The organism is Stutzerimonas chloritidismutans (genome assembly GCF_038562055.1).
In the GTDB taxonomy this organism is placed as follows: Bacteria; Pseudomonadota; Gammaproteobacteria; order Pseudomonadales; family Pseudomonadaceae; genus Stutzerimonas; species Stutzerimonas chloritidismutans_A.
This window is the reverse complement of record NZ_JBCFXD010000002.1, coordinates 56131-282391: the sequence shown is the minus strand read 5'-3', so window position 1 is coordinate 282391 and position 226261 is coordinate 56131. Positions and strand designations below refer to the sequence as shown.

General features: G+C 59.3%; 217 protein-coding genes, 5 tRNA genes and 2 pseudogenes (2 of these 224 running past the window's edge). 155 read left to right on the top strand and 69 right to left on the bottom strand.

The annotated features are described in order from the left end of the window. The 6 genes in view from AAGW23_RS04755 to AAGW23_RS04730 are tightly spaced (at most 9 nt apart) and all read left to right on the top strand, a layout consistent with a single transcriptional unit that may run on beyond the window. Window positions 1-569, top strand: the 3' portion of a protein-coding gene (locus AAGW23_RS04755) for a monovalent cation/H+ antiporter subunit A (RefSeq protein ID WP_342405216.1). Its footprint begins 2224 nt before the window's first position; only the last 569 of its 2793 coding nucleotides appear in the window; the start codon falls outside the window, past its left edge; the stop codon is at window positions 567-569. Next, a complete protein-coding gene (locus AAGW23_RS04750) occupies window positions 569-898 on the top strand; it encodes a Na+/H+ antiporter subunit C (protein ID WP_342405215.1) in 330 nt (109 codons plus the stop codon). Before AAGW23_RS04755 ends, AAGW23_RS04750 begins: the two co-directional genes overlap by 1 nt. Then, window positions 895-2397 carry a monovalent cation/H+ antiporter subunit D gene (locus tag AAGW23_RS04745; RefSeq protein ID WP_342405214.1) on the top strand — a complete coding sequence of 501 codons (1503 nt, stop codon included), beginning with the start codon at window positions 895-897 and terminating at the stop codon, window positions 2395-2397. Before AAGW23_RS04750 ends, AAGW23_RS04745 begins: the two co-directional genes overlap by 4 nt. Beyond that, window positions 2394-2894, top strand: coding sequence for a Na+/H+ antiporter subunit E (locus AAGW23_RS04740; protein ID WP_342405212.1), 501 nt, complete (start codon window positions 2394-2396; stop codon window positions 2892-2894). Before AAGW23_RS04745 ends, AAGW23_RS04740 begins: the two co-directional genes overlap by 4 nt. Further along, window positions 2879-3148: a K+/H+ antiporter subunit F gene (locus AAGW23_RS04735; protein WP_342405211.1), complete on the top strand. Its 270-nt coding sequence runs from the start codon at window positions 2879-2881 to the stop codon at window positions 3146-3148. The genes AAGW23_RS04740 and AAGW23_RS04735 overlap by 16 nt, the downstream gene beginning before the upstream one ends. Before the next feature lie 9 nt (window positions 3149-3157). Further along, window positions 3158-3487, top strand: coding sequence for a Na+/H+ antiporter subunit G (locus AAGW23_RS04730; RefSeq protein ID WP_073300845.1), 330 nt, complete (start codon window positions 3158-3160; stop codon window positions 3485-3487). A gap of 53 nt (window positions 3488-3540) precedes the next feature. Here the strand turns inward: AAGW23_RS04730 and AAGW23_RS04725 are convergent, their stop codons facing one another. Both AAGW23_RS04725 and map read right to left on the bottom strand, forming a co-directional pair. Continuing rightward, window positions 3541-6243, bottom strand: coding sequence for a [protein-PII] uridylyltransferase (locus tag AAGW23_RS04725; protein WP_342405210.1), 2703 nt, complete (start codon window positions 6241-6243; stop codon window positions 3541-3543). A gap of 31 nt (window positions 6244-6274) precedes the next feature. Next, window positions 6275-7057, bottom strand: coding sequence for a type I methionyl aminopeptidase (gene map / locus AAGW23_RS04720; protein WP_342405209.1), 783 nt, complete (start codon window positions 7055-7057; stop codon window positions 6275-6277). A 301-nt stretch (window positions 7058-7358) separates the two neighbouring features. Between map and rpsB the strand changes: the two genes are divergently transcribed. The 23 genes from rpsB to ispD all read left to right on the top strand — a co-directional run bounded on the left by rpsB (window position 7359) and on the right by ispD (window position 33465). Further along, a complete protein-coding gene (rpsB, locus tag AAGW23_RS04715) occupies window positions 7359-8099 on the top strand; it encodes a 30S ribosomal protein S2 (RefSeq protein ID WP_342405208.1) in 741 nt (246 codons plus the stop codon). Window positions 8100-8223: 124 nt separating this feature from the next. Further along, a complete protein-coding gene (gene tsf / locus AAGW23_RS04710) occupies window positions 8224-9093 on the top strand; it encodes a translation elongation factor Ts (RefSeq protein WP_102834893.1) in 870 nt (289 codons plus the stop codon). Window positions 9094-9289: 196 nt separating this feature from the next. Further along, complete coding sequence (pyrH, locus tag AAGW23_RS04705) at window positions 9290-10033, top strand: UMP kinase (protein WP_045429014.1); 744 nt, start codon at window positions 9290-9292, stop codon at window positions 10031-10033. Continuing rightward, complete coding sequence (gene frr / locus AAGW23_RS04700) at window positions 10030-10587, top strand: ribosome recycling factor (RefSeq protein ID WP_025240920.1); 558 nt, start codon at window positions 10030-10032, stop codon at window positions 10585-10587. The genes pyrH and frr overlap by 4 nt, the downstream gene beginning before the upstream one ends. A gap of 158 nt (window positions 10588-10745) precedes the next feature. After that, window positions 10746-11507, top strand: coding sequence for a polyprenyl diphosphate synthase (gene uppS, locus AAGW23_RS04695; protein ID WP_342405206.1), 762 nt, complete (start codon window positions 10746-10748; stop codon window positions 11505-11507). Beyond that, window positions 11501-12316 carry a phosphatidate cytidylyltransferase gene (locus AAGW23_RS04690; RefSeq protein WP_342405204.1) on the top strand — a complete coding sequence of 272 codons (816 nt, stop codon included), beginning with the start codon at window positions 11501-11503 and terminating at the stop codon, window positions 12314-12316. Before uppS ends, AAGW23_RS04690 begins: the two co-directional genes overlap by 7 nt. After that, window positions 12313-13503, top strand: a complete 1191-nt coding sequence (ispC, locus tag AAGW23_RS04685; protein WP_342405203.1) for a 1-deoxy-D-xylulose-5-phosphate reductoisomerase — start codon at window positions 12313-12315, stop codon at window positions 13501-13503. Before AAGW23_RS04690 ends, ispC begins: the two co-directional genes overlap by 4 nt. An 85-nt stretch (window positions 13504-13588) precedes the next feature. Next, window positions 13589-14941 carry an RIP metalloprotease RseP gene (gene rseP / locus AAGW23_RS04680; protein ID WP_342405202.1) on the top strand — a complete coding sequence of 451 codons (1353 nt, stop codon included), beginning with the start codon at window positions 13589-13591 and terminating at the stop codon, window positions 14939-14941. A gap of 69 nt (window positions 14942-15010) precedes the next feature. Continuing rightward, window positions 15011-17374, top strand: a complete 2364-nt coding sequence (bamA, locus tag AAGW23_RS04675; protein ID WP_342405201.1) for an outer membrane protein assembly factor BamA — start codon at window positions 15011-15013, stop codon at window positions 17372-17374. 47 nt (window positions 17375-17421) lie between these two features. Then, entirely contained in the window at window positions 17422-17925 is a 504-nt protein-coding gene (locus AAGW23_RS04670; RefSeq protein ID WP_102835037.1) for an OmpH family outer membrane protein, read from the top strand. Continuing rightward, the gene (gene lpxD, locus AAGW23_RS04665) at window positions 17925-18983 is read left to right on the top strand and encodes a UDP-3-O-(3-hydroxymyristoyl)glucosamine N-acyltransferase (protein WP_342405200.1); all 1059 of its coding nucleotides are present in this window, start codon (window positions 17925-17927) and stop codon (window positions 18981-18983) included. The genes AAGW23_RS04670 and lpxD overlap by 1 nt, the downstream gene beginning before the upstream one ends. A 100-nt stretch (window positions 18984-19083) precedes the next feature. Next, on the top strand, window positions 19084-19524 hold the full coding sequence (gene fabZ / locus AAGW23_RS04660) for a 3-hydroxyacyl-ACP dehydratase FabZ (protein WP_019342391.1): 441 nt from the start codon (window positions 19084-19086) through the stop codon (window positions 19522-19524). Continuing rightward, window positions 19521-20297, top strand: coding sequence for an acyl-ACP--UDP-N-acetylglucosamine O-acyltransferase (gene lpxA, locus AAGW23_RS04655; protein ID WP_342405199.1), 777 nt, complete (start codon window positions 19521-19523; stop codon window positions 20295-20297). Before fabZ ends, lpxA begins: the two co-directional genes overlap by 4 nt. A 1-nt stretch (window position 20298) precedes the next feature. Further along, the gene (gene lpxB, locus AAGW23_RS04650; protein WP_342405198.1) at window positions 20299-21432 is read left to right on the top strand and encodes a lipid-A-disaccharide synthase; all 1134 of its coding nucleotides are present in this window, start codon (window positions 20299-20301) and stop codon (window positions 21430-21432) included. Further along, window positions 21432-22079, top strand: a complete 648-nt coding sequence (gene rnhB / locus AAGW23_RS04645; RefSeq protein ID WP_342405197.1) for a ribonuclease HII — start codon at window positions 21432-21434, stop codon at window positions 22077-22079. The genes lpxB and rnhB overlap by 1 nt, the downstream gene beginning before the upstream one ends. A gap of 132 nt (window positions 22080-22211) precedes the next feature. Further along, entirely contained in the window at window positions 22212-25733 is a 3522-nt protein-coding gene (gene dnaE / locus AAGW23_RS04640) for a DNA polymerase III subunit alpha (RefSeq protein WP_342405196.1), read from the top strand. Window positions 25734-25918: 185 nt separating this feature from the next. After that, complete coding sequence (locus AAGW23_RS04635) at window positions 25919-26869, top strand: acetyl-CoA carboxylase carboxyltransferase subunit alpha (protein WP_342405195.1); 951 nt, start codon at window positions 25919-25921, stop codon at window positions 26867-26869. A 165-nt stretch (window positions 26870-27034) separates the two neighbouring features. Further along, window positions 27035-28354, top strand: a complete 1320-nt coding sequence (gene tilS / locus AAGW23_RS04630; RefSeq protein ID WP_342405193.1) for a tRNA lysidine(34) synthetase TilS — start codon at window positions 27035-27037, stop codon at window positions 28352-28354. Window positions 28355-28494: 140 nt separating this feature from the next. Continuing rightward, complete coding sequence (locus tag AAGW23_RS04625; RefSeq protein WP_127838762.1) at window positions 28495-30126, top strand: CTP synthase; 1632 nt, start codon at window positions 28495-28497, stop codon at window positions 30124-30126. Continuing rightward, complete coding sequence (gene kdsA, locus AAGW23_RS04620) at window positions 30123-30968, top strand: 3-deoxy-8-phosphooctulonate synthase (protein WP_102834878.1); 846 nt, start codon at window positions 30123-30125, stop codon at window positions 30966-30968. Before AAGW23_RS04625 ends, kdsA begins: the two co-directional genes overlap by 4 nt. Window positions 30969-31001: 33 nt before the next feature. Continuing rightward, a complete protein-coding gene (gene eno, locus AAGW23_RS04615) occupies window positions 31002-32291 on the top strand; it encodes a phosphopyruvate hydratase (protein WP_342405192.1) in 1290 nt (429 codons plus the stop codon). Window positions 32292-32485: 194 nt separating this feature from the next. Next, complete coding sequence (gene ftsB, locus AAGW23_RS04610; RefSeq protein ID WP_342405504.1) at window positions 32486-32764, top strand: cell division protein FtsB; 279 nt, start codon at window positions 32486-32488, stop codon at window positions 32762-32764. Beyond that, window positions 32761-33465, top strand: coding sequence for a 2-C-methyl-D-erythritol 4-phosphate cytidylyltransferase (gene ispD / locus AAGW23_RS04605; RefSeq protein WP_342405191.1), 705 nt, complete (start codon window positions 32761-32763; stop codon window positions 33463-33465). Before ftsB ends, ispD begins: the two co-directional genes overlap by 4 nt. 70 nt (window positions 33466-33535) lie before the next feature. Here ispD and AAGW23_RS04600 read toward each other — a convergent pair whose 3' ends face one another. The 3 genes and pseudogenes from AAGW23_RS04600 to AAGW23_RS04590 form a co-directional block, all read right to left on the bottom strand. Continuing rightward, the gene (locus AAGW23_RS04600) at window positions 33536-34702 is read right to left on the bottom strand and encodes a hypothetical protein (protein WP_342405190.1); all 1167 of its coding nucleotides are present in this window, start codon (window positions 34700-34702) and stop codon (window positions 33536-33538) included. Window positions 34703-34801: 99 nt separating this feature from the next. Then, window positions 34802-35101, bottom strand: a pseudogene (gene hpf, locus AAGW23_RS04595) (ribosome hibernation-promoting factor, HPF/YfiA family); the annotation flags it as partial. 131 nt (window positions 35102-35232) lie between these two features. After that, on the bottom strand, window positions 35233-36132 hold the full coding sequence (locus AAGW23_RS04590) for a LysR family transcriptional regulator (RefSeq protein WP_342405189.1): 900 nt from the start codon (window positions 36130-36132) through the stop codon (window positions 35233-35235). A 129-nt stretch (window positions 36133-36261) separates the two neighbouring features. On the opposite strand from AAGW23_RS04590, the gene AAGW23_RS04585 reads away from it, so the two are divergent. After that, complete coding sequence (locus AAGW23_RS04585) at window positions 36262-37377, top strand: S-(hydroxymethyl)glutathione dehydrogenase/class III alcohol dehydrogenase (RefSeq protein WP_342405188.1); 1116 nt, start codon at window positions 36262-36264, stop codon at window positions 37375-37377. A 68-nt stretch (window positions 37378-37445) separates the two neighbouring features. After that, window positions 37446-38291, top strand: coding sequence for an S-formylglutathione hydrolase (gene fghA, locus AAGW23_RS04580; RefSeq protein ID WP_342405187.1), 846 nt, complete (start codon window positions 37446-37448; stop codon window positions 38289-38291). A 223-nt stretch (window positions 38292-38514) separates the two neighbouring features. Here the strand turns inward: fghA and AAGW23_RS04575 are convergent, their stop codons facing one another. Both AAGW23_RS04575 and AAGW23_RS04570 read right to left on the bottom strand, forming a co-directional pair. Continuing rightward, window positions 38515-39564, bottom strand: a complete 1050-nt coding sequence (locus AAGW23_RS04575) for an alkene reductase (RefSeq protein ID WP_342405186.1) — start codon at window positions 39562-39564, stop codon at window positions 38515-38517. 37 nt (window positions 39565-39601) lie between these two features. After that, on the bottom strand, window positions 39602-39904 hold the full coding sequence (locus tag AAGW23_RS04570; RefSeq protein ID WP_102834869.1) for an ArsR/SmtB family transcription factor: 303 nt from the start codon (window positions 39902-39904) through the stop codon (window positions 39602-39604). A 183-nt stretch (window positions 39905-40087) separates the two neighbouring features. Here AAGW23_RS04570 and ispF point away from each other — a divergent pair, with 183 nt between their 5' ends. From ispF to AAGW23_RS04530, 8 genes are all read left to right on the top strand, one after another. Beyond that, the gene (gene ispF, locus AAGW23_RS04565; RefSeq protein WP_342405503.1) at window positions 40088-40561 is read left to right on the top strand and encodes a 2-C-methyl-D-erythritol 2,4-cyclodiphosphate synthase; all 474 of its coding nucleotides are present in this window, start codon (window positions 40088-40090) and stop codon (window positions 40559-40561) included. Further along, window positions 40558-41598, top strand: a complete 1041-nt coding sequence (gene truD, locus AAGW23_RS04560; RefSeq protein ID WP_342405185.1) for a tRNA pseudouridine(13) synthase TruD — start codon at window positions 40558-40560, stop codon at window positions 41596-41598. Before ispF ends, truD begins: the two co-directional genes overlap by 4 nt. Beyond that, window positions 41598-42347, top strand: coding sequence for a 5'/3'-nucleotidase SurE (gene surE / locus AAGW23_RS04555; RefSeq protein ID WP_342405184.1), 750 nt, complete (start codon window positions 41598-41600; stop codon window positions 42345-42347). The genes truD and surE overlap by 1 nt, the downstream gene beginning before the upstream one ends. 38 nt (window positions 42348-42385) lie before the next feature. Then, window positions 42386-43021, top strand: coding sequence for a protein-L-isoaspartate(D-aspartate) O-methyltransferase (locus tag AAGW23_RS04550; protein ID WP_342405502.1), 636 nt, complete (start codon window positions 42386-42388; stop codon window positions 43019-43021). A gap of 17 nt (window positions 43022-43038) precedes the next feature. After that, window positions 43039-43974 (top strand): DUF368 domain-containing protein, encoded by a 936-nt coding sequence (locus tag AAGW23_RS04545; RefSeq protein WP_342405183.1) that lies wholly within the window; start codon window positions 43039-43041, stop codon window positions 43972-43974. A 30-nt stretch (window positions 43975-44004) separates the two neighbouring features. After that, window positions 44005-44847: a peptidoglycan DD-metalloendopeptidase family protein gene (locus tag AAGW23_RS04540; protein ID WP_425540811.1), complete on the top strand. Its 843-nt coding sequence runs from the start codon at window positions 44005-44007 to the stop codon at window positions 44845-44847. 98 nt (window positions 44848-44945) lie between these two features. Then, a complete protein-coding gene (gene rpoS, locus AAGW23_RS04535) occupies window positions 44946-45944 on the top strand; it encodes an RNA polymerase sigma factor RpoS (protein WP_342405181.1) in 999 nt (332 codons plus the stop codon). Window positions 45945-46501: 557 nt separating this feature from the next. Then, window positions 46502-46648, top strand: coding sequence for a hypothetical protein (locus AAGW23_RS04530; RefSeq protein ID WP_342405179.1), 147 nt, complete (start codon window positions 46502-46504; stop codon window positions 46646-46648). 21 nt (window positions 46649-46669) lie between these two features. Here the strand turns inward: AAGW23_RS04530 and AAGW23_RS04525 are convergent, their stop codons facing one another. Next, window positions 46670-47083, bottom strand: a complete 414-nt coding sequence (locus AAGW23_RS04525; protein ID WP_342405178.1) for an NUDIX domain-containing protein — start codon at window positions 47081-47083, stop codon at window positions 46670-46672. Then, window positions 47080-47502, bottom strand: a complete 423-nt coding sequence (locus AAGW23_RS04520) for a GNAT family N-acetyltransferase (RefSeq protein ID WP_342405177.1) — start codon at window positions 47500-47502, stop codon at window positions 47080-47082. The genes AAGW23_RS04525 and AAGW23_RS04520 overlap by 4 nt, the downstream gene beginning before the upstream one ends. Window positions 47503-48215: 713 nt before the next feature. On the opposite strand from AAGW23_RS04520, the gene AAGW23_RS04515 reads away from it, so the two are divergent. After that, window positions 48216-48731, top strand: a complete 516-nt coding sequence (locus tag AAGW23_RS04515; RefSeq protein WP_342405176.1) for a hypothetical protein — start codon at window positions 48216-48218, stop codon at window positions 48729-48731. Window positions 48732-48978: 247 nt separating this feature from the next. Here AAGW23_RS04515 and AAGW23_RS04510 read toward each other — a convergent pair whose 3' ends face one another. Beyond that, window positions 48979-49422, bottom strand: coding sequence for a group II truncated hemoglobin (locus AAGW23_RS04510; RefSeq protein WP_342405175.1), 444 nt, complete (start codon window positions 49420-49422; stop codon window positions 48979-48981). 122 nt (window positions 49423-49544) lie between these two features. On the opposite strand from AAGW23_RS04510, the gene AAGW23_RS04505 reads away from it, so the two are divergent. Next, the gene (locus tag AAGW23_RS04505; RefSeq protein ID WP_342405174.1) at window positions 49545-49976 is read left to right on the top strand and encodes a universal stress protein; all 432 of its coding nucleotides are present in this window, start codon (window positions 49545-49547) and stop codon (window positions 49974-49976) included. A 25-nt stretch (window positions 49977-50001) separates the two neighbouring features. Here AAGW23_RS04505 and AAGW23_RS04500 read toward each other — a convergent pair whose 3' ends face one another. After that, window positions 50002-50346: a YajD family HNH nuclease gene (locus AAGW23_RS04500; protein WP_342405173.1), complete on the bottom strand. Its 345-nt coding sequence runs from the start codon at window positions 50344-50346 to the stop codon at window positions 50002-50004. A 34-nt stretch (window positions 50347-50380) separates the two neighbouring features. Next, window positions 50381-51085, bottom strand: coding sequence for a YebC/PmpR family DNA-binding transcriptional regulator (locus AAGW23_RS04495; RefSeq protein WP_148924650.1), 705 nt, complete (start codon window positions 51083-51085; stop codon window positions 50381-50383). A 213-nt stretch (window positions 51086-51298) separates the two neighbouring features. Here AAGW23_RS04495 and AAGW23_RS04490 point away from each other — a divergent pair, with 213 nt between their 5' ends. After that, window positions 51299-52195 (top strand): EamA family transporter, encoded by an 897-nt coding sequence (locus tag AAGW23_RS04490; protein ID WP_342405172.1) that lies wholly within the window; start codon window positions 51299-51301, stop codon window positions 52193-52195. A 353-nt stretch (window positions 52196-52548) separates the two neighbouring features. Here the strand turns inward: AAGW23_RS04490 and AAGW23_RS04485 are convergent, their stop codons facing one another. From AAGW23_RS04485 to AAGW23_RS04470, 4 genes are all read right to left on the bottom strand, one after another. Then, entirely contained in the window at window positions 52549-54471 is a 1923-nt protein-coding gene (locus AAGW23_RS04485) for a HAMP domain-containing methyl-accepting chemotaxis protein (protein ID WP_342405171.1), read from the bottom strand. A 117-nt stretch (window positions 54472-54588) separates the two neighbouring features. Beyond that, window positions 54589-54909, bottom strand: a complete 321-nt coding sequence (locus AAGW23_RS04480; RefSeq protein ID WP_342405170.1) for a DUF2025 family protein — start codon at window positions 54907-54909, stop codon at window positions 54589-54591. A 146-nt stretch (window positions 54910-55055) separates the two neighbouring features. Then, on the bottom strand, window positions 55056-55733 hold the full coding sequence (locus AAGW23_RS04475) for an MOSC domain-containing protein (protein WP_342405169.1): 678 nt from the start codon (window positions 55731-55733) through the stop codon (window positions 55056-55058). A 41-nt stretch (window positions 55734-55774) separates the two neighbouring features. Further along, window positions 55775-55963, bottom strand: coding sequence for a hypothetical protein (locus AAGW23_RS04470; protein ID WP_342405168.1), 189 nt, complete (start codon window positions 55961-55963; stop codon window positions 55775-55777). Between the two features lie 119 nt (window positions 55964-56082). Here AAGW23_RS04470 and dgt point away from each other — a divergent pair, with 119 nt between their 5' ends. Further along, complete coding sequence (dgt, locus tag AAGW23_RS04465) at window positions 56083-57579, top strand: dGTPase (RefSeq protein WP_342405167.1); 1497 nt, start codon at window positions 56083-56085, stop codon at window positions 57577-57579. Window positions 57580-57919: 340 nt separating this feature from the next. Continuing rightward, window positions 57920-59128 (top strand): ammonium transporter, encoded by a 1209-nt coding sequence (locus tag AAGW23_RS04460; protein WP_342405166.1) that lies wholly within the window; start codon window positions 57920-57922, stop codon window positions 59126-59128. An 83-nt stretch (window positions 59129-59211) separates the two neighbouring features. On the opposite strand, the gene AAGW23_RS04455 is transcribed toward AAGW23_RS04460, so the two are convergent. After that, window positions 59212-59865, bottom strand: a complete 654-nt coding sequence (locus AAGW23_RS04455; protein ID WP_342405165.1) for a TetR/AcrR family transcriptional regulator — start codon at window positions 59863-59865, stop codon at window positions 59212-59214. Window positions 59866-59960: 95 nt separating this feature from the next. Here AAGW23_RS04455 and AAGW23_RS04450 point away from each other — a divergent pair, with 95 nt between their 5' ends. Next, window positions 59961-61058 carry an efflux RND transporter periplasmic adaptor subunit gene (locus tag AAGW23_RS04450; RefSeq protein ID WP_342405164.1) on the top strand — a complete coding sequence of 366 codons (1098 nt, stop codon included), beginning with the start codon at window positions 59961-59963 and terminating at the stop codon, window positions 61056-61058. 5 nt (window positions 61059-61063) lie between these two features. Further along, window positions 61064-64138, top strand: a complete 3075-nt coding sequence (locus tag AAGW23_RS04445) for an efflux RND transporter permease subunit (RefSeq protein WP_342405163.1) — start codon at window positions 61064-61066, stop codon at window positions 64136-64138. Window positions 64139-64164: 26 nt separating this feature from the next. Here AAGW23_RS04445 and AAGW23_RS04440 read toward each other — a convergent pair whose 3' ends face one another. After that, window positions 64165-64725: a TetR/AcrR family transcriptional regulator gene (locus tag AAGW23_RS04440; RefSeq protein ID WP_342405162.1), complete on the bottom strand. Its 561-nt coding sequence runs from the start codon at window positions 64723-64725 to the stop codon at window positions 64165-64167. 191 nt (window positions 64726-64916) lie between these two features. Between AAGW23_RS04440 and AAGW23_RS04435 the strand changes: the two genes are divergently transcribed. From AAGW23_RS04435 to AAGW23_RS04425, 3 genes are all read left to right on the top strand, one after another. Beyond that, complete coding sequence (locus tag AAGW23_RS04435; RefSeq protein WP_342405161.1) at window positions 64917-65666, top strand: Zn-dependent hydrolase; 750 nt, start codon at window positions 64917-64919, stop codon at window positions 65664-65666. A gap of 140 nt (window positions 65667-65806) precedes the next feature. After that, window positions 65807-68932: a transglycosylase domain-containing protein gene (locus AAGW23_RS04430; RefSeq protein WP_425540810.1), complete on the top strand. Its 3126-nt coding sequence runs from the start codon at window positions 65807-65809 to the stop codon at window positions 68930-68932. Window positions 68933-69085: 153 nt separating this feature from the next. Continuing rightward, window positions 69086-69865, top strand: coding sequence for a PhzF family phenazine biosynthesis protein (locus AAGW23_RS04425; RefSeq protein WP_342405500.1), 780 nt, complete (start codon window positions 69086-69088; stop codon window positions 69863-69865). Between the two features lie 56 nt (window positions 69866-69921). On the opposite strand, the gene mapR is transcribed toward AAGW23_RS04425, so the two are convergent. Both mapR and ccoG read right to left on the bottom strand, forming a co-directional pair. After that, complete coding sequence (mapR, locus tag AAGW23_RS04420) at window positions 69922-71331, bottom strand: GntR family transcriptional regulator MpaR (RefSeq protein ID WP_342405159.1); 1410 nt, start codon at window positions 71329-71331, stop codon at window positions 69922-69924. 68 nt (window positions 71332-71399) lie between these two features. Beyond that, complete coding sequence (gene ccoG / locus AAGW23_RS04415; protein ID WP_342405157.1) at window positions 71400-72809, bottom strand: cytochrome c oxidase accessory protein CcoG; 1410 nt, start codon at window positions 72807-72809, stop codon at window positions 71400-71402. 403 nt (window positions 72810-73212) lie between these two features. On the opposite strand from ccoG, the gene AAGW23_RS04410 reads away from it, so the two are divergent. From AAGW23_RS04410 to wrbA (AAGW23_RS04390), 5 genes are all read left to right on the top strand, one after another. Next, window positions 73213-73578, top strand: coding sequence for a CidA/LrgA family protein (locus tag AAGW23_RS04410; RefSeq protein WP_342405156.1), 366 nt, complete (start codon window positions 73213-73215; stop codon window positions 73576-73578). After that, a complete protein-coding gene (locus AAGW23_RS04405) occupies window positions 73575-74285 on the top strand; it encodes an LrgB family protein (RefSeq protein ID WP_342405155.1) in 711 nt (236 codons plus the stop codon). Before AAGW23_RS04410 ends, AAGW23_RS04405 begins: the two co-directional genes overlap by 4 nt. 78 nt (window positions 74286-74363) lie before the next feature. Next, a complete protein-coding gene (locus tag AAGW23_RS04400) occupies window positions 74364-75239 on the top strand; it encodes an alpha/beta hydrolase (protein WP_342405154.1) in 876 nt (291 codons plus the stop codon). A 135-nt stretch (window positions 75240-75374) separates the two neighbouring features. After that, window positions 75375-76073, top strand: coding sequence for a pirin family protein (locus AAGW23_RS04395; RefSeq protein WP_342405153.1), 699 nt, complete (start codon window positions 75375-75377; stop codon window positions 76071-76073). A gap of 48 nt (window positions 76074-76121) precedes the next feature. After that, complete coding sequence (gene wrbA / locus AAGW23_RS04390) at window positions 76122-76721, top strand: NAD(P)H:quinone oxidoreductase (RefSeq protein WP_342405152.1); 600 nt, start codon at window positions 76122-76124, stop codon at window positions 76719-76721. A gap of 57 nt (window positions 76722-76778) precedes the next feature. Here wrbA (AAGW23_RS04390) and AAGW23_RS04385 read toward each other — a convergent pair whose 3' ends face one another. From AAGW23_RS04385 to mfd, 3 genes are read right to left on the bottom strand one after another with little or no spacing between them, the layout of a single operon-like run. Further along, entirely contained in the window at window positions 76779-77264 is a 486-nt protein-coding gene (locus tag AAGW23_RS04385) for a GNAT family N-acetyltransferase (RefSeq protein ID WP_342405151.1), read from the bottom strand. A 10-nt stretch (window positions 77265-77274) separates the two neighbouring features. Continuing rightward, window positions 77275-80559, bottom strand: coding sequence for a DEAD/DEAH box helicase (locus tag AAGW23_RS04380; RefSeq protein ID WP_342405150.1), 3285 nt, complete (start codon window positions 80557-80559; stop codon window positions 77275-77277). Window positions 80560-80598: 39 nt separating this feature from the next. Further along, on the bottom strand, window positions 80599-84045 hold the full coding sequence (gene mfd, locus AAGW23_RS04375) for a transcription-repair coupling factor (protein WP_342405149.1): 3447 nt from the start codon (window positions 84043-84045) through the stop codon (window positions 80599-80601). 160 nt (window positions 84046-84205) lie between these two features. Here mfd and AAGW23_RS04370 point away from each other — a divergent pair, with 160 nt between their 5' ends. From AAGW23_RS04370 to sthA, 10 genes are all read left to right on the top strand, one after another. Next, the gene (locus AAGW23_RS04370; protein ID WP_200637713.1) at window positions 84206-85657 is read left to right on the top strand and encodes a glyceraldehyde-3-phosphate dehydrogenase; all 1452 of its coding nucleotides are present in this window, start codon (window positions 84206-84208) and stop codon (window positions 85655-85657) included. 322 nt (window positions 85658-85979) lie between these two features. Further along, complete coding sequence (locus tag AAGW23_RS04365; RefSeq protein ID WP_342405148.1) at window positions 85980-87317, top strand: Na(+)-translocating NADH-quinone reductase subunit A; 1338 nt, start codon at window positions 85980-85982, stop codon at window positions 87315-87317. A 3-nt stretch (window positions 87318-87320) separates the two neighbouring features. Beyond that, entirely contained in the window at window positions 87321-88532 is a 1212-nt protein-coding gene (locus tag AAGW23_RS04360; protein ID WP_342405146.1) for an NADH:ubiquinone reductase (Na(+)-transporting) subunit B, read from the top strand. Continuing rightward, a complete protein-coding gene (locus tag AAGW23_RS04355; protein ID WP_102834835.1) occupies window positions 88525-89313 on the top strand; it encodes a Na(+)-translocating NADH-quinone reductase subunit C in 789 nt (262 codons plus the stop codon). The genes AAGW23_RS04360 and AAGW23_RS04355 overlap by 8 nt, the downstream gene beginning before the upstream one ends. Further along, window positions 89310-89984, top strand: a complete 675-nt coding sequence (locus AAGW23_RS04350; protein WP_178114591.1) for an NADH:ubiquinone reductase (Na(+)-transporting) subunit D — start codon at window positions 89310-89312, stop codon at window positions 89982-89984. Before AAGW23_RS04355 ends, AAGW23_RS04350 begins: the two co-directional genes overlap by 4 nt. Continuing rightward, window positions 89984-90592, top strand: coding sequence for an NADH:ubiquinone reductase (Na(+)-transporting) subunit E (gene nqrE, locus AAGW23_RS04345; RefSeq protein ID WP_102834833.1), 609 nt, complete (start codon window positions 89984-89986; stop codon window positions 90590-90592). The genes AAGW23_RS04350 and nqrE overlap by 1 nt, the downstream gene beginning before the upstream one ends. 12 nt (window positions 90593-90604) lie before the next feature. Next, window positions 90605-91831, top strand: coding sequence for an NADH:ubiquinone reductase (Na(+)-transporting) subunit F (gene nqrF, locus AAGW23_RS04340; RefSeq protein ID WP_342405499.1), 1227 nt, complete (start codon window positions 90605-90607; stop codon window positions 91829-91831). Window position 91832: 1 nt separating this feature from the next. Further along, a complete protein-coding gene (locus AAGW23_RS04335; RefSeq protein WP_342405142.1) occupies window positions 91833-92858 on the top strand; it encodes an FAD:protein FMN transferase in 1026 nt (341 codons plus the stop codon). Then, window positions 92855-93085 carry a (Na+)-NQR maturation NqrM gene (gene nqrM, locus AAGW23_RS04330; RefSeq protein WP_342405141.1) on the top strand — a complete coding sequence of 77 codons (231 nt, stop codon included), beginning with the start codon at window positions 92855-92857 and terminating at the stop codon, window positions 93083-93085. Before AAGW23_RS04335 ends, nqrM begins: the two co-directional genes overlap by 4 nt. A gap of 191 nt (window positions 93086-93276) precedes the next feature. After that, the gene (gene sthA / locus AAGW23_RS04325) at window positions 93277-94671 is read left to right on the top strand and encodes a Si-specific NAD(P)(+) transhydrogenase (RefSeq protein ID WP_342405140.1); all 1395 of its coding nucleotides are present in this window, start codon (window positions 93277-93279) and stop codon (window positions 94669-94671) included. A gap of 114 nt (window positions 94672-94785) precedes the next feature. Here sthA and AAGW23_RS04320 read toward each other — a convergent pair whose 3' ends face one another. Genes AAGW23_RS04320 through AAGW23_RS04310 form a run of 3 tightly spaced genes read right to left on the bottom strand, consistent with a single transcriptional unit; the run spans window position 94786 to window position 96386 of the window. Then, window positions 94786-95508 (bottom strand): glycerophosphodiester phosphodiesterase, encoded by a 723-nt coding sequence (locus AAGW23_RS04320; protein ID WP_342405139.1) that lies wholly within the window; start codon window positions 95506-95508, stop codon window positions 94786-94788. Next, the gene (locus AAGW23_RS04315) at window positions 95505-95810 is read right to left on the bottom strand and encodes a phosphodiesterase (protein ID WP_342405138.1); all 306 of its coding nucleotides are present in this window, start codon (window positions 95808-95810) and stop codon (window positions 95505-95507) included. The genes AAGW23_RS04320 and AAGW23_RS04315 overlap by 4 nt, the downstream gene beginning before the upstream one ends. A 3-nt stretch (window positions 95811-95813) precedes the next feature. Next, on the bottom strand, window positions 95814-96386 hold the full coding sequence (locus AAGW23_RS04310) for a PilZ domain-containing protein (RefSeq protein WP_342405137.1): 573 nt from the start codon (window positions 96384-96386) through the stop codon (window positions 95814-95816). A 100-nt stretch (window positions 96387-96486) separates the two neighbouring features. On the opposite strand from AAGW23_RS04310, the gene AAGW23_RS04305 reads away from it, so the two are divergent. Genes AAGW23_RS04305 through AAGW23_RS04295 form a run of 3 tightly spaced genes read left to right on the top strand, consistent with a single transcriptional unit; the run spans window position 96487 to window position 99687 of the window. After that, entirely contained in the window at window positions 96487-97734 is a 1248-nt protein-coding gene (locus AAGW23_RS04305) for a lipoprotein-releasing ABC transporter permease subunit (RefSeq protein ID WP_342405136.1), read from the top strand. After that, complete coding sequence (gene lolD, locus AAGW23_RS04300) at window positions 97727-98440, top strand: lipoprotein-releasing ABC transporter ATP-binding protein LolD (RefSeq protein WP_425540809.1); 714 nt, start codon at window positions 97727-97729, stop codon at window positions 98438-98440. Before AAGW23_RS04305 ends, lolD begins: the two co-directional genes overlap by 8 nt. Next, entirely contained in the window at window positions 98440-99687 is a 1248-nt protein-coding gene (locus tag AAGW23_RS04295; protein WP_342405135.1) for a lipoprotein-releasing ABC transporter permease subunit, read from the top strand. The genes lolD and AAGW23_RS04295 overlap by 1 nt, the downstream gene beginning before the upstream one ends. A gap of 9 nt (window positions 99688-99696) precedes the next feature. Here AAGW23_RS04295 and AAGW23_RS04290 read toward each other — a convergent pair whose 3' ends face one another. Continuing rightward, a complete protein-coding gene (locus tag AAGW23_RS04290; RefSeq protein ID WP_102834822.1) occupies window positions 99697-100212 on the bottom strand; it encodes a DUF2062 domain-containing protein in 516 nt (171 codons plus the stop codon). 179 nt (window positions 100213-100391) lie between these two features. Between AAGW23_RS04290 and AAGW23_RS04285 the strand changes: the two genes are divergently transcribed. The 8 genes from AAGW23_RS04285 to murB all read left to right on the top strand — a co-directional run bounded on the left by AAGW23_RS04285 (window position 100392) and on the right by murB (window position 107229). Continuing rightward, a complete protein-coding gene (locus tag AAGW23_RS04285; RefSeq protein ID WP_342405134.1) occupies window positions 100392-102617 on the top strand; it encodes a DNA internalization-related competence protein ComEC/Rec2 in 2226 nt (741 codons plus the stop codon). Window positions 102618-102688: 71 nt separating this feature from the next. Continuing rightward, window positions 102689-103321, top strand: a complete 633-nt coding sequence (locus AAGW23_RS04280; RefSeq protein ID WP_102834821.1) for a MotA/TolQ/ExbB proton channel family protein — start codon at window positions 102689-102691, stop codon at window positions 103319-103321. Next, window positions 103318-103746: a biopolymer transporter ExbD gene (locus AAGW23_RS04275; RefSeq protein ID WP_342405133.1), complete on the top strand. Its 429-nt coding sequence runs from the start codon at window positions 103318-103320 to the stop codon at window positions 103744-103746. The genes AAGW23_RS04280 and AAGW23_RS04275 overlap by 4 nt, the downstream gene beginning before the upstream one ends. Continuing rightward, window positions 103746-104753: a tetraacyldisaccharide 4'-kinase gene (lpxK, locus tag AAGW23_RS04270; RefSeq protein ID WP_342405132.1), complete on the top strand. Its 1008-nt coding sequence runs from the start codon at window positions 103746-103748 to the stop codon at window positions 104751-104753. Before AAGW23_RS04275 ends, lpxK begins: the two co-directional genes overlap by 1 nt. Window positions 104754-104800: 47 nt before the next feature. Further along, the gene (locus tag AAGW23_RS04265) at window positions 104801-104986 is read left to right on the top strand and encodes a Trm112 family protein (protein WP_342405131.1); all 186 of its coding nucleotides are present in this window, start codon (window positions 104801-104803) and stop codon (window positions 104984-104986) included. Next, on the top strand, window positions 104983-105747 hold the full coding sequence (kdsB, locus tag AAGW23_RS04260; RefSeq protein ID WP_342405129.1) for a 3-deoxy-manno-octulosonate cytidylyltransferase: 765 nt from the start codon (window positions 104983-104985) through the stop codon (window positions 105745-105747). Before AAGW23_RS04265 ends, kdsB begins: the two co-directional genes overlap by 4 nt. A 1-nt stretch (window position 105748) precedes the next feature. Further along, window positions 105749-106213 carry a low molecular weight protein-tyrosine-phosphatase gene (locus tag AAGW23_RS04255; RefSeq protein WP_342405127.1) on the top strand — a complete coding sequence of 155 codons (465 nt, stop codon included), beginning with the start codon at window positions 105749-105751 and terminating at the stop codon, window positions 106211-106213. Continuing rightward, the gene (gene murB, locus AAGW23_RS04250) at window positions 106210-107229 is read left to right on the top strand and encodes a UDP-N-acetylmuramate dehydrogenase (RefSeq protein ID WP_342405126.1); all 1020 of its coding nucleotides are present in this window, start codon (window positions 106210-106212) and stop codon (window positions 107227-107229) included. Before AAGW23_RS04255 ends, murB begins: the two co-directional genes overlap by 4 nt. A 175-nt stretch (window positions 107230-107404) precedes the next feature. Here the strand turns inward: murB and rne are convergent, their stop codons facing one another. Beyond that, window positions 107405-110536, bottom strand: a complete 3132-nt coding sequence (gene rne, locus AAGW23_RS04245) for a ribonuclease E (RefSeq protein WP_342405125.1) — start codon at window positions 110534-110536, stop codon at window positions 107405-107407. Between the two features lie 551 nt (window positions 110537-111087). On the opposite strand from rne, the gene rluC reads away from it, so the two are divergent. From rluC to sppA, 3 genes are read left to right on the top strand one after another with little or no spacing between them, the layout of a single operon-like run. Further along, window positions 111088-112041 (top strand): 23S rRNA pseudouridine(955/2504/2580) synthase RluC, encoded by a 954-nt coding sequence (rluC, locus tag AAGW23_RS04240; RefSeq protein ID WP_342405124.1) that lies wholly within the window; start codon window positions 111088-111090, stop codon window positions 112039-112041. Next, window positions 112034-112723, top strand: coding sequence for an HAD-IA family hydrolase (locus tag AAGW23_RS04235; RefSeq protein WP_342405123.1), 690 nt, complete (start codon window positions 112034-112036; stop codon window positions 112721-112723). The genes rluC and AAGW23_RS04235 overlap by 8 nt, the downstream gene beginning before the upstream one ends. Further along, entirely contained in the window at window positions 112713-113696 is a 984-nt protein-coding gene (gene sppA / locus AAGW23_RS04230; protein WP_342405122.1) for a signal peptide peptidase SppA, read from the top strand. The genes AAGW23_RS04235 and sppA overlap by 11 nt, the downstream gene beginning before the upstream one ends. Window positions 113697-113703: 7 nt before the next feature. Here sppA and AAGW23_RS04225 read toward each other — a convergent pair whose 3' ends face one another. Continuing rightward, window positions 113704-114282: a nucleoside triphosphate pyrophosphatase gene (locus tag AAGW23_RS04225; protein ID WP_342405121.1), complete on the bottom strand. Its 579-nt coding sequence runs from the start codon at window positions 114280-114282 to the stop codon at window positions 113704-113706. Between the two features lie 103 nt (window positions 114283-114385). Here AAGW23_RS04225 and AAGW23_RS04220 point away from each other — a divergent pair, with 103 nt between their 5' ends. From AAGW23_RS04220 to AAGW23_RS04155, 14 genes are all read left to right on the top strand, one after another. Next, window positions 114386-114913 carry a YceD family protein gene (locus AAGW23_RS04220; protein WP_200637737.1) on the top strand — a complete coding sequence of 176 codons (528 nt, stop codon included), beginning with the start codon at window positions 114386-114388 and terminating at the stop codon, window positions 114911-114913. Between the two features lie 12 nt (window positions 114914-114925). After that, complete coding sequence (gene rpmF, locus AAGW23_RS04215) at window positions 114926-115108, top strand: 50S ribosomal protein L32 (RefSeq protein ID WP_019342480.1); 183 nt, start codon at window positions 114926-114928, stop codon at window positions 115106-115108. Between the two features lie 2 nt (window positions 115109-115110). Continuing rightward, window positions 115111-116181 carry a phosphate acyltransferase PlsX gene (gene plsX / locus AAGW23_RS04210; RefSeq protein WP_200637742.1) on the top strand — a complete coding sequence of 357 codons (1071 nt, stop codon included), beginning with the start codon at window positions 115111-115113 and terminating at the stop codon, window positions 116179-116181. Window positions 116182-116240: 59 nt separating this feature from the next. Then, a complete protein-coding gene (fabD, locus tag AAGW23_RS04205) occupies window positions 116241-117179 on the top strand; it encodes an ACP S-malonyltransferase (RefSeq protein ID WP_200637744.1) in 939 nt (312 codons plus the stop codon). 14 nt (window positions 117180-117193) lie between these two features. After that, complete coding sequence (gene fabG, locus AAGW23_RS04200; protein ID WP_102834806.1) at window positions 117194-117937, top strand: 3-oxoacyl-ACP reductase FabG; 744 nt, start codon at window positions 117194-117196, stop codon at window positions 117935-117937. A gap of 191 nt (window positions 117938-118128) precedes the next feature. Beyond that, a complete protein-coding gene (acpP, locus tag AAGW23_RS04195) occupies window positions 118129-118365 on the top strand; it encodes an acyl carrier protein (protein ID WP_003283670.1) in 237 nt (78 codons plus the stop codon). A 177-nt stretch (window positions 118366-118542) separates the two neighbouring features. Beyond that, on the top strand, window positions 118543-119787 hold the full coding sequence (gene fabF, locus AAGW23_RS04190) for a beta-ketoacyl-ACP synthase II (RefSeq protein WP_342405107.1): 1245 nt from the start codon (window positions 118543-118545) through the stop codon (window positions 119785-119787). 2 nt (window positions 119788-119789) lie between these two features. After that, on the top strand, window positions 119790-120605 hold the full coding sequence (pabC, locus tag AAGW23_RS04185) for an aminodeoxychorismate lyase (protein WP_200637748.1): 816 nt from the start codon (window positions 119790-119792) through the stop codon (window positions 120603-120605). After that, the gene (gene mltG / locus AAGW23_RS04180; protein WP_200637750.1) at window positions 120602-121669 is read left to right on the top strand and encodes an endolytic transglycosylase MltG; all 1068 of its coding nucleotides are present in this window, start codon (window positions 120602-120604) and stop codon (window positions 121667-121669) included. Before pabC ends, mltG begins: the two co-directional genes overlap by 4 nt. Further along, window positions 121666-122298, top strand: a complete 633-nt coding sequence (tmk, locus tag AAGW23_RS04175; protein ID WP_200637752.1) for a dTMP kinase — start codon at window positions 121666-121668, stop codon at window positions 122296-122298. The genes mltG and tmk overlap by 4 nt, the downstream gene beginning before the upstream one ends. Beyond that, window positions 122291-123280, top strand: a complete 990-nt coding sequence (locus tag AAGW23_RS04170; RefSeq protein ID WP_200638178.1) for a DNA polymerase III subunit delta' — start codon at window positions 122291-122293, stop codon at window positions 123278-123280. The genes tmk and AAGW23_RS04170 overlap by 8 nt, the downstream gene beginning before the upstream one ends. Window positions 123281-123311: 31 nt before the next feature. After that, window positions 123312-123668 carry a PilZ domain-containing protein gene (locus AAGW23_RS04165; RefSeq protein ID WP_019342489.1) on the top strand — a complete coding sequence of 119 codons (357 nt, stop codon included), beginning with the start codon at window positions 123312-123314 and terminating at the stop codon, window positions 123666-123668. A gap of 143 nt (window positions 123669-123811) precedes the next feature. Then, window positions 123812-124597 carry a TatD family hydrolase gene (locus AAGW23_RS04160; protein WP_342405101.1) on the top strand — a complete coding sequence of 262 codons (786 nt, stop codon included), beginning with the start codon at window positions 123812-123814 and terminating at the stop codon, window positions 124595-124597. A gap of 187 nt (window positions 124598-124784) precedes the next feature. Further along, window positions 124785-126188 (top strand): amino acid permease, encoded by a 1404-nt coding sequence (locus AAGW23_RS04155; RefSeq protein WP_342405100.1) that lies wholly within the window; start codon window positions 124785-124787, stop codon window positions 126186-126188. 206 nt (window positions 126189-126394) lie between these two features. Here AAGW23_RS04155 and AAGW23_RS04150 read toward each other — a convergent pair whose 3' ends face one another. After that, window positions 126395-127528, bottom strand: a complete 1134-nt coding sequence (locus AAGW23_RS04150; RefSeq protein ID WP_342405099.1) for an aminotransferase class V-fold PLP-dependent enzyme — start codon at window positions 127526-127528, stop codon at window positions 126395-126397. A 73-nt stretch (window positions 127529-127601) separates the two neighbouring features. On the opposite strand from AAGW23_RS04150, the gene AAGW23_RS04145 reads away from it, so the two are divergent. The 4 genes from AAGW23_RS04145 (at window position 127602) to AAGW23_RS04130 (ending at window position 130416) form a co-directional block, all read left to right on the top strand. Further along, on the top strand, window positions 127602-128222 hold the full coding sequence (locus AAGW23_RS04145) for a TetR/AcrR family transcriptional regulator (RefSeq protein WP_342405098.1): 621 nt from the start codon (window positions 127602-127604) through the stop codon (window positions 128220-128222). Between the two features lie 47 nt (window positions 128223-128269). Then, window positions 128270-129160, top strand: coding sequence for a radical SAM protein (locus tag AAGW23_RS04140; RefSeq protein WP_342405097.1), 891 nt, complete (start codon window positions 128270-128272; stop codon window positions 129158-129160). Between the two features lie 74 nt (window positions 129161-129234). Continuing rightward, window positions 129235-129840 (top strand): DUF4823 domain-containing protein, encoded by a 606-nt coding sequence (locus AAGW23_RS04135; RefSeq protein WP_073300746.1) that lies wholly within the window; start codon window positions 129235-129237, stop codon window positions 129838-129840. A 9-nt stretch (window positions 129841-129849) separates the two neighbouring features. Beyond that, window positions 129850-130416, top strand: coding sequence for a DUF1285 domain-containing protein (locus AAGW23_RS04130; protein WP_342405095.1), 567 nt, complete (start codon window positions 129850-129852; stop codon window positions 130414-130416). Window positions 130417-130518: 102 nt separating this feature from the next. Here AAGW23_RS04130 and AAGW23_RS04125 read toward each other — a convergent pair whose 3' ends face one another. From AAGW23_RS04125 to dapE, 3 genes are all read right to left on the bottom strand, one after another. Further along, on the bottom strand, window positions 130519-130890 hold the full coding sequence (locus tag AAGW23_RS04125) for a hypothetical protein (RefSeq protein ID WP_342405094.1): 372 nt from the start codon (window positions 130888-130890) through the stop codon (window positions 130519-130521). Window positions 130891-131011: 121 nt separating this feature from the next. Then, window positions 131012-131815, bottom strand: coding sequence for a putative RNA methyltransferase (locus AAGW23_RS04120; protein WP_342405093.1), 804 nt, complete (start codon window positions 131813-131815; stop codon window positions 131012-131014). Then, the gene (dapE, locus tag AAGW23_RS04115) at window positions 131809-132957 is read right to left on the bottom strand and encodes a succinyl-diaminopimelate desuccinylase (protein ID WP_342405092.1); all 1149 of its coding nucleotides are present in this window, start codon (window positions 132955-132957) and stop codon (window positions 131809-131811) included. The genes AAGW23_RS04120 and dapE overlap by 7 nt, the downstream gene beginning before the upstream one ends. 159 nt (window positions 132958-133116) lie before the next feature. Here dapE and tcdA point away from each other — a divergent pair, with 159 nt between their 5' ends. Continuing rightward, window positions 133117-133923, top strand: coding sequence for a tRNA cyclic N6-threonylcarbamoyladenosine(37) synthase TcdA (tcdA, locus tag AAGW23_RS04110; protein WP_342405090.1), 807 nt, complete (start codon window positions 133117-133119; stop codon window positions 133921-133923). A gap of 19 nt (window positions 133924-133942) precedes the next feature. On the opposite strand, the gene AAGW23_RS04105 is transcribed toward tcdA, so the two are convergent. The 4 genes from AAGW23_RS04105 to AAGW23_RS04090 all read right to left on the bottom strand — a co-directional run bounded on the left by AAGW23_RS04105 (window position 133943) and on the right by AAGW23_RS04090 (window position 137118). Continuing rightward, on the bottom strand, window positions 133943-134374 hold the full coding sequence (locus tag AAGW23_RS04105; protein WP_342405088.1) for a SufE family protein: 432 nt from the start codon (window positions 134372-134374) through the stop codon (window positions 133943-133945). Next, entirely contained in the window at window positions 134371-135576 is a 1206-nt protein-coding gene (locus AAGW23_RS04100) for an aminotransferase class V-fold PLP-dependent enzyme (protein ID WP_342405087.1), read from the bottom strand. Before AAGW23_RS04100 ends, AAGW23_RS04105 begins: the two co-directional genes overlap by 4 nt. 93 nt (window positions 135577-135669) lie before the next feature. Further along, window positions 135670-136704 (bottom strand): 2,3,4,5-tetrahydropyridine-2,6-dicarboxylate N-succinyltransferase, encoded by a 1035-nt coding sequence (dapD, locus tag AAGW23_RS04095; protein WP_342405086.1) that lies wholly within the window; start codon window positions 136702-136704, stop codon window positions 135670-135672. Between the two features lie 42 nt (window positions 136705-136746). Further along, the gene (locus tag AAGW23_RS04090; protein ID WP_102834787.1) at window positions 136747-137118 is read right to left on the bottom strand and encodes an ArsC family reductase; all 372 of its coding nucleotides are present in this window, start codon (window positions 137116-137118) and stop codon (window positions 136747-136749) included. A 187-nt stretch (window positions 137119-137305) separates the two neighbouring features. Between AAGW23_RS04090 and AAGW23_RS04085 the strand changes: the two genes are divergently transcribed. Then, window positions 137306-137551, top strand: a complete 246-nt coding sequence (locus AAGW23_RS04085) for a hypothetical protein (protein ID WP_342405084.1) — start codon at window positions 137306-137308, stop codon at window positions 137549-137551. A gap of 11 nt (window positions 137552-137562) precedes the next feature. Next, window positions 137563-137709: a hypothetical protein gene (locus tag AAGW23_RS04080; protein WP_159968678.1), complete on the top strand. Its 147-nt coding sequence runs from the start codon at window positions 137563-137565 to the stop codon at window positions 137707-137709. A 38-nt stretch (window positions 137710-137747) separates the two neighbouring features. On the opposite strand, the gene dapC is transcribed toward AAGW23_RS04080, so the two are convergent. The 5 genes from dapC to purM are packed head-to-tail and all read right to left on the bottom strand — an operon-like array spanning window position 137748 to window position 142142. After that, window positions 137748-138944 carry a succinyldiaminopimelate transaminase gene (gene dapC, locus AAGW23_RS04075; protein WP_342405083.1) on the bottom strand — a complete coding sequence of 399 codons (1197 nt, stop codon included), beginning with the start codon at window positions 138942-138944 and terminating at the stop codon, window positions 137748-137750. A gap of 50 nt (window positions 138945-138994) precedes the next feature. Next, window positions 138995-139660 (bottom strand): hypothetical protein, encoded by a 666-nt coding sequence (locus tag AAGW23_RS04070; RefSeq protein ID WP_342405082.1) that lies wholly within the window; start codon window positions 139658-139660, stop codon window positions 138995-138997. A gap of 57 nt (window positions 139661-139717) precedes the next feature. Continuing rightward, a complete protein-coding gene (locus AAGW23_RS04065; RefSeq protein ID WP_102834784.1) occupies window positions 139718-140428 on the bottom strand; it encodes a DUF3108 domain-containing protein in 711 nt (236 codons plus the stop codon). Window positions 140429-140436: 8 nt separating this feature from the next. Next, complete coding sequence (gene purN / locus AAGW23_RS04060) at window positions 140437-141084, bottom strand: phosphoribosylglycinamide formyltransferase (RefSeq protein ID WP_342405081.1); 648 nt, start codon at window positions 141082-141084, stop codon at window positions 140437-140439. Beyond that, a complete protein-coding gene (gene purM / locus AAGW23_RS04055; protein ID WP_342405080.1) occupies window positions 141084-142142 on the bottom strand; it encodes a phosphoribosylformylglycinamidine cyclo-ligase in 1059 nt (352 codons plus the stop codon). Before purM ends, purN begins: the two co-directional genes overlap by 1 nt. 330 nt (window positions 142143-142472) lie before the next feature. Here purM and AAGW23_RS04050 point away from each other — a divergent pair, with 330 nt between their 5' ends. From AAGW23_RS04050 to hda, 3 genes are all read left to right on the top strand, one after another. Continuing rightward, a complete protein-coding gene (locus tag AAGW23_RS04050) occupies window positions 142473-143600 on the top strand; it encodes a DUF2066 domain-containing protein (protein WP_342405079.1) in 1128 nt (375 codons plus the stop codon). 134 nt (window positions 143601-143734) lie between these two features. Next, window positions 143735-144823 carry an AI-2E family transporter gene (locus AAGW23_RS04045; RefSeq protein WP_342405078.1) on the top strand — a complete coding sequence of 363 codons (1089 nt, stop codon included), beginning with the start codon at window positions 143735-143737 and terminating at the stop codon, window positions 144821-144823. Further along, window positions 144820-145524 carry a DnaA regulatory inactivator Hda gene (gene hda / locus AAGW23_RS04040; protein ID WP_342405077.1) on the top strand — a complete coding sequence of 235 codons (705 nt, stop codon included), beginning with the start codon at window positions 144820-144822 and terminating at the stop codon, window positions 145522-145524. The genes AAGW23_RS04045 and hda overlap by 4 nt, the downstream gene beginning before the upstream one ends. Before the next feature lie 181 nt (window positions 145525-145705). On the opposite strand, the gene AAGW23_RS04035 is transcribed toward hda, so the two are convergent. Genes AAGW23_RS04035 through arsC form a run of 3 tightly spaced genes read right to left on the bottom strand, consistent with a single transcriptional unit; the run spans window position 145706 to window position 147064 of the window. Beyond that, window positions 145706-146116: a DUF2069 domain-containing protein gene (locus tag AAGW23_RS04035; protein WP_102835029.1), complete on the bottom strand. Its 411-nt coding sequence runs from the start codon at window positions 146114-146116 to the stop codon at window positions 145706-145708. Further along, window positions 146109-146714 carry an NAD(P)H:quinone oxidoreductase gene (gene wrbA, locus AAGW23_RS04030; RefSeq protein ID WP_342405075.1) on the bottom strand — a complete coding sequence of 202 codons (606 nt, stop codon included), beginning with the start codon at window positions 146712-146714 and terminating at the stop codon, window positions 146109-146111. Before wrbA (AAGW23_RS04030) ends, AAGW23_RS04035 begins: the two co-directional genes overlap by 8 nt. Then, window positions 146711-147064 carry an arsenate reductase (glutaredoxin) gene (gene arsC, locus AAGW23_RS04025; RefSeq protein WP_102834777.1) on the bottom strand — a complete coding sequence of 118 codons (354 nt, stop codon included), beginning with the start codon at window positions 147062-147064 and terminating at the stop codon, window positions 146711-146713. The genes wrbA (AAGW23_RS04030) and arsC overlap by 4 nt, the downstream gene beginning before the upstream one ends. 161 nt (window positions 147065-147225) lie before the next feature. On the opposite strand from arsC, the gene AAGW23_RS04020 reads away from it, so the two are divergent. Both AAGW23_RS04020 and AAGW23_RS04015 read left to right on the top strand, forming a co-directional pair. Next, window positions 147226-148446 carry a virulence factor BrkB family protein gene (locus AAGW23_RS04020; RefSeq protein WP_342405074.1) on the top strand — a complete coding sequence of 407 codons (1221 nt, stop codon included), beginning with the start codon at window positions 147226-147228 and terminating at the stop codon, window positions 148444-148446. Between the two features lie 34 nt (window positions 148447-148480). Further along, window positions 148481-148942 (top strand): TlpA disulfide reductase family protein, encoded by a 462-nt coding sequence (locus AAGW23_RS04015; protein ID WP_342405073.1) that lies wholly within the window; start codon window positions 148481-148483, stop codon window positions 148940-148942. Between the two features lie 30 nt (window positions 148943-148972). On the opposite strand, the gene AAGW23_RS04010 is transcribed toward AAGW23_RS04015, so the two are convergent. The 4 genes from AAGW23_RS04010 to AAGW23_RS03995 form a co-directional block, all read right to left on the bottom strand. Beyond that, window positions 148973-149545: a lytic transglycosylase domain-containing protein gene (locus tag AAGW23_RS04010; RefSeq protein WP_342405072.1), complete on the bottom strand. Its 573-nt coding sequence runs from the start codon at window positions 149543-149545 to the stop codon at window positions 148973-148975. 7 nt (window positions 149546-149552) lie between these two features. After that, on the bottom strand, window positions 149553-150500 hold the full coding sequence (locus AAGW23_RS04005) for a hypothetical protein (RefSeq protein WP_342405071.1): 948 nt from the start codon (window positions 150498-150500) through the stop codon (window positions 149553-149555). An 8-nt stretch (window positions 150501-150508) separates the two neighbouring features. After that, complete coding sequence (locus AAGW23_RS04000; protein WP_342405070.1) at window positions 150509-152224, bottom strand: proline--tRNA ligase; 1716 nt, start codon at window positions 152222-152224, stop codon at window positions 150509-150511. A gap of 165 nt (window positions 152225-152389) precedes the next feature. Then, window positions 152390-153646, bottom strand: a complete 1257-nt coding sequence (locus AAGW23_RS03995) for an OprD family porin (protein ID WP_342405069.1) — start codon at window positions 153644-153646, stop codon at window positions 152390-152392. Between the two features lie 457 nt (window positions 153647-154103). Between AAGW23_RS03995 and AAGW23_RS03990 the strand changes: the two genes are divergently transcribed. Together AAGW23_RS03990 and AAGW23_RS03985 are read left to right on the top strand one after the other, a co-directional pair. Continuing rightward, the gene (locus tag AAGW23_RS03990) at window positions 154104-154532 is read left to right on the top strand and encodes an HIT domain-containing protein (RefSeq protein WP_342405068.1); all 429 of its coding nucleotides are present in this window, start codon (window positions 154104-154106) and stop codon (window positions 154530-154532) included. Beyond that, the gene (locus AAGW23_RS03985) at window positions 154532-154738 is read left to right on the top strand and encodes a SlyX family protein (RefSeq protein ID WP_342405067.1); all 207 of its coding nucleotides are present in this window, start codon (window positions 154532-154534) and stop codon (window positions 154736-154738) included. The genes AAGW23_RS03990 and AAGW23_RS03985 overlap by 1 nt, the downstream gene beginning before the upstream one ends. 51 nt (window positions 154739-154789) lie before the next feature. Here AAGW23_RS03985 and AAGW23_RS03980 read toward each other — a convergent pair whose 3' ends face one another. Beyond that, window positions 154790-155431 carry a cold shock domain-containing protein gene (locus AAGW23_RS03980; RefSeq protein ID WP_342405066.1) on the bottom strand — a complete coding sequence of 214 codons (642 nt, stop codon included), beginning with the start codon at window positions 155429-155431 and terminating at the stop codon, window positions 154790-154792. A gap of 293 nt (window positions 155432-155724) precedes the next feature. Next, window positions 155725-156195: a Dps family protein gene (locus AAGW23_RS03975; protein WP_045428739.1), complete on the bottom strand. Its 471-nt coding sequence runs from the start codon at window positions 156193-156195 to the stop codon at window positions 155725-155727. 371 nt (window positions 156196-156566) lie between these two features. On the opposite strand from AAGW23_RS03975, the gene aspS reads away from it, so the two are divergent. The 17 genes from aspS (at window position 156567) to nadA (ending at window position 171676) form a co-directional block, all read left to right on the top strand. Next, complete coding sequence (gene aspS / locus AAGW23_RS03970) at window positions 156567-158342, top strand: aspartate--tRNA ligase (protein ID WP_342405497.1); 1776 nt, start codon at window positions 156567-156569, stop codon at window positions 158340-158342. A gap of 75 nt (window positions 158343-158417) precedes the next feature. Next, window positions 158418-159164, top strand: coding sequence for a YebC/PmpR family DNA-binding transcriptional regulator (locus AAGW23_RS03965; protein WP_342405065.1), 747 nt, complete (start codon window positions 158418-158420; stop codon window positions 159162-159164). A 147-nt stretch (window positions 159165-159311) separates the two neighbouring features. Further along, window positions 159312-159836 (top strand): crossover junction endodeoxyribonuclease RuvC, encoded by a 525-nt coding sequence (ruvC, locus tag AAGW23_RS03960; RefSeq protein WP_342405496.1) that lies wholly within the window; start codon window positions 159312-159314, stop codon window positions 159834-159836. Between the two features lie 84 nt (window positions 159837-159920). Next, window positions 159921-160526, top strand: a complete 606-nt coding sequence (gene ruvA / locus AAGW23_RS03955) for a Holliday junction branch migration protein RuvA (RefSeq protein ID WP_342405495.1) — start codon at window positions 159921-159923, stop codon at window positions 160524-160526. Between the two features lie 147 nt (window positions 160527-160673). Next, on the top strand, window positions 160674-161726 hold the full coding sequence (gene ruvB, locus AAGW23_RS03950) for a Holliday junction branch migration DNA helicase RuvB (RefSeq protein ID WP_342405064.1): 1053 nt from the start codon (window positions 160674-160676) through the stop codon (window positions 161724-161726). 51 nt (window positions 161727-161777) lie between these two features. Beyond that, complete coding sequence (gene ybgC, locus AAGW23_RS03945) at window positions 161778-162221, top strand: tol-pal system-associated acyl-CoA thioesterase (RefSeq protein WP_342405063.1); 444 nt, start codon at window positions 161778-161780, stop codon at window positions 162219-162221. A gap of 2 nt (window positions 162222-162223) precedes the next feature. Continuing rightward, window positions 162224-162916 carry a protein TolQ gene (tolQ, locus tag AAGW23_RS03940; protein ID WP_073300710.1) on the top strand — a complete coding sequence of 231 codons (693 nt, stop codon included), beginning with the start codon at window positions 162224-162226 and terminating at the stop codon, window positions 162914-162916. Between the two features lie 12 nt (window positions 162917-162928). Beyond that, window positions 162929-163381, top strand: a complete 453-nt coding sequence (gene tolR / locus AAGW23_RS03935; protein WP_342405061.1) for a protein TolR — start codon at window positions 162929-162931, stop codon at window positions 163379-163381. Beyond that, a complete protein-coding gene (gene tolA, locus AAGW23_RS03930; protein ID WP_342405060.1) occupies window positions 163381-164385 on the top strand; it encodes a cell envelope integrity protein TolA in 1005 nt (334 codons plus the stop codon). The genes tolR (AAGW23_RS03935) and tolA overlap by 1 nt, the downstream gene beginning before the upstream one ends. After that, window positions 164382-165683 carry a Tol-Pal system beta propeller repeat protein TolB gene (gene tolB / locus AAGW23_RS03925; protein WP_342405059.1) on the top strand — a complete coding sequence of 434 codons (1302 nt, stop codon included), beginning with the start codon at window positions 164382-164384 and terminating at the stop codon, window positions 165681-165683. The genes tolA and tolB overlap by 4 nt, the downstream gene beginning before the upstream one ends. Before the next feature lie 50 nt (window positions 165684-165733). Then, complete coding sequence (gene pal, locus AAGW23_RS03920) at window positions 165734-166237, top strand: peptidoglycan-associated lipoprotein Pal (RefSeq protein ID WP_342405058.1); 504 nt, start codon at window positions 165734-165736, stop codon at window positions 166235-166237. A gap of 6 nt (window positions 166238-166243) precedes the next feature. Next, window positions 166244-167071, top strand: a complete 828-nt coding sequence (ybgF, locus tag AAGW23_RS03915; protein WP_342405057.1) for a tol-pal system protein YbgF — start codon at window positions 166244-166246, stop codon at window positions 167069-167071. Window positions 167072-167187: 116 nt separating this feature from the next. Next, window positions 167188-167835, top strand: a complete 648-nt coding sequence (queE, locus tag AAGW23_RS03910) for a 7-carboxy-7-deazaguanine synthase QueE (RefSeq protein WP_342405494.1) — start codon at window positions 167188-167190, stop codon at window positions 167833-167835. 48 nt (window positions 167836-167883) lie between these two features. Further along, window positions 167884-168558, top strand: coding sequence for a 7-cyano-7-deazaguanine synthase QueC (gene queC, locus AAGW23_RS03905; RefSeq protein WP_342405055.1), 675 nt, complete (start codon window positions 167884-167886; stop codon window positions 168556-168558). 52 nt (window positions 168559-168610) lie between these two features. Next, window positions 168611-168686, top strand: a tRNA-Lys gene (locus AAGW23_RS03900). Between the two features lie 195 nt (window positions 168687-168881). Next, complete coding sequence (locus tag AAGW23_RS03895) at window positions 168882-170378, top strand: acetyl-CoA hydrolase/transferase family protein (protein WP_102834757.1); 1497 nt, start codon at window positions 168882-168884, stop codon at window positions 170376-170378. A 239-nt stretch (window positions 170379-170617) separates the two neighbouring features. Beyond that, window positions 170618-171676, top strand: coding sequence for a quinolinate synthase NadA (gene nadA / locus AAGW23_RS03890; protein WP_342405054.1), 1059 nt, complete (start codon window positions 170618-170620; stop codon window positions 171674-171676). A gap of 51 nt (window positions 171677-171727) precedes the next feature. On the opposite strand, the gene AAGW23_RS03885 is transcribed toward nadA, so the two are convergent. Continuing rightward, on the bottom strand, window positions 171728-173158 hold the full coding sequence (locus AAGW23_RS03885; RefSeq protein WP_342405053.1) for a M48 family metalloprotease: 1431 nt from the start codon (window positions 173156-173158) through the stop codon (window positions 171728-171730). A gap of 106 nt (window positions 173159-173264) precedes the next feature. Between AAGW23_RS03885 and AAGW23_RS03880 the strand changes: the two genes are divergently transcribed. Both AAGW23_RS03880 and AAGW23_RS03875 read left to right on the top strand, forming a co-directional pair. Then, window positions 173265-173516, top strand: a complete 252-nt coding sequence (locus tag AAGW23_RS03880) for a sulfurtransferase TusA family protein (protein WP_342405052.1) — start codon at window positions 173265-173267, stop codon at window positions 173514-173516. A gap of 19 nt (window positions 173517-173535) precedes the next feature. After that, window positions 173536-174615: an AI-2E family transporter gene (locus tag AAGW23_RS03875; RefSeq protein WP_102834753.1), complete on the top strand. Its 1080-nt coding sequence runs from the start codon at window positions 173536-173538 to the stop codon at window positions 174613-174615. A gap of 88 nt (window positions 174616-174703) precedes the next feature. On the opposite strand, the gene AAGW23_RS03870 is transcribed toward AAGW23_RS03875, so the two are convergent. Together AAGW23_RS03870 and AAGW23_RS03865 are read right to left on the bottom strand one after the other, a co-directional pair. Then, on the bottom strand, window positions 174704-175177 hold the full coding sequence (locus AAGW23_RS03870) for a peroxiredoxin (protein ID WP_342405051.1): 474 nt from the start codon (window positions 175175-175177) through the stop codon (window positions 174704-174706). Between the two features lie 14 nt (window positions 175178-175191). Beyond that, on the bottom strand, window positions 175192-175752 hold the full coding sequence (locus tag AAGW23_RS03865) for a glycine cleavage system protein R (RefSeq protein WP_342405050.1): 561 nt from the start codon (window positions 175750-175752) through the stop codon (window positions 175192-175194). Window positions 175753-175969: 217 nt separating this feature from the next. Here AAGW23_RS03865 and dapA point away from each other — a divergent pair, with 217 nt between their 5' ends. The 4 genes from dapA to AAGW23_RS03845 all read left to right on the top strand — a co-directional run bounded on the left by dapA (window position 175970) and on the right by AAGW23_RS03845 (window position 179205). Next, window positions 175970-176848 carry a 4-hydroxy-tetrahydrodipicolinate synthase gene (gene dapA / locus AAGW23_RS03860; RefSeq protein WP_342405049.1) on the top strand — a complete coding sequence of 293 codons (879 nt, stop codon included), beginning with the start codon at window positions 175970-175972 and terminating at the stop codon, window positions 176846-176848. 38 nt (window positions 176849-176886) lie between these two features. Further along, the gene (gene bamC / locus AAGW23_RS03855; protein ID WP_342405048.1) at window positions 176887-177987 is read left to right on the top strand and encodes an outer membrane protein assembly factor BamC; all 1101 of its coding nucleotides are present in this window, start codon (window positions 176887-176889) and stop codon (window positions 177985-177987) included. Window positions 177988-178122: 135 nt separating this feature from the next. Continuing rightward, window positions 178123-178992 (top strand): phosphoribosylaminoimidazolesuccinocarboxamide synthase, encoded by an 870-nt coding sequence (locus AAGW23_RS03850; protein ID WP_342405047.1) that lies wholly within the window; start codon window positions 178123-178125, stop codon window positions 178990-178992. A 123-nt stretch (window positions 178993-179115) separates the two neighbouring features. After that, window positions 179116-179205 (top strand) — tRNA-Ser (locus AAGW23_RS03845). A 254-nt stretch (window positions 179206-179459) separates the two neighbouring features. Here the strand turns inward: AAGW23_RS03845 and AAGW23_RS03840 are convergent. Further along, window positions 179460-180155: an AraC family transcriptional regulator gene (locus tag AAGW23_RS03840; RefSeq protein WP_342405046.1), complete on the bottom strand. Its 696-nt coding sequence runs from the start codon at window positions 180153-180155 to the stop codon at window positions 179460-179462. A 728-nt stretch (window positions 180156-180883) separates the two neighbouring features. Between AAGW23_RS03840 and AAGW23_RS03835 the strand changes: the two genes are divergently transcribed. The 3 genes from AAGW23_RS03835 (at window position 180884) to AAGW23_RS03825 (ending at window position 183735) form a co-directional block, all read left to right on the top strand. Then, the gene (locus AAGW23_RS03835; RefSeq protein WP_342405044.1) at window positions 180884-181780 is read left to right on the top strand and encodes a hypothetical protein; all 897 of its coding nucleotides are present in this window, start codon (window positions 180884-180886) and stop codon (window positions 181778-181780) included. A gap of 845 nt (window positions 181781-182625) precedes the next feature. Further along, complete coding sequence (locus AAGW23_RS03830) at window positions 182626-183057, top strand: OsmC family protein (RefSeq protein ID WP_342405043.1); 432 nt, start codon at window positions 182626-182628, stop codon at window positions 183055-183057. 132 nt (window positions 183058-183189) lie between these two features. Beyond that, window positions 183190-183735 (top strand): Tll0287-like domain-containing protein, encoded by a 546-nt coding sequence (locus AAGW23_RS03825; protein ID WP_425540808.1) that lies wholly within the window; start codon window positions 183190-183192, stop codon window positions 183733-183735. A gap of 207 nt (window positions 183736-183942) precedes the next feature. Here the strand turns inward: AAGW23_RS03825 and AAGW23_RS03820 are convergent, their stop codons facing one another. Then, window positions 183943-184203, bottom strand: a complete 261-nt coding sequence (locus AAGW23_RS03820) for a hypothetical protein (RefSeq protein ID WP_342405041.1) — start codon at window positions 184201-184203, stop codon at window positions 183943-183945. 170 nt (window positions 184204-184373) lie between these two features. Here AAGW23_RS03820 and AAGW23_RS03815 point away from each other — a divergent pair, with 170 nt between their 5' ends. From AAGW23_RS03815 to AAGW23_RS03795, 5 genes are all read left to right on the top strand, one after another. Next, window positions 184374-185021, top strand: coding sequence for a hypothetical protein (locus AAGW23_RS03815; RefSeq protein WP_342405040.1), 648 nt, complete (start codon window positions 184374-184376; stop codon window positions 185019-185021). 146 nt (window positions 185022-185167) lie between these two features. Continuing rightward, window positions 185168-186670 carry a GMC family oxidoreductase gene (locus AAGW23_RS03810; protein ID WP_342405038.1) on the top strand — a complete coding sequence of 501 codons (1503 nt, stop codon included), beginning with the start codon at window positions 185168-185170 and terminating at the stop codon, window positions 186668-186670. A gap of 9 nt (window positions 186671-186679) precedes the next feature. After that, complete coding sequence (locus AAGW23_RS03805) at window positions 186680-187099, top strand: hypothetical protein (RefSeq protein WP_342405037.1); 420 nt, start codon at window positions 186680-186682, stop codon at window positions 187097-187099. 119 nt (window positions 187100-187218) lie between these two features. Next, the gene (locus AAGW23_RS03800; protein ID WP_342405036.1) at window positions 187219-188220 is read left to right on the top strand and encodes a 2-hydroxyacid dehydrogenase; all 1002 of its coding nucleotides are present in this window, start codon (window positions 187219-187221) and stop codon (window positions 188218-188220) included. A 433-nt stretch (window positions 188221-188653) separates the two neighbouring features. After that, entirely contained in the window at window positions 188654-188821 is a 168-nt protein-coding gene (locus AAGW23_RS03795; protein ID WP_342405035.1) for a DUF2973 domain-containing protein, read from the top strand. 39 nt (window positions 188822-188860) lie between these two features. Here AAGW23_RS03795 and AAGW23_RS03790 read toward each other — a convergent pair whose 3' ends face one another. Both AAGW23_RS03790 and AAGW23_RS03785 read right to left on the bottom strand, forming a co-directional pair. After that, entirely contained in the window at window positions 188861-189886 is a 1026-nt protein-coding gene (locus AAGW23_RS03790; RefSeq protein ID WP_342405034.1) for an AraC family transcriptional regulator, read from the bottom strand. 9 nt (window positions 189887-189895) lie between these two features. After that, the gene (locus AAGW23_RS03785; protein WP_342405033.1) at window positions 189896-190810 is read right to left on the bottom strand and encodes a GGDEF domain-containing protein; all 915 of its coding nucleotides are present in this window, start codon (window positions 190808-190810) and stop codon (window positions 189896-189898) included. Between the two features lie 977 nt (window positions 190811-191787). Between AAGW23_RS03785 and AAGW23_RS03780 the strand changes: the two genes are divergently transcribed. The 7 genes from AAGW23_RS03780 (at window position 191788) to AAGW23_RS03750 (ending at window position 201508) form a co-directional block, all read left to right on the top strand. After that, window positions 191788-194268 carry a TonB-dependent receptor gene (locus AAGW23_RS03780; RefSeq protein WP_342405032.1) on the top strand — a complete coding sequence of 827 codons (2481 nt, stop codon included), beginning with the start codon at window positions 191788-191790 and terminating at the stop codon, window positions 194266-194268. A gap of 94 nt (window positions 194269-194362) precedes the next feature. After that, a complete protein-coding gene (locus tag AAGW23_RS03775) occupies window positions 194363-196294 on the top strand; it encodes a phytase (protein ID WP_342405031.1) in 1932 nt (643 codons plus the stop codon). A gap of 93 nt (window positions 196295-196387) precedes the next feature. After that, window positions 196388-197095, top strand: coding sequence for a protein TolQ (tolQ, locus tag AAGW23_RS03770; RefSeq protein WP_342405030.1), 708 nt, complete (start codon window positions 196388-196390; stop codon window positions 197093-197095). Window positions 197096-197105: 10 nt separating this feature from the next. Further along, entirely contained in the window at window positions 197106-197567 is a 462-nt protein-coding gene (gene tolR, locus AAGW23_RS03765) for a protein TolR (protein ID WP_342405029.1), read from the top strand. After that, the gene (locus AAGW23_RS03760) at window positions 197564-198394 is read left to right on the top strand and encodes a TonB family protein (RefSeq protein WP_425540807.1); all 831 of its coding nucleotides are present in this window, start codon (window positions 197564-197566) and stop codon (window positions 198392-198394) included. The genes tolR (AAGW23_RS03765) and AAGW23_RS03760 overlap by 4 nt, the downstream gene beginning before the upstream one ends. Before the next feature lie 35 nt (window positions 198395-198429). Beyond that, window positions 198430-200391: a PhoX family phosphatase gene (locus tag AAGW23_RS03755; RefSeq protein ID WP_342405028.1), complete on the top strand. Its 1962-nt coding sequence runs from the start codon at window positions 198430-198432 to the stop codon at window positions 200389-200391. 133 nt (window positions 200392-200524) lie between these two features. Continuing rightward, window positions 200525-201508, top strand: coding sequence for a lipid A deacylase LpxR family protein (locus AAGW23_RS03750; protein WP_342405027.1), 984 nt, complete (start codon window positions 200525-200527; stop codon window positions 201506-201508). 45 nt (window positions 201509-201553) lie between these two features. On the opposite strand, the gene AAGW23_RS03745 is transcribed toward AAGW23_RS03750, so the two are convergent. From AAGW23_RS03745 to AAGW23_RS03735, 3 genes are read right to left on the bottom strand one after another with little or no spacing between them, the layout of a single operon-like run. Continuing rightward, window positions 201554-201898 (bottom strand): YdbL family protein, encoded by a 345-nt coding sequence (locus AAGW23_RS03745; RefSeq protein WP_342405025.1) that lies wholly within the window; start codon window positions 201896-201898, stop codon window positions 201554-201556. Window positions 201899-201906: 8 nt separating this feature from the next. After that, on the bottom strand, window positions 201907-202098 hold the full coding sequence (locus AAGW23_RS03740; RefSeq protein ID WP_073300661.1) for a YnbE family lipoprotein: 192 nt from the start codon (window positions 202096-202098) through the stop codon (window positions 201907-201909). 37 nt (window positions 202099-202135) lie between these two features. Next, the gene (locus tag AAGW23_RS03735; RefSeq protein ID WP_342405024.1) at window positions 202136-204697 is read right to left on the bottom strand and encodes a YdbH domain-containing protein; all 2562 of its coding nucleotides are present in this window, start codon (window positions 204695-204697) and stop codon (window positions 202136-202138) included. A gap of 559 nt (window positions 204698-205256) precedes the next feature. Between AAGW23_RS03735 and AAGW23_RS03730 the strand changes: the two genes are divergently transcribed. Together AAGW23_RS03730 and rmuC are read left to right on the top strand one after the other, a co-directional pair. Beyond that, window positions 205257-205610, top strand: coding sequence for a tetratricopeptide repeat protein (locus AAGW23_RS03730; protein ID WP_234484500.1), 354 nt, complete (start codon window positions 205257-205259; stop codon window positions 205608-205610). A 79-nt stretch (window positions 205611-205689) separates the two neighbouring features. Next, window positions 205690-207162, top strand: a complete 1473-nt coding sequence (gene rmuC / locus AAGW23_RS03725; RefSeq protein WP_342405023.1) for a DNA recombination protein RmuC — start codon at window positions 205690-205692, stop codon at window positions 207160-207162. Between the two features lie 12 nt (window positions 207163-207174). Here the strand turns inward: rmuC and AAGW23_RS03720 are convergent, their stop codons facing one another. Both AAGW23_RS03720 and AAGW23_RS03715 read right to left on the bottom strand, forming a co-directional pair. After that, window positions 207175-208419, bottom strand: coding sequence for an MgtC/SapB family protein (locus AAGW23_RS03720; protein WP_342405022.1), 1245 nt, complete (start codon window positions 208417-208419; stop codon window positions 207175-207177). 82 nt (window positions 208420-208501) lie between these two features. Further along, window positions 208502-211972, bottom strand: a complete 3471-nt coding sequence (locus AAGW23_RS03715; protein ID WP_342405021.1) for a PAS domain-containing hybrid sensor histidine kinase/response regulator — start codon at window positions 211970-211972, stop codon at window positions 208502-208504. Window positions 211973-212406: 434 nt separating this feature from the next. Here AAGW23_RS03715 and AAGW23_RS03710 point away from each other — a divergent pair. The 5 genes and pseudogenes from AAGW23_RS03710 to AAGW23_RS03690 form a co-directional block, all read left to right on the top strand. Then, a pseudogene (locus AAGW23_RS03710) lies at window positions 212407-212687 on the top strand (GNAT family N-acetyltransferase); the annotation flags it as partial. Window positions 212688-212858: 171 nt separating this feature from the next. Continuing rightward, window positions 212859-213572 carry an AzlC family ABC transporter permease gene (locus AAGW23_RS03705; protein ID WP_342405019.1) on the top strand — a complete coding sequence of 238 codons (714 nt, stop codon included), beginning with the start codon at window positions 212859-212861 and terminating at the stop codon, window positions 213570-213572. After that, complete coding sequence (locus AAGW23_RS03700) at window positions 213572-213898, top strand: AzlD domain-containing protein (protein WP_342405018.1); 327 nt, start codon at window positions 213572-213574, stop codon at window positions 213896-213898. Before AAGW23_RS03705 ends, AAGW23_RS03700 begins: the two co-directional genes overlap by 1 nt. 97 nt (window positions 213899-213995) lie before the next feature. After that, a complete protein-coding gene (locus AAGW23_RS03695) occupies window positions 213996-215873 on the top strand; it encodes an MFS transporter (RefSeq protein ID WP_342405017.1) in 1878 nt (625 codons plus the stop codon). 149 nt (window positions 215874-216022) lie between these two features. Further along, window positions 216023-216349 carry a thioredoxin family protein gene (locus tag AAGW23_RS03690; protein ID WP_342405016.1) on the top strand — a complete coding sequence of 109 codons (327 nt, stop codon included), beginning with the start codon at window positions 216023-216025 and terminating at the stop codon, window positions 216347-216349. A gap of 85 nt (window positions 216350-216434) precedes the next feature. On the opposite strand, the gene AAGW23_RS03685 is transcribed toward AAGW23_RS03690, so the two are convergent. From AAGW23_RS03685 to rdgC, 3 genes are all read right to left on the bottom strand, one after another. Then, window positions 216435-217712 (bottom strand): hypothetical protein, encoded by a 1278-nt coding sequence (locus AAGW23_RS03685; protein WP_342405015.1) that lies wholly within the window; start codon window positions 217710-217712, stop codon window positions 216435-216437. Between the two features lie 233 nt (window positions 217713-217945). Further along, the gene (gene sugE / locus AAGW23_RS03680; protein ID WP_342405014.1) at window positions 217946-218260 is read right to left on the bottom strand and encodes a quaternary ammonium compound efflux SMR transporter SugE; all 315 of its coding nucleotides are present in this window, start codon (window positions 218258-218260) and stop codon (window positions 217946-217948) included. 173 nt (window positions 218261-218433) lie between these two features. After that, complete coding sequence (gene rdgC, locus AAGW23_RS03675; RefSeq protein WP_342405013.1) at window positions 218434-219354, bottom strand: recombination-associated protein RdgC; 921 nt, start codon at window positions 219352-219354, stop codon at window positions 218434-218436. 213 nt (window positions 219355-219567) lie between these two features. Between rdgC and AAGW23_RS03670 the strand changes: the two genes are divergently transcribed. From AAGW23_RS03670 to AAGW23_RS03660, 3 genes are all read left to right on the top strand, one after another. Then, window positions 219568-219643: transfer RNA gene (locus AAGW23_RS03670), tRNA-Val, on the top strand. A 13-nt stretch (window positions 219644-219656) separates the two neighbouring features. Continuing rightward, window positions 219657-219733 (top strand) — tRNA-Asp (locus tag AAGW23_RS03665). 232 nt (window positions 219734-219965) lie between these two features. After that, the gene (locus tag AAGW23_RS03660; protein ID WP_342405012.1) at window positions 219966-220718 is read left to right on the top strand and encodes an FKBP-type peptidyl-prolyl cis-trans isomerase; all 753 of its coding nucleotides are present in this window, start codon (window positions 219966-219968) and stop codon (window positions 220716-220718) included. Window positions 220719-221263: 545 nt separating this feature from the next. Here AAGW23_RS03660 and AAGW23_RS03655 read toward each other — a convergent pair. Both AAGW23_RS03655 and AAGW23_RS03650 read right to left on the bottom strand, forming a co-directional pair. Continuing rightward, window positions 221264-221339 (bottom strand) — tRNA-Asn (locus AAGW23_RS03655). 50 nt (window positions 221340-221389) lie between these two features. After that, complete coding sequence (locus tag AAGW23_RS03650; protein WP_342405011.1) at window positions 221390-222586, bottom strand: amino acid aminotransferase; 1197 nt, start codon at window positions 222584-222586, stop codon at window positions 221390-221392. 336 nt (window positions 222587-222922) lie between these two features. On the opposite strand from AAGW23_RS03650, the gene uvrB reads away from it, so the two are divergent. Beyond that, on the top strand, window positions 222923-224938 hold the full coding sequence (gene uvrB, locus AAGW23_RS03645; protein ID WP_342405009.1) for an excinuclease ABC subunit UvrB: 2016 nt from the start codon (window positions 222923-222925) through the stop codon (window positions 224936-224938). Between the two features lie 107 nt (window positions 224939-225045). Here the strand turns inward: uvrB and AAGW23_RS03640 are convergent, their stop codons facing one another. Continuing rightward, on the bottom strand, window positions 225046-226261 hold the 3' portion of the coding sequence (locus tag AAGW23_RS03640) for an MDR family MFS transporter (protein WP_342405008.1). It continues 335 nt past the right edge of the window; only the last 1216 of its 1551 coding nucleotides appear in the window; its start codon lies beyond the right edge, outside the window — the gene reads right to left on this strand; the stop codon is at window positions 225046-225048.

The following is a 226261-nucleotide window of genomic DNA, read 5'->3' as shown; positions in this document are numbered from 1 at the left end:
GTTTCGATACTCTGGGAGAGATTGCCGTGTTGGCAATCGCTGCGGTTGGTATCTATGGACTGCTTCAAGGGCTGCGCCTACCACACCCGATCCGCGACTACGGCGGTAGGCTGTGGTCAACCGATAGGCATCCAATGGTGCTGGACACGCTGTCACGTGTGCTGTTGCCGATGGCGCTGTTGGTGTCGGTTTTCATCTTCTTGCGCGGCCACAATTTACCAGGGGGCGGCTTCATCGCTGGCCTGATCACTGCGGTCGCCCTGATCCTCCAATACATCTCGCATGGTGTGGTCTGGGCGCAGCAGCGACAGCCGTTCAGCTATCACGGTGTGGCGGGGCTCGGTGTGCTCATTGCGGGTCTGACCGGCCTCGGTAGTTGGCTGTTCGGTCGGCCTTTCCTGACCTCAGCTTTCGGCCACTTCCACCTGCCATTGATTGGCGACTTCGAGTTGGCAACGGCGATGCTGTTCGATCTTGGTGTCTATCTGGCCGTGGTAGGAGCAACCCTGCTGATTCTTTCCAATATGGGTCATGTGAGTCAGGACGAGTCGTGCAAGGAGGTGCTTTGATGGAAATCATGTTCGCGGTCACGTTGGGCGTGATGATGACCAGTGGCGTGTATCTGTTGCTCCGCGCGCGGATATTTCCTGTGGTCATGGGGCTGACGTTGATTTCCTATGCAGTGAATCTGTTCATTTTCGCAATGGGGCGTCTCTCCACCGGTGTTCCGGCAATCATCGGAGCCAGCGCCGAGTATGGTGATCCGTTGCCGCAAGCCCTTGTGCTGACTGCGATCGTTATTGGTTTCGCCATGACCGCGTTCGTTGTGGTACTGGCGCTTCGTGGACTGGGCGAGTTGCGTACCGATCATGTTGATGGTCGGGAGCCGCGCAAATGAATCATGCGTTGATCATGCCGATCCTGCTGCCCTTGTTGGTCGGATGCAGTCTGCTGTTGCTTCATCGCCAAAGTGCATCGCTTAAACGCCTGCTATCGGTGACGGCTACCTGGTTGTTGGTGCCGCTGGCCTTGGGGCTGTTATGGCAGGCCGATGCAGGCCAACTGTCCGTCTACCGTCTTGGCGGCTGGCAGCCACCGTTCGGCATCATGTTGCTGCTTGACCGGTTGAGTGCCCTGATGCTGCTGGTGACCTCCATACTGGCTGGATTCTCAGTGCTGTACGCCGTGCGTGGCGATGACGAGCGCGGGCCGAATTTCCATGCGCTGTTTCAGTTTCAGTTGGCCGGCATCAACGGTGCCTTTCTGACTGGTGATTTATTCAACCTTTTCGTGTTCTTCGAGATCCTGCTGATTTCGTCTTACGCGCTGCTGCTTCATGGCCAAGGCGTGAAGCGCGTGCAGGCGGGCATTCACTATGTCGTGCTGAACCTGTTGGGCTCATCGCTGTTTCTGATCGGTGTCAGCATGCTCTATGGTCTGACCGGAACCTTGAACATGGCTGATCTGGCAGGACGAGTTGGTGCAGCTGATCCAGCCGACGCTCCGCTTCTCGCTGCCGCGGGTTACCTGTTGCTGGTGGTATTTGCGTTGAAGGGAGCGATCCTGCCGCTGTATTTCTGGCTGCCGCGTGCTTATGCCGCGGCGACCGCGCCGGTGGCTGCGCTGTTCGCGATCATGACCAAGCTCGGGCTCTACGCGATTGTTCGAGTGTTCACGCTGATCTTCGGTAGCGAAGCGGGTGTGTTGAGCAACATGGTGCTGGATTGGTTGTGGCCGCTTTCGATGCTTACGCTCGTTGGTGGCGTGCTGGGAGCACTGGCCGCCCGCAACCTCCAGATACTGCTGTCCTATCTGGTGGTGGTTTCGGTGGGCACCTTGCTCGCCGGTATCGCGCTGGGATCAGAGGAGGGCCTCAGCGCTGCGCTGTACTACCTGGTGCACAGCACGCTAGTGTCCGGAGGGTTGTTTCTGCTAGCTGACCTCATCGCGCGCCAGCGCGGCGATATGGCCGCTGAGTTGCTATCGGCTCCCGCACTCAAGCAGCCGTTGTTGCTGGGCGCATTGTTTTTCGCCGGCGCGATTTCGATTGCTGGGCTCCCCCCTTTCTCTGGTTTCATTGGCAAGGTGATGCTGCTGCAGGCCGTTCCTCCTGGAGTCGACGCCCTGCTGCTTTGGCCAGTGATTCTGGTGGGCGGATTGGGGATGGTGCTCGCCCTGAGTCGGGCTGGCAGCATGGTGTTCTGGCGGCCTAGTGAAGCGGTCAGTGTTGGAAGGCCCGCGGATCGCGTGCGTGTGGTGGCAACCTTTGGTCTGCTGTTTGGCAGCGTGTTGTTGGTTGCAGTGGCGCAGCCGATCCAGACCTACATGCAGGCGACTGCAGCCCAGTTGTTCGAGCTACAGCCGTATCTGCAGATTATCCGGGGAGGTGAGGCATGAAATCACTTCTGCTGCCCAACCCTGCGCTCACCCTGCTTCTTACGCTGCTCTGGCTATTGCTCAATAACGCACTGAGCGTGGGGCAACTGGTGCTTGGACTGTTTTTAGGTTGGGCGATCCCATTGCTGGTGCAGGGATTTCTGATTGATCTACCGAAAGTGCGTAGGCCCTTGAAGCTCTGTCTGTTTCTGCTGAAGGTCTTTTACGACATCGTCGTGGCCAACGTCAGTGTGGCCAAGCTGGTGCTCAGTTCTCGGGATCGACTGCGGCCTGCCTTCGTCGAGATACCGATGGCCATTGAGCATCCGTTCGTCCTCGCCGTATTGACCAGCATCATTTCGCTGACCCCGGGGACGGTGTCGGCTGCCTTGCGGCCCGGCCACAAGATGCTGTTGATTCACGCGCTGGATGCGCCGGACACGGAAGCGCTGGTTGCTGAGGTGAAGAGCCGGTACGAAACGCCGCTGCTGGAGATTTTCGAATGCTCACGTACGTAATTCCGCTGTGCATGGCGGTCATTGGAATCGCAGCGATCCTAAATGTGGTGCGGCTGGTTCAGGGGCCCGACATGCCTGATAGAGTGTTGGCGCTCGATACCCTGTACATCAATGCGCTGGCCTTGATCGTCCTGTTTGGCATTTGGCTCGCGTCCGACCTGTTCTTCGAGGCTGCTCTGCTTATCGCGGTGATGGGCTTCGTCAGTACCGTGGCGGTGGGCAAACACCTGTTGCACGGCGAGATCATCGACTGAGGAGGCTGCATGCCATTCTGGATAGAGCTGCTGGTAAGCGCATTTCTGATCGTGGGAAGCGTGTTCGCTCTGGTAGGAGCGATCGGTTTGTATCGTCTGCCTGATTTCTTTACGCGCCTGCATGGACCAACCAAGGCGACCACGCTTGGAGTCGGTGGGATCGTCATCGCGTCGATGATCTTCTTCAGTAATCAGGGCAACGGCCTCAGCGTCCATGAGGTGCTGATCACCCTGTTTCTGTTTTTGACCGCGCCGGTCAGCGCGCATGTGCTGGCGAAGGCAGCCATGCAGCAGAGGCTGCCCTACACAGCGAAAACCCGAGGCAAGCCCTGGGATTGACTCAGGCCTCGGCGACGTTCGCTACCGCCTCGTTACCGAGGCGGCGATGCCGATCAGATAACGATGCTGCTCGGTGAGGGCTGATGCTCGTTGTCCTGGGTCAACTGCTTGATCATCGCCTGCTGCAAGCGAGTGCATAGCTGCGGGTCTGACAAAGGCTGATTGTCTGCATTGGTAACGAAGAAAACGTCCTCTACACGCTCGCCCAGCGTGGCAATCTTGGCGTTCTGTACCGAGAGATCGAAGTCCAGAAACAGCTGGCCAATGCGCGCCAGTAGCCCTGGGCGGTCTGGTGCAACCACTTCGATGATCGTTTGTGGGCGCTGCATGTCGTTGTGAATGGTCACCTGTGGTGGGAACGCGAAATGCTTGAGCTGCCGGGGCACGCGTTTCTGAATGATAGTCAGATAATCATCCGGGTTACGCAGCGCGGTGATCAGCCCTTGTCGAATTTCTTCTGTGCGCTCGGGGTCGTTGCCGATGGGTGAACCGTCGGCGTCCAGTACGATGTAGGTGTCCAGCGTGAACTGGCTGCTCGAAGTAATGATCCGGGCGTCGTGAATGTTCAGGTTCAGCTGGTCCATGGCCGCGACGGTCACGGCGAAAAAGTCATGCTGATCCGGCGCATAGATAAAGATCTGAGTGCCGCCTTCGAACTCACGCTGGGTGGTTTCCTTGATCAGGACCAGCGGACCGCCGTCGCTCGGGTGCTCGATGATGGCTTCGGTGTGCCAGGCCACATCGACCGAGCTGTGGCGCATGAAATAATCATCCCCCAGCTGCGACCATAACTGTTCAGCATCGTCTGGATCGGTTCCGTTGCGCACCAGGCTGTCGAGTGCGGCTCGCTGAGTCTGGCGAATCTGCTCCTCGCGTCCCAGTGGGTTTTCCAAGCCACGCTTGAGCGCGCGTTTGGTTTCGGTGTACAGCTGGCGCAGCAGACTTGCCCGCCAGGAATTCCAGAGCGTCGGGTTGGTTGCATTGATATCTGCAACAGTCAGCACATACAGGTAATCGAGGTGGGTTTCGTCACCGACCTGCTGAGCAAAGTCGTTGATCACCTGCGGGTCCGACAAGTCCTTGCGCTGGGCGGTCGTCGACATCACCAAGTGGTTCTCGACCAGCCAAACCACCAGGCGCGTGTCCCATGCAGGCAGCTTGTGGCGTGCGCAGAATTCCTGTGCATCCACCGCGCCCAGCTCCGAATGGTCGCCGCCGCGGCCCTTGGCGATATCGTGGTAGAGCCCGGCGATGTAGATCAGCTCCGGCTTGGGTAGCCGTTCCACCAATTTGCTGGCCAGTGGATACTTTTCAGCGACTCCGGGTTTGCTCAGTTTGCGCAGGTACTTGATGACATTGAGGGTATGGGCGTCGACCGTGTAGATATGAAAAAGGTCATGCTGCATCTGCCCGACGATATGGCCGAACTCGGGCAGATACCGCCCGAGAATGCCGTAGCGATTCATGCGCCGCAGATTGCGGTGGATGCCTTCCTTGCATTTGAACAGCTCGATGAAAAGGCTGGTGTTGCGGATGTCGCTGCGAAACTCGTCGTCGATCAGATGCCGGTGGTCCCTGAGCAAGCGAATGGTCTCCGCTCGTACACCCTGAATGTCTGGGTGTTGTGCCAGGAGTACGAAGATTTCCAGTATCGCGAAGGGCCTGCGCTTGAATACCGAATCATCAGCCACTTCCAGGTAGCCGTCGCGAACCAGGAAACGGCTGTTGAGCGGCACCGCGTCGCCGCTGTCGCCTTCCCAGAGGATGACCTCGGCAAAGTGCTGTCCGACCAGATCGCTTAGCTCTGAAATACTCATCACGACGCGGTAGTACTTTTGCATGAAGCGCTCGATCGCCAGCTTGGCGTCGCTGTCTTCATAGCCGAGGAGGGCGGCGAGACTGCGCTGGTGGTCGAACAGCAGGCGATCTTCCGCGCGCCCGGCCAGCATGTGCAGCCCGTAACGGACACGCCAAATGAACGCTTGCCCGGCGACCAGCAGCGAGTATTCGCCTTCGGTCAGGAATCCCTGATCGAGGATAGCGCTCAGATTCAAACTGCCGAACTGGCGCCGTGCGATCCACAGAATCGTTTGTATGTCACGCAACCCGCCAGGCGAGCCTTTGACGTTCGGCTCAAGGTTGTACTCGGTATTGTTGTACTTGGAGTGGCGCGTGGCCTGCTCGTTACGCTTGGCAAGAAAGAACTCTTTGCTCGGCCACATTTCTGACGGGCTGGTGACCTTGAGCATGTTCTGACGCAGGCGTTCGGGGCCCGCGATCGTGCGGCTTTCCATGAGGTTGGTAATCACGGTCAGGTCCGCACGGGCCTCCTCGGCACACTCCTGCACCGACCGCACGCTCTGGCCAACTTCCAGGCCGATATCCCAGAGCAGCGTTAGAAATCGCTCGATGGCGTCTCGAAATATTTCCTGATCGTTATTATCGAGGAGGATCAGCAGATCAATATCGGAATAGGGGTGCAGTTCGCCGCGCCCATAGCCGCCCACCGCGACCAGCGCGATCTGTGCTTCATTGCTCCAGTCGAAGCGGCCCCAGGCGGCGCGCAGGATCTGGTCAACGAACCAGGCGCGGCCTTCGATCAGGCTACGGATATCCTGGCCGGCGAGGAAGCGCGCATCGAGCACCTCTCTGGCCTTGCGAATGACTTTCTTGAAGGCGGCGATGGGGCTGGCCTTGAGTGCCAGTTCAGCCTGGAACTGGCTGCGGTCGAACAATTCGGAATCAACCTGAGGCATACCGTCGCCCTCCGTCAAAGCATCAAAAAAATCAGGGCGATGTGCGGGCTATGGTGTCATCGCTGCGCAGGGTGAAGATCTCATAGCCATCTGCAGTGACCACAAGGGTGTGTTCCCATTGGGCGGATAGCTTGCGGTCCTTGGTAATCGCTGTCCAGCCGTCGCCAAGCAGACGGGTTTCTGACCGGCCCTGGTTGATCATTGGCTCAATGGTGAAGGTCATCCCTTCCTTTAGCTCAAGCCCAGTCCCGGCGCGGCCGTAGTGCAGCACCTGCGGCTCCTCGTGGAAAACCTTGCCGATGCCATGTCCGCAGTACTCGCGGACGACGGAGAAACCGTTCTTCTCGGCGTGCTTCTGAATCACTTCACCAATGTCCCCAAGGCGTGCACCGGGGCGGACCACTTCGATCCCTTTATAAAGGCACTCCTGCGTAATCTTGCAGAGTCGCTCGGCCCACTCTGGCGCTTTGCCGACAATGAACATTCGGCTGGTATCGCCGTGGTAGCCGTCCTTGATCACCGTAATGTCGATGTTAAGGATGTCACCGTCTTTGAGCGGCTTGTCGTTGGGAATGCCATGGCACACGACATGATTGATCGATGTGCAAATCGATTTGGGATAACCCTTGTAATTGAGCGGGGCGGGCACCGCCTGTTGCACATTGACGATGTGCTCGTGGCAGATGCGGTCCAGCTCTTCGGTGGTGACGCCCGGCTTGACATGATCACCGATCATTTCCAGCACATCGGCAGCTAGGCGGCCGGCAATGCGCATTTTCTCGATGTCTTCAGGCGTCTTGATGGAAACAGTCATGCAACCCTCTTGGCGCCAAGAGGCGCAGGCTAATAGATACAAGAGGCAAATGATAAACCAAAGAGGGCGTGGCCTGCAGGCGGCCCTGGCGGCCCCGGCAAACAGCGGCAGCCTTGATAGGCTAATTCAATTTCAGTGCGCGCTAGCCTCCGATGCTTGCTTGTGCTATAAAACGCGCCGCTCTGCGGGACTACCTGCCGAGCCTGACCCCACACACGTGTCGACACGGTATCCTGGGTGCTCGCAAGAGTTGGATATCGGGACGCGTGGAGGCCTAACCCGACTTATCTGAGGAACTCTCATGTCTCAAGTCACTATGCGCGATATGCTGAAGGCCGGTGTGCACTTCGGCCACCAGACCCGTTACTGGAACCCGAAGATGAATAAGTACATCTTTGGCGCGCGTAACAAGATTCATATCATCAACCTTGAGAAAACCCTGCCGATGTTCAACGACGCTCTGCGTTTTGTTGAGAAGCTGGCTGCAGGTAAAAACAAGATTCTGTTCGTTGGCACCAAGCGTTCCGCTGGCAAGATCGTTCGCGAAGAAGCTGCTCGTTGTGGCTCGCCGTACGTCGATCATCGCTGGTTGGGTGGCATGCTGACCAACTACAAGACCATTCGCGCCTCGATCAAGCGTCTGCGTGAGCTGGAAACTCAGGCTCAGGACGGCACTTTCGAGAAGCTGACCAAGAAAGAAGCGCTGATGCGTACTCGCGATCTGGAAAAGCTGGATCGTAGCCTGGGCGGCATCAAGGACATGGGCGGCCTGCCAGACGCCATGTTCGTTGTTGACGTTGATCACGAGCGCATTGCTATCTCCGAAGCCAACAAGCTGGGTATTCCGGTTATCGGCATCGTTGATACCAATAGCAGCCCGGAAGGCGTCGACTACATCATCCCTGGTAACGATGACGCAATCCGTGCCGTGCAACTCTATCTGGGCTCCATGGCGGACGCCGTAATGCGTGGTCGTCAGAACAATGCTGGCGGTGCTGACGAGTTCGTCGAAGAGCCAGCTGCCGAGGCCGCTCAAGGCTGAGCGCATCGTCGCCTAGCTGATACCCGTTGAACAGAAAGGGGGCTATGCCCCCTTTTTGCCAATTCCGAATTGATCGCCCGAGTTGAGGGCATGATCGACAATCGAATCAAGAGGATTTGCGAACATGGCAGAGATCACTGCAGCCCTGGTTAAAGAACTGCGCGAGCGCACTGGCCAAGGCATGATGGATTGCAAAAAGGCGCTCACCGCTGCTGGTGGCGACATCGAGAAAGCCATTGATGACATGCGTGCTGCGGGTGCCATCAAGGCAGCGAAGAAAGCCGGCAACATTGCTGCAGAAGGCGCTATTGCGGTTAAAGTTGCTGATGACAACAAGCGTGCCGTGATTATCGAAGTCAACTCGCAGACCGACTTTCTGGCCCTGCAGGACGACTTCAAGAATTTCGTCAGCAACAGCGTCGAGAAGGCTTTTGCCGAGAAGATGACCGATGCTGCTCCGCTGGTTGCAGCTCAGGAAGCTGATCGTGAAGCGCTGGTTGCCAAGTGCGGCGAGAACGTCAATATCCGCCGCCTGACCACCGTCGAAGCTGATCTGGTAGGTGCTTATCTGCACGGTCACCGTATCGGTGTGCTCGTTGCGCTGAAGGGTGGTAGCGTTGAGTTGGCGAAGGAAATCGCCATGCACGTCGCTGCTAGCAACCCGCAGTTCCTGGATCCGTCGCAGGTCTCCGAAGAGGCTGTTGCAAAGGAAAAGGAAATCTTCCTGGCATTGAACGAAGACAAGATCAAAGGCAAGCCGGCCGAAATCGTCGAGAAGATGGTTGCAGGCCGTATCAGCAAGTTTCTTGCTGAAGCCAGCCTGGTCGAACAGGCCTTCGTCAAGGATCCGGACGTCAAGGTCGGTGAGCTGGCTAAGAAGGCTGGTGCCGAAATCGTTTCCTTCGTGCGTTACGAAGTAGGTGAAGGCATCGAGCGCGCCGAGGTCGACTTTGCTGCTGAAGTCGCCGCTCAGGTAGCTGCTACCAAGCAATAAGACGCTTCTGCTGTCCTCGAAGAGGCTGCCCGCTTACGCGCGCGGCCTCTTTGTCGGATTGGAGGGTTGAAATGTTTTTCGCCAATGCGACGGTCACCGCTTGGCACCAACGCGATACTGCGCTGTCATAGCGCAGACATTTTTTCCGGCTGCAGGCCAGCCTAGTCATACAAATGCCGCAGGAGAGACAACGCCAATGGCTCAGCAGATGAGTGCACGCAATCCTCGCTATAAACGCATTCTGCTCAAATTAAGCGGCGAGGCCCTTATGGGGTCCGAGGACTTTGGCATTGATCCCAAAGTGCTCGATCGCATGGCCTTGGAAGTTGGGCAGTTAGTGGGCATCGGCGTGGAGGTTGGCCTGGTCATTGGCGGCGGCAACCTCTTCCGGGGTGCTGCCTTGTCTGCTGCGGGCATGGACCGAGTAACTGGCGACCACATGGGCATGCTCGCTACGGTCATGAATTCTTTGGCCATGCGTGACGCCTTGGAGCGCTCAAACATCCCTGCATTGGTCATGTCTGCGATTTCGATGGTCGGTGTTACTGACCATTACGACCGCCGCAAGGCGATGCGTCACCTGAAGAGCGGCGAAGTGGTGATCTTCTCCGCGGGCACCGGCAATCCGTTCTTTACCACCGATTCGGCCGCCTGCCTGCGTGCGATCGAGATTCATGCCGACGTGGTGCTCAAAGCCACCAAGGTTGACGGTGTTTATACGGCGGACCCTTTCAAGGATCCGAATGCCGAAAAGTTCGAACAGCTGACTTATGATGATGTGCTTGACCGCAAGCTGGGCGTCATGGACCTGACCGCCATCTGCCTGTGCCGCGACCACAACATGCCGCTGCGGGTGTTCAATATGAACAAGCCCGGTGCCCTGCTCAATATTGTGCTTGGCGGCGCTGAAGGAACCCTGATCGAGGAGCAGTATCAATGATCAACGAGATCAAGCAAGACGCACAGGAACGCATGAAGAAAACCCTGGAATCGCTGGGGCACGCGTTCGCCAAAATTCGTACCGGTCGTGCTCATCCGAGTATTCTCGACGGCGTTATGGTGTCCTATTACGGCAGTGACACCCCTCTGCGCCAGATAGCCAACGTAACGGCGGAAGACTCGCGCACGCTGGCCCTTACGGTCTTTGATCGAGGCATGATTCAAGCTGTCGAAAAGGCGATCATGACGTCTGATCTCGGACTGAATCCTGCCACTGCCGGCACTACCATCCGCGTACCGATGCCTGCGCTTACCGAAGAGACCCGCAAGGGGTACACCAAGCAGGCACGCTCGGAAGCCGAGAATGCTCGTGTCGCCGTGCGCAACATCCGTCGCGATGCCATTGCCCAGCTAAAGGATCTGGTGAAGGAAAAGGAAATCAGCGAAGACGAGGAACGACGCGGGCAGGACGACGTTCAAAAGCTGACCGACAAGTACGTTGCGGAGATCGACAAGGCGCTTGAAGGTAAGGAAAACGACCTGATGGCTGTTTGATGTCGCTGTACCGGACTTCGTCCGTACTGCACACGTCGGAGTGCGCCGAGCCAGACAGGTTCGCGGCGCGAGGGGCTAACCAGTCGTATCCCCGGAAGCTGCCGTTGGCGGTTTCTCCCATTGTTCGCAGCGTGATTGAGCGCAGGTAGAGTCGTTTCATGGATAAGGTCAGGCAGATTGCCGGGCGGAATGTACCCCGTCATGTCGCAGTCATCATGGATGGTAACAATCGCTGGGCAAAGCGGCGTCTCTTGCCGGGTGTGGCTGGACACAAGGCCGGTGTCGATGCGGTGCGAGCCGTTATCGAGGTCTGCGCCGAAGCAGGTGTCGAGGTGCTGACGCTGTTTGCCTTCTCCAGTGAGAACTGGCAAAGGCCTGCTGAGGAGGTTGGGGCTCTCATGGAGCTCTTTCTGACTGCTCTACGCCGCGAAGCGCGCAAGCTCAATGAAAATGGCATCAGCTTGCGAATCATTGGCGATCGTTCTCGCTTTCATCCGGAGTTGCAGGCGGCGATGCTTGAGGCCGAGAAGATGACCGCGGGAGCTGGCCGTTTCGTGCTTCAAGTGGCCGCCAACTATGGTGGCCAATGGGACATACTTCAGGCCGCACAGCGACTGGCTCGCGAAGCGCAAGAGGGGCGCCTGAATCCAGATGAGGTAACCCCTGCAGTTTTTCAGCGCTATCTGGCAACTGGTGACATGCCACCGCCGGACCTCTGCATTCGTACCGGCGGTGAGCGGCGCATCAGCAATTTCCTTTTATGGCAGCTGGCTTACGCTGAGTTATATTTCTCGGACCTGTTTTGGCCCGATTTCAAGCACGACGCAATGCGTACTGCATTGGCCGATTTCGCCAAGCGTCAACGACGATTTGGTAAGACCGGAGATCAGGTGGAAATAGAGGTTCGAGCTGAATGCTGAAGCATCGCATCATCACGGCAGCCATCCTTCTTCCGATCGCGCTGATCGGGTTTTTTCTTCTTGAAGGTCTCGCTTTTGCGCTATTCATAGGTCTTGTCGTAGTGCTTGGAGGCTGGGAGTGGGCGCGTCTAGCAGGTTTCGAGGCTCAGGCGGTCCGGGTTCTTTATGCAGCAGCGGTCGCTCTACTGCTTGCTGGGCTGTATTCGGCTCCCGCTCTGGCGCCATGGTTGCTCGCGATCAGCGTGGTCTGGTGGCTGGCGGCTGCAGCGTTGGTCGTCAGCTATCCCAGAAGTCAGCGGCATTGGGGTGGGCGTACCGGCAGTCTGTTTATCGGATTGCTGATTCTGTTGCCCGCCTGGCAGGGTCTGGTTTTGCTGAAACAGTGGCCGCAGGGCAATTGGCTGATCGTTGCGGTGATGGTTCTGGTTTGGGGCGCTGATATCGGTGCCTATGCGGCTGGCAAGACCTTTGGTCGTCGCAAGCTCGCTCCGCAGGTCAGTCCGGGTAAGAGTTGGGAGGGAATGATTGGTGGCTTGGTTACCAGCCTACTGATCACGTTTTCTGTTGGGCTTTATCAGTCCTGGTCCGCACGTGAGCTAGCGCTCGCTCTGTTGGGTGCGGCTCTGGTGGTGATCATTTCCGTTGTTGGCGATCTGACCGAAAGCATGTTCAAGCGCAGCTCCGGTATCAAGGACAGTAGTCAGCTGCTTCCAGGGCACGGTGGCGTGATGGATCGTATCGACAGCTTGACAGCTGCGGTACCCGTATTCACGGTTCTGCTATGGCTCGCCGGTTGGGGTGCATGGTGAGTGGCCCGCTGCAGGTAACAATTCTTGGCGCGACCGGTTCCATCGGGCTGAGCACGCTTGATGTCATCGCCCGTCATCCCGAGCGTTACCGGGCTTTTGCGCTTACTGCATTCAGTCGCATTGCCGAGTTGCGTGAGCTGTGCCGACTGCACCATCCCCGGTATGCCGTAGTGGCTGATAGCAGCAGGGCTCGTGTGCTGCAAGAGCAACTCGACAGCGATTGCGTCAAAACGCGGGTGCTGGTAGGTGAGGGTGGTCTGAGTGAGGTTGCAGCGCATCCCGAGGTCGATGTGGTCATGGCCGCGATTGTTGGTGCGGCCGGTTTGCGTCCGACGCTCTCGGCGGTTCAAGCCAGCAAGCGGGTTCTGTTAGCGAACAAAGAAGCGCTGGTCATGTCCGGCGCGCTGTTCATGCAGGCGCTACATGACAGCGAGGCGGTGTTGCTGCCCATCGACAGCGAGCACAACGCCATCTTCCAATGTCTGCCTGGCAATTATGCAGCCGGCCTGAGCCGTGTCGGCGTCAGAAGAATTTTGCTTACTGCCTCAGGTGGACCGTTCCGTCAACTGCCTCTGGAGCAGCTCGCTGCTGTGTCTGCTGATCAGGCCTGTGCTCACCCGAACTGGTCCATGGGTCGCAAAATTTCGGTTGATTCGGCGAGCATGATGAACAAGGGGCTTGAGCTCATCGAGGCCTGCTGGCTGTTCGATGCACGGCCGGAGCAGGTCGAGGTCGTGATTCACCCGCAAAGCGTCATCCACTCGATGGTCGACTACGTCGACGGCTCAGTCTTGGCGCAGCTGGGTAACCCCGATATGCGCACACCGATTGCACACGCGTTGGCCTGGCCAGAGCGAATCGACTCAGGCGTATCCGCCCTCGATCTGCTTCAGGTGGGCCGTCTTGACTTCGAAGCGCCCGACCAGCACAGATTTCCATGTCTTCGTATCGCCCGCCAGGCCGCTCAGGACGGCGGGACGGCGCCCGCGATGCTCAATGCTGCAAACGAGGTGGCTGTGGATGCTTTCCTTAGCGGTCGCATTCGCTTCACTGAAATCGCGAGTATTATCGAGGACGTTCTCGATCAGGAAGCTTCGGTTCCGGCTCGTTGCATTGCAGATGTGCTTGCCGCCGATACGCAGGCCCGCAGGCTTGCTTCGAGCTGGTTGCAAACCCGCGATCGATAGTGATCAAAAGTCCCAACTTGGCTGTGGCGCTCCGGCATCGACCGGATTGGCAGGCTTCTAAAAGACCTTTCGAGGCAGAGGAAATATGGGCGCGCTGTACATGATCATCGGCACCCTCGTGGCGCTGGGTGTACTGGTAACCTTTCACGAGTTCGGCCACTTCTGGGTAGCTCGTCGTTGCGGCGTCAAAGTTCTGCGCTTCTCGGTAGGCTTTGGGCGGCCGTTGTTGCGCTGGCATGACCGCCAGGGTACCGAGTTCGTTCTCGCCGCGATCCCTCTCGGCGGCTACGTCAAGATGCTCGATGAGCGCGAGGGCGACGTACCGCCCGCTCTGCTGGAGCAGGCCTTCAACCGCAAAACCGTAAAGCAGCGCTTCGCCATTGTATCGGCTGGGCCGTTAGCCAACTTTCTGCTCGCCCTGGTGTTCTTCTGGGCGTTGGCCATGCTGGGCACCGAGCAGGTTCGTCCGGTTGTGGGCGCGGTAGAGGTCGGTAGCCTTGCTGAGCGAGCAGGGCTGATGCCCGGGCAGGAAATCGTCGAAATCAACGGCAAGCCAACGGCTGGTTGGGCAGAGGTCAACTTGCAGCTCATCCGGCGACTAGGTGAAAGCGGGTCGCTGGAGATGTTGGTGCGCGAGGTTGATGGCGATCAGTCGCAGCGGCTGCAGTTGGAGCTGACGAATTGGCTGAAGGGCGCCGAAGAACCCGACCCGATCGGTTCGCTGGGCATTCGGCCTTGGCGTCCGGAAATCGCACCGGTGGTTGCCCAGCTGGATCCCGAGGGGCCGGCTCAGGCTGCTGGTGTTCAGCTAGGGGATCGTTTGGTCAGTCTTGATGGCGAGCCGCTGACCGAGTGGCAAGCAGTAATAGATCGGGTCAAGCCGCTGGCTGGACGGGCTGTGTTGCTAGGGGTCGAGCGTGGCGGCGAGCAGATTGAGCTGCCCCTGACGCTGGCTGAGCGTGGTGATGGGGATAAGCGTCGGGGTTATCTTGGTGCTGGCGTTGCGGGGGGGGAATGGCCACCTGAAATGTTGCGTCAGGTCAGTCATGGTCCTGTCGAAGCTGTTGGTGAAGGGCTTCGTCGCACATGGACAATGAGCGTTCTGACACTGGATTCGCTTAAGAAAATGCTCTTCGGCGAGCTGTCGGTAAAAAACTTGAGCGGTCCGATAACCATTGCTAAAGTGGCGGGCGCTTCTGCACAGTCCGGCGTGGGCGACTTCCTGAACTTCCTCGCCTACCTGAGCATAAGTCTTGGGGTACTCAATCTTTTGCCTATCCCCGTCCTGGATGGAGGGCACCTGCTCTTCTATCTGGTCGAGTGGGTCCGTGGACGTCCCTTGTCGGACAGGGTTCAGGGCTGGGGAGTACAGATCGGTATCAGCCTGGTTGTTGGGGTGATGCTGCTTGCGCTGGTCAACGACCTTGGCCGCCTTTAATCGCCATATACCTTGATGTCGCCGCGCCACGCGCAGGTTCAATTATCAGGTTTGAAAAGAAAGGACTTCATGAAACGTCTGCTGCTACCTGCGGTAATTTCCGCACTGATGATTGCCGAAGTTCACGCCGAGTCCTTCACCATCTCCGATATACGTGTCAACGGCCTGCAGCGTGTCTCTGCTGGCAGCGTCTTTGGTGCGTTACCGCTGAACGTCGGTCAGGCAGCTGACGACAGTCGACTGGTCGATGCAACCCGTGCGCTGTTTCGCACCGGTTTTTTTGAGGACATCCAGCTCGGCCGTGAGGGTGATGTGCTGGTAATCAACGTGGTCGAGCGCCCGTCGATTTCCGGCATCGAGATTGATGGCAACAAGGCGATCAAGACCGAAGACCTGCTTTCCGGTCTCCAGCAGTCAGGCCTGGCCGAAGGTGAAATCTTCCAGCGCGCCACGCTCGAAGGTGTGCGCAACGAACTGCAGCGGCAGTATGTTGCTCAGGGGCGTTACTCGGCCACGATCGAAACCGAGGTCGTTCCGCAGCCACGCAACCGCGTCGCGTTGAAGATCAACATCAACGAAGGCTCCGTCGCGGCAATCAAGCATATCAACGTCGTCGGCAACTCCGTGTTTCCCGACGAAGATCTCTCCGACCTGTTCGAGTTGAAGACCAGTAACTGGTTGTCGTTCTTCCGTAATGACGACAAGTACGCGCGGGAGAAGCTGTCCGGTGATCTTGAGCGTCTGCGCTCCTATTACCTGGATCGCGGCTATATCAACATGGACATCACCTCTACCCAGGTGTCCATCACGCCAGACAAGAAAGACGTCTATATCACGGTAAACATCGCTGAAGGCGACCGCTATACCGTCAGTGACGTCAAGCTGAGCGGCGATTTGAAAGTGCCCCAAGAAGAGCTGCAATCCTTGCTGTTGGCAAAGGAAGGACAGGTCTTCTCGCGAAAGGTGATGACTACCACCTCGGAGCTGATCACGCGCCGCTTGGGCAATGAGGGTTATACCTTCGCCAACGTCAACGGCGTGCCGGAAACCAACGACGAGGACAACACTGTATCGATCACCTTTGTGGTCGATCCGGGTAAGCGTGCCTATGTCAATCGCATCAACTTCCGCGGTAACACCAAGACCGAAGACGAAGTGCTGCGACGCGAGATGCGCCAGATGGAGGGTGGCTGGGCATCGACCTATCTGATTGATCAGTCCAAAACCCGCCTCGAGCGTCTCGGTTTCTTCAAGGAAGTCAACGTCGAAACACCGCAGGTCCCAGGCACCGACGACCAGATCGATGTGAACTACAGCGTCGAAGAACAACCGTCTGGCTCGATTATGGCGAGCATCGGATTTGCCCAGAATGCGGGTCTGATTCTCGGCGGGTCGATCAGTCAGAACAACTTCCTGGGAACCGGTAACCGTGTCAGCGTTGGGCTTACCCGCAGCGAATATCAGTCGCGTTACAACTTTGGATTTGTTGATCCCTACTGGACCGAAGACGGCGTCAGTCTTGGCTATAACGCCTTCTATCGAACCACTGACTACGACGAGCTGGACTACGACGTTTCAAGCTACTCGGTCGATAGTCTGGGTGGCGGTGTGAATATCGGCTATCCGATCAGCGAGACTTCGCGGTTGTCGTTTGGTCTGTCCGCGCAACAGGACACGATCGATAGTGGACGCTACACGGTCGATGAGATTTTTGATTTTATCGAGGAAGAGGGCGACAGCTATCTCAACTTCAAGGCATCGGCTGGGTGGTCTGAGTCGACTTTGAACCGTGGGGTCCTGGCAACGAGGGGGCATTCACAGAGCCTTTCCTTCGAAACGACGATTCCAGGCAGCGACTTGTCGTTTTATAAACTCGATTACAACGCCCAGTTGTTCTTGCCGGTTACCAAGACCTATACCATGCGTCTGCATACGCAGTTGGGTTATGGGGATGCCTATGGATCAACCTCCCGGCTCCCGTTCTACGAGCACTACTACGCAGGTGGTTTCAACTCAGTTCGTGGTTTTGAAGACAGCAGTCTAGGTCCGCGCAGCACGCCGAGCCGTGGCGAGCCGGTAACCGGGAATGAGGGCACCATTGCTGATCCTGATCAGGACGCGCTGCCCTACGGTGGTAACGTGCTGATCCAGGGCGGGATGGAGCTCTTGTTTCCGATGCCGTTCGTCAAGGATCAACGCTCGTTGCGCACCTCGGTGTTCTGGGACGTGGGTAACGTCTACGATACGAACTGCCCGTCGGGCTCGGCTAAATGCAGCGACATCGATATCGGCGACATGGCCAGTTCGGTCGGTGTCGGTCTGACCTGGATCACGGCTATGGGGCCGCTGAGTTTCAGTCTGGCAATGCCAGTAATGAAGCCGGACGAAGCGGATACTCAAGTCTTCCAGTTCTCGCTGGGCCAAACCTTTTAATCATCTGGAGCCTAGCTCCAGCGCATTCCTGAAGAGTGGTATATACCGTGCGTAAGTTGACCCAATTGCTTGTCATTGCCGCTGCTCTAGTGGCTACCCCCGCATTTGCTGAAATGAAAATAGCGGTGATGAACTATCAGATGGCTTTGCTCGAATCGGACGCAGCCAAGCGCTATTCGGTCGACGCCGAGAAGAAGTTCGGCCCACAGTTGGAAAAGCTTAAAGGACTTGAGAGCGACGCCAAACGTATCCAGGACCGTCTCGGGAAAGATGGCGATAAGATGCAGCAGGCTGAGCGTGAGCGTCTTGAGCTTGAATTCAAGCAAAAGGCCCGCGACTTCCAGTTTCTGTCGAAGGAGCTGAACGAGTCTAAAGCATCCGCTGATCGTGACATGCTCAAGCAGCTCAAGCCAAAGCTGGACAAGGCGGTCGAAGAGGTCATCAAAAAGGGTGACTATGATCTGGTGCTCGAGCGTGGCGCGGTCGTCGATGTCAAGCCGCAGTACGACATCACCCGCCAGGTTATTGAGCGCATGAATCAGCTGCGCTAATGAGCAGAGTGGCTTATTCGCTTGGCGATCTCGCCGAACGGCTTGGGGCGGACCTGCGCGGCGACGGCTCGCTGCAGGTGTCAGGCCTGGCGACGCTGCAGGATGCTGGTCCTGAGCATTTGAGTTTTCTGGCAAATGCGCAGTACCGGAAATTTCTAGCCGCGACGAGGGCGGGCGGCGTGTTGCTGACCGCCAAGGATGCCGATGGCTACACCGGTGCCGCATTGGTCGTAGCCAACCCGTATCTTGCCTATGCGCGCATCTCGCATCTGTTTGAGAGGCGGCCGCTGGCGCCCACCGGTATTCACCCCACTGCCGTCGTCGACCCCAGTGCCTCGGTTGATCCCTCAGCGCGCATTGGCGCGCAGGTGGTGATTGAGGCCGATGCCTGGGTGGGTCCCGGAGTTGAGATCGGAGCGCAATCCCTAGTCGGTGCACGAAGCCGTATCGGCGCAGGGGGGCGGCTTGCTGCTCGCGTTACCCTATGTCACGACGTAATCATCGGCGAACGCGTAGTCATTCAGCCCGGTGCGGTGATTGGTGGTGAAGGTTTCGGTTTCGCGAATGAGCAGGGCAGTTGGGAAAAAATTGCTCAGCTAGGTGGTGTGCGTATCGGTGACGATGTCGAGATTGGCGCCAATACCACCATCGACCGTGGTGCCATATCGGATACGGTTATAGGCAATGGCGTCAAGCTGGATAACCAGATCATGATTGCGCATAACGTACAGATCGGTGACAACACTGCCATGGCTGGCTGTTCCGGTATTTCCGGTAGCACGAAGATTGGTCGTAACTGCATGATTGCCGGCGGCGCTGGGCTTGTTGGGCATATCGAGGTCTGCGACAACGTGTTCATCACAGGCATGACCATGGTCACACGGTCGATCACTGAGCCGGGAAGCTATTCATCTGGAACGGCCATGCAGCCTGCCGCAGAATGGCGCAAGAGTGCGGCTCGGATTAGGCACCTCGACGACATGGCGCGCCGGCTGCAACAGGTAGAAAAGCGCTTGGCGTCCGTGACCCCGCGCGGGGATACGGCTTCTGATGGCTGACCATACCGTCTGATCGCTCCTTTCAGAAGGCATTTGCCAGCGGGTCGCTCGGCCATATGGCCGAGCAGACTCCCATTTTCCTTACGGGCTTTTTTTCCAAATGATGGATATCAACGAAATACGTGAATACCTTCCCCACCGGTACCCCTTTCTGCTGGTTGACCGGGTGGTGGAATTAGACACGGATGCGAAGCGTATTCGCGGCTATAAGAATGTCACCATCAACGAACCCTTCTTCAACGGTCATTTCCCGCAGCATCCGATCATGCCGGGCGTATTGATCATTGAAGCCATGGCGCAAGCGGCGGGGCTGCTTGGTTTCAAGATGATGGGAGCAAAGCCAGCTGACGGCACGCTGTACTTTTTCGTCGGCTCGGACAAGCTGCGTTTCCGTCAACCCGTGGTGCCGGGTGATCAGTTGACGCTCGAGGCATCTTTCATTAGCGCCAAGCGCGGAATCTGGAAGTTCGATTGCCGCGCCAGTGTTGACGGTAAGCCGGTATGCTCGGCTGAAATCATTTGTGCGGAACAGAAGATATGAGTTTGGTCGACCCTCGTGCCATCGTCGATCCTGCGGCCCGGCTGGCGGATGACGTTCAGGTCGGCCCGTGGTCGATCATCGGCCCGGATGTCGAAATAGGCGAGGGTACGGTGATCGCGTCTCACGTGGTCATCAAGGGGCCGACCCGTATTGGTCGACACAATCGAATCTTCCAGTTTTCCTCTGTGGGTGAAGATACCCCCGACCTCAAATATAAGGGCGAGCCAACGCGCCTTGTGATTGGGGATCACAACGTGATCCGCGAAGGGGTGACCATTCACCGCGGTACCGTGCAGGATCGAGGTGAGACCACCCTCGGTAACCACAACCTGATCATGGCCTATGCGCACATCGGCCATGACAGTGTGATCGCCAATCATTGCATTCTGGTCAATAACACAGCGCTGGCTGGCCATGTGCATGTGGGCGACTGGGCGATCCTGTCCGGTTACACCCTTGTTCATCAGTACTGCCACATTGGTGCTTACAGCTTTTCCGGCATGGGCACGGCCATAGGCAAAGACGTTCCCGCCTTCGTGACGGTATTTGGCAACCCGGCCGAAGCACGCAGCATGAACTTCGAAGGCATGCGTCGTCGGGGCTTCAGCACCGAAGCCATCATGGCACTGCGCAATGCTTACAAAGTTGTCTATCGTAAGGGGTTGACGGTCGAAGCTGCGCTGTCTGCGCTCGAGGTGGATGCACAGACATTTCCTGAGGTGGCGCTTTTTAGAGACTCGGTGCAGGCCTCGAGCCGCGGTATCACGCGCTGATATGCCAAGGCCGCTAACAGTTGCGCTGGTGGCTGGCGAAGCTTCTGGCGACATCCTTGGCGCCGGATTGATGCAGGCGCTGAAGACGCAGCATCCAACGGTCGAATTCGTCGGCGTAGGTGGCCCTCGAATGGAGGCGCAAGGGCTCAAATCCTATTTTCCTCAAGAGCGCCTGGCTGTCATGGGGTTGGTCGAGGTGCTCGGGCGCCTACCGGAATTGCTCGGACGCCGCAAACGTCTGCTCAAGACTTTGCTTGAAGTGCGTCCCGATGTCTTCATCGGAATTGACGCGCCGGATTTCAATCTGGACTTGGCGCTTAAGTTGCGGCGTGCTGGTATCAAGACGGTGCATTACGTCAGCCCTTCGGTCTGGGCATGGCGTCAAAAGCGCGTGCTGAAAATCCGTGAAGCCTGCGATCTGATGCTGACTCTGTTTCCCTTCGAGGCGAAGTTCTACGACGACCACCAAGTGGCGGTGCGTTTTGTAGGCCATCCGCTGGCCGACACCATCCCATTCATATCTGATCGAGCCGAGGCAAGAGCTTCGTTGAACCTACCTCAGGACGGGCTGGTTGTGGCATTGATGCCCGGTAGTCGGGGTGGAGAGGTGGGGCGTCTTGGCGAACTGTTTCTGGCCGCAGCCGACCGGTTGCGCTCAATGCGGCCGGGGATTCGTTTTGTGGTGCCCTGTGCCAGTCCCGAACGGCGAGCTCAGTTGGAGCAAATGCTGATAGGACGGGACCTTCCGCTGACGTTGCTCGACGGTCGTTCCCATGAGGCTTTGGCTGCCTGCAATGCGGTGCTGATTGCCTCTGGCACTGCAACGCTCGAGGCCTTGCTGTACAAGCGGCCCATGGTGGTGGCTTACAGCGTTGCGCCGCTGACGTTTCGGATCCTCAAACGCCTGGTTAAAAGCCCGTATGTGGCCTTGCCTAATTTGTTGGCCCAGCGGCTTCTTGTTCCGGAGTTGCTTCAGGATGCTGCGACTCCGGATGCTATGGCTCAGCTGTTGTCGCCATTGCTGGATAACGGTGACAGGCAGACCGAAGGGTTTGATGCGATTCACCGTACGCTGCGTTGCGATGCCTCGAGCCAGGCGGCCGATGCAGTGCTCGAACTGATAGGCGCGCGCTGATGCAAATCGGGCTGGATTTCAATCTGGTTGAAGAGCTGGTCGCTGGCGTCGATGAAGTGGGGCGTGGCCCGCTTTGTGGGCCTGTGGTCACTGCAGCGGTGATTCTTGATCCCTTGCGTCCGATCGAAGGCTTGAACGATTCGAAGAAACTCACCGAGGCACGCCGAGAGGTGTTATTCGAGGAGATTTGCGAGAAAGCGCTGGCCTGGTGCATCGCCCGCGCCGAGGTGCATGAAATCGATCAGCTGAATATCCTTCACGCCACCATGCTGGCCATGCAGCGGGCGGTCGAAGGGCTTAGCGTCAGACCTCGATTGGCCTTGATCGACGGCAATCGGTGCCCCCAGCTCGCGGTGCCGAGCGCATCGGTCATACAGGGCGATGCTCAAGTGCCCGCAATTGCCGCTGCATCGATTCTGGCCAAGGTTAGCCGGGATCGGGAAATGTGTGCGCTGGACCTGTGCTATCCAGGCTATGGGCTTTCCGCCCATAAAGGCTACCCAACGCCGCATCACCTCGACGCCTTGCGGCGTCTCGGTCCGACCATCATCCATCGCCGATCCTTCGCGCCTGTGCGTAACCTCCTGGAGCAAGGCTGCGTCGTGGTTGAGCGCGTGACCGTCGAAACGGTTAGCCTGCTAGGCTGATCTTCGCCGGCATTCCTCAGTCTATCGAGGCGTGCTTTCCGCTGATCCACAAGCGGTTAAACGCCGTCTTAATCGGCTGCGGCTTTCCGGTACAATTCGCGGCTTGTCGTTTTGCCAGTCCAAGGTTCGTTCATGCCCGTCTCCTTCGTCCACCTCCGTCTGCACACTGAATATTCTCTGGTTGACGGACTGGTGCGTGTCAAACCGTTGGTGAAGTCGGTAGCAAGCGCAGGCATGCCAGCGGTGGCGGTCACGGACCAGAGCAACATGTGCTCACTGGTCAAGTTCTACAAGGCGGCACAAGGCGCCGGGATCAAGCCGATCTGTGGTGCCGATATTTGGCTGGCCAGCCGCGAAGAAGATGGGCCGCTCAGTCGCTTAACGTTGCTGGCGATGAACACCCAGGGATATCGCAATCTGACTGAACTGGTTTCGCGCGGTTGGACGGAAGGTCAGCGCAACGATCAGATCATCATCGATCGCAACTGGGTCAAAGGCGCGGCAGATGGTTTGATTGCATTGTCGGGCGCCAAGGAGGGGGAGATCGGCCATGCGCTGCTCGATGGCGAAGAAGCCTTGGCCGAAGCGTTACTGAACGAGTGGAAGCAGACCTTTCCTCAGCGTTTCTATCTTGAAGTACAGCGTACGAGCCGCGTCAACGACGAAGAGCATCTGCATGCGGCGGTGGTATTGGCGCAGCGCTGCAGCGTTCCTCTTGTGGCTACCAACGACGTGCGCTTTCTCAAGCAGGAAGATTTTGAAGCCCACGAAACGCGCGTGTGTATCGGTGAAAGTCGCACCCTCGACGACTCGCGGCGGCCGCGGAATTATTCGGACCAGCAGTATCTGAAGACGCCCGAGGAGATGTGGGAGCTGTTCAGCGATCTGCCAGAGGCGTTGGAGAACACCGTAGAGATCGCCCGGCGCTGCAACATTGAAGTGCAGCTCGGTACCTACTTCCTGCCCGATTTTCCGGTGCCGGATGGCATGACCATGGACGAGTATTTCCGCAAGGTATCGTTCGATGGGCTCGATGAGCGACTTGAGGTGCTGCTGCCCAGGGACACGCCGGACTATGAGGCGAAAAAGCAGGTTTACATCGACCGGCTGAATTTCGAGCTCGACATCATTATTCAGATGGGTTTCCCCGGCTACTTTCTCATCGTCATGGACTTCATCCAGTGGGCGAAGAGCAATGGCGTGCCGGTTGGGCCTGGGCGGGGATCGGGAGCGGGTTCGCTGGTGGCCTACGTGCAGAAGATCACCGATCTCGATCCGCTGGCCTACGACCTGCTGTTCGAACGTTTCCTTAACCCGGAGCGGGTCTCCATGCCCGACTTCGACGTCGACTTCTGCATGGATGGCCGTGACCGGGTCATCGACTATGTGGCGGAGAAGTACGGCCGCAACGCGGTCAGCCAGATCATTACCTTCGGCACTATGGCGGCCAAGGCGGTGGTGCGTGACGTGGCGCGGGTGCAGGGTAAGTCCTACGGCCTGGCTGATCGATTGTCGAAGATGATTCCGTTCGAAGTCGGCATGACTCTGGCGAAAGCCTACGAAATGGAAGAGCCGCTCCGGGACTTCCTGGCTGTCGATGAAGACGCCCGGGAAATCTGGGACATGGCGCTCAAGCTCGAAGGCATCACGCGCGGTACCGGCAAGCACGCCGGCGGCGTGGTCATCGCGCCGACCAAGCTCACCGATTTCGCACCTATCGCCTGCGATGACGAAGGCGGCAGCCTAGTGACTCAGTTCGACAAGGATGACGTCGAGCAGGCGGGCTTGGTCAAGTTCGACTTCCTTGGCCTGCGTACCCTGACCATCATCAAATGGGCGCTGGAAACCATCAACCGCGAGCAGGCACGAAAGGGGCTCGAGCCGGTCAACATCGACTTCATCCCGCTGGACGACAAGCCGACCTATTCGTTGCTGCAAAAAGCCGAAACAACCGCGGTGTTCCAGCTTGAATCGCGCGGGATGAAGGAGCTGATCAAGAAGCTCAAGCCGGACTGCCTTGAGGATCTTATCGCCCTGGTAGCGCTGTTCCGGCCCGGCCCGCTGCAATCGGGCATGGTCGACGACTTCATTAACCGTAAGCACGGGCGGGCAGAAATTTCCTACCCGCATACGGATTACCAGTATGAAGGTCTCAAGCCGGTACTGGCGCCCACCTACGGCATCATCCTATACCAGGAGCAGGTGATGCAGATTGCGCAGGTCATGGGCGGCTATACCCTGGGCCAGGCGGATATGCTGCGCCGCGCAATGGGCAAGAAAAAGCCCGAGGAAATGGCCAAACAGCGCGGCGGCTTCATCGAAGGTTGTGCCAATAACGGCATCGACGCTGATCTGGCGGGCAACATCTTCGACCTCGTGGAAAAGTTTGCCGGCTACGGCTTCAACAAATCTCATTCGGCGGCCTATGGTCTGGTCTCGTACCAGACGGCCTGGCTCAAGGCGCATCACCCGTCGCCTTTCATGGCCGCGGTTCTCTCGGCGGACATGCACAACACCGACAAGGTGGTCACGCTGATCGAAGAATGCCGCAGCATGAAGCTGCGCATCGACGCGCCTGATGTGAACAACTCAGAGTTCAAGTTTACGGTGAGTGACGATGGCCGGATCGTTTACGGGCTTGGCGCGATCAAAGGCGTCGGTGAGGGCCCGGTCGAAGCCATCTGTGAATGCCGCAAGGAAGGCGGGCCGTTCAAGGATCTGTTCGATTTCTGCAGCCGTGTCGATCTCAAACGAATCAACAAACGCACCCTCGAAGCGCTGATCCGTGGGGGCGCTCTGGATCGCCTTGGGCCTTATTTCTCTGATGAGCCGAAAGCCTACCAGGCCAATATTGATCGCAATCGGGCGGTGCTGCTCTCGGCAATGGAAGAGGCGATTCAGGCAGCGGAGCAGACAGCACGCAGTCTCGACAGCGGCCATGCTGACCTGTTTGGTGGCTTGTTCGCTGAGCCCGAAGCCGATGTCTATGCGAACCATCGCAAAGCACGCGAGTTGTCCTTGAAGGAGCGTCTGAAAGGCGAGAAGGACACCCTGGGGCTCTACCTTACCGGTCATCCGATCGATGAATACGAAGGTGAGGTCCGCCGCTTTGCTCGTCAGCGCATCATTGATTTGCGTCCTGCTCGGGGCGAGCAGACTGTAGCCGGCCTGATCGTCAATCTGCGGGTGATGAAGAATAAGAAAGGCGACAAAATGGGCTTTATCACGCTTGATGATCGCTCGGGCCGAATCGAAGCCTCGCTGTTCGCCGAAGCCTTCAATAGCGCTCAGGCGTTGCTGCAGACCGATGCCCTGGTGGTGGTCGAGGGCGAGGTCAGCAATGATGATTTCTCGGGTGGATTGCGCCTGCGAGCCAAGCGGGTCATGAGCCTGGAGGAGGCCCGAACTGGGTTGGCTGAGAGTCTGCGAGTCAAGGTTGCCAGCGATGCGCTTAAAGGCGATCGAGTCCGTTGGTTGGCCGATGTGTGCGGCCGTCATCGCGGCGCCTGTCCGATTACCCTTGAATACACCGGCGCTGATGCCCGGGCTCTGTTGCAATTCGGTGAAGGTTGGCGAATCGACCCGGCCGACAACTTGATTCAGGCATTGCGTGACCAGTTCGGGCGCGACAACGTCTTTCTGCAATACCGATAGTGGGACCCGCCGGCGGATGCACCTTTGCAGGAGCGAGAACCATCGGCGTCCTGAACCGGCCTGATCTCTGATCGGGTCATGATTGTGAACATTTTGTTCGACCTGAATGCGTCCGTCCCGTAAGGTAGGGCGCAAAAAACGGAACAGCTCCCGGCCGCCTGGCCGTCGACGCATGACGGATGCCTATGAACCCGAATTTTCTCGATTTCGAACAGCCGATCGCCGACCTGCAAGCCAAGATCGAAGAATTGCGCCTGGTTGGTAATGACAACTCGCTGAACATTGGCGATGAGATCGCCCGCTTGCAGGACAAGAGCGAGTCGCTCACCGAGAGCATTTTCGGCAATCTCACCAGTTGGCAGATCGCTCGTCTGGCCCGACACCCGCAGCGCCCCTACACGCTGGATTACATCAACCACCTGTTCACCGAGTTCGAAGAACTGCATGGTGATCGTCATTTTTCGGATGACGCTGCGATCGTCGGTGGTACGGCTCGCCTGAACGGCGAGCCGGTGATGATCATCGGTCATCAGAAAGGTCGAGAGGTCCGCGAAAAGGTGCGTCGTAATTTCGGTATGCCTCGCCCGGAAGGTTACCGCAAGGCGTGCCGCCTGATGGAAATGGCCGAACGCTTCAAGATGCCGATCCTGACCTTCATCGATACACCTGGCGCCTATCCGGGTATCGACGCTGAAGAGCGCAATCAGAGCGAGGCGATTGCCTGGAACCTGCGGGTCATGGCGCGGCTGAAAACCCCCATTATCGCCACCGTGATCGGCGAGGGCGGGTCCGGGGGGGCGCTGGCTATTGGTGTTTGCGACCAGCTGAATATGCTGCAGTACTCGACCTATGCGGTCATTTCGCCTGAAGGTTGCGCCTCGATTCTATGGCGTACTGCTGACAAGGCGCCGGAAGCTGCCGAGGCGATGGGTGTCACCGCCGAGCGTTTGAAAAATCTCGGTATCGTCGACAAGGTTATTGCTGAGCCGCTTGGCGGCGCTCACCGCAATCCGGCGGTGGCTGCTGCGTCGCTGCGAGACGAATTGACCGCCCAGCTGGATATGCTCAAGGGGCTCGACTCGGAAGCGTTGCTGGCGCGGCGCTACGAGCGTCTGATGAGCTACGGCATCGCCTGATAACTTTACGGTCGATGAACGAAAACGGCGGGATTTCCCGCCGTTTTTGCGTCTGTCCATTTGGCTAGTCCGAGGTTCTCTTGGCATCGCTGCGATCCAAGGGGCTGGTTGTGTCGGTCCATTTTCAGCTTATGCTGGTGTTTGGTTAATCTGAGCTGAAATCAGATGTCTCTCGAGTCTCGGCTGCTTGATGCATTGCAACCATGGCGTAGCGCGCCGCGTTGGTATGTGGCGTTTTCCGGTGGGCTGGACTCCACCGCACTGCTGCATCTATTGGTGCGCTTATCGACTCGTGAAAAGCTTCCGCCAATCAGCGCGATCCATGTCCATCATGGTTTACAGCCTGCAGCCGAGAGTTGGCCGGAGCACTGCCGGTCCATCTGCCAAGACCTCCGCATCGAGATGCGGGTCGTGCGGGTACGGGTCGAGCCTGGTCCGAGCCTCGAAAGCGCCGCACGAGCTGCGCGCTATGCGGCCTTCAGCGAGTGTCTGAATACAGCCGACGTGCTTTTTACTGGCCAGCACCGAGGCGATCAGGCAGAGACTCTGGTCTTTCGCCTGCTGCGTGGCGCGGGGGTGCGTGGCCTTGCCAGCATGCCAGCAGTACGCGCGCTGGGCGACGGCTGGCTGGTGCGGCCTTTGCTGAATGTCGGGCGTGACGAACTGGAGGCCTACGCACGAGCGCAGGGCCTTAGCTGGGTCGAGGACCCAAGCAACCAATGCACCGAACATGCACGAAACTTTCTTCGTCATCGTGTCATGCCTGTACTGCGGCAGCGCTGGCCGCGAGCCGTGGAAAATATGGCGCGTACCGCCGGGCATCTGGGCGAGGCACAGCAGCTACTGGATGAACTGGCCGAGCTTGATCTGCGCGAAGCCCGTGCGCAGTTTAGATATCAGTGGTTACCGATGCCAAGGCTCTCCTTGCCGTCGTTGGAGTCGCTGAGCCCCGCCCGTCAGCGCAATGCGTTGCGCTACTGGTTGGCAGATCTGACGGCGCTTCCCGATAGCGATCATTGGGCTGGCTGGGATGCACTGCGCGATGCTACTCCGGATGCCGCTCCGGTCTGGCGCTTGGCCGCTGGCGAGCTGCACAGAGGCGATGGGTGCGTCTGGTGGCTATCGGGGCCCTGGTTAGCCACGCCGCCGGGGCCGGTCGACTGGCTGCAGTCGAGCGCTGACCTGCAGCTGCCCGGCAACGGCTTCCTGCGCTTGAGCGGCTACGCTGGGCAGGGCTTGCTGCAGGTGCGTTATCGTCAGGGCGGCGAGTCACTGAGAATTCCTGGCCGTGGCCGGCGTGACCTCAAGCGGTTGCTCAATGAGGCTGGAGTGCCAGGTTTTGTGCGCTCGCGTCTACCGTTGCTGTTTCTAGACGGTGAGCTCGTTGCTGTAGCCAATCTGCCGCAGTTCGATGCACAAACCCTGTCGCTTCAGTGGTCGCCGCCAGCCGTCGACACGTTTGAGCTGGTAGGGTCTTTCGAGTAGACTACGCTCCCGTCCCAACACAGCTTCTGCGGCTTTCTTCGAAAACCGTGGCAGTTGAGCTATTGCCGCCTCAGGCGCAGTGGCACCTTCGCTTTCCCCCGGCGGCGCTGACCGCTTAACGCAGACTTCTAGGGTTTTTCATGACGCGCTACATCTTCGTCACGGGTGGTGTTGTTTCTTCATTGGGGAAAGGCATCGCCTCGGCTTCATTGGCGGCCATCCTGGAGGCGCGGGGCCTGAAGGTCACGATGCTCAAGCTGGATCCTTACATCAACGTGGACCCGGGCACTATGAGCCCGTTCCAGCACGGTGAGGTGTTCGTCACGCACGACGGCGCCGAGACCGACCTCGACTTGGGTCACTACGAGCGGTTCATCCGCACCACGATGACCAAGAGCAACAACTTCACCACCGGCCGCGTCTACGAAGACGTACTGCGTCGCGAGCGCCGTGGTGACTACCTGGGTGCGACCATTCAGGTCATTCCGCACATCACTGACGAGATCAAGCGCCGCATCATCAAAGGCGCAGGCGATGCCGACGTCGCGCTGGTAGAGGTTGGCGGCACGGTCGGCGACATCGAGTCGCAACCCTTCCTTGAAGCGATCCGCCAGCTGCGCGTTGAAGTCGGCGCCAAGCGCGCGATGCTGATGCACCTGACCCTGGTCCCTTATATCGCCACGGCTGGTGAGACCAAGACCAAACCGACCCAGCATTCGGTCAAGGAGCTGCGCTCCATCGGTCTGCAGCCTGACGTACTGGTGTGCCGCTCCGATCACCCGATCGATGTTTCCTCACGGCGCAAGATTGCCTTGTTCACCAACGTGGAAGAGCGTGCGGTGATCAGCCTGGAGGACGTCGATACCATCTACAAGATTCCTGGCGTGCTGCATGCTCAGGGTCTGGACGACTTTGTGGTCGAGCGCTTCGGTCTGGAGTGTGGCGGCGCGGACCTGTCCGAATGGGATCGTGTGGTCGACGCCAAGCTAAACCCTGAAAAGGAAGTCACCATCGCCATGGTCGGTAAGTACATGGAACTTCTGGATGCGTACAAATCTCTGATCGAAGCAATGAGCCATGCTGGCATCCAGAGCCGTACCAAAGTGAACCTTCGCTACATCGATTCCGAAGACATCGAGAACCAGGGCACCAGCCTGCTGGAAGGCATGGATGCGATCCTGGTTCCGGGTGGTTTCGGGCTGCGCGGCGTGGAAGGCAAGATTGCCACCGTCAAATATGCTCGCGAAAACAAGATCCCCTACCTCGGCATCTGCCTTGGCATGCAGGTCGCAGTAATCGAGTTCGCCCGGGATGTATTGGGATGGACCGACGCCAACTCCACCGAATTCGACAAGGACAGCACACATCCGGTCGTCGGTCTGATCACTGAGTGGGAAGATGCCACCGGAGCAGTGGAAACCCGCAGCGATGCTTCCGACCTGGGTGGCACCATGCGCCTGGGGGCGCAGGAATGCGGCCTGGAGGCCGGCTCCAACGTGTTCGCCTGCTATGGCAAGGAACGCATCATTGAGCGTCATCGTCATCGCTACGAAGTGAACAACAACCTGCTGCCGCAACTGCAGGCCGCTGGCCTGAAGATCACCGGTCGCTCCGGTGACGGCGCGCTGGTTGAGGTGGTCGAGGCGCCGGATCATCCCTGGTTCGTGGCCTGCCAGTTCCACCCTGAATTCACTTCCACACCGCGCGACGGTCATCCGCTGTTTAGCGGCTTCGTCAAGGCGGCGCTGGATTACAAGGCGGGCAAGGCATGAGCCAAAAGACTATTCGCGTCGGTAGTATCGAGATCGCCAACGACAAGCCGTTCGTGCTGTTTGGCGGGATGAATGTGCTGGAGTCCCGCGATCTTGCACTGCAGATCTGCGAAACCTATGTGAAGGTGACCGAGAAACTCGGTATTCCCTATATCTTCAAGGCCAGCTTCGACAAGGCCAATCGCTCCTCCATCAATTCCTTCCGTGGCCCTGGCCTGGAAGAGGGGATGCGCATCTTTGAAGAAGTGAAGAAGACCTTCGGCGTGCCTGTGATCACCGATGTGCATGAGCCGCATCAGGCCCAGCCGGTCGCCGAAGTGTGCGACATCATTCAGCTGCCGGCCTTCCTCTCGCGCCAGACCGATCTGGTGGTTGCAATGGCGAAGACCGGTGCGGTGATCAATATCAAGAAAGCGCAGTTCCTCGCGCCGCAGGAGATGAAGCACATCCTCACCAAGTGTGAAGAAGCCGGTAATGATCAGCTGATTCTTTGCGAACGCGGCTCGTCGTTCGGCTACAACAACCTGGTCGTCGACATGCTCGGCTTCGACATCATGAAGCGGATGCAATATCCGGTGATCTTCGATGTCACACATGCGCTGCAGATGCCGGGTGGCCGCGCCGACTCGGCTGGCGGTCGTCGTGCACAAGTTACCGATCTGGCAAAGGCCGGGCTCAGCCAGGGGTTGGCCGGATTGTTCCTGGAAGCGCATCCGGATCCGGAAAATGCCAAGTGTGATGGTCCTTGTGCGTTGCGTCTGGACAAGCTCGAACCCTTTCTCACCCAGCTCAAGCAGCTGGATGACCTGATCAAGAATTTTGCGCCAATCGAAACTGCTTGAAGCCTTAAAGCTATCTACGGAGTGTTAATAAAAATGGCAAAGATCGTCGACATCAAAGGGCGTGAGGTTCTCGACTCCCGTGGCAATCCCACTGTTGAAGCGGACGTTATCCTGGATAACGGCATTATCGGCAGCGCTTGTGCGCCGTCCGGTGCTTCCACGGGTTCCCGCGAGGCGCTGGAACTGCGCGATGGCGACAAGAGCCGTTACATGGGCAAGGGTGTGCTGAAGGCTGTCAGCAACATCAATGGCCCTATCCGTGATCTGCTGGTGGGTAAGGATCCGCTGGATCAGAAGGCGCTGGACCGCGCCATGATCGAGCTGGACGGTACCGAAAACAAAGCCTCGCTGGGTGCCAACGCCATTCTTGCTGTGTCGTTGGCTGCTGCCAAAGCCGCTGCGCAGGACCAGGATCTGCCGCTCTACGCGCACATTGCCAATCTCAATGGCACACCGGGTGAGTACTCCATGCCGGTGCCGATGATGAACATCATCAACGGTGGTGAACATGCCGACAACAATGTCGACATTCAGGAGTTCATGGTTCAGCCCGTCGGCGCCAAAACGTTCGCTGATGCGCTGCGCATGGGCGCCGAAATCTTCCATCATCTGAAGGCCGTGTTGAAGGCCCGTGGCCTGAGCACTTCGGTTGGTGACGAAGGTGGCTTCGCACCGAACCTGGCATCCAACGAAGACGCCCTGGCAGCCATCGCAGAAGCGGTGGCTAACGCCGGTTATACGCTGGGCGATGACGTCACCCTAGCGCTTGATTGCGCTTCTAGCGAGTTCTTCGAGAACGGTAAGTACGACCTCGCCGGTGAAGGCAAAGTCTTCGACGCCGCCGGTTTCGCTGACTACCTGGCGGGCCTGGCCGAGCGCTACCCAATCATCTCGATCGAAGACGGCATGGACGAGTCCGACTGGGCTGGCTGGAAGGTTCTGACCGACAAGATCGGTAGCAAAGTTCAGCTGGTGGGCGACGACCTGTTCGTGACCAACACCAAGATCCTCAAGGAAGGTATCGAGAAGGGCATCGGTAACTCGATCTTGATCAAGTTCAACCAGATCGGTTCGCTGACCGAAACCCTGGAAGCCATCCAGATGGCCAAGGCTGCTGGATATACGGCGGTGATTTCTCACCGTTCCGGTGAAACGGAAGACAGCACCATTGCCGATCTGGCGGTTGGAACGGCTGCAGGTCAGATAAAAACAGGCTCACTGTGCCGCTCGGACCGCGTATCCAAGTACAACCAGCTGCTTCGTATCGAAGAGCAGCTCGGCGGAAAAGCTGCTTATAAGGGACGTGCCGAGTTTCGCGGCTAATCTGGCTATCGCTAGAAAAGCTGAGGCATGCTAGAAAAGGGCGGCGTTAGTCGCCCTTTTTTGTGGATAACGGTCAGCGCTGTTAAGGTCGCCGCACGGCGATGCGCTAGCCAGCAAAGGAAAGCCGGGCCATGTCGCTGACCGCCGCTTATACAACGTCACTGGAAATCAATCGAACTCGATCCATGTCCTCCATGCGCAGTCGCTACTGGTTGTTTGTTGTTCTGATTCTGCTCCTGGGTGGCTTGCAGTATCGCCTGTGGGTCGGCGAGGGCAGCCTCGCCCAGGTCAGCGGGCTGAACAAACAGATCGCCGAGCAGCAGGGCGAGAACCAGAGGTTGCTTGAGCGCAACCGAATTCTCGAAGCCGAGGTTAAAGAGCTCAAGCAGGGTATGGAAACTGTGGAAGAGCGTGCTCGGCATGAGTTGGGCATGGTCAAAGAGGGCGAAACTCTCTTTCAGCTCACCGAATGAGCATAGAAAATCTCCCGTCTTACTGGGTCGTGATTCCGGCTGCCGGCATTGGCAGTCGCATGCGAGCCGACCGTCCCAAGCAGTATCTGCAGCTGGCTGGAAGGACGATCCTGGAACACACCCTGGATTGTTTTCTGGGTCATCCCCAGCTCATGGGGCTGGTGGTCTGCCTGGCGAGCGATGATGCGTATTGGCCCGATCTCGCTTGCGCGATAGATCCGCGGGTCCACCGTGCCGATGGCGGTAGCGAGCGAGCTGACTCCGTGCTGGGCGGCTTGCGCAAACTGTCCGGCCTCGGTGCCTCAGACAACGACTGGGTGCTGGTGCACGATGCTGCCAGACCCAATCTGACAATCGCAGATCTTAACCAGCTGCTTGAGACCCTTGCTGACGATCCCGTTGGTGGGCTGCTCGCCGTGCCGGCGCGCGATACGCTCAAGCGTGCAGATACAGACGGCCGAGTACAGGAGACGGTTGATCGCAGCGTCATCTGGCAAGCGTTTACCCCACAGATGTTCCGGCTTGGGTCGTTGCGCGAGGCTTTGGCGGATGCGCTTGCCAGCGGGGTGGCGGTGACTGATGAAGCGTCCGCGCTTGAATGGGCGGGATACCACCCGCGTTTGGTTGAAGGTCGGGCCGACAATCTGAAGATCACTCGTCCAGAGGATCTCCAATGGCTGAAGCAGCGCTGGAAATCGTGAGTCCAGCGCTGTTCAGAATGCTCGGCACAAAGTCGATGCGCTCTGCATAGCGGCCCTTCAGTTGCTGCGATCAGTACCGATAGATTGCAGCGGCACCACTTTCAGTCGGCATGCGTTCGGTAGGTACAGCAATCACCTCGCCGCCTTGTTCCAGCGTCCATATGGTCAACTCGTCGAGCAGGTCCGGCGTCGTCGCGGAGCCATCTTGCACTGCGACTGCCTTACCCTGCTGCTTGTCTACAAACCCTGGAATCTGACGCTCGGCCTCTACCAGCAGCGTGGCGACACGGCCTTCGAGCGTCGCCTGGCCGATCTGCTCAAGCTGATCGGTCGCCAGCCCCTGACCGTGCGACACGCCGTATTGGTTGATGAAGCCTTCCAGACGTTTCATATAGCGCGGCTGCATGACCATCCAGCTCTTTTGCTGCAGTTCGTCATGGCTCAGCAACGATGCATCGCTTTCGATGCCATCGGGAAGCATGAAGTCATTGTGGCTGAGCTTGCGAAAATGAAACTGATGCTCCGGCAATGCGGCGAGGATCAGCGGCAGTCGCGACTTGCGGCTGTGGTGCTCGAGAATTGCGCGGTCCACTTCACGGAAGAAACGCTCCCGGTCTCGATCGATTTCTTCTTGGCGGCCAGCGCCACCGCTTTCCACCTGCATAGGATCGCCACGCTCGCTGGCGCGGCTGTAGCCTTGCGGGAAGCCGGTCTGCCCCTTCTCGGTTAGATCGCGCCCCAATGCTTCTTCAAGGGTTTTCGGTACGCCGTCGCCTAAGCGAACTTCGTCGATGCCGTCGCGGTTGCCTTCGAATAGACGAACCGAGTTGAGGGTGATCGCCAGTATTTGATAGCGGTCAGCGGATTGCGCGATTCGCAGAAGCGGCTTGAGGTGCATTCGATCATTGGCGACGGCGAGCTCTGGAACGCTGCGCTGCAAGCGGAATACCTCGAAATAATCCGTTGCGCCGAACACCGCAAGTCCATCGCGGTTGGAATTCCAGAAGTCGGGATCATTCATCAGGTCTTGGAACGGCTTGAGCAGTGCTTTGGCCTGGTCGCCATGGCCTTGCTGCTTGAGAGAGTCTTCCAGCTCGCGGACAAGGTGCTTGAAGCGGATTGGATCCTGCTGACGTTCGGGGAAACTGCGGTGGGTGGGCTGATAAAGTGAAAGGCAGGGCGCTTCGCGTTTTGCCAGCAGTTGGGACAGGGTTTCTCGATCGAGCAATCTGTTCATATACGGCCTCACTCGTTGTCAGATGGTTCGGTTCCTCACGGGTGTCCGTTGGTCCGCTTTGTCGGGGCGCATAGGCGGCATTCAGTGGTGATTGAGCTTCTTGTCCAGCACATGGGCGAGTGCGTGGCTTAGCTTTTCGGCACAGCCGTCGATAGCCAGATTCAGCGAGTCTGCCTTGTGGCTGGTCGAGATGGGCTCGTGTCCTTTGACGCGTGCTTCCATCTGGCAGCGCTTATCCTGCGGGCCGCTTTTGCCGCTGTTCTCGTCGTTGAGATGAACTTCGACTCGGGTCAGCTGATCGTCGAAACGCTCCAGTTCGCTCTCGACCGTCGCTTTCACGTGTTCCTCAAGATTGCTGGTCACGTCGACGCTATGATTGCTGTTCACCAGAATCTGCATGATGTCCTCCTGATTGAATGGCCGGCTCGCTCAAGCAGAGGGCCGGAGGCACCGGCTTCAGCATTTCGACGTGGTGGGTTAAGTCGGGTTCCGCCTGGCGTTGGCAGTCGGACGCGCGGCGCAGTCGCAACTCAATTGCGTTCGTTTCGGTATTCAGGGCGGCTTGCCAGGCCCTGCTTCAATGCCTGGATCAATAGCCGGACCTTCGGCAGAGGGTAACGCCGCTGCGGATACACGGCCCATACGGCTGTATTCGGCGGTTGATAGGTTTCGAGCAGGGACACCAGTTCACCGCGGCGCAGCGGTTCCTGGACGTAATAGTCCGGCAGCTGACATAGCCCGAAACCCCTTAGTGCGGCGTCCAGCACCGCCTGGCCGCTGTTGCAACGCCAGTTCCCCGAGGGCTTGAAGGGTTGTTCGCGGCCGTCGATCTGCAACATCCAGGTGTCGACGGTGCCAATCAGACAATTATGGCGCGCCAGCTCGGACAGCGTGTGAGGCCGGCCGTAGCGTTCGAGATAGCTCGGCGCTGCGCACAGATACATCGCCCGCGGGGCAATGCGCGCAGCGACCAGCCGCGATTCGCTGAGTCGGCCCAGGCGTATGGCCAGGTCATAACCTTCCTGCACCAGATCGAGCGTGCGGTTGGACAGTTCGATGTCAACCCGCAATTGCGGATGCTGCGCCATGAATTCGTTTACCAGCGGCACAATGAAGCGTTCGCCGTACGCGACTGCAGCGGTCATGCGCAGTAGTCCTGTGGGGGCGGCATGCAGGTCGCTGATGGCGTGAAAGGCTTCGTCGCGCTCTTCGATCAGACGTTGGCAGCGAGCGAGAAAGGTATGGCCGGCTTCGGTCAGCGATACACGGCGCGTGGTGCGATAGAGCAAGCGGGCCTGCAGACGTTCCTCCAGCCGCGCCACTTGCCGACTTACATGGGATGACGAGACGCGCAGATGTTCGGCTGCGCGCATGAAGCTGCCCGCTTCAGCGACTGCCACGAATTCGTCCAGGCCTTCCCACCGGTTCATAAGCGATCCTTTTGGTAGAGGGCTGGATTATCCCTGGCTGGCAATAATGTTTCCACGATCAGCTTATTAACCCTGTTCGCCGATAAAACTACACTGCGCCTCACTATCCATCCACGAGTAAAGTCAGCCATGACCATCAAGTCCCGTGCCGCCGTAGCGTTTGCCCCCAATCAGCCTCTGCAAATTGTCGAGGTGGACGTCGAACCGCCCAAGGCTGGCGAGGTGCTGGTGCGCATCGTTGCGACTGGCGTCTGCCACACCGACGCGTACACGCTCTCCGGCGAAGATTCGGAAGGTGTCTTCCCATGCATCCTTGGTCACGAAGGTGGTGGCATCGTCGAAGCTATCGGCGAAGGCGTTACCTCGGTGGCATTGGGCGATCACGTGATCCCGCTGTATACCGCCGAATGTCGCCAGTGCAAATTCTGCAAATCCGGCAAGACCAACCTCTGCAGCTCGGTACGCGCCACTCAGGGCAAAGGCCTGATGCCGGACGGCACCACGCGGTTCTCCTACAACGGCCAGCCGATTTACCACTACATGGGTACTTCGACGTTTTCTGAGTACACCGTGTTGCCGGAGGTTTCGGTGGCGAAGATTCCCAAGGAAGCGCCGCTGGACAAGGTCTGCCTGTTGGGTTGTGGCGTTACCACGGGGATTGGTGCGGTACTTAACACTGCCAAGGTTGAAGAGGGCGCGACTGTAGCGGTATTCGGCCTGGGCGGCATCGGCCTGGCGGCGATCATCGGCGCAAAGATGGCCAAGGCCAGCCGAATCATCGCGATCGACATCAATCCGTCAAAATTCGCCATCGCCGAAGAGCTGGGTGCGACCGACTTCGTCAATCCGAAGGATTACGACAAGCCGATTCAAGAAGTCATCGTCGAGATGACTGATGGTGGCGTTGACTATTCATTCGAGTGTGTCGGCAACGTCCAGCTGATGCGCGCCGCGCTGGAATGTGCCCACAAGGGTTGGGGCGAGTCGGTGATCATCGGCGTGGCCGGCGCCGGTCAGGAGATCAGCACGCGTCCGTTCCAGCTGGTGACGGGCCGCGTTTGGCGTGGCAGCGCCTTCGGTGGCGTCAAGGGGCGTACCGAGCTGCCGAGCTATGTGGAGAAGGCTCAGACCGGCGAGATCCCGCTGGATACCTTCATCACCCACAACATGGGGCTGGACGAGATCAATCAGGCATTTGACCTGATGCATGAAGGCAAGAGCATTCGGACTGTCATCCACTACTGATTCAGCGTATCGGGCCGTCGCGCTTCGCCTTTAATAGCGAACGTGACCGGCCCGCTTCAGGAGGGCCCATGAGCCTAGAGAATCTATCCTGCCAGAAGAGCTTCGGTGGCTGGCATAAGCGCTATCGACACCGTTCCGCCAGCTTGAACTGCGACATGGTGTTTGCCGTATACCTACCGCCGCAGGCGGAGCAGGGCGAAAAGCTGCCTGTGTTGTACTGGCTGTCCGGCCTGACCTGTACCGATGAAAACTTCATGCAGAAAGCGGGTGCGCATCGACTTGCTGCAGAACTTGGGCTGATCATCGTCGCCCCAGATACCAGCCCGCGCGGGCCTGATGTTCCAGACGATCCGGACGCGGCTTATGACTTCGGATTAGGCGCGGGTTTCTATTTGAATGCGACCCAGCAGCCCTGGGCTCAGCATTACCGTATGCACGACTACGTGGTCGATGAGCTGCCTGCGCTGATCGAGGCGAACTTCCCGGTTTCTGACAAGCGCAGCATCAGCGGGCACTCCATGGGCGGTCACGGTGCGTTGGTGTGCGCTTTGAAGAACCCTGGTCGCTACCAGTCGCTGTCGGCCTTCGCGCCGATCACCAATCCGGCTGACTGCCCGTGGGGTGAAAAGGCCTTTTCCAATTACCTCGGTGAAGATCGCTCTCGCTGGCGTGAATGGGATGCCTGCGCCTTGATTACCAAGGCGCAGGAGAAGTTGCCGATACTGGTCGACCAGGGTGATCGTGACGACTTCATGGTCAACCAGTTGAAGCCTGAGGCATTGGTATCCGCCGCAAGAGCGGCGGATCATCCGCTGACGATGCGTATCCAGCCTGGCTACGATCACAGTTACAACTTCATCAGCAGCTTTATCGACGATCATCTGCGTCATCATGCGCAGGCGCTGAAGGCTTGAGGTGTGCTGCGTTTGCCGAAGAGCTGGCTGTTTTGCGATAGCAGAATCTTTTCTCTCGGGGCAGTGCGCTTACCACTGATGGCTTATCTGGCGGGTAGATCGCTGTAGCGTTGCCGACAGCGCAAATGCCCCAAGTCTATCGATGCAATGCGTTGCGCGTCATCAGCGGCAAGCACAAAAAAGGCCCGACCGGTTACCCGGTCGGGCCTTCCATCGCAAGGAGCTAGAGCGATGGATAATCGGTGTAGCCTTCGGCACCTTTCGCATAGAACAACTCAGGCCGAGGCTCGTTGAGCGGAGCGTCCTTACGTAGGCGCTCGACCAGGTCGGGGTTGGCGATGTACGGGATGCCGAATGCAACCGCGTCGGCCTTGCCTTCTTCAAGCCAGGCGTTGGCCTGTTCCTTGGTGAAGCGCTCGTTGGCGATGTAGACGCCGCCGAAGATCTCTTTCAGTTGCGGGCCGAGGCTGTCCTCGCCGGCTTTCTCACGGGTGCAGATAAAGGCGATGCCACGCTTGCCCAGCTCACGTGCGACATAACTGAAGGTTTCTGCACGATTGGAGTCGCCCATGTCGTGAGCGTCGGCTCGTGGGGCCAGGTGCACACCTACGCGACCAGCGCCCCACACCCCAACCGCAGCATCCGTGACTTCCAGCAGGAGACGTGCACGGTTTTCCAGTGATCCGCCGTACTGATCGGTGCGCTGGTTGGTGCTGTCCTGAAGGAACTGGTCGAGTAGGTAACCGTTGGCACCGTGAATTTCCACGCCGTCGAAACCTGCTTCCCGGGCGTTTTCAGCCCCCTTGCGGTAAGCCTCGACGATGCCGGCGATTTCTTGATTCTCCAGGGCGCGAGGGGTTTCGAATTCCTTCATCGGCCGCACCAGGCTGACATGACCGGCGGGCTTGATGGCGCTAGGGGCGACCGGAAGCTGGCCGTCGAGGTATAACGGGTCGGAAATCCGACCGACATGCCAGAGCTGCAGCACGATCTTGCCGCCCTTGGCGTGGACCGCATCGGTTACCTTTCTCCAGCCCTGCACCTGCTCAGCCGACCAGATACCGGGGGTGTCCGGGTAACCGACGCCCATCGGTGTGACCGAGGTGGCTTCGCTGATGATCAGGCCTGCGTCGGCCCGCTGAGTGTAGTACTCGGCAATCAGGTCTCCCGGAACGCGGCCAGGCTCAGCGCGGCAACGGGTCAGCGGGGCCATGATGATGCGGTTGGCCAGTTCCAGTTCGCCAATATTGATCGGATCGAAAAGTGTGGGCATAGCGATGCTGCTCCTTACAAGGTGAGGGCTGCGAAGCTCAGAGTTCACGGCCAAGACGGGTTACGAGGGCTTCGATAGCCGGTTCATTGCGTTTGAAAAAATGCCACTGACCGACCTTGCGGTTGGTGATCAGTCCCGCTCGTTGCAGTGTTGCCAGATGGGCCGAAACCGTGGACTGCGACAGTCCGGCGCGCTGGTCGATCTGCCCGGCGCACACGCCGTTCTCCAGTGAGTGGTGCTGCTCGGAAAAATAGCGTTGCGGTTCTTTCAGCCAGGCCAGAATCTCCCGCCGCAAAGGGTGGGCAATTGCCTTGAGCATGTCGTCCAGTTCTTCGGGCATGGTGTCGTCCGGTTGGGTATATCGCGATGGGGCGAACTATATATCGCTAAATGACGATATGAGATCGATTCGGTTGATGGTGGTTATCGTTGGTATCGATCGGCAGGGTTCTCACTGTTGCGGCTTCAATGGTTGCTGCTGTCCTGTAGAATCGCGGGCTGATCTTTTCGAGGGCATATGACTATGCGAATCGGCCACGGCTACGACGTGCATCGTTTTGGTGAGGGCGACTTCGTTACCCTCGGCGGGGTACAGATTTCTCACAGGTTCGGCCTGCTCGCGCATTCGGACGGTGACGTGTTGCTGCACGCCCTGAGCGATGCATTGCTTGGCGCGGCGGCGCTCGGTGATATCGGTAAGCACTTCCCGGACACCGATCCGGCCTTCAAGGGGGCCGATAGCCGCGTCCTGCTGCGTCATGTGCTCAAACAGGTGCAAAGCAAGGGCTGGAAGGTTGGCAACATTGACGCCACCATCGTTGCCCAGGCGCCCAAGATGGCTCCACATATCGAATCCATGCGAACCCTGATCGCCGAAGACCTGCAAGTTGACCTGGATCAGGTCAACGTCAAGGCCACCACTACCGAGAAGCTTGGTTTTACCGGGCGTGAAGAAGGCATTGCCGTGCATGCCGTCGCGCTGCTGGTCGGCGTATGACCGAGGATCAGTTGCTCGGCCCAACGGCACATGGAGGGGCCTGTGGCTCCGCCGTGCTCAAGGCTGTGGCGGAGGACTTCCAGGTCGACGAGGTGCTCGACATCCCCTTGTCTGGTGCCGGTGAGCATCTGTGGCTCTGGGTGGAAAAGCGCAACCTCAACACCGAGGAGGCTGCGCGACGCCTGGCGCGGGCTGCTGGCGTTTCGGTGCGCAATATCAGCTATGCCGGCTTGAAAGATCGTCAGGCGCTGACCCGCCAGTGGTTCAGTCTGCATCTGCCGGGCAAAGCTGATCCTGCGCTGGCCGGGGCCGAAGACGAAACCCTGACGATTCTCCAGAGCGGCCGTCATCAGCGAAAACTGCAGCGCGGTGCCCACTCGGCCAATGGTTTTACCCTTCGCTTGACGGAGCTGAAGGCTGATCACGCCGAACTCGATGCGCGTATCGAGCGAATCAAGAGGGAAGGTGTACCCAACTATTTTGGCCTGCAGCGCTTCGGTCATGAGGGAGGAAATGTCCACGGCGCCCGCGAGTATGCGGATAGGCAAGAGCTTCCGGTACAGCGTAATCTCCGCTCGCGTCTGCTATCGGCGGGGCGTAGTTATCTGTTCAATCGAGTGTTAGCTGAACGAGTTGCGGCGGGTAGTTGGAATCAGGCGCGGGTCGGTGATCTGCTGGCCTTCACTGACAGCCGCAGCTTCTTTCCTGCCGGCGAGGCTGACTGCAGCGATCCAAGGCTGGCCGTGCTGGATCTGCATCCGACCGGCCCGCTCTGGGGCGCCGGTGAGTCGCCCGCCTCGGGCGATGTTCAAGCACTGGAGATGCAGGTTGCCGCAACGGAGCCGTCAATCGCCAAGTGGCTCGCAGAAGCCGGAATGAAGCATGAACGGCGCATTCTTCGCCTCCCAATGGGCGGCTTGTCGTGGCATTATCTCGAGCCTGACATTCTGCAACTTGAATTCGTCCTGCCGACCGGATGCTTTGCCACTGCTGTGGTGCGCGAACTGGTCAGCCTGGCAGGGCAGACGGACATCTGATGCGTATTCTGATCGCCAACGACGACGGGGTGTATGCACCTGGGCTCGCCGCGCTTTATGACGCGCTGGCGGATTATGCCGAGTGCAGGGTGGTGGCCCCAATCCAGGACATGAGTGGCGCCAGCAGTGCGCTGACCCTGGATCGCCCGCTTCATACCACAATCATGCCGAATGGTTTTATCGGCGTGAACGGCACGCCGACGGATTGTGTTCACCTGGGCATCAACGGCCTGCTGGAAGACGTGCCCGACATGGTGGTTTCCGGTATTAATCTGGGCGCCAATCTAGGCGACGACGTGCTGTATTCCGGCACTGTCGCCGCAGCCATCGAAGGGCGATTCACCGGTAAGCCCGCGTTCGCTTTTTCCCTGGTGTCGCGGCTGACCGATAACCTGCCTACAGCCGCCTACGTCGCGCGCAAGCTGGTCGAGCATCAGGCGTCGCTGGAGCTTCCGCCGCGTACGGTGTTGAGTGTCAATGTTCCAAACCTGCCGCTGGATCACCTGCGCGGCATCCAGCTGACGCGCCTGGGCCATCGAAGCAGGGCCAAGCCGCCTGTAAAGCAGGCGAATCCGCGTGGCAAGGATGGTTACTGGATTTCGGTGGCCGGGGACGTTGAGGACGGCGGGCCAGGCACTGATTTTCATGCGGTAATGCAGGGCTACGTTTCGATCACGCCACTGCAGTTGGACCGAACCTTTCATGAGGCCTTCGACGGCCTCGACAGTTGGCTGGAGGGCGTGTTGTGAACCGCGGATCCGATGACCTGCTGCGCCACGGCACTGGGATGACCTCGCAACGCACCCGTGACCGACTGATTCAGCGGCTCTACGAGGAAGGGTTGTCAGACCCTCGCGTGCTTGAGGTGATTCGGCGTACGCCGCGCCATCTGTTCGTAGATGAAGCACTGTCTCACCGCGCCTACGAAGACACCGCGCTGCCTATCGGCCACAACCAGACCATCTCGCAGCCCTTCATGGTGGCGCGTATGAGTGAACTGCTGTTGGCTGATGGCCCATTGGACAAGGTGCTGGAGATCGGCACGGGTTCTGGCTACCAGACAGCGGTATTGGCGCAGCTGGTGGAACGGGTGTTCTCTGTAGAGCGTATTCAGGCGCTGCAGGACCGTGCCAAAGAGCGTCTGGTCGAACTCAAGTTGCGCAACGTGGTCTTTCGCTGGGGTGATGGTTGGGAGGGCTGGCCTGCGCTGGCTCCTTACAACGGCATCATCGTTACCGCGGCGGCAGCCGATGTGCCCCAGGCTCTGCTCGATCAGCTGGCTTCCGGCGGGCGGCTGGTGATTCCGGTCGGGGTTGGCGAAGTCCAGCAATTGATGCTGATCATTCGAGAGGAAGACGGTTTTTCCCGCCATCTGCTGGATACCGTGCGCTTCGTGCCGCTGCTCAATGGACCTGTAGTTTGATCACAGCGGATGGAAGCATGAAAAACGCGTTGCTGTTGTACGCCAAAGGCATGGCGATGGGTGCGGCTGATGTGGTGCCCGGCGTCTCGGGCGGAACCGTGGCATTCATAACCGGAATCTACGATGAATTGCTGCGCTCCATCGGCGCGGTGCCGAACGCCATTCCGTCGCTGCTGAAGGGGCGCATCGCCGAAGCATGGCGCATCGCCAACGCTAGCTTTCTACTGGTACTGTTCGCCGGCATTCTGACCAGTGTGCTCAGCCTGGCGAAATTGATTACCTATCTGCTCGAGCAGCATCCGATTCCGGTGTGGTCTTTCTTCTTTGGTCTGATTCTGGTTTCCGTGCATTTAGTCAGCAAGGAAATCCAGCGTCGCAACCTGTCGCGGTTGGTCAGTTTGTGTCTTGGCGTCGGTTTTGCCTACTGGATTACTGTTGCCGCGCCCATGCAGTGGAGTACCAGCAGCGTCAGCCTGTTTTTTGCTGGCGCCATCGCCATCTGCGCCATGATCCTGCCGGGTATATCCGGCAGCTTCATTCTGGTGCTGCTCGGCCTTTACCCCGTGGTTCTAGGCGCAGTCAAAGCCTTGGATCTGGGTGTCATGTTGACCTTTGCCGCCGGTTGCCTGGTCGGCTTGTTGAGCTTTGCGCGTGTCCTGAGCTGGGTCCTGCGCCGCTGGCGCGACCTCACTCTGGCGTTTCTTACCGGACTGATGCTTGGTTCGCTGAACAAGGTTTGGCCATGGAAAGAAACGCTCACCTGGCGCACCAACTCGCACGGTGAACAAGTGCCGCTGCTGGAGCAGAACCTCCTGCCGGGCGCTTATGGCGATCTGACCGGGCAGGATCCGCAGCTTTTGCTGGCGATCTTGCTCGCTGTAGCCGGTATCGCCCTGGTGCTTGGGTTGGAGTGGTTTGCCGGACGTCACCAGCCAGTCGCGCAAAGCGTCTGAACCGACTTTGTCGATCTTAGGGAGCGGGTATTGAAGCTCACAGCCAGCACGCGGTGGATACGCAGTTCACCATTCCGTTGCGCGCTTGTCGCCTTGTTGGCGGGTTCGTTATTGGCCGGGTGCGCCAGCTCGCCTTCAGGCGGGGTGAGCGTTGTTGATCGTAATAGCCGGGACCGTGTCACGAGCGGTCACTACACGGTTCAGCGCGGCGACTCACTGTGGTCGATTGCTTTCCGCTTTGGCTGGGATTGGCGCGACCTGGCGCGGGTGAACAATATCCATCCGCCGCATGTCATCTATCCGGGTCAGACAATTCGCTTCAGTGGCCAGGTTCCCCGTGCCGTTGCCGCTCGTCCGGAAACCAGGACCCCGCCTCCTGTCTCCCGCACGCCAACCATTGTCACCAACCCAGTGCCAACGCCGCCACCTTTGACGCGTCCGAGCGCACCGGCGGCCAGACCTGCTGCGCCGAGTGCTCCGATCAGGGCAGTGACCCGGTCTGCAAGCGGTTGGGCCTGGCCTGCAGGGGGGGCTGTGATCGGTCGATTTTCCTCAAACGGAAGTTTGAATAAAGGCATTGATATCGCCGGGGAATTAGGACAGCCTGTTTTAGCTGCTTCTGATGGGGCTGTTGTGTACGCCGGCAGTGGTTTACGGGGTTACGGCGAACTTGTGATCATCAAGCACAGCGATACCTATGTAAGTGCCTACGGCCACAACCGCAGGCTGCTGGTTCAGGAGGGGCAACAAGTCAAAGCTGGGCAGACCATTGCCGAGATGGGATCGACTGGAACCGACCGGGTGAAACTGCACTTTGAGATTCGCCGCCAAGGCAAGCCTGTAGATCCGCTGCAATACCTGCCAAAGCGATGATTTGATTCAACCTGTTCCGGCCCTAGGAGGGGCTTGAGCGATGCCAGGGAATGCGCGCCGCCCAAGCCTGTTGTCGAACTCAGAACAGGAAAACAATAATGGCTCTCAAAAAAGAAGTGCCGGAGTTTGACGTAGACGATGCTGTTCTACTCATGGAACCGTCTCTGAATGTAGATCCGGATACCGAGATCTCCCGAGTCGGTTCAGGTGGCACCAAGTCCAAGGCCGCAACGGTCAAGCAACACAAATTCATCGATTACACCCGCGCGCTTGACGCCACGCAGCTTTACCTCAACGAAATCGGTTTTTCCCCACTGCTGACGCCCGAACAGGAAGTGCACTTCGCGCGTCTTGCTCAGAAGGGCGATCCGGCGGGTCGCAAGCGCATGATCGAGAGTAATCTGCGGCTGGTCGTGAAGATCGCGCGGCGCTACGTCAATCGCGGTCTGTCCTTGCTTGATCTGGTGGAGGAAGGCAATCTCGGTCTGATTCGCGCGGTCGAGAAGTTCGATCCAGAGCGTGGTTTCCGCTTCTCGACCTACGCCACCTGGTGGATCAGGCAGACGATCGAGCGGGCGATCATGAATCAGACTCGGACCATTCGTCTGCCGATTCATGTGGTCAAGGAGCTGAACGTGTACCTGCGTGCCGCACGCGAGCTCACTCAGAAACTCGATCACGAGCCCAGCCCAGAGGAGATCGCCAACCTGCTTGAAAAGCCGGTGGCGGAGGTCAAGCGTATGTTAGGGCTGAACGAGCGGGTGACCTCTGTCGACGTCTCGCTAGGCCCTGATACTGACAAGACTTTGCTGGATACTCTGACGGATGACCGACCGAGTGATCCGTGCGAGCTGTTGCTTGACGACGATCTATCCGAGAGCATCGATCAGTGGCTATCCGACTTGACCGAGAAACAGCGGGAAGTGGTGATTCGACGCTTTGGGCTGCGGGGCCATGAAAGCTGCACGCTGGAGGAGGTTGGCCAGGAAATTGGCTTAACGCGTGAGCGGGTTCGACAGATCCAGGTTGAAGCACTCAAGCGCCTGCGTGAGATTCTGGAGCGCAACGGCCTCTCCAGTGAGTCGCTATTCCGCTAGGCCCCTTTTTACTAATCTGCTCCTTACTGATGGTAAGGAGCACACCGCTGTGCCCGTCATAGTCTGGAGCGGTACCTTGTTTAGCCGTTATGAAACAAGGCCAGCATTAACTCCGTTGCTATGATTTGCCCATAGGCGATCCGTTGTGTAGGTATTTGCTGACAAGCGTTGTAAGCCAAGCCTGGCAAGCCAGCCGAGTGGATCGCCATAGAGAGAAAAGTATTCTGCTAACCCTCTGTTTTTATTGGAAAAGCTAATTTTGGTGCGTGATGGCATCGTTGCCACCATGCATTTTTCACAGTTGCTGTTGTCGCTCAAAGCTCTAATATTGCAACTGTGTTCAGGGACAAGCACAGCCGGCATGGATGTCGAGCAGGATCAACCGCTGGAGGCGGTTTCATCAGGACGATGAGTAGGAAAGAAAAGGAAGTAGGGAAGGAGGCGGGCGGGGGTTAACCCCCGCCCCTTTTTTTGCCTGGCGTTTTTGTTGAGGCGGCGCGCGAACCACTGCATGGGTAGACAGCCTAATAGGCATAACCTATTCAGAGGAGCAAACCATGAACGGCGACGAGCGTAACCAACCGGCCCAGCCTGGGCGAAATGAAGAAGATCCGGTTAAACGTAATCCCGATGAGGCTGACGACGATCAGCTTGATGAGGCTCTCGAAGAGACTTTCCCGGCGAGTGATCCCATATCCCCGTAATGGCTGATTAATGTCCTTCCGTTAGTCTTTAAGCAGCCTTTGGCGCAAGGCGGGAAGTACCTGCTCCTGCAGTAGGGGCGCCAGGTGTCTCTGTCGCCCTGCATGTACCTCCAGCCATTTCAGCGCCTCGATTTCCGCCTGTGCCTTTACCGGGCTCTCCAGGCGGATGAAGAACACGTCAGCTTCCACCCAGTGATCGGGCTCGTTGGCCGCCCTTGACTGGAAATGGCCAAGCGAGTCTAGGTGCGACCGGTCTATCTGCAGACCCAGTTCTTCAAGCAACTCCCTCTCAACTGCTTGCTGAGCTGTTTCTCCTAGTTCAATTTTGCCACCAGGCAACATGAACGCTTGGGTGCCGCGCTTGCGGACAACCAGCACGCGCCCCGCTTCATCAAGTAGGCAGGCCGTGGCGATTCTGAGCGTGGTAAAAGTCATCGCGTGCTCTCGTTATCGTGACATAGCGCCACAAGGGTCTTGTGTCGGTTGTACCGTTGCAAGCGGGAGGCGAGCGCCTCCGGCAATACAGTGGCCTCAGCGAAGCCCAGTGGTTCATAGAAAGACACCGTTCTCGGTTCGCAAAACAGCCATACAGGCCCATCGCAACCAGCCAGTGCCTGCGCAACCAGACGCCTTCCCAGCCCCTGGCTGCGGTGATCCGGAGTGACCAGCAAACCGGTGAGCCATTGGCCGACTTCAACGTCTGAGAGACATAGGCCGGCAAGAATGTCCGAGTGTTCGGCGACCCAATAGCAAGCGCCAGCCGGCGCTCGCATATGGCTGCGATGGGCTCGATAAAACTTGTTGAGTAAAGCTCTGCATTCACCGGGCAGCTGGCGCAGCTGAGCGGTTTCCATTAGATGTTCTCCATTTGTGCTGCCGGATATCAACTGATGTTCGTCTCGCAAACGGTCCGGGGGCTGGCCATCAGTAGCGTTCGCGCTTGGCGAGCGGGCCCGGTGCCACCGGCGGGTAGGCTCTAAAGCAGCGATCGGGTGGACAGTTTACTGTCCTCTGCCTATCAAGTAAGCATGCTGGTGTTATTGACTGCAGTGATAGGGAGGCAGGCTATGCACGGCCGACAAATACCTCTCTAGTTGGCCATGTTGCATGCCATATCTCTGCAGAAATCCACGCGTAGCGCGCCCGTGATCTGGGCTGCCTCGGGTATTGAGGTGTCCTCATTCTGATGATTGGTACAGGTAATCATCGTCAGCGAAGTCTTTCAATCCAGACCTGCCTGGCTCGTCTCAGTGCTACCTGGGACCACTGACGGAGCGCTTCACCAAAACCTCGTTGTAGTGGTCGACGATAAACATGTAATTAGAATTCTCGGCAAAGGCGGTCGAATTGAGTATGGCGTCGTTTCGCTAGTTTACCGTTTCGTTTGTTTAAAGCTTAAAAAGTAACGGTTGATGGGTTTATTTTCATTTAAAAAGTAAATCAAAACAATAGCTTGCAATGTATACCTAAAATAAAATGAACAGTCTTGGCGTGTTCCTGTCATTAACAGTGCGCATCAAATAATTTGCGTATTCCGCCATAGTTAGCAAGAACAAGAGGTGTTGTCATGAACAGACTTTTCAAAACTACCCTCCTGGTCGCCGCCATGCTTCCCGCTATTGCAGTTGCCGCTCCAGTGGCAGGTGATCGCGAAGTAACCCTGGGTGGTGCGGGCAGCAGCGATAAGGACTTCGACGATACAGTGTTCTCCCTACAGGGCAGTTGGGGTACATATCTGAGCGAGTCCTCCATGTGGGGCGTTCGGCAAACCGTGAATGCTCGGGATTCAGAAGGGGAAAGCGTGCAATTCGACGGTTCCACCCGTGTGTTCTACGACTATCACTTCGGTAGCGGCAATACCCGTCCCTTTGTCGGGGTGAGTGTTGGCGGGATTTATGGTGAGGAGGTTGACGAAACCTTCATGGGCGGTCCAGAAGTCGGTATCAAATACTGGGTACAGGACAAGACGTTCATCACTGCTATGGCCGAATATCAATTCCTCTTCAAAAGTGGAAGCGATGCGCGGGATCGTTACGACGACGGTGCGTTCTTTTACAGCGTCGGTATCGGCTACAACTACTGAGGCCAACGAGTGCGATGTTTAACCGCATCGCACTTGCTCTTTATGTCGAGCTAAACAGATGGACAATCTCGATACCGCTGTCCCTGGAAATCCTTCCGCGTCACCAACTTCTTTGTTCGTTCACAGAGGCAATTGATCTTCCCTGATCAGCTTGGCTGGGTCGCTTAGTGCTACTTAGTCATTACCGGCCGCACAGGGTTGATGCAGCGAGGTGCCAGTGTTCGGCGTCGTGCCTGACCGGGCTAAATTACAGGGTGATTAATTGTCCGGGGCACGCTTGTTTGCCGGCCTGAAGAATCCGTTCTGCAGGGACTCGCAGCTGAATCAATAAGTACTCAGCAAATGCATCGGTATATCCCTGTCGAGCTATCGCGAGCGCCATGCATTTGAGCCATGCATCGCGCTCGGCTTCGCCCACTGTCCAGCGGGTGTGGAATTGCGGAATGCTGATGCTGCCATAGTGTTCCGCGTAGCGACGGGGGCCGCCCAGCCAACCACAAAGAAACGCCGCCAGCCGCTTGCGTGACTCGCCCAGATCGCATGGGTACAGATAGCGGACGCAGCGAGCGTCTTCGAGTTCGTCCATGATCAGATAGAAGTCGTCGACCAAGCGGGCCAGGCCGGACTCGCCACCGGCTGCCTGGAATGAAGCATCGCCCGTACCAAACGGAACGTCAGATGTTGTACTCATGTTAAGCCCTCGAAATGGCTGCGGGCCGTGGAGATTGATCCAGAGCAACGGATGCGATTTTGGCACTCAAGCGCGCCTGGATGATGGTCTATGCTGTCGTCAAATCCGGTTGGAGACTCGCTATGCGCAATATTCTTCTCGCTTATGACGGTTCGGACAATGCCAAGCGGGCATTGCAATACATCATCGATTTTGCCGGCGATGCGCTTAAGCCGCCGCAGGTACATGTGCTGAACGTACAGCAGGAGCCGGTGCTCTACGGCGAATTCGTTACCGCGGGTACGGTTGATGAGCTGAACCAGAGCTTTATCGAAAAATCGAACCGTACTCTTGCAGATGCCGCTACAGCGCTGCAGACGGCTGGGATTCCACACCAGACTCACGCAATTTTGGGTAACGTGGCTGAGCAGGTGAATGATGCGGTGCAGCGCTTCGGCTGTGACACGGTGGTAATGGGCACCCGCGGTATGGGGAGCTTTACCGGCATGCTGATGGGCTCGGTCGCCAATCGGGTCGTGCATGAAGTGTCGGTGCCGGTCCTGCTGGTGAAGTAACCGGCGCCGCAATACCGGGCTGGACTCAGTCCGGTTTTTTCTTGAGGAGATCGCCCAGGTTGGCGAAGGCCTTGAAGGTTTCCTTCGGACCTAGGTCACCGCCTGGTTTCGCCTCGGCGTAGTACTGATTGTCGGTGTAACGCGAGTGCTCGTTGTCGTGGCAGTACAGGCAGAGCAACTCCCAGTTCGAGCCGTCTTCCGGGTTGTTGTCGTGGTTGTGGTCCTTGTGATGAACCGTCAGCTCGCTCAGGCGCTTGCCTGAGAACTCTCTTGCGCAACGTCCGCAGACCCAGGGGTACATCTTCAGGGCCTTCTCACGATAACCCTGTTCGCGCTGCGCGTAGGGCGTATTGGGTTTGTTTGTACTCATCGCTGTGCCTCTAGCTCAACGGTTGCAGTGTTTGTTAGCCGGCCAGGCCGACATAGACATTCTGTACATCATCGTGGGCGTCGATGGCGCTGAGAAAGGCTTCGACTTCTTCCAGTTCCGCCTCGGACAGCGTCGTGACGGGATTTTTCGGACGGTAGCCGAGCTGTGCCGACTGGACAGTGAATCCATGCTCAGGCAGGGCCCGGCAGACCACGTCCATGTCGGTGGCGTCGCTGATAAACAGTGTGGCGCCGTCTTCAGCGGCTTCGAAATCCTGGGCGCCCGCTTCGATGGCGGCCAGTTCAGCATCGGCATCGGCGCTAGCCGGCGCGGCTTCGATCATGCCGCAGTGATCGAAATCCCAGGCGACCGAGCCGGAGGCGCCGAGCTGGCCCTTGCGAAACAGCACGCGGATCTCGGCCACAGTGCGGTTAACGTTGTCGGTCAGGCACTCGACGATCACCGGGACCTGATGAGGGGCGAAGCCTTCATAGGTGGTGCGCTCGTAGTTGACGCTCTCCCCAAGCAAGCCCGCGCCTTTCTTGATTGCGCGCTCTAGAGTCTCACGGGGCATCGAGGCCTTCTTCGCCTGTTCGACTACCAGGCGCAAGCGAGGATTCATGTCCGGGTCGGCGCCGCTACGGGCCGCGATCATGATTTCCTTGGACAGTTTGCCGAAGGTACGTCCCTTGGCGTTCGCTGCCGCTTCCTTATGTTTCGCTTTCCACTGTGCGCCCATGAATGTTCTCGTGATTGGTGAAGTTGATGGAGATCGACTAACAGCGATTCTAGCCTTTGCGGCGGCAGCAGGCACAGGCCGCGCGCAACTCCAGAGATACGGCAGGACGTATGGCGCCTCTGGCTCGACTGTAACGCCCAATTGCCTGCCCGCTGTATGAGTACGCGACCGTCACACGAGGCTTTAATGCTTTTTTGTCTGGGGAACTGCGCCATGTCGCCAAAGGACCTGATGCTGGCACTGGTCGTGATCGTTGTCTGGGGCATGAACTTCGTCGTGATCAAGGTCGGCCTGGATGACATCCCGCCGATGCTGCTGGGGTCACTGCGCTTTCTCCTCGCGGCATTTCCGGCGGTGCTGTTTATAAAACGGCCACAGATGCCGCTGCGTTGGCTACTGGCATATGGCGGGACCATATCGCTAGGTCAGTTCGCTTTCCTCTTCTCTGCGATGAAGGTCGGCATGCCTGCGGGCCTGGCCTCCCTGGTTTTGCAGTCGCAGGCATTTTTCACGCTGTTCTTTGCCGTTCTGTTTCTTGGCGAACGGCTCCGTGCAAGCAATCTGGTCGGGTTGGTGATTGCCGCTGGTGGTCTACTGCTGATCGGTATGCAAGGCGATCGCAGCATGACGCTGGCCGGTTTCCTGCTGACCATCTGCGCAGCCTCGATGTGGGCAATGGGCAATATCGTTACCCGCAAGGTGGGCAAGGTGAATCTGGTTGGGCTGGTGGTATGGGGCAGTCTGATCCCACCCATCCCGTTCTTCGCGCTGTCGTGGGTGTTGGAGGGGCCAGAAGCGATCAAGGGCGCGCTGGTTGGATTCGGGATGGATTCAGCGCTGGTGCTGATCTATCTGGCCTTCGGTGCGACGATTCTTGGTTACGGGCTCTGGAGTCGCCTGCTTTCCCGCTATCCGGCGAATACCGTTGCGCCTTTCTCATTGTTGGTGCCCGTCGTCGGCCTGACTTCTGCTGCCGTACTGCTGGATGAGCACTTGGGCCTGTTGCAGGCCGCCGGCGCATTGCTGGTCATGCTGGGGCTGGGGATCAATGTAGGCGGCGGCTGGGTGGTCGGCCGCGTGCGCACCGCCTTTGGTAGCTCGACAGCTTGACAGCAAAGCGCCCCGCGACGGTCTACCGTGCGGGGCGCGCTTCTACCTCTATGGCGTTACCGAGCGGCGTGACTGCCCAGTAGTGGTGTAATGCCGTTAGCTTTTTCCCTCTTGGCCGTGCGCTTCTCCTGCGCTGTCTTCTGGGGTTTCTTCTTTGCGTTTTTCTTTGTATCCATACCCTTGCTCATGGTGTCGCCTCGCGATTGATCGGCTTGGTTGTGCATCCCTGCGTAGGTCTGCTCTGTGCCAGTGCACCTTGGCATGCATGAGGATCAACGGTGAATGGAGCCGAGACTACGCCTGCCGGACAGGATTGGATAGCGACGGATTTTGCCGTGGCGATGGGCCGAATCTCATACCTTGAACCGCCCGATCATGGTCTGCAGTTCGCTGCCCAACTGCGCAAGGCGCGCGGTGGACGCAGCCGTTTCCCGAGCCGCCTCAGCGGATTGGTCAGCCACGTCGCGAACGCTGAGCACGCTGCGATTGATTTCTTCAGCAACCGAGCTCTGTTGCTCAGCCGCCGTGGCGATCTGCAGGTTCATCGCCTGAATGACCGAAACGGTTTCGGTAATGGCTTGCAGCTCCGTACCCACCTCTCGTGCGAGGGTGACAGTATCGCGGGCCAGGGTGCTGCTGCTGTCCATCATTCCAGATGCGGTGCGGGCGCCTTTCTGCAGGGTAGCGATCAGGGCTTCAATTTGCGCAGTGGACTGCTGTGTGCGCTGGGCCAGGCCGCGCACCTCGTCGGCTACCACCGCGAACCCGCGCCCGGCTTCACCCGCCCGTGCGGCCTCAATGGCAGCGTTAAGGGCAAGCAGGTTGGTTTGCTCGGCAATGCCATTGATGACGGTCAGCACCGTGCTGATGCCGTCGGTTTCCTGGTTCAGCTGGGTCATGGCTTCGGCCGATAGCGTCACTTCGCTAGAGAGTCGGTCAATCTGCGACAGGGCGCGCTGGACCACGGTATTGCCTTTGACGGCCTGCTGATCGGCGCGCTGGGCGGCGCTCGACGCTTCTTCGGCATTGCGTGCGACTTCTTGCACTGTCGCGGTCATCTCATGCATGGCCGTCGCGACCTGATCGGTTTCCTGACGCTGGCTGCTGACACCAGCGCTAGTCTGCTCGGTCACTGCGGAAAGCTCATCGGAGGCGCTGGCCAGCTGTGCAGTGATACCACCGATATTTCCGATCAGCGCCTGCAGGTTGCCGCGCGTCTTGCCCAGCGCCTGGAGCAGTTGGCCGAACTCGTCATGGCGGGGCTCCGGGGCCTGACCGGTCATGTCGCCTGCGCCGATGCGCTCGGCGATCCGAACGGCCTGATTGAGGGGCTGCGTGATCTGACGGACGATTAGCCAGCCGATCACAGCGCCCAGGAGGATAGCTGCCAAGGTAATGCCGATGACCTGAATTTTCTTGGTTTGAGCATCATCGGCACGTTTTTGGGTCTGGGTGGAGATGATGGCCCGGGCCTGCTCGTAGAGTTTCGCGAAGATGGCCTCCATCTCCTGGCGCGCCTGTTGTTGACTGGCAACGATGGGAGGCAGCTTTTTCACCAGGTCGACGTATTCGGTCGCGCTGGCCTTAAGGATTTTCAGGCTTTCGGCTTGAGGACCGATCAGCTCGTTCTCCAGCGGCGTGATGGCTGCGTTCAACGCGTCGAATTGCTGGCTCAAGGTGTTCAGGGCGGCTTCGGATTCTTCCATCAGATATCCGCGCACGGTAAAGCGCAGCAGTCGATTCTGCTTGGAAAGCTCAGTTGTCATCAGCGCGATATTGGCAATGTCTCCGGTCGGGTGCAGGACCGGATTGCCCTGAACACCGTTCCAGCGCTGCTCCAGATTGGCTATCAGTTTATCGGTGGTATTGCCTGCTTCAACCCAATTGGCGCGTGTCTGCTTTTTCAGTGCATGCATTGCGACGAGCTTTTCGAATGCGACCTGGTACTCTCGCGCCTGATTGGCGATGGTTTGCAGCAACTCCCGGTCCTGCGGTTCCGAGAAGCTGGCTTTTTTCTGTTCGACCAGTCGAGCAATGTTCGTTACCGCGTCGGTTACCTGGGCAACGTATTTCTCATCGCCGTGCTCTTCGAAGCGCACCTGTGCATAGCGGATCTGGTTGGCTTCGTTGAGCAAATTTTCGGCTGTCTGTGCTTTATCGCTCCGTGAGATCAATGCATCCATGCTGAGCACGCCGATAGCGGCCACGCAAACGGTGAGCAGGAGTACTGCAGCGAAGCCAAGCGTCAGCTTGTAGCTGACTTTGAGATTTTTCATTGTTGTTCCTCAAGCTGGCAGAGCCGATAGTAGTAGTCGTACAACGACATCGGCCTAAATCGCCATAACTTGAGGGTGTTGTCTGATGACTTGCGGGTAGTGGTCAGAGGGAGGTTGTCATTGTCTGACACGCTGCGCCTGGATCTCCGGCAAATCCTTTCGGCGCATATAGGCGAGTAACGGCTCGGTGATGGCTAGTCGATCATTGATGTTCTGATCGAGGAGCAGCTGAATCAGCTCACGTTTGAGCGTCATCAGTTGGTCATCGATGATTTGCCAGACGAATTCGCTCGCCGGTGTGATGCTGCTGTCGACAACGTCCATACCGAACGAGTCTTCGCTGAACCGAACGATGTGCTGGCCGATTTTGCCGTTGAAACCCACAAAACCTTGCAGGCCGTCGGCGGCCCGGCAGATGTCAGCGGATGTAATGCTCATGTAAACCTCGCTATCGATTCGGGTGGTTTACACGCAGGGCAGGCGTTCGATGCTACTGGCGACCTTCTTCTGAGGTCGCTTTGATAGGGGTGTATTGTCGTGGTCAGCGTTGCGTCTGAACAGCGGCACGACGACGCTTGCCGGGGTCAGAACAACGCCCCCTGATCCTGTTGCCGTCGCCTACTGTCCAGGCGTTGACGAAAGCGCGTGCGGTATTCGTTTGCCAGCGGTAACAGCCCGGCCAGCCAGGCGAGTTCGATGTCGTTGACGTCCTCATTAACGAAGCCGCGCCAAACGCGCAGCACGCTGGCGGTCGGACACGGCCGTTCGATCAAGTGCAGATCCGCGCCGAGTTCGATGACGCCCGGTTCAAGGGTTCGGTACAGCCATCCGGTTCGGCCACTTGTGGCCATATGGCGGGCGAGGCCGCGGGTGCTGTGTCGCCGGTCGAGGTTGCTACAAGGCGAGCGGGGCTGGCTGACTTCGATCACGGCATCGCCCCAGCGAAAGCGATCCCCGATACATACCTGTCGTTCATCCAGGCCCAGCGTCGAGAGATTTTCGCCAAACGCGGCGGGACCAATGGCCGACAGCTGCGGATAAAGCTTGCGCCAGTGAGCGTAGTGCTCGACCGGATAGTGGCAAAGGCTGCGATCCGGCCCGCCATGGAAACGGTGATCGGCGACGCGGTCGCCCTGTAGCCCGTTGAGATCGAGCCAGACCTCGCCCATCGCCAGCTGCTTGTCGATGGCTGAAGGCTTCTCTGTACCCGGTAGCCGCAGCAGTTGGTCGCGTAGGAAGGGACCTTCAACCGGCCATTGCATGAGGGCGCCCTGATCTGGATAGGTGAGCTATGGGGCTGGCTTCAGCCTTCATTGAGACGGGCCAGCTCGCGGCGCACCATGGCGGCGAATTCTGGCGGCTTGAGCTGATAAAGCTCGGTGGCGACCCAGCTAAGCCAGCGGGCGCCAAAGGCTTGCCGTTGTTCAAGTAGCCGTCGCGCTTCGGTGGCCGCACGTTCGGCGTATTGCTGATGAAACTCCGAGCGGCTCATGTCTGCTCCTCAAGCTGAGCGGGCGATTCTAAACGACAAGCGCAGTTGGCGCCTGATCGCTTGGTAAAGCCGCTGTGCCGCGCTAGGCTCGCGATTCCGTCGTTTAACGAGCTCGAATCATGCCGCGGTCTGTGAACTTCAAGGACAAGATTTCCCGTCAGCGGCCTTATGGGCGCGTGGAGCCGGGTCTCAAAGCCTCCGAAGGTGAGCTGTCATTGGTCATCGACCAGCTTGAGAGCGACCGCGGTCGCATCATCAACTCCGCCGCTGTGCGGCGTTTGCAACAAAAGACCCAGGTGTTCCCGCTGGAGCGCAACGCAGCGGTGCGCAGCCGTTTGACCCACTCACTCGAAGTTCAGCAGACAGGGCGCTTCATTGTGCGCACCCTGTACAAACAGCTCGGTGAGCGGGCGGCGCAATATGGCCTGGATGGGTTGGAAGGTGCGTTGGAAAGCCTCGTTGAAATGACGTGCCTGATGCACGACATCGGCAACCCACCGTTTGGGCACTTTGGCGAGTTTGCCATTGGCGAGTGGTTCAAGCGAAACCTGAATACGCTGTTCGACGCCGCTATCTCCAACGGTGCAGGCAATAGCGAATTGCGCAGTCGTATGCTGATCGACCTTGAACAGTTCGAAGGCAACGCGCAGGCGATTCGCTTAGTTGTCAGCCTGCTACGGCTTAATCTGACCTATACACAGACGGCGGGCCTGTTGAAATACGTGCGCGCCGCTTATGCGCCCAAGCCGGCCAAGGGAACAGCCGGCGCCTATCTGTTGAAGAAGCCAGGCTTCTACCTTTCAGAGGAATTTTTTGTCGACGATCTGCAGGCCGCGTTGGGGTTGCAACCAGGCACGCGTCACCCGGTCGCCTACATCATGGAGGCGGCCGATGATATCGCCTATTGCCTTGCCGATATCGAAGACTCGGTGGAGAAGGGCATCTTCACCATTGAGCAGTTGTCACAGCTGCTGATCGCCAAGTTCACCGAGCACGGCTCGCCCGACGAGCCGATCGCGAATACCGGCCGCAGCTTTCGCAGCATGGTCGAGTACGCCCAGTCGCGTGCTGCCAAAGAGACGATCAACAAGGTTGGCGAATTCTTCATCTGGCTGCGGGTGAATATGGTCCACCCGCTGGTGCAGCACGCCGCGCAGCAATTTATCGAGCATATCGAGGCGGTCTACGACGGGACGCTGGACCGCGCTCTGCTGGAAGACGCCAGTCTGCCTAACGCCATTGTGCAGACCTTCAAGGATGTCGCGATGGATCACGTGTTCTGTCATCGCGAAGTCGAGACCTTACAGCTGCAGGGCTACCGAATCCTGCAGGGGCTGCTGGACGCCTACGCGCCGTTGTTGGCCGTCGCTCCGCAGACCTTTCGGGCATTGACGGGAGGCGATTGCCGCAGCGAGCCGCACCTGCAAATGCTTGCCAGACGCCTCCCCAGCCAACTGATCAAGGCTTATCACGAGTCGCTGAAAGGTCATTCTGAGGGAAGTGAAGATCATGGGTTGTGGGAGTTCTACTACCGCTGCCGCATGCTTCAGGACTTCGTCAGCGGCCTAACGGATCAGCTGGCGCAGGACGAATACCGCACGCTCTCTGCTTTGTAACCTCGATACCGTCTGCCTGGCGTCTTCATCTGGTTTGCCGGCTCCAGCTGGCATCCGCTGCGCCAAAATCGATCGCGCGGCCGTTTCGTTGGTACACCACTTGCATTCGTCTGGTGCGTGCGGTTGGGACGTGGCCCCTAAATGGCGCAGCGACCTGCCGCTGAGCCAGGCGGGATTAACCCTAAGTGTTTGAAAATAAACGCTTTGGTTTGTCGGGGATGAAAATCTTGCAAGTCCGCCGCAACAGTTCATAGCAAACCTCCGCTTACCTGTGATGCATGTTGGTGCGTGCAATGGGGGCGGTTTGCTGTTTTGGTGCGCTTACCATAGGACGTAGTAGATGGATAACCCAAGCAGTGCGGTTGAAGTGCTGATTCACGGTGCCAACACCCTGTTCATTTTGATGGGCGCGGTGATGGTGCTGGCAATGCATGCCGGCTTTGCCTTTCTGGAGGTCGGCACCGTACGCCTGAAAAATCAGGTCAATGCGCTGTCGAAGATCATCGCCGACTTTGCCGTTTCAACATTGGCGTATTTCTTCATCGGCTACTGGGTTGCGTATGGCGTGACCTTTCTTCAGCCGGCGGGCCAGCTGATTGCCGAGAACGGCTATTCATTGGTCAAGTTCTTCTTCCTGCTGACATTCGCCGCTGCAATACCCGCGATCATCTCCGGCGGCATCGCCGAGCGCGCCAAATTCGGGCCACAGCTCTGCGCCACCTTGTTGATCGTTGCGTTCATCTATCCGTTTTTTGAAGGGATGATGTGGAACGGCAACTTTGGCGTTCAGGCTTGGCTGGAAGCGCAGTTTGGTGCGCCGTTCCACGATTTCGCCGGTTCGGTAGTGGTGCACGGTATGGGTGGCTGGCTAGCGTTCGGCGCAGTGATTCTGCTTGGCCGCCGTAATGGTCGATACCGTGACGGCCGTTTGGTGGCCTTCGCGCCCTCAAACATTCCATTTCTTGCGCTGGGATCGTGGATTCTGATCGTCGGCTGGTTCGGGTTCAACGTGATGAGCGCCCAGACGCTTGAGGGCGTCAGCGGGCTGGTGGCGATCAACTCGCTGATGGCCATGGTTGGAGGAACGGCGGCAGCATGGGCGGTCGGCCGCAACGACCCGGGCTTTCTGCATAACGGGCCCTTGGCTGGGCTGGTAGCAGTCTGTGCAGGATCAGATCTGATGCACCCAATCGGTGCGCTGGCTACGGGCATAGTAGCTGGCGCCCTGTTTGTCTGGGCATTCACTGCGGCGCAGGCCAAATGGAAGATCGACGATGTGCTCGGTGTCTGGCCATTGCACGGCCTCTGCGGCGTCTGGGGCGGGCTGGCTTGTGGAATCTTTGGTCAGCAGGCGCTGGGTGGGCTGGGCGGCATCAGCATCATCAGCCAGGTGATCGGCACAGGCCTCGGCGTGCTGGTTGCGCTGGTCGGCGGCTTTCTCGTCTATGGCGCGCTCAAGGCAGCGGTCGGCATTCGCCTAAGTCAGGAAGATGAGTTCAATGGTGCGGACCTGTCCATTCACCGGATCGGTGCCCTGAGCCACGATTGAGGGCACTCATGCTGGCCGCCGACGCGGCTGGCTGTTCCTGAGAAACAGGGCTTGTTTTCCGCTACGGGACACAGGCTGCTGCTTCAGTCGACCGTACGGGGGTGGTCCGCATAAGCGCGCATGAACAGGCCAACGCAATCCTCTACATGCCGCTTGCCGTCTTCGGCGTCCAGTCGCTCGGCATAGCCGATCAGCAGACGAAAATGAGCGGCGCCTTTGATTAACGAACAAAAATGTTCCGCGGCTCGCATCGGCTCGGGCACATCCAGCAACTGGCGCCGGTGCGCCTGGTCGAGCAACTGCTCCAGATCGAACAGCAGCTTCTGTGGGCCTGCATCGAAGAACATCCGCGACAGCGTCGGGTTCTGCGCCGCCATAGATACCATCAGCCGGTGCAGACCGATGGATTCGGGGCTGATGACCAGCTCGTGAAAAGCCTGCGCAATGTCTAGCAGGACCGCATGAAACTCACGCCCGTCTTCCAGCACGAACAGCCGGCGGGGCAGTCGCGTCTCGCAGGTTGCCTTAACCGCAGCACCAAACAGCGCCTCCTTGTCCTTGAAGTGGCTATACAGCGTGAGCTTCGACACACCGGCTTCGGCGGCGATGGCGTCCATGCTGCTGCCTTCATAGCCATTGCCGAGGAACAGGGTTTGGGCAGCCGCCAGGATTGCCTCGCGCTTCGCGGGGTCCTTTGGACGGCCTGGGCCGGACGGTGCGGGTGTGCTGTCGGTCATGGGTGTTTTTAATACTAGACTGGTGAGTTCGGTATTTTTACTATACCGCGCAGTATAAGTATTAGAACCCACCTTGCGACAGAGAGAGATCCGACGTGTTCCGACATGCCTTGCCCTTCCTCGGTGCTTTTGGTTTCGCCTTGCTGGCCGCTTGCGGCAATGGTGAACCCGAGCAGCTCTCTACGCGGCCCGTGATGGTGGTTCAGCCGCAGCCCGCCAGTGAAGCCTTCGAAAGCTATCCGGGTGAGGTGCATGCACGCTACGAACCTGAGCTGGCGTTTCGTATCGGCGGCAAGGTCACCGAACGGATGGTCGAGGCCGGCGAGCGGGTGCGCAAGGACCAGCCCTTGGCCAAGCTCGACCCGCAGGACGTGCGACTCCAGCTCGAGGGCATCCGTGCTCAGGTGGCGGCGGCCGAGGCCAACCTGCGGGTCGCTCGCGCCGAGCATGAGCGCTACAAGACCTTGATGGATCGCCAACTGGTCAGCCGCTCGCAATTCGACTCTTCTGAAAATGCCTATCGCTCCGCCCAGGCGCGCCTGCAGCAAGCGCGAGCGGAATTCGACGTCGCCAACAACCAGGTTGGCTACGCCATCTTGCGCGCAACGCACGACGGTGTGGTTGCCCAGCGCCAGGTTGAGGTGGGGCAGGTTGTTGGCGCCGGCCAGACGGCCTTCGTCCTGGCTGCCGATGGCGAGCGCGAGGTGGCGATCAACCTGCCGGAACAGGCACTGGATCGCTACTCGGTCGGCCAGCCTGTATCGGTGGAAATCTGGTCGCAGCCGGGTAAAACCTATGCCGGTCACATTCGCGAACTGTCGCCGGCTGCGGACCCGCAGTCGCGCACCTACTCTGCGCGTGTCGCCTTCGATGACGCCGAGGTGCCTGCCGAGCTTGGCCAGAGCGCACTGGTCTCAATCCGCAACAATGGCGAGGTGCCCTTGGCTGTACCACTTTCAGCGGTCACAGCCGAGCAGGGCAAGGCTTACGTCTGGCGAGTCAAAGAGGACGCCACGCTGGAGCGCGTTGCCGTGCAGACGGGGGCCTTTGGTGACTCTGCTGTGCCCATCCTCAAGGGGCTGCAGGCTGATGACTGGGTTGTCCTCGCCGGTGTTCAGATGCTCCACGAGAACCAGTCGGTGAGGGCGGTCGATCGTGATAATCGTCCGGTCGAGCTGGCGGCGCAGGAGTAATCAGGATGCGCTTCAATCTCTCCGCATGGGCGCTGGGCAACCGGCAGATCGTTGTCTATCTGATGCTGCTGATGGCCGTGGTAGGGGCGCTTTCCTACACCAAACTTGGTCAGAGTGAAGACCCACCCTTTACCTTTAAGGCGATGGTGATTCGGACCCAGTGGCCTGGCGCCACCGCAGAAGAGGTTTCGCAGCAGGTCACCGAACGTATCGAAAAAAAGCTGATGGAGACGGGGGAGTACGAGCGCATCGTGTCCTTCTCACGGCCCGGCGAATCCAACGTGACGTTCATGGCCCGCGATTCGATGCGCTCCGAGCAGATTCCGGATCTCTGGTACCAGATCCGTAAAAAGATTGGTGACATTCGCCACACCTTGCCTGCCGGTGTGCAAGGCCCCTTTTTCAATGACGAGTTTGGCACGACCTTCGGCAACATTTACGCGCTGACCGGCTCAGGCTTCGATTACGCGGTGCTGAAGGATTATGCCGACCGCATTCAGTTGCAGCTGCAGCGTGTGAAGAATGTCGGCAAGGTCGAGCTGATCGGGCTGCAGGACGAAAAGATCTGGATCGAGCTTTCCAACGTCAAGCTGGCCAATCTGGGCGTGCCACTTGAGGCCGTCAAGCAGGCCCTTGAGGCACAGAACACGGTGATGTCGGCAGGCTTTGTCGAAACCCCCAGTGACCGCGTGCAACTTCGCGTAACCGGCAGCTTCGACACGGTAAAACAGATTCGGGACTTCCCCATCCGGGTGGCCGGTAGCACCTTCCGCATCGGCGATGTGGCCGAGGTCTACCGCGGCTTCAGCGACCCGCCGGCGCCCCGCATGCGGTTTATGGGCGAACCGGCGATCGGGCTGGCCGTGTCGATGAAGTCTGGTGGCGACATCCTCGTACTCGGCGAGTCGCTGCAGACCGAGTTCGCTCGCTTGCAGCAGGAACTGCCGGCAGGCATGCAGTTGCGCAAGGTGTCCGACCAGCCGGCGGCGGTGAAGACCGGTGTCGGCGAGTTTGTGCAGGTGCTGATCGAGGCTTTGATCATTGTGCTGCTGGTGAGCTTCTTCTCGCTGGGCGTGCGTACGGGGCTGGTGGTCGCGCTGTCGATTCCGCTGGTGCTGGCGATGACCTTTGCGACCATGCATTACCTGGACATCGGTCTACACAAGATTTCCCTCGGCGCCCTGGTGCTGGCGCTGGGTCTGATGGTGGACGACGCGATCATTGCCGTGGAAATGATGGCGATCAAAATGGAGCAGGGCTTCGACCGGCTCAAGGCCGCGAGCTATGCCTGGACCAGTACGGCCTTTCCGATGCTCACTGGTACGCTGATCACTGCAGCGGGCTTCCTACCGATCGCTACCGCGCAGTCCAGCACTGGCGAATACACCCGTTCGATCTTTCAGGTGGTAACCATCGCGCTGATCGCATCATGGATTGCGGCTGTGGTGTTTGTTCCATTGTTAGGCGCCAAGCTGTTGCCCGACCTGGCCAAGCGCCATGCTCTAAAGCATGGCGGCAGCGATCAGGGTCACGACCCGTATTCGACGCCGTTTTATCAGCGTGTACGGCGGGTAATCCACTGGTGTGTGCAGCGGCGCAAGACGGTCATCGTCCTGACCCTGCTGGCATTCATCGGCGCGATCGGCTTGTTCCGAATCGTGCCGCAGCAGTTCTTTCCCGCCTCCGGCCGGTTGGAACTGATGGTCGATCTGAAGCTGGCCGAAGGCGCGTCGCTCAAGGCCACCGAAGCCGAGGTTCACCGCCTCGAGGAAATGCTTAAAGACCGCGCCGGCATCGACAACTACGTGGCCTATGTCGGCAGCGGGTCGCCGCGCTTCTACTTGCCGCTGGATCAGCAGTTGCCGGCCACCAGCTTCGCCCAGATCGTAGTACTGGCTGAAAGCATCGAGGAGCGCGAAGCCTTGCGTAGCTGGCTGATCGAGCGACTGCGCGATGATTTCCCGACCTTGCGCGGCCGCGTCAGCCGCCTTGAGAACGGTCCGCCCGTGGGCTATCCGGTGCAATTTCGGGTCACCGGTGAGCATATCGATGTGGTGCGCAAACTCGCACGCCAGGTTGCGGCAAAGGTGCGCGAAAACCCCTATGTGGCGAACGTCCATCTCGACTGGCAGGAGCCGAGCAAGGTCGTCTGGCTCAACGTGGATCAGGACCGAGCCCGTGCGCTGGGCGTCAGTACGGTGGAGCTGTCGAACTTCCTAAAACGCACCTTTACCGGTACTACGGCGAGCCAGTTCCGAGAAGACAATGAGCTGATCGAAATTCTGATCCGCGGAACGGCCCGCGAACGCGAAACGTTGTCGATGTTGCCGAGCTTGGCAATTCCGACGGCCAGCGGCCGCAGCGTGCCCTTGTCGCAGGTCGCCACCCTGGAGTACGGCTTCGAAGAGGGGGTCATCTGGCATCGCAACCGCATGCCGACGGTGACGGTGCGTGCCGACATCTACGGCGATCAGCAGCCAGCCTCGCTGGTGAAACAGATCGAGCCGACCCTGAGCGATGTGCGCGATGCGCTGCCCAGCGGCTACCTGCTGGAAGTCGGCGGAACGGTCGAGGACTCCAGTCGTGGTCAGGCCTCGGTGAACGCCGGCATGCCGCTGTTCGTGATTGTCGTGGTGAGCCTGCTGATGCTGCAGCTCAAAAGCTTCTCGCGCTCTGCAATGGTGTTCCTCACTGCGCCGCTGGGGTTGATTGGTGTAGCGCTGTTCCTGCTGCTGTTCGGCAAGCCCTTCGGCTTCGTGGCGATGCTCGGCACTATCGCGCTGTCGGGCATGATCATGCGCAACTCGGTGATTCTGGTGGATCAGATCGAGCAGGACATCGGCGCCGGACAGGATCGCTTCAATGCCATCATCGATGCCACCGTGCGGCGCTTCCGGCCCATCGTGCTCACCGCACTGGCGTCCGTGCTGGCGATGATTCCGCTGTCACGCAGCGTGTTCTTCGGGCCGATGGCGGTGGCAATCATGGGCGGGCTGATCGTTGCGACCGCGCTGACGTTGCTGTTCCTACCAGCGCTCTACGCGGCGTGGTTCAGGGTCAAGGAAACGCCTCAGCGCTGATCAAATGTCCGAATAAGCTGGCGTCTTTAGACGCCAGCGGCCTGCAGCAACTGTTCCGCTGAGGCCTTGGCCAGCAGCGCCTGGTCCCCAGGGCCCTGGATGTGCGCCATGCTCAGTGCGCCTTCGATAAGAAACTGCAGCTGGCGAGCGAGTTGCTCCGGCTGGGGTGCGTCGAGCGCTTCTAGCAGCTCGCACAGATGGCGCTGAAATTGCGCCTTGTATCCCGCGGCACGTTGATGGATCGGGTGCTCTCGATCCTGATATTCGGCGGCCGCGTTGATGAACAGACAGCCACAGAACGCGGTCGGGCTGTGGATCATGTTGTTCAACCCATCAAACACGCTTAACAGCGCCTTGCGCGGCGGTAACGCCTGCCGCGCTTCCCGCAAACGCTCGAGCATCGGCAGCTGGCGCGCCTCCAGTACCGCCAGGATCAGTTCGTCCTTCGATTTGAAGTGCTTATACAGGGTCATCTTGGCCACGCCCGATTCGCTGAGAATCCGGTCGATGCCGGTGGCGTGGTAGCCCTCTGTGTAGAACAGCCGCTCGGCGGTGGCGAGCAGAAGGTCGCGTTTGTTGGTTGCCATGTGGATCTCCTCGGCCGGCCATTATGCGGGAGCGGTTCTGTTCCCTCCAATGGTCCTCAAGGCAGTACAAATGCTTGCAGTATACAGACAGGTCTGTCTACTATCCAGTCGTGCTTCTGCGCTTACGCCTGCCGCTGGCATTTGCCGGGCGTGATCGTTCTCCGTTTTTGCCTGATGAAGGAGTCTGAGCCATGCGTGTTCTCAAGAGCCTGGCGGTTTCATTGATGCTTCTCTCCGGCGCGCTGTCGGCTGCGGAGTTGCGTTTCAGCCTGATCCGAACAGGGCAGACCACATCCAGCGGCGAATACGCCTGGCGTGACGGCCACTGGGTAGCACCCGAAACGATCGATCATATAGCCGTACTGGTCGAGCACGGCGGCAAGCGTCTGCTGTTCGGTAGCGGCCTTGGCCGGCTGATCGACGCCCAGCTAGACGGCGCAATTCCCTGGCGCGCGAAACGCTACAGCGAGGTGCAGCCGGTGCGTGACCAGCTCGAGAAAGATGGCCTGGCGGTAGATCAAGTGGTGTTGGGCTGCGCGCGCTGGAGTCACGCCTCCGGCCTGGCCGATTTCCCTGAACTGTCGGTGCTCGCAAGCCCAGAGAGCATCCACTACGCACAAAATGCAACGCCGCCAGCGGTCATTCAGGCACAGTTTTCCCACGGGGTCAGGTGGCAGCAGCTTCGCTTCGAGCGCCGCGCTGTTTATGGCTTCGATGAAAGTCTCGATCTGTTTGGCGACGAACGGTTGGTCCTGGTGAAACTGGCAGGTCATGGCGCCCTGGGCCTGTTTCTCACGCTCGATGACGGTCGGCGCTTCTTCTTTCGAGGCGATGCCACCAGCACCGAAAGTCTCGCGGAGGCGCTGCCCGTCGAGGTCTCGCAGGGCAGGGATGCCCGGTTGCAGGCGCGACTCGGTTTCTACCCTCGTTGGGTGGAGTGAATCGCGTCGTTGCGCGGCCGGTTCAGTTCGCTGTCAGGGCGCCGTTTTGAGCCTTTCCGTTCGTCTGCTCGCACACATCGAGCGCAGCGTCGCCAGCTAAGCTTAAGCCTGTAAATTTCCTTGAAGCCAGGCCGGAAACGATGGGCGCAGTATGGCGAAACGATAAATCCCGGGCAGGGGGCAGCAAGCGCTCGCCTTCCGCCGATAAGCCCGGTCGAACACGCTCGCACGGTAGCCGTCTGGCGCGCCGCATGGGTGTGTTTCTGGGCGTTTCATTACTGGCCGGGGGTGGTTATGCCGCCTGGCATGAGATGCATACCTCGAAGTTGCAGGCGCTCTGGCTTAACCGTTACGCCGAGAATCTTGATTACCAGATCGAACCGGGGGCGAGCAGTAGCATCCAGTTTCCCGATGCGGGTCCGTTCGACCGCCGCCTGGGCTATGCGGCCTTGCCGACGTTCCTGGAACGGCTGACCCAACGCGGCTTCACAGTGCAGCAACAGGTGAGCTTTTCGCCAGCGCTGCTGCGCTACGTCCAGCGTGGCTTCTTTGTCCCGTACCCGGAGAAATCCAAGGCGGGGCTGACCATCGACGATTGTCGCGGCGAGCCGCTGTATGCCAACAGTTATCCCCACCAATACTACGAGACCTTCGACGACGCACCGCCGGTCATCGCGATGAGCCTGTTGTTTATCGAGGACCGTGGGCTGCTCGACGCCGGCCGTCCGCGTGCCAACCCTGCAGTGGATTGGCCGCGGTTTACCATGGCAGCGGTCAGCCAGGTTGAGAAGAAACTGGGCCTGCCGGTGCAGGCAGCCGGCGGCAGTACGCTGGCTACGCAGGTCGAAAAATACCGTCACTCGCCCGAAGGACGCACCGGTGACGCCGAGGAAAAGATCCGGCAGATGATTTCCGCCAGCGTGCGGACCTACCGCGAAGGCCAGCAAACCATGGTCACCCGGCAGCGCATCGTTCGCGATTACCTCAACAGCGTGCCGCTCTCTGCCGCCTATGGCCACGGCGAGGTGCACGGCATCGCCGATGGTCTGCGCCTCTGGTACGGCGCCGATTTCGCCGAGGTTAACCGGGTCCTCGATACTCGGCGCAATGAAGGCGTCAGTTATGAAACGCAGGGGCTCGCGCTGCGACAGGTGCTCTCGCTTTTGATCGCTCAACGGCGCCCGTCGTACTACCTGGGAGCAGGGCGTGCCGACATGGCGGAACTCACCGACAGCCATATCCGCTTGCTGGCCAATGGCGGTGTGATCGGTACGCGGTTGCGCAACGCCGCCTTGCAGCAGCAGGTTGAGTTCCGCAATTTGCGTCTCGAGCCGGGCATTCGTGAGGTGCCTTCCAGCAAGGGCATCACGGCCGCGCGAATGCGCCTGAGCAACCTGCTGGGCGTGTCGTTGTATGAGCTCGACCGCCTGGATCTGGCCGCGACCACGCCGCTGCATGGCGAGTTGCAGGGACAGATCAGCAACTATCTGCATCGACTGGCCGATCCAGCATTCGCAGGTGGGGTTGGCTTGTTCGGCGAGCGCATGTTGTCGCCTGAGCGTACCGGCGATGTGCGTTACAGCTTCACGCTGTTCGAGCGCGGCGAGCAGGGCTTCCGTGTGCGGGTGCAGACCGACAACACCAACCAGCCGTTCGACATCAACGAGGGCAGCAAACTGGAGCTGGGCTCGACTGCCAAACTGCGGGTGCTGACCACTTATCTGGAGGTAATCGCCGAGCTGCACGAGCGTTACGCGAAGAGCGATGTCGCCACCTTGCGCAAGGCTGAGGCGGTGGATCCGCTGACCCGCTGGGCGCTGGCTTATCTCATTCAGCATGAGGATCGCAACCTGCCAGCCATGCTTGATGCCGCGCTGGAGCGTCGCTACTCGGCCAGTCCGACCGAGCGCTTCTTTACCGGCGCTGGCATGCACCGCTTCGGCAACTTCCGCCGTGAGGACGACGGCCGCCTGCCGACCATGCGCGAAGCGCTGCAGGAATCGATCAACCTCCCGTTCGTTCGGCTGATGCGCGATCTGGTGAGCTACAGCACCTACCAGACATCCAACGGCGCCGAGCTGCTCAGGAGTGATGACAACCCTGAGCGGCGAGAGTACCTGCAGCGTTTTGCTGATCGCGAAGGCTCGGTGTTTCTGCAGCGTTTCTGGCGCAAGTATCGCGACAAGAGCGCGGACGAACGCATCGAGGCACTGTTGGATGGCATGCGCCCGACGCCATCGAGGTTGGCTGCCGTCCACCGGTATCTGATGCCCGAAGCGGACCGCGCGACGTTCGAGCGCTTTCTCAAGGCGCGTTTGCCAACGGCCACCCTCACCGACAAGGCGGTCGACTCGCTGTACGAACGCTACGCGCCGGGTTCCTACAGTCTGCCGGACCAGGGCTACATCGCCCGCGTCCACCCGCTGGACCTGTGGTTGCTAGGCTACCTGATCAAGCATCCGGAGGCTGGCATTACCGAGGTGATCGCGGCCAGCACCGCTGAGCGTCAGGAGGTGTACGGCTGGCTGTTCCGCAGCCGTCACAAGAGCGCACGTGATAGTCGCATTCGCATCATGCTCGAGGTGGAGGCGTTCACCGATATACACCGCCGCTGGCAGCGTCTGGGCTATCCGTTCGATCATCTGGTGCCTTCGCTGGCGACAGCGCTGGGCAGCTCGGGCGACCGTCCGGCAGCGTTGGCCGAGTTGATGGGCATCATCGTCAATGACGGCGTGCGGCTGCCCAGTGTGCGCGTTGACAGCCTTCATTTCGCCAGCGATACGCCGTATGAAACCCGCCTCGGTATCAAGCCGGACGTCGGGGTACGGGTGTTGCACAGTGAGGTGGCGACGGCCTTGCGCGAGGCGCTTGCCAGTGTGGTGGAAGGTGGCACCGCGCGGCGCTTGCGCGGCAGCTTCATGCAGACTGATGGTGAAGCACTGCGGGTTGGCGGCAAAACAGGGACGGGTGACAACCGGATCCAGACCGTCGGCGCGGGCGGCCGACTGATCAGCTCGCTGGCGCTGAATCGCACCGCCACCTTCGTGTTCTACCTCGGGCCGAATCACTTCGGCACGCTGACAGCCTACGTGCCGGGCCGGGGGGCGGACAGCTTCCGCTTTACCTCTGCGCTACCGGTACAGGTGCTCAAGGGCATGGCGCCGATACTGCAGCCGTATCTGCAGCCTGGCGCGCAGACGCAATGCCAGCCCGTCGGCGAGCCCTTGAAGCCGACGCTGACCGCGAGCACTGAAAACAAGGCCTGATGATGGCGGGTCGAGCGGCTGGGCACACCTGACCGCATCGGCCCCTCATCGCAGATGGCTTTGCCGATCGGCCTGCGCTCGGCGACACTCTTCCACTTCGCGAACCTAATGAAAGGCTAGCGCAAGGGTGAGGGAGAGATGATGAAACTGCCGATCTATCAGGTCGATGCGTTTACCAAGGCGCTGTTCAAAGGCAACTCGGCCGCTGTGGTTCCATTGGAACAGTGGCTGAGCGACGCACAGATGCAGGCCATCGCCTTGGAGAACAACCTGTCGGAAACGGCCTTCCTGGTGCGCGAGCCTGACGGTGCGTTTCTCATTCGCTGGTTTTCGCCGCTGACTGAAATCGACTTCTGCGGGCACGCCACTCTGGCTAGCGCCTTCGTTTTGTTGACACAGAAGCTGGCGAAGGCTCCGCTGACGTTTCGTGCCGCTGCGGTAGGCGATATCAGCGTCGCTGAGTTGGACGATGGTTTGCTGGAGATGAGCTTCCCCAACCGTGCCCCGGAGCCCGTCGAGAATCCGCCGGTTGAGCTGTTCAACGGGCTTCGGACCTTGCCGCAAGCGGTGCTGCGAAACCGTCAGGCCTGGTTTGCGGTGTATGAAGATGAGGATCAGGTGCGCCAGCTGGCGCCCGATCTGTCGCTACTGAAAACCTTGGTACCATTGGATGTCGTGGCAACGGCACCGGGTCGCCAGCAGGATTTCGTCTCGCGCTATTTCTGGCCGGCCAACGGCGGCGATGAAGACCCGGTCACCGGTTCCATCCATGCAGGCCTTGCGCCTTTCTGGAGCGAACGGCTGGGCAAGACACAGTTGCTGGCGTTGCAGGCCTCACGCCGAAGCGGTTTGCTGCACTGCCGGGTTGAAGGTGAGCGCGTTTTTGTAGCCGGGCATGCGGTCCTGTATTTACAGGGCACGATTGAGGTGTAGTTCCGATTGTGAGACAGGGGCGCTGGCGTCAAACAGCGCCGCTATCAAGCCGGGCGCTAGAACGATTTCACGATCCGCCCGAGCAGCTCCATCGCCTTTTCGCTGCGCTCGTCCCAGGGATGGCCGTAGTTCAGGCGTGCGCAATTGCGAAACCGCCGGGTGGCTGAAAAGATCGGGCCCGGAGCGAGGCTGATGCCCTGCGCAAGCGCCAGCTGCAACAATTGCAGCGAGTCGACCCGCTCGGGAAATTCGAACCAGAGAAAGTAACCACCGCTGGGTCGCGTGACCCGGGTGCTGGCGGGGAAGTGACGCGCGGCGGAGGCCAGCATTTCACCCTGTTGGCGTTCCAGTGCATGACGCAACTTACGTAAATGGCGGTCGTAGCCGCCGTGCTGCAGATAATCAGCGATAGCTGCCTGGGCCGGCACCGAGGGCGAAATCGTCGTCATCAGCTTGAGGCGGCTGATCTGTTCGGCATAACGGCCGCCCGCCACCCAGCCGATCCGGTAACCCGGCGCCAGGCTTTTGGAAAACGAGCCGCAATGCATGATCCATCCGTCACGGTCGTGGCTCTTGACCGGTTTCGGCGGCTCCTGGTTGAAGTACAGCTCAGCGTAGACGTCGTCTTCGATCAGGGGGACCTGATGGTGCTGCAGTAGCGCATAGAGTTTTTCTTTGTTGCCCTCGCACATGCTCGCACCGAGGGGGTTCTGCAGGCTGCTCATGAACCAGCAGGCCTTGATCGGCAGGCTGCTCAGGCGGCTTTCCAGGGTGCCCAGGTCGATGCCATCACGTGGATGCACCGGAATTTCCACAGCTTTGAGCTTGAGCCGCTCCAGCACCTGCAAGGTGGCGTAGAACGCGGGCGCTTCGATGGCCACCAGATCCCCCGGCTGGGTGACGACCTGTAAACAGAGGTTCAGCGCTTCCATGGCGCCGGTGGTGATCACCAGTTCGTTCAACGACAGCATGACGCCACTGACCATATAGCGCAGCGCGATCTGTCTGCGCAGGTCAGGGTGGCCGGTCGTCATCTCGGCGACCACTTCACGCCCCGGCATCTCGCGCACGGTGTGCGCCATCGAGCGCGCCAGGCGCTGCAGCGGAAACAGATCGGGACTGGGGAAGGCGGAACCGAACGGAACGGTGTGCGGATCACGCAGTGAGGCGAGCACCGAGAACACCAGTTCGCTAACGTCGACATCGGTGGTTTCGCTCAGGCGTGGGCTGATCTCGGGCTCGGGAAGCCGGCGTCTGGCGTGCTCGCGAACGAAATAGCCCGAGCGCGGCCGGGCCTGGATCAATCCGCGATCCTCCAGCAGGTAGTAGGCCTGAAAAACTGTCGAAGGACTGACGCCGTAGGTGCGGCTGGCATGGCGCACGGACGGCACCTTTTCGCCCGGCGCCAGCACGCCGGAGCGGATCAGATCGGCAATTTCGTCAGCGAATTTCTCGTAGCGCTTCATCTGGTTCCGCTTCGGCAAGGGGGGATATTGGTCAGCCGCGTGAGTGGCTCGTGCGCGCAGCCACCATCCTACCGAACCCTTGGCGCAATGAAGGTACTCGGAGCGGTTACCTGGCGTGTCGGGTCGCTCGCGTCGGTGACCGAGAAGTTCACCTGTCGGGGGGCGTCACCGTTGTCGTTAACGAGCGCCACGCTGACCGGCACGTTGACGATCTCCCCTGCGGCCAGGTTTATCTGGTGCGGGCCGTGCAACTCGTAGGGGCCGTCGTCCAGACTGATCAGATAGTCGCGCGGCTGCTGGGTTTTGTTGATGATCTTCAGGCTGTACATATTTTCGATCTGGGCCTGGGTATTTTCGCGGTAAAGGGTGCGGTCCTTGGTTACATCCAGGGATAACGTTGGTCTCGCTTCCAACGCCCAGACGAAGGCACCGATCATAATAGCCAGCGCTCCGGCATAACCGACCAGACGCGGTCGCAGTAGCCTGGTCTGGCCGCCTTCAAGCGCACGTTCGGAGGTATATCGAACCAGACCCCGGGCATAACCCATCTTGTCCATGACGCTGTCGCAGGCGTCAATACAGGCGCCGCAACTCAGGCAATCGAGTTGCAGGCCGTCGCGGATATCGATGCCCGTCGGGCAGACCTGCACGCACAGGGTACAGTCGATGCAGTCGCCAAGGCCCTCGGCCTTTGGGTTGGCGTCTTTGCGCCGCGCGCCTCGTTGTTCGCCGCGAGCGGCATCGTAGGACACCACCAGGGTGTCGGCATCGAACATCACACTCTGGAAGCGCGAATAGGGGCACATGTGTACGCACACCTTTTCCCGCAGCCAGCCGGCATTGATGTATGTCGCGGCGGTGAAGAAGAACAGCCAGAACGCGGCGGTTGCGCTCAGCTGCAGGGTGAACAGATCGATGACCAGATCACGGACAGGCGTGAAGTAGCCGACGAAGGCAATCGCTGTGGCCAGGCTTACGGCCAGCCAGACGGCGTGCTTGGCAGCGCGTCGCAACAACTTGCTGAGTGACAGCGGGGCGGCATCCAGTTTGATTCGCTGGCTGCGATCACCTTCGGTAACTTTCTCGGCCCACATGAACACCCAGGTCCACGTGCTTTGCGGGCAGGCGTAACCGCACCAGACTCGACCCGCGAGCACTGTGATGAAGAACAAGCCAAAGGCGGCGATGATCAGTAACGCCGATAGCAGGATGAAATCCTGCGGCCAGAAGGTCGCTCCAAAGATGTGAAATTGCTGTTTGCCGACATCCCATAGCACCGCCTGGCGTCCGCCCCAGGTCAACCACTGGGTGCCGAAATAAAGCAGGAACAAGAGTCCACCGCCAATCAGGCGCAGATTGCGGAACAGCCCGGTAAAACTGCGGGTATGAATCGGCCCGCCGGCCTGTGCCGGGGTCAGGCGGATCGGCTTGCGTGGATTGACGGTGTCGATGATTGTTACTGGGATGCGTTCGGTCATTGTGTCGCCCCTATCAGGCTAATCAGGCGGCGCTGATGATCCGGTTGGGGTACCCCGCATAACAGTCTCAGGTTGACCGAATAAATACGGATCAGATGACAGAATCTTCCGTGGGCGCGGTCATGCGATCAATGATAATCGCGCTGTGAGGTGCGTTGCTGCTGGTCCTGGGAGGTTGGATGGTGGGCCTGACGACTACTCCAGTGCCAGCGGGTGTCTGCCGCTGCGACACCAGGTCACAGCGGTAGCCAACCATCTGATCCGCTTTTTTTAAGTTCAGCTGCACCTGTTTCGCTGCGGTAGTGGCGAGTGATAGTCAGCCTGCTGACGCGCAGGGACGTGCTGTCGACGACCGTTCCCTGCATGATTACCTATTCCGTTCCGCTGCATTAAAGGACCCCTGATGATTCTTAAAGGCCTGACTTGGCTGGTCGTGCTGCAATTGATCGGCAGCGTCATCCATCTTTCGCTGCTGCCTGTCTTGCCGGGCCCCATCATTGGCATGGTGTTGCTGTTTGCGCTGTTGCTGCTGCGACGAGGCATTCCTGAACCCCTCGAGAAGACCGCTGCGCTGCTGTTGCAGTACCTGCCGTTACTGCTCATCGTGCCGGCGGCGGGAATCATGACCAGCAGCGATGCGTTGCTCGATGACCTGCCGGCTATTGCCGCCGGCTTGGTCCTGTCGCTGGTGGTAACCGTGCCGTTCTGCGGTTGGTTGATGCAGACGCTGATCAGGCGGACGGATCGGCAGCGTGAGGATCAGGCATGAGCGGCATTGACTGGCGCAGCGTCTGGGCCATGATGCTGGATCACCCGCTGTTTTCAGTGGGGCTTACGCTGATTGCGTTTCAGCTGGCGCTGGCGCTCTACCGGCGCAGCGGCTGGCTGGTGTTGCAGCCGGTAATGGTCGGCATGCTGCTGGTGGTCGGTATGCTGTACCTGTGCGGCATCGACTACGCAAGCTACCGCGCCGATGCGTCGATGATCGCCGTATTGGTCGGCCCTGCGACGGTCGCGTTGGCAGTGCCGTTGTACCGCCATATCCGCCGCATTCAGCAGCTGTTCTGGCCAATCCTCATCACGTTGGTGAGCGGTGGGGTGCTGGGCGTTGTCCTGACGCTGTCCATCGCCGGTGCGTTGGGCGCGGACCTGGCCGTATTGATGAGCCTGTCGCCCAAGGCGGCGACCATGCCGATTGCCATGCTGGTGGCTGAGCAATTGGGAGGCCTCGCGTCGCTGGCGGCGGTCTTCGTCATGCTGACGGGCGTGATCGGCACGGCGTTGGGCCCGCTGTTGCTTGGCTGGGCTGGGGTCGATCATCCGGCGGCACGCGGTTTGAGCTACGGCATCAATGCGCACGCCATCGGTACGGCGCGGGCGCTGGAGGAAGGGGACGAGTGTGGCGCGTTTTCGGCGCTTGGGATGAGTCTGCTGGGCATCCTGATCGCGCTGTTCCTGCCGCTGGCGCTGGGCTGACGCTGGTTTGCGGTCTCGAACCTTTGCGATTGCTTCGGGTACGCCTAGGCTTAGGGCACCCATCTCAGGAGCGGTCCCATGTTCGAGCAGTTCCAGCGTAGCGAGTGCGAAGTCAATGGCGTTCGGATCAACTATCGGAAGGGCGGCGCCGGTCCGCCCCTGCTCCTGCTGCACGGCTACCCGCAAACCCATGTGATCTGGCACGAAATCGCCGATCAGCTGGCTGAACGCTTCACCGTCGTGGCGGCTGACCTGCGCGGTTACGGCGATAGCAGCAAGCCCGACGGCGGCGAAGACCACGTCGGCTATAGCAAGCGCGAAATGGCGCGGGATCAGGTCGAGCTGATGCGCTCGCTGGGCTTCGAGCACTTCGACATTCTCGCCCACGACCGCGGTGCGCGAGTCAGCCATAGGCTGGCGATGGATCACCCAGAGGCGGTACGCAGGATGATCCTGCTGGATATCGCGCCGACCCTGGCCATGTACAGCCAGACCGACGAAACCTTCGCCCGTGCCTATTGGCACTGGTTCTTTCTGATTCGCCCGGCGCCGCTGCCGGAAATCCTGCTCGAAGCGAACCCCGAACTCGTCCTGCAGAGCGCCGTGGCAACCCGCGCCGATCACGTACACCCATTCACGGAGGCGGCTTACGCCGAGTACCTGCGTTGCATGAAGCAGCCCGGCACTATCCACGCGTTCTGCGAAGACTATCGAGCCAGCGCGGGCATCGACCTCGAGCATGATCGGGCTGATCGCTCCGCTGGTCGAACGATCCTGGCGCCCTTGCTGGTGCTCTGGGGGGCGCAGGGAATCATCGAGCGATGCTTCGATCCGCTGAAGGAGTGGCGTGCGGTGGCGCAGGACGTACGAGGCAAGGCGTTACCGGCTGGGCACTATTTGCCTGAAGAGGTGCCCGAGCTGCTTCTGGAAGAGGTTTTGGCTTTTCTTGGGTGACGAGTCGACGTATCAGTATTTACGATTGATTTGTGCGGAAAAATCCAACCATATAATCGCCCATTCAATAGATGATGACCTCATTCCGCCGCTCGACGCTGACAGTCGAGTCGGCCAGTTAGTGAGGCTTGTGCAATGATCGATATTCGTCCGCGCGCGGACCTTGGCGCTGCTGATCATGGATGGCTGGATACGCGTCATCACTTTTCGTTTGCTGAATATCATGATCCGGCGCGCATGCACTGGGGTCATCTGCGGGTCTGGAATGACGACAGCATCGCTCCGCACTCCGGATTCCCCACTCATCCGCACCGCGACATGGAAATCATCACCTACGTGCGCAAAGGGGCCATCACCCATGAAGACAGCCTCGGCAACCGCGGGCGGACCGTGGCGGGCGACGTTCAGGTGATGAGCGCAGGCACCGGTATAGCCCACAGCGAATACAACCGCGAAGACGAGACCACCGAGATCTTCCAGATCTGGATCTATCCGGACCAGTCCGGCTTGGCGCCCGCCTGGGGCACACGGCCTTTTCCGGCAGGGGAGCGGGCTGGCAGCTTCGTCACCCTGGCCAGCGGCATGGCCGCGGACGGCGAGGCGTTGCCCATACGTGCCGATGCCCGCGTGGTTGCCGCGACACTTTCGGCCGGTCAGGTTGCCGAATACGACATTGGCCCGGACCGTAAGATCTACATGGTGTCTGCCAGCGGACGTATCGCAGTCGGTGAGCACATTGCAGCGGCGGGTGACGGTGTTGCTGTGCGAGACGAGACGCGGCTGAGCGTCAAGGCGTTGGAAGACAGTGAAATTGTGCTGGTCGATGTGCGCTGAGCGTATCGACACAAACCGGAACACAACCCAGGAAGAGGAAACTGAGAAATGGCAAAGATTCTTGTGCTGTACCACTCAATGTATGGCCACGTCGAAACAATGGCCAATGCAGTGGCCGAAGGTGCGCGTCGCGTTGAAGGGGCAGAAGTGACCGTCAAGCGCGTGCCGGAAACCATGCCGGAAGAGGCTTTCAAAAATGCAGGCGGCAAGGTTGACCAGGAGGCGTCGGTCGCCAGTCCCTCGGAGCTAGCCGATTATGACGCGATCATTTTTGGTACGCCGACGCGCTTCGGCAACATGTCCAGCCAGATGCGCACCTTCCTCGACCAGACCGGCGGGCTCTGGGCCAAGGGCGCGCTGCACGGCAAGGTCGCCAGCGTGTTTACCTCCACCGGCACCGGCGGTGGCCAGGAGATGACCATTACCTCGACCTGGACCACGCTGGCCCACCACGGAATGATCATCGTGCCGACCGGCTATGGCATCGGCGAGTTCTTCGACATCTCCGAAATGAACGGCGGAACGCCTTACGGCGCTTCGACTATCGCTGGCGGCGATGGCTCGCGCCAGCCCTCGAACAAAGAACTGACCATCGCCCGCTATCAGGGCGAGCTGGTGGCCCAGACCACGGTGAAGCTGAAAAGCTGACCCGCTGCCAATGGTGCCGTGGCGGCTTGGCTCGCCCGGCACCTCGGCGACCCGCAATCAATCGTTCCGCAGCAACCCGTACATCAGCTCGTTGACGTAGCCGCTATCGCTGGCACGTTTGTAGGCCGCGCGCTGAGTTCCCTCGTGGACAAAGCCTAGGCGCTCATAAAACGCAATGGCACGGGGATTGTCCGCCTCAACTGTCAGCTCGATACGAGTGATGCCCGCTTTCCACAGCCGCGAGATCGCGTCCTGCATCATTGCTACGGCCACGCCTCGGCCTTGCGCTTCCGGCGCCACGGCCAAGGTTCCCAGGTAGGCCACATGGGCGGTGCGACCAACATGCCGCTGCGCCTTGTAGAAGCCCATCACTTTGCCATCGACCTCGTACAGGTAAAAACAGCCGCTCTCGAACAACGGGTCGAACACCTTGCTGAAAGCCTCGCGTGGCATCGGGTCGAAGCCGAGGAAAGGCACCACCGTTTCGTGCATGTAGATGTCGTAGACGCGATCGTAATCGGCGGGGGCAACCAGTCGGCGCATGTCCATTTTCCTAGGGCAGTGGCGCGAACAGCGCCTCGATATCACTTGGCTCCAGTTGCCAGCCGCCTTGCTCACCGGCGTCCAGCACGCCGGAAGCCAGTTCGGCTTTGCGTTGCTGCAGTTGCTGGATCTTTTCTTCGACGGTAGCCCTGGCGATCAGCTTGTAAACGAATACCGGCTTGTCCTGACCGATGCGGTGGGCGCGGTCGGTGGCCTGGTTTTCCGCGGCCGGGTTCCACCAGGGGTCGTAATGGATCACGGTGTCGGCCGCGGTCAGGTTCAAGCCGGTACCGCCAGCTTTCAGGCTGATTAGGAACAGCGGGACGTCCCCGTTCTGGAACCGCTTCACCGGGGTGCGCCGGTCCTTGGTTTCGCCGGTGATCTGAACGTAGTCGATGGCGCGGCTCTGCAGCTCGTCTTCGATCAATGCGAGCATCGAGGTGAACTGTGAAAACAACAGGATTCGCCTGCCTTCAGCGAGCAGTTCGGTCAACATCTCCATTAGGCTATCGAGCTTGCCTGAGGTGCCGCCTCGAACTGGTCGCACGGCTTCGCCCTTGACCAGGCGCAGATCACAGCACACCTGGCGCAGCCTGAGCAGTGCATCGAGGATAACGATCTGACTGCGCGCCAGGCCTTTGCGGTCGATCTCCTCGCGGACCTTGCTGTCCATGGCCAGTCGTACGGTTTCGTACAGGTCGCGCTGAGCCGGGCTGAGTTCGACCCAGTGCAGTATCTCGGTCTTCGGCGGCAGCTCCTGGGCAACCTGCTCTTTGCGCCGCCTGAGCAGGAAGGGTTTTATCCGTTTGCTGAGGTGCTCCAGCCGCTCGGCGTCGCCGTGTTTCTCGATGGGGGTACGGTAGTCGCGGTTGAATTGCTTTGCGTCGCCCAGCCAGCCGGGCATGAGGAAATGAAACAGTGACCAGAGCTCACCCAGATGATTTTCCAGCGGCGTGCCGGTTAGGCAGAGACGCTGGCGGGCATTCAACCGTCCGGCAGCTTGTGCCGCCTTGCTGCTGGCATTCTTGATGTTCTGGGCTTCGTCGAGCACCAGCACATGCAGCGGTACGTCTGCGAGCAGGTCGATGTCTTTGGGCAGCAGTGCGTAGGTGGTAAGCAGCAGATCGTAATCGCCCAGATGCTGGTAGAGCTTTCGACGTGTAGTCCCATGCAGCGTCGCGACTTTCAGTGACGGCGCGAAGCGGGCTGCTTCGTCCTGCCAATTGGGGATAAGCGTGGTGGGCATCACGACGAGCGAGGGTCGGTCCAGCGTGCCGACTTGCTTCTCCAGCAACAGGTGAGCAAGGGTCTGCAATGTTTTGCCCAGGCCCATGTCGTCGCCCAGAACCCCGCCGACCGCGAGTGTGCGCAGGGTTTGCATCCAGCGCAGGCCGTCCAGCTGATAGGGGCGCAGCGTTGCGTTCAGACCCTGCGGTGGGCGGATGTCCTGTTCGCGGTAATCGCGCAGTCGCTGGGCGAACGACCTTAGGTGCTCACCGCCCTTCCATTGCAAGGGAAGCGCATCCAGTTCGGCCAGCCTCGCGGCATCCGATCGCTCCAGCCGCAAGTGTTCGCCGTTTGGCTGTTCCTGCAGATAAAGCTCGGACAGGGTCGCGAGGATGGGCTTCAAACGACCGAAAGGCAGCAACACCTGTAACGGCTGATCATCCTCATCCCGGCGCCGGGCAAGTGGCACCCGAAGGGTCTCGTCGTCGCTGCGTTGAGCCAGCGCTTGCGCTGAAAGCAGCGCAGGGTTGCGCCTGATCAGGCTGAGCAGAACCGGTAACAGACTGATTCGCTCGCCTTCGACGACGATACCCAGCTCCAGGTCGAACCAGCTGTGCTCGGGTGGTTCGTCGACCTCGACATACCAGGCATCAATCGGTGTCACGTCATACGCAAAGCCGGGGTGCATGACCACCTGCCAGCCTTGCTCGCGCAGCGGCGAGAGCTGGGTCTGCGTGAAATTCAGCCACGCCGCCTCGTTCGGCAGCTCGAACATCTCTGCCGAGTCGTTGGGGAGCGCGAGGCTCTGACGCAGCGCCGGACGGAAACCCAGTTGCTGCAATTGCTGGCGCAGTGCCTGCTCGACGTCTGGCTGGCGGGCAATGCTAAGCACGCGAGTGCCATCGGCCTGCCGTAGCCGCTGGCCAGGCTTGGCTTTGCCGTGAACCTGAGTACGGCCGTAGAGGAAACTCAACCCGGCACGATGCTGGTGTTCGCTGACCATGCGCCCGCTGCTGGGCTGATAGTTGACCGCCTGATGACTGCCTAGGCTCAGGTGGGGCAGGGGAAGCAGGTCATCAACCTGATGTTGTTCAGCCTTGGCGGGTGCTGGCAGCTGTGGGGCAATTTCATGGAGTGTCAGACTGAACAGGGCCGCCTGCGCGGATGGCACCGCTGGTGCGTCGAGCAGGTGCCGGGCCAGGGGCATCGGCAGGCCGTGGTCGATCAGGCCCAGTTCGTTCTGCGTTCTGTCAATGTAATGCAGCGGGTCCACAGCGGTGACCAGCTCGCTGTCGGTATCGCCCATGTCCAGGCCAGGCCTGTAGCTGCCGTCGGCTTGCTCGTTCCAGCTGAAGCGTGCCTGGCGGGACCGACCGGGCTGCAGCGCCGGTTTATCCCAACTGAGAAAGCCGCGACCGGTCTGTAGAATCAGCCGCAGGATTTCGCCGCCGTTTTCGCCGTTCAGGTTGAATCCATTACCCGACGTGCGGCCCAGCGTAGCCAGTGCGGCAATACGTAGATCGAGCGGTTGCATGAAGTTTGGCTGGCGAAAGCCGGCTTCGCGCAGACCGTAGTAGGGCTGTCGCTCGCCCCAGGTGCCGTCTTGGTATTGGCGCACCTTGTAGACCTCTATGGAGAGGTCAGGGCATAACAGATAGTGCAGGCACCAGCCTTGGCCGGCTTGCAGGTTGTCGCCCAACGCCTGTGGGAGCTGCGATAGCCATTGTTCCAGCCGGTCAGGGAATCGCTCGCCAGACTGCGCGCTCTGCTTGACGGGCAAGCGCTCGGCTTGCATTTCGAGGGTGGCTATCAGGGCTACGCAATGCTTGCAGTTGAGACCCACCGGACAGCTGCAGAGGCAGCTGAGCCTGCCGTCGCGGGACAGTTCAAGCGACTGACGATAGGCGCTGCCACCTGAACCGCGACAGGTCGCTTCGACATAACGCGAATCCTCCCGCACAACCCTGATGCGGTCCTCCGCTGCGTACTGCTGGCCCCTGGCGATAGCGTTTTCAGAAAACGGCAGTCGCCATGCGGCTGGCAGGTTGGGGACAAAGTCACCCTGCATCGGTGGGTCGATTGGCGAGAGCGGGCATCGTCGGCATCGTTACGGCTTTTCCACGGACAAACGTTCGAGCAAGGCTTCGAGCGTGTTGAAGCGCTCCTCGGCACGCTCCATCGGCACCTGAAACTTGAACATCGTGGCGCCTTCGAATTTGTAACGGTTGGGCTGGCTCTGGATCAGTTTGATCAGCACCATCGGGTCGACGCTGGTGTCCGCGGCGAACTCGATACGCCCGCCCTGAGGCCCCGCGTCGATCTTGGTGATGCCGAGGCTAGCGGCCTGCAGCTTAAGCAGGGTCAGCCTGACCAGGTGCTTGGCCGGCTCGGGCAGCAGTCCAAACCGGTCGATCATCTCGACCTGCAGTTCACGCAGACCGTTCTCGTCGGCAGCATTAGCGATGCGCTTGTAGAGAATCAGCCGCGCATGCACATCGGGCAGGTAGTCTTCCGGAATCAGCGCCGGGACGCGCAGATTGATCTCCGGTCCGCCACCCAGCGGTTGATCCAGGTTCGGCTGTTCACCTTTCTGAATGGATTTGACCGCGCGCTCGAGCATTTCCATATAAAGCGTGAAACCGACCGCTTGAATCTGCCCACTCTGGCCATCTCCGAGCAGCTCACCCGCGCCGCGAATTTCCAGATCGTGGGTGGCCAGGACGAAGCCCGCCCCGAGATCCTGTGCGTTGGCGATGGCTTCCAGGCGCTTTTCCGCGTCGGGGGTCATGGCCTTGCGTGGTGGTGTCAGCAGGTAGGCGTAGGCCTGGTGGTGGCTGCGTCCGACCCGACCGCGCAACTGGTGCAGCTGGGCCAGCCCGAACTTGTCGGCACGCTCGATGATGATGGTGTTGGCGCTCGGTACGTCGATGCCCGTTTCAATAATGGTCGAGGCGATCAGTACGTTGAAGCGCTTGTGGTAGAAGTCGCCCATCACCTGTTCGAGCTCGCGCTCGCGCATCTGCCCATGACCTACGCCGATGCGCGCTTCCGGCACGAGTTCGGCGAGATCGGCGGCGCACTTCTCGATCGTCTTCACATCGTTGTGCAGGTAATAGACCTGGCCGCCTCGCAACAGCTCGCGCAGTAGCGCCTCTTTGATCACGGAGTTTTGCTGCTCCATGACAAAGGTGCGTACTGACAGTCGACGCGCCGGCGGCGTGGCGATGATGGACAGATCACGCATCCCCGCGACGGCCATGTTCAGCGTGCGCGGAATCGGCGTGGCGGTCAGGGTCAGAATGTCCACTTCACTGCGCAGCGCCTTGAGCTGTTCCTTCTGGCGCACCCCAAAGCGGTGCTCTTCGTCGATGATCACCAAGCCCAGATTGGTGAACTTCACATCGTCCTGCAGCAGCTTGTGCGTGCCGATCAGGATGTCGACTTTGCCTTCGGCCAACTGGTCGACCGCGGCCTGAATCTCCTTGGCGGACTTGAAGCGGCTCATCACTTCGACGCGCACCGGCCAGTCGGCGAAACGGTCACGGAAGCTGTTGTAGTGCTGCTGGGCGAGCAGGGTGGTGGGCACCAGCACTGCTACCTGACGGCCGCTGTGCACCGCGATGAAGGCCGCTCGCATGGCGACTTCGGTTTTACCGAAGCCCACATCGCCGCAAATCAGGCGGTCCATGGGCTTGGGCGCCAGCATGTCGCTGCGTACGGCTTCGATAGCGGCCTGCTGGTCCGGCGTTTCTTCGAACGGGAAGCCAGCGCTGAAGGCTTCGTAGTCCAGCTGCGGGTCTTCGAAGGCGTAGCCCTCGCGTGCGGCGCGACGGGCATAGATGTCTAGCAGCTCTGCAGCGACGTCGCGAACCTGTTCAGCGGCTTTGCGCTTGGCTTTTTGCCAGGTTTCCGAACCCAGCCGGTGCAGCGGGGCGAGGGCATCGTCACTGCCGGTGTAACGGGCGATCAGGTGCAGGCTGGAGACCGGTACGTAGAGCTTGGCGTCCTCGGCATACTGCAGCATGAGGAACTCGGCGGCCTGACCCTCTATTTCCAGTGTGACCAGGCCGTGGTAACGACCGACGCCGTGGTCGATATGCACCACCGGTGCACCTTCGCGCAATTCGGTGAGGTTCTTGATGACGTTTTCGCCAGCATCACGCCCTTTTTCACGCCGACGGCGCTGCATGATGCGTTGGCCGAACAGCGGACTTTCCGCGATGAGCGCAATAGCCGGATCCTGCAACAGCAGGCCGTCGTCCAGTGGCGCAATTGAAATGGCCAAGCGCTCGCCGCTTTCAACGAACTGCGGCCAACCTGAAACTTCCTGTGGACGCAGTTTCAGCCGCGCCAGGAGCTCCAGCAGAACTTCACGGCGCCCAGCCGATTCGGCGGTGAAAAGCACGCGACCGGGAAACTCATCGAGGAAACGGCGAAGCGCACCGAGCGGCTCGCTGGCCTTGGCATCTATTGCTAACTCAGGAAAGCGGCTGGCCGCAAAGCGCTCGCGGCCGATTCCTGTTTCCACGTCATCCTGGCTGGCCACGACGCGTGGCCACAGCTTCAGATGAGCGAAGCAATCCTCGACCGCCATGAACAATTCGGCGGGCGGCAACAAGGGCCGCTCAGGGTCGACGCGACGCTCTTCGTAGCGCGTACGCACGTCTTTCCAGAAGTGCTCCGCGGCCTGCTCTATACCCGGCAGAGAAAACACCTGGGTGTCCTCCGGCAGGTAATCGAACAGGGTCGAGGTCTCGTCGAAGAACAGCGGCAGGTAGTACTCGATCCCGGCCGGAGTGATGCCGGTGGACAGATCCTGGTAGACCGGGCAACGGCGGAAATCCACATCGAAGCGTTCACGGAAGCGCGCGCGGAAGCCGGTAACCGACTCCTTCTTCAGCGGGAATTCGCGGGCTGGCAGCAAACGGATCGAGTCGACCTTGTCGATGGAGCGCTGGTTTTCAGGATCGAAAGTGCGCAGCGTTTCGATTTCATCGTCGAACAGGTCGATGCGGTAGGGCAGGGGGCTGCCCATCGGAAACAGGTCGATCAGTGCACCACGAACGGCGAATTCGCCATGTTCGTACACTGTGTCTACACAGCGGTAGCCGGCCGCTTCGAGGCGGGCACGCATTTGCTCGACATCGAGCTTCTGACCGACATCCAGTACCAGACTGGAACCGAGCAAAAAACGCTTCGGGGCGAGTTTGTGTAGCGCTGTGGTAATGGGAACTACCAGAACGCCGTGAGTCAGCTCTGGCAGCTGATAGAGCGCTGCGATCCGTTGAGAAATGATGTCCTGATGCGGTGAAAAAACGTCATAGGGCAGCGTCTCCCAGTCGGGAAAGTGCAGAACCGGCAAGTCGGGCGCAAAGAAGGCAAGCTCTTCCTGCAGGCGTTCAGCGCTCTGGCTGTCGGCGGTCAGAAGGAGGGTGAATCGGTCTGCGTTGCTGGCGGCTTCGGCAATGGCCAGGCTCAGCGCAGCTCCAGGAAGGTTGCCCCAGGTTTGCTTGCCGCTGGCGGCAGGCATGGGCGGAAGGCGCAATACGGACACGAGTGGGCGTGGCTCCGGTCGATAAAAAATGGACCGCCGGGATTGTAACTATCCGCGCGGAACGCTGTCAGTGTTTCGGCTGCACAGATTGCCGACGCTAGGGTGCGGCGGCATAATGTAGCCCTTTTTCTCAGCCCCTACATGTTGGAAGGAACTGCCCGTGACTCAGAAGCCCGACCAGTGTCTTGGTGAATGGATTGATCGAGAAGCCCTCGCCGAAGCGATGATTCCGCTGATTGGTCAGCTGTATCGTAACAACAACGTGGTGACTTCCATCTATGGCCGTGGGTTGATCAACCGTTCGGTCATCGCACTGCTCAAAGCTCATCGTTTTGCGCGTCACCGTCAGGCTGACGAAGCTGAGCTGTGCGTCAATGAAACTCACCAGATTCTTACCACCATGAGCCAGATGGACCTGGGTGCCGCTTCGGTGGACCTAGGTAAAGTCGTGGGGAAGTTCAAGGCCGAGGGGAACGGTCGCAGCCTTGACCAGTTCGTGCGTGACGAGCTGGCTGAAGTCGCTGGCAAGCGCAACACCACCGGCGTCCACAAGGGCACCGACGTCGTGCTCTATGGTTTCGGTCGGATCGGTCGCTTGCTCGCCCGCATCCTGATTGAAAAGACGGGCGGCGGCGATGGCCTGCGTCTGCGTGCCATCGTCGTGCGCAAGGGGGCTGACAACGATCTGGTCAAGCGCGCCAGCCTGCTGCGCCGTGATTCGGTCCATGGTCCGTTCGAAGGCACCATCCACATCGACGCCGAAAACAATACCATCACCGCCAATGGCAACCTGATTCAGGTGATCTATTCGAACGATCCTGCTTCGGTGGATTACACCGAGTACGGCATCGAAAACGCTCTGCTGGTCGACAACACCGGTAAATGGCGCGACGCCGAGGGTCTCAGCCAGCACCTCAAGTGCCCGGGTGTTGCCCGTGTTGTGCTGACGGCGCCTGGCAAGGGCGAGTTGAAGAACATCGTTCATGGCATCAACCATGGCGAGATCACGGCTGACGACAAAATTGTATCTGCGGCGTCCTGCACCACCAACGCAATCGTGCCGGTGTTGAAGGCGGTCAATGACCAGTACGGCATCGTCAATGGTCATGTCGAGACGGTGCATTCCTACACCAACGACCAGAACTTGATCGACAACTTCCATAAAGGCAGTCGTCGTGGTCGTAGCGCTGCGCTGAACATGGTCATCACCGAAACGGGTGCTGCGACAGCTGCTGCCAAAGCGCTTCCGGTGCTCAAGGGCAAGTTGACCGGCAACGCCATTCGCGTTCCGACGCCGAACGTTTCCATGGCGATTCTCAATCTGAACCTGGAAAAGGCAACGAGCCGCGAAGAAATCAACGAGTACCTGCGCCAGATGGCCATGCATTCGGACCTACAGAAGCAGATCGACTTCGTTAATTCGCAGGAGGTTGTTTCAAGCGATTTCGTAGGTTCCCGCCACGCAGGCGTAGTGGATGCCGAGGCTACGATCTGCAGCGACAACCGGGTCGTCCTGTATGTCTGGTACGACAACGAGTTCGGCTACAGCTGTCAGGTGGTGCGCGTAATGGAAGACATGGCGGGCGTAAACCCACCTGCGTTTCCACGCTAACAGGCAGCCAGCACTGCAGGCGAAACGGGAGCTTCGGCTCCCGTTTTTCATTTTTCAACTCGCCGCGTATGCCGCAGTCATCGTGCTTGCAGACGAGGCGTCAATAGTCGGTTGCGGATGACCGCTTGTCTTCAGTCAAAAAATTGGAAGGCCTTGGGTGGTCAGTCACGTGTCGCGGCCTCTATAATCGGACGGATTTCTACCTGGGCCCGTGGCATAGCGTCGCGCCAATATATTTTTGGTGCGCGTCGTGCAATTCGACCTTCAGCTAAATCGCTGGGCCTGTAAAAAAGTCTTTCAAAATCAGTGGTTAGGCGAGCCGATGATCAATATTAAACGTGGGCTAGATTTGCCCATTGCAGGTGCGCCGGCGCAGCGTATCGAGGCCGGAAGGCCCGTGCGAAGCGTCGCCGTAGTAGGGTTTGACTACCCTGGCATGAAACCGACCATGGAAGTTCAGGTCGGTGATCGCGTGAAGCTGGGTCAGGTACTGTTTTCCGACAAGAAGATACCTGGCGTCCATTTCACCGCCCCCGGTGCGGGTGTTGTAAGCGCGATACATCGTGGCGAGAAGCGCGTCCTGCAATCGGTGGTCGTCGATTTGGAGGGCACCGAAGAGCTGACTTTCAACCAGTACGGGTCGACCGAGCTGGAAGGCCTGGGTGACGAGAAGGTCCGTGAGAATTTGCAGCAAGCCGGTCTCTGGGCTGCGTTGCGCACTCGTCCGTACAGCAAGGTTCCGGCTATCGATGCCGTGCCGAGTTCAATCTTTGTCACTGCCATTGATACTCATCCGTTGGCTGCCGACCCAGCAGTGATCATTGCGGAGCGGGCTGCTGATTTCGAAGCAGGGCTCAAGGTTCTTGGCAATCTGGGTAAGTTATTTCTGTGCAAGGCCGATGGCACTTCGCTGCCCGGCGAACAGGTAGCCAAGGTTCAGACTGAGCGCTTCGCTGGTCCGCATCCTGCAGGTCTGGCGGGTACACACATCCATTTCCTGGACCCGGTCAGCGCTACTAAAAGCGTGTGGACGATCGGTTATCAGGATGTGATCGCGATCGGTGCGCTGTTTCTGACCGGTAAGCTTTCGGTGGAGCGTGTGGTCTCGTTGGCCGGCCCGGTCGTAGAAACCCCGCGTCTGGTACGCACTCGGCTAGGCGCCAATCTTGATGAACTGACCGCTGGTGAGCTGCAGCCTGGCGCAAACCGTGTCGTGTCCGGGTCTGTCTTGGGCGGCCGTACAGCGCATGGCGCTTTTGCCTTTCTAGGTCGCTATCACCAGCAGGTGTCCTGCCTGCGCGAAGGCAAGGAGCGGGAAATGCTGCACTACCTGCGTGCCGGTAGCGACAAGCACTCGATCCTCAATATCTACATCTCCAAGTTGATGGGCGGCAAGAAATTCGCTTTCTCAACCTCCACCAACGGCAGCCCGCGCGCCATGGTGCCGGTGGGCAACTACGAGGAGATCATGCCGCTCGACATTCTTCCAACCCAGCTGCTGCGCTCGCTGATCGTTGGAGATACCGAGGTTGCGCAAAAACTGGGTTGCCTTGAGCTTGATGAAGAAGACTTGGCGTTGTGCACTTACGTCTGTGCCGGCAAGTACGAGTACGGCCCGATCCTGCGAGACAATCTGACCCGTATCGAGAAGGAGGGTTAAGGCATGGGCATTCGCGAATTCCTCGACAAGATCGAGCACAACTTCGAAAAGGGCGGCAAGTACGAGAAGTGGTACGCGCTCTACGAAGCGGCGGACACCTTCCTCTATCGTCCGGGCAGCGTCACCAAGACTACCGCTCATGTGCGTGATGGCATTGACCTGAAGCGGATGATGATTACCGTCTGGCTCTGCACCTTTCCGGCTATGTTCTTCGGTATGTGGAACACCGGTTATCAGGCCAACCTCATATACGCCCAAAGCCCTGATCTGCTTGCGGTTCAGGAAGGCTGGCAGTTTGCACTGATCAGTGCGTTGGCGGGTTTTGATCCATCCAGCGCGTGGGATAACTTTATTCAGGGGGCAGCATATTTCCTGCCGGTTTATGCAGTCACCTTCATCGTCGGTGGCTTCTGGGAGGTGCTTTTCGCCTCGATCCGAAAGCATGAGGTCAACGAAGGCTTCTTCGTCACCTCGGTTCTGTTCGCGCTCACGCTGCCGCCTAGCATTCCGCTGTGGCAGGTCGCACTGGGCATCAGCTTCGGTATCGTTATCGGTAAGGAAATCTTTGGTGGCACCGGTAAGAATTTCCTCAACCCCGCTCTGACTGGCCGTGCGTTCCTGTTCTTCGCCTACCCGGCACAAATGTCCGGCGACGCCGTTTGGACTGCGGTCGATGGCTATGCCAGCGCGACCGCACTGAGCCTCGGTTTTGCCGGTGGCATAGAAAACGTTGTGGAAAGCGGCATCACCTGGATGGACGCCTTTGTCGGCACCATTCATGGCTCGCTGGGTGAAACCAGTACGCTGGCTATCTTCATCGGCGGCGCGGTACTGCTGATGACCAAGATCGCGTCGATGCGCATCGTTGCCGGCACCATGATCGGCATGATCGCACTGAGCTCGTTGTTCAACTTGATCGGTTCGGACAGCAATCCATTGTTCGCCATGCCTTGGTACTGGCACATGGTGGTGGGTGGTTTCGCATTTGGTCTGATCTACATGACCACCGACCCCGTGTCGGCAGCGATGACCAATACCGGTAAGTGGGTCTATGGCATTTTCATCGGTGTGATGGTGGTGCTGATCCGTGTAGTCAACCCGGCCTTCCCTGAGGGCATGATGCTGGCAATTCTATTTGCCAACCTCTGTGCACCCTTGATTGACCACTTTGTCATCCAGGCCAATATCAAGCGGAGGCTGGCGCGTAATGTCTAGTCAAAAAGAATCCACTGTCCGTACGCTGATAGTGGCCCTGCTGGTTTGTCTGGTGTGCTCGGTATTTGTTGCTGGTGCGGCTGTCGCACTGCGTCCGACACAGCTGGAGAACCGTCAGCTCGACAAGCAGCGCAGCATTCTGGCGATTGCCGGACTCGGTGAGGCCGGTATGTCTGGCGCCGAAGTGAAGGCGCTGTATAAAGAGCGCATCGTCGCCAAGCTGGTCAATCTCGAGACTGGCAAGTTTAGCGACGAGTTTGATCCAAATACCTTCGATCCACTGGTTGCTGCGAAAGACCCACAGCTGTCCGATGCACTGCCGCCAGAGCAGGACATCGCTTCGATCAAGCGTCGCGAGAAGTACAGCGTCGTGTATATCGTCGAAACCGAGGGAGAACTGGATACCCTGGTGCTGCCTGTACGTGGCTATGGTCTGTGGTCGACGCTCTACGGTTTCCTTGCCCTTCAGGAAGATCTGAATACCGTGGCGGGCCTCGGCTTCTACCAGCACGGTGAAACACCAGGTCTGGGTGGCGAAGTCGACAATCCCAAGTGGCGCAGCCTTTGGGAAGGCAAGGAGCTGTACAACGAGGATGGTGAGCTGGCGATTCAGATCGTCAAAGGTGGAGTTGATCCGCAGAGCCCGAAAGCCGACCATCAGGTCGATGCGCTGGCCGGCGCAACGCTGACCAGTAACGGGGTCAACAATCTGCTGCACTTCTGGCTCGGTGAGAACGGCTTCGGTCCTTTTATCGCTAACCTGCGCGCTGGGGAGGCTTGAGTATGTCGCAACCTACTATTAAGGAAGTCCTGTTAAATCCGGTCTTCAACAACAACCCCATCGGCCTGCAGATCCTCGGCATCTGCTCGGCGCTGGCGGTTACCTCCAACCTGAAGACGGCGTTGGTAATGTCCATCGCGCTGACACTGGTTGTAGCGTTTTCCAACCTGTTCATCTCGATGATCCGCAGCCAGATTCCTGGTTCCATCCGCATGATCGTACAGATGGTGATCATTGCGTCACTGGTTATTCTGGTCGATCAGGTGCTCAAGGCCTACGCCTTTTCCTTGTCCAAGCAGCTCTCGGTCTTCGTCGGCCTGATCATCACCAACTGTATCGTGATGGGGCGGGCCGAGGCGTTTGCCATGCAGAACCCGCCGGTGCTTTCGTTCTTTGACGGGCTCGGCAACGGCTTGGGTTACAGCGCCATGCTGATCGCGCTCGGGATCATTCGCGAGCTGTTCGGTGCCGGTAAATTGATGGGCTACACCATTCTTCCGGTCGTCAATGACGGTGGCTGGTATCTGCCGAATGGCCTGCTGCTGTTGCCGCCTTCTGCGTTCTTCCTGATCGGTCTGTTCATCTGGGGCATCCGTAGCTGGAAGCGGGAACAGGTCGAGAAGCCGTCCTTCAAGATGGCGCCTCAGGTCTCGAACAAGGAGGCTTATTAATGGAACACTACATCAGCCTGTTCGTCCGTGCCGTGTTCATCGAGAACATGGCTCTGGCGTTCTTTCTTGGCATGTGTACCTTCATCGCAATCTCGAAGAAGGTCGAAACGGCTATCGGCCTGGGTATCGCGGTCATCGTAGTACAGGCCATCACCGTTCCAGCCAACAACCTGATCTACACCTACCTGCTGAAGGCCGGTGCGTTGTCCTGGGCTGGCCTGCCGGAAGTCGATCTTAGCTTCCTCGGCCTGCTGAGCTACATCGGCGTAATCGCGGCAATCGTTCAGATCCTGGAGATGACCCTAGACAAGTACGTGCCCAGCCTCTACAACGCGCTCGGCGTGTTCCTGCCGTTGATCACCGTGAACTGCGCCATCATGGGTGGCACGCTGTTCATGGTTGAGCGCGATTACAACCTGGCTGAAAGTGTGGTCTATGGCATGGGTTCGGGATTGTCCTGGGCGCTCGCTATCGCCTTGCTTGCCGGGATTCGCGAGAAGCTGAAGTACAGCGATGTGCCGGAAGGTCTTCAGGGCCTCGGGATTACCTTCATCACCATCGGACTGATGTCGCTGGGCTTCATGTCTTTCTCTGGCGTACAGCTGTAAGGACGGGATGAACTGATGAGTTACGAAATTTTCCTCGCCATCGGCATGTTCACCGCCATCGTGCTTGCGCTGGTTGTGATCATTCTCGCGGCGCGCGCCAAACTGGTCTCCAGTGGCGACGTGAGCATCGAGATCAACGGCGAACGCACGATTACGGTTCCGGCTGGCGGCAAATTGCTGCAAACCTTGGCCGCCAACAATATTTTCCTGTCTTCTGCCTGCGGCGGCGGTGGCACCTGCGCACAGTGCAAGTGCATCGTCGAAAGCGGTGGCGGAGAGATGCTGCCGACTGAGGAGTCTCACTTCACCCGTCGAGAAGCTGGGGAAGGCTGGCGCTTGTCCTGCCAGACGCCGGTCAAGGCAAACATGCAGATCGAAGTCCCAGAAGAAGTGTTTGGCGTCAAGAAATGGGAATGCACGGTTCTGTCCAACCCCAATGTGGCGACCTTCATCAAGGAACTCACCTTGAAGCTGCCGGAAGGCGAGAACGTCGACTTCCGTGCGGGTGGTTATGTGCAGTTGGAATGCCCGCCTCATGAAGTCCGTTACCAGGACTTCGATATCCAGGAGGAGTATCGCGGCGACTGGGACAAGTTCAACCAATGGAAGTATGTGTCGAAGGTCGAGGAGACCGTGATTCGTGCGTACTCTATGGCGAACTACCCCGAAGAAGTGGGGCTGGTGAAGTTCAACATCCGTATCGCTTCGCCACCTCCAGGCAAAGATGATCTGCCGCCTGGTCAGATGTCCTCCTGGGTATTCAGCCTGAAGCCTGGTGACAAAGTGACCGTGTACGGGCCGTTCGGCGAGTTCTTCGCCAAAGACACCGATGCGGAAATGGTCTTCATCGGCGGCGGTGCGGGTATGGCGCCCATGCGTTCTCACATCTTCGACCAGCTCAAGCGTTTGAAATCCAAGCGCAAGATGAGTTTTTGGTACGGCGCTCGCTCGATGCGGGAGGCCTTCTACGTCGAAGAATACGATCAGCTGCAGGCCGAGAACGACAACTTCCAGTGGCATCTGGCATTGTCCGATCCGCAACCGGAAGACAACTGGGACGGTCCGACCGGCTTCATTCACAACGTGCTGTATGAAAACTATCTGAAGGACCATCCCGCGCCCGAGGATTGTGAGTTCTACATGTGCGGACCGCCAATGATGAACGCCTCGGTGATCAAGATGCTCACCGATCTGGGAGTCGAACCGGAGAACATCCTTCTCGACGACTTCGGCGGTTAGTATGACCCATGCGTTACTTCAGCCCGTCATCGTTGCCGCCCTGGCGGCAGCCCTGACGGGCTGTCTGTTTCAGGACAAGGTAGAAAGTTTCGGCGGGCCCACCATGGGCAGTACCTATTCGGTGAAGTATGTGGCCGATGACGCCGCCGTTTCCAAAGAGCGGCTGCGAAAGGAGACGGATGCAATCCTGGCCGAGATCGACTGCCAGATGTCTACCTACCGTGCCGATTCGGATATCGAGACATTCAATTCGCTTCCTGCCGGCGCGTGCATGGCCATGCCCGGCGAGGTTCTTGAGCTTTTTCGCGCCGGCCAGCAGCTCTCGGAGGAAAGCGCGGGCGCTTTTGATCTGACGGTAGAACCCTTGCTCGATCTTTGGGGCTTCGGTCCTCATGGAGCCGGCGAGCGGGTCCCTTCTGCCGACGAGATCGCGGCGGCTCGAGACAACATGGGGCATGAGCATCTTCGGATTGATGGCGAACAGCTTTGCAAGGATGTAGCCGTACAGGTTGATTTCAATAGCATCGCTGCCGGCTATGCAGTGGACCGGGTGAGCGCCAATCTCGAGGCTTCCGGCGTCCGCCGTTATCTTGTCGAGATCACTGGAGAGCTCAAAGCGCTTGGCCGTAAACCCGATGGGGCGCCTTGGAGAATTGCAATCGAAGCGCCGCATGACAATGAGCGAGTAGCACAGCGGGTTGTCGAACTCGATGGCTATGGAGTGTCCACGTCAGGAGACTATCGCAACTATTTCGAGCGTGACGGCAAGCGCTATTCGCATACGCTCGACCCGGTGACCGGTGCTCCGATTGATCATCATCTGGCCGCCGTGACGGTTGTCGATCGCTCGACATTGAGGGCAGATGGGTTGTCTACTGTATTAATGGTGCTTGGGCCGGAGCGTGGTCTGGCATACGCGACGGAGAGGAACATTGCAGCGTTCTTCGTGATTCGTGAAGGACAGGAATTCATTAGTAAAAGCACCGAGGCCTTTGATGAGCTGTTCGGTGCGGGAGTAGGCGAATGACTTGGTTAATCGTTTTTCTGGTCATGTTGCTGGTGGTGTTCGGCATGTCCATCGGTGTGATCATGGGCCGAAAGCCCATTGCCGGCTCTTGCGGGGGCATTGCCAATCTTGGCATCGAGAAAGAGTGTTCGATTTGCGGCGGGAGCCGTGAGAAGTGTGAAGAAGTCAATGAACAGGCAAGCCACGGCAATAAAGCAGATCTCGCGTACGACGCGACCAGACGCTGACAGCGGACTTGATCGAAAGCTCGGGATATTCAGTGTCCCGAGCGTTGGTTTTTGCATGCAAGGTCGAGGCAAACCGTGCACCGGCGCAACAAGCCATTCGGCGGCGCGCCGATAAGCAACTTCTTCCGCTACCCGGTTTCCCAAATTCGTTAACAGCGGCAGGGCTGCCTGCTGCCTGGTCTGGGGTGAATATGGCTGTCTACAATTACGATGTGGTGATATTGGGCTCCGGCCCTGCCGGCGAAGGCGCGGCGATGAACGCGGTCAAGGCCGGGCGCAAGGTCGCCGTGGTCGACAGCAGGCCTCACGTGGGGGGGAACTCGACCCATCTGGGTACCATCCCGTCCAAGGCGCTGCGCCACTCGGTACGGCAGATCATGCAGTACAACACCAACCCTTTGTTTCGTCAGATCGGTGAGCCTCGTTGGTTTTCGTTTCCCGACGTTCTTAAGAGTGCCGAGAGCGTAATCGCCAAGCAGGTCACCTCCCGTACGGGCTATTACGCGCGTAACCGCATTGATATTTTCTTTGGCACTGCCAGCTTTGCTGATGAGCAGACCGTGGAAGTGGTCAGTGCTAATGGGATGGTTGAAACACTGGTGGCTAACCAGTTCATCATTGCGACTGGCTCTCGTCCCTATCGCCCTGATGACGTCGACTTTTCCCACCCTCGTGTCTACGACAGCGACACCATTCTCACCCTGAGCCATACCCCGCGTCGTCTGATTATTTACGGGGCGGGCGTGATCGGTTCCGAATACGCATCGATATTCAGCGGCCTCGGTGTACTGGTTGACTTGATCGACAATCGTGATCAGCTGCTCAGCTTCCTCGATGACGAGATTTCCGACGCGCTCAGCTATCACCTTCGCAACAACAACGTGCTCATTCGTCATAACGAGGAGTACGAGCGGGTTGAGGGTGTGGACAACGGCGTGATCCTGCACCTCAAATCGGGCAAGAAGATCAAGGCCGATGCCTTCCTCTGGTGTAACGGCCGAACCGGCAACACGGACAAGCTCGCGTTGGAAAACATCGGCCTCAAGGTCAATAGCCGCGGACAGATCAAAGTTGACGAGCATTACCGCACTGAGATCGGCAACATCTTTGCGGCCGGTGACGTAATCGGTTGGCCATCGTTGGCGAGCGCTGCTTACGATCAAGGGCGGTCTGCAGCGGGCAGTATCGTAGAGAACGACAGCTGGCGTTTCGTCGATGACGTGCCGACCGGTATCTACACCATTCCTGAGATCAGTTCGATCGGCAAGAACGAACGTGAACTGACCGAAGCGAAGGTGCCGTATGAGGTAGGCAAGGCTTTCTTCAAAGGCATGGCGCGGGCGCAGATTTCAGGCGAGCCGGTCGGCATGCTGAAAATCTTGTTCCATCGGGAGACGTTGGCTGTACTAGGCGTGCATTGCTTCGGCTATCAGGCTTCGGAAATCGTGCACATCGGTCAGGCGATCATGAACCAGCCGGGCGAGGCAAACACGCTCAAGTATTTCATCAATACCACCTTCAACTACCCGACCATGGCAGAGGCCTACCGCGTCGCTGCCTTCGACGGGCTAAACCGGCTTTTTTGAGTGGCTCCGACCGGTGGCCTGAGCCGGTCGGAGAAGATACCCGAGATTGGCGTTGGCCGAATCGGGAAAGCTTTTAGGGCAGCAATTCGGGCCGCCAATGATGGCGGCCTTGCTTTATGCGTTGCGCAGCGTCGTCACGGCGAGACCGGGATAGTCGGTGATCACGCTGTCAACGCCGAAATCTGCAAGCCGACGCATCAAGGCCGGATCGTTAACCGTCCAGACCGACACATGCAGGCCAAGTTGGCGCGCCTTGGCGATTCGCGCGGGCGTGCACAGGGTCCATTTCAGTGCTAATAGCGAGCAATCATATTGCTTGGCCACTTTCAGCGGGTCGAGCCAGGCATATTCGGCGACCAGGCCGCAGGAAAGCTCAGGTGTCAGTCGTTTCAAGGCGCGCAGTACCTCTCGCGATCCTGATGTCACGGTGACCCGGTCAAGCAGGCCATGACGTTCTGCCAGCGCTTTGATCGCCAATACGGAGCGCGCGGCGCGAACGCGCGAGGCACTTTTTACTTCCAGTTGCCAGTGCTCGAATTTGCACTGCTCGAACAGCTCCTCTAAGCGCGGTATGGGGCATGGCTGTTTCCAGCTGGGGCCTCCCTGGCGCGCGTCGTATTGGGTCAGCTCTTGGGCGTCATGCTCGACGACCTTGCCGCGTCTTCCTGTGGTGCGCTTGAGCGTCGGGTCATGGATGACCATCAGCTCACCATCTTTGGAAAGATGCAGGTCGAGTTCGCAGCGGTGAACGCCATGCGCGAGGCACTGCTTGAAACTGGCCAGGGTGTTTTCAGGCGCCTCACCCTTTGCGCCGCGGTGGCCGTAGATTAGCGTCACGGTTGTCTCTCTGGTTGTGATGGCGAGGGATGTTGGTGGTGGACAACGCTGTCTATCACCCGATTGCCCTCGAAATAGACGGAAAAGTCGTGGTAATCCCAGCGAGTGATTGGCGGCTGTCCGACAGCTGGGTGTTCCTCATCGGCCAGACCGAAACGATCAAGCACATCGATTTTCGCGTCCCCGCGGCTGGGAAGCGGGAGGTTGGCCAGGCCTTGCTGGCCGAGCGGGATTTTGATGCCGTCAGCGTTTGCAGGCGAGTTGAGGCTGACGATCAGAAGTAAGAGCAGAAGAGGGTGCATCAATCAGGTTCCTTGCGAGCTTTCTCGAGCCAAGCGTCTTTCCGCCGCCTGTTTTTGCAGGATATGTCGTGCAAGCAATTGTCGCTGTGCATCAGTCAGCGCTTCGAACGACGTACCGATTGCATACTGCCCGCTCTCGAGGGCTTGGCAGCTCGCCACGCGGGCGGTTAGCAACATACCCAGGCCTTGGGGCATCAGCGCCAGCTTCAACAACCAGATCGAGCCAACGTGGAGCGGTTGGTCGTTGACGAAACTGATGCCGCCTTCTGACAGTACGGTGGGGCGTGCAGGACCGAGGTCTTGCAGTAGATCCTGAGCGAGCGCCTGGCCAATCAAGTCGATACGTTTGTTCTGTACCTTCAGGTAATTGGCCAGTGTACGGTTGCCTTCGGCTATCTGACGTAGCAGATGCTGTGCTTCGAAGTCGAGCTGGTGAAGTTCGCCGAGCAATGCGAACCGGTGCGTCGAACCCGCCCCTGAGACTGTTTCGGCGTGTTCCGGCGGCAGGATTTCCAGTGCGATCATGTCCTCGATACGATAGTATTCGCGGCGATCATCAGTGTCTTCTATGGGCATGTCGATCCCTGAGCTGCAGTGATGGCTTGAGTGTATCAGGCCGCTTGGCGTCGTCATTCAGCTTGTTATTTCCCGCCAGCGAAAGCGAACCCAACGATTTATGTTCAGACCGCTGTCCGTGTATATCGGGGCGCGCTACACACGCGCCAGACGTCGCAGCCTCTTCGTCTCCTTCATCTCCTTCACGTCCATGATCGGACTGGCGCTCGGTGTGCTTGTCATGATTGTCGTGCTGTCGGTGATGAACGGTTTCGATCATGAAATGCGCAGCCGCGTGTTGGGCATGGTGCCTCACGCTACCGTCGAAAGCTCAACCCCAATCGACGACTGGCGGGCGGTAGCCGAGCGACTTGCGAAGCATCCTCAAGTCGCTGCAGTTGCTCCGTTCATACAGATGCAAGGCCTACTGACCCATCGCGGGCAGGTCAGCAAAATATTGATCAACGCTGTGGATCCGGTTATCGAGCCGGAAGTATCCATAGTGGGCCAATTCTTTCGTGAAGGTACGTTGGCTGAGTTGGCGCCCGGCGAGTTCGGCATTGTTATCGGTGATAAGGCCGCCAGCACCTTGGGTGTTGCTGTCGGCGACAAGGTCACCTTCGTAGCCCCTGAGGTCACCGTTACGCCAGCTGGGGTATTCCCTCGCATGAAGCGGTTCACCGTACGCGGTATCTTTCATGTGGGAGCGGGCGAGATCGATGGTCATGTGGCGATGGCCAATATCTCCGATCTGGCACGACTGCATCGCTGGCAGCCGGATCAGGTTCAGGGGCTGCGTATGCGTTTCGTCGACCTGTTCCAGGCCCCGCGCATTGCTTGGGAGCTGGCAGGCCAGTTGGGGGACGACTTCTACTCGCGTGATTGGACCCGCACTCACGGAAACCTTTATCAGGCGATCCGTATGGAAAAGGCCATGATCGGCCTGCTACTGCTACTGATCGTTGCGGTGGCGGCCTTTAATATCATTTCCACGCTGGTGATGGTTGTGACCGATAAACGTGGAGACATCGCGATACTGCGAACGCTTGGCGCGACGCCGCGGCAGATCATGGCGATCTTCATGGTTCAGGGCACCGTGATTGGTGTCGTAGGTACACTGGTGGGTGCCTTGCTTGGCATCTTCGCGGCACTGAATGTAAGTGGCTGGATCGCTGCGCTAGAGCGGTTGATTGGGCACAAGTTTCTCAGCGCAGACGTGTATTTCATCGACTATCTGCCGTCTCGACTGATGACCGTCGACGTGGTGCAGGTCTGTGCAGCAGCATTGATTCTCAGCTTTTTCGCCACCCTGTATCCGGCGTGGCGTGCGGCCCGGACGCAACCGGCCGAGGCGTTACGATATGAGTGAGTTGTCTATGAATGAACGGTCTGCGAACGAGGCTGCGGTACTGAGCTGCCGTAACCTGGGCAAACGCTACGAACAGGGACCGGAGTCGGTCAGTGTACTTTCTGGTCTCGAGCTGGAGCTGTTTCCAGGCCAGCGGGTCGCTATCGTGGGTACTTCCGGTTCCGGCAAGAGCACGCTGCTCAACCTGCTTGGCGGGCTGGATACGCCTAGCGAAGGCAGCGTCTGGCTGGCTGGAGAAGAGCTTTCTGCACTCAGCGAAAAGGATCGCGGCCTGTTACGTAATCGTGCGCTTGGCTTCGTCTATCAATTCCATCATCTGCTGCCTGAATTCAGCGCTCTGGAAAATGTCTGTATGCCCCTGCTGATCGGCAACACGCCGATACCGGAAGCGCGCAAGCGGGCCAGCGAATTGCTACAGCGTGTCGGGCTTGGCCATCGACTCGCCCACAAGCCTTCAGAGCTGTCCGGGGGAGAGCGTCAGCGCGTGGCGATCGCTCGTGCGCTGGCGAACCGTCCGGCGCTGGTGCTGCTCGATGAGCCAACCGGCAACCTTGATCACCATACTGCTCAGGGGATTCAGGACCTCATGCTGGAGTTGAGCAGCTCGCTGCGTACGGCCTTTCTTGTTGTCACACACGATCCGCAACTGGCGGGGCAGATGGATCACATACTGCGTCTGGAAGATGGTCGGTTGGTGGCTGGTTAATGTTCAGGCCACTCAGTATCTTCATTGGCAGCCGCTACACGCGGGCCAAACGTCGAAACCATTTCATTTCATTCATTTCCCTGACGTCCATGATTGGCTTGTCGCTGGGTGTGCTGGCGATGATCATCGTGCTGTCCGTCATGAACGGATTCCAGCGCGAGATGAGCAACCGCATCCTGGGCATGGTGCCGCATGCCGTAATTGCCGGCGATGGACGGCCAGTGGATGACTGGCAATCGCTGGCCCAGCGGCTGCAGGCGCACCCGGGGGTGCTCGGCACGGCACCAATTACCCAGCTTGAAGGCATGCTTTCGTACAGAGGCTCGATGCAGCCGATTGAAATCAACGGCATCGATCCTCAGGCTGAAAGTGAAGTGTCGATCCTTGGCACGAAGATGGTCGCTGGCAGCCTCGATGACCTTGAGCCTGGAGAATCAGGCGTGATCCTCGGGTTGATGACCGCGCGTCGCTTTGGGCTGAAGCTGGGCGATAAGATCACCCTCATTGTGCCTGAACTCAGCGATGCGCCTGGCGGTATCACGCCGCGAATGCAGCGCCTGAACGTCGTTGGGGTATTCAAAGTCGGGGCTGAGCTGGATGGCAGTCTGGCAATGATTCACCGAGCAGATGCCGCCCAGATTCTTCGTTGGCAGCCGAATCAGGTCGAAGGCGTCAGAGTCAGGCTGGCAGATCTCTATCGGGCGCCCCAGATCGCAAGCGAGCTTGTCGCCGGGCTAGGTGAGGGGTACCGCGGCGAGGACTGGTCACTTACCCAGGGCAGTTTGTTCAGTGCGATGAAAATGGAAAAGACCATGATCGGTCTGCTGCTTTTGCTGATCGTGGCGGTCGCAGCGTTCAATATCATCGCCACCTTGATCATGGTGGTCGCCGACAAACGAGCGGATATCGCGATTCTGCGTACCTTGGGTGCAACGCCTCGGCAGATCATGGCGATCTTCATGGTGCAGGGCAGCATCATCGGTCTGACCGGGACCCTGATAGGGACCGTGCTGGGGGTGGTTGGCGCCATGAACGTGAGCGCTCTCGTGGCCTGGCTGGAAAAGGTGTCGGGACAGCACATCTTCAGTTCGGATGTGTATTTCATCAGCACCTTGCCGTCTGAACTGCGGCTGCAAGATGTCTTGCTGGTCACCTTGGCGGCACTGCTGCTCAGTTTTCTGGCGACGGTCTATCCCGCTTGGCGGGCCGCGCAGACACAGCCGGCCGAAGCGCTGCGCTACGAGTAGGTGATGATGTCAGCGGCGGTCCATCTGCCGCTTGCGCCAACTGCGACCGACCCACCAACGCCAGTAACTCTGCGTGGCTACGTACCCTAGTATCGCTACTACGATTCCGACGACAAAAGAGCCGAGGAACAGGGGCTGCCAGTGGCTATCGAGCATCTGGCGCACCCAGGCCAGGCTGAGTTCCATCGGCATCGGGGAAACCGGCGTGTCCATCAGCCAGGCACCTACCTTGTAGTTGCAGTAAAAGACCGGCGGCATCGTCAGTGGATTGGTGAGCCAGACCAGACCCACGGCGATCGGCAAGTTCGCTCGTGCCGGCACGGCGCACAGCGCGGCCACCAGCATCTGCAACGGCATCGGGATCATGGCCCAGAACAAGCCAATGGCCATTGCCCTGGAAACTGAATGCCGATTGAGATGGAGCAGGTTGGGGTCGTGAGTCAGCGTGCCGAGAAACCGCAAAGACTTGTGAGCCTTTAGACGGTCGGGGTGCGGCATGTAGCGTTTGAAAAAACGACGCGGCATGAAGGTTCTCTGGCGGGGTGAAGCGCGCTGATTATGCCTGAAACGAGACCCGGCGCTGAGAGGAGTTTGTGACATAAATTCTACACTGTGAGCACCGACAGGACGTCGGTCAGGCTATGGGGCGCGGCATCTGGGTTGTCCAGAGGGACGCGTCGCTGGAAAGGACTCCGGGAGATCCAATGCGTACAGCGATGCTGGCGCTGGCAGCAGGCCTTCTGCTACTGCGTTTTTTACCGCAATTGCCGCCCGTCTCTGTGTTGCCATTCGTATTGGCGGCGGGGCTGGCGTTATTGCCGTTCCGCTGGCGAGCGGTCGGCTGCTTTCTCTGCGGGTTTGCGTGGGCCTGTCACAGCGCCCAGGACGCTTTGGACGACCGCCTTGCGGTCGAGCTTGATGGCCGAACGTTCTGGCTGGAAGGCATGGTAAGCGGTCTGCCGGATGTTCGCGGTGGTGTGGTGCGCTTTGAGCTGGTCGATATAACGTCCCGGCACAGCGGCCTTCCGTCCCGGCTTCGCCTTGCGTGGTACGGCGGTCCAGTGATGCAGGCAGGGGAGCGGTGGCGGCTCGCTGCCAAACTTAAAAGGCCGCGAGGCTTGGTCAATCCTCATCCATTCGATTACGAGGCCTGGCTTCTGGCTCGGCGAATCGGTGCCAGCGGGACGATCAAAGCCGGAGAGCGCCTGTCGGCGGCTGAAGGGGAGCTGGCATGGCGCGACCAGCTGCGGCAGCGTTTGCTGGCGGTTGATGCTCAGGGACGTTCCGGCGCTCTCGCGGCATTGGTGGTTGGCGATGACAGCGGTCTCTCCACCGCTGACTGGCGCGTTCTCCAGGACACCGGAACCGTTCATCTGATGGTCATCTCAGGCCAGCATATTGGCATGCTTGCCGGCTTGCTCTATGGCGTGGTCGCGTTGTTAGTGCGTTGGGGAGTCTGGCCGCGTCGAATCGCCTGGTTGCCCTGTGCTTGCGGTTTGGCCTTGGCTGGTTCGCTTGGCTACGGTTGGCTGGCAGGCTTTGATGTACCGGTCCAGCGAGCGCTGGTAATGGTCACCCTGGTGCTTCTGTGGCGTTTGCGGTATCGGCAGCTCGGTGTTTGGTTGCCGCTATTGATCGCGCTCGATGGCGTCCTGCTTTTGGACCCGCTGGTCGGGCTGCAGTCGGGGTTCTGGTTGTCGTTTTTGGCAGTGGCGTTGCTTGCGCTGGTATTTCGTGGTCGGCTCGGCAGCTGGCGTTGGTGGCGTGCATTAGGACGCGCACAGTGGAGCATGGCTCTGGGCCTATTGCCGATCTTGCTGGCGCTTGGCTTGCCGGTCAGCCTGAGCGGACCTATCGCCAATCTTTTTGCAGTGCCTCTAGTCAGCGCGGTCATCGTACCGCTGTCACTGCTGGGCACGGTCTTGTTATGGCTGCCAGGCGCTGGCGAGTCGCTGCTATGGATCGCCGGGGGGCTGTTGGCAATGCTTTTCGACGTACTGCAGTGGCTTGCTGACTGGCAGCCCGCCTGGCTGCCGGCATCATTGCCAGTCTGGGCTTGGTTGCTGGTTGCGCTTGGCGTGCTGCTGACGCTGCTGCCCTCCGGGATACCTTTCCGGGCGCAGGGTCTGGTGCTTCTTCTGCCGTTACTGTTTCCTCCCACCGATGAGCCCCTGGATGGACGGGCGGACATCTGGTTGCTCGATGTGGGTCAGGGGCTGGCTGTGCTGGTGCGCACGCATGAGCATGCGCTGCTGTATGACGCAGGCCCGCGATATGGTGATTTTGACATCGGCGAGCGGGTGGTATTGCCGTCATTGCGCGCGCTAGGCGTCAGCGATCTAGATCTGCTGCTTCTCAGTCATGCCGATAGCGACCATGCGGGTGGCGCATCGGCGATTCAGCGCCAGATGCCAGCTGGACGGGTAGTCAGTGGCGAGCTGGACGGACTGCCTGCTTCCTTAGGCGCCGAGAGCTGCCGCTCCGGCGAAGGCTGGGAATGGAATAGAGTCCGCTTCACGCTTTGGCAATCACCGCAGGCCATGGATGGAAATCAGGCCTCCTGCGTGCTGTTGATCGAGGCGAACGGCGAACGTTTGCTGCTCACCGGGGACATTGACGCGGAAACTGAGAATTTGCTGCTCGCGAGCGGCCTGCAGCTCGAGGTCGACTGGTTGCTGGTGCCGCATCACGGCAGTCGCAGCTCCTCTTCCGCTGCATTCATCGAGACAACAGGAGCTGAGCATGCGCTGGTCTCACGCAGCTTGCATAACGCATTTGGTCATCCTCATCCAGATGTGGTGCGGCGGCTGCAGGCGGCTGGAGCGCAGCTTCATGACACGGCTGAGCAGGGCGCAGTGCATATTCGCCTGGGCGGTTTCGAGCCTGTACGAGGATTACGTGCAGAGCAGCGATTCTGGCGGGAAAAATGAGAACCGGGGCCGTCGGCGGGCTGGCGGCCCTATGCTAGAGTGGCGCCACTTTTTCGAGGGGGATTCATCTCGTGTGGGAGCTGGTTAAAGCGGGCGGCTGGATAATGCTGCCAATCATCCTGTGTTCCATCGCAGCCGCCGGTATCGTTGCCGAAAGGCTGTGGACGCTTCGGCCTAGTCGAGTGACTCCACCGCACCTGCTTGGCCAGGTATGGAAGTGGATCAAGGACAAGAAGCTCAGCAACCAGAAGCTCAAAGAGCTGCGCGCCGACTCGCCGCTGGGCGAGATCTTGGCTGCTGGTCTGGCTAACTCCAAGCATGGTCGGGAGATCATGAAAGAGTGTATCGAGGAAGCAGCCGCGCGCGTTGTCCATGACCTGGAGCGCTACCTTAATGCACTGGGTACGATTGCCGGTATCGCCCCCTTGCTTGGGCTTCTTGGTACGGTGCTGGGCATGATCGAAATTTTCAGTGCCTTCATGGGCTCCGGTATGGCCAACGCGCCGTTGCTCGCAGCGGGCATTTCCAAGGCGTTGATTACTACCGCAGCGGGTCTGATGGTTGGCATCCCGGCGCTGTTCTTCCATCGTTTCCTCTTGCGCCGTGTCGAAGAGCTAGTGGTCGGCATGGAACAGGAAGCGATAAAGCTGGTTGAAGTGGTGCAGGGTGACCGTGACGTCGACCTAGGAGAGGGCAAGGCGTGAAGTTTCGTCGCAAGGCTCGGGAAAACGTCGACATCGGCCTGGCCCCGCTGATTGATGTGGTGTTCATCCTGCTGCTGTTCTTCGTGGTGACGACTACCTTTACTCGCGAAACCCAGCTCCAGGTTGATCTGCCTGAGGCGGCGAGTGGCGTGCCATCGCAGGAAATTGAGCAGAAGCGGCTGGAGGTTGTTATCGACGTCAATGGCAATTTCAGTCTCAACGGCAAGGCGCTGATCAAGCACGACCTGAACACCTTGATGGCGGCGCTCAGCAAGGAATCGGGCGGCGATACGAGTTGGCCGATGATCATCAGTGCCGATGGCAAAACTCCGCATCAGGCGGTTATTACCGCCATGGATGCGGCCGGGAAACTGGGCTTTGCGCACCTGCGCATCACTACTGTTGAGGCCCAGCCGGAGCCCTGATGTCCTTTGCTGATCGCCTCCAGCGGGCCTGGTATGAAGGGCATCCTGCCTTGACGCTGCTCGCACCGCTGGAAATGCTCTACCGGCGCGTGGTGGTCGCTAAGCGGAAGCGGTTCATCAATGGCGTGGGCGACTGCTATCGCTCGCCAGTGCCAGTGGTGGTGGTCGGTAATATCACCGTTGGCGGCACTGGCAAGACCCCTTTGATCCTCTGGCTCATCGAGCATTGTCAGCGAAGGGGGCTGAGGGTTGGTGTCGTCAGTCGGGGCTATGGTGCCAGACCACCCGAGTATCCGTGGCGAGTTGAGCCCGAGCATTCGGCGGCCGAGGCTGGCGACGAGCCGTTATTGATCGCGCAGCGAACAAACGTACCGGTGATGATCGATCCTGATCGCTCCCGCGCGGTTCGTAAGTTGCTCGAGCTCGAGTCGCTGGATCTGATTCTTTCCGACGATGGGCTGCAGCATTACCAGTTGGCTCGCGACCTGGAACTGGTCCTTATCGATGGGGCTCGCCGGCTGGGCAATCAGCGCTGCCTTCCCGCAGGCCCACTGCGAGAGCCACTGGACCGACTAGACTCGGTTGATGCGGTGCTGATCAATGGGTTGCTAACGGACAGTCCCGCCGGTTTTGGGTTCGCTCTAAAGCCCTCAAAACTGATCGAGCTAAGCAGCGGGCAGGTCAGGTCGCTTGATTATTTTCCGTCAGGCCAGCAGATGCACGCCGTCGCTGGAATCGGCAACCCACAGCGTTTCTTCACCACGCTTGAGGCGCTACACTGGCGACCGATTCCGCATGCCTTCGCCGATCACGCCCGCTATAGCCTGGAGCAGCTGAGTTTCAGTCCAGAGCTACCCTTGGTGATGACCGAAAAGGATGCGGTCAAATGCCGGGCTTTCGCGCTGCCGGGCTGGTGTTATCTCCAAGTACAGGCCGAGCCTTCCGCAGCGTTCGTGGCCTGGTTTGATGCCCAGCTGGACCGTTTGCTGCAGCCCGTTCATCTCTAAGCCGCACGATCTGCCTAATGCAGTCGGCTGCATCCAAGGACTGCGCCATGGATACCAAACTGCTCGATATTCTTGCCTGCCCGCTTTGTAAGGGTCCGCTGAAACTGACCGATGACAAGTCCGAACTGATCTGTAAGGCCGACGGCATGGCCTTTCCGGTCAGAGACGGCATTCCGGTGATGCTCGAAAGCGAAGCCCGCACCCTTGACGTGGATGAGCGTCTGAACAAATGACTAATGCTTATACCGTCGTGATTCCGGCGCGCTATGCATCCACTCGCCTTCCTGGCAAACCCCTACAAGACATTGCAGGTAAACCCATGATTCGTCACGTATGGGAGCAGGCCTGCAGGAGCGGCGCGCAGCGGGTGGTGATCGCCACAGACGATCAGCGTATTCTGCAGGCTTGCGAAGGCTTTGGTGCGCAGGCATTGCTGACCCGTGTTGACCATAACTCGGGCACTGATCGACTTGCCGAGGTGGCGGACCAGCTGGGCCTCGCGGCTGATGCAATAGTTGTCAATGTACAGGGCGACGAGCCATTGATCCCGCCGTCGGTGATCGACCAGGTCGCGCTCAATCTGGCTGCGCATCCCGAAGCGGCTATCGCCACGCTCGCGGAGTCGATCAGTGATGCGCATGCGCTCTTCAATCCGAACGTAGTAAAGGTGCTCAGCGATATGAATGGCCTCGCGCTGACCTTTAGCCGTGCACCGCTGCCCTGGGCTCGCGACGAATTCGCGCGTGATCCCGATGCGCTTCCGAGCGATGTTCCGTACCGTCGGCACATCGGCATCTATGCCTACCGCGCCGGGTTCTTGGCTGACTTTGTGGCTTGGGGGCCATGTTGGCTGGAGAATACCGAGTGCCTCGAGCAGTTACGTGCGCTATGGCACGGCAAACGCATCCACGTCGCCGATGCGGTCGAGGCGCCTCCGGCGGGGGTCGATACTGCTGAAGACCTTGAGCGAGTTCGCAAGCTGCTTGGAGCTTAACGTGAAGGTTCTGTTCGTTTGCATGGGCAACATATGCCGTTCTCCCACCGCTGAGGCGGTGTTTCGCAAATGTGCAGAGAAGGTGGGGATGGATGACCGAGTCACCGTCGATTCGGCTGGAACCGGTAATTGGCATGTCGGCAAAGGGCCAGACTCGCGTGCTTGTATGGCGGCCGCGAGGCGGGGCTATGACCTTACGACGTTACGGGCGCGCCAGGTCTCCATGGACGATTTTCAGCGTTTTGATCTGATCCTGGCGATGGACCACGACAATCTGGATCGGCTGCTCGCCATGCGTCCCTCAGCTTCCAAGGCTGAGATTGACCTGTTTCTACGCCGATATGGGGTAAGCGAGGATGCGGTGCCCGATCCGTACTATGGCGGCGAGGACGGTTTCGAACAGGTACTTGATCTGATCGAAGATGGCGCTGCGCAATTGCTCAACGAGATCAGAGGGCGTCTATGAGCCTTCGCATCGAAAAAGATCGCTCTCTCAAGTCATTTAACACCTTTGCTGTCGACGCCCGTGCTGCCTACTTCGCTGAGGCGATCAGTGATCAGGCAGTAACCGAAGCGATCGGCGAAGCCCGCCGCCTTGATGTTCCGCTATGGATACTGGGTGGGGGCAGCAATCTGGTATTGACGAGGAATGTAGATGCGTTGGTGCTGCGCATGGTCAATCGGGGCATTCGGATCCTCGAGGATGACGGGCAGCGTGTGGTTATAGAGGCGGAGGCCGGCGAACCTTGGCATCCGTTCGTGCTGCGCAGCCTGGAGCTCGGTTTGACTGGGTTGGAAAACCTCAGCCTGATCCCCGGTACGGTTGGTGCGGCGCCAATCCAGAATGTCGGCGCGTACGGTGTCGAGATCAAGGATGTCTTCGCTGGGCTGACTGCGCTGGACGGCCAAACAGGCAACCTGGTCGAGTTTGACTTGGCTGCATGCAAATTTGCCTACCGCGATAGCCTGTTCAAGCGCCAGGCCGGACGCTATGTGATTCTTCGGGTGCGCTTTGTGCTTCGCAGGGCTGCGGCGCTCAGTCTCGAATATGGCCCCCTACGGCAGTGGCTGCAGCAGCACCATATCCACTCACCGACTTCTATGGATGTCAGTCGCGCAGTCTGCTCGATTCGCAGTGAAAAGCTGCCGGATCCCAGGGTTCTGGGCAATGCTGGCAGTTTTTTCAAGAACCCATTGATTCCACAATCGACTGCTGATGCCTTGCTAGCACAATACCCCAGCCTGGTCGCGTTTCCGCAGGCCGGCGGGCAGGTCAAGCTCGCCGCCGGCTGGCTAATCGAGCGCGCAGGCTGGAAAGGCTATCGGGAAGGGGATGTGGGCGTTCATAGGCTGCAGGCTTTGGTGCTTGTCAACTACGGTCAGGCGACCGGCCAACAAATCCTCCAACTTGCCGAAAAGATCCAGGCTGACATCCTGGAGCGTTTCGGCGTGCTGTTGGAAATCGAGCCGAATGTCATCTGACCTAGACTCGGTTCGGCTGCGCTGTACCCAGTCCTTGCTGTCCTGACGACAGCCGTTAGTCAGCCACTTCTCCAAATATCTGTGTGCCTGGCGAAGGCGCAGTGCGGCGTCGCTTAAGTGATCGTCGTATAAAAAAAGGGATGCCGAAGCATCCCTTTTTGCATTGCCGCGTGTGTCAGTCTTGACGGTTGTCGGCGTCCCGCAGGGCCGCTTCCTGGGATCCATCCACTTCAGCATCAGCAGCGGGCTTGATACGGTCCACTTCAGGCCGTAGCGGTTCGGTGACAACCTGTTCGGCTTGCGCGTCGACCGACGGGACATTCGGCTCTTGAGCAACCTCGAAGCGTTGCTCCGCTTTGTCGTCTGCGGTGCTGGCCGGTTGCTCGGTGGCTGGACCGCTGTCCGGTTCAGTGACAACGATTTCAGGGCTGGCCAGCTCTGCCGGCGCTTTGACTTCGGTCGGTGCTTTGGTTTCAGCTTCAGCTGCTTCCTTAGCCAGACGCTCTTGCTCCAAGCGGCGGCGACGCACCTCGCGCGGGTCGTTAGGTGCACGACCGCCTGCAGTCACGGTTGGTGCTTCAGTCGCTGCAGCGCTCTGCACAGTCTCTTCAGCGGTAGGTTCGGCTACAGCTTGCGCGGCCTTGGGCTCGGGCTCGATTGCCGACTTCTGCGCCTCGTCGGCTTCGCGTGGTGCAGGGGTTGGCTCGGCTGCCGCTATAACAGGTGTCACGGCTCCGCTGTCCGGCGCTTCAGTGACATCGGCTGCTTCAGGACCTTTGTCAAAGGTCTTGGATGGCACAGATGCTTCCGCTTCCTTTGTTTCGGTCTGAACCTCAGCAGGCGCGATATCTGTGTCGGCGGTGTTTGCCGCAAGAGCGGCGGCAGTCGCGGCGATAGCCACTTGCTCTGATTTTACCGGCGCATTGCTTTCGCTGACTTCGGCGTTATTGGCCTGCGCTTCGTCGTCGATCTCGTTGCCATTGGCATCGCGTTGACGGTCGCGACGGTTGCTGCGGCGACGCTGACCACGCGAGCGGCGGCGAGGGCGATCGTTACCTTCTGATGAATCTTGCTCCTCCTGGGAGATCTCCGCGGTTTCGCTTTGCAGTTCTTCAGTGTTCTCGGCTTGTTCTGCCCGAGATTTACGTTCTTCGCGGGGCGCTCGAGGCTTGCGCTCAGAGGCTTCTTCGCTGGCAGTTGCTGCTGGCGCGGTCTGGGTGGAGTCATCGAGCGGTGCGCGCAATTCGCGCTTGCGCTCTTCTCGCGGCTGTCGCTCCTCGCGTGGAGTGCGTTCGCGACGTGGTTGCTGCTGTGGCTGCGCGTTGCTTTCGCTGACTTCTACAGGCTCGCGGGGTTCGCGCGGTTCGCGTGCTTCCCGCGGCTTACGGTCCTCGCGTGGCGGACGCGGCTGACGCTCTTCGCGAGGTTGGCGGTCTTCACGGAGGGCGCGCTCTTCGCGAGGCTTGCGCTCTTCGTCGCGATTACTGCGTGAGTCACGGCGACGGTTCTGCTGGCGACCACTGCGACGTTCATCGTTACGCTGTGGACGGCTAGCAGCGGCTGGCTTCTTCTCAACTTCGGCAGCGGGCGCTTCCTGCTTGCCCGCGAAGAGGCCCACCAGGGATTTGACCAGTCCCTTGAATAGGCTTGGCTCCTGAACGGCAGGTGCAGGCAGCTCAGCGGTCGCGTCGACAGGCGTCGGCGCAGGCGAAGTGCGCTGCGGCGCGGTTTTGACGGCTGCTTCCTGGCGAACCAATGTGCGCGTCGAGCTGACTGGCTGAGCCTCCTCAACCTCGGTTGGGCTCATTTCATAGCTGGCCTGGCCGGCAATGATCTCGGGGCTATCGTCGCGTAGACGCTGCACTTCGAAGTGCGGGGTCTCCAGGTGATCGTCTGGCAGGATGAAAATGCGTGCCCGGCTGCGCAGTTCGATCTTGGTGATGGCGTTGCGCTTTTCATTGAGGAGGAATGCCGCAACCTGGAATGGCACGCGGGCCCGAACCTCGGCGGTACGGTCCTTGAGGGCTTCTTCTTCGATGAGGCGCAGGATAGCCAGTGACAGCGATTCGACGTCGCGAATGATCCCTTGGCCATTGCAACGCGGGCAGACGATGCCGCTGGTTTCACCGAGCGAGGGACGCAGGCGTTGACGGGACATTTCCAGCAGGCCGAAGCGTGAAATGCGACCAACCTGAATGCGTGCGCGGTCAGCCTCGAGTGCCTCACGGACTTTTTCTTCGACGGCGCGTTGGTTTTTCGCCGGGGTCATGTCAATGAAGTCGATGACGATCAGGCCGCCGATGTCGCGCAGGCGCAGCTGGCGGGCGATTTCTTCGGCGGCTTCCAGATTGGTCTGCAGGGCGGTTTCTTCGATGTCACCACCTTTGGTGGCGCGCGCCGAGTTGATGTCAATAGACACCAGTGCTTCGGTCGGATCGATAACGATGGAGCCACCGGACGGTAGTTTCACTTCGCGCTGGAAAGCCGTCTCAATCTGGCTTTCAATCTGGAAGCGATTAAACAGCGGCACACTGTCTTCGTACAGCTTGATCTTGCTGGCGTACTGCGGCATCACCTGTTGGATGAAGGAGAGGGCTTCGTCCTGGGCTTCGACGCTATCGATCAATACTTCGCCGATGTCCTGGCGCAGGTAGTCGCGGATGGCGCGAATGATGACATTCGATTCCTGATAGATCAGGAAAGGAGCGGGGCGATCCTGAGAGGCTTCCTTGACGGCGCTCCACAGCTGCAACAGGTAATCCAGATCCCACTGCATTTCTTCGCTGGAGCGGCCAAGGCCTGCGGTCCGTACAATCAGACCCATGTCGGCCGGAACATTAAGGCCATTCAGTGCTTCGCGGAGCTCGTTGCGCTCTTCACCTTCGATGCGGCGGGAAATGCCACCGGCCCGGGGGTTGTTAGGCATCAGAACGAGATAGCGACCGGCAAGGCTGATAAAGGTCGTCAGGGCTGCGCCCTTGTTGCCACGCTCTTCCTTTTCGACCTGGACGATTACTTCCTGGCCTTCGCTCAAAACTTCCTTGATGTTGACGCGGCCTTCTGGTGCCTTCTTGAAGTACTCGCGGGAGATTTCCTTGAGAGGGAGGAATCCGTGGCGGTCAGCGCCAAAATCGACGAACGCTGCTTCGAGGCTGGGCTCGACACGGGTGATCTTGCCTTTATAGATGTTGGCTTTTTTCTGTTCGCGGGCACCGGACTCGATATCGAGATCGAATAGGCGCTGGCCGTCGACCAGTGCGACACGCAACTCTTCAGGCTGAGTTGCGTTAATTAGCATTCTTTTCATGTAGTACCGTCGGTTTCCAGAGCAACGGAAACGGCGTTTCGGCACACACGACTCTCGCGGTCGGTGTCAGGTGAGTCAGGAATGGTTGTAAGGCACTCCAGTGTCCAGCGATTTGAGGCCAGTTGGGCCGGCGTCGCGACGACGTCTCCTGCTTGCTGTCGGAACAGAAGCAATGGTTCGGGAGGAGGAATCAGCCAGCGGTAGCGGACGGAATGAAGCGTCTATGAAAGCCTTTGCTACGCAATCCGAGGGCTGTACATCTCCACCCAACACTCATACTTTGAAAATCGGGTGCCGCTCGCAGAGTCCGGGAGCGGGTTATCGATTATCGTGATTCCCCATCGGGGGCACGCATCATGTCTTCAAGGCTTGTTTCGAAACTTGTGCTACTTGAGAAAAGCTCCGTTGGACGGCCTCACGTCCTCAAACATTACTGGGTCGGGAATGGCGGCTTCGCTGGCATTCCCCAACCTGTCCGCTTTTGGCGGCGCCTGGACTATAACAGCAATGTTTAAGTGCTTCAAATAAGGGAAAATTGATATCATCCGCGCATGACAAATACCCCCTCTCAGACCTCCGGCGTGCAAATGCTCGAGGTCTCGCCGGAGCTTGCCGGCCAGCGCATCGATAATTTTCTCCGTACACAGCTTAAAGGTGTGCCCAAGACCTTGATCTATCGCATTTTGCGCAAGGGCGAGGTGCGGGTTAACAAAGGGCGTATCAAGCCTGAGTACAAGCTCCAGGCGGGTGATGTCGTGCGAGTGCCGCCGTTGAGGTTGCCCGAGCGGGACGATCCGGTCCCGCTTGCGCAAGGTCTCCTTGAGCGCCTTGAGGCGGCAATAGTTTTCGAAGACAAGGCGTTGATCGTGCTGAATAAACCGGCTGGTATCGCGGTGCATGGCGGCAGCGGTCTTAGTTTCGGAGTGATCGAGGCGCTGCGTCAGCTGCGCCCGGACGCAAAGGAATTGGAGCTGGTGCATCGCCTGGATCGGGATACTTCTGGGCTGCTGATGATCGCGAAGAAGCGCAGCATGCTGCGTCACTTGCATCTGCAATTGCGCGGTGATGGTGTCGACAAGCGTTATATGGCGCTCGTACGGGGGCGCTGGGATACGAGCAAGAAACAAGTAAACGCGCCCCTGCTGAAAAACACGCTGCGTTCGGGTGAGCGGATGGTGGAAGTCACCGACGAGGGCAAGGACGCCCTGACGCTTTTTCGAGTGCTCCGCCGTTTTGGCGACTTCGCTACGCTGGTCGAGGCCAAGCCGGTAACCGGGCGTACGCATCAGATTCGCGTGCATGCCCGGCATGCCGGACACAGCATCGCCGGCGACAGCAAGTACGGGGATGAGGAATTTTCTGCCGTTATTCGTGACCTGGGTGGCAAGCGCCTGTTTTTGCATGCCTACGCCCTCAGGGTGCCTCTGCCTGATGGTGGCGAACTGAGTTTGGAGGCGCCGGTCGATGAAGTCTGGACCCGGACGCTGGAGAGGCTTGGTGAATAACTACGAACTGCTGATCTTTGATTGGGATGGGACATTGGTGGATTCGATCGGGCGTATCGTCGAGTCCATTCTGGTGGCTGCTACCAAGTGCGATCTGCCGCGCCTGGATGAGAACAGTATCAAGGGAATTATTGGCCTGGGGCTGCCAGAAGCGATAGCTGTGCTGTATCCAGGCGAGACGGACAGGAAGCTGGTAGAGGCGTTTCGTCGTGCCTACGCCGATCATTATCTGGCCTTGGAGTCTGAGCCGTCGGCGCTCTATCCGGGGGTGGCGACGGCTTTACAGCACTTTCGTGATCGGGGGCACCAGCTTGCCGTGGCGACGGGTAAAGGGCGGCGCGGGCTGGATAGGGTGCTAGCAGGGCAGGGCTGGAGCGATTTCTTCGATGTAACCCGTTGTGCCGACGAGACGGCCAGCAAGCCTGATCCGCTCATGATTCACGAGATTCTTGAACACTGTGGCGTCAGTCCCGAGCGCGCCCTGATGATAGGGGACTCGGTTTTCGATCTGGAAATGGCTAGGCGAGCCGGCGTGGACAGTGTTGCGGTGTCCTATGGCGCGCAGCCTCTCGAGGTGCTGCTGTCGTGTTCGCCGCGCATGGCTATCAATCATTTTTCGGAGCTCGGTGAATGGCTGTGCTCTGCTGCTAGTCCCGCTGAGGTGGTTACATATGTCGGATGAATGGGGAAGGCCTGTGAGCGAGTCCAAGGAAGACGGCAACAGCTGGAAGCTGTTGGAGAAGACCCTGCTTGCTGGCGTTCAGGAGCAGCGGCGAGCTCGGCGCTGGGGGATCTTTTTCAAGCTGTTGACCTTTGTCTATCTCTTTGGGGCGCTGCTGATGTTCTCGCCTCTGTTGCAGATGGGTGACGGGAAGGCTGTCGGTGAGTCCCATACCGCGGTGATCAATGTAAGGGGGATGATTGCTGACGAAGAGGCGGCGAGTGCGGACAACATCGTCCGTGCGCTGCGCACAGCCTTCGAAGATTCGAATACCAAGGGAGTGGTATTGCGGATCAACAGCCCGGGCGGCAGTCCGGTGCAGTCCGGTTATATCTATGACGAGATCCGCCGGCTACGTGGCGAATACCCGGCGATCAAGGTCTACGCGGTGATCGCTGATCTGGGCGCCTCGGGTGCCTATTACATCGCCAGCGCGGCGGATGAAATCTACGCTGACAAGTCCAGTTTGGTTGGTTCAATCGGTGTGACGGCGGCAACCTTCGGATTTGTCGAGACCATGGACAAGCTGGGTGTCGAACGTCGGGTGTACACCTCCGGCGAACATAAGGCGTTTCTGGACCCGTTCCAGCCGGAAAAGCCAGGAGAAACCGAGTTCTGGCGAAATGTGTTGGCGACCACTCATCGGCAGTTCATCGATAGCGTGAAACAAGGTCGTGGCGATCGACTGCAGGTCGCCGGGCATCCCGAGCTCTTTTCCGGGCTTATATGGTCTGGTGAGCAGGCGCTTGAGCTCGGCCTGATCGACGGCCTTGGCAATGCCAGCTACGTCGCGCGCGAAGTGATTGGGGAGGATGAGCTGGTCGACTTTACCGTCAAGGAGTCGCCTCTGGAGCGATTCACCAAGCAGCTCGGCGTCAGTATTGGTTCGCAGTTGGCCCTGTGGATGGGTTTCCAGGGTCCGCAACTGCGTTAATGGGTTGTCAGGGAAGTTCGAGTCCGGCGCTATTGAGCATGTCGACCAGTCGGATCAGGGGTAACCCTATCAGGCTGGTAACGTCTGGCCCTTCCGTGCTCCGGAACAAGCTGACCCCTAAACCTTCGGCCTTAAAGCTGCCCGCGCAGTCGTAGGGTTGCTCGGCCTGAAGGTAACGCTCGATCTGCTGGTCGCTGAGCGTACGGAAGTGGACAGTAAACCGTACGCAGTCGACCTGCGTCGTCCCGGTTTGGCTGTCAAGCAGCGCCAGTCCAGTCAGGAAGGTGACGCTTTTGCCGCTGCAGGCCTGTAACTGCTGCTTCGCTCGCTCGAATGTGTAAGGTTTGCCGAGGATCTCTTCTCCAAGTACAGCTATTTGGTCGGATCCAATAATCAGATGCTGCTGGTGGGTTCGTCCCAATGCCCGAGTCTTCTCAAGAGCCAGTCGGCGTACAAGCTGTTCCGGCTGCTCGCCAGGGTGTGCGGTTTCGTCTATCTCTGGAGAGCTGCAATCGAACTCCAGTTGCAGGCGTGAAAGCAGTTCTCGTCGGTAGGGGGAGCTTGAAGCGAGAAGCAGGCGGCGCATTTTTCTTCCTTTTATATAGGGGGCCATTGGTAGTCGGATTGGCTCGATTGTGCGGCTGAATTCCTTTGACAGTCGAGGGGCGCATCCCTAGAATGCCGCGCTTATGTTGAAAGGACCAATACCTCCGCACGTAGATCCGCGCAAGCTCGCTGACCGAGCGGCTTCCCTGAAGGGTGAGCTGCAATTGTCTGGGCTGAAGCGGCTCGTCGATCCTCTTGAGGACGATAAGGGTGTGGTGCGCGCCAGTTTTGATTTTGGGCGCGACGAGCAGCGCACTGTGGTCATTCACAGTGATCTGGACGTTGAGGTCACGATGATTTGCCAGCGCTGTCTGGAGCCGGTTGTTCTGCCTATTCACAGCGAGTGCGATTATGCCGTCGTGAATGAGGGTTCGAGCAGCCAGCACCTGCCCAAGGGCTATGACGTGCTGGAAGTGGGAGAGGATCCTCTGGATCTGCTGGCGCTGGTTGAAGAGGAGCTTCTGCTTGCTCTTCCGATTGTTCCACTCCATGACCCAGAAGTTTGCCAGCCGCCGGCTGGGCCTGATGAGCCCGAGCCGAGTGAGGACGAGGTATCGCGGTCCAACCCGTTCAGCGTACTGGCTCAGTTAAAGCGTGACCCAAACGTTTAGGAGTTGATCCCAATGGCTGTTCAGCAGAACAAAAAATCCCGTTCCGCCCGTGACATGCGTCGTTCGCACGACGCGCTCGAGCCGAACGCCCTGTCCGTAGAAAAGAGCACAGGTGAAGTTCACCTGCGTCACCACGTTTCCCCGGAAGGTTTTTACCGTGGTCGTAAAGTGATCGATAAGGGCGCTGACGAGTAATCTTGTCTGCTCCGGTCATAGCGATCGATGCAATGGGTGGGGACTTCGGTCCCCACTGCATTGTTCCAGCCAGTGTCCAATGTCTGGCTGAAGTCCCCTCGCTGCATCTGGCCCTGGTTGGCCAATCCTCCATACTTGAAGAAATCATCGCCCAGCATCCAGCTGTTGATCGCGCTCGCCTGACGATTGTCGATGCCGATGAGGTAATCGGCATGGATGAGCGGCCGGCGCAGGCGTTGCGTGCCAAGCCGCGCTCGTCCATGCGCGTCGCTTTGGAGATGGTGCGTGATGGTCAGGCGCAGGCCTGTGTCAGTGCCGGGAATACCGGAGCGCTGATGGCGCTTGCTCGCCAGGTATTGAAAACCCTTCCTGGGGTCGACCGCCCTGCAATGGTGACCGCTATTCCCACGCTAAAGGGGCCGTGCCTGTTGCTTGACCTCGGGGCGAACGTGGACTGCACTGCCGAACAGCTCTATCAGTTTGCGGTAATGGGGTCGGTTGCGGCGGAAAGTCTCGGCATCGAGCGGCCGCGAGTTTCGTTACTGAATATAGGTACAGAAGAGATCAAGGGGAACCAGCAGGTCAAAGCGGCGGCGGGGCTGTTGCAGCAGGCTGGCTGTATCAATTATCAAGGCTTTATCGAAGGTGATGGTCTGTTTCGCGGCGAGGCAGATGTGGCGGTGTGCGATGGCTTTGTTGGCAATATCCTGCTCAAGTCCAGCGAAGGCCTGGCTCAGATGATTACACTGCGCGTCGAGACGCTTTTTCGCCGCTCGTTTGTTTCACGTCTCGTGGGTGCGCTGGCGCTGCCGCTGTTGCGTCAGTTGCGGGCCGACCTGCGGCCGGCTCAGTACAACGGTGCCAGCTTCCTTGGGCTTCAGGGTATTGTCGTAAAAAGCCATGGTGCCGCGGGGGCCGAAGGTTTCCGGTCAGCAATAGGTCGTGCTGCTCAGGACCTGGAGCGAAATCACCCAGCGCAATTGCGCGGTCGTCTCGAACACTTGCTTGTGACTGGTCGGTCCGCAAGCGACCCTGGCGATGTGACTGCTGTCGATCGCTCGCCATCCAACTGAAATTCGCTGCGCCCTCGTGCGTATTCTTTCCCGACGAACAACCACAAGAGAGTCGTTTCATGTCTGCATCACTTGCATTCGTCTTTCCAGGCCAGGGCTCCCAAGCCCTTGGCATGCTTGCCGAGCATGGCTCACAGCAGTCGCAGGTCATCGACACCTTCGCCGAGGCCTCGTCTGTGCTGGGTTACGATCTGTGGGCGCTTTGCCAGCAAGGCCCAGAGGATCAGCTCAACCAGACTGACAAGACTCAGCCGGCCATTCTGACCGCCTCAGTTGCTTTATGGCGTTTGTGGCTGGCTGAGGGCGGTGCGAAGCCGGCATTCGTTGCAGGTCACAGTCTGGGCGAATACTCGGCGCTTGTTGCTGCGGGCAGCCTTCCGTTTGCTGACGCGGTGAAGCTCGTTGAGTTGCGGGGTCAGCTGATGCAGCAGGCCGTTCCTGCCGGCACCGGCGGTATGGCGGCGATTCTGGGGCTGGATGACGCAGAGGTGCTGGCGGCATGTGGCGAGGCGGCGCAGGATGAAGTAGTCAGCGCAGTCAACTTCAATGCACCTGGCCAGGTCGTGATTGCCGGCAATGCGGCAGCGGTCGAGCGAGCCATTGAGATCTGCAAATCCAAAGGCGCCAAGCGCGCCATGCCGCTGCCGGTTAGCGTGCCCTCTCACTGCGATCTGATGCGGCCGGCGGCCGAGCGTTTTGCCGCGGCAGTCACCGGTGCAGCCTGGCAGGCGCCGGAAATTCCGCTGGTGCAGAATGTAAGCGCGGCAATCGTTTCGGATCTCGACACCCTCAAGCGTGATTTGCTGGCTCAGCTCTATAGTCCGGTTCGCTGGGTCGAAACTATTGTTGTGCTGAGTGAGCGTGGTGTGACCGGTTTGGTCGAGTGCGGTCCCGGCAAGGTGCTTTCCGGCCTTAACAAGCGCTGCGTCAAAGGCGTCAGCACCTACAATCTGGACACCCCCGAAGGTTTTGCTGCCGCCCGTGGCGCAGTGCTCTGAACAAGGAGATATATATGAATCTGCAAGGCAAGGTCGCACTGGTAACAGGCGCCAGTCGTGGTATTGGTCAGGCTATCGCGCTTGAGCTCGGTCGTCAGGGTGCTATCGTGATCGGCACGGCGACCTCTTCTTCGGGCGCTGAGCGCATTGCCGAAACGCTCAAAGAGAACGGCATAGAAGGAGCTGGGCTGGTATTGGATGTCACTAGCGATGAGTCTGTGGCCACGACGCTGGAGCATATTCAGCAGCACCTGGGGCAGCCAGCTATTCTCGTAAACAACGCTGGCATCACGCGTGACAACCTGATGCTGCGGATGAAGGACGATGAATGGCATGACGTTATCAACACCAATCTCAGCAGCCTGTACCGTCTGACCAAAGGTGTCTTGCGTGGTATGACGAAGGCGCGCTGGGGACGAATTATCAGCATTGGTTCCGTGGTGGGTGCCATGGGCAACGCTGGACAGGTAAACTACGCTGCGGCCAAAGCCGGACTTGAAGGTTTCAGCCGGGCGCTAGCCCGTGAAGTCGGCTCGCGCGGCATCACGGTCAATTCCGTGGCGCCGGGTTTCATCGATACAGACATGACGCGCGAGCTTCCCGAAGCCCAGCGTGACGCACTGCTGGGGCAGATCCCGCTGGGTCGTCTTGGGCAGGCGGAAGAGATTGCCAAGGTCGTTGCCTTTCTAGCTTCTGACGGCGCTGCCTATGTCACCGGAGCTACGGTTCCGGTGAATGGCGGTATGTACATGAGCTAATGTGACGCCAAACGCATGTATGCAGTCATAACGGCTGATTAGTTTCGTTATAAAACTGTGGTTGGTTTATAGACAGATGGTTGAAGGCAGGTTCATGCTTGCCCGCTTTCAGCTTGAAATGCGGAAAACGCTTTCTATACACTACCGCGCAGACCAGCTGCCTGATTTTTCCATAGGAGTGAAAACAAGGTATGAGCACCATCGAAGAACGCGTCAAGAAAATCGTTGCCGAGCAACTTGGCGTCAAGGAAGAGGAAGTTACCAACAGCGCTTCCTTCGTCGAAGACCTGGGTGCCGACTCCCTTGATACCGTTGAGCTGGTGATGGCTCTGGAAGAGGAATTCGAGACCGAAATCCCGGACGAGCAAGCCGAGAAGATCACCACTGTTCAAGAAGCTATCGACTACATCAACGCGCACGCGCAGTAAGTCGTAGTCCTGCTTCGAACCAGTAAGCCGCACTGCCTTCAATGGGCAGTGCGGCTTTTGTTTGAGTTAGCTGAATGCAGTGGGTCGTGCCTATGGCCGACATCTGTGAAGGCGACTCTCTGTCCTCGCAGATGCTAGCGGAACAGGGCGAGTCGAATGAATGCAAGGAGAATTGCTGTGTCGCGTAGACGCGTCGTAATTACCGGTATGGGCATGCTATCGCCGCTGGGTAACGATGTGCCAAGCAGCTGGCAGGGGATTCTCGCCGGCCGCAGTGGTATCGGCCTGATAGAGCATATGGACCTTGCCGCCTATTCCACTCGCTTTGGTGGATCAGTCAAAAATTTCGATGTCGAGCAATACCTGCCTGCAAAAGAGGCTCGTAAGCTCGACCTTTTCATCCAGTACGGATTGGCGGCCAGTTTCCAGGCGGTACGTGACTCCGGACTGGAAATTACCGATGCCAATCGCGAGCGCGTCGGCGTCGCGATGGGCTCAGGCATCGGTGGCCTGACCAATATCGAGAACAGCTGCAAGGCGTTGATCGAACAAGGGCCTCGCCGAATCTCGCCCTTTTTTGTGCCAGGCTCGATCATCAACATGGTGTCGGGTTTTCTGTCGATCCATCTGGGCCTGCAGGGCCCTAATTACGCCATCGCTACGGCTTGTACTACGGGTACGCATTGCATCGGCATGGCCGCGCGCAACATCGCTTATGGCGAAGCTGATGTGATGATTGCCGGTGGCTCGGAAATGGCGGCCAGCGGACTTGGCATCGGCGGGTTCGCGGCGGCGCGCGCATTATCTACGCGTAATGAAGATCCGGCTTCAGCTAGCCGCCCATGGGACAAGGACCGGGATGGCTTTGTGTTGTCCGACGGTTCAGGCGCGCTGGTATTGGAGGAGCTTGAGCATGCCAAGGCTCGCGGGGCAAGGATCTATGCCGAGGTGATTGGTTTCGGCATGAGCGCGGATGCATTTCACATGACTTCGCCCCCTGACGATGGCGCGGGTGCTGCGCGCTGCATCCGTAACGCGATTGTGGACGCACGGGTCGACCCAGCTCAGGTTGACTACATTAACGCTCATGGCACCTCAACACCGGCCGGCGACAAGGCCGAAGCCGCTGCGATCAGAACGGTATTCGGCGATCACGCATACGACCTGTCGGTGAGCTCGACCAAGTCAATGGTCGGTCATCTGCTTGGCGCGGCTGGCGCTGTTGAGGCGATTTTCAGCGTGCTTGCTATCCGCGATCAGGTAGCGCCACCGACGATCAACCTTGATGAGCCTGGCGAGGGATGCGACCTCGATTTCGTTCCGCACGAGGCCAAACCGCGGACAATCGATATCGCAGTCTCTAACTCCTTTGGTTTTGGCGGCACCAATGGATCGCTGGTGTTCCGCCGGTTCGCCGAGTGAAGTTGAGCTGGGTGGACGGGCAGCCGGCTGAAGGGCTGCCCATTCATGATCGAGGGCTTGCGTACGGCGACGGTTTGTTTGAGACGATCAAGGTGGTGGGCGGCCAGCCCGAGCTGTTAGATAGGCATTTACAGCGACTGACGCGTGGCTGTCAGCGTCTGGCTATTCCCTGTGATATCGACCTCTTGAACAATAATCTCAGCGCTTTCTGTGCCGAGCTTGGGAGGGGTGTAGCTAAGCTCATTGTCAGCCGAGGGGAGGGCAGGAGAGGCTACGCTCCCCCCATTCCTTGCCGGCCCCGAATCGTTCTAACCGGATCACCCCTGCCTGATTACCCGAATGCACATGCCGAACAGGGCGTGCGCCTTTTCCCCTGTACGACCCGTCTTGCCGAGCAGCCGATTCTGGCCGGGCTGAAGCACCTGAACCGTCTGGAGCAGGTGCTGGCCCGCGCCGAGTGGCAGGATTCGGTATTCGCTGAAGGCTTGATGCGCGACAGCTCCGGGCGGGTTATCGAAGGCGTGTTCAGTAACCTGTTTATCGTCGATTCAGACAGGTTGATGACTCCGTCCCTCGAGCGTTGCGGTGTGGCGGGGGTCATGCGCGAAGAAGTGCTGGAGCGCGCGCAGCAAGCTGGCGTATCAACCCACATCGGCGATCTTTCGCTCGATCAGCTACATCGTGCAGACGAGGTTTTTATGTGTAACAGTCTGTACGGTATCTGGCCTGTGCGCCAATTGGACGCCAGTGTATGGCCGGTGGGGCCTGTCACACGTAAACTTCAATGCTTGGTGAATGATCTGTCGAGCAATACGTGATTCGAAAACTGTCTTATGCGCTAATTGGCGCCTCGCTGGTCGCTGCGCTGGTGCTCGGCGTGGTCTTTTGGAAGCTGCAGGCCGCGTTGGGACAACCACTTCAGATTGATGAAGCGCAAGCGCTCGAGGTCCAGCCCGGCGATACGCCCAGTGGCTTGTTTCTGCGGTTGGAGCGAGACGGCATATTGGGCGACTCGTTTTGGTTGAGGCTGCATTGGCGGCTGAAACTTTCCGGCCATACCTTGCACAGCGGCGAGTATCAGTTGCGCCCTGAGATGACTGCCCGCGACATGATTGGGCTATGGCAACGAGGCGAGGTGGTGCAGCACACCTTGACCATCGTCGAAGGATGGAACTTTCGTCAGGTGCGGGCCGCGTTGGAGGCGTTGTCTACGGTTCAGCAGACGATAGCTGGCCAGTCGGATGAGAAGGTCATGGAGCGCCTCGGTCAAGAGGGCTCGCACCCCGAGGGGCGTTTTTTTCCAGACACCTATAGCTTTACACGCGGTGTTTCCGATCTTGAGCTGCTTCAGCGCGCCCATTCGCGGCTGGAGACAGTGCTGGCTGAAGAATGGCAACAGCGTAGTGAAGGCTTGCCCTATCAAGACGCCTACGAGGCGCTGATCATGGCTTCCATTATTGAAAAAGAAACCGGCGTTCCTTCAGAGCGCGGCGAGATCGCCGGCGTTTTCGTTCGTCGGCTTGAGCAGGGCATGCTGCTGCAGACTGATCCGACGGTGATCTATGGCATGGGCGAAAAGTATAAGGGCCGCATCACCCGCAGTGATTTGCGTCGGCCGACTCCCTACAACACCTATACCATTAGCGGCCTACCACCGACGCCGATCGCTATGGTTGGCCGCGAAGCGATTCACGCAGCTCTGCATCCAGTTGAAGGAAAAAGCCTCTACTTCGTCGCGCGGGGGGATGGCAGTCATGTCTTCAGCAATTCCTTGAGCGAGCACAACCGCGCGGTGCGTGAGTATCAACTCAAGCGCCGATCAGACTACCGCTCCAGCCCACCGCCCCGGCAAAGCCCGGCGCCGATCGAGAATGCCCAGTGACAGGACTCTTTATTACGTTGGAAGGGCCGGAGGGTGCGGGCAAGAGCACCAACCGCGAGTACCTCGCCCAGCGCTTGCGCGGCCACGGTCTTGATGTCGTCTTGACACGAGAGCCTGGAGGTACGCCATTGGCGGAGTCCATTCGTGAGCTGCTGTTGGCGCCTGCCGACGAGCCAATGAACAGTGATGCGGAGCTTTTGCTGGTTTTTGCTGCGCGCGCCCAGCATCTTGCTCAGGTCATCCGCCCCGCGCTTGAGCGTGGCGCTGTGGTGCTTTGCGACCGCTTTACCGATGCCACCTACGCTTATCAGGGTGGTGGGCGTGGGCTCTCTACTCAGCGCATCGAACAGCTTGAAAGTTTCGTACAGGGCGAGATGCGCCCAGACCTGACGCTAGTTTTCGACTTGCCTGTAGAGGTCGGTCTAAGCCGGGCCGCTGCGCGTGGCCGCCTCGATCGGTTTGAACAAGAGGGGCTCGGATTTTTCGAGGCCGTGCGCAACACCTATCTCCGTCGGGCGGGGCAAGACCGGCAGCGCTACCGCATTGTCGACGCGGGCCTGTCCCTGTCGGCGGTGCAAGAGGCGCTGGACAGGCTTTTGCCTGAGGTGTTGGAACGTGCCCGTGGCTGACGGCATTCTTCCCTGGCAAGCTGATCTCTGGCATCTGCTGGCCGGTCGTCAACAGCATGCTCATGCATATTTGCTACATGGACCTGCGGGCATCGGCAAGCGTGCGCTAGCCGAACAGCTTATGGCGCTTTTGCTGTGTCAGCGACCGTCAACGCAGGTCGCCTGTGGAAGCTGCAAAGGCTGTCTGTTACTGGCCGCTCATACCCACCCAGACCACTACATCCTGGAGCCCGAGGAGGTCGACAAGGCTATCCGGGTCGATCAGGTTCGGCAGCTGGTAGGGTTCGTTACCCAGACGGCTCAGTTAGGCGGGCGCAAGGTCGTGCTGCTCGAGCCGGCCGAAGCGATGAACCTGAACGCTGCCAACGCGCTGCTGAAGAGTCTTGAAGAGCCAGCAGGCGATACCGTTCTGTTGCTTATCAGCCACCAACCCAGCCGCTTGCTGCCAACGATCAAGAGTCGCTGCGTGCAGCAAAGCTGTCCATTACCGAAGCGCCAGCAGAGCCTTGATTGGCTGGCGGCCAAGCTTCCTGATGTATCGCCCGCGCAGCGAGAAGAGCTACTTGCGTTGTCTGCGAACTCACCCCTGGCAGCGCTTAAGCTGCACAGTGCTGGTGTACTTGATATGCGGGTGCAGGTGGTCGACGGGGTGAAGAAGCTGCTCAAACGGCAGCATTCGCCCAGTCAGCTTGCTGAAGCCTGGAACCCGCATTCGTTGATTCTGTTATTCGACTGGTTTTGCGAGTGGGCACATCTGATTTTGCGTTTTCAGATGACCGGCGATGAAAGTGGTCTTGGCACGGCCGATATGCAGAAGGTGGTTCAATACCTGGCGGAGAAATCTTCACCTGACCGGCTGCTGACGTTTCAGGATTGGCTGCTTGCCCACCGGCAGAAAGTGTTAGGCAAAGCCAACCTTAACCGTGTCTTGCTTCTCGAAGCGCTTCTGGTGCAGTGGGCAAGCTTGCCCGGGCCAAGCTAGAATCCATCGGAACTGTTGTTAGGAATACTGCATGAGCCTGCCTGCAAACCTTGGTCCGCGTAACGGCATTCTGTCCCTGACCATCAAGGACAAGTCAGTGCTCTATGCCGCGTTCATGCCGTTCATCAAGCATGGCGGATTATTCATTCCCACCAACAAAAGCTACAAGCTCGGCGACGAGGTGTTCATGCTGCTGAGCCTGATGGATGAGCCTGAAAAAATCCCAGTCGCCGGCAAGGTCGTTTGGATTACGCCCAAGGGTGCTCAAGGCAACCGGGCGGCGGGCGTTGGTGTGCAATTCAATGAAGGCGACTCGACAGCGCGCAACAAGATCGAAACCTACCTGGCCGGCGCGATGAAGTCCGACCGACCAACGCACACCATGTAAGTTGATAACGGACGGCTGCCCGTTTCACTTCGCCTCCTTCTGGACTTTGCTGTTTTTGCTTGAGCTACCTTGGCCTGACGAACCTGGCTGCGAATGAGCAGGTGCTTGCTCTACAATGGCGCGTTTAGGTTCGGGTAGTTTCCATGCTGATCGACTCGCATTGTCACCTAGATCGCCTCGATCTGGCCTCGCACGACGGCTCCCTTGATGCAGCGCTCGATGCAGCGCGTCAACGGGGTGTTGGGCATTTCCTCTGCATTGGTGTCAGCGCCGAAAACACGGCGGCGGTCAAAGCGCTCTCGCAGCGCTATGAAGACGTCGACTGTTCGGTGGGCGTACACCCGCTGGACCTCGAGCCCGGCGCCGAACCTGCGTTGGGCTGGTTACTGCAGGAGCTTGACTCACCCGGCGTGGTGGCAATCGGGGAAACTGGGCTGGATTATCACTACGAGCCCGAAGCCGCTGAGCTGCAGCAACAGTCGTTCCGTCTGCATCTTGATGCCGCACAGATCTGCGGTAAACCTGTCATCGTCCACACCCGTGCGGCTCGCGCCGACACACTGGCACTGCTTCGCGAAGCGTCGTTGCCGCAGGCCGGCGTACTGCATTGCTTCACCGAAGACTGGGACATGGCCAAGTCAGCCCTGGATCTCGGGTTCTATATTTCGCTATCGGGTATCGTAACTTTTCGCAACGCCGAAGCGCTTCGCGATGTGGCCCGCCGTGTTCCTGCGGATCGTCTGCTGGTGGAAACGGATTCGCCCTATTTGGCCCCGGTCCCGTACCGTGGAAAACCGAACCTGCCGCAGTATGTGCGGGAAGTTGCCGAATTCCTTGCCGAGTTGCGTGGCGTCGGTTTCGAGGCCCTTGCCGCGCAAACGACGGAGAATTTCAAGCGGCTGTTTCCCTTGGCTCGCGTCAAGAGCTGAAGCCCGGCGCGGCTGCTTGCAAACCGGCGCACGCGGCGGGCCTTCTCTGCAGATGCGGTGTACAATCCGCGCCGCTTCACGCACATGCCGGCTACCGGCATGCGGATGTGACGGTTGGCTTGACGTTCATGCATCGCCTGCCGTCAGTTTCGTTTTTTCTTCGTCACAGACCAAACAAGGTGACGCCATGTCCAGCGATGCGCTGCACACTGGGCCGCTTCAACGCGGCCTGAAAAACCGGCATATCCAGCTGATCGCGCTTGGCGGGGCTATCGGAACGGGGCTCTTCCTCGGCTCGGCTGGCGTGCTGCGCAGCGCCGGGCCTTCGATGATTTTGGGCTATGCCATCGGCGGGATGATCGCGTTCCTGATCATGCGTCAGCTCGGTGAGATGATCGTCGAAGAGCCGGTAGCTGGGTCCTTCAGCCACTTCGCGCATAAATACTGGGCGCCCTATGCGGGCTTTCTGTCCGGTTGGAACTACTGGGTGCTCTACGTACTGGTGGGAATGGCCGAGCTGACGGCGGTAGGCAAATACGTCCAGTTCTGGTGGCCGGAAGTGCCGACTTGGGCCACCGCTGCAGTGTTTTTCGTGCTGATCAACCTGATCAATCTGGTCAATGTGAAGACCTTTGGCGAGACTGAGTTCTGGTTTGCCATCGTCAAGGTTGGCGCCATCGTTGGCATGATTGCGCTGGGCCTGTACTTGCTCCTGAGCGGGACAGGTGGCGAGCAGGCCGGCTTCAGCAACCTCTGGAGCCACGGCGGATTCTTCCCCAACGGCATCAGCGGGATGGTCATGGCCTTGGCCATTATCATGTTTTCCTTCGGCGGATTGGAGTTGGTGGGGATTACCGCAGCTGAAGCATCGGACCCGAAGACGGTCATACCAAAAGCCATCAATCAGGTTGTTTACCGGATTCTGATTTTTTACATCGGCGCCCTCAGCGTTCTGTTGGCGTTGTATCCATGGGACAGCTTGCTGGAAACGCTGGGCTCGGCCGGCGACCCTTACAGCGGCAGCCCTTTCGTGCAGATCTTTTCACTGATCGGCAGCGACACTGCGGCGCACATCCTTAACTTCGTGGTGCTGACGGCGGCCCTCTCGGTCTATAACAGCGGCGTGTACTGCAACAGTCGCATGCTGTACGGGTTGGCAGAGCAGGGCGATGCGCCAAAGGTGCTGATGATGGTGAATCGCCGTGGTGTGCCTGTGCTGGCGATCGCCCTATCAGCGCTGGTCACCATGCTCTGCGTGCTGGTGAACTACCTGCTGCCGCAAACAGCACTTGAATTGCTCATGTCGCTGGTGGTTGCGGCGCTATTGATCAACTGGGCAATGATCAGCCTTGCCCATTTGAAGTTTCGCAAGGCGATGAAAGCGCAGGGTATCGAGCCTTCCTTCAAGGCCTTCTGGTACCCGTTCAGCAATTATCTGTGCCTGGCGTTCGTGGCATTGATTGCGGCCATCATGCTGTCAATGCCAGGTCTGCGAACGTCCATCATTGCCATGCCCTTCTGGGTGCTGTTCATCTGGATATGCTTCCGGTTGCGGCTTTCGAGCAGGCGTGAAGTGCATAGTGAAGCCTGAGGCACGAGCAAAAAAAACCCGGCGTCACGAGGAGCCGGGTCAAGACCATTAGGAGTATGAGGTCACGTTCCTCGCTCCCTCAGCTGGCCGAGCATTGGGGGGATTGCGCGGCCAGTGATTGAAGTATTGGTCCGGATCGCTAACCCTGCTGGGCGAATGCTGTCATTTTTAAACGGATTTGGAATAGTCACGATCAGGCTGATCGCTCACTTCGCGAGCAGCCGGTGAATGATGGACAAAGTTTGCTCGATGACCTCAGGTCGCGTGTAGAAATGCGGTGACAGCCTGATCCCTCCGCCCCGAAGCGCACAGACAACCTGCTCTTGTTTGAGGCGTTGAAAAACAGTCGGGTTGTCCATTCCGTCAACCGTGAACGTAAGGATGCCTGCCCGTCGGCCTGGATTGGTTGGGCTCAGCAGCGCGATACCCTGCATGGCCGACAGCTCGCGCTGAAAATGCTCGATGCGTTGGGCCAGTGCCTGGCCCACTGCGACCATTCCAACTTCTTCCAGCAGAGACAAGCTTGCGTCCAATGCCATGGCGCCAAGCAGATTTGGGCTGCCGCACTCGAAGCGCTGAGCGCTGGATGCTGGCTGCCAGTCGCTGCGGTCATAATCACCGGCGTGCTCAAGCATATGCCAGCCGTATTCGTGAAGCTTGAGCTGACCGCGCAAGTCGCTACGGCAATAGAACACCCCCAGGCCCTCCGGCCCCAATAGCCATTTGTGCCCATCCGCCATGGCGAACGCGCATCGATACTGCTGAACATCGAATGGCAGCGCGCCCAGCTGTTGTATTGCATCAATGCACAGCAGTACCCCTCGTTGCTCGCAGCCTTGACCGAGTCGTGGCAGATCGAGCCGTAGCCCACTGGCGTACTGCACGGCACTAATCGCCAGTAGCCGCACGCTCGGGCCACAGGCCGCGAGCAGATCGCCTTCGGGATCTTTGCCCTTGAGACTGACCTGGATGACCTCAACTCCTTGCGGTTGCAGCGCCTCCCAAACCACACGATTGGAAGGAAACTCCTCGTCGCTTATGACGACCTGGTCACCTGCTTTCCAATCAAGCCCAAAGGCCACGAAAGAAAGCGCTTCCGAGGTGTTCTTAACCAGCGCAATGTCCGCTGGGGTGGGTGCGTTGAGTAATCTGGCCAGACGATCTCGCAGACGGTGTTCGACCGCTAGCCATTGGGGATAATCGCGCGCGCCAATCGTGCTGTTCTGCTCGGCAAATTTGATTACCGCATCAGTCGCGCGACGTGGCCAGGGCGCAACAGCCGCGTGATTTAGGTACCGTAAGCCTTCGATTTGGGGAAATTCGTCATTCACTGTACTCATAGGCAATGTTCCGTGCATTTTCTGACTAAACAGGCATAATCATCTGCTTCGATTTTTCACTCCGCAGCCCCTTATGCAAAATGAATCCCGCAAGGTCCGCGAATTTCGCCGTCGCGAACAAGAGATTCTCGACACGGCGCTCCAGTTATTTCTCGAACAAGGTGAAGACAGTGTCACTGTCGAGATGATCGCCGACAGGGTGGGCATCGGCAAAGGCACCATCTACAAGCACTTTAAATCGAAGGCTGAAATCTACCTTCGGCTGATGCTCGACTACGAGCGGGATTTGAATGAGCTGCTCCACTCGTCGAGTCTCGATCAGGACAAGGAAGCGTTGTCGCGAGCCTACTTCGAGTTTCGTATGGGCGACCCCCAGCGTTATCGCCTGTTTGACCGGCTCGAGGAAAAGGTGGTCAAAGGTAATCAGGTGCCTGAAATGGTCGAGGAACTTCATCGTATCCGCGCCTCCAACTTCGAGCACCTGACCCAGCTGATCAAAGGTCGCATCGCCGAAGGCAAGCTGGAAGACGTACCGCCTTACTTCCACTATTGCGCCGCGTGGGCTCTGGTGCATGGTGCCGTTGCGCTGTATCACTCGCCATTCTGGAGCAATGTTCTTGAGGATCAGGAAGGTTTCTTCCAATTCCTGATGGATATCGGCGTGCGAATGGGCAACAAGCGCAAGCGCGACTAGCAACTTGGACCAGCGGCAATGGCTAGCTGGCGAGGCGGGTAGATCCGATGAGCACATTTCCCATCAGCTACATCGAGCCGGTGTTCCGGCCGCCAAGCGAAGCGCATTCGCTGATCTTGCCTGTTACCAATGGATGCTCCTGGAATCGCTGCACCTTCTGCGAGATGTATGTTCAGCCGCAGAAGAAATTCCGTGCTCGTGACGAAGAGCAGGTGCTTGAAGAGATCAGGCGATGTGGCGAGCGACTGATCGTTCAGCGCGTGTTTTTAGCTGATGGGGATGCGCTGGTACTACCGACTCGCCGACTGCTGACTATTCTCGAGCAAATCCGCAAGCACATGCCCGATGTCGAGCGCGTGTCGAGCTACTGCCTGCCGCGTAATCTTCGCAAGAAGTCGGTCGACGAGCTCAAGGAGCTTGCCGATGCCGGTCTCAAGATGGCCTATATAGGCGCAGAATCCGGCGACGACGAGGTGTTGGCACGGGTCAATAAAGGTGAGACGTACGAGTCGACCCTCGGCGCATTGGACAAGTTGCGGCAGGCTGGAATCACGCGCTCGGTGATGATCCTCAACGGCCTGGGCGGAAAGCTACTCAGTGCGCAGCATGCAGTAAATTCGGCCCGCTTGATGAATCAGGCGCAGCCTGAGTATCTGTCTACGCTTGTCGTCAGCTTCCCGGGCGGCGAGGCGCGCTTTCGCCAAGGGTTTGCGGATTTCGAGCCACTTGACCGTCAGGCGCTGTTCGCCGAGATCGAGACCCTATTGCAGTCGCTGGAGCTCGAGGACACCGTGTTCCGCAGCGACCATGCTTCAAACTACCTGGTACTCAAGGGCGTTCTGGGCCAGGACAAGAGCGCCCTGTTAGCTCAAGTCCGCCAGGCTATTGAATCACCGGAGCGTGCACCGCTGCGCCAAGAGTGGCAGCGGGGCCTCTGACTCATATTCCTGCGAGCTGGCGTGTTTGCTGCATTGCTTTGTCGAACGTCGGTTTTCCGTCAGGACTGGTGCAAATGATGAAAGTGTTCAGCCTTATCGTGGCCGTGCTCATGCTGAGCGGCTGCATGAAGGTCAGCGATATGGCCGAGGAAACCCGCTACCAACTGCGAGACGTTGGCATTCTCGACCATAGCGAGACGGTGAGGTCCGCCTCGTGGCGGCTGCAGCCGGATTCATTCATCTACATTGCGCAGGGGCACTTCGTTCCCCCAGGCGGGGCTTATCCTCGACCGAACGTGGTGGCTGAAGAGGCGTTTGAGAGCTTCGTCCGCTACTTTCCGCTGGTCCGGCGCGCACCAGAACCTGTAGGGCTGGAGGAAGCATTGAACCAGGCGGCGATCGCTGGTGCCCATTACTTGTTGTATTCGCGCTTTGCCGCGGCCGATGACCGTATTGGCAGTTTTGACGAGCTCAACGACCAGCGCGCGCTTGATCGTCTGGGTGTTGATACCAGTGTGGTTCAGTTGATGCTGATCGAGACCGGAAATCGGTATCTGGTCGATACGGCAAGTATTCGAAGCCGCGGCGGTTTGCTAAACATTTATGACGCGACACCGCAGGTCTTGTTGGGGCCGCCCTTGCGTGACTACGCCCGGCGCCTGATAGGCCTGGGACGCTGAGGAGCCGATATGAGCGATACGGGAAAAGCTGCAAACCTGTTGAGTCAGATTCCCAAGGCCGAGAAAAAAGGCCTGCCACCGGTACACCTATGGAACCCGCCATTCTGCGGTGATCTGGATATGCGAATCGCGCGCGACGGGAGCTGGATCTACCAGGGCACGCCAATCGGCCGGCCAGCAATGGTGCGGCTTTTTTCATCGGTGATCCGGCGAGACGGCGACGATTATTTCCTGGTGACCCCAGTCGAGAAGGTCGGCATCAAGGTGGATGACGCGCCTTTCGTGGCAGTGGAGTTGGTGGCGGAAGGAAGTGGCGAAGGCCAGGTGTTGCGCTTTATCACCAATGTCGGCGACGAAACCGAAGCGGGAATCGAGCATCCCATGCGGGTCGAGCTGAATCCTGATACGCAGGAGCCAGCACCCTACGTTCATGTGCGAGCCAATCTCGAGGCACTTATACATCGCAACGTGTTTTACCAGTTGGTGGAACTGGCAGTGCCGCGAGAGATCGATGGTGTCGCTTGGCTAGGCGTCTGGAGCCATGGCCAGTTTTTTCAGATTGGTCGCTCCGAGTAGTGCGTTAGAGCGGCTTGAGCCGCTCACTTTCCGGCCTCGGTAACCCTTTGCTGGCTTTGCGTCTCGTCACAGACGTATCGAGTGCGCTGCGCTGGCTGAGGGTCAGTCGGTGCGCCAGACGATTTCAGCTTCGCCACGCTCGCTGACGCTGATCCAGCGGTCGGCGTCTTCCACCGATTCTTCTTCCTGCCAGCCGCCCGGTGCGCAGCGAATTTCCACGCCGAGTGCCTGATAGGCATCGCGGGCGCAGGCTACATCGTCTTCCCAAGGCGTGCCGTCGCTTTCAAGCAGCAGGCTATGCCACTTTCCTACAGCCTTGGGCAGCCAGGTCACTGGAATGTCGCCGGCCCTGCACTTGAAGGTTTTACCCTTTGCTTGCCAGGGGGAGCAGGTCCCGACCGCCTGGGTCAGCCAGTCAGTGACGGCGTCTTGGCTGGCGTCCCTGAGGTAGATTTCGATATCCGGTTGACGCATGAAATGGCCTTGTCTGGCTGACGGTACAGCCGATTGGATGGTAAGTGTTGAGGCCTCAAAGGGCACATCAGACGCATTGCATCGACTTTAGATCGAGGTAGCGTTTGCTTGCAGCTTTTGATCAGTCTCTTTGAATCCAGTCATAGCGTATCGCAACCCGTACGTGCAATGGCGCCTCAATGACTGCCGCGCGGCGTTCGGCACTGGCGCGCCAGCCGTGCGGAGTCATCGCCAGCAGATCGGCTCGCGCCTGCGAGTCGTCCAATTGCAGCTCGAAGGTTAGGGTCTCGCTGTGTGCGAGATGCATACCCTCAGGAATAAGCGACAGATGCTTCCGGTCGTCGTAATCACGGACCTCGTCGTACAGCAGCCCTCGCAGTTCCCATAAATGCTCGCGAGTCGGCCCCATGCGCAGCAGGCCGCCGCCGGGCGCTAGCAGGCGACGTGCTTCGGTCCAATCCAGCGGGCTGAAGACGCTGGCTAAGAGATCGCAGCTGGCATCGGCCAACGGCACCCTGGCCATGCTTGCTACCAGCCAGTCGATCTTCGGCGCGCGCTTGCAGGCGCGCTTGACGGCTTCGCGGGAAATATCCAGCGCATAGCCTTGCGCGCCGGGCAGTGCTTGAGCCATTTGCGCCGTGTAATAACCTTCGCCACAGCCAATATCGAGCCAGCGACGCGGCGATCGTTCGGCTGCCAGCTGTGCCAGGCGTTTCGCCAGCGGCGCGTAGTGGCCGCCATCGAGAAAGCGCCGCCTCGCCTCGACCATAGCCTGGTTGTCGCCGGGATCGCGGCTGTTCTTGTGTTGCACCGGAAGCAGGTTCAGATAACCCTGACGGGCTCGATCAAACCGGTGATTGGCCGGGCAGGCAACGCCATTTTCCACCGCACCCAGCTCGCCGTGGCAGATAGGACAGATCAGCATGCGAGCAGGTTGACCAGGGTCTGGTAGTAGATCTCGGTGAGCAGATCAAGGTCGCTGGCGAGGATATGCTCGTTTACCTGATGAATCGTCGCGTTTACCGGTCCCAGCTCGACCACCTGGGTGCCCAGTGTGGCGATGAAGCGCCCATCCGAGGTGCCGCCGCTCGTAGAGGGCTTGGTCTCGCGGCCGGTGACGCTGCGGATCGCCGCAGCCACGCCATCAAGCAGATCACCTGGTTCGGTCAGAAAGGGCAAACCTGAAAGCGCCCAGTCGACGCTCCAGTCCAGGCCGTGCTTGTCGAGAATCGCCGCGGTGCGTTGCTGCAATCCTTCGACCGTGGATTCGGTGGAAAAACGGAAATTGAACACGGCCTCCAGCGTTCCGGGGATGACGTTGGTCGCGCCGGTGCCTGAATTCAGATTGGAGATCTGGAAGCTGGTCGGCGGGAAGAATGGGTTGCCGTCATCCCAGTGTTCGGCGGCCAGCTCGGCCAAGGCTGGCGCGGCCAGATGGATCGGGTTTTTGGCAAGGTGCGGGTAAGCCACATGGCCTTGTTGTCCGCGAACGGTAAGCGTGCCGCCGAGTGAGCCGCGGCGGCCATTCTTGACCACATCACCGACAAGTGTGGTGCTCGATGGCTCGCCGACAATGCACCAATCCAGGCGCTGACCTCGCTCCCGCAGACGTTCTACGACGGCCTTGGTGCCGTAGTGTGCAGGGCCTTCCTCGTCGCTGGTGATGAGAAACGCGATCTGGCCTTTGTGGTTCGGGTGCTTAGCGGTAAAGCGCTCAACCGCCACAATCATCGACGCCAGGCTGCCTTTCATGTCCGCCGCACCGCGACCATGAAGCATGCCGCTCTCATCGATCCGTGCGGCGAACGGCGGGTTCTGCCAAGCCTGTACCGGGCCGGTAGGGACCACATCGGTGTGGCCGGCGAAGCACAGGACCGGACCTTCGTTGCCGCGAATCGCCCAGAAGTTTTCGACGTCCTCGATGTGCATTGACTCGATGGCGAAGCCGCAGGCGGAGAGCCGCTCGGTCATCAGCTGCTGACAGCCCTCATCCAGCGGGGTGACCGATGGCCGATTGATCAGCTCGCAGGCAAGTTCGAGGGTCGGGGAGAGGGCGGCGGCGGTCATCACGGCTCCGGGGTAAGGCGGGGAAAGGGCGCCATATTAAATTAAAAAGCAGGGCAGCAGCGGGTCAGAACCAGCCTGGTTGAAAACGCCTCGGTATGCCTGGTTGGGACGGCGAGGGCTCGGGCCTATAATCCGCGAATGTCTTGTTTGAGGTATGCCATGTCTATCGACGATCAACGGTTCGGCGGCATCGCCCGTTTATACGGTTCCGAGGGATTGCAGCGGCTGGCGGCTGCGCACGTCGCGGTGGTCGGTATCGGCGGAGTTGGGTCGTGGGCGGCCGAGGCGCTGGCGCGCAGTGGCGTCGGTGAGATCAGTCTGTTCGATCTGGATGATGTCTGCATTACCAACACCAATCGGCAGATCCATGCGCTTGAAGGCGCGGTGGGCAAGCCAAAGGTGGATGAAATGTCGGCGCGGATAAAGGCGATCAACCCGGCGTGTGTGGTTCACGCCGTGGCCGACTTCGTGACTCGCGAAACCATGGCCGAGTACATCACCGAGCAGCTGGATTGCGTTATTGACTGCATCGACAGCGTACCGGCCAAAGCCGCGCTCATCGCCTGGTGCAAGCGGCGCAAGATCCAGATCATCGCGACCGGCGGGGCTGGCGGACAGGTCGATCCCACCCAGATCCAGGTCGCCGACCTGAACAAAACGTTCAACGACCCGCTGGCGGCTAAAGTGCGTTCGCTATTACGGCGCGACTATAACTTCTCCCGTACGCCAGGTCGGACCTACAGCGTGCCTTGTGTGTTCTCCACCGAACAGCTGCGCTACCCCAAACCGGACGGCGGTGTTTGCCAGAGCAAGAGCTTTGTCGGCGAGGGGGTAAAGCTCGACTGCGCCGGCGGGTTTGGAGCGTCAATGATGGTGACTGCCAGTTTCGGCTTGGTCGCTGCAGCGAGGGCGGTTGACAAACTGGTCGCCGGGGCTCGGCGGCCGGCGGAGCGTTCGAAGAGCTGAAACGGCCACTGTCTGGCCTTCAGCCTTTCGAGGCTCGCCCGGCGGCCGCCGCCAGCTCGCGCATTCTGCCGATAACGGCGTTCATTCCATTGGCCCGGGATGGCGAGAGCTGTCGAGAGAGGCCCAGTTGGCCGAACCAGTCCGCTACGTCGAGCCGCTGTAGCTCGTCGGCATCCAGGCCATTTACCCGAACCAGCAGCACGGCAAGCAGCCCGCGCAACAGACGGGCCTCGCTGGTGCCGCGAAAGTGCCAGCTATCGCCTAGCTGTTCGCCAACCAGCCAGAGCTTGCTGTCACAGCCGGCAACCAGGTTGAGCTCATTGCGTTCGGCATCGCTCAGGGGCTCAAGCCGATCACCCCACTGCATCAACAGCCGCGCACGTTGCTCCCAACCTGCCGCCAACTGGAAGGACTGAAGCGTTGCCTCAGCGGCTTCGGGCAGCTCGGTCATCGCAGCATTTCCAGTGCCTGATCCAGCGCATCGAAGAATCGCTGCAGATCGACACCATCGTTATACAGTCCGAGCGATACGCGAATCGCGCCTTCGACACCCAGAGACTTCATCAGAGGCTGGGCGCAGTGGGTGCCGCTGCGTATGGCAATGCCCTGTTCGGTCAGTAGATGGGCCAGATCACCATGATGGATGTCGTCGACGGTGAAGCTTGCGAGCGCCAATTGAGGGCGGCCCAATAGCCGCACGCCCGGTCGCTGCGCCAAACCTGTTAACAGAGCGTTGTGCAGGGTCAGCTCGTGGCGGTCGACGGCCTCGGCATCCAGTTTTGACAGATAGTCCAGTGTGGCACCCAAGCCAATCACCCCGCCGATCGGTGGGGTGCCGGCTTCGAATCCAAGCGGTGCGGCATGAAAGTCGGCATTCTGGAAGTCAGCAACGCGGACCATTTCGCCGCCGAACTGCCAATGCCTGAGTTTGAGCAGCGATTCGCCCCTGCCATAGAGCGCGCCGACGCCTTCCGGGCCGTACAGCTTGTGGCTGGAAAGTACATAGAAATCGCAGTCCAGCGCCTGCATGTCATGCCGGCCATGAACCACGCCCTGCGAACCGTCGACTACGCTAAGCGCGCCCTGGGCCTTGGCCAGTGGCAGCAATTCTGCCAACGGCTGCCAAGCGCCGAGTACATTGGACAGTTGACTGATGGCAAGGAGGCGGGTGCGCGGGCCGATCAGGCGGGTTGCGGCTTCAATATCAATGATGCCGTGTTCGTTGAGCGGCAATACGACCAGCTTCGCGTTTTGGCGCCGGGCCAGCTGCTGCCAGGGCAACAGGTTGGCGTGGTGCTCCAAGGCGCTGACGACGATTTCATCACCCGCTGTAATCAGGTGTTCAAGGCCATAAGCCAACAGATTCAGCGCTTCAGTGGCGCCGCGGGTGAAGACGATTTCGGTCGGGCATGCGGCGTTGAGCCAGCGCGCCACCTTGATCCGCGAGTCTTCGAATGCGCGAGTCGCTCGTTCAGCCGGCTGGTGCTGGGCGCGATGAACGTTAGCGGTGCCACAGGTGTAATAGCCGGTAAGGGCGTCGATCAGTGCCTGGGGCTTCTGCGAAGTGGCCGCGCTATCCAGGTAGGTCTGACCCTGGGCTTCGAGGATAGCCAAGGCGGGAAAGTCGGCGCGCCAGGGGGATATCAGCGGCATGGATACTCCTGAAAGCAGGACGGGACGCCTGTGGAGGAACTGCCTAGACAGGCGGGGCTAAAGCGTCCGCCTGTCCGCATCGGTACGCTGCGCTTAGTTGTGCGCGTGCAACGCCTCGTTCAGCTCGATCGCAGACTTATGTGTCTTGCATTCGACTGCACCGCTCAACGAATTACGGCGGAACAACAGGTCGGTCTGGCCAGCCAGTTCGCGTGCCTTAACCACCTTGACCAGCTCGCCTTGTTCATCGAGCAGGTTCACTTTGGTGCCGGCTGTGATGTACAGACCGGATTCCACGGTGTTGCGATCGCCCAGCGGGATACCGATCCCTGCGTTTGCGCCGATCAGGCAGCCTTCGCCGACTGCGATGACGATGTTGCCGCCACCGGAAAGGGTGCCCATGGTCGAGCAACCGCCACCCAGGTCCGAGCCCTTGCCGACGAAAACGCCAGCCGAGACGCGACCTTCGATCATGCCCGGCCCTTCAGTGCCGGCGTTGAAGTTGATGAAGCCTTCGTGCATCACGGTCGTGCCTTCACCCACATAGGCACCGAGGCGGATACGCGCGCTGTCGGCGATACGGACGCCGGCCGGAACCACGTAGTCGGTCATCTTCGGGAACTTGTCCACCGAAACGACTTCCAGCAGGTAGCCCTTCAGACGCGCTTCCAGCTGACGTTCGGCGAGTTCGGCCAGGTCGACTGCGCCCTGGTTAGTCCAGGCGACATTGGGCAGCAGCGGGAAGATGCCAGTGAGGTTCAAGCCGTGCGGCTTGACCAGACGATGCGAGATCAGATGCAGCTTGAGGTAGGCTTCCGGCGTGGAGGTCAGCGCGGCGTCTTCGGCGAGCAGCGTAACCACCAGCGGGCGCTGGCTTTCGGCGAGGCGGGTAAGCAACGCGTGCTGAATGGGATCTATCGTCTTGATTGCATCGGCCAGTTGCGCCGCCTGGGTGGTGTTGATGGCGATCGCCTGGTTGCCGCCCTGGTAATTGAGCAGTGGTGCAACCGCGTCGACCAGCTCGCCAGCCGGACGAAGCAGCGGTTGCGCATAGAAGACTTCGAGCCAGTTGCCCTGACGGTTTTGAGTGCCGACGCCAAACGCCAGGCTGAAGAGGGAATTGCTCATGGTTGGATCCTTTATCAGTCGCGCGCGTCTTGGCGAGCGGTTTCAGTTCTTGGCTGCCAGCTCGGCAGCGTAAATGTCTGGCTTGAAGCCAACGAGTGTCTTGTCGCCTAAATCGAGAACCGGGCGTTTGATCATCGACGGCTGGGCCAGCATCAATTCGATGGCTTTTGCCTGGTCAAGATCGGCTTTTTGCTCATCGTTCAGCTTGCGGAAAGTGGTGCCAGCACGGTTGAGTAAAGTTTGCCAACCATGTTCGTTGCACCAGGCTTCCAGGTGGGCGCGGTCGATTCCGGCGCTCTTGTAGTCATGAAACTCATAGCTTAGCCCCTGCTGGTCGAGCCAGGTACGGGCTTTTTTCATGGTGTCGCACGCCTTGATGCCGTATAGACAGCGTCCTTTGCTTTTATCGGGCATAGCAGCTCCGCTTTCTCCGGCCAAACTGGGCCGCGGATTATGCCACGACGAGACGAAGCTTGCCGTCTGCGGCGCGAAGCCGGTTCAAACTCACTACCCCTGCACTCGTCCACGCGAGTGAAAGAGGTTCGACCTTTTCCTCCCTTCACGTTGTCCATTGATCACAATCATAACGATGAGGTCATGTATGGCACGCAAGCATTTCGAGAACCACGAAGCCATTTCGTCCGCCGTTCCTGCTGACAAGGGGTTCGAGGCTGTGATCGCCGTCAAGCGTCGCGGCACTGATGAGAATGCACACGTTTTCAAAGTCGCCAACGGCCGCCGTTACGACCTCGCGTCTGAAGCGGACGTGGCTGCCGAAGCTGCCTTGACCAAGGTGAGGGAGGTCAGCGACGAAGGCGAGCTGATCTGGGAAGAAAACGCGATCTGACGGAGGTTGTCATGAGCGAGTCGGAAAAGCCGAGCACTGAAGAGCAGAGCAGGCAAGACGAGAACACCAAGGCTGATATTCCCGAGCATATGAAGCCGGAGAATCTTGAAAAGCTGCGTGACTATGGCAAGGACATGATTCCGCCAGGCGTCGCCTGACATCGCCTAACCGGACGCCAGCGCGTCCGGTTCCGGCATCAAAGCGTCTTGATGAATGCGCGAATCCGCTCTGCGGCCTCGATGCAATCTTCCAGCGGAGCCACGAGCGCCATCCGTACCCGGCCCGTGCCTGGACTGATTCCTTCGACCTCGCGTGACAGGTAAGCACCTGGGACGACGGTGACATGCTCACGTGCATACAATTCGCGGGTGAAAAGTTGGTCATCTACAGGCGTTTTAGGCCACAGATAGAAGCCGCCGTCCGGCCGCTGAACGTCCATCACGGGTGTAAGGATGTCGAGCATCGCGTCGAATTTCTCGCGGTACAGTTGCCGATTGGCCTGCACGTGCGCTTCATCGTTCCAGGCGGCAACGCTGGCCAATTGCGTTTGCACCGGCATGGCGCAGCCGTGGTAGGTGCGGTACAGCAGAAACGCCTGGAGAATGTCCGCATCGCCTGCGACGAACCCGGAGCGCAGCCCTGGCAGGTTTGAGCGCTTGGAGAGGCTATGAAAGACCACGCAGCGCTTGAAGTCATCGCGCCCTAGCGCTGTACAAGCGGTCAATAGTCCGGCAGGCGGCTGGTCTTCGTCGAAATAGAGCTCGCTGTAGCATTCATCCGCGGCGATGACGAAGTCGAACTCGTCCGCCAGGGCAATCAGCTTCTTCAGCGTTTCAAGCGGGACTAGCGCGCCGGTCGGATTGCCCGGCGAGCAGAGAAAAAGAATTTGAGTGCGCTGCCAGACATCTGCCGAAACCGCGTCGAAGTCTGGGTTGAAGCCATTTTCAGCGGTGCAAGGCAAATAATGCGGCGTGGCGCCTGCCAAAAGCGCCGCACCCTCGTAGATCTGATAGAAGGGATTGGGGCTGATGACCAGCGCACCCTGCTCACGATTGACTACGGCCTGGGTGAAAGCGAACAGCGCTTCGCGGGTGCCGTTGACTGGCAATACATGCCGTGTCGCGTCGAGGGCTCCCTTAGCTACGCCAAAGCGGCGCTCACACCAATGGGCAATCGACTCGCGTAACGCCGGGATGCCCTGCGTGGTGGGGTACACCGCAAGCTGGTCGAGGTTGTCGGCCAGTGTCTGAGCGACGAACTCGGGCGAGCGGTGCTTCGGCTCACCGATCGACAGCGCGATGGGGCGCTTGTCTGCTGGCGGCTGCGCACCGGCAAGCAGGCCGCGCAGTTTTTCGAAGGGATAGGGCTGCAGCAGGGTTAGGGCTTCATTCATGGTCGGGTCTTCGAAACGTCGGGAGGCGCCAGGCTGCGCCCTCGATAAATTCAGTCTTGGCGGGCGCCGCCATAATAGGCGCAGCCGCGTAAGGTCTGGCCGTCCAGGCGCAGCTCTGCAGTCAGATGGCTGACTGTGCCGGTTGCGCTGTCCAGGCAGCGTTGCGGGGCCACCCATAGTTCGAGGCGCTGATCGTTGGCTTCTGTACTGAAGTTGGTCTGCCCGCCCGGCAGTTGCTCTTCCAGATAGGGGAGCGCCAAGGCCTGTTGGTCGGGACGCTCAAGGAGCAAGCCGCCGCTGGTGATCGTGACGCTCCAGCCTGGCTCATGCCCCGTCGCGCGCAGGAGCAACTGGCTGAATGCCGCGTCGCTGCAGCCGGGGCCCTCTGCTTGGAGCCGATACACCTGGGTCAGCTGAAGCTGATCGCTGTTGCCACTTTGATTGATCAGGCTGCCCCGCAGGTCGGCGAACAAAGGCTGGTTGCTTCCGGCCATCAGTGCTTGCACATCATCAGGTAATCCCGTCGTGGCGCTGTCGACCAAGGCGAGGCTGCGTCGCCCTTGGCAGCTGCTGAATTGCAACCCGCCGTCCAGCTGAGTGATGGTGCCTTGCAGACGTTCGGTCGAGTGCACTGGAGCCTCGTCGCTCCATTGCAGTGACTGGCAACCGGCGAAAACCGGTAGAAAACTGAGCAGCAAAGCGCGGGGTGCGATCATGAACGGGCTCGAATTCAGGCGGGGCAATGCTGCGCCAGCGGGGCTGGCGCAGTTGGATTAGCTACCTTTGACGGCTCGGCCATCGACGGTGCCTTCTTCGAGCATGATCTGATACTCCTTGCCGTCTTTTTCCACCTGATGCAGGCGGACCAGCATGAAGTCCCAGTTCTTGGCGAACCAGAGGATAGTTTGTCGCTTGCTCTGCGTCGGATCGCGCACGCGTTCGACCTTGATGGCGTCGACCTGACCGGCCTTCGTGCTGACCTTTTCCTCGCCCAGGACGCGGAAATCGTAGGTCTCGATCTCGTCACCATCTACTACTTGGTAGCTCATGCTCTTTTCGCCCGCTGCAACCGCGTGCTGAAGGGCGATCTGATAGGTTGATTTGTCCAGCAGGCCGCGATTCAGTGGAAGCTTAACCGGATCACCGCGGTCTTCTCCGACCACCTGTTTGGCTTGCCAGTCAAAATCGTGCTTGATGGACTTGCCTTTGCCCAGCCCGCTGCGCTTGAGTCGGTATTTCTGCGGCAGGAAGGTCTCGCCTTCGACCTGGAAAACGCTGCGCTCATTGAAGCTGGCAACCAGCATCGAGGCTTCGAAGTCCAGCTCCCAGGTATTGTCATCGCGCTTTTCCAGGCTGCGCTGGGCTGTGCCGCTGACAGGGACCTGTTTCCAATCCGCGGTGTAGCTGGCAGAGAAAGGCTTTAGCTCAAGGGCCTGGACCGGCAGGGCCAGCACGGCGAGAGCGAGCAGCAAGGCGCGACGCATAATGTCTCCTAGATTTCTAATAGATGGCCGGTGGCCGGCAACAGCACGTTATCCAGCATCGCGCCTTGATCGGCAAGGCGCAAGCGGCCGTCGGCGAACCAGCGAACTGCCAGCGGATAGATGATGTGCTCTGCCGCATGCACTCGATCGGTCAGTTGGTCGATGCTTTCGTTGGGTTCGATTTTCAGGCGAGCCTGTATGGCCACAGGACCGCCGTCGAGCTCCTCGGTCACGAAGTGCACGCTGCAACCGTGCTCCTGGTCGCCTGCATCGAGTGCGCGGCGATGGGTATCCAGTCCCTTGTATTTCGGTAACAGGGACGGATGGATGTTGAGCAGGCGACCCTGGTAATGGCGAACGAAGCCTGCGGAGAGTATCCGCATGAAGCCGGCTAGCACCACCAGTTGCGGCTGATAAGCGTCGATGATTTCAATCAGTGCCGCATCGAAGGCTTCGCGATCAGCAAATCCCTTGTGCTGCAGGACATGCGTATCGATGTCCACCGCCTGCGCACGCTGCAGGCCATAGGCCTCCGCACGGTTTGAAACAACAGCACGGATGCTCACGGGGCTGTCTTCACCGAGGCTGTCGATCAGGGCCTGGAGATTGCTTCCAGACCCCGAGATCAGCACGACGACATTGCAGGGTGCGTGCATCAATGGCTTTTCAGGTTGTTCAGCAGTACGCGCTCGGCATCTTCGCCAGCCGAGCCGATTTCGCCAATGACCCAAGGGCTTTCGCCGGACGTGCGTAGATTGGCAAGTACGGTTTCGACCTGATCCTGGGCGACACAGATGACCATGCCGACACCACAGTTCAACACGCGGTGCATTTCGTGTTCATCGACATTGCCTTGCTGCTGCAACCAATCAAACACAGCAGGGCGCTGCCAGCTCGCGACATCGATGACTGCCTGGCTGCCTTCGGGCAGCACGCGCGGGATGTTGTCCAGCAGGCCGCCGCCAGTGATGTGCGCCATCGCCTTCACCGCGCCGGTCTCTTTGATCAACTTGAGCAATGGCTTCACATAAATACGTGTCGGCGCCATCAGGAGCTCAGTGAGCGGCTTGCCGTCGAGCTGGGTGTTCTTGATATCGGCGCCCGCTACTTCGATGATCTTGCGGATCAGCGAATAGCCATTGGAATGCGGGCCGGAAGACGGAAGGGCGATCAGTGCATCGCCAGCGGCTACGTTCGAGCCGTCGATGATTTCACTTTTCTCCACTACGCCTACGCAGAAGCCAGCCAGGTCGTAATCTTCGCCTTCGTACATGCCGGGCATCTCGGCGGTTTCGCCGCCCACCAGCGAGCAACCTGCCAGTTCACAACCAGCACCGATACCGGTCACCACCGTGGCGGCGATGTCGACGTTGAGCTTGCCAGTGGCGTAGTAGTCAAGAAAGAACAGCGGTTCGGCGCCGCAAACAACCAGGTCGTTCACGCACATCGCAACCAGATCCTGGCCGATGCTGTCGTGCTGGTTGAGATTCAGCGCCAGGCGCAACTTGGTGCCAACGCCATCGGTGCCGGAGACCAGAACGGGCTGCTTATAGCCAGCCGGAATTTCGCAGAGCGCGCCAAATCCGCCCAGGCCACCCATGACCTCAGGACGAGCGGTGCGCTTGGCTACGCCTTTGATGCGTTCGACCAGCGCTTCGCCTGCATCGATGTCGACACCGGCGTCCTTGTAGCTGATGGAGGGTTGCTTGCTCATAAGAATCCGGACCTGTGAAGGGGAGTGCGGGGCGACCGGGTCAGAATCAGGTTTCTGTCGGGACGCGGCGAGGGCGCCGGACCGGTCTGCGGAAAGCGCGCGATTTTATCAGGCTTGCCGCACAGCGACCATCCCGCGAACGGTGATGTCGAACAGGTGTGCTAGGAGCATGTCTGAGATCCCGCGGCAAGATGTGCAGCTTGTGACTGCTGCGGTTGCCGCGAGCTAGGGGCCTGTTTAAGGTATAACACTTGATTACCGTAGCCGAACCCGATCGCCGCCACGCGACCGTCAGGTTCCCATGACTGGCTAGCCAGCGAGTTTCTATATATGCGCGTATTTCCCCGTCTCCTGGCGCTCTGCTGCGCAGTTGTGTCCGCCCATAGCATGGCGGTTCCCCTTGCCGACCTCTACAAGGTGCGTGAGCCGGTTGCCAGTCAACAGCCAGCGGAGCGCGAAGAGGCGCTGCGCAAAGCTTTCGACACGCTGGTGCTGCGTCTGACAGGCAATTCCAGCTCTGATCAGCAGGCCGTTGCGCCATTGCGCAGCGATCCGCAGCAATTGGTTAGCCGGTATGCCTATGAAGGGGACGCCGTCGTCGTCAGCTTTGATCCGGTGACTACCGAGCGTGCGCTGCGTTCAGCGGGGCTTCCGCTGTGGGGTGCTGAGCGTCCAAGCATCCTGACCTGGTGGCTGGGAGAGACTGCTGACGGTTCGCAGCTCGTTGGTGATGCGCAGGAAGGTTCTTCCGACTTGCGTGCTGCCGCCCAGCACCGCGGCCTTCCGTTGCGCTTGCCGCTGGCCGATCTGAGTGAGCAGCTCGTCGCTACCTCCGACGCAATCACTGCAAAGGACCCCCAGGCGCTTCGCGATGTTTCGGAGCGGTACGATGCAGACGGGCTGCTCGCTGTCATGGCGAAACAGTCCGGCGAAAGTTGGGAAGCCGACTGGCGCCTCTGGCTGGGTGACAAGCAGACGCAAGGCAAGGCGAATGGCGACACCCGCGTTGCATTGGCCGATGAGGTGATGCTCGCCGTGACTACATTCTTGGCACCGCAATACCGCGTTAAGCCCGGCGACAGATCGGAGATCACGCTTGAGGTGCTTGGGGCCGACGTGGAGCGTTTCGCCGAACTGGATCGCCTGCTCGAACCCTTCGGCGCGCAACTGCAGCAGGTTGCAAGTGATCGGCTGGTGTATCGCCTGAACGCCAGCCCAGAACAGCTTCGGGCTCAGCTGGCTTTGGCGCGACTGCAGGAAGTCGCTCCCGATGAAATCGACCCGCAATCGACGGATACCGCGGGCGCTAATAGTGGTGTCGAGCCTGACGGTGACCTGTCAGCTGGCAATGCTGAAGCGCAGCCGGACGCCGCCCAGATTCTTGAGGAGCCGGGTACGCTGGCAATCGACCGATTTCCGTCGGCAGATCAGGGCACTTTGCTGCGCTACCGCTGGTAGAGGCGATGCCGCTTACTGATCGTGACAAAGAACGAAGTGGGCGCTGTCTGCCATGACGTTTATCGATTCATCGGTCTCCTTGCGCCTGCCGAAGCCATGCGGCCTTCGATTACCCCAGACAAGACATTGAGAACATGACGATCACCCACAACAACCGCTGGCTATGGCTGGCGGCCCTGTTACTGATTGGCTGGCTGATTTATCAGTTGTCACCAATCCTTTCACCTTTTCTGGTCGGCATCCTGCTGGCCTATCTGGGCGACCCGCTGGTAGACCGGCTGGAGCGCTGGAAGCTGTCCCGAACCTGGGGCGTGATCCTCGTTTTCTCGTTGTTCACGCTGTTGTGTCTGTTGCTGCTGCTGGTGTTGGTGCCGATGCTCGGCAAACAGCTGATGCACCTCTATCAACTGGCACCGCAGGGGCTGGACTGGCTGCAGGTGACGGCGTTGCCTTGGGTGCAGGCGCAGTTTGGCCTCGATGAGGATTTCTGGCGCGTCGACCAGCTCAAGAGCGCGTTTTCCGCCAACCTCGGCAGCACCAAGGATGTAGTGGCGGTGATCCTCAGTCAGGCGACGGCGTCGAGCATCGCGTTGTTGGCTTGGTTGGCAAACCTGCTGCTGGTGCCGGTGGTGTGCTTCTACCTGCTGCGTGACTGGGACCTGATCATGGCCAAACTGCGCACCCTGTTGCCGCGGCGACGGGAGGATGCTGTCATGGCGCTGATGCGCGAGTGTCATGAAGTGATCGGGGCCTTTCTCCGCGGCCAGCTGCTGGTCATGTTGGCGCTGGCTGTGGTCTATTCGACTGGACTCATGTTAATCGGTGTCCAATTGGGGCTTTTGATTGGCGTCCTGGCAGGCCTCGCCAGCATCGTGCCGTATATGGGCTTCGTGGTTGGCATAGGCGCGGCAGTGATTGCCGTGCTGTTTCAGTCTGGTTTGGAGCTCTATCCGCTGCTGGGCGTCGCTGCGGTGTTCACAGTCGGTCAAATGTTGGAAGGCATGCTGTTGACCCCGCTGCTGGTGGGAGACCGTATCGGCCTGCACCCGGTTGCGGTGATCTTCGCTGTGCTGGCGGGGGGGCAATTGTTCGGATTTACCGGTGTGCTTCTGGCATTGCCAGTTGCAGCGGTGATCATGGTTCTGCTGCGCCACGTGCATGATCTCTATAAACTCTCGGACCTCTACGCAGAGCCGCCGGTCGACCCACCCCGCCAACCATGAAACCCATTCAGCTCCCCTTGGGCATTCGTCTTCGTGACGACGCCACCTTTGCCAACTTCTATCCGGGCGCCAATGCGGCCGCGCTTGGTTATGTCGAGCGCGTCTGTTCACCGGCAGCTGGCTGGTCCGATGAGTTGATCTATCTGTGGGGCAGCACCGGTGTCGGGCGCAGTCACCTGCTACAGGCTGCCTGCTTGCGCGTTGAACAGCGTAGTGAGCTGGCGGTATATCTGCCATTGGCGGAGGTGGCGGAATACGGCCCGGCACTCCTGGATAATCTGGAACAGAGCGAGCTGGTCTGTCTGGATGATCTGGATGCGATAGCAGGCGATCCGGCCTGGGAGGAAGCCTTGTTCCATCTGTTCAATCGTCTTCGCGACAGCGGTCGACGGCTGTTGCTCGCCGCTGATGCCTCTCCGCGAGAAATCGCAGTGCAGCTTCCAGATCTCAAATCCCGGTTGAGTTTATCGCTCGTGTTTCAACTGCAGGAGCTTTCGGATGAGGACAAGCTGCGTGCCCTGCAGCTGCGAGCGTCGCGCCGCGGTCTGAGTCTGCCGGACGACGTGGGTCGTTTCATTCTCACGCGCGGAGCCCGCAGCATGAGTGCATTGTTCGAGTTGCTCGACCGGCTCGATCAGGCTTCGCTCCAGGCGCAACGTAAGCTGACCATCCCGTTTCTCAAGGAAACGCTCGGCTGGTAGGAATGACGGCTGCAGGCTGTTGAGCTCGGCCCGGCTTTGCAGGGCAACGCCGGCAGGCCGAGGCGAAACCTCGGCTGGCTCAGGCTAAATCAAGGTGAACTGCTGGCGTAGGGTGGGCTTCAGCCCACCGACGCCGTTCAACGTTACCTCAGAATCTTGCGCCTCCCCCCCCCGTCTCGTCTCAGTTCTCGCCTGCTGCTTTGCGGCCGTACTGATAAGCCCAGCGGGTATAGAGCAGGGCGCTTATGAAAAGCGTCAGGCTGATGATTGCCTCCAGCCAGCCGTAAACCATTCGCGCCGGGTTGATAGCGGCAAGCACGCCCTGAATAAAGTACAGATTGACGATAAAGCAGGTCCAGGCATGGGCTCGCGGGCTCCCTGATATCATCCCTGGCGCCACCAGGAGGAGTGGAATCAGCTGAATGCTGACCACCACCCAGGTCCGCGCGCCGTGCAGGTCGGCAAACGCCAGATTCCAGACCACCAACAGCACGGCCAGTCCAATGAAACTAGCCAGGCTGATTGCGCGACTGAGTTTTACCCGTGGGGTCAGCCATTCGAGCGATGGCAGGGGTTTGGGCTTTCTAGCCACGGTCATTCTCCAAACGCTTGGCGGTCTGCGCGAGGCGTTGGCCCAGTGCGCGGCAAAGATCGATTTCATGCTCGTCCAGCAGCCGCTTTCCATCGGCCCCGGCATGGTGGCTGGGGCCATAGGGCGTACCGCCGCCGCGAGTCTCAAGCAGGGCGTTTTCGCTGTAGGGCAAGCCGAGCACCAGCATGCCGTGGTGAAGCAGGGGCAATAGCATCGACAGTAGAGTGGACTCCTGCCCGCCGTGCAGGCTGGAGGTCGAGGTGAACACGCCGGCTGGTTTGCCTACCAGCTCACCGGTTAGCCAGAGCCCGCTGGTGCCATCGAGAAAGTATTTCAGTGGGGCAGCCATGTTGCCGAAGCGGGTGGGGCTGCCCAACGCCATACCGGAGCAATGTTTCAGGTCATCCAGCGTTGCATAGATGGCGCCTTGCTGCGGGATTGCAGGCGCAACAGCCTCGCATTCCGCTGACACGGCCGGTACGGTGCGCAATCTTGCCTCAAGCCCTGCCTGTTCGACGCCACGGGCAATCTGCCGGGCCATTTCCGCGGTGGCGCCGTGGCGGCTGTAATACAGCACAAGGACGTAGGGTGCAGTCATGGCAGTATCTCCAGTACCTTCTCTGGTGGCCGACCAATCACCGCAGTATCGCCAACGACCAGGATCGGGCGTTCGATCAGTTTCGGATGCGCAACCATGGCATCGATGATCTGCTCGTCGGTGAGCGTTGGGTCTGTGAGGTTCAGGGTTTTGTATTCTTCCTCGCCGCTGCGCAGCAGCTGGCGCGGGCTGATGCCCAGTCGGGCAAGGATCTGCCTGAGCTCGTCAGCCGACGGCGGTGTTTCAAGATACCGGATCACGGAAGGGGTGAGGCCGCGTTGTTCGAGCAGCTCCAGGGCGTTTCGTGATTTCGAACAGCGTGGGTTGTGGTAAAGGATCAGGTCGGTCATTTAGGTTGCTTCGCGCCAGTTTAGGCGGCCATTCTAACCCTCAAAGCCGTGGGGCTTGAAACGGTGGTCGCGGAGGGCTGTCTGCCAAGGTAGGCTTTTGCTTGCTATTGGCCTGCGGGCAATCGGTTTTCGACGATCGCGACTGGCACCGAGGGGATTGAATGCATCAACGGATCAAGGATTTTCTGGAGTTCGGTCGTTTTCTGGTACAACGCTTCCTTGCGGATCGCGGCCCACACAGCGCTGCCGCATTGACCTATACCACTCTGTTCGCAGTGGTGCCGATGATGACCGTGACCTTCGCCATGCTGTCCGCCATTCCCGCGTTCCAGGGAATCGGTGAGCAGATCCAGATGTATATCTTCAGCAATTTCATTCCCTCCACCGGTGCGACCATTCAGGACTACCTGGTCGCGTTCACTGACCAGGCGAGGCAGCTGACCTGGTTCGGCGTGGGTTTTTTGATGGCGACCGCCTTGATGATGCTGCTGACCATCGAAAAGGCGTTCAACGTGATCTGGCGCGTGCGGCAACCGCGCCGTGGAATCTCAAGCTTTCTGCTGTACTGGGCGATCCTTAGCCTTGGGCCGCTGCTGCTGGGGGCCGGGTTCGCCATGAGCACCTATATCACGTCGTTATCGCTGATATCGGGCCCGCATGCGCTGATCGGCGCGCGCACCGTTTTGAAAGCAATGCCGCTGCTGCTCAGTGTTGCGGCATTCACGCTGATTTATGCGGCCGTGCCGAACACGCGTGTGCCGCTGCGGCATGCATTGGTTGGAGGGACCTTTACTGCTGTGCTATTCGAAACGGCAAAGCAATTGTTCGGCTTGTATGTCAGCTATTTTCCCAGCTATCAGTTGATCTATGGGGCGTTCGCAGCGGTGCCGCTGTTTCTGCTGTGGGTGTATCTCTCCTGGATGATCGTGTTGTTCGGGGCCGAGCTGGTCTGTGGGTTGTCATCATCGCAGCAGTGGCGGCGACGTTCGGTACCGCGTCTGCTGGTCATGCTCGGCTTGTTGCGGGTGTTTTACGAGAGTCAAAAGGCTGGGCGTGAGGTGCGTCTGCGCGACGCACACCGGAGCGGTTGGAGACTGCCCGAGGATGAGTGGGACGAGATCCTGGAGTTCTTCGAGCAGGAGCAGCTTGTCTGTCGAACCGGGTCGTCCGGTTGGGTGCTCTGTCGCGATCTCAATAGCTACAGTTTTGATCAGCTGCTGCGCTCCAACCCTTGGCCGCTCTCCGGTAAGCAGGCCTTACCGGAGCGTCTGGATGAGCCCTGGTATCCAACGCTGCGTCAATCTATGGAGCTGCTGCAGCGGGAGCAGGCCAATCTTTTTGGTGGTAGCGTCGCGGACTGGCTGCAGTCGCAGCGGGTCTGACGGGCCGATGATCAGCAGTATGAGGTGTACGAGGATGAAAAGGGGACTCAGCGGAATGCTCGGCGCCTTCGCCTGCTTGATGCTGGTGGGCTGTAGTGAGGATTGGGGGATGGACCAGCACGGCGCAGCTGTCACGGCGCAGCAGCTCGACGGGCAGTGGCTGCTGATCAACTACTGGGCCGAATGGTGCGGCCCTTGCCGTACCGAAATCCCGGAACTGAACGCACTGGATCAGTCGCGGGATGACATCACCGTGCTGGGGGTCAATTTTGACGGGCTGCAAGGCGAAGAGCTGGCCGCAGCAGCCGAGCAGTTGAACATCGATTTCAGGGTGCTTAGCGTCGATCCGGCGGAGCGGTTGGGTCTGCCGCGCAGTGCAGTGCTGCCGGTGACCTATATCGTCGATTCTGCCGGTGAGGTCCGCGAGAGTCTGGTTGGCGAACAAACGGCAGAAGGGTTGCAAGCTCGGCTGGATAAGCTGCGAACTGAAGGGTAGCGGCAATTCGCGGCTGTGACGCTGGGGGATTTACGGTTTTACGTACCAGAAGTCCTGCCAGAACCCGATCACCTTTGCGGGGTAGTGATGCTTGCCAAGGCTTCCGTTATAGCGAGCCAGCGCGCGGTTGATGTCACCGTTTTCCTTCTTCAGGTAATAGCTGAGGATGGTGCAGCCGTAGCGGAGGTTGGTAGCGTTGTCGGTCAGATTGTCTTGCGGCCGTCCCAGTTCGGCCTTCCAGAAGGGCATCACCTGCATCATGCCCTGCGCGCCGACGCTGGAAATGGCGAAACGGTCGAAGTGGCTTTCAGCATGGATCAGTGCCAGAACGATATCTGGTTTGAGCCCCGCCTTGCTGGCCTCCTGATGCACTAAACGAAGAAAAGTCAGACGCTCCTGCGGGTCACGAACGTAGCGCTTCAGTCGAGTCGACATATCAAGCAGCCAGACTTCCGCATCAAAGCGATCCTGAAAGCTCTCAGCTTCAGCAACGGTGCGCTGCATCAGGTCGCGAAGCTCTGGCTCCGGCGCCTGGCGAACAGTCGCAGAAACTGGCCAGGCAGCGAGCAGCATCAGCAGCCATAGGAGCGGGAGCGGCTTCATGGCGCAGCTAGTCGCCTTCGCCAGTATCGTGTGCCTGACGACCTGCGTCCTGCATCAGGGTCTGGAGAAACTCCTGCTGCAAGTCTGGGTCGTTGCGGGTCAGCTCAATCAAACTCTGTTCAAGCTCGCTGGCTTCCTCCTCCAGGCCAAGCTCTGAAAGTCGCTTGACGCGATGCACCCACTGATTGACATCGTCACCTTCGAGGTCATCGAAGATCAGATCGTGCGCTTCGAGCAGCTTGCCACGCAGTGCGCGGCTGACAAGAAGCGTGGCGTCAGCTCGGGTGCCGTCCTGCGAGTCTTCGACCTGCAACTGGAGTTTTCCAACCTGGCTGATGTCCTGATCTGAGAAGGGGCCATCAAGCAGATTCAAGCGCAGCACGCCGTTGCGGTCGGTGCTCAGTTCGTGTTTCTCGTTAGCTGCGATGACCTGCACCGGACGCTCCGCCCATGGCAGGCTGGAATACTCCAGCCGGGCGTCGCGTCGTTGCTCGTCGAGGCTGGCAAGGTTCTGCTGCGATCGACCGTTGGACTCGACATTGATAAAAGGGTTTAGACCGGCAAAACCATAGCTGATCCAGTCGCGGGTAGCGCTTTCCGGCAGGTTGCCGAGCAGCACCACATTGAGCACATTGGCGCCAATGCCCGCGACCACTGCTACAGCGCCCAGCGGGATCTCGTACAGCTCGCGCCAGGGCTGGTAGGGCGTATAACGGTCATAGCGCCGCGTCACCTCGAAGTCAGTCACCTCGAAGGTCTTTTGATCGAGTATGCGGATGCGCCGCTGGGGAAGCTCGAGCAATGGCGCGCCCACCTCTATACGCAGGCTGTGATCGAGCAGCTTGCGTTCGGTGCGGGCTTCCTGTTCGCTGCGTTGAGGCAGCTGATTGGCGCAGCCGCTCATAAAAAGCGCCATGCAAAGCATGGCGCAGGTTGAAGCACTTCGGTTGAGCATGATTTCCGTCAGCGGCTGGCGCGGGAATTGATGAATTCGAGAATGTCGGCAGCCGGGACGGCCTGGCTTTCGGCATCACGGCGATGCTTGTATTCCAGTGTGCCATCTGCAAGACCGCGGTCGCCCACAACGATGCGATGCGGTATCCCTACCAACTCCATATCGGCAAATTTGACGCCTGGACTGGTCTTTTTGTCACGGTCGTCTAGGAGGACGTCGTAGCCAGCCGCCGTGAGTTCTGCGTAGAGCTTATCGGTTGCTTCGCGGACGAGCTCGTTTTCATACTTCATCGGGATTAACGCGATCTGGAACGGGGCGAGGGCATCCGGCCAGAGGATGCCGCGGTCATCGTAGTTCTGCTCGATGGCGGCCGCGACGACGCGAGACACACCAATGCCGTAGCAGCCCATGGTCAGGGTGACGGGCTTGCCGTTCTCACCCATCACGCTGCAATTCATCGCCTCACTGTACTTGGTGCCCAACTGGAAGATGTGGCCGACTTCGATGCCGCGCTTGATGATCAGCGAGCCGACGCCATCGGGGCTTGGGTCGCCTGCAACCACGTTGCGCAGGTCAGCCACCTCAGGTAGGGGCAGGTCACGCTCCCAATTGACGCCGAAGTAGTGCTTGTCCTCCTGGTTGGCTCCCGCCACGAAATCGCTCATCAGCGCCACAGAGCGATCAATGACGCAGCTGATCGGCAAGTTCAGCGGGCCGAGCGAGCCAGGACCAGCGCCCATGGTGGCGCGGATTTCGGCTTCGGTCGCGAATACCAGCGGTTGTGCGACCTGAGGCAGATTCGCCGCCTTGATCTCGTTCAGTTCATGGTCACCACGCACGATCAGTGCAACCAGTTGGTCCTTCTCGATGCTCCGCACAAGCAGTGTTTTGATCGTTTTTTCAATAGGCAGTTGGAACTGCTCGACCAGTGCCGCGATCGTCTTGCAGTTCGGGGTATCCACCAGACGGAGCTCTTCGGTTGCAGAGCCGCGCTCGGCCTCGCGTGGGATCGCCTCGGCCTTCTCGATGTTGGCCGCGTAATCGGAGCTATCGCTGAATGCGATATCGTCTTCGCCGGACTCGGCCAGCACATGAAACTCATGCGAGCCGGTGCCGCCAATGGAGCCGGTATCCGCCTGCACAGGACGGAAATTCAATCCCAGTCGCGTGAAAATCTTGCAGTACGCCTCATGCATCCGGTCATACGTTTCCTGCAGTGACTGTTGGTCAGCATGGAACGAATAGGCGTCCTTCATGATGAATTCGCGCCCGCGCATCAGGCCGAAGCGAGGACGGATTTCATCGCGAAACTTGGTCTGTATTTGGTAGAAGTTGATCGGCAGTTGCTTGTAGCTGTTCAGCTCGTTGCGTGCCAGGTCGGTGATGATCTCTTCATGAGTCGGGCCAACACAGAATTCGCGGTCATGACGGTCTTTCAGGCGCAGCAGCTCAGGACCGTATTGTTCCCAACGGCCGGTCTCCTGCCAGAGTTCGGCAGGCTGTATCCCAGGCATCAACACTTCCAGCGCGCCGGTCTTGTTCATTTCTTCGCGAACGATGGCCTCGGCTTTGCGTAGCGCGCGCAGCCCCATCGGCATCCAGGTATAGAGGCCGGACGCCAGCTTGCGGATCATCCCGGCACGCAGCATAAGCTGGTGGCTGATGACAACGGCGTCGGAAGGCGTTTCTTTGAGGGTCGAGAGCAGGAACTGACTGGTGCGCATGTGGGCCGTTGTGTCCTTGCAGAGCGGAGAATTTGGCCCGGCATTGTACGGCCAGGACAGGGCAACGTACAGAATCGTTCCGATAGTATGCGCGCGCAGAAACGAAGAAGCCCGGCGCAGGGCCGGGCTTCTCTTCTAGCTCGAGTTACAACTGATAGGCCTGTATTACAGGATGCTCAGCGGGTACTCGACGATCAGGCGGGTATCGCTCAAGTCGTTATCCAAGCCGTTGGTGGCCTGATAAAACGCCTGGCGGACACGCAGGGACAGGTCCTTGGCTGGGCCTTCCTGGAATACGTACTTAGCTTCGATATCCCACTCGGACTCTTCTGCGTCTGGGTTGCCAGCACCCATGTTGATGTTGCTGCCGTCAACATAGCGAGTCATGAAGCTCAACCCGGAAACGCCATAAGTAGTCATGTCCAGGTCGTAACGGACCTGCCAGGATTGTTCGTCTTCGTAATAGAAGTCGGAATACTGGACCGAGTTGCTCAACCATACAGTGCCGCCGCCGTCGATGCCGTACGTGTAGCCGGTTGTATCGTAGCCACCGTGGGACTTCTGATAAGCGACCGTGAAGCTATGAGCGCCAAGGGAGTAAGTTGAAGCAAGGCTCCAGATAGTATTGTCTTCGTCGCTACCGGTGCCGGTGAATTCCGACTCGTATTCTGTCTGGTAGATATTGAAGTCAAAAGCCAGTGACTGGTCTGCGCCAAGGCCCAAGTTATAGTTGACATTGCCGTAGACTTTCTCGAAGGCGTCTTTTACGTCCGAGTAGTACAGCGAGGTGCTCAGGCTGTCGCTGAACGCGTAGGTGCCACCGACGAGGTTGATCTCTTCTAGGCCAACGGAGTCATGGTCCGCTTCAGATTTTGCGCTCAGGGCAGTGAAGCGACCGATGTTCAACTCAAGCCCATCAATCTCACTGCTAGTGATCAGGCCGCCGCGTGCAGTTTCTGGCAGCAGGCGGGCGTCGTCGGTGGAAAAGACCGGCAGGGCCACAAACTGAGTGCCGTACTTCAGTACGGTATCTGAAACGCGGAATTTGACTGCTACGCCGGCCGAGGAATAGTCATCTTGCGGCTTGCCTTCGCTGTCCTTCGGGAAAATGTCCGGCCAGGCGCGACCTTCGCCGCTGTCAAGCTTGACGCCAAGGAGGCCAATTGCGTCGACGCCGACGCCAATGGTGCCTTGGGTGAAGCCTGACTCGAAGGTGCCAATAAAGCCATGGCCCCATGCTTCACGATAGCTTTGGGAAGCATCGTCACGGAAATCACGGTTCATATAAAGGTTACGGTTCAGGATGGTCAGGCTGCTGCCTTCAACAAAGCCTTCCGATTCGGACTGGCTAGATGCAAAAGCCATTTGCGACGTGCCGGCCGCAACGGCCATTGCAATAACGCTCCACTTCATCACTTGCATTGTGATTGCTCCTTTGGTTTCAAATTGGTGCTTGCTTTCCTGCGTGCGCCGGAAAGAGGCATCTTTATTTTCGGTATACAAGCTCAATTGAGTCCTTCGTTTGCCTAGCTGGTCGTGACCTGCAGCAAGCCTGGAATGTATTTCCGAGAATTACTGTGTAGCTGGGTAAACTGGCGCGAGCAAGCTTAACTCAGCTATCCGCGATTTTCTTCCCCCGTTCATGCAGCTTTTTTACTCAAAGCAATAACCGTGCACAAAAACAATTTATTGATTTTCCGCGACGTTTGGAGTTGATGCATGTTGCCGGTCGCGCTAAAGCAGGGCTGGGTGCGAACCTGCGTGCACCTCGCTGGTGCGCTTGCCTTGCTGATCGCTTTCGGGTGCTGGAGTATCCTGCCGCAAACGATCAGGCAAAGCTTAGCTGGCGCCGACATCAAATTAGGTAAAGGAGACCGTTATGTTCGTTCTCGATGAACGCTTGCAGCAGGACACGGTGACGCTGGGCAATTTTCCGTTATGTCGGTTGCTTTTAATGAATGATGCCAGTTATCCGTGGTTCATCCTGGTGCCCCGTCGCGAGGAGGTCAGTGAGCTGTTTCAGCTGGATCCTGCCGATCAGCAACTGTTGTGGCGAGAGGCGACGGCCCTGGCGGAAATAGTCAAAGACACCTTTGGCGCGGACAAGATGAATGTGGCAACACTGGGCAATGTCGTAAGCCAATTGCATATGCATGTGATTGCCCGTAGGCGGGGCGACGCCGCCTGGCCGGCCCCGGTGTGGGGCTTTCAGTCGGCCAAGCCTTATAGCGAAGCGCAGCTGGCGGGTATCAGCCAAAAGCTGAAGCTCGTCCTCGCTAATGGCTTTCAGTTCGAGGAGGGCAGGTAATGGATTTGGAGCAACGCATTGCCGACTTGGAGGCGCGCCTGGCTTTTCAGGACGACACTATTCAGACACTAAGCGATGTACTGGTCGCACAGCAGCGTACGGTGGACCGGCTGCAGGCGCAGTTGGGCTTGCTCGCAAGGCGGCAGGAGGATCTGCAAAGCAGGGTGGAGGGGGAGGGAGACGAAGCGCCCCCGCCCCATTATTGACAGGGCGGCGGCCTTATAACAGCAGGGCGTGCTGGCGCTCTGCCTCAGCGGTCAGTGGTTCGGCTGATCGGCGACTACGTCTTCAGCCTGAAGGCCTTTGTCGCGCATCATGGTTGTGAATTCGACGCGTTGGCCTTCGACCAGTACCCGGTGGCCTTCGCCTCGAATTGCCCGGAAGTGGACAAAGACGTCGTCGCCACTGTCACGGGAAATGAAACCGAAACCCTTTGAAGTATTGAACCACTTGACGGTGCCAGTCTCGCGTCCTGCTGTCGGAGCAGTGGCGTGGCTGGGCTGGGCTTTGCGGATTTTGCCAGAGCCGCGGTTGGAGTTGCTCGCGCTTGGGGCCTTGGTTTGGCTTGTTGCCAATTGCAGCAGAACGGCGATAAAAGCGAGCATGAGACTGGCCAAGGTTGCCGGCTGGCCTGCGACGCTGGCGACTGGAATCAATACGATGGCAGTCTGGATGGCAGCTGAAGCGATTAGCAGTGCGGATGCGCCGAATAAAAGCGGACGGGCATGCCCGTTAGTGTTCAGTTGAGTTGAGGCGGCGAACTGCACATTTAGCAGACCCAGAAGCAGCAGGCACAACGCTGCGGGTTGAACCAGCAGAGGCATGGCACCGGTCAAGCTGGGTACGAACGATAACATCAGGGCGGCTACGCCCGTTAATACATGAAGGATCTTAAGCATTCTTATGACTCGCAGTTAAATAGCACGACAGAAAACGGCAGGCTTTCGGGCAAGTGGAGACGCTGAGCGTAAGTGCGGCGATCGCTCATATTTGATGGTGCCCTGCCTGCGGCGCGCGCGAATTTAACAGTAAAGAGTGGCGTCGCTCAATTCGGTACGGTTGAGGCTGTGGATTGAGCGAGGGTGGGATGAATTGTGTTGAGCGTTCCGGCGTGCGGTTCGCACTGAAGGGGGCGGCGGGATAACCGCGTCAAGCGGCTATCCCGTTTGCAAGCGTATACGCTGGTTGGCCGTCAGGCGGCCAGCAAGCTGCGCAGCATCCAGGCAGTTTTCTCGTGGATCTGCATGCGCTGAGTCAGTAGGTCCGCAGTGGGCTCGTCGCTCACTTTTTCCAGTAGCGGGAAAATGCCACGTGCCGTGCGGACTACGGCTTCCTGACCTTCAACCAGGAGCTTGATCATCTCTTCAGCAGCGGGGATGCCCTCTTGCTCCTTGATTGATGAAAGCTTCGAATAGGCCGCGTAGGTGCCCGGAGCCGGAAAGCCCAGTGCGCGGATCCGCTCAGCAATGTCATCCACAGCCAGTGCCAGTTCCGTGTACTGCGTCTCGAACATAGTGTGCAGGGTATTGAACATGGGCCCTGTCACGTTCCAGTGGAAGTTGTGAGTCTTCAGGTACAGGGTATAGGTGTCGGCCAGCAGGCGGGACAAGCCCTCCGCAATAGCAGCGCGATCCTGTTCGGCAATACCGATGTCGATTTCCATGGTTATCTCCCGTTTAGTGAATTCGCTGACATTTATGCCAGAAAATGAGTGTCTTTGGTGAGACGCTGCGCTGGCAGCGGCGATCTAGAGATTGGAAGGGGGGTGACGACTTCAGTTCAGTAACGGTGGTTATGGCCTCGATTGCTTGACCCTATCGGCAGTCGGCTGCGTTGAAATGATTATGCAGATATAATCCCGCGCTTGTGTCGGGCGGCTCGTTTTGCCGTGCGAGGAAGTACTGAGGTGCCGGTGCTTGATCCCTCCATTGCCGACGATTGACATCTCAGGCGGGGCGCCAGTTGGCAGCCGTCTGCACAGTCGCGATTCGAGCGACCCAACGAATTTTCAAGATGCGAGAAGCGAACCTCACCATGATGCGCAGCCACTATTGCGGCCAGTTGAACGAAAGCCTGGATGGCCAGGAAATCACTCTTTGCGGCTGGGTTCACCGTCGCCGTGACCACGGCGGGGTTATTTTCCTCGATGTGCGTGATCGTGAGGGCCTGGCTCAGGTCGTGTTCGATCCCGACCGTGCCGAGACCTTCGCCGCCGCAGACAAGGTGCGCAGCGAGTACGTAATCAAGATTACCGGTAAGGTGCGCTTGCGCCCGGCTGGTGCGGTTAACCCGAACATGACGTCCGGCGCTATCGAAGTGCTGGGTTACGAACTCGAAGTACTCAACGAGGCGGAAACTCCGCCGTTCCCCCTCAATGAGTACAGCGATGTCGGTGAGGAAACTCGTCTGCGTTATCGCTTCATTGATCTGCGCCGACCAGAAATGGCCGAGAAGCTCAAGCTGCGCTCGAGAATCACTGCCAGCATTCGCCGCTACCTCGACGAAAACGGCTTTCTCGACGTGGAAACGCCCATCCTCGGACGCCCGACCCCTGAGGGCGCGCGTGATTATCTGGTGCCTAGCCGCACCCATGCCGGCAACTTCTTCGCACTGCCCCAGTCGCCCCAGCTGTTCAAACAGCTACTGATGGTCGCGGGTTTCGATCGTTACTATCAAATCGCCAAGTGCTTCCGCGATGAAGATCTGCGCGCAGACCGTCAGCCGGAATTCACCCAGATCGACATTGAAACCAGCTTTCTGGAAGAGTCCGACATCATCGGGATCACCGAGGGCATGGTGCGCAAGCTGTTCAAGGAAGTGCTGGGCGTCGAGTTCGGCGACTTCCCGCACATGCCGTTCGAAGAAGCCATGCGTCGCTATGGCTCCGACAAGCCGGATCTGCGTATTCCGCTGGAACTGGTTGATGTTGCCGATCAGCTGCAGCAGGTCGAATTCAAAGTGTTCAGCGGTCCGGCGAACGATCCCAAGTGTCGCGTCGCCGCGCTGCGTGTTCCGGGCGGTGCGAGCATGCCGCGCAAACAGATCGACGATTACACCAAGTTTGTCGGCATATACGGTGCAAAAGGGCTGGCGTACATCAAGGTCAACGAGCGCGCCAAGGGCGTCGAGGGACTGCAGTCTCCGATCGTGAAGAACATCCCGGAAGACAAGCTCAACGTGATCCTTGATCGCGTCGGTGCCGTCGACGGCGACATTGTCTTCTTTGGCGCGGACAAGGCCAAGATCGTATCCGAGGCGCTAGGCGCGCTGCGCATCAAACTTGGCCATGACCTGAAGCTGCTGACCTGCGAGTGGGCGCCGATGTGGGTGGTCGACTTCCCGATGTTCGAGGAGAACGACGACGGCTCGCTCAGCGCGCTGCATCATCCGTTCACCGCGCCGAAATGCACGCCAAAAGAACTTGAGGCCAACCCTGCAGGTGCGCTGTCGCGTGCTTATGACATGGTGCTCAACGGCACTGAGTTGGGGGGCGGTTCGATCCGTATTCACCGCAAGGAAATGCAGCAGACGGTATTCCGCATCCTGGGCATCGATGAAGCAGAGCAGGACGAAAAGTTTGGCTTCCTGCTCGACGCGCTCAAGTTCGGTGCACCGCCGCATGGCGGGCTAGCGTTCGGCCTTGACCGTCTGGTGATGCTGATGACCGGCGCGCAATCGATTCGTGAAGTCATTGCTTTCCCTAAAACCCAGAGTGCCGCGGATGTCATGACCCAGGCGCCAGGTGCGGTGGATGGCAAGGCGCTGCGTGAATTGCATATTCGCCTGCGTGAGCAGCCGAAAGCCGAATGACGGCACAAGAGCCCAGGGAAACCTGGGCTCTTGGTTTCAGCAAGATGAAAAGTTGATCGGAAAGGGAGGCAGTTAATGGCTGGTCATTCCAAATGGGCCAACATCAAGCACCGCAAGGGGCGTCAGGACGCCAAGCGCGGCAAGATCTTTACCAAGCTCATTCGCGAGCTGACGGTCGCCGCAAAGAGCGGGCCTATTCCCGCAGACAATCCACGTCTGCGCTTGGCGGTCGACAAGGCACTGGTAGCGAACATGTCGCGCGACGTGATCGACCGTGCCATCGCGCGGGGCGCGGGCAACAACGAGGCCGACAATGTCGTCGAGTTGACCTATGAAGGCTATGCGCCCAGCGGCGTCGCCGTCATCGTCGAGGCCATGACAGACAACCGTAACCGTACAGCGGCTGAGGTGCGCCATGCCTTTAGCAAGCACGGTGGCAACCTCGGCACGGATGGCTCGGTGGCCTACATGTTCGACCGCAAGGGTCAGATCAGCTTTGCCGCAGGCATAGACGAGGACGCATTGATGGAGGCGGCGCTGGAAGCCGGCGCCGACGACGTGGAAATGGCGGAGGACGGCTCGGCTCTGGTGTCTACCAGCTTTACGGATTTTCATGCCGTCAATGAAGCGCTGGATGCGGCCGGGTTCAAGGGTGACGAGGCGGACATCGCCATGATCCCGTCGATCGCGGCGCCGGTCACTGATCTGGAGACTGCGCAGAAAGTGCTTCGCCTGATTGATGCGCTGGAAGATCTGGATGACGTACAGAACGTCTACCATAACGCCGAGATTTCGGATGAGCTCATGGAGCAGCTGGACTGATCCGTTGCCATGAATAAAGAGCCGGAAGTCACCAAAGGTGCTTCCGGTTTTTTTTCGAGGAGCGCCTGCTGCCTCGTTATGTCTCTGGCCGTAGAGAAGGGGCGTCCTTATACTGGCGGCTGGATAAATAGACAGTATGGCGGTGTCATGACGCTAATTCTCGGGATAGACCCGGGCTCACGAATCACCGGCTACGGCGTGGTGCGGGATAACGGTCGCAGTTGCGAATACGTGGCCTCGGGCTGCATTCGCACGGGCAGCGGTGAGCTTTCGGCGCGCTTGCAGGCAGTATTCTGTGGCGTCAGCGAAGTCATTCGGCTCCACGGTCCTGTGACGATGGGCATTGAGCAGGTGTTTATGGCGCGCAACGCGGACTCCGCTTTGAAGTTGGGGCAGGCGCGAGGGGCTGCGATCGTGGCGGCTGCCGAGCAGGGCCTCGAGATCTCCGAATACACTGCCACCCAGGTCAAGCAGGCGATTGCAGGAACGGGTGGGGCGGACAAGCAGCAGGTGCAGATGATGGTAATGCACCTGCTGAAATTGACTCAGAAGCCGCAAATTGATGCGTCTGACGCTCTGGCAATTGCGCTGTGCCATGCACATCATCGTCAGAGCCTTATTCCGCATGGCCTTGCTGGTGCCAAGCGAAGAGCCGGACGCCTGCGGCTGTAGTCGAACCTCTCCGGCGTTGAAGCCCGGAGGCAGGTTGTGAGCAATCCGATCGGTTCCAAATCGATCGAACGAGGACGTATCACAGTGATTGGACGCTTGCGCGGGACCCTGGCGGAGAAACAGCCGCCTCATTTGATTCTCGACGTCAATGGCATCGGTTATGAGCTTGAGGTGCCAATGACCACTCTTTATCGCCTGCCTACGGTGGGCGAGCCGGTCACGCTGCATACCCATCTGGTGGTGCGTGAAGACGCGCATCTGCTGTATGGCTTTGCTGAAAAGCGCGACCGAGAGCTGTTCAGGGAGCTGATTCGGCTCAACGGTGTTGGGCCGAAGCTAGCCCTTGCTTTGATGTCCGGCCTTGAAGTGGATGAGTTGGTGCGCTGTGTCCAGGCGCAGGATACTTCGGTGCTGGTCAAGATCCCGGGGGTTGGAAAGAAGACCGCCGAGCGCCTGCTGGTCGAGCTGAAGGATCGTTTCAAGGCCTGGGAGACTATGCCGTCCATCGCCACGCTTGTAGTGGAACCTCGCGGTGCTGTGACAGTCTCAAGCGCCGAGAGTGACGCAGTTAGCGCATTGATTTCCCTTGGCTTCAAACCGCAAGAGGCGAGCCGAGCCGTCTCCGCCGTACAGGAAGAAGATTTGAGCAGTGAAGACCTGATCCGCCGTGCACTAAAGGGAATGGTCTAGCGTGCGATATCAAATGTTCACCACGGCGTCGGTCTCGAAGCGTACTGGCGCGCCGTTGCTTCTCTCTGCTGTCGCGCCCGCGTTGCGCCAGGTATCGCAGTTCGTGGCGGATCTGCCTGAAACGGAATTGGCTGAAGGTGGATGCTCATGATCGAAGCTGACCGGCTCATCACGGCCACTGGCCGTGAGCGCGAAGAACAGTTCGATCGTGCGATCCGTCCGCTGAGCCTGGCCGAATATGTTGGTCAGCCGGTAGTGCGCGAGCAGATGGATCTCTTCATCCGTGCTGCGCGTGGGCGCAAAGAGTCGTTGGATCACACGCTGATCTTTGGTCCGCCGGGCCTGGGCAAGACCACGCTCGCGAATATCATCGCGCAGGAAATGGGCGTGTCGATCAAAAGCACCTCGGGGCCCGTGCTCGAGCGGCCAGGCGATCTGGCGGCGCTGCTGACGAATCTGGAAGAAGGTGATGTGCTGTTCGTCGACGAGATCCATCGGCTGTCGCCAATTGTGGAGGAAGTGCTTTATCCCGCGATGGAGGATTTTCAGCTCGATATCATGATTGGTGAAGGGCCCGCCGCACGCTCGATCAAGCTCGACCTACCGCCGTTTACCCTAGTTGGTGCGACGACGCGGGCCGGCATGCTCACCAATCCGCTGCGCGACCGTTTCGGCATCGTCCAGCGTCTTGAGTTCTACTCAACAGCTGATCTGGCAACCATTGTCACTCGTTCAGCAGGAATTCTCGGTCTACCCATCGAGGCGGAAGGGGCTGTCGAAATCGCCCGGCGCGCCCGCGGCACCCCGCGTATCGCCAATCGCCTGCTCCGTCGGGTGCGCGACTTCGCCGAAGTGCGCGGCAATGGCGAGATCAGCCGTAATACGGCGGACCTCGCGCTGAACATGCTCGATGTCGACGAGCGCGGCCTGGATCATCAGGATCGCCGGCTGCTACTGACGCTGATCGAGAAGTTCGATGGCGGTCCGGTTGGTATCGACAGCCTGGCGGCTGCCATCAGCGAAGAGCGTCATACCATCGAGGATGTGCTTGAGCCCTATCTGATCCAGCAGGGTTACATCATGCGCACCCCAAGGGGGCGAGTCGTCACACGCCACGCCTATTTGCACTTTGGTTTGAACCTTCCGAAACGCCTGGGGGATACACCGACTCCCGATCTTTTCAGTGGCGACACAGAGTGACGAAAATTTCTTTGTTTTACCCAATTGGCAATTGCAGGGCCTGGCACTAGTATGCGCGCGGAATCACAAGTTCAATTGTTCTCCCATCGTTGTCGCGTGTACTACGAAGATACCGATGCGGGTGGCATCGTTTATTACGTCAATTACCTCAAGTTCATGGAGCGGGCCCGTACCGAACGGTTGCGTAGCCTGGGTTTTGCCCAGTCGCAGCTGGTTGGTGAAGACCTGCTTTTTGTCGTGCATTCCAGTGAAGCGCGTTATCACGCGCCGGCGCGTCTGGACGACGAACTGCTGGTGACAGCCGAAGTGGTCGAAGTGAAGCGTGCAAGCCTGCGTTTCAAACAGCAGGTGCGGCGAGCTGAAGATGATGTACTGCTCTGCGAAGGGCAGTTCGTGGTGGCGTGTGTGCGCACCAAGAGTTTGAAACCCCGTCCTATTCCAGAGCTGCTGCGTGCCGCTTTCGTCGGGTCGGGTCTACCCCCAGCAGGAGAGTAAGCGTGGAATCCAACGTCGATCATATGTCCATGTGGAGCCTGATCAGCAACGCCAGCTTTGTGGTTCAGCTGGTGATGCTGATTCTGGTGGGCGCCTCGGTGACCTCATGGATCTTGATTTTTCAGCGCGGCAATATGATCCGAGCCGCCAAGCGTTCCCTGGATGCTTTCGAGGAGCGTTTCTGGTCGGGTATCGACCTGTCCAAGCTTTATCGTCAGGCTGGAAGCAATCCGGACCCGGACTCGGGTGTCGAGCAGATCTTTCGTGCTGGCTTCAAGGAGTTTTCTCGCCTGCGTCAACAGCAGGGTGTCGATCCGGACGCTGTGATGGATGGCGTAAACCGTGCGATGCGAGTAGCTATTTCACGTGAAGAAGAAAAGCTCGAGCAGGGGCTGCCGTTCCTGGCAACAGTGGGGTCCACCAGCCCCTACATCGGCCTGTTCGGTACTGTGTGGGGCATCATGAACTCTTTCCGCGGACTGGCTCAGGTTCAGCAAGCCACGCTGGCCACGGTTGCGCCGGGTATTGCCGAAGCACTGATTGCCACGGCAATCGGTCTTTTTGCGGCAATTCCAGCGGTCATTGCTTATAACCGCTTCGCGGCGCGTGGCGAGATGCTCATCGGTCGTTACTACACCTTTGCCGATGAGTTCCAGGCGATCCTCCATCGCAAAGTTCACACCTCCGAAGATTGAGGCCCATAGGCCATGGCAAGAATTCGCAACAGACGCAAACCCGTCGCCGAGATGAACGTGGTGCCGTACATCGACGTGATGTTGGTACTGCTAGTGATCTTTATGGTGACCGCCCCAATGCTCAACCAGGGCGTGAAGGTTGACCTGCCAAAGGTCAGCAGCGAAGTGCTGCCTCAGGATAACGATGCGCAGGTGCTGACAATCTCGATCAAAGCCGACAAGACCTATTACTGGAACATCGGCAGCGAGGTCGACACCGATACCGTTCAGGACAAGGCGTTGACGCTCGAGGAAATGACCAAGGCGGTTACCGCGATCATGAACCAGAACCGCAGTCAGGGTAAGCAGATCCAGGTCTTCGTGCGAGGCGATAAAGCCGTGGCTTATGGTTCTGTAATGGCGGCCATGGGTGGATTGCAGGAGGCGGGCGTGGGTAACGTCGGCCTGATTACCGAGGCGCCTTGATGCAGCAGCTGGATCGTTCGCGCTCTGAGAGCCTCTATTGGCCCACCATTCTGGCAGTGGGCCTGCATGTAATCATTTTTGCGGCGTTGTTCGTCAGCTTCGCCATGACGCCAGAACTGCCGCCGTCCAAGCCTATCGTCCAGGCCACTCTGTATCAGCTGAAATCCCAGAGTCAGGCGAAGGTACAAACGAACCAGAAAATCGCCGGCGAAGCGCAGAAGACCGCAGCAAAGCAATATGAAGCCGAACAGCTGGAACAGCGCAAGGTAGAACAGCAAAAGCAGGCGGCCGCAAAAGCTGCGGAACAAAAAAAGGCTGACGAGGCTCGAAAGGCCGAGGCAGCGAAGGCTGATGCGGCAAAGAAGGCCTCCGAGGCCAAGAAAGCTGACGAGGCAAAGAAAGCCGAGCAACAGAAGCAGGCGGAGATTGCAAAGAAGAAAGCGGCCGAAGAAGCACAGAAGAAAAAAGCCGCTGAGGAAGCTAAGAAGAAGGCAGCAGCCGAAGCGGCGAAAAAGAAAGCTGCAGAAGATGCGAAGAAAAAAGCGGCCGCTGAGGCAGCAAAGAAGAAAGCCGCCGAGGAGGCAAAAAAGAAAGCTGCAGCCGAGGCCGCCCGCAAAGCCGCTGAAGACAAGAAGGCACAGGCACTGGCCGAGCTGCTGTCCGATGATACGGAGCGACAGCAGGCGCTGGCTGATACCCAGGGCGATCAGACCTCCGGAAATTTCGACGATCTGATTCGCATGCGTGCCGCTGAAAACTGGACCCGGCCACCCTCGGCGCGAAATAACATGTCGGTTACGTTACGAGTCAACATGCTGCCGGACGGCACCATTACCGCTGCGACAGTTTCACGTTCCAGTGGTGATGCTCCGTTCGACAGTTCCGCAGTAGCGGCAGTAAAGAATATCGGTCGGCTGACCGAAATGCAGGGGCTCTCTGCACAGGACTTTCAGCCGTATCGCTCGTTCACGATGACATTTACGCCTGAGGATCTAGCGTTGTGATCAATTACTTTCGAGGTTTCATCGTTATTCTCCTATTCGTATTGGGCAACGCAGTTGCGCAGGAGAAAAACATCGTCGTTACCAGCGGTGCCGATCGCGCCATTCCGATCGCGGTGGTTCCGTTTGGCTGGCAGGGTGGTACCGTGCTGCCTGAAGACATGGCCGAGATAATCGGCAATGACATGCGTAACTCAGGAATCTTCCAGCCTATTCCCAAGCAGAACATGATCAGTCTGCCTACCCGCGGCACTGAGATTATCTTTCGTGACTGGAAGGCTCTCGGTGCGCAGTACGTCATGGTCGGAAACATCACGCCGGGCGCTGGCAAGCTGCAGATTCGCTATGAGGTGTTCAACGTAACAACCGAGCAGCAGGTTTTGACCGGCACCGTTGGTGGTTCTCAGGACCAGCTGCGGGACATGGCGCATTACGCGTCTGATCAAGCTTTTGAAAAGCTCACGGGCATAAAAGGCGCGTTCTCGACCCGCCTTCTGTATGTGACCGTTGAGCGTCTTGGTGGTGCGAATACACGCTATACACTGCAACGCTCCGACTATGACGGTGCTCGCGCAGTAACCTTGCTGCAGTCCCGCGAGCCGATTCTTTCGCCGCGCTATTCGCCGGACGGTCGCCGTATTGCCTACGTCTCGTTCGAGCAGAAGCGACCGCGTATCTTCATGCAGCACATCGATACTGGTCGTCGCGAACAGATCACCAATTTTGAAGGGCTTAACGGCGCGCCCGCGTTTTCGCCGGATGGCAATCGCCTTGCCTTTGTATTGTCGAAAGATGGCAATCCCGAGATCTATGTGATGGACCTAGGCTCGCGTCAGTTGCAGCGTCTGACTGATCATTACGCAATCGACACCGAGCCTTTCTGGGGTGCTGATGGGCGTACCATCTATTTCACCTCAGATCGTGCCGGCAAACCGCAGATCTACAAGCAGCGTTTGGGAACCAATAACGCCGAGCGCGTCACCTTTGTTGGCAACTACAACGCCAACCCGAAGCTGTCGGCAGATGAAAAAACGCTGGTCATGATTCACCGTCAGGAGGGCTACACAAACTTCAAGGTGGCGGCGCAAGACTTGCAGCGTGGGAATCTGCGCATTCTTTCCGAGACAAGTTTAGATGAGTCGCCCACTGTTGCGCCTAATGGCACCATGCTAATCTACGCGACCCGCCAGCAGGGCCGGGGAGTCTTGATGCTCGTATCAATCAATGGTCGAGTTAGGCTCCCGCTTCCTACTGCTCAAGGCGAAGTCCGTGAGCCATCGTGGTCCCCTTACCTGAACTGATGCGGTATCAACGCTTTACCTAACCAAAAACACACCTGGGGTTGTTACACATGGAAATGCTGAAATTCGGTAAGTTCGCTGCGCTGGCTCTGGCTATGGCCGTAGCTGTTGGTTGTTCGTCTAAGGGCGGCGACGACTCTGGCGAAGGCTCCACTGCCATTGATCCGAACGCTGGTTACGGTGCTGATAGCGGCGCCGTTGACGGCAGCATGAGCGAAGAAGCTGCTCTGCGCGCTATCACTACTTTCTACTTCGAATACGACAGCTCGGACCTGAAGCCGGAAGCCATGCGCGCTCTGGACGTTCATGCCAGGGATCTGAAGTCCGCTGGCAACCGCGTTGTTCTGGAAGGCCACACTGACGAGCGTGGTACTCGCGAGTACAACATGGCTCTGGGCGAGCGTCGTTCCAAAGCCGTTCAGCGTTATCTGGTGCTGCAGGGCGTGTCGCCTGCGCAGCTGGAGCTGGTTTCCTACGGTGAAGAGCGTCCGGTTGCCATGGGCAACGACGAGCAGTCCTGGGCTCAGAACCGTCGCGTTGAACTGCGTAAGTAATAAACCATGCTCAAGCACCGTTATGCTCTGACGCTTCTCGCACTTGGTCTGCCACTCTCTGTGACAGCTCAGGTTCCGGTTGTTGATTATGACTCGCAAGCCCAAGGTGGTGCGGTCGGGTCAGGCTATTCAGCCGGGTCGGATACTGGCGGTGCCTATGTCGGAGGCGGGGCGTCAGCTCCGTCTTCGGCGCAGGGCATGCTCTTCGTGCAGTTGCAGCAAATGCAGGAAGAGATCGCGCAACTGCGCGGGATGTTGGAAGTGCAACAGAATGAGATTCAGCGCCTGAAACAAGAAGGGCTGGAACGCTATCAAGATCTAGATCGTCGCTTGTCGGGCGCCTCCACGGGCGGATCGGCCAGTCAGAATTCTTCAGCTGCTGGTGCCATCGATGCCAGTGGTCCGGTACAGGCCCCAAACGGAGGCTCTGCACCACAATCGGCAGGCAGTCAATCGGCCGATCCTGAAAAGGAAAAGCTCTATTACGACGCCGCATTTGACCTTATCAAGGCAAAAGACTTCGATAAGGCCAGCCAAGCCTTTGCTGCTTTTCTACGCAAGTATCCGAGCAGTCCTTATGCTGGTAATGCCCAGTATTGGTTGGGCGAAGTGAATCTCGCCAAGGGGGATTTACAGGGTGCAGGACAGGCGTTCGCCAAGGTTAGCCAGGCTTACCCTCAGCACAACAAGGTTCCTGATTCGCTGTACAAACTCGCTGATGTGGAATTGCGTTTGGGTAACCGTGATAAGGCCAACGGAATCCTTCGTCAGGTCATCGCCGATTACCCAAATAGCTCGGCTGCGCAGTTGGCCCAGCGTCAGTTGAATCGATAGAGCTAACCTTTGCTCCGCTTTAAACCCGCCCATCAGGCGGGTTTTTCGTTAGAATCGCGCCCCCTTTCCCGCAACGGAGGCGGATGGCCTGTTTAGCCGTCACGCCCGTGGCTGATATGCATCCAACTTTACGAATTTCCGAGATTTTCTACTCGCTGCAGGGAGAGACGCGCACCAGTGGGTTGCCCACTGTGTTCGTGCGTTTAACCGGCTGCCCCCTACGCTGTCAGTACTGCGATACCGCTTACGCCTTCAATGGCGGAGAAGTCATGTCGCTCGATGCAATTGTTTCCCGCATCGCCGAGTATCGGCCACGTTATGTGTGCGTTACCGGTGGTGAACCGCTGGCTCAGCCGAACTGCATCCCGCTGCTGGAACGTCTATGCGATGGCGGTTATGAAGTTTCGCTGGAGACCAGTGGTGCACTGGACATATCGATGACTGATGTGCGGGTGAGTCGGGTAGTGGACTTGAAAACCCCAGGTTCGGCAGAGGTGGCGCGCAATCACTATGAGAACATTGGGCATCTGAGGGCTAATGATCAGATCAAGTTTGTGATCTGTTCTCGCGAAGATTACGACTGGGCAGTATCAAAGCTGATTGAGTACCGGCTGGATGCGCGGGTGGGTGAGGTGCTGTTTTCGCCTAGTCACGGACAGGTGGATGCACGCGCGCTGGCCGACTGGATCGTCAGTGATAACCTTCCGGTGCGTCTGCAGCTGCAGCTGCATAAAATTCTTTGGAACGATGTCCCTGGCCATTGACCGGCGGTAAGTTGCTGCAGCTCGCAGAGACATTCACAGGTATTCACGATGACTGGTAAAAAGGCGGTAGTGCTTCTGTCCGGCGGGCTCGATTCGGCCACCGTGGTGGCGATGGCCAAGGCTAACGGTTATGCCTGCTACAGCATGAGTTTCGATTATGGCCAGCGTCATCGAGCAGAGCTGCAGGCTGCCGAGCGGGTGGCTCAACATTTGGGCGTAGTTGAGCACAAGGTTATTGGTATGAATCTCAACGGGATTGGCGGATCGGCTTTGACCGATAGCAGTATCGCCGTGCCTGAAGAGCTAGGGGAAGGAATACCCGTCACCTACGTACCGGCACGCAACACCCTGTTTCTCTCGCTGGCATTGGGTTGGGCTGAAGTGCTGAATGCCCAAGATATTTTTATCGGTGTGAATGCAGTCGACTATTCAGGCTATCCGGATTGTCGTCCGGAGTTTGTCGAGGCTTTCGAGCGACTCGCAAATCTGGCCACCAAGGCGGGTGTAGAAGGGCGTGGGTTTACCATTCATGCTCCGCTGCAGAGCCTGAGCAAGGGCGAAATCATCCAAGCTGGCGAGCGTTTAGGTGTTGACTACAGCATGACTGTTTCCTGCTACCAGGCAGACGAGGATGGGCGCGCATGTGGTAAGTGCGACAGCTGCCGATTACGTGCAGTCGGCTTCGACGAAGCTGGTGTCCCTGACCCTACCCGCTACAAGTGATCCTAAAAAAACTTGATTTACTCAATCAAATCAGTATTATGCGCTCCGCGTCGGGTCGTTAGCTCAGTTGGTAGAGCAGTTGGCTTTTAACCAATTGGTCGTAGGTTCGAATCCCACACGACCCACCAAATTCCCTAAGGGAACGAAAAGCCGGAGGCCGAAAGGTCATCCGGCTTTTTTATATCCGCAGTTTATAAATTTACAAGAACGAGCGTGCAACACGGTTATTAAGGTCAATTCCTCTACGACCTTGGTATGTGACCCGAGCGTCTTTAAACGTACTAGACTGCGACCTTCCGATTTCACAGTGGTTCGAGGCTCAAATGTATTCTGATCGCATCCGCTTGTCCTCCCTGCATAGCAAGGTCATGAGCGCCGACGAGGCCGCTACCCATGTTCTCGACGGCATGACTGTCGGCATGAGCGGTTTTACCCGTGCCGGTGAGGCTAAGGCCGTTCCCATGGCGCTGATCAAGCGCGCCAAGGAAAACCCGCTGAAAATCAGCCTGATCACCGGTGCCAGCCTCGGCAATGATCTGGACGGCCTGATGGCTGAGGCCGGTCTGCTGGCTCGTCGTATGCCCTTCCAGGCGGACGCAGCGCTGCGCAAGGCGATCAATGCGGGTGAGGTCATGTTCATCGACCAGCACCTGTCGCATACCGTCGAGCAGATGCGTAACCACCAAATCAAGAAACCCGATCTCGCCATCATCGAGGCCGTTGCGATCACGGAAGATGGTCACATCGTGCCGACCACGTCGGTGGGTAACTCCGCCAACTTGGCTCTGTTTGCCGATAAGGTGATCATCGAGCTGAACATGGCACACAACCCCAACCTGGAAGGTCTGCACGACATCTACATCCCAGGTGAGCGGCCGAATCGTCAGCCGATTCCCCTGCTGAAAGTCGATGATCGCATCGGCACAGGCGCCATCCCGATCGATCCGGCCAAAATCGCTGCTATCGTCGTCACGGACCAGCCTGACTCCTATTCCACAGTCACCCCGCCGGACGATGAGACTCAGGCTATCGCCAACCATCTGATCCACTTCTTCAAGAAGGAAGTCGATGCAGGTCGTCTGAGCAACAGTCTCGGCCCGCTGCAGGCTGGTATCGGCAACATTGCCAACGCAGTGATGTGCGGTCTGATCGATTCGCCATTCGAAAATCTGGTGATGTACTCCGAGGTGCTGCAGGACTCCACCTTCGATCTGATCGATGCGGGCAAGATGGTTTTTGCTTCCGGCTGCTCCATCACCTTGTCCGAGCGCTGCAACAACCGCGTGTTCGGCAACCTGGAAAAGTACAAGGACAAGCTGGTACTTCGTCCGCAGGAAATTTCCAACCACCCGGAGCTTGTGCGTCGTATCGGCATCATCGGCATCAACACCGCACTTGAATTCGACATCTACGGCAATGTCAACTCGACCCACGTTGGCGGCACCAAGATGATGAATGGCATCGGCGGTTCGGGTGACTTTGCTCGTAACGCGCATATGGCCATTTTCGTCACCAAGTCGATCGCCAAGGGTGGCAACATCTCCAGCGTCGTCCCGATGGTCGCTCATGTCGACCACACCGAGCACGACGTCAGCATCCTGGTGACCGAGCAGGGGCTGGCTGACCTTCGTGGTCTGGCGCCGCGTGAACGTGCGCGAGCGATCATCGATAATTGCGTGCACCCGTCCTACCGTGATGCGTTGAACGCCTACTTCGACGCGGCTTGCAAGAAGGGTGGGCAGACGCCACACCTGCTGCACGAGGCAATGGATTGGCACACCAATCTCGAAGAGCGCGGACACATGCTCAAGGGTAAGTGATGCAGAGCCCGCCGACGCAAGTCGGCGGGCTTTTCAGTTCAGGCCAGTATTTTGTTGTTTCCCCATCTGCTTTCACTTTTCTGAAAGCTTCGGCTAGTATTCCGCCCCCTTGGTAACGGCAGGGGTGAAATGCTCGGTCTTTCCTCGCTTCACCTTTCCTTTCGCTACGTCCGTATTCTCGGCCTCGATGGCTATAATCGGCGGCTCGTACACCGCCGTGCTTGCAGGAACCAGCGAACATGACGCAAATACCCGAACGTATTCTTGTGCAGGCTCATCTGGCGGCCAAGCAGCCCAAGCCGCTGACGTCCGAGCAGGAGGCGCAGTTGCGCAGCGATATCGCCGCCGAGTTGAAGCGGCAGAATGCGGTGCTGGTTGCCCACTATTACACCGACCCGGTGATCCAGGCGTTAGCCGAGGAGACCGGCGGCTGCGTTTCGGATTCGCTGGAGATGGCAAGATTCGGCAATGAACATAGCGCGCAGACCGTGGTTGTCGCGGGCGTCAAGTTCATGGGCGAAACTGCAAAAATTCTTAATCCCGAGAAGCGAGTCCTGATGCCAACGCTGGAGGCCACCTGTTCCTTGGATCTGGGTTGCCCGGTCGAGGAGTTCTCGGCATTTTGCGACCAGCATCCAGAGCGTACCGTAGTTGTTTACGCCAACACATCGGCCGCGGTGAAGGCGCGTGCCGATTGGGTCGTCACTTCCAGTTGCGCCCTTGAAATCGTCGAGAGCCTGATGGACAACGGTGAAAAGATCATTTGGGCCCCCGACAAGCACCTCGGAAGCTATGTGCAGCGTGAAACCGGTGCCGACATGCTGTTATGGGACGGTGCCTGTATCGTCCACGAGGAGTTCAAGTCAAAGCAGCTGGAGGATATGAAAGCGCTGTACCCCGATGCGGCTATATTGGTTCATCCCGAGTCGCCCGAATCGGTGATTGCTCTTGCTGACGCGGTAGGCTCGACGAGTCAGCTGATCAAAGCTGCACAGAATCTGTCCAACCCTATGTTCATCGTCGCTACGGATCGCGGGATCTTTTACAAGATGCAACAGCTTTGCCCTGACAAGCAGTTCATTGAGGCGCCGACGGCAGGGAGTGGGGCGACCTGCCGGAGTTGCGCTCATTGCCCTTGGATGGCAATGAATACCCTTGAGCGCACACTGGAGTGTTTGCGCACTGGCCGTGACGAGATAACTGTCGATCCGGCATTGATTCCGCGAGCGATCAAGCCGCTCAAGCGCATGCTGGAATTCACTCAGGCTGCGCGCATCCGGCAGGCTGGCAACGCCTGACGCAGCTGCTGTCAGTCTGAGTCATGCCGCAGCTTTCAGCCGCTGCATGACTCAGCGCAACATGTCCTCCACCATCCGCTTTTCTTCGAGCAGCTGCTTTTGCCGGGCATCGATTCGTGCCGCGCTCTGGAAGTTGTCCGAACGACGTTTGGCGAAGTCCAACTGCTCGATCGCCTGATCGTAGTCTCCGACGAGTGCAAAGTACTCCGCGCGAGCTTGATGCAGGCCGATGATATTGCCCGTGAGCCCGCGGATTTCTGCAACCTGATACCAGATGTCCGGATCCTGCGGCCGGGCTTCGACCAGTGCGTTGAGCTGTTGCTCAGCATCCTGCAGTTTGGTTTCCTTGATCAGTAGATCGATGTTCGCCTGCCGTACCGGATAATTTCCGGGGTAAAGACTAAGCAAGCTCTGCATGCGCGTCCGCGCGGCGGCAAGTCGGTTGGCGGTGATGTCCAGCTCGATCTGAGCCAGATTGTAGGTGACATCATCCGGCTCCTTTGCCAGCAGTGGCTCGAGATTTGTCGCGGCTTCACTCAACTGGCCGCTTTTCATTTGCGCCAGCGCCAAGCCATAGCGCGCCGCGTCGAGGGTCGGGTCGTCTGCCAGCATCGCGCGGAAGCGCTTGGCGCTGACTCCTGGTGTGCTTTCGAACTTCAGCTCTACGCGCGCGCGCAGGAGCTGATACCGAAGGCTGTCTTCAACCCCGGTGTCGGCGTATTGCTCAGCCCGGTTTTTGGTGTCGGCAATACGTGACTCAGTGACCGGGTGAGTGAGCAGGAACTCAGGCGGCTTCTGGTCGTAACGATACTGGCGCATCAGACGACCAAACATCTCAGGCATGGCGCGGGGGTCGTAACCAGCTCGTTCGAGATTGATGATGCCTATCCGGTCGGCTTCTTGCTCGTTCTGTCTGGAGAAACGACGCTGAGACTGAATGGCGGCCGCTTGGGTCGAGATGATGGCGGCGATGCCAGCATCGCCTGCGCCAGCTGCAGCAGCAACAACACCAGCAAGCATGGCGGCCATCAGCGGCAGCTGCATGCGTTTCTGCGCTTCCAATCCGCGAGCGAAGTGGCGTTGGGACAGGTGGGCCAGTTCGTGCGCGAGTACCGAGGCGTATTCAGCTTCAGTCTGGGCATGCAGGAACAGGCCGCCATTGACGCCTATGATCCCGCCCGGTGCAGCAAAGGCGTTTAGTTGCGGGCTGTCGAGCAGCACGAATTCCAAGCGGCGATCCTGTAGCTGGCTGGTTTCGGCCAGACGGTAGACGCTGCGCTCCAGGTAATCCTTGAGCAGTGGATCGGAAAGCTGTGGGACCTGGCCGCGCAACAGGCTGAGCCAGGCTCTGCCCAGCTGGTGCTCCTGCTCCGGTGAGACGATGCCGGAGCTGGAATCACCGAGCGAGGGTAGGTCATTTGCTATCACTGGCTGGCTGATCAGGCAGGCGAGTGCGAGCAGGGTAGGGCGCAGCAATTTCATCCAGACTGGCTCTTCAAGGCAGGAGCGCTACTGTAGCCTTGTGCTCGGGTCGCTGGCCAGAGCCGGGCGCAGCTCGGTATCCTGCAGCCCTTTCGAGGAGATGAACATGACTCAACAGGGTGCCCCTGGCATGGCCTGCGATGCCGAGCTGGATGCGGTCGGGCTGGACTGCCCGATGCCTTTGCTCAAGGCGAAACTGGAGCTCAATCGGTTGGCCAGCGGGCAAGTATTGAAAGTCACGGCAACCGACCCGGGGTCGCAGCGCGATTTTCGTAGTTTCGCCAATCTGGCTGGTCACACTCTGCTTCACGAAGAGGCGCAAGAAGGGCTCTATCGTTACTGGCTGCGCAAGGCCTGATGGCTGCTAAGGAAGGCACATGCTAAACGTATTGCGGGGTTGGATTCATCGCTATTTCTCGGACGAGGAGGCGGTGGTCCTTGGGGTGTTGTTGGTGGTCGCCTTTGCGACAGTGCTGACCCTCGGCCACATGTTGGCGCCGGTGATCGCCGGGCTGGTGCTGGCGTACCTTATGCAGGGGTTGGTCGGCGCGCTGGAGCGAATCAAACTGCCGCATCTGGTAGCGGTATGGTTGGTTTTTCTGATGTTCATCGGCTTGCTGACCGTCTGCATTCTATTCCTGGCGCCGTTGATGTGGCAGCAGGTGTTGACGCTGTTCAACGAGCTGCCGCGGATGCTGGTCGAATGGCAGTCGCTGCTGCTTCTTCTGCCCGAGCGCTATCCTCAATTGCTCACCGAAGTGCAGGTGTTGCGCGGTATCGATTTCATTCGGGGCGAGGTCGGTCGCTACGGTCAGATCATGCTCACATCTTCGCTGTCGAGCCTGCCTCTGCTGTTGAGCCTGATGATCTACCTGATCCTGGTGCCCATTCTGGTGTTCTTTTTTCTCAAGGATCGCCAGCAGATCAACGACTGGCTCAGTGGTTACCTGCCGCACGAGCGTGGGCTGATCACTCAGGTGGCGCAGGAAATGAACGTGCAGATCGCCAACTACATTCGCGGCAAGGCGATCGAGATCCTGATTTGCGGGGTCGTCTCGTATGCGGTTTTCGCTGCTCTGGAACTGAATTACGCGGCGTTACTGGCGATGCTTGTCGGGATCTCGGTTGTCGTGCCTTATATCGGTGCGACGGTTGTGACCATTCCCATTGCCTTGATCGGCTTGTTTCAGTGGGGGCTGGGTGATCAGTTCATTTATTTGATGGTGGCCTACGCCATCATCCAGGCCCTGGACGGTAACGTTTTGGTTCCGCTGTTGTTCTCTGAAGCGGTGAACCTGCACCCAGTTGCGATCATTTGTGCTGTGTTGCTGTTCGGCGGGCTATGGGGCTTCTGGGGCGTGTTCTTCGCCATTCCGCTGGCCACTCTGTTCAAGGCAGTGCTGTACGCGTGGCCGCGTCGGTCGGCTACGGTGCCTGTGGTTGATCACGTTGGGTAGCCGCTGGGTCCTAGCGCTGGCGGCAACAAGCTGGCGAGTAAATGCGGGCTCGCGTGTGGTGTAGCGCTGCGGCCCGCTACGGAGTTTTTTAGCGCTGCTGCAATGCCTGTGCGGCCTGCAGTACAGCTTCGACATGCCCTGGTACTTTCACGCCGCGCCATTCCTGGCGAAGCAGCCCATCACGGTCGATGAGAAACGTGCTTCGGTCTATGCCCAGATATTCCTTGCCGTAGAGTTTTTTCAGCTTGATCACGTCGAACAGCTGGCAGAGCTGTTCGTCCTTGTCGCAGATCAGCTCGAACGGGAAACCCTGCTTGGCCTGGAAGTTCTCGTGGGTTTTGAGGCTGTCTCGTGATACGCCGAACACGACCGTGTCGGCCGCGAGGAAGGCATCGTGCTGGTCGCGAAAACCCTGACCCTGGGTGGTGCAGCCCGGAGTGTTGTCCTTCGGGTAGAAATACAGGACCACCTGTTTGCCCTTCAACGCCTCGAGGCTAACCGCAGTATCGCTGGTGGCCTGTGCCTGGAAGGTTGGTACGGGTTGGTCAATGGCAACAGACATAATGGTTTTCCTACTCAAGGGTTTTGAGGGCGCCAGGGCTCAATCAACGCATCCAGGTTCAAGGCATCGGCGAAATCGAGAAACTGGTCCCGTAGCCAGCTGATCTGCGTGCCGGCCGGCAGCGTCACGGTCATTGTCGCGTTGAGCATGGTGCCGCCCGTTTGCGGCGCCTCATAGGTGTCGCATGTGAGGGCTTCGAGCTCGACGCGATGATCGATAAAGAACTGGCACAGCTCGTTGAGGATGTCAGGCCGATAGACCGAGCTGACATAAGCCACATAGGGCAGCGCTTGCGGTCGGGTTTCCAGCGCTTCGCTGCGCACTACATTAGTGGTGAACTCGTGCTTTTTGGCCAGGCCGGGTAGCGCCGTCTCCATTCGAGCAAGCGCGTCCCAGGTTCCGGTGATTTCTAGGACCAGGGCACAGCATTCGCCGTGTCGGGTCAGGCGCGTGCTTACCACGGCGCAGCGGTTCTCGTTGCTGGCTCGGCAAAGCACGTTGGTGAGCGCCATCGGGCTAGGGCCCATGGCGCTGATGACGAGAAACTGTTCTCGGGGTACTGGAGGGGTGGACATGCAGATTCCTGGCGGTGATGAATCGGTCGGCCAGCCAAGCCGAAAACAGCTAAGGGTAGCGAAAAGCGTGGTCAGTGGGAATGCGTGAACCAGGGGTGACAATCGCCTGCCACTTCAAAGCTCAGTCGTTCCGGCGGGCGATGCCTCCAGCGTGCTCGCAAAGCGCTCGGGAGCCTTGTACCATTACGCCTCTCTTTTTCCGGCAGGAGTGGGTTGCATGATTGCGGGCAGTATGGTGGCGTTGGTCACTCCCATGGACGCGCAAGGTGGTCTTGATTGGGATAGCCTGAGCAAGCTTGTCGACTTCCATCTTCAGGAAGGCACCAATGCAATCGTTGCAGTCGGTACCACTGGCGAGGCGTCTACGCTCGAAGTATCCGAGCACATCGAAGTCATCCGTCGCGTTGTTGATCAGGTCAACGGCCGCATTCCGGTAATCGCAGGCACGGGAGCCAACTCCACCCGCGAAGCCGTCGAACTCACCGAAAACGCCAAGCAGGCCGGCGCCGACGCCTGCCTTCTGGTGACGCCGTATTACAACAAGCCAACCCAGGAAGGGATGTATCTGCACTTCCGGCACATTGCCGAAGCCGTAGCGATTCCGCAGATCCTTTACAACGTCCCCGGGCGCACCGCCTGTGACATGCTCCCGGAAACCATCGAGCGCTTGGCGAAGGTGCCGAACATCGTGGGCGTCAAGGAAGCGACTGGTGATCTCAAACGCGGTCAAGAGGTGCTTGATCGTGTGGCTGATGACTTCCTCGTCTATTCCGGCGACGACGCTACTGCCGTTGAGCTGATGTTGATGGGCGGCAAGGGCAACATCTCCGTTACCGCGAACGTAGCTCCGCGCGCGATGAGCGAGCTGTGTGCCGCCGCCATCGCTGGCGATGCTGAAAAGGCGCGCGCCATCAATGCGCTGTTGATGCCGCTGCACCAGACGCTGTTCCTTGAGGCCAATCCGATTCCGGTGAAATGGGCCCTGCATGAGATGGGCCTGATACCGGAGGGCATTCGCCTGCCGCTTACCTGGCTGAGCCAGCGTTGCCACGAGCCGCTTCGCGCTGCGATGCGTCAGTCAGGTGTGCTGGCCTGACAGTTCAGGTGTACTGGTTTATTAATGAAGGAACATGCATGAAGCGATTGGCCGGCCTCTCGACCCTAGCCTTGATTATCTCTGGAACCAGTGGTTGTGGCTGGTTATGGGGTGAAGACGGATATTTCCGCGACCGTGGCAGCGACTATCTTCAGGCACAACAGGTGCCGCCAATGCAGGTGCCTGGCGATGTCGAGCTGCGCCCTATCGAGCCGCTGCTGCCGATCCCCCAGCAGGTAGCCGACAGCCGCGCGACAGGGGAGTACGAAGTGCCCCGTCCGCAACGTCTGGTCGCCGCCGAAGAGGTGAACGAATACAGCCTGCAGACTTCAGAAGATGCGCGTTGGCTTGTTGCGATGCGATCGCCTTCGCAGGTGTGGGCGTCAGCCCGTCAGTTCTTTACCGACAATGGCTTCCAGATTGCCGAAGAGCGACCGCAGACCGGTGAGTTCGTCACCGCTTGGCAGACCCGTGATCAACTCGCGCCGGCGCTGGTACGCAATCTTGGGCTGGGTGAAGGAGAGACCCGCGTCCGGGTTCGCGTCGAGCCAGGTGTGCAGCGCGATACAAGTGAAATCTTCCTGGTCAGCGTTCAACGTCCTGCAGGCAGCAGTGCCGACGTTGCCTGGCCGGACGCGCCGATCAATGCGGAGCGCGATCGGGTTCTGCTCGATGAGCTGCAGGCAGGGCTGAACAGCAGCACTGTCGAAGGTGGCTCAGCGTCGCTGCTGGCTGAGCGCGAGTACGACGCGCCAAGCCGTGTGACGCTGAGTGAGGCCGGAAGCGGCGAGCCGATATTGCAGCTCGATACAGACTTCAACCGTGGCTGGTCGAGCATCGGCCGCGCGCTGGCGGCGAGCGATATTCTCGTCGAGGACCTTGATCGAAGCCTCGGCATTTACTACATCAACCTGTCCGAGGGTGCAGCGAATCCGGACGAGAAGCCTGGTTTCTTCTCCCGACTCTTCGGCGGGGAGCCTGACCGCGAAGAGATCGAGGCCCGCGCTGAACGCTATCAGGTGCGCGTAACAGATGTGGGCGGCAAGGTTCAGGTCACCCTCGACAAGGACCTCGATACTGTCGCTCCGGCTGATGTGTCCCGACGCGTGCTGAACATGCTCAAGGACAGCCTGGACTGACTTAGTGAAGCTGTCCGTCCCGATCCATTCAGGCGAAACCTCTCGGTTTCGCCTGTTTCGTTTGATGACTGATCCAGTCGTTGTGTCTGCGCTCTTGCGCAAGCCAGCGTAGGTTCGGCAACCGCGAGAAAAGCAATGACCACTCCCAGCTCCCTGAGCCTGAAAAAAATCTATTCTGGCAAGGTGCGTGATCTGTACGAAATCGATGATAAGCGCATGCTTATGGTCGCTACCGACCGGCTCTCGGCGTTTGACGTGATCCTTGCCGAGCCGATCCCGGAGAAAGGCAAGATCCTTACCGCAATTTCCAACTTCTGGTTCGACAAGCTCGCGCAGCTCGTACCTAACCATTTCACTGGTGACAAGGTAGAAGACGTTGTGCCATCCGAGGAGCTGCCTCTGGTTGAGGGGCGGGCAGTAGTGGCCAAGCGCCTGAAGCCGGTTGCAGTGGAGGCCATCGTACGTGGCTATATCGTTGGCTCAGGCTGGAAGGAGTACCAGCGGAGTGGAACCGTGTGCGGGATCCAGCTGCCAGCTGGCCTGAAAGAAGCGGCCAAGCTGCCGCAACCGATCTTCACGCCGTCCACCAAAGCGGCCGTGGGTGATCACGACGAGAACATTTCCTTCGAGCAATGCGAAGCCATCATCGGTAAAGAGCTGGCGGCGAAGGTGCGCGACACCTCGATCGCGCTGTACAGCGCAGCCGTGGCATACGCTGCGACGCGAGGCATCATCATCGCCGATACCAAGTTCGAGTTCGGCCTCGATGAAAACGGCGACCTGACGCTGATGGACGAAGTGCTTACGCCTGACTCTAGCCGCTTCTGGCCAGCAGACAGTTACGCAGAGGGCAGCAATCCGCCAAGCTTCGACAAGCAATTTGTCCGCGACTGGCTCGAGTCCACCGGATGGAACAAGGAACCGCCAGCCCCTCCAGTACCCGCCGATGTCGCGCAAAAAACCGCCGATAAATATCGTGAAGCGCTGACGCGCTTGACCAGCTGATTGGTTGGCCGCCAGCGGGGCAGCTTGATGCGCTCAGCATGTTTGTCTCGCTATGGTTTCGCTAAAAAATCTGCGCAGTTGGGGTTAGACAAAACACGCTGAACTGCTATGATGCGCGCCGCTGGAGAGATGCCGGAGTGGCCGAACGGGACGGATTCGAAATCCGTTGAACTGGCAACAGTTCCTAGGGTTCAAATCCCTATCTCTCCGCCACATACCTAAAAGCCCCGCAATCAGTGATTGCGGGGCTTTTTGTTTTAGCGTTCTACGTATATGTAGTTGGTTGCGGTTTACCTAAGTCGCCTCACATTGATTGCTTGCTAAGGTGATGGAGCCGACCGTACAGCTAGCTCATATCTGCGTAAGCCTTTCTGCTATTACGAAGTAAAAAAGCTGTGAAAGGTCATCTTGGTAAGCCCGACTAATGTGTGGACGAGGATCGAATACTCATCCGACGAGATCGGCGTTCAAGAGACCTGGCAAGGTGGTTTCTTCTGGGCCGCTCTGCGACTATCGATGATATACCTCGCATTGACGGACTTCGAAAAGGCGTAGGAAAGGTTGACTCCAAAAAAACGGCTATAGCACCGTGACAGATGCGAAGCGTCGGTAAAGCCCGCCCGCTTTATCGCCGACGCAACGGGTACACCGGACAGCATCAATGTTACGAACTCGATCAATCTGAACCACAATCGATGCCGGCGCAGCGGCGTCCCGACATGCAGGCTGAACAACCGTATCAAGCTGGACTCCGAAAGACCGACTTCGCTTGCCAGCGAGCTGACCGAAATATTCATCGAGGCGGTGTCTCTGAGCCGGTCGATTACATAGATGATCCGTGGATCGGTGCTTACAGTGCTGGTGTGCGTGCAGTCATGGATAAGCGCCTCTATACGAAGCTGTGCTTCGGCGAAGCCCGGAGCTTCGTCCCGCAATTGAGTCAGGCCGCTAGTCAAACGGCTTTCATCAGCCAGGTTGTAGTAGACCCCCTCGGCCATCGATACCATTCGGCGCTTCAATACTTGGAAATCCGGCTTCGTTGCGTCCAGATAGCAGGCCGACATTACGCCTCCCTGGTTTTCCAAGCTGACACGGGTACCTGCTGGTATGAGAATACTCTTTGCGCTTATCCAGCGTTCGTCTCCTGGCAGCCGAAACCTCACAGAGCCTTCCAGGCAAACCAGCAATGACGAAGCGGCCGAGTGCAAATCCTTTATGCGCAACTGAGTGCGACCTAGATAGATATAGCGCCTACTTGAAACATAGATCAATGCAGGCCGCGAGTGCTGGCTGGTACCGGAAGGGATCATAGCCTGTTTCTTATTGTTTTTTATCAGCGGGTTGCGTCTAGAAACCATTAGACAGTCTGTATTGAACGTACTTTGCCGCAAGCTGCGGCTGAGTATAGTTTCCGTCATTCGCCTGTCAAAAACGTTACTGTAAAACGCAGGTTAAGCTGCTCTAGCTTCATTCAGCCAGATAGAGCGCGACGCACACCGGCTGTAGTTACCATTCATTATGGTTTCGTGATTATTGAAAGTTATTCATGTCGCGTATTTTGGTCCGCTGTGTTGCATGCCTTCGCTGCGTTAGTGTGGTTTGTGTCGAGACGCTTGGGCCTGGGATAAATTGCTGCAAGGTGCCAAGCTATACATTGAGGTAGGCGGTAGCTGGCTGTTTTTTACGGAACTTTTCGCTTGAAATAGTTACCGTCTAGCCGTTCTGCAACGCCGCATCCGACTGAGTCGGGCAGAGGGTTCTGCTTGTACGAATTGAGCGTTTTCTCTGATTGTTGGCCACTTGCCGCTCTTGTTAGTTTTTGTACCGGCAGGCTTGCCGCATGTCTGCGGGTGCTATGAGGAACTAGAAAAATAACAAGAGGCGAATTTTAATGAAGATCAAGATATCTATGGTGAGAAGTGCGTTGCTGATCACTTCGCTGCTGGCGAGTGCTTATGCGTTATCCGCTCCGGGCCCGTCCGCACCTTGCACAGACTGCGCACGCGGGCCTAATCCGACAGTTGCTTCGCTCAAGAGTAGATCCGGACCTTTTAGTGTTGCCAAGTTCTCAGTGTCCGGCTTCTTCAAGGGGTTCGGCGACAGCACCGTGCATTACCCAACCAATACCTCCGGAAAGATGGGTGCCATCGCCGTAATTCCCGGATACCTGTCGTATGAAAACAGCATCGAATGGTGGGGGCCGCGCCTGGCTTCGCATGGTTTTGTGGTGATGACCATGAATACCAGCACCATCTACGATCAGCCAGATAGCCGCGCCAGCCAGCTCAGTCGCGCGCTGGACTACCTAATCGAGCAGAGCAACCGAAGCGCCAGTCCGATCGCGGGCAAGATTGACAGCGCTCGTCTGGGCGTCATCGGCTGGTCGATGGGGGGAGGCGGCTCGCTCAAGCTCGCAACCGAACGCTCGCTTAACGCAATCATCCCTCAGGCACCGTACTACGCAGGTCTTAACAGCTTCAATACCATCAAAACGCCTACGATGATTCTGGCGTGCGGCGGCGATGTTGTGGCGCCAGTGGGCATTCATGCTTCTCCGTTCTATAACCGAGTCCCTGACACAACGCCGAAAGCCTTCCTGGAGATCTACGGTGGCTCGCATTTCTGCGCCAATTCCGGCTATCCCAATGAAGACCTGCTCGGCATGTATGGCATCTCGTGGATGAAGCGCTTCATCGATTTTGATCGTCGCTACGACCCGTTCCTCTGCGGCCCTAACCATGAAGCGAACCTTAGCGTTTCCGAATACCGAGAGAACTGCGACTACTAGCCCAGCACATGTGTACAGGAGGGCCAGGCTCGCCTCTGAGCCAGAGAGGCGAGCGCTTTGATGCCTGATTCGAAGCGCCAAACGATAAGCCCGATGGATTTGCGAGGCGCGCTTGCCATCCGTCGGCGGTCATGGCTGAGCCCGGCTTCGCCTCGATAGTCGTTTAGCTTGTTGATTTTTTAACAACCATGCCAATCCCCGAGGCGCGGCGGTTGCGGCGCCAGGCGGCTGCAGTGCCAGGCCCCGGCAGGAATGCTCCGGGACTGTGGCAATTGGTCGGATGCGGCGCCAACATCTGCTTTTACGTAAGCAATCGCCCAACCGGAAATTTCGGTGACGAAAGGCCCACTGCGCTTTCCTTTGATGGCAAGCCTTCGTCCTCTAACACCCTGAAGTCGCCCCAAAAGGCGAAAGCGCCACTCCACGCCCGGTGGCGGCGTTCGATGATCAATTCGCGGTTAAGCGCTTCCGGACATCAGGTCGCGCCACCGTAGCCTCCTTGTCAGTGCGTGGGACTTGCTTACCAGGCCCAACTCACGCCATCTGTCCGGGACAGTGCTCCGAGCGATGCCGGTCTTTCGCCCAGTTATCACCATGGCCAGGGCTGAATTCGCGCCAACGTAGTGTGCCCTAACCAAGTCCCGACCTGTCCGGGTTGGCTTGTATGGGGGCTTAACAAAGAAAACATTACCTGCATACAAAATATAAAAAAAGATAATATAATAATTGTAACCGTAGGCGGCCGATGGGAGGCGCTGTCAGGAAAACGTTCGATGCTGTCGTGCTTTGTCGCCAGCCGTACGCTCAATGTTCAAGACTCATTTCAATTAAGGACAAGACCGCACATGAAGACCATCAGTGTTCAAGGCAGCATGGGTGACGGCTTCGCAATCGCAGTGGACTGCGGCAATCACCGGGTGCTGATCGACCAGCCGCGTGCCGCGTTCGGTACTGATACCGGACCGAGTCCTCTGGAGTTGGTCTTGGCGGCGCTTGCGGGTTGCTTCGGAACCATCGGCCGTTTTCTAGCCCACCAGCGCAAGGTGGAGCTGCGCGGCATGCGCTTCGAAGTCGAGGCGGACTACGATCCGGCCGGGTTACTGGGGCGTGACACCAGCGTGCGGCCTGGCTTTGAGGAAGTTCGCCTGCGAGTGGAGATCGACGCTGACATGACGCTGGAGCAAAAACAAGAGTTCCTCGCCGAGGTGGAGCGCCGTTGCCCGCTGGCAGACAACCTGTTGCATGGCACGCAGCTGCACAGTGCGCTGGCAGGCTGAGTAGTGCTGAAGCCGAGCACCTGCTAAAGCAAAGGGCAGCTGCCTGGCTGCAGGGCGGTTCGATGAACGCCGGACCTGTTGAATTTGGATTTCATTCATCGCATTCGGCCGCCAGGCCGGCTAGGAGTTTTTATGCATTATCTGTTGCCCTTGAGCTGTTTGGCGTTGAGCTTGTCCGCCCAGGCAGAGCCCCTGGGTCCGTTGATAAAGGAGGGGATGGCGCTCATTCCTCCGTTCCAGCAGCAGCTGATGGCCACTGTGAAGTCGGCGGTGGAAAGTGGCGGGCCACAACAGGCGGTGCAGGCTTGTCAGCAATTGGCACCGCAGATCACTGCCGAGCATAGCGAGGCGCCGTGGCGGGTGGGTCGCACGGCATTGAAACTGCGCAACCAGCGTAATGCGCCCGATCCCTGGGAGCGCGCCGTGCTCGAGCAGTTCCAACAGCGCGCCGCAGAAGGTGAGCCGCTGCAAAGCATGTCGCATGCCGAAGTGGTGGGCGGCGAGTTTCGACTGATGAAAGCCATTCCCACCGGCGAGGCATGTCTTGCCTGTCATGGGAAAGCGATCAAGCCTGAACTGGCGGCGCTGATTGACCAGTACTACCCGGAGGACGAGGCTCGTGGCTTCAATGCAGGGGAGCTACGGGGCGCTTTCACGCTCAGGCGAGCCGTCGACTAGCCGTCGACTAGCCGTATGCTTTAGTGACCTGCCGCAGCTGCCCGGCTGCGGCTCAAGCCGAATGTCGTGATGCACTTCGGGCGGCGCCTCCAAACCTAGCTGCCGCATCCTGCTGCTTGGCTCGTACGCCGAGACGGTCGGCGCAGAGGCCGGTGATAGCAAGGCTGACGGTGATCAACGATTGCGAATGGCGGTGCAAATCGTCGATTAGTGTTGCTGAGATTCCTCTTCGTTTCTGATGTTCTCGTCGTCTCCGTGAGCGTTTTCGATCGTGTCTTCGGTCAGACGCGGGTGCGGATCTTCGCCGGTAGGGTTCTGATAGCCGTGCGCGCTTGCCTCGTTGTCGAGGTTCTGCTGGGCCTGGCTGTTGCTGTCGGCCGGCTCACGCTCGGTCGGTTCCTGATTGGCCGACGCGGTCGTTGCTAGCAGGGCCAGTAAGACTGATGAAGCGATGCTCAAACTCTTCATTGCATTTCCCTCGACTGTTGGCGGGCTCCATGTTTCGGACCTGCAGCGGCTGGCGTTCGTTCGTGCCTGCTGCTGGACGGGCCCCGCATGGAGCGGCGCTTACCGACAGGGGTGGGGCACCCAGTCGGGTTTGGACTGTCTCAGCTGGGAATCACTTACCGAGGCGCTACATGATCGATTGGTTAATGAAGAACCAGCAGCTCGTTTCCTTGTTGATCTCCTTGAGTACGCTTTTGGTGTGGATGTTTTACGCGCATTTGCTCTTGCGAAACTTCAGACGGCAGCGTCAGCCGAGCCTGCTTATCAATCGAGGCGCAGGCAAGGGCCTCGGCTCGCTTTGCATCATCTCCAACATGAGTGCCGAGCCGATGTTCATCAATCAGCTCGTGGTCTCGATAGTGACGTCACGCGGGCCCTTGGAAGTGGACATCACCGACATTCGCCAGAGCATGGAAGATGATGTGTCACCCGATCTCGCCATCCACCAGACTACCCACCAGGGGCCGTTAAGCAGTGGTGATTTCATTCACGTCGGCACCTTTCAGGGCATGTTGCGGCGAGTCGCCGAACTCAACGGCATCGAGCTTCAGGGCCATCAGCCAGTAGGTGATTGGCAGTTCCACTGTATGGAAATCCGCGCAGTGGCGTTTTACGGGCCAGAGCGCCACCCGATGGGTGTATTGCGCCGCTTCAAGCTGGGCGACCTCACCAATCCGGAATGCCGTCTGCTGCCGGAGAGCCCGTTCACCCATCAGTTGACCTCCTGGCGGGACCGGCGCCGGGTACGCGGATGGCTGTCGGAAGGGCTGAATGACTAGCCCTGCGCGCGCAAGGGCTTAAGCAGGCTGGAACTCCGCTTCGTTTCAAAGGTCACGTAGAACTGGCTTTCCAGAGCGTGTCTTAGCAATACGTTGGATTTAAGCATGTGACATGCGCTGCGCAGCGGGACACTGCTGACGTGTAAATGATTGGACAGCTTGGTTTCGACGAGGCTGCAGCAGTAAGGGAATTGGTCGTGGAGATCAACCGGGTAAGCGCAAAGGACATCAACAAAGAACACTATGAGTTGGTTGTAATCGGGTCTGGTTTTGGTTCGAGCTTCTTTTTGACCGAAGCCTTGAAACACCTCACCGGTCGCGCATTGATCATTGAATGGGGCGACTTCCATCCCTGGGATTGGCAGATCAAGACCCAGAGCAGTTCGGCCATAACGCCCGAGTCCACCTATGACAATCGTGGCGAGAAGCCCTGGAATACCACCATCGCTCTCGGCGGTGGGATGAACTGCTGGTATTCCCAGACCCCTCGTCTGCACCCCAGCGATTTCGCCATTCAGACGCGATACGGCGTCGGCAATGACTGGCCGCTGAGCTATGCCGAGCTCGAGCCCTACTATTGCCAGGCCGAGCAAATCATGTCGATTGCTGGCGACCCCGATATGACCCGCGTGCTGCCACGCAGCCAACCATTTCCTCAGCCCCCGCACAAAGGCTCTTCCATCGACATGCTGATGAAGGAGGCCATGCCCGACCATCATTTCATCATGCCGACCGGGCGTGCTCGGGTGGCGACGGGCAGCCGTGGCGTCTGCTGTGCCAATGCCACCTGTAGCCTCTGCCCGATGAATGCCAAGTTCACCGCGCAGAATGGCCTGGCCGAGCTCTATCGTCACCCAAAGGTGGATGTGTGCCTGAACACCGAAGTACGCACGCTCGAATACCAAAGCAACACCATCAACGGCGTGACGGTTCGTTCCGCAGGGCAGGAATACAAAGTATTCGGTGACCTCTTCGTGCTGGGCGCTAATGCCATTCAAAGCCCGGCGATTCTGCTGCGATCAGATATCAACTTTGGCGAAACGGGCATGGGTCTGCACGAGCAGGTTGGCGCCAACGTCGAGGTTTATCTCGATGGCCTGGGCAATTTCGATGGAAGCACCATTACCACCGGCCTCAATTACGCGCTGTACGACGGTGACTTCCGCAAGGAGCACTCGGCGTGTCTGGTCTACTTCGAAAATCGCTGGCCTTATGGGCTGCGTCCGGAAATTGGACGCTGGAACCAGACGCTGCCGTTGATGCTGGTCAGCGAAGACCTGCCCAGCGTGGAGAACCGGGTCGTCATCGACCCGCAGACCGGGCAGGCCATCATCGATTACCGGGGCGAGTCTGATTACGGCATGAAGGGGGTTCAGTACGGTCTGGACAGCCTGGAAAAACTGCTCGCACCGCTGCCAGTGGAGTCGATCAACTTCAGGGAGTGGCGTCTCACCGAGTCGCATGTTCAGGGCACGCTGCGCATGGGGCAGGCCGATGACGGTTCGGTAGTAGACGGGCATATGCTGCATCACAAGATGCGCAATCTTGTCGTAGTCGGCACCACGACCTACCCGAGCTGCTCGCCGGCGAATCCCAGCCTGACGGCCGCCGCCTTGTCCATTCGTGCCGCCGACCTGCTCTACAGCTAAGGAATGCCCATGAAACGTCGTACCTTGTTGGTTTCATCCGCCGCCGCGCTTGGTCTGGTGGCGGTCGGCTCAGGCGCTTGGGTCTACGAGGACCGCCAGGTCTTTATCCCTCAGCTGCTGCAACGGCTGGTGGGCACTTTTCAGATGGATTCGGAGGACCAGCGCAAGTTTGTCGATGCGATGGCTAACCACTATGGCTCGCAGAAGCTGACCGCATTGATGGGGCTCTACAAAATTCGCCAGGAAACTGGTGTAGGGACGCCCTACACTGATCTGCGAGTCGACCATTTCGAGCGCCGTCTGTTAACGGACTTCATGGTTTCGACTGATTACCTGCGACAGCAGAACAAGACCAATCCCATGGTCAGCTTTCTTGGCTACCGGCTGCCCTGCAGCAATCCTTATGCTCGGTTCGACGGGCTGGCGTGAGGTTATACAAGTCTTCGCCTGTCCCGTGGATGCGGTTGGCCGAGTGCCTATGCAGCCTCAGTCGGTAGATCAAGTGAGTACCGTCGCCCGCTCATCCCGTCTCGCGAGGAGGCCAGTTCATGCGCATCGCCGTCTTCAGTACCAAACCCTACGACCGCATTTTTCTCGATCAGGCCAACCAGGCGCACCAGCACCAACTGGTCTATCTGGACGCTCGGTTGACGGCTGAAACGGCCACGTTGGCTTCAGAGTTCAGCGGCATCTGTGCGTTCGTCAATGACAAGCTCGACCGTGAGGTGCTGCAGCTCCTGCACGCAAACGGCACAAGGCTGATTGCCCTGCGCTCGGCCGGCTTCAACAACGTCGACCTAGCAGAAGCAGAGCGGCTAGGCATGACCGTGGCGCGAGTACCGGCTTACTCGCCGCATGCAGTGGCCGAGCATGCGGTGGCGCTTATCTTGAGCCTCAACCGGATGACCTTCCGGGCCTACAACCGCATTCGAGAGGGCAATTTCTCCCTCGATGGCCTGCTGGGCTTCGACTTGTACGGCAAGACGGTGGGCGTGATAGGCACCGGCAAGATCGGCCTTATCTTCGCTGACATCATGCATGGCTTCGGCTGCAGGGTACTGGCCCATGATCCTTTTCCCAGCGCTGATGCGAAGGCGTTCGTGCGTTACGTGCCTCTGGAACAGCTGTTTGAGAAAGCGGACATCATTTCGCTGCACTGCCCACTGACACCCGAAACTCACCACCTGATCGATGATGCTGCAATCGCTCAGATGAAGCAGGGCGTGATGTTGGTCAACACGGGCCGCGGCCGCGTGGTCGATACGCACGCGGTGATCGACGGCCTGAAAAGCGGAAAGATCGGTCGCCTGGGCCTGGACGTTTACGAGGAAGAGGAAAACCTGTTCTTTCAGGACCTGTCACAGCGGGTCATCAGCGACGACCAGTTCATGCGCCTGACGACCTTTCCCAACGTCTTGATCACGGGACATCAGGCGTTTTTCACCGCTGAAGCGCTGACCAATATTGCCGAGACCACACTGGCCAATATCAGCGCCTTCGAGCAGGGGAGCGGAACCCTGAACCGGGTGACCGTCGACAAGGTGGTGTGACCTTCACGGTTCGCTTTGTCAGCAGGGGTAGCTGGCGATTACGGGGCTTGCAGTATCAGCGAGCGCGTTGCTCGCTGATCAGCATGCCACAAGCGACTTGATAAACCTGATTCCCACGTCTGATCGTCAGCGGCGCTCGTTCAGCTATCACCGCGCCGCTATCGAGCATCCGTTCAATGTGAGTACGCAGTTGATGGTATTGCCTGGTGTATTCCCGATGCATCTGGATCGGCTCCCTCAGGTATCTCGAGTTATTAGCTGTGAAGATGCAGTTACGACTCGCCAAATACCGGTTGGGTCCTACCGTTTGTCCGAGAATGCGCCTGTGCCTTGATCATCAGGGGCCGCTGCGGCAATGGCATTCGCACAAAATCGCCGGTAGTATCAAAACGCTATCTCGACCGCGACGCTTTACCAAGGATGAGCCAGACGGATGAACCAACAAGCCATACCGGTGCTAATCACTTTTCTCGCCGTTGCCGGTATCGCCGCGCTGTTGTTGCGTCGAGCGCTGACCACCCTGAGTCATCGGCGCGATGTGAACGAAGCACAGCCAACCCAAGCAAAGGTTGCACACCCCGAACTTCAATCCGACCGATAGCGAGGCAACAGGCGAGGCGCGGCGACACGCCTGGCCGGCTCAGCTCTGGAATAGCTGGCGCAGGCTGCTCGGCGCCAGACCGGTCCAGCGTTTGAACGAGCGGCGAAAGTTGGTGGTGTCGTTGAAGCGCAGGTAACTGGCGGTTTCGTCATTGCTGTAGCCCTTCATCTGATACAGATACAGGGCTACATGTTTGCGCACCTGATCCAGCTGCTCCTGAAATCCCGTGCCGTGCTTGTGCAGCTTGCGCTTGAGCGACGCGGGGCTCATCTCGAAAGCATGGGCGACGCGCTCCAGATTCAGCGGCTCGCGGATATTCGCATACAGATAGTCATACAGCTGATCGATAAAGCTGCCAGGCCAGCCAAGACTTTCCAGCTGCGCACAACTCGCTTGGTACGCGACCTGTCCGGCGGTGGCCGAGGCGCCAGGCCAGGGCTTGTGAAGATATTCCAGCGGCAGACTCATCATGGTCATCTGGCTGGCGAACTCCAGCTGCTCGCCCAGGTGCACCCAATACTGTTCGACATGTCGCGGTTGCGGGTAGGCGAGGTGGAAGCGCCATGGCAGGCGCTCGCCGGATAGTCTTTTGCTCATCGCAACCACGGCGGTCAGGCTGGCCTCGGTTAGAAAGCGCTGCTGATCACCGGAACCACAGCTGTCAGTCCAATATAGGTATGCCTGCTGCTCGTCGAGCAGCAAGCGGGGCGTGAGTAGCGGACTGAGCAAGGCGCGAAATTGCTGCAGTTGTTCCAATGCCTGTCGCAACGTGCACGTATGGGTCAGCGCGTGGCTGACCTCGCCGTAATGGCCGGGCAGCAAACGCTGGCCGAACAGAAAGCTGCTGTCGTCCGCCCCAAGCAAGCGCTGCGCGTTTTCAATCAAGGTCAGAAACTGAAGGGGACTGATCCTCGCCTGGCCGCCCAGCACGTCTTCATAGAACAGCCCACTGCCACGCAGCAACTGGTGGCTGTCGATTCCTCGTGACAACGCCAGATCAATCAGCACAGCCGGCTGATGATGTGCCGCGATGCAACGTGTATCGCACTCGTAACCAGGCGTCATGGCTGTTCCTCAGGCGCAGCGCGAAAGCTGCTGCTTGGTTTTGGCCAGGTTCAGATTCAGGCGTTTGAGCAGCTGTTCAGCCTCTTCGTTGAAGGCCATCACCGCGCCGGTGCTGACATGCAGATGCACCCGCTCACCGTGCTGTGTGGTCTTGTGCGCCAGGCTGGCCACGGCCTGTTTCAGTTCATCTGCGATTATTCGGGCCTGGGTCTCGCCCGTGTTCGGCAACACCGCGACGAAGCGATCTCCGGCCAAGCGGCAGAGCAGGTCCTGGTGGCGCAGGTTAAGCAACAGTAGTTGCGCCATGGCCTTGAGGACCGCATCGCCCTCGGCCTGGCCGAAGCGCTGGTTGATGGCGTTAAAATCGTCCAGATCCACAACCACCAGCGACAGCGGCTGCTGTTCTGCCTCGGCGTGAGTGAGCGCCAGCTGCACCTGCTGGCGCAGGTATTCCGCAGCGCCTAATGGGGTGAGCTTGTCGAACAGGCGGTGCTCGCGGAAGCCTTTCTCGCGCTTGCTCATCTGCTGACTTATGGCGCGTTGTTCCTGATTGAGGTGGTAGATGCCTAGGGTCAGCAGCAGCAGGCCGACGGGCATCGGCGCGGTCTCCAGCCAGTTGTCCCAGATCGCCAGCTCAGGCAGTTGGATGAATTCGTCCAGGGTGTCCATCCACCATGAGAAGAAGACACAGGCCAGGCCCAGCGCCAGCAGTCGGGTCACTCGGCCGGCCGGACGGCTGTGCAGCAGCATGATCAGCCAGGCCAAGGCGAGCACGGCCGAACCGCCTTCCCCTGCAACGTCCATCCAATTGATCTCGGCCCAGGGTTTGATCTGGCCGGTCGCCAAGTAGATCTGCAGACCAAGGTTGGCAACGAAGGCAAGGCCGAGCAGGGTGAGCGAATGGAGCTTGAGCAGGGATTTCATCGGGTCTCCGTGGCGAGGCTGCGCGCCAATGCGTGAGGGCACGGAAACAGATGAATGTGACGGTTGGATGAATGCGGTGGGGGTTGAATTGGCTCACCGCTTTTTTTGGGGGGCTAACTGAGGAGGTGGATCGTTTTGGTTGTTAGGCCTGTTTGCGAGGTGGTTGAAGCATTGGTTTCGCCCTGCTGGGCGAGTCACTTTTTCTTGCGTGGCCAAGAAAAAGTAACCAAAAAGAAGGCCACCCCTGCATCCGGACTGGGCGTCCCCGGTTTGCTTCGCAAAACTTCCCTCGCACCGGTGCTGCTCCGGGGGCCGGCGCGAAGGGACATCCATGTCCCATCACGCCTCGCTCGGCATCCATGCCTCGCGTCCCCCTGCGCAGCATCTGCGCTCGGCTTCCTGAAGGGCAATCGAGTCCGAGTTGTCTGACAGTTCGGGCACAGCGAAACAAGAACGCTTTGCTTGTTTCCTGACAAATGATCTACCACACGACGCCGAACGCCCCTTCAGGAGGCCGAATGGAATCCGCGCGGAGGGGAGCGAGCGGCATGGCTGCCGCGAGAGGCGTAAAGGGCCATGGATGTCCCTTCTACGCCGGCCCCCGGAGCGCGGATGGAATGAGGGAAGTCGAGCGAAGCGAACCGGGGACGCCTAGTCCGGATGCAGGGGCAAGACTTTTTGGTTCCTTTTGGCGGGGCGGCCATCCGTGCGACTGCCAAAAGGGACTCGCCCAGCAGGGCGAAACCAGCGTCCCGGACCACGCGGCAACGAGCAGCGGCACGAACCGCAACCTCACACACGTCTCACCCGACCCACCAAACCAGGTCATATCAGCTCAATTCCCACCCAAAACTCCCCCAATAAGCCCCTGCTGGCCCCCCAGCACCACCCGCTGTCACAGAACCGCCATATTCCGACCCTACCGTCCGCTGCAGTTCCGGGATGGACCCGGTAATCAGCGTTCGGGGGATTTGTTCATGAGCACATACCGCAGCGGCATCCGTCATGCAGGATTTCGCGTCAGCCTGCTGGCACTGGCCATCAGTGCCGGTTCGGCGTGGGCCGAGGAGCCGCTTGTCATGGAACACGTCGAAGTGATCGGCCAAGCTGTCAGCCTCGACGAGGCATTGAAAGAACAACGCAGCTCCGACAGCGTGAAGAGCGTGGTCCATGCCGACGGCATCGGCCAGTTGCCCGACGACAATGCCGCCGAAGCCTTGCAGCGCATCCCCGGACTTTCGGTCGAGCGGGACCAGGGCGAAGGCCGCTTCGTCAGCGTGCGCGGCATCGCGCCGGACCTGAACAGCGTCACTATCAACGGTACCCTGGTGCCCTCGCCGGAGAGTGGTCGCCGCGCGGTGGCGCTGGACGTGCTGCCTTCGGAACTGGTGCAGTCGCTCTCTGTGGTCAAGACGCTGACCCCGGACATGGACGCCAATTCTCTGGGCGGCACCATTGAGGTGGAAAGCCTGTCGGCGTTCGACCACGACGGCCTGTTCTACAGCCTCAGCACCGAAGGCAGCTACGACGAGAACGTCGACAAGACCAGCCCCAAGCTATCGGGAGCCATCAGCAACCGCTTCAGCCTTGGCGGCGGTGTGGACAACTTCGGTGTCGCCGCGGCCCTGAGCTGGCAGGAACGGGATTTTGGCTCCGATAACGTGGAAACCGGCGGTAACTGGGATTTCGAGGATGGCGCGCAGCTGGAAGAGTTCGAGCAGCGCGACTACGAGATCACCCGCGAGCGCGCCGGCGTCGGACTCAATTTCGACTACCAGCCCGACGACTTCAGCAGCTACTACCTGCGCACGCTCTACAGCCGCTTCAAGGACAGCGAAACCCGCAATGCCGCCGGGGTCGAGTTCGAAGATGCGCAGCTGGCCGGCGAGCTGGGCGATGCCGAGGGCTGGCGCGAGATCAAGTCCCGCGAGGAAACCCAGACCATCCAGTCCTACGTGTTCGGTGGCGAGCGGATGATGGGCCTGTGGACGCTCAGCGGTCAGGTCGGCTACAGCGAGGCACGCGAGCGCAACCCGGGCGGCATTTCCAGCGCCACCTTCGAAGGCGACTTCGCTGACGTGGGTTTTTCCAGTACCACTAAGCCGCGTCTGACTGTCGATCCGTCCTTCTACGATCCGGCCAGCTTCGAGCTGGACGAGGTGGAGTGGGAAGAGAGCGACGCCCGTGACAAGGAAAAGAACATTCGCCTGGACCTGGCTCGCGAGTACGACATTCAGGGCTACGCCTCGCAATTCAAGTTTGGCGGCAAGCTGAGCCGGCGCGACAAGACCAATGACGTCGATGTCTGGGCCTACGATGATTTCGATGACCTGACATTGGCCGACTTCCAGCATGGCTCTGTCGACTACAGCCTCAATCGCTTCGGCCCGGGCATCAGCGCCGGTGCCCTTGAAGGTCTCATTGGTGGTTTGGACGCGAGCGCTTTCCGTGACGAAGAAGAGTCGCGCATCGGCGACTTCGACATGAGCGAAGACATCAACGCCGCCTACTTCATGAACACCCTGGACCTGGACAAGTGGCGCCTCATCGCCGGCTTGCGTTACGAGGGCACCGAGTTCAGTGCCAAGGGCACGGGGATACGCGAGGGTGAGTTCGAATCGATCTCCAGCGATAACCGCTATGACCACTGGCTGCCTGGTCTACACGCGCGCTACCAGCTAACGGATGACACCCTGTTGCGGGCCGCCTGGACCAACACTGTGGTGCGCCCGACGTTCGAACAGCTGGCGCCCGGTTTCATCATCGACGGCGATGAAGCGGAGTTCGGCAATCCCGACCTCAAGCCGCTGGAGTCGATGAACTACGACCTCGGCATCGAGCACTACATGGGCCGTGCCGGGGCCGTATCGGCGTATCTGTTCTACAAGGACATCGACAACTTCATCTATAACACCGACGTGGCCGGTACTGGTCAGTGGGCCGACTTCGACGAGGCGCTGAGTTACGAGAATGGCAGCAGCGCCAAGCTCTACGGTGTCGAGTTGTCCTACTCGCAAAAGCTCGACTGGCTGCCCGCGCCCTGGAACGGCGTATTGCTCGGTGCCAACGCCACCTTCAGCAAGTCCGACGCGGACATCGAAGGACAGGGCAATAGCCGCAGCATCGATCTGCCAAACCACTCCGATACCGTCGGCAACCTGATGGTCGGCTGGGAAAACGACGTGTTCAACATGCGGCTGGCGGCCAACTACAAGTCCGAATACTTGGCCGAGGTGTCCGGCATCGACGACGAAGTCCACGACCTGTACGCCGACGAGCAGCTGTTCGTGGACTTCAAGGCTGGCTACTTCATCACGCCGAACCTACAGGTGACGCTCGAGGCGCTGAACCTGACCGACGAGTCCTACTTCGTCTACACCGGACGCAGCCGCTACAACGCCCAGTACGAAGAGTACGGCCCGACCTACAAGCTCGGCCTGACCCTGACGCACTTCTGATCCAGACCTTACCGAGTTCACTTTTACGCCGCCCCGACGCCGTTCTGTTCCCCTTCTGAACGGTGTCGGTCAGCGGCTGCTGAATGGAAAAACCATGGACGTAATTTCGTACAAACCTTTGTGGCTGAGCCTCTGCATTGCGCTGGCAGGCTGTCAGTCCGGAACCGTTCAGCTGCCCGCGGAGCAGACCGCAGCAAGCCTGAGCCTGATGAGCGCTTCCCCACGGCAAGCCGAAAGCGCCCAGTTGATTGGCAACGACCGATTCTGGCCGGGCGCTTCGCAGCTGCTGGTTCGCCCGGATTCGCGCGGCATGGAGTTGCTGGACGCGCAGGGTGCGCGACTCAGTGGCGTCGACGGCCGCTTCGAGGGGCTGGATCACCGTGTCGGCAAGGACGGCCTGCTGGTCGCCACGCTCGACCGCAAGCGTCAGCAGGCCGTGCTGCTCGGGCTCGATCGCCAGCATCAGTGGAGCCAGCCGCTGTACGTTCCGAAGACAGACTTCGCCATTGAGGGGCTGTGCCTATATCGCGACGCCGTGCGCAATGGCTACCTGTTTCTGATCGGTGAGGATGGCATCGGCGAGCAATGGCTGGTGGCGGCAGGGCAGACGTTACTGGCTTCACCGCAGCGCGTACGTGGCCTGAGCCTGCCACCGCAGAGCAGCGACTGCCAGGCGGACGACCAGACCGGCGAGCTGGTGGTGAACGAAGAAAATGTCGGCCTCTGGCGTTACGCCGCTGACGCCGAAGCACCCTTGCTGCGCCATCCGGTGGACATTGTGCAGCCGTTCGGCGGCATCGCCGAAGCCATTGCCGGCATGGCGCTGGTGCCGGGCGGGTTGCTGGCGCTGGACCCGGAAGCGGGTGCGCTGCATCTGTATCTGCGTGACGGCGATGACTGGCGCAGCCATGAGGTGATCGCGCTGGACGGCTTCGACGAACCGGAGCAGGTCAGCGCCCGCGCGACGCTCACCGGCCTCGATCTGTTGTTGACCGACGAGCGCGGCGTGCACCGTGCGCACCTGGACTGGCAACCTGAAGCGCCGGTCGCAACGCCGGTGATCCCGGTGCTGCCCGCGAAGGTCCAAACCGATCCGGTGCCGCATCTGGGCGATGCGGCAGACGATCCGGCGATCTGGGTCAACCCGAGCGACCCTGCGCGCAGCCGTGTACTTGGCACTGACAAGAAAGGCGGGCTGGCTGTTTATGACCTGTCTGGCAAGCAGCTGCAGTACTTGGCGGTGGGGCGGTTGAACAATGTGGACGTGCGCACCGGCTTTGTTCTCAGCGGCAAGCGGGTCGATCTCGCCGTGGCGAGCAATCGAGATCACAACAGCCTGCACTTGTTCGCCATCGACCCGCGCAGCGGCCAGGTCAGCGGCATCGGCGAGATCGCAACGCCGTTCAATGAGATCTACGGCTTGTGCCTGTTCAAGGATCGCCAGGGCGCTATCCATGCTATTGCCAATGACAAGGACGGCACCTTCCAGCAATACCGCCTCGACGGTTCGGGCGGTTCTCTGAGCGGCGAGCAGGTGCGCGAGTTCAAGGTGGACAGCCAGCCCGAGGGCTGCGTCGCCGATGACCGCCACCATCGGCTGTTCGTCGGTGAAGAAGACGCGGCGGTATGGGCGCTGGATCTGCGCAGCGACGCAACGACGGTGCTGGAAAAGGTCATCGGCATCGGCGGGCCCCTGCATGACGACATCGAAGGTCTGGCGCTGTACCAGGGTAAGAAAGCCGACTACCTGGTGATCTCCAGCCAGGGCAACGACAGCTATCTGGTGCTCGATGCCACGGCGCCCTACGCCGTTCGCGGCGCCTTCCGCATCGGTTTGAATGCCGAGCTCGGTATCGATGGCGCATCGGAAACCGATGGGTTGGAAGTCACTTCGGCCAATCTCGGCGGTATCTGGAGCCGCGGCATGCTGGTGGTGCAGGACGGTCGCAAGCGCATGCCCGAAGGCGCTCAGAACTACAAATATCTGCCTTGGGCAGCGGTTGCCGACGCGTTGGGGCTGGACTGACGTCTGACGCATGGGCGCATCAGGCGACGCCCATGGCGTTGCCTGAACGTAATCAACGAGTGCCTTCCCACGGGACGGCCGGAGGAAAAACAGATGCAAAGTGAACACATGTCGGTCTGGGGTCTGGTCAGCGAAGCCAGCCTGGTCGTGCAACTGGTGATGATGACGCTGGTGCTGGCGTCGCTCACCAGCTGGTACCTGATCATCCAGCGGGGTGCCGCGCTGCGCCGCAGCGAACGACTGCTCAGGAGCTTCCTGCAGCGCTTTCGCAGTGGCGGCGAACTGACCCAGCTCTATCGCGAGGGCGACGAGCAGGCGCTTCCCCGCGAAGCCGCGTTGCAGCACATTTTCCTCGCCGGTTATCAGGCGTTCAGTCAGCTCCAGCGCCAGCCGGGTATCGCTCCGGATGCGGTGATCGAGGGCGTCGAACGCAGCCTGTACGTCGCTATCGCCGAGCAGGAAGAGCGACTCGAAATCGGTCTGCAATTTCTTGCCACGGTCGGTTCGGTCAGCCCCTATATTGGCCTGTTCGGCACTGTCTGGGGGATCATGAACTCCTTCCTCGGGCTGTCCATGGTGCAGCAGGCGACCCTGTCCACTGTTGCGCCGGGGATCGCCGAAGCGCTGATCGCGACGGCCATCGGCCTGTTTGCCGCGATCCCGGCGGTGATGGCCTACAACCGTTTCTCCGCCCGTGGCCAGACCCTGAGCGCGCGTTACTACAGCTTCGCCAACGAATTGCAGGCGCGTTTGCATCGCCGTTTGCACGCCTGCTCGCCCAGCGTCGTCGCTGCTGCCTGAGGAGCTTGCCATGCTGATCAAACCGCAGCGCAAACATGGCCCCAAGGCCGAAATGAACGTGGTGCCCTATATTGACGTGATGCTGGTGCTGCTGGTGATCTTCATGGTCACCGCGCCGATGCTGGTGCAGGGCGTGAAGATCGAGCTGCCCAAGGTCGCCGCCGAGGCGATGCCCACCGAGAACGAGCGGCAGATCCTCACGCTCTCGGTCAAGGCCGATGGCGGCTTCTACTGGAACTTGGGCAACGAGCTGAACGCCGATGACCAGGCCGACAGCGCAATCGACCTCGAGCAGATGCGCGATAAGGTTGCGGCGATCATCGCCGAGCGCGGCGACACCCAGGTCTACGTGCGCGCCGATGATGCGGCGGACTATGGCCGCGTGGTGGCTGGCATCGCCGAGCTGCAGCGAGGCGGGGTGGTCAATCTCGGCCTGATCACCGAGGCGCCCCCCGGGCAGCCCGCTCCATGAGCAGCTTGAGCATGCCGCTGCCCGGCAGCTTCCCGGTGGCTCGACCCCAATGGCGCAGCCATGCCAGCGCGGCGACAGTAACGGTCGCGCTGCATGCCGCGGTGTTCGGTCTGTTGCTGCACGGCTGGACGCCCGAACTGACGCCGCCCAGCTCCACGCAGGTGCTCAAGACCCAGCTGGTCAGCCTGCCTGTGCCGCAGCCGAAACTCGAGGCGCTAGTCGAACCTGAGCCTGCGCCCGAGCCGGTCGAAGCGGCCATCGAGCCGGTCCTCGAGGAACCGCAGGTGGATCCGCGAATCGAACAGCATCGGCTCGAACAGGCCGAACTGGCATTCAAGCGGGCCGAGCAGAAGAAACAGGAAGAGGCGGCGCTGGAGCAACAACGGCTACGCGACGAACAGCGCGAGCAGAAACGCCAGCGTGAGCGGCAGGAACGGCTCGAAGCTGAGCACCGCGAGCAGCTGGCACGCGAGGCGCAACAGCGCGAACAGGCGGCTCGGGCCGAAGCAGCTGCCGCCGCCGAACGTGCGCGACAGGCCGAGGCCGCCGCAGCTTCCAGCCGCCAGTACCTGCCGATCGCCAAAGATGCGCCGGACTATCCGCAGCGTGCACTGGACAAGGGCATCGAAGGCAGCTGCACGGTGAGTTACTCGGTCAACCCGCAGGGGCGGATCGAAAACCCGAAGGTCCTGGAGGATTGCCACCCGCTGTTTATCCGGCCATCGCTGAACGCCGCGAAAAGCTTTCGCTATCAGCCGCGTATTGTCGAGGGTCGTGCCGTGACCGTTCCCGAAGTGAAGAACACCTTTCATTACCGCATCCAGTGATGCGCAGCAGATCCATTTGCCAGACGAGCCAGTGAATGAAACAGGACTTTCAGAGTTTCCACGCCAACCTTTCCGCCCTGGACGATCAGGCCATCAACCCCAGCGCCAATCCCTCGCTTGGGCAGCTGGTCGATCAGGGCCGGCGCAACCTGCTCAAGGGCGGCATGGGCCTCGCCGCGCTGGGCTTTCTCGGCGGCAGTCTGGGCGCCTGCCAGAGTGCCGTACAGTCGGATTCGCTGATCGGCTTCAGCGGGATTCCTACCCAGCTCGACCCTAAATTCGACAGCGTGCAGGTCGCGCCGGGCTACAGCGCGCGCACCTTCTTTTCCTGGGGCGACGCCGTGCTGGCCGACGCGCCAGCGTGGAACCCGGATGCCAGCGACGATTGGCAGGCTCAGCTCAAGCAGGCCGGGGACAACCACGACGGCATGCACTTTTTCCCGTTCCCAGACGCCCCTGATAGCCACGGCTTGCTGGTGATGAACCACGAATACGTCAACCCGCCGCTGCACCCCAACGGCATGACCTTCACCGATGGTAAGCGCCCGCTGGACGAGGTGCGCAAGGAACAGGCCGCGCATGGCCTGAGCATCATCGAGGTGAAGAAGGATGCCCAGGGGCAGTGGCAGCGAGTCATGCCGTCGCGCTACAACCGCCGCCTCTCCGCGATGACGCCCATGGCAGTTGGCGGTCCGCTGGCTGGTAACGATGCGCTGAAAACTGTTGCCGACCCGAGCGGGCGCGAGATCATCGGCACGGTCAACAACTGCTCCAGCGGCTTCACGCCCTGGGGCACCTACCTGATGTGTGAAGAGAACTGGCACAACTATTTCGTCAACCACGACGCGGCTGATCTGGCCAAGCGCAGGTCGCATAAGCGCTACGGCATCGCCGGCGAAGGCCTGAGCAAACTCTACGGCTGGGAAACCGCCGACCCGCGCTTCAACGCCACGCCGGACCCGGCGCAACCCCACGGCGGCTACGTGAATGAGCCGAACCGCTTCGGTTGGGTGGTGGAAGTGGACCCGTTCGACCCCCAGAGCAAACCGGTCAAACGCACCGCTTTTGGTCGCTACTGCCGCGAATGTTCAGTGCTGTCGCTGGGCGAGGACGGCCGCATGGCGTTCTACTCCGGCGACGACACCAAAGGCGAGTATGTCTACAAGTTCGTCCCCTCTGGGCGCTACGTGCCGGGTGCGGATCAGGCCAACCGCCAATTGCTCGACCACGGCACGCTCTACGTGGCGCGCTTCAATGCCGACGGCAGCGGTATGTGGTTGGCGCTGGTCCACGGCCAGAACGGGCTCACGGTCGAGAATGGGTTCGCCGACCAGGCCGAAGTCCTGCTCAACGCGCGTGCGGCAGCTGATAAGGCGGGCGCGACGCCCATGGACCGGCCCGAGTGGGTGGCGGTGCACCCGCGCAGCCGTGAGGTCTACGTGACGCTCACCAACAACGACAACCGCGGCGTCAAGTGGCCAACCGACAAGTCCAACCCGCGGCCGATCAACTTGCACGGGCAGATCCTGCGCTGGAACGAGAAGGGCGCCGACCCGACCGCCACCGCCTTTACCTGGGAAGTCTTTCTACTGGCCGGCGAACAACCCGGCGCCAAGAGCGCCAGCGGCCAGCCGGTGCCGGCCAACCTCACCGGCACCATCAATGGCGACATCTTTTCGTCGCCGGATGGCCTGGCGTTCGATGAGGCAGGGCGGCTGTGGATCGAAACCGACTACGGCGACGAAGAGCCCGCGATGCAGGCCATGGGCACCAACCAGCTGCTCTGCGCCGACCCGCGCACCCGTGAAGTCAGACGCTTTCTGGTGGGTCCTCGCGGATGCGAGATCACCGGCATCACTTGGAGCCCGGATTACCGCGCCATGTGGATCAATATCCAACATCCTGAGTTGAGCTTCCCAGCCAGTGATGGCAAGACACGCCCTCGTTCTTCCACGGTGCTCATCACCAAAAACGACGGGGGCGTTATCGGGACTTGATGCGTCCCGTTACAGACGAGCAGCCACGCCGTTGCGCGTCTGCGTGCACCGCGCTCACGCTGAACGTTTAACCTGCGGCCCGGCTCTAACAGGCAGATACATACCTGTTTGCATGTAACCAAGGAGCCGGGTCATGGCCATGTCGCAGCTGTATACACGCGTGTCCCTCGCCGTCATTGTTTCTTGCACGCCGCTGGTGAGCCAGGCGGGCCTTTACTCGCTGAAAATCGAAAACGACCTTTTCGCTTCTGATGATGGCCACTACACCAACGGGTTCGAATTGATGCGCTCGTTCAAGCCCGACGCCGATCACTGGTCGCGACGGTTCGCAGGGGCAATGCCAGGTTGGGAGGCAGAGGAGGTCGACAACATCGCCTATCGGCTTGGTCATCAGCTCTATACGCCGGACAACATCAGGCGTGCGGAGGTGATCGAGGATGACCGGCCCTATGCCGCACTGCTGTTCGCCGGCATGTCGATCTTCTCGGATGAGCAACACGAGGGTTGGCGCGGCGCCGGTGGGTTGCATCTGGACATCGGCATCGTCGGGCCGGCGGCCGGTGGCGAGAGGATTCAGCGCCGGGTCCATGAAGTCACCAACAGCAACGACCCGCGCGGCTGGGACAACCAGCTGCGCAACGAACCCTTCGTCAACCTCGCTTACCAGTACCGCTGGTGGCAGCAGCAACGCCTTGGCGGGCTGGAGTTCGAATACGGCCCGAGTGCCGGTTTTGCGCTGGGCAATCTGTACACCTACGGTTCTGCCGGGTTCGGCTTGCGCATCGGGCAGCGGCTGGAGCGCAGCTTCAGCATTCCGGCCGTGGCGCCCGCGCAGAGTGGCAGCATGTTTTTTGATCAGGGCGGCGGCTTTGCCTGGAGCCTGTTCGCGGACGTCGAAGGGCGCTACATGGCGCAAAACATGCTGCTCGAAGGCAATACGTTCAAGGACAGCCACTCGGTAGACCCAAACGAGTGGGTTGGCGATGCCAAAGCAGGCGTCGCGCTGACTTGGAACAGTTGGCAGCTGGCTTTCGCCAGGGTCTGGCGCACCCGTGAATTCAACGGACAAGACGAGCACGATCAGTTCGGCTCGCTGACGGTTTCGACCTGGTTCTAAAGTCGAAAAGAAACGGGGTGCGGATGCACCCCGCGGAAGCTTCGCTTACTTCTTGATCCAGTTGCCGTTCAGCTGAATGATTTGTCCAGGTGGGGTTTTCTCGATGGCCTTTTTGCCGGCAATGGCCTCGACGTCAGCGACACCGATGCCGTTCTTCTGGGCCAGGCGATAGTACTCGGCGCGCCGCGCCTGGTTGATCTGGCTGGCGATTTCTTCCGCTTGGCCGCCACTCTGCACCACGCCCAGATAGCCGTCGGGCTTTTCGCCGAGCTGGCCGCTGGCCTTGGCTTGGCCGAGCGCGGACATGGCTTCGTTGAGTGTCATGGCCGCGGCCGGCAAGGCGAGGCACAGCGCCAGGAGCAGGGTTCCGAATCTCAGATAGGTCTTCATAACGCTCCTCAGAACAGGCCGCTGTCTTCATTGATGATCGAGTCGAGCTGCTTGTCGACTTTGATGTAGATCTCGTGCTCGATTTTCACGTTGAGGTTGATATTGATTGGCTCGTTGGGCACGGCGAGTTCTACGCGTGGCGTACAGGCGCTGGCGAGCAGCGCGAGCAGTAAAATGCTGATCGGGTGGGGCAACCGCATGACGGCATCTCCAGGTCGAGGACCGCGTTACAGTGCCTTATCTGAGGCGTTCCTGCACGCGCCGTTGAATGGTTTCGCTGACCCGGTCGGATAACTGAAGGCTGGTCAGCAGCGCTGGAATGTCTTCCTCCAGATTGATCGAGAAGTTGATCGGGCGCCCGCCTTCCAGTGCCGGGTTTCTCCCATGCAGTTTCAGTCCCAGATCCAGCTTCCCGTCAGCCGCATAATGTACGTCGCTGGCCAGAAGATCGTAGTGGAAGTCATCCAGTGCCTCGGTCACCAGGCGCATCGCCGGGTTGGCCTGCCCCAGGGCCTGGATCTTCGGCGAACGGAATTGCAGCGCGCCTCCAGGATCGCGCGCCTGCAGCGAGCCTTGCTCGATACTGATCCCGGCTTCGCTGCGTTGCAGTTGCAGTTCTCCATCGATCACGCCCGTGCCGGAGAGTCCTTCGGCGGGATAGGCTTCGAGCAACAAAGGCAGTTGCAGCCCGCGCAGATGAGCATGCAATTGTTGGGTGCCTGCCGCGAGGTCGGCCGCGCCCGGTTCCAGCCATAGGCGACCACCCAGCAGCCGCACCTCGGCGACATTCCAGGCCAGGCGCCCCTGAGCGGGTGTGTCGAGCGAGGCCACATAGTCGCCGGCAAAGCGCAGGGGGCCAAAGGTAAAGCCGGGATTGGCTTCGCGCAGTGTCAGTTCTGACACCTCCAGCCGCAGTTGATTGCGCCGCAGGACGGCTGACAGCTCAGCATCGAGTCCACTCAGTTCGGTGCGGTCGTAAATACCCCCGAGCCCCTTGGCGCTGAGCTTGGCCGACGCTGCGAGTGGGCCGCTGCCGGGCAGGCTGATTTGTGCCTGACCCTGCATGCGGCCGTTGTTGAGTTCCAGCAGTGGCGGCCAGTCGGCGAGGGTCGTGGCCAGTGGGTTGCCAGCACGCAGGAATAGCTCTGGCAGGGAGATATGGAGGCGAGTCGCGCTGTCGACCCGGTTGTGGGTCAGCTTCAACGGCAGGCTGATTCCGGCGTCGTTGCTCAGCGGGCCGTCGAGCGAAATCTGGGACTGGTCCGCATTGAGCGTGCCGCTCCAGCGCCAGCCCTGAGGACGCAAGGCGGGCTGCTTCACTTCACCGGCGGTTACGGCTGTTTTTCCAGTGACCGCCAAACGCTGAATCTGGCCATCGCTGAAGCTAGCCTCGGCGCCCAGCCCCGCCAGCGCCATAACCAGCGTGCTGGCTGTAAGGTCTGAGGCGGCTGTCAGGCTGTCGAGCCGCAGCTGCGAGCCCTTTTCCAGGCGAATGGTGGCGTCCTTTTGCGAAACCCGTCCGCGCAGTCGCAGGTCCGCTTCGAGGCCTTTCAAGCTGAAGTCCGCCCCCGCGATCGCCGGGCTGCGCAGCTTGACCTGGGTGCGGTCAAAAGCCGCTGTATAAGGCTCAGTGGTTTGCAGTACCAGGCGCGTATCGAGCGTCATGGGCGAGGGACCGCGGGTAGCCAGTTGCATACTCAAGGGCAGTGTGTGAGGGGTCTCGTCATTCTGTGCCGGAACGATCTTGAGGCTGACGGCACGTGGGCGCAGTTGCTCTGGCAATGAGGCGAGCAGATCGGCGGCCGGCTGCAGGGTGAGATCGCCGTTGAGTTCGGTTGGTATCCAGAAGCCGTCATTGGCACGAACGCTGAGGTCCAACTGACCCTGTACCTGGCCCAAGCCGACCACGGGCCATGGCGCCGGCAGATTTGCTGACAATCGCAGTTCGCCGTTCAGCGCTTTCCAATCCTGCGGCAGAGTCTGCCTGTTGATCTCAAGTGCCCAGCCCGCGCCGATCCGCATCTGCTCGGGCAGTGTCGGCAACGCGGGTGGCGAATAAGCCAGCCATTCACTCAGCCAGTCCAGCAGCCAGGGTGCTTCAGGCAATTCGTTCATGGCCAATGTGCCGCGCCAGACTGTCGAGTCGCTACTGTCCGTCAGTTGGTTTTGCATGCTTAAGCGCGGCTGGCCGTCCAGCTGCAGGTCGAGGTCCAGATGGGTGTCGGTATCGCGTTCGTAGGCGTTCAGCGCCAGCGCCAGGCGGTGTGCCTGATGGTCCAGCTGCAGATCGAGCGTGGCGGGCAGGGTGTTGTGTTCGCCAAGCTGCCACGCCAGTTGCCCTTGAGCCTGACAGGTTCCGCTTGCACAGGGCACCGTCAGGCCAAGCGAGTGGATCAGTCCCTGTCTCGGCAGCCAGGTTGACCCGTCGATCACTTTTTTAAGGTCGGGTAAATAGAAGGGCGGGCTGTCGTCGTTTTCAGTGGCGGGCTGCCACTGAGCGTCGAGGCGCTTGATGTTCAGCGATCGCAGCGGCAGCAGTTGCCAACCGTCTGCGAAGTCTAGACGTAGGTCGTTGAGAGTTATTGCGAGCCGTTCGTCGGCTGATGGCTGCCTGACCAGGACAATCTGTCGCACGGCAAATTGGCTGAGTGTCAGGCGCGGTCCGCTCACCTCCAGCGTGACGATCCCGAGGTCACGCTTCAACTGCTGCCAGCGAATGCCTGCGTAAAACCCGAGCCCAAGGACGAGTAGCGTCAGGCCGGCAACCGCCCAGACGAGGATTGTCCGCCGCTTAGTCATGACCCGTTCCGCCGACATTCGATGCTCTAGCATAGGCTGGTCATGACGCGCTTGCGACCGGCTCCGGTACGAGTTCATGCGAGACTGATCCTGGTTCGGAAAGTTCCCGGAAATACAGTGGCGAGCCCGGAAATAGCGCTCTGGCGGGTGTTTGGAACAGGTTGCGCCAAACTTGTGCACATCTGCCTGTAAGCCTTGTCAAGCGCTTATGACAATCTGTCGCAAACCAAGCGGAAGCTTATATCTTCAATAACTAACTGAAAAATAAAGAAATTTTTCTTTGGCGAAAAAACCGCCAGTTTAACTGAAGCCCGCTAACCATAGGCTCTAGAGAAATCTGTAACCGGTTTGCCCACAGACTTATCCACAGGTTCTGTGGATTAAAAAATTGTGTGACCCAGATCGTGTATTTCCGATTTTTTCAAGACTTTAACTCTATGAAAAAAGGAGTACAGTGCGCGCCCTTGTTCCCCCGAACCATTCGGTGACCATGAGAACGCGTCCACTCGCCTCGAGCTCGCTCGAGAGCACATCATCTTCTCCACGCCTGCCGATGCGCATGGCGTTGTGGCTGCTGGACAGCCAGCGTCTAGGACAGACCAAAAGTGTTAAACGTATCGCGGGGCGGATGCTCAAGCAGCCGGCACTCGAAGGTGTAGTTGAGGCACAGAGCCGACTGGGACGCTTGCTCTGCCATGACTGCGACAGCCAGCGTGATCGCCGCATTGGTTTCGAACTGTTGCGCCAGGCAGCCAGAGCAGGCGACCGTCAGGCCCAGCTCGAGCTTGGTCAGCTTTACTGTCAGGGGCAGCACCGCGAGCTATCCAAGGCGCGCCACTGGCTTGAACAGGCTGCGGCCCAAGGCTCGGCCGAAGCCTCGCGCATCCTTCTGCGGCTACCGGCCAAGCGCTAGATCCTGCGTCGCAGACGGGCCAGCCTGACCTGTACGGGCTGGCTGGCTATACTGCCGGGCAGTTCAGCCGGAGCCGTTCATGCCTCTCAACCCCCTCTATCTAGCAGCAGGTCTCGGTGCCCTCTGTCTTTTACTCGCCGTAGTCATGTTGTCACTGCAGCGGCGCCTGTCCCTGCGTCAGGCGGAGCTGTCATTGCTGGACGAGCGGCTGAGTCAGGCGGTCATGGCCCAGGAAGGCCTCGGCGCACAGCTGGAAACCAGTCGTCAGGAGCAGGCCGACCTGCATGAAGCCCTCGCGACGCTGCAGGCTGAAGCTGCCGTGTTACGTAGGGAGACCGAATGGCTGCAGGCTCAGCGCCTGGAAACCCGCGAGACGCTCGATGATCTGCAGGCCGAGCGCGATGCGCAACAGTCGGAGCTACGCGCCCTGAGTGCTGCTCACGCCGCGGTAACAGCTGAGTTGAATGAACAACACAAAACCCATGAGCAGCGCCTGCAAGATCTTCAGGGTGCACGCGACGAATTGCGCGCCCAGTTTGCCGAGTTGGCGGGCAAAATTTTCGAGGAGCGCGAGCAGCGTTTCGCCGAGACCAGCCATGAGCGACTTGGGCAGCTGCTCGATCCGCTTAGAGAACGTATTCAGTCATTCGAGAAGCGCGTCGAAGAGAGCTACCAGAACGAAGCGCGTGAACGTTTTTCGCTGGCCAAGGAGCTGGAGCGCTTGCAGCAGCTCAATCAGCGTCTCGGTGATGAAGCGACCAACCTGACTCGTGCGCTGCAAGGACAGAAAACTCAAGGCAACTGGGGGGAGTTGATCCTTGAGCGGGTGCTCGAGCATGCCGGCCTCGAAAAAGGCCGTGAATACCACACTCAGGTGAGCCTCAAGAGCGCCGATGGCGAGCGCTTCCAGCCTGACGTTGTCATTCAGCTGCCCGGCGACAAGCAGGTCGTGGTGGACGCCAAGGTCAGTCTCACCGCCTACCAGGCGCTGACGCGCGCTGAGGACGAAAGCAGCCGGGCGCTGGCCCTCAAGCAACACGTCTTGTCGCTGCGCAACCATCTGAAGGGCTTGTCGCTTAAGGACTATCAGCGCCTCGAGGGGCTGCAGAGTCTGGATTTCGTCCTGCTTTTCGTGCCGATCGAGGCCGCGTTCGCGGCCGCGCTGCAAGGTGACCCCGAGCTATTTCAGGAGGCCTACAGCAAGCACATCGTGATCGTCAGCCCGACAACCTTGTTGGCGACGCTAAGGGTGATCGACAGCCTCTGGCGGCAGGAGCGACAGAGCCAGAACGCGCGCGAAATTGCCGAGCGTGCCGGGGCGCTGTACGACAAGTTCGCGGCGTTCATTCAGGATCTGGACGAGATCGGCAGCCGCCTGCAGCAACTGGACAAGGCTTACCTCGGTGCGCGCAACAAGCTCACCGACGGGCGTGGCAATCTGGTGAGCCGCGCCGAACAGCTCAAGTTGCTGGGTGCACGGGCGAGCAAGCAGCTGCCAACTGATTGGCTCGAACGTGCTGGGGCGGAGGCGCCTCTGGAGACCGAGGAATAGCGCGCGTCTCTGTTACAGCAGCCACAGCACCCCGAGGCCAAGCAGCAGACCGCTGAGCATGAACGGCAAGGTCAGCAGCGCCAGGGTACGCCCGCCGATGAAAAGGATCAGGCCGCCCTTGACCAGGCTGTTGCTCAGCGCGGCAAGAAAGATTCCTTGCACCGCGACCTGCTCCGCCAGGTCTGTCCGGGCGCTGTTGGCCAGTGACAGAGTAATGGCATCCACATCAGTCAGCCCCGACAACAGAGACACCAGATAGACCCCCGCATCTCCGAGCCCCCGTTGCGCAGCTTCGACGAGGAACAGGATGAGTACTAACAGGCCGGCAAAACGCAGCGCGGGCCCCAGTTCGAAAGGGTTCTTCAGGGGTGGCTCGGCGGTGTGGTCGTGATGCTGACCGGCGCGCAGGTAGTAAAACAACGCACCGGCGGCGTAGATCAGACCGGCTGCCAGCATCGGCGCGAGCAGTGCCGGTAGCAACGCCCGATTGACCACCCCGACTTCCAGCAGTACCCGCGGGAACATCAGCGCCGAGGTTGCCAGAAGGCCGGCGGCCAACGCATGGCGCATTTTTTCCGAGTCCAGCCGGGCGAGGGTGATGGTCATCGCTGTGGATGAAACAATGCCGCCCAGCAGTGCCGTGATCATCAGTCCGTGTCGGGTGCCCAGCAGACGGATGGCGACATAGGCGGCAAAGCCGATACCGGCGATCAGCACCACCATCCACCAGGTGGTGTAGGGATTGAAAGCCTGCCAGGGTCCATAGCCCTGATTCGGCAGCGCTGGCAGCAGCACCACGGAGATGAACAGCAGCTTCAGCACGCCGCTCAGTTCGGCCTCGTTGAGCTTGTGCAGCGCGCCGTGCAGCCGCGCCTTCAGACTCAACAGCAGCGCTACGACGATCGCCACCGAGGCGGCCAGCAAACGACTCTCCGCTACCGCGAGGCTGCCCAGCAGGAAGGTCAGCAGCAGCGCCATTTCGGTGGTCATGCCGTGGTCGGTACTGGTGCGGGACTCGATTACATAGCCGACGATCGTCAACAGGGCCAGTACGGCGAACATTGCAATCCAGGCGGGCAGGCCGAAGTGACTGGCGCTCAGTGCAGCCAGACCACCGAACAGTCCCGCCAGGCCGAAAGTGCGAATGCCGGCCATCTCCTGGCCTTCCTGGTCACCGCCGCTCCAGCTTCTTTCCGTACCGATCAGCAGGCCCACACCGAGAGCGGTTGCCAGGTTCAACAGTAATTCGAGGGTCATGGGCAAAGGCCGTCAGCAACTTCTGATGACTTCAGTTTAGCCGTCTCGCTGCAGCGACGGCTTGCGCTGGCGCAACGCGGCCTCAATGCAGCGGAACGTGACGGCTCATCAGGGCGCGCAGCGCAGCAGGCTTGACCGGCTTGGCGAGAAAATCCAACCCCGCCGCGTGGATCGCGGCGATCAGCTCCGGACGCCCGTCAGCGCTGATCACCACTCCGGGCACCGGCTCGCCGAGGCGGGTACGCAGCCAGGCCATCAGCTCCGAACCAGTCTCACCATGGTCCAGGTGGTAGTCGACCAGCACCAGTTGCGGGCGCACATCCTCACGCAGTAACGCCTCGCATTCGGCCCGGTTACTGGCGGTCCAGACCTGGCAGCCCCAGCGTGACAACAGGCTGTTCATCCCCACCAGGATGCTGTCCTCGTTGTCGATACAGAGCACCTGAATGCCGGTCAGGGCGGTTTGCTGCGCTTCGCCTTTGCCGTTGCTGATGGGCTGTCGCTGCACCTGGCTGGCGATTGGCACCGTCACGCTGAACACGCTGCCTTTGCCCGGCCAGGAGCGTACCGCCAGTGGATGATTGAGCACTTGGCAGAAGCCATCTGCGATGGCCAGACCCAGTCCAAGACCCTTCTCGGCGCGCGTCTGATGGCTGTCCAGTCGTTTGAATTCCTCGAAGATCACCCGCAGTTTGTCCTCGGCGATGCCCGGGCCGTGGTCCCATACCTCAAGACGCAATGACGAACCCTGGCGACGCACCCCCAGCACCACCCGGCCCTTGGCATAACGGAAGGCGTTGGTGAGGAAGTTTTGCAGCACTCGTCGCAGCAGGCGGATATCGCTGTCGACCCGCAATCGACTGCCATGCACCCTGAAGTCGACGCCCTGTTCGGCGGCAAGCATGGTGAACTCCGTGGTCAGGGTGTCGAACAGAGTCGCCAGCGGGAAGGGGTTGCGGTCGGGGGTGATGCGACCGTTTTCCAGGCGTGAAATATCGAGCAGATCGGAGATCAGGTCCTCGGCCGAGCGCAGGGAGCTGTCCAGATGACGCACCAGGTCCCGCGCTTCTACCGGCAGTGCGTCATGCTGGTGCGACAGCGCGGCGGAAAACAGCCGCGCCGCGTTGAGGGGCTGCATCAGGTCATGACTGACCGCGGCAAGGAAGCGTGTCTTCGACTGACTGGCCGCCTCGGCTGCACTCTTGGCGGCCGTCAGTGCCTTGTTCAGCTTCGACAGTTCCTGCGTGCGTTCGCTGACGCGCTGCTCGAGGCCTTCGTTGGCGTCCTTCAGGGCACGTTCGGCGTCACGGTAGGCGGTGATGTCGCTGAAGCTCATGACGAAGCCGCCACCGGGCATGGGGTTGCCGATCAGCTCGACCACCCGACCGTTGGGGAAGGTGCGCTCCGAGGTATGCGCGCGGCCCTGACGCATCCAGTACAGACGCTTGGCCACGTGTGTATCGGCATCACCGGGGCCGCAGAGGCCGCGTTCGGCGTTGTAGCGGATGATGTCGGCGATGGGGCGGCCGATGTAGACCAGCCCGTCCGGGTACTCGAACATTTCCAGATAGCGGTGGTTCCAGGCCACCAGCCGCAGCGACTGGTCGACGACGCTGATGCCCTGGGTGATGTTTTCAATTGCTCCTTGCAGCAGCGCACGGTTGAACTGCAGTACCTCGGAGGCTTCGCCGACGATGCGCACCACGTCATCGACCTGCATGTCCCGGCCTTCCAGCGCGGCCTTGACCACGGCACGGGTGGACGAGGCGCCCAGTACCCCGGCCAGCAGTCGTTCGGTATGAGCGATCCATTGACCGTCGGCCTGCTGCCGGGGCGAATAGTCGTGACCGTGACGCCGGGCGAAGCGCTGGAAGCTGAGTTCGGCGCGCTCGGCACCAACGAAACGCGAAGCGAGCAGGAGCAGGTCCTCCACCTGCACGGCAAGCAGCCGGCGGGTGCTCGCCGTGGAGTGGATTTCCTGACCAATGAAGCGGCTGGCCTGCCAGTGTTCGGCCACCCGCGTCTGCGACAGGATGGACACCCAGAAGAACAGCGTCGCGTTGCCCACCAGGGACAGGGTGACGCCTAGCGTCAAGGCGCTGGTGTTGAATGGCAGATCGGCTGTGTACATCCACTGCAGGCCGGGGAACATTTCCAGCGGCCAGCCGAGCAGCGGCAGGATCAGGGTGTAGATCCAGATCAAGCCGCCCGCAGTGAGGCCGGCGAACACTCCTCGGCGGTTAGCCTGCTTCCAATACAGCGCGCCGACCATGGCGGGTGCCAGCTGAGTGAGCGCGGCAAAGGCAATCTGGCCGATGGTCGCCAGGCTCGCGTTGGAGCCCAGTAGGCGGTAGCTGACATAGGCCAGCAGCAGGATGGCGACGATGCTGATCCTACGAACCGAGAGCATCCAGTGGCGGAACACTTCAAAAGGCTGTTCGGCCTCCTTGCGACGCAGCAACCAGGGCAGCAGCATGTCGTTAGAGACCATGGTCGACAGCGCCACGCTGGCCACGATGACCATGCCAGTCGCCGCTGATGCCCCGCCAATGAAGGCGAGCAGGGCCAGGGCTGGATGCGATTCTGCCAGTGGCAGGCTGATCACGAAGGAGTCCGGGCTGACGCCACTGGGCAACAGCAACTGGCCAGCAAGCGCGATCGGGATGACGAATACGGCGGCCAGCACCAGATACAGCGGGAACACCCAACGGGCCAGGCGGAAGTCACGCGGTTCGATGTTTTCTACAACAGTCACGTGGAACTGCCGTGGAAGGCAAACGATGGCCATCAGTGCGACGGTGGTTTGCACCATCATGGCTGGCCAGTTCACCGTCTCCTGCCAGAAGGCCGAGAGTTCGGGGGCGTCGTGGGCACGGTTGAACAAGTCGCCGAAACCATCGAACAGGCCAAAGGTGACGAAGGCGCCGATCGCGAGAAAGGCAAACAGCTTGACCAACGCCTCGAAAGCAATGGCCAGGACCATGCCGCGGTGGTGCTCGGTCACATCCAGGTTGCGAGTGCCGAACAGAATGGTGAACAGCGCCAGCACCATCGATACGATCAGCGCGGTGTCTTGCGCGCCGGAGCCGGCAGCGGCCTCGCCTTCATTGCCCACCAGCAGGTTCACGCCAAGAACGATGCCCTTGAGCTGCAGCGCGATGTAGGGCAGCACGCCGACCAGGCAGATGAGTGTCACCACCACCGCCAGCGGCTGCGACTTGCCGTAGCGCGCCGCAATGAAGTCGGCAATCGAAGTGATGTTCTCCTGCTTGCTGATCATGATCATCTTCTGGATGACCTGAGGCGCCAGCAGCATCAGCAGAATCGGGCCAAGGTAGATCGGCAAAAAGGCCCAGAGTTGTTCTGCCGCCTGGCCGACCGCGCCGAAAAAGGTCCAGCTGGTGCAATAGACCGCCAGCGACAGGCTATAAACCCAGGCACGAACCCGCGGCGACAACTGGCTGCGGTTGCGATCGCCGTAGAAGGCAATGGCAAACAGCACGGCCATATAAGTGAGGGCGACCAGCGCAATCAGCCCACCGGACAACGACATGCGAACTCCAGATACACATAAATAAAGCGGGCTCGAGCCTGGCCCATTCCACCGTGTGGCCGAGTCATGCCGGGGTCGGGCAGCATTTCACGTTTTGCCGGTCGGCGGCCTGATCACTCGAGCTGCGCATCAGACGTAGCCGATATAAGGGCGGTTACCGGGATAGTGTTTGGGTGCTGCTCAAGCTCGGCAGGTTTCGGATGGCCGGAGTTACCGCTCATTGATAGTTGAATGGGTAAAGTTTCGCAGTAAAACGGGGCGGCGTGTTGCGGCTGCGACCATGGTCGCATGAGCGCGACAGCTATGGCTGAGTCCGGCGCAAAGCCTTGCGATAGACCTCCTGCTTCGCGATCGTGGCAATTTGAGGCGTCAGCGCTGCGCGATTGCCGTTGATGAGAAGCGAACCACCGAGGCGCACGTTCGCTTGGTCGCGCCGCTTTGCCGATTTCAATCCTTCACTGCCGGAGGCGGAACTGGGCTGGACCTGGCTGGACTAGGCCGAGCATGGCAGCGGCCTCAACGCCGCGATCAAATACCTATTGCTCAAACATGCTTTCGAAACCTGGCAGCTGGTGCGCCTGCAGTTGAAAGCGGCGCTAAGCAATCTGCGCTCTCAGTGCGCCATCGAAAGCTCGGTGCCCAGTGGGAAGGCCTTCTGCGCAATCACCGCCGCCTTGCCGATGTCCGCCTGGATAGCACCGCGCTGTACCGCATCGACACCTCAAGTGCCGGCCATCGCCCCCGAGCCTCGACTTGCGGTAATGTTGGTCCCTTCCAGAAACGCTGCCTCAGCGTTCATCCGCCTGTCTTCAACCTTTTCTATGCTCCGGCCACGACGGCGGTGCGTAGCTCATCATCGTTTGCGGTGCATACCTAAGGAGCCACGATGTCCCGCTCGCAAGAATTCTTGCACGGTTGCCGCGATATTCTGCCGCTTATCGTAGGTGCCATTCCTTTCGGCATCATTTTCGGAACCCTGGCCATAGGTGCTGGGCTGTCCGGCTGGCAGGCCATGGGGATGTCTGCCTTGGTCTTCGCTGGTTCGGCGCAATTCATTGCCATCACCTTGATCACCGGTGGCGTTGGGGCAGCAGTGGTGCTGCTCACGACCTTCGTGGTCAATCTGCGCCACGCGCTCTACAGCGCCTCGATGCAGCCCTTCGTTCGGCATCTTCCCGGCCGCTGGCGTGTTCCACTGGCGTTCTGGCTGACCGATGAAGCTTTCGCCGTGATCCAGCATCGATATGCGCGCGATGACGTTTCGCCGCACAAGCACTGGTTCTTCCTCGGTGCTGGGCTGACCATGTACCTGAGCTGGCAGCTGGCGACACTGGCCGGTATCGCCTTTGGTCAGGCTGTGCCAAACGTCGCGAGTTGGGGGTTGGACTTCGCCATGATCGCCACCTTCATCGGCATCGCCGTACCCATGATGCGCACCCGACCGCAGGTGGCATCAGCGCTGGTCGCAGCGGTCGTCGCGCTGTTGACCTGGGAGCTGCCTTACAAGCTCGGTCTGATTGCCGCCGCGCTGGCCGGCATTGTCGTGGGTGTCTGGCTCGAGCGACGGGCCGAGCGACAGCTTCAAGCGGAGGCGTGCTGATGCAGATTTGGCTACTCATTCTCGGAATGTTGGCGATCACCTTTCTGACTCGATTCAGCTTCTTCGCCTGGCCCAACCTGCGTTTTCCACGCCTGGTGGAGCAGGGGCTGCATTACGTGCCGGTCGCGGTGCTCACGGCCATCGTCGTGCCAGGAATGCTGATGCCAGCAGGCGAATGGGCACTGGACTGGCGCAACGCCTATCTGTTGGCGGGCCTGCTGTCGATCCTGATCGCAGCCTTGACCCGAAACCTGCTGGCGACTATCGCGGGCGGCTTGCTGTTCTTCTTTCTGTTGCGCTGGGCATTCGGGCAGTTGCCGCTGTGACGTATCGCCCAGTCCGCGACGCGCGCGTGGCAGCGCTGTGCCTTTGCTGGACCCTGGACGCTCAAATAGCCAAGGTGTTTTCCATGGAAGCGGATCGATGACCAAGCCACATTCCCAGTTCACTCTGTTCGGTAAGCGGCGCTTCCTGCCGTTCTTCCTGACCCAACTGTCGGGGGCCTTCAACGACAACCTGTTCAAGCAGGCGCTGATCCTGGCCATCCTCTACAAGATCGGCGCGAGTGCCGACAGCAGCTTGCTGATCAACCTGTGCGCGCTGTTGTTCATCCTGCCGTTCTTCCTGTTCTCCGCGCTCGGCGGCCAGCTTGGCGAGAAGTACGCCAAGGAGAGACTGATACGGGCAATCAAAGCCGGTGAGATTTTCATCATGCTCGCCGGCGGCGCGGGCATGCTGCTCGGCAATCTGCCGTTACTGCTGGCCGTGCTGTTCTGCATGGGCACACAGTCCGCGCTGTTCGGGCCGGTCAAATATTCCGTATTGCCCAAGCTGCTCGAGGATCACGAGCTGGTCGGTGGCAACGCGCTGGTGGAGATGGGTACTTTTCTGGCGATTCTTGCCGGCACCATCACGGCTGGCGTGATGATGGCCAGCGACGGTTATGCGCAACTGATAGCCGGCAGCGTGGTGCTGGTGGCGGTTGCCGGCTATCTCGCCAGCCAAGCTGTACCTGCGACCGGTGCGTCCTTACCGACGCTTGAGATGGACTGGAATTTGTTTCGTCAGACCGGCGCGATCCTGCGCATGGGCTTGGGACAGCGCCTCTCGGTGTCGCGCTCGCTAATTGGTAACTCTTGGTTCTGGTTTCTCGGCGCGACCTATCTGACCCAGATCCCGGCGTATTCGAAGGATCTGCTGCACGGCGATGAAACCGTCGTCACGCTGATCCTGACGGTCTTCTCGGTGGGCATCGCCCTTGGTTCGCTGCTCTGCGAGCGGCTTTCCGGGCATAAGGTGGAAATCGGTCTTGTGCCGTTCGGCTCCTTTGGCCTGACACTCTTCGGCCTGCTGCTGTGGTGGTGTTCGAGCGGTTTTCCGCAGGCTGCATTCCCTCACGACTGGCTGGCGCTGCTGGGTATCGGGCAGGCCTGGTGGATTCTCGCCTCGGTGCTGGGGATCGGTGTGTTCGGCGGGTTTTACATCGTGCCGCTGTATGCGCTCATCCAGTCGCGCACCGCCGAGCACGAGCGGGCACGAGTGGTGGCGGCAAACAATATTCTCAATGCGCTGCTGATGGTCATTTCAGCGATTGTTGCGATCTTGCTGCTGACTGTATTTGGACTGTCGATTCCGCAGCTGTTTCTCGTGGTGTCGCTGATGAACGTCGCCGTAAGCGCCTACATCTTCAGCATCGTGCCTGAATTCAGCATGCGCTTCCTGGTCTGGCTGCTCGGCCACTCCATGTACCGGGTGCGCCAGCAAGGACTTGACGCGATCCCTGATGAAGGTCCGGCCGTGCTGGTCTGCAACCACGTGTCCTTCGTTGATGCGCTGTTGATTGCCGGGGCGGTGCGCCGACCCGTTCGCTTCGTCATGTACTACAAGATCTTCCGCATTCCGGTGCTGAACTTCATCTTTCGCACGGCGGGCGCAGTGCCCATCGCTGCGCGACACGAGGACGAGGTGATCTACACCCAGGCGTTCGAGCGCGTCAGCCGCTATCTCAGCAATGGCGAAGTGGTGTGCATCTTCCCCGAAGGCAAGCTCACCACCGACGGCGAGATCAATGAGTTCAAGGCGGGCGTGGAACGTATTCTTGAGGCCAATCCAGTGCCCGTGGTGCCGATGGCGCTTCGGGGCCTGTGGGGCAGCTTTTTCAGTCGCGATCCGGACAAGGGCTTCTTCCGACGGATCTGGTCGCAGGTGGACCTGGTCGCCAGTTCGCCGGTTGCCGCCAGCGAAGCCAGTCGTGAGCAGCTACAGGCGCAGGTCAGTCTGTTACGTGGCCATCGGCGCTAGGCAGCAAAGTGTTTTGCAATCACGCCATCCACAGGCGAGTGTTTTAGCCGGCCCGATGGGTCATACATATCGGCTTGACCAAGCAAGGGCATGGATCGCTCGTGTCGAGTCGGGGTCGATTAAGAGAACGGGACCGGAGGAGATGAAGCATGGTCGACTTATACAAGACAGAAACCATCACTCGTTCCGAGGTCGATTCGCTTGATGGGATAACGGTGCTCGACTTTGGCACAAACTGGTGTGGCCATTGCCGTTCTGCGGAGCCGCATGTCGAGCGGGCGCTGGCTGATTTTCCGCAGGTCAACCACATCAAGATCGAAGATGGTCAGGGTCGACCACTCGGACGCAGCTATCGGGTCAAATTGTGGCCAACGCTGGTGTTCGTCCGCCTTGGGCAGGAACTAGCGCGGGTGGTGCGGCCGACGAGTGCCGATGCGGTAAGGGACGCTGCAGCCAAGGCTACCGAGCAGGTTTGATCTGAGCCGCTCGGTTAGGCATGGCAGTGGTTGGTGGCGTACCGAAGGTGTGTGGCGGCCGACCTGGGATCGGCCGCCATACACATTACTGCTGAGTCACGGTGGCCATGTTGCCCGAGCCCATCTGCGACACGATGGCCGAGTCACCCATGCCGCTCTGGGTCAGCATGGCCTGGTTGCCGACACCACCCTGCATGACCTGCGCCAGGTTGGCTTCGCCAGTCTGTGTCAGGCTGACCTCGTTGTCTGAGCCGTATATCTGCTGAATGTCGGCCACGTTGAGGTCGCCGCCCTGCAGCACATCCACACGGTTGTTGTCGCCGTAGCTAGAACCGGTCAGCTCGTTGCCATTTCCGGTTTGAGTCACGGTGAGCAGGTTGTCGGCGCCGTCCTGGGCGAAGTCGATCAGCTGATCGGTGCCCGCCTGAGTGACATAAGCCTCGTTGAACTGCCCGTTCTGCTGCAGCGAAGCCGTCATCATGCTGCCGTCTTGATCGACGATGGCATAGTTGTTGTCCCCGGTCTGCTCGGTGCTGGCGGTGTTGCTATCGCCAACCTGGAAGATGTCGGCGCTGTTGGCGGTGCCGTCCTGGTAGATCGACGCTGTCTGCAGCGAGCCGCTCTGGTCGATGTAGGCTTCGTTCTGCAGTCCGTTGGACTTGATCTCTGCGCTGTGCTCGGTGCCTTCCTGCGTGACGGACGCGACCTGCAGATCACCCTGCTGGTCGATATCGGCGATGGAGTCAGAGACATTCATCTGGTAAACGGTGGCGTCGTTGCTGTTGCCTTCCTGATTGACCAAGCCATCATTACGCGCGCCACCTTCCTGCCAAACCAGCGAGGTGTTCTCATTGCCCACCTGACGCTGCTCCGAAACGCTCAGTTCGGTGCTGTTCTGAATGGACTCGGCAAAGTTGTCGCTGCCGTTCTGATCGATCACGGCGGTGCTCAGGTCAGCAGCGGTCTGCTCGGTGTAGGCAGTGTTGAAGCTGCCTTGCTGGTACTGGCGAGCAGTGGCCCCGAAGGAGTCGCTCTGAACGATGCTCGCGTCATGGTTGTCGCCGTCCTGCAGCTGGATCGCTTCGCTTTGCTCGGTCGTGGTCTGGGCGATGTCAGCGAAGTTCTGGTTGCCGGTCTGGGTTTGCACGGCGTCGGACATTGTGGCCCCGGTCTGCGTCACCATGCCGTCGTTGCTGATCCCCGTCTGGGACTGATAAGAAATGTTGTCCTGACCGCCAGTCTGGGTGACCTCCACAATGTTGTCCGCGCCTGACTGATTCTGTTCTGCGCTATTGTCTGCGGCGTGTGCCTGAGTGGCCAGAATCGCGATGATGGCGGCTGCGAGGGGCTTGCACTTGAACATGTCATCTCTCCATGGATTTTTAGATGCGTGTTGCTCCTGACTGGGCGGCTGCGCAGCGCTGTTAGGCGGCAGCTACTGCGAATCAGTCCTGGAACTGCATCAATCCTAGAAGTTGCTCGTGACAGCTAAATGTCGATTCGCTTGTTTCTCGACGTTTTTATGACGGGCGGTATGCCCTAGGCTCTGCAGCGAGTGGTTCAAATCGCTCAATGTCAGCCCGCTTCCCGGTGTGTTCACTGGCTGAGCTTCAGGCCAAGCAGGCCGATGCAGATCAGCAGCACGCTACTCAGGCGAAGCAGGCTCATCGATTCGCCGAACAGGATGATGCCGGCGATCACTGTGCCCACCGCGCCCACGCCGGTCCAGACGGCATAAGCGGTGCCTAGCGGCAACGTTTTCATGGCGAGCCCCAGCAGGCCCAGACTAGTGGCCATTGCAGCAATGGTCAGCAGCGTGGGAAGGGGGCGGGTGAAGCCATCGGTGAATTTCAGCCCTACAGCCCAGCCGATTTCGAACAGGCCGGCAAGCAGCAGAATGATCCAGGACATACGCACCTCGACAGGACGGTGATTGGGTGGGGCCGTCCCCGGTGAGTTGTGCAGCCTGAGGTCGTCCTCAGCTGGTGCTATCGTTCACGCTGTGATCGGTCCGGGCAATGGGTCCGGACTGATCGCAGCTAACCCTGTTGTGCGTCCCGGCAGCGTCGACGGGAGCGGGCAGATCAGATGCCCTGCGGAATCTCCTCGCCACCCAGAGCTTCGAACAGTGCCGGGAGGAATTCCTTGAAGGTCAGCATCATCAGCAGGAAGCTGGCGTCCTGCTGGCCTAGATCATCGTCACCTCCATCCTGCTCGGCCTGGTCCTGCAGCAGCTCCTCGAAGCGCAGGCGCTTGATCACCAGCTTGTCGTCAAGCACGAAGGACAGCTTGTCCTGCCAGCCCAGTGACAGCTGTGTGACCTGCTTACCGACTTCAAGGTGTTGCTGAATTTCATCGCTGGTCAAGTCCTGGCGCTTGCAGCGCACCACGCCGCCGTCTTCATGGGTATCGCGCAGCTCGCACTCGTCGAGGACGAAGAAATCATCTGCGGCTTTCTGCGTCTTCACCCAGTCGGTCATCGTGGCCGAGGGAGCAATCTTGACGGTTAGAGGACGAACCGGCAGCGAGCCGATGGCTTCACGCAGCGTGGAAAGAAGGTCTTCGGCGCGCTTCGGGCTGGAAGCGTCCACCAAGATCAGGCCTTGCTCGGGCGCGATGGCGGCGAAAGTGCCGGACTTGCGAATGAATGCACGAGGCAGGAAAGCCTGGATTATGTCGTCCTTGAGCTGCTCGCGCTCTTTCTTGTAGACCTTGCGCATTTGCTCGTTTTCGATCTCGTCGACCTTTTCCTTCAGCGCGTCCTTGACCACGCTGCCGGGCAGGATGCGTTCTTCCTTGCGGGTTGAGATCAGCAGGAACCCCTGGCTCGCATGCACCAGCGGTGCATCCTCTCCCTTGCCGAAGGGTGCGACGAAGCCATAGGTGCTCAGTTCCTGACTGGCGCAGGGGCGGGCGGGCTTGGCGGCCAATGCGGTTTCAAGTGTCTCGACATCGAAAGGGATGTTCTGAGTGAGACGGTAGATGAGCAGGTTGCGAAACCACATGCGATGGAAACTCCGGTAAAAGCAAAGCGCGCATTATTCCCCTCTGGCGAACGCAGGCCAACCCTGTGCGGGAGCAATGCCGATGGAAACCACAAAAATGGCCCTTAAACCGAGTGTTTCCTAAGTCTTTGTAAGTTCTTCAATTTTTTTTTCAAAAGGGGGTTGCCAAGGTCAAGATCCATCTCTAGAATGCGCCCCACTTCGAGAGCAAACGGGTGATTAGCTCAGCTGGGAGAGCATCTGCCTTACAAGCAGAGGGTCGGCGGTTCGATCCCGTCATCACCCACCACTCGAGGTTTAGCGCAGCGGTAGTTCAGTCGGTTAGAATACCGGCCTGTCACGCCGGGGGTCGCGGGTTCGAGTCCCGTCCGCTGCGCCATATTTGCCATCAAGGACCACTGAACGCCTTGATAGCTCGAAGAAAGCGACCTGCGGGTCGCTTTTTTTTGTCCTCGATTTTTCCCTTCGTCAGTTTTGGCGTTTCGTGCGGCACTTCCATACTTTTCAAGGTCTTTACCTATTAGCTAAGTGCGTTCGGTAGCCACTGCACGAGCTCGCTGCTAAGCTCCGGCAATGTTTTTGCTCCACTTCTTGGGTAATAAGGAAACAGAATGAGACCTCAACGTTTGGCGTCGGCGATAGCCCTGGTTGGCCTGGTCCTGGCGGGCTGTGATTCGGAAACCAGCGCTAAGCTGGAAACGCCGGCGCAGAAAGCCTCTTATGGCATCGGCCTGAATATGGGCAAGAGCCTGGCGCAGGAAGGCTTGGCAGATCTGGATTCGACAGCTGTCGCGCAAGGCATCGATGATGCCCTTGGCAAGAAAGATCAGAAGCTGACTGATGAAGAGCTGATGGAAGCCTTTGCCTACCTGCAGACCCGTGCCGAAGAGCGCATGGTCGAGATGAATAAGGAGGCGGTTAGCGCCGGCAAGAAGTTCCTCGAAGAAAATGCCAAGCGTGAAGGCGTGAAGACCACCGAGTCCGGCCTGCAGTATGAAGTGATCAAAGAGTCGGACGGCGCCCAGCCGGGTCCTGATGATGTTGTCACCGTTCACTACGAAGGCACCCTGACTGACGGCACGGTCTTCGACAGCTCAATCAAGCGCGGCACCCCGATTGATTTGCCTGTTGGCGGCGTGATTCCAGGTTGGGTCGAAGGACTCCAACTGATGCACGTAGGTGAGAAGTACAAGCTGTATATCCCGAGCGAACTTGCCTATGGCGAGCAGAGCCCGAGCCCGCTGATTCCAGCCAATTCCGTTCTGGTCTTCGACCTTGAGCTGCTGGGTATCAAAGACGAGAAAGGTGGAGCAACGCCTCCGCCGGAAGCTGTCGAAGAAGCTATCGAGGCGGCCAAGGAGTAACTGCTCCGCGCCAGCCAAACGCCCCGCAGATGCGGGGCGTTTTTGTTTCCAGTTTTCGTAGTGTTCGAGATGGTTTGCGGCGCATGCCTTTTGTGGCGGCGAGCGTGCCCTCGATCAGTGTCTATGCGGTCGCGAAGCAAGCGTTGAGCTTGGTCCGCCAGCAAGCTGGCTCCTGCAGGCAGTTCTCACAAGGCATTACTGTCCTATGAGAGCAAAGGCGTCTGGTTGTCATCTGATGCTTTGAAGGCGGCTCCGCAGTCTCAGGGCTCGCCTGCACAACGGAACGCGCTTCAGTGCGGTCCCGCGGGGGGGAGCGAAGCGAATAACCTGGGACAGCGTCTCTGGTGAGAGTCCGGCTAATACAAAAAAGCCCCAGACAATCGTCTGAGGCTTTGATTTGGCTCCGCGACCTTGGACTCGACTGCACAGCAGAACGCGCTTCAGCGCGGCCCCGGGGTGAGCGAAGCGAATAACCTGGGACAGCGTCCCTGGTGAGAGTCCGGCTAATACAAAAAAGCCCCAGATAATCGTCTGAGGCTTTGATTTGGCTCCGCGACCTGGACTCGAACCAGGGACCCAATGATTAACAGTCATTTGCTCTACCGACTGAGCTATCGCGGAATAGCGGTGCGTATCCTAATGATAACTAAGGGGAAGTCAACCCTCGGCAGTTACAGAACCTGGACGATGGCGTCAGTGACATGGTCAAGGTTATTGTGGTTCAGCGCTGCGGCGCAGATGCGGCCGGTGCCGATCGCGTAGACACCGAATTCGACGCGAAGACGCTCGACCTGCTCGGTGGTGAGGCCTGAGTAAGAGAACATTCCGCGTTGCTTGGCGACGAAACTGAAATCTTGTTTGGCGCCTTTTTCGGCCAATTGGCGAACCATGGTCAAGCGCATGTCTTGAATGCGCGTACGCATTTCGCCAAGTTCGGTTTCCCACATGGTCCGCAGTTCTGCGTTGTTGAGCACGGCAGATACCACTGTGGCCCCGTGGGTCGGCGGGTTCGAATAGTTGGTCCGAATCACGCGCTTGATCTGCGATAGCACGCGCGCCGACTCGTCACGGCTCTGAGTCACCATCGACAGGGCCCCAACTCGCTCGCCGTACAGCGAGAACGATTTGGAGAAGGAGCTGGAAACGAAGAAGCTCATGCCTGATTCAGCGAACAGGCGCACGGCTGCAGCGTCTTCTTCGATGCTGTCGCCGAAACCCTGGTAGGCGATATCGATGAACGGTACGTGGTCGTTGGCGCGCAGTACTTCGAGGATCTGCTTCCAGTCTTCCGGCTGCAGATCGACACCGGTCGGGTTGTGGCAGCAGGCGTGCAGCACGACGATGGAGCGCGGGGGCAGGCTGTTCAGGTCTTCCAGCATGCCGGCCCGGTCGATGCCATGGCTGGCCGCATCGTAATAGCTGTAATTCTGCACAGGAAAGCCGGCGGCCTCGAACAATGCGCGATGGTTTTCCCAGCTTGGGTTTGTGATGGCCACGACTGCGTTGGGCAGCATGCGCTTGAGGAAGTCTGCACCGATCTTGAGTGCGCCAGTGCCGCCCAGTGCCTGGGTGGTGACCACGCGGCCATCGGCAACCAACGCCGAGTCGGCACCAAACAGCAGGCCTTGCACGGCCATGTCGTAGCTGGCAATACCATCGATCGGCAGGTAGCCGCGTGGCGCGTTCAGCTCCAGTCGCGCCATCTCGGCGGCAGCGACAGCGCGCAGCAGGGGAATCCGACCTTCTTCGTTGTAGTAGACGCCCACCCCCAGGTTGACCTTGTTCTGCCGCGTGTCGGCATTGAAGGCTTCATTGAGGCCGAGGATCGGATCGCGCGGCGCCATTTCGACAGCGGAGAACAAACTCATGATGGGGAGGCTCGAAGAGAGGAGGTGACTGATGCAGCACCCTCGCTTCGCGCTGAGGGCGGTGCGCAAACGGGGCAAGAGTATAACGGGACTAGGCTTGCGTCGCGATATGCTAGGGCGGTTTTTCTGTCGGTTTAAGCCCAGCGGAGGCCGCGATTTTTCATGGCCTTGCCTGCTCGTCACCCGAGCACTTGATATCGCTGGGCGAGCCCGCATTGAAAGGAGCTGTGGTTGCTGCCTGCCGCGTCGCCAGCAGCCCGTTGCACGTCTGGAAACACCGCCATAGCGGCTCGAATATGCATGTCTCGAGTCGTCTCGCTATCTGAAGAGGTCGATATGTCGCAGTTCGAATTGGTCACGCGCTTCAAGCCCGCCGGAGACCAGCCTGAAGCCATTCGGCAGATGATCGAAGGCATCGAGGCGGGCTTGTCGCACCAGACGTTGCTCGGTGTAACGGGGTCCGGCAAGACTTTCAGCATTGCCAACGTGATCGCCCACGTGCAGCGCCCCACGCTGGTGCTTGCGCCAAACAAGACGCTGGCAGCCCAGCTCTACGGGGAGTTCAAGGCGTTCTTCCCGAACAATGCGGTTGAGTATTTCGTCTCCTACTACGATTACTACCAGCCGGAAGCTTACGTACCGTCGTCCGATACCTTCATCGAGAAGGATGCGTCGATCAACGACCATATCGAGCAGATGCGTTTATCAGCGACCAAAGCGCTGCTGGAGCGGTCGGACGCGATCATCGTCACCACAGTGTCCTGCATCTACGGTCTGGGTAGCCCTGAGACCTACCTGAAAATGGTGCTCCACATCGATCGAGGCGATCGCTTGGACCAGCGTGAGCTGCTGCGCAGGCTCACCGGGCTGCAGTACACCCGCAATGAAATGGATTTCGCCCGTGCGACCTTTCGCGTGCGTGGCGATGTGATCGACGTTTATCCGGCCGAATCGGACCTGGAAGCGGTGCGCATCGAGCTGTTCGACGACGAGGTTGAAAGCCTGTCCGCCTTCGATCCGCTAACCGGTGAGGTGATCCGCAAGCTTCCGCGGTTCACGTTCTACCCCAAGAGCCACTATGTGACGCCGCGCGAGACCTTGCTGGAGGCCATTGAAAACATAAAGGCGGAGCTCAAGGACCGTCTCGACTTCCTGCGTAGCAATAACAAGCTGGTGGAGGCGCAGCGGCTGGAGCAGCGCACCCGATTCGATCTGGAAATGATCATGGAGCTGGGTTATTGCAACGGCATCGAAAACTACTCGCGCTATCTGTCGGGGCGAGCCTCTGGCGAAGCGCCACCGACCCTCTACGATTACCTGCCGGCCGATGCGTTGCTGGTGATCGACGAGTCCCACGTCAGCGTGCCGCAGGTCGGCGCCATGTACAAAGGCGACCGTTCGCGCAAGGAAACGTTGGTCGAGTACGGGTTTCGGTTGCCATCGGCTCTGGATAATCGGCCGATGCGTTTCGATGAGTGGGAAGCCATAAGCCCGCAGACGATTTTCGTCTCCGCCACTCCGGGGCCCTATGAGGCGGAGCACGCCGGTCGGGTGATCGAGCAGGTGGTGCGGCCCACGGGCTTGGTGGACCCTCAGATCGAGGTGCGTCCGGCCCTGACTCAGGTCGATGACCTGCTCTCGGAAATCAACAAGTGTGTGGTCAAGGAAGAGCGGGTGCTGGTCACGACGCTGACCAAGCGCATGGCTGAAGACCTCACCGACTACCTAGGCGATCATGGCGTGCGGGTGCGTTACCTGCACTCGGACATCGACACCGTGGAGCGGGTTGAGATCATCCGCGACCTGCGCTTGGGTGTGTTCGATGTGTTGGTGGGCATCAACCTGCTGCGCGAAGGTTTGGACATGCCCGAGGTGTCGCTGGTGGCGATCCTTGACGCTGATAAGGAAGGCTTTCTGCGTTCCGAGCGCTCTTTGATCCAGACCATCGGCCGCGCGGCCCGTAACCTCAACGGGCGCGCCATTCTTTACGCCGACAATATGACCGGTTCCATGGAGCGAGCCATTGGCGAAACCGAGCGCCGTCGCAACAAGCAGATCGCCTTCAACGAGGCGCACGGTATCGTTCCGCAGGGAGTTTTCAAGGATGTGAAAGACATTCTCGAAGGCGCCACGGTGCCAGGCTCGCGCAGTAAAAAACGCCGTGGGGAGGCGAAGGCGGCAGAGGAAGCGGCGCGCTACGAAAACGAGCTGCGCTCGCCGAGCGAAATCACCAAGCGAATTCGCCAGCTGGAAGAAAAGATGCTCGCCTACGCGCGCGACCTGGAATTCGAGGCCGCCGCGCAGACTCGCGACGAAATCCACAAGCTGCGTGAGCGTTTGTTGCAGGTTTGACGTCTGGCGCTCAGCGCATGTTCTGGTGTGCACAAGCCTGCACCGCGGTGCAGGCTTGTAGTCCTGCTGCGCCAAGTTTATCTGCCCCTTTCCATGGCGCCGTTGGGTCAGTGCGCCGCGCCACCCTTCATGTTCTCGGGCAGATGACGTGTCAGCAGCACCGCAACCATGCTGACCCCCAAGGCGATGCCGACGAAGTGGAACGCATCGTTGTAGGCCATGATCATGGCTTGCTGATGCACGATCTCGCTGATTCGTCCCAATGCCGCCTGCTCGCTACCCAGCTGTTGGGTCAGTGCAGTCAGGCGTTCAGCCACCGCCGGGTTGTTCGGCACGATGGATTCGCGCAGGTAGTCGAAGTAAACCTTGCCGCGGCTGTCCAGTAGGGTAGCGAGCAGGGCGATGCCGATGGCGCCGCCAAGGTTGCGCAGGATGTTGAACAGGCTGGAGGCGGAGCCTGCATCCTGCGGCTGGATGTAGGCGGTGGCGATCAGGGAGATGGTCACCATGATCATCGGCTGGCCGAGCGCGCGGACGATCTGGATCGGATGGAACTGATCGCCGCCAAAGTCGGGGTTGAGGATACCGGAGGCGAAACTGGATATCCCGAACAGCGCGAATCCCGCGGCACAGAGCAGCTTTGGCGGAATGATCTTCATCAGCTTGGGTACAAGCGGAATCAGGAACAGCTGCGGAATGCCCATCCACATGATCACCTGACCAATCTGCAGTGCGTTGTAGTTCTGAATCTGCGCCAGGTACAGCGGCAGCAGATAGATCGACCCGTAAAGCCCCAGACCCATGCCCAGGCTGGCGATGCTGGTCAGGCCGAAGTTGCGCTCGCGAAGGATGCCGAGGTTGATCAGCGGGTTGGGGCGCGACAGCTGCAGGATCACAAAAAGAATCAGGCTAACCACGGCCACCGAGCCCAGTTGGACGATCAGGGTCGACTCCAGCCAGTCCTTGCGATGGCCTTCCTCGAGAAACACCTGCAGGCAACCCAGCCCCATGGCCAGCGTGACGATGCCTGCGTAGTCCGTGCTCTTGAGCAGCTCCCAGTGCGGCGGCTTCTTTTCCAGGCCGTACAGTAGGCCCGCGATCATCAGCAGGCCGGGCGGCACGTTGATATAGAAGATGTATTCCCAGCCCCAGCTCTCGGTGAGCCAGCCTCCTAAAGTCGGGCCGATCGAGGGCGCAAAGGTCGCCGTGATGGCGAACAGGGCCATGCCCTTGGCACGGTGATGGTCCGGCAGTTTGATCAGCGTAAGGGTGAAGGCCAGCGGAATCAGCGCGCCGCCGGTAAAGCCCTGCATCGCGCGGAAC

Coding starts and splice junctions, on each gene's coding strand:
- AAGW23_RS04750 (WP_342405215.1), top strand. CDS start 569: ATGGAAATCATGTTCGCGGTCACGTTGGGCGTGATGATGACCAGTGGC.
- AAGW23_RS04745 (WP_342405214.1), top strand. CDS start 895: ATGAATCATGCGTTGATCATGCCGATCCTGCTGCCCTTGTTGGTCGGA.
- AAGW23_RS04740 (WP_342405212.1), top strand. CDS start 2,394: ATGAAATCACTTCTGCTGCCCAACCCTGCGCTCACCCTGCTTCTTACG.
- AAGW23_RS04735 (WP_342405211.1), top strand. CDS start 2,879: ATGCTCACGTACGTAATTCCGCTGTGCATGGCGGTCATTGGAATCGCA.
- AAGW23_RS04730 (WP_073300845.1), top strand. CDS start 3,158: ATGCCATTCTGGATAGAGCTGCTGGTAAGCGCATTTCTGATCGTGGGA.
- AAGW23_RS04725 (WP_342405210.1), bottom strand. CDS start 6,243: ATGCCTCAGGTTGATTCCGAATTGTTCGACCGCAGCCAGTTCCAGGCT.
- map (WP_342405209.1), bottom strand. CDS start 7,057: ATGACTGTTTCCATCAAGACGCCTGAAGACATCGAGAAAATGCGCATT.
- rpsB (WP_342405208.1), top strand. CDS start 7,359: ATGTCTCAAGTCACTATGCGCGATATGCTGAAGGCCGGTGTGCACTTC.
- tsf (WP_102834893.1), top strand. CDS start 8,224: ATGGCAGAGATCACTGCAGCCCTGGTTAAAGAACTGCGCGAGCGCACT.
- pyrH (WP_045429014.1), top strand. CDS start 9,290: ATGGCTCAGCAGATGAGTGCACGCAATCCTCGCTATAAACGCATTCTG.
- frr (WP_025240920.1), top strand. CDS start 10,030: ATGATCAACGAGATCAAGCAAGACGCACAGGAACGCATGAAGAAAACC.
- uppS (WP_342405206.1), top strand. CDS start 10,746: ATGGATAAGGTCAGGCAGATTGCCGGGCGGAATGTACCCCGTCATGTC.
- AAGW23_RS04690 (WP_342405204.1), top strand. CDS start 11,501: ATGCTGAAGCATCGCATCATCACGGCAGCCATCCTTCTTCCGATCGCG.
- rseP (WP_342405202.1), top strand. CDS start 13,589: ATGGGCGCGCTGTACATGATCATCGGCACCCTCGTGGCGCTGGGTGTA.
- bamA (WP_342405201.1), top strand. CDS start 15,011: ATGAAACGTCTGCTGCTACCTGCGGTAATTTCCGCACTGATGATTGCC.
- lpxD (WP_342405200.1), top strand. CDS start 17,925: ATGAGCAGAGTGGCTTATTCGCTTGGCGATCTCGCCGAACGGCTTGGG.
- fabZ (WP_019342391.1), top strand. CDS start 19,084: ATGATGGATATCAACGAAATACGTGAATACCTTCCCCACCGGTACCCC.
- lpxA (WP_342405199.1), top strand. CDS start 19,521: ATGAGTTTGGTCGACCCTCGTGCCATCGTCGATCCTGCGGCCCGGCTG.
- lpxB (WP_342405198.1), top strand. CDS start 20,299: ATGCCAAGGCCGCTAACAGTTGCGCTGGTGGCTGGCGAAGCTTCTGGC.
- rnhB (WP_342405197.1), top strand. CDS start 21,432: ATGCAAATCGGGCTGGATTTCAATCTGGTTGAAGAGCTGGTCGCTGGC.
- dnaE (WP_342405196.1), top strand. CDS start 22,212: ATGCCCGTCTCCTTCGTCCACCTCCGTCTGCACACTGAATATTCTCTG.
- AAGW23_RS04635 (WP_342405195.1), top strand. CDS start 25,919: ATGAACCCGAATTTTCTCGATTTCGAACAGCCGATCGCCGACCTGCAA.
- tilS (WP_342405193.1), top strand. CDS start 27,035: ATGTCTCTCGAGTCTCGGCTGCTTGATGCATTGCAACCATGGCGTAGC.
- AAGW23_RS04625 (WP_127838762.1), top strand. CDS start 28,495: ATGACGCGCTACATCTTCGTCACGGGTGGTGTTGTTTCTTCATTGGGG.
- kdsA (WP_102834878.1), top strand. CDS start 30,123: ATGAGCCAAAAGACTATTCGCGTCGGTAGTATCGAGATCGCCAACGAC.
- eno (WP_342405192.1), top strand. CDS start 31,002: ATGGCAAAGATCGTCGACATCAAAGGGCGTGAGGTTCTCGACTCCCGT.
- ftsB (WP_342405504.1), top strand. CDS start 32,486: ATGCGCAGTCGCTACTGGTTGTTTGTTGTTCTGATTCTGCTCCTGGGT.
- ispD (WP_342405191.1), top strand. CDS start 32,761: ATGAGCATAGAAAATCTCCCGTCTTACTGGGTCGTGATTCCGGCTGCC.
- AAGW23_RS04600 (WP_342405190.1), bottom strand. CDS start 34,702: ATGAACAGATTGCTCGATCGAGAAACCCTGTCCCAACTGCTGGCAAAA.
- AAGW23_RS04590 (WP_342405189.1), bottom strand. CDS start 36,132: ATGAACCGGTGGGAAGGCCTGGACGAATTCGTGGCAGTCGCTGAAGCG.
- AAGW23_RS04585 (WP_342405188.1), top strand. CDS start 36,262: ATGACCATCAAGTCCCGTGCCGCCGTAGCGTTTGCCCCCAATCAGCCT.
- fghA (WP_342405187.1), top strand. CDS start 37,446: ATGAGCCTAGAGAATCTATCCTGCCAGAAGAGCTTCGGTGGCTGGCAT.
- AAGW23_RS04575 (WP_342405186.1), bottom strand. CDS start 39,564: ATGCCCACACTTTTCGATCCGATCAATATTGGCGAACTGGAACTGGCC.
- AAGW23_RS04570 (WP_102834869.1), bottom strand. CDS start 39,904: ATGCCCGAAGAACTGGACGACATGCTCAAGGCAATTGCCCACCCTTTG.
- ispF (WP_342405503.1), top strand. CDS start 40,088: ATGCGAATCGGCCACGGCTACGACGTGCATCGTTTTGGTGAGGGCGAC.
- truD (WP_342405185.1), top strand. CDS start 40,558: ATGACCGAGGATCAGTTGCTCGGCCCAACGGCACATGGAGGGGCCTGT.
- surE (WP_342405184.1), top strand. CDS start 41,598: ATGCGTATTCTGATCGCCAACGACGACGGGGTGTATGCACCTGGGCTC.
- AAGW23_RS04550 (WP_342405502.1), top strand. CDS start 42,386: ATGACCTCGCAACGCACCCGTGACCGACTGATTCAGCGGCTCTACGAG.
- AAGW23_RS04545 (WP_342405183.1), top strand. CDS start 43,039: ATGAAAAACGCGTTGCTGTTGTACGCCAAAGGCATGGCGATGGGTGCG.
- rpoS (WP_342405181.1), top strand. CDS start 44,946: ATGGCTCTCAAAAAAGAAGTGCCGGAGTTTGACGTAGACGATGCTGTT.
- AAGW23_RS04530 (WP_342405179.1), top strand. CDS start 46,502: ATGAACGGCGACGAGCGTAACCAACCGGCCCAGCCTGGGCGAAATGAA.
- AAGW23_RS04525 (WP_342405178.1), bottom strand. CDS start 47,083: ATGACTTTTACCACGCTCAGAATCGCCACGGCCTGCCTACTTGATGAA.
- AAGW23_RS04520 (WP_342405177.1), bottom strand. CDS start 47,502: ATGGAAACCGCTCAGCTGCGCCAGCTGCCCGGTGAATGCAGAGCTTTA.
- AAGW23_RS04515 (WP_342405176.1), top strand. CDS start 48,216: ATGAACAGACTTTTCAAAACTACCCTCCTGGTCGCCGCCATGCTTCCC.
- AAGW23_RS04510 (WP_342405175.1), bottom strand. CDS start 49,422: ATGAGTACAACATCTGACGTTCCGTTTGGTACGGGCGATGCTTCATTC.
- AAGW23_RS04505 (WP_342405174.1), top strand. CDS start 49,545: ATGCGCAATATTCTTCTCGCTTATGACGGTTCGGACAATGCCAAGCGG.
- AAGW23_RS04500 (WP_342405173.1), bottom strand. CDS start 50,346: ATGAGTACAAACAAACCCAATACGCCCTACGCGCAGCGCGAACAGGGT.
- AAGW23_RS04495 (WP_148924650.1), bottom strand. CDS start 51,085: ATGGGCGCACAGTGGAAAGCGAAACATAAGGAAGCGGCAGCGAACGCC.
- AAGW23_RS04490 (WP_342405172.1), top strand. CDS start 51,299: ATGTCGCCAAAGGACCTGATGCTGGCACTGGTCGTGATCGTTGTCTGG.
- AAGW23_RS04485 (WP_342405171.1), bottom strand. CDS start 54,471: ATGAAAAATCTCAAAGTCAGCTACAAGCTGACGCTTGGCTTCGCTGCA.
- AAGW23_RS04480 (WP_342405170.1), bottom strand. CDS start 54,909: ATGAGCATTACATCCGCTGACATCTGCCGGGCCGCCGACGGCCTGCAA.
- AAGW23_RS04475 (WP_342405169.1), bottom strand. CDS start 55,733: ATGCAATGGCCGGTTGAAGGTCCCTTCCTACGCGACCAACTGCTGCGG.
- AAGW23_RS04470 (WP_342405168.1), bottom strand. CDS start 55,963: ATGAGCCGCTCGGAGTTTCATCAGCAATACGCCGAACGTGCGGCCACC.
- dgt (WP_342405167.1), top strand. CDS start 56,083: ATGCCGCGGTCTGTGAACTTCAAGGACAAGATTTCCCGTCAGCGGCCT.
- AAGW23_RS04460 (WP_342405166.1), top strand. CDS start 57,920: ATGGATAACCCAAGCAGTGCGGTTGAAGTGCTGATTCACGGTGCCAAC.
- AAGW23_RS04455 (WP_342405165.1), bottom strand. CDS start 59,865: ATGACCGACAGCACACCCGCACCGTCCGGCCCAGGCCGTCCAAAGGAC.
- AAGW23_RS04445 (WP_342405163.1), top strand. CDS start 61,064: ATGCGCTTCAATCTCTCCGCATGGGCGCTGGGCAACCGGCAGATCGTT.
- AAGW23_RS04440 (WP_342405162.1), bottom strand. CDS start 64,725: ATGGCAACCAACAAACGCGACCTTCTGCTCGCCACCGCCGAGCGGCTG.
- AAGW23_RS04435 (WP_342405161.1), top strand. CDS start 64,917: ATGCGTGTTCTCAAGAGCCTGGCGGTTTCATTGATGCTTCTCTCCGGC.
- AAGW23_RS04430 (WP_425540810.1), top strand. CDS start 65,807: ATGGGCGCAGTATGGCGAAACGATAAATCCCGGGCAGGGGGCAGCAAG.
- mapR (WP_342405159.1), bottom strand. CDS start 71,331: ATGAAGCGCTACGAGAAATTCGCTGACGAAATTGCCGATCTGATCCGC.
- ccoG (WP_342405157.1), bottom strand. CDS start 72,809: ATGACCGAACGCATCCCAGTAACAATCATCGACACCGTCAATCCACGC.
- AAGW23_RS04410 (WP_342405156.1), top strand. CDS start 73,213: ATGATTCTTAAAGGCCTGACTTGGCTGGTCGTGCTGCAATTGATCGGC.
- AAGW23_RS04405 (WP_342405155.1), top strand. CDS start 73,575: ATGAGCGGCATTGACTGGCGCAGCGTCTGGGCCATGATGCTGGATCAC.
- AAGW23_RS04400 (WP_342405154.1), top strand. CDS start 74,364: ATGTTCGAGCAGTTCCAGCGTAGCGAGTGCGAAGTCAATGGCGTTCGG.
- AAGW23_RS04395 (WP_342405153.1), top strand. CDS start 75,375: ATGATCGATATTCGTCCGCGCGCGGACCTTGGCGCTGCTGATCATGGA.
- wrbA (WP_342405152.1), top strand. CDS start 76,122: ATGGCAAAGATTCTTGTGCTGTACCACTCAATGTATGGCCACGTCGAA.
- AAGW23_RS04385 (WP_342405151.1), bottom strand. CDS start 77,264: ATGCGCCGACTGGTTGCCCCCGCCGATTACGATCGCGTCTACGACATC.
- AAGW23_RS04380 (WP_342405150.1), bottom strand. CDS start 80,559: ATGCAGGGTGACTTTGTCCCCAACCTGCCAGCCGCATGGCGACTGCCG.
- AAGW23_RS04365 (WP_342405148.1), top strand. CDS start 85,980: ATGATCAATATTAAACGTGGGCTAGATTTGCCCATTGCAGGTGCGCCG.
- AAGW23_RS04360 (WP_342405146.1), top strand. CDS start 87,321: ATGGGCATTCGCGAATTCCTCGACAAGATCGAGCACAACTTCGAAAAG.
- AAGW23_RS04355 (WP_102834835.1), top strand. CDS start 88,525: ATGTCTAGTCAAAAAGAATCCACTGTCCGTACGCTGATAGTGGCCCTG.
- nqrE (WP_102834833.1), top strand. CDS start 89,984: ATGGAACACTACATCAGCCTGTTCGTCCGTGCCGTGTTCATCGAGAAC.
- AAGW23_RS04335 (WP_342405142.1), top strand. CDS start 91,833: ATGACCCATGCGTTACTTCAGCCCGTCATCGTTGCCGCCCTGGCGGCA.
- nqrM (WP_342405141.1), top strand. CDS start 92,855: ATGACTTGGTTAATCGTTTTTCTGGTCATGTTGCTGGTGGTGTTCGGC.
- sthA (WP_342405140.1), top strand. CDS start 93,277: ATGGCTGTCTACAATTACGATGTGGTGATATTGGGCTCCGGCCCTGCC.
- AAGW23_RS04315 (WP_342405138.1), bottom strand. CDS start 95,810: ATGCACCCTCTTCTGCTCTTACTTCTGATCGTCAGCCTCAACTCGCCT.
- AAGW23_RS04310 (WP_342405137.1), bottom strand. CDS start 96,386: ATGCCCATAGAAGACACTGATGATCGCCGCGAATACTATCGTATCGAG.
- AAGW23_RS04305 (WP_342405136.1), top strand. CDS start 96,487: ATGTTCAGACCGCTGTCCGTGTATATCGGGGCGCGCTACACACGCGCC.
- lolD (WP_425540809.1), top strand. CDS start 97,727: ATGAGTGAGTTGTCTATGAATGAACGGTCTGCGAACGAGGCTGCGGTA.
- AAGW23_RS04295 (WP_342405135.1), top strand. CDS start 98,440: ATGTTCAGGCCACTCAGTATCTTCATTGGCAGCCGCTACACGCGGGCC.
- AAGW23_RS04290 (WP_102834822.1), bottom strand. CDS start 100,212: ATGCCGCGTCGTTTTTTCAAACGCTACATGCCGCACCCCGACCGTCTA.
- AAGW23_RS04285 (WP_342405134.1), top strand. CDS start 100,392: ATGCGTACAGCGATGCTGGCGCTGGCAGCAGGCCTTCTGCTACTGCGT.
- lpxK (WP_342405132.1), top strand. CDS start 103,746: ATGTCCTTTGCTGATCGCCTCCAGCGGGCCTGGTATGAAGGGCATCCT.
- AAGW23_RS04265 (WP_342405131.1), top strand. CDS start 104,801: ATGGATACCAAACTGCTCGATATTCTTGCCTGCCCGCTTTGTAAGGGT.
- kdsB (WP_342405129.1), top strand. CDS start 104,983: ATGACTAATGCTTATACCGTCGTGATTCCGGCGCGCTATGCATCCACT.
- murB (WP_342405126.1), top strand. CDS start 106,210: ATGAGCCTTCGCATCGAAAAAGATCGCTCTCTCAAGTCATTTAACACC.
- rne (WP_342405125.1), bottom strand. CDS start 110,536: ATGAAAAGAATGCTAATTAACGCAACTCAGCCTGAAGAGTTGCGTGTC.
- rluC (WP_342405124.1), top strand. CDS start 111,088: ATGACAAATACCCCCTCTCAGACCTCCGGCGTGCAAATGCTCGAGGTC.
- sppA (WP_342405122.1), top strand. CDS start 112,713: ATGTCGGATGAATGGGGAAGGCCTGTGAGCGAGTCCAAGGAAGACGGC.
- AAGW23_RS04225 (WP_342405121.1), bottom strand. CDS start 114,282: ATGCGCCGCCTGCTTCTCGCTTCAAGCTCCCCCTACCGACGAGAACTG.
- AAGW23_RS04220 (WP_200637737.1), top strand. CDS start 114,386: ATGTTGAAAGGACCAATACCTCCGCACGTAGATCCGCGCAAGCTCGCT.
- rpmF (WP_019342480.1), top strand. CDS start 114,926: ATGGCTGTTCAGCAGAACAAAAAATCCCGTTCCGCCCGTGACATGCGT.
- fabD (WP_200637744.1), top strand. CDS start 116,241: ATGTCTGCATCACTTGCATTCGTCTTTCCAGGCCAGGGCTCCCAAGCC.
- fabG (WP_102834806.1), top strand. CDS start 117,194: ATGAATCTGCAAGGCAAGGTCGCACTGGTAACAGGCGCCAGTCGTGGT.
- acpP (WP_003283670.1), top strand. CDS start 118,129: ATGAGCACCATCGAAGAACGCGTCAAGAAAATCGTTGCCGAGCAACTT.
- AAGW23_RS04165 (WP_019342489.1), top strand. CDS start 123,312: ATGAGCCTGCCTGCAAACCTTGGTCCGCGTAACGGCATTCTGTCCCTG.
- AAGW23_RS04160 (WP_342405101.1), top strand. CDS start 123,812: ATGCTGATCGACTCGCATTGTCACCTAGATCGCCTCGATCTGGCCTCG.
- AAGW23_RS04155 (WP_342405100.1), top strand. CDS start 124,785: ATGTCCAGCGATGCGCTGCACACTGGGCCGCTTCAACGCGGCCTGAAA.
- AAGW23_RS04150 (WP_342405099.1), bottom strand. CDS start 127,528: ATGAGTACAGTGAATGACGAATTTCCCCAAATCGAAGGCTTACGGTAC.
- AAGW23_RS04145 (WP_342405098.1), top strand. CDS start 127,602: ATGCAAAATGAATCCCGCAAGGTCCGCGAATTTCGCCGTCGCGAACAA.
- AAGW23_RS04140 (WP_342405097.1), top strand. CDS start 128,270: ATGAGCACATTTCCCATCAGCTACATCGAGCCGGTGTTCCGGCCGCCA.
- AAGW23_RS04135 (WP_073300746.1), top strand. CDS start 129,235: ATGATGAAAGTGTTCAGCCTTATCGTGGCCGTGCTCATGCTGAGCGGC.
- AAGW23_RS04130 (WP_342405095.1), top strand. CDS start 129,850: ATGAGCGATACGGGAAAAGCTGCAAACCTGTTGAGTCAGATTCCCAAG.
- AAGW23_RS04125 (WP_342405094.1), bottom strand. CDS start 130,890: ATGCGTCAACCGGATATCGAAATCTACCTCAGGGACGCCAGCCAAGAC.
- AAGW23_RS04120 (WP_342405093.1), bottom strand. CDS start 131,815: ATGCTGATCTGTCCTATCTGCCACGGCGAGCTGGGTGCGGTGGAAAAT.
- dapE (WP_342405092.1), bottom strand. CDS start 132,957: ATGACCGCCGCCGCCCTCTCCCCGACCCTCGAACTTGCCTGCGAGCTG.
- tcdA (WP_342405090.1), top strand. CDS start 133,117: ATGTCTATCGACGATCAACGGTTCGGCGGCATCGCCCGTTTATACGGT.
- AAGW23_RS04105 (WP_342405088.1), bottom strand. CDS start 134,374: ATGACCGAGCTGCCCGAAGCCGCTGAGGCAACGCTTCAGTCCTTCCAG.
- AAGW23_RS04100 (WP_342405087.1), bottom strand. CDS start 135,576: ATGCCGCTGATATCCCCCTGGCGCGCCGACTTTCCCGCCTTGGCTATC.
- dapD (WP_342405086.1), bottom strand. CDS start 136,704: ATGAGCAATTCCCTCTTCAGCCTGGCGTTTGGCGTCGGCACTCAAAAC.
- AAGW23_RS04090 (WP_102834787.1), bottom strand. CDS start 137,118: ATGCCCGATAAAAGCAAAGGACGCTGTCTATACGGCATCAAGGCGTGC.
- AAGW23_RS04085 (WP_342405084.1), top strand. CDS start 137,306: ATGGCACGCAAGCATTTCGAGAACCACGAAGCCATTTCGTCCGCCGTT.
- AAGW23_RS04080 (WP_159968678.1), top strand. CDS start 137,563: ATGAGCGAGTCGGAAAAGCCGAGCACTGAAGAGCAGAGCAGGCAAGAC.
- dapC (WP_342405083.1), bottom strand. CDS start 138,944: ATGAATGAAGCCCTAACCCTGCTGCAGCCCTATCCCTTCGAAAAACTG.
- AAGW23_RS04070 (WP_342405082.1), bottom strand. CDS start 139,660: ATGATCGCACCCCGCGCTTTGCTGCTCAGTTTTCTACCGGTTTTCGCC.
- AAGW23_RS04065 (WP_102834784.1), bottom strand. CDS start 140,428: ATGCGTCGCGCCTTGCTGCTCGCTCTCGCCGTGCTGGCCCTGCCGGTC.
- purN (WP_342405081.1), bottom strand. CDS start 141,084: ATGCACGCACCCTGCAATGTCGTCGTGCTGATCTCGGGGTCTGGAAGC.
- purM (WP_342405080.1), bottom strand. CDS start 142,142: ATGAGCAAGCAACCCTCCATCAGCTACAAGGACGCCGGTGTCGACATC.
- AAGW23_RS04050 (WP_342405079.1), top strand. CDS start 142,473: ATGCGCGTATTTCCCCGTCTCCTGGCGCTCTGCTGCGCAGTTGTGTCC.
- AAGW23_RS04045 (WP_342405078.1), top strand. CDS start 143,735: ATGACGATCACCCACAACAACCGCTGGCTATGGCTGGCGGCCCTGTTA.
- hda (WP_342405077.1), top strand. CDS start 144,820: ATGAAACCCATTCAGCTCCCCTTGGGCATTCGTCTTCGTGACGACGCC.
- wrbA (WP_342405075.1), bottom strand. CDS start 146,714: ATGACTGCACCCTACGTCCTTGTGCTGTATTACAGCCGCCACGGCGCC.
- arsC (WP_102834777.1), bottom strand. CDS start 147,064: ATGACCGACCTGATCCTTTACCACAACCCACGCTGTTCGAAATCACGA.
- AAGW23_RS04020 (WP_342405074.1), top strand. CDS start 147,226: ATGCATCAACGGATCAAGGATTTTCTGGAGTTCGGTCGTTTTCTGGTA.
- AAGW23_RS04015 (WP_342405073.1), top strand. CDS start 148,481: ATGAAAAGGGGACTCAGCGGAATGCTCGGCGCCTTCGCCTGCTTGATG.
- AAGW23_RS04010 (WP_342405072.1), bottom strand. CDS start 149,545: ATGAAGCCGCTCCCGCTCCTATGGCTGCTGATGCTGCTCGCTGCCTGG.
- AAGW23_RS04005 (WP_342405071.1), bottom strand. CDS start 150,500: ATGCTCAACCGAAGTGCTTCAACCTGCGCCATGCTTTGCATGGCGCTT.
- AAGW23_RS04000 (WP_342405070.1), bottom strand. CDS start 152,224: ATGCGCACCAGTCAGTTCCTGCTCTCGACCCTCAAAGAAACGCCTTCC.
- AAGW23_RS03995 (WP_342405069.1), bottom strand. CDS start 153,646: ATGCAAGTGATGAAGTGGAGCGTTATTGCAATGGCCGTTGCGGCCGGC.
- AAGW23_RS03990 (WP_342405068.1), top strand. CDS start 154,104: ATGTTCGTTCTCGATGAACGCTTGCAGCAGGACACGGTGACGCTGGGC.
- AAGW23_RS03985 (WP_342405067.1), top strand. CDS start 154,532: ATGGATTTGGAGCAACGCATTGCCGACTTGGAGGCGCGCCTGGCTTTT.
- AAGW23_RS03980 (WP_342405066.1), bottom strand. CDS start 155,431: ATGCTTAAGATCCTTCATGTATTAACGGGCGTAGCCGCCCTGATGTTA.
- AAGW23_RS03975 (WP_045428739.1), bottom strand. CDS start 156,195: ATGGAAATCGACATCGGTATTGCCGAACAGGATCGCGCTGCTATTGCG.
- aspS (WP_342405497.1), top strand. CDS start 156,567: ATGATGCGCAGCCACTATTGCGGCCAGTTGAACGAAAGCCTGGATGGC.
- AAGW23_RS03965 (WP_342405065.1), top strand. CDS start 158,418: ATGGCTGGTCATTCCAAATGGGCCAACATCAAGCACCGCAAGGGGCGT.
- ruvC (WP_342405496.1), top strand. CDS start 159,312: ATGACGCTAATTCTCGGGATAGACCCGGGCTCACGAATCACCGGCTAC.
- ruvB (WP_342405064.1), top strand. CDS start 160,674: ATGATCGAAGCTGACCGGCTCATCACGGCCACTGGCCGTGAGCGCGAA.
- ybgC (WP_342405063.1), top strand. CDS start 161,778: ATGCGCGCGGAATCACAAGTTCAATTGTTCTCCCATCGTTGTCGCGTG.
- tolR (WP_342405061.1), top strand. CDS start 162,929: ATGGCAAGAATTCGCAACAGACGCAAACCCGTCGCCGAGATGAACGTG.
- tolA (WP_342405060.1), top strand. CDS start 163,381: ATGCAGCAGCTGGATCGTTCGCGCTCTGAGAGCCTCTATTGGCCCACC.
- pal (WP_342405058.1), top strand. CDS start 165,734: ATGGAAATGCTGAAATTCGGTAAGTTCGCTGCGCTGGCTCTGGCTATG.
- ybgF (WP_342405057.1), top strand. CDS start 166,244: ATGCTCAAGCACCGTTATGCTCTGACGCTTCTCGCACTTGGTCTGCCA.
- queE (WP_342405494.1), top strand. CDS start 167,188: ATGCATCCAACTTTACGAATTTCCGAGATTTTCTACTCGCTGCAGGGA.
- queC (WP_342405055.1), top strand. CDS start 167,884: ATGACTGGTAAAAAGGCGGTAGTGCTTCTGTCCGGCGGGCTCGATTCG.
- AAGW23_RS03895 (WP_102834757.1), top strand. CDS start 168,882: ATGTATTCTGATCGCATCCGCTTGTCCTCCCTGCATAGCAAGGTCATG.
- nadA (WP_342405054.1), top strand. CDS start 170,618: ATGACGCAAATACCCGAACGTATTCTTGTGCAGGCTCATCTGGCGGCC.
- AAGW23_RS03885 (WP_342405053.1), bottom strand. CDS start 173,158: ATGAAATTGCTGCGCCCTACCCTGCTCGCACTCGCCTGCCTGATCAGC.
- AAGW23_RS03880 (WP_342405052.1), top strand. CDS start 173,265: ATGACTCAACAGGGTGCCCCTGGCATGGCCTGCGATGCCGAGCTGGAT.
- AAGW23_RS03875 (WP_102834753.1), top strand. CDS start 173,536: ATGCTAAACGTATTGCGGGGTTGGATTCATCGCTATTTCTCGGACGAG.
- AAGW23_RS03870 (WP_342405051.1), bottom strand. CDS start 175,177: ATGTCTGTTGCCATTGACCAACCCGTACCAACCTTCCAGGCACAGGCC.
- AAGW23_RS03865 (WP_342405050.1), bottom strand. CDS start 175,752: ATGTCCACCCCTCCAGTACCCCGAGAACAGTTTCTCGTCATCAGCGCC.
- dapA (WP_342405049.1), top strand. CDS start 175,970: ATGATTGCGGGCAGTATGGTGGCGTTGGTCACTCCCATGGACGCGCAA.
- bamC (WP_342405048.1), top strand. CDS start 176,887: ATGAAGCGATTGGCCGGCCTCTCGACCCTAGCCTTGATTATCTCTGGA.
- AAGW23_RS03850 (WP_342405047.1), top strand. CDS start 178,123: ATGACCACTCCCAGCTCCCTGAGCCTGAAAAAAATCTATTCTGGCAAG.
- AAGW23_RS03835 (WP_342405044.1), top strand. CDS start 180,884: ATGAAGATCAAGATATCTATGGTGAGAAGTGCGTTGCTGATCACTTCG.
- AAGW23_RS03830 (WP_342405043.1), top strand. CDS start 182,626: ATGAAGACCATCAGTGTTCAAGGCAGCATGGGTGACGGCTTCGCAATC.
- AAGW23_RS03825 (WP_425540808.1), top strand. CDS start 183,190: ATGCATTATCTGTTGCCCTTGAGCTGTTTGGCGTTGAGCTTGTCCGCC.
- AAGW23_RS03820 (WP_342405041.1), bottom strand. CDS start 184,203: ATGAAGAGTTTGAGCATCGCTTCATCAGTCTTACTGGCCCTGCTAGCA.
- AAGW23_RS03815 (WP_342405040.1), top strand. CDS start 184,374: ATGATCGATTGGTTAATGAAGAACCAGCAGCTCGTTTCCTTGTTGATC.
- AAGW23_RS03810 (WP_342405038.1), top strand. CDS start 185,168: ATGATTGGACAGCTTGGTTTCGACGAGGCTGCAGCAGTAAGGGAATTG.
- AAGW23_RS03805 (WP_342405037.1), top strand. CDS start 186,680: ATGAAACGTCGTACCTTGTTGGTTTCATCCGCCGCCGCGCTTGGTCTG.
- AAGW23_RS03800 (WP_342405036.1), top strand. CDS start 187,219: ATGCGCATCGCCGTCTTCAGTACCAAACCCTACGACCGCATTTTTCTC.
- AAGW23_RS03795 (WP_342405035.1), top strand. CDS start 188,654: ATGAACCAACAAGCCATACCGGTGCTAATCACTTTTCTCGCCGTTGCC.
- AAGW23_RS03790 (WP_342405034.1), bottom strand. CDS start 189,886: ATGACGCCTGGTTACGAGTGCGATACACGTTGCATCGCGGCACATCAT.
- AAGW23_RS03785 (WP_342405033.1), bottom strand. CDS start 190,810: ATGAAATCCCTGCTCAAGCTCCATTCGCTCACCCTGCTCGGCCTTGCC.
- AAGW23_RS03780 (WP_342405032.1), top strand. CDS start 191,788: ATGAGCACATACCGCAGCGGCATCCGTCATGCAGGATTTCGCGTCAGC.
- AAGW23_RS03775 (WP_342405031.1), top strand. CDS start 194,363: ATGGACGTAATTTCGTACAAACCTTTGTGGCTGAGCCTCTGCATTGCG.
- tolQ (WP_342405030.1), top strand. CDS start 196,388: ATGCAAAGTGAACACATGTCGGTCTGGGGTCTGGTCAGCGAAGCCAGC.
- tolR (WP_342405029.1), top strand. CDS start 197,106: ATGCTGATCAAACCGCAGCGCAAACATGGCCCCAAGGCCGAAATGAAC.
- AAGW23_RS03760 (WP_425540807.1), top strand. CDS start 197,564: ATGAGCAGCTTGAGCATGCCGCTGCCCGGCAGCTTCCCGGTGGCTCGA.
- AAGW23_RS03755 (WP_342405028.1), top strand. CDS start 198,430: ATGAAACAGGACTTTCAGAGTTTCCACGCCAACCTTTCCGCCCTGGAC.
- AAGW23_RS03750 (WP_342405027.1), top strand. CDS start 200,525: ATGGCCATGTCGCAGCTGTATACACGCGTGTCCCTCGCCGTCATTGTT.
- AAGW23_RS03745 (WP_342405025.1), bottom strand. CDS start 201,898: ATGAAGACCTATCTGAGATTCGGAACCCTGCTCCTGGCGCTGTGCCTC.
- AAGW23_RS03740 (WP_073300661.1), bottom strand. CDS start 202,098: ATGCGGTTGCCCCACCCGATCAGCATTTTACTGCTCGCGCTGCTCGCC.
- AAGW23_RS03735 (WP_342405024.1), bottom strand. CDS start 204,697: ATGACTAAGCGGCGGACAATCCTCGTCTGGGCGGTTGCCGGCCTGACG.
- AAGW23_RS03730 (WP_234484500.1), top strand. CDS start 205,257: ATGGCGTTGTGGCTGCTGGACAGCCAGCGTCTAGGACAGACCAAAAGT.
- rmuC (WP_342405023.1), top strand. CDS start 205,690: ATGCCTCTCAACCCCCTCTATCTAGCAGCAGGTCTCGGTGCCCTCTGT.
- AAGW23_RS03720 (WP_342405022.1), bottom strand. CDS start 208,419: ATGACCCTCGAATTACTGTTGAACCTGGCAACCGCTCTCGGTGTGGGC.
- AAGW23_RS03715 (WP_342405021.1), bottom strand. CDS start 211,972: ATGTCGTTGTCCGGTGGGCTGATTGCGCTGGTCGCCCTCACTTATATG.
- AAGW23_RS03705 (WP_342405019.1), top strand. CDS start 212,859: ATGTCCCGCTCGCAAGAATTCTTGCACGGTTGCCGCGATATTCTGCCG.
- AAGW23_RS03700 (WP_342405018.1), top strand. CDS start 213,572: ATGCAGATTTGGCTACTCATTCTCGGAATGTTGGCGATCACCTTTCTG.
- AAGW23_RS03695 (WP_342405017.1), top strand. CDS start 213,996: ATGACCAAGCCACATTCCCAGTTCACTCTGTTCGGTAAGCGGCGCTTC.
- AAGW23_RS03690 (WP_342405016.1), top strand. CDS start 216,023: ATGGTCGACTTATACAAGACAGAAACCATCACTCGTTCCGAGGTCGAT.
- AAGW23_RS03685 (WP_342405015.1), bottom strand. CDS start 217,712: ATGTTCAAGTGCAAGCCCCTCGCAGCCGCCATCATCGCGATTCTGGCC.
- sugE (WP_342405014.1), bottom strand. CDS start 218,260: ATGTCCTGGATCATTCTGCTGCTTGCCGGCCTGTTCGAAATCGGCTGG.
- rdgC (WP_342405013.1), bottom strand. CDS start 219,354: ATGTGGTTTCGCAACCTGCTCATCTACCGTCTCACTCAGAACATCCCT.
- AAGW23_RS03660 (WP_342405012.1), top strand. CDS start 219,966: ATGAGACCTCAACGTTTGGCGTCGGCGATAGCCCTGGTTGGCCTGGTC.
- AAGW23_RS03650 (WP_342405011.1), bottom strand. CDS start 222,586: ATGAGTTTGTTCTCCGCTGTCGAAATGGCGCCGCGCGATCCGATCCTC.
- uvrB (WP_342405009.1), top strand. CDS start 222,923: ATGTCGCAGTTCGAATTGGTCACGCGCTTCAAGCCCGCCGGAGACCAG.